194 protein-coding genes, 1 tRNA gene and 9 pseudogenes (2 of these 204 only partly in view) are annotated in these 230,686 nt (G+C 60.8%); 95 read left to right on the top strand and 109 right to left on the bottom strand.

What is annotated here, in order from left to right; translation table 11 throughout:
- From M8Q45_RS09200 to M8Q45_RS09190, 3 genes are all read left to right on the top strand, one after another.
- A protein-coding gene (locus tag M8Q45_RS09200; RefSeq protein ID WP_249874429.1) for a hypothetical protein crosses the window boundary here: on the top strand, nt 1-99 show its 3' portion. 174 nt of this gene lie to the left of the window's left edge; the window shows 99 of its 273 coding nt (coding positions 175-273); the start codon falls outside the window, past its left edge; its stop codon occupies nt 97-99.
- Between the two features lie 165 nt (nt 100-264).
- Nucleotides 265-477, top strand: a complete 213-nt coding sequence (locus M8Q45_RS09195; RefSeq protein WP_249874428.1) for a ParD-like family protein — start codon at nt 265-267, stop codon at nt 475-477.
- Nucleotides 474-695 (top strand): hypothetical protein, encoded by a 222-nt coding sequence (locus M8Q45_RS09190; protein WP_249874427.1) that lies wholly within the window; start codon nt 474-476, stop codon nt 693-695. Before M8Q45_RS09195 ends, M8Q45_RS09190 begins: the two co-directional genes overlap by 4 nt.
- 27 nt (nt 696-722) lie before the next feature.
- Here the strand turns inward: M8Q45_RS09190 and M8Q45_RS09185 are convergent, their stop codons facing one another.
- The 5 genes from M8Q45_RS09185 to M8Q45_RS09165 form a co-directional block, all read right to left on the bottom strand.
- A complete protein-coding gene (locus M8Q45_RS09185) occupies nt 723-1,625 on the bottom strand; it encodes a LysR family transcriptional regulator (protein WP_502940552.1) in 903 nt (300 codons plus the stop codon).
- A 184-nt stretch (nt 1,626-1,809) separates the two neighbouring features.
- Complete coding sequence (locus tag M8Q45_RS09180; protein ID WP_249874425.1) at nt 1,810-4,827, bottom strand: EAL domain-containing protein; 3,018 nt, start codon at nt 4,825-4,827, stop codon at nt 1,810-1,812.
- Nucleotides 4,815-5,834, bottom strand: coding sequence for a substrate-binding domain-containing protein (locus M8Q45_RS09175; RefSeq protein ID WP_249877300.1), 1,020 nt, complete (start codon nt 5,832-5,834; stop codon nt 4,815-4,817). Before M8Q45_RS09175 ends, M8Q45_RS09180 begins: the two co-directional genes overlap by 13 nt.
- Nucleotides 5,835-6,120: 286 nt before the next feature.
- Nucleotides 6,121-6,528, bottom strand: coding sequence for a VOC family protein (locus M8Q45_RS09170; protein WP_249874424.1), 408 nt, complete (start codon nt 6,526-6,528; stop codon nt 6,121-6,123).
- 23 nt (nt 6,529-6,551) lie between these two features.
- Nucleotides 6,552-6,977, bottom strand: coding sequence for a YciI family protein (locus M8Q45_RS09165; protein ID WP_249874423.1), 426 nt, complete (start codon nt 6,975-6,977; stop codon nt 6,552-6,554).
- Nucleotides 6,978-7,274: 297 nt separating this feature from the next.
- On the opposite strand from M8Q45_RS09165, the gene M8Q45_RS09160 reads away from it, so the two are divergent.
- Nucleotides 7,275-7,970 (top strand): EthD domain-containing protein, encoded by a 696-nt coding sequence (locus tag M8Q45_RS09160; protein WP_249874422.1) that lies wholly within the window; start codon nt 7,275-7,277, stop codon nt 7,968-7,970.
- Between the two features lie 101 nt (nt 7,971-8,071).
- Here the strand turns inward: M8Q45_RS09160 and M8Q45_RS09155 are convergent, their stop codons facing one another.
- The 20 genes from M8Q45_RS09155 to M8Q45_RS09060 all read right to left on the bottom strand — a co-directional run bounded on the left by M8Q45_RS09155 (nt 8,072) and on the right by M8Q45_RS09060 (nt 31,611).
- Nucleotides 8,072-9,205, bottom strand: coding sequence for an FAD-dependent oxidoreductase (locus M8Q45_RS09155; RefSeq protein ID WP_249874421.1), 1,134 nt, complete (start codon nt 9,203-9,205; stop codon nt 8,072-8,074).
- Between the two features lie 978 nt (nt 9,206-10,183).
- Nucleotides 10,184-11,653 carry an NAD-dependent succinate-semialdehyde dehydrogenase gene (locus M8Q45_RS09150; RefSeq protein ID WP_249874420.1) on the bottom strand — a complete coding sequence of 490 codons (1,470 nt, stop codon included), beginning with the start codon at nt 11,651-11,653 and terminating at the stop codon, nt 10,184-10,186.
- Between the two features lie 16 nt (nt 11,654-11,669).
- A complete protein-coding gene (locus M8Q45_RS09145) occupies nt 11,670-12,686 on the bottom strand; it encodes a dihydrodipicolinate synthase family protein (protein WP_249874419.1) in 1,017 nt (338 codons plus the stop codon).
- Nucleotides 12,687-12,712: 26 nt separating this feature from the next.
- Entirely contained in the window at nt 12,713-13,723 is a 1,011-nt protein-coding gene (locus M8Q45_RS09140) for an ornithine cyclodeaminase family protein (RefSeq protein ID WP_249874418.1), read from the bottom strand.
- 98 nt (nt 13,724-13,821) lie between these two features.
- Nucleotides 13,822-14,772 carry a LysR family transcriptional regulator gene (locus M8Q45_RS09135; protein ID WP_249874417.1) on the bottom strand — a complete coding sequence of 317 codons (951 nt, stop codon included), beginning with the start codon at nt 14,770-14,772 and terminating at the stop codon, nt 13,822-13,824.
- Nucleotides 14,769-15,494 carry a FadR/GntR family transcriptional regulator gene (locus tag M8Q45_RS09130; RefSeq protein ID WP_249874416.1) on the bottom strand — a complete coding sequence of 242 codons (726 nt, stop codon included), beginning with the start codon at nt 15,492-15,494 and terminating at the stop codon, nt 14,769-14,771. Before M8Q45_RS09130 ends, M8Q45_RS09135 begins: the two co-directional genes overlap by 4 nt.
- A gap of 2 nt (nt 15,495-15,496) precedes the next feature.
- A complete protein-coding gene (locus M8Q45_RS09125) occupies nt 15,497-16,282 on the bottom strand; it encodes a cyclase family protein (protein ID WP_249874415.1) in 786 nt (261 codons plus the stop codon).
- Nucleotides 16,269-17,276: an NAD-dependent epimerase/dehydratase family protein gene (locus M8Q45_RS09120; protein ID WP_249874414.1), complete on the bottom strand. Its 1,008-nt coding sequence runs from the start codon at nt 17,274-17,276 to the stop codon at nt 16,269-16,271. Before M8Q45_RS09120 ends, M8Q45_RS09125 begins: the two co-directional genes overlap by 14 nt.
- The gene (locus M8Q45_RS09115) at nt 17,267-18,259 is read right to left on the bottom strand and encodes a fumarylacetoacetate hydrolase family protein (RefSeq protein WP_249874413.1); all 993 of its coding nucleotides are present in this window, start codon (nt 18,257-18,259) and stop codon (nt 17,267-17,269) included. The genes M8Q45_RS09120 and M8Q45_RS09115 overlap by 10 nt, the downstream gene beginning before the upstream one ends.
- Complete coding sequence (locus M8Q45_RS09110; RefSeq protein WP_249874412.1) at nt 18,256-18,828, bottom strand: cupin domain-containing protein; 573 nt, start codon at nt 18,826-18,828, stop codon at nt 18,256-18,258. The genes M8Q45_RS09115 and M8Q45_RS09110 overlap by 4 nt, the downstream gene beginning before the upstream one ends.
- A gap of 62 nt (nt 18,829-18,890) precedes the next feature.
- The gene (locus M8Q45_RS09105; RefSeq protein WP_249874411.1) at nt 18,891-19,844 is read right to left on the bottom strand and encodes a PDR/VanB family oxidoreductase; all 954 of its coding nucleotides are present in this window, start codon (nt 19,842-19,844) and stop codon (nt 18,891-18,893) included.
- Nucleotides 19,844-20,887 (bottom strand): Rieske 2Fe-2S domain-containing protein, encoded by a 1,044-nt coding sequence (locus tag M8Q45_RS09100; RefSeq protein ID WP_249874410.1) that lies wholly within the window; start codon nt 20,885-20,887, stop codon nt 19,844-19,846. Before M8Q45_RS09100 ends, M8Q45_RS09105 begins: the two co-directional genes overlap by 1 nt.
- On the bottom strand, nt 20,884-21,957 hold the full coding sequence (locus M8Q45_RS09095) for a Rieske 2Fe-2S domain-containing protein (RefSeq protein WP_249874409.1): 1,074 nt from the start codon (nt 21,955-21,957) through the stop codon (nt 20,884-20,886). Before M8Q45_RS09095 ends, M8Q45_RS09100 begins: the two co-directional genes overlap by 4 nt.
- Nucleotides 21,958-22,009: 52 nt before the next feature.
- The gene (locus M8Q45_RS09090; protein WP_249874408.1) at nt 22,010-23,212 is read right to left on the bottom strand and encodes an MFS transporter; all 1,203 of its coding nucleotides are present in this window, start codon (nt 23,210-23,212) and stop codon (nt 22,010-22,012) included.
- A gap of 126 nt (nt 23,213-23,338) precedes the next feature.
- On the bottom strand, nt 23,339-25,873 hold the full coding sequence (locus M8Q45_RS09085; protein ID WP_249874407.1) for an efflux RND transporter permease subunit: 2,535 nt from the start codon (nt 25,871-25,873) through the stop codon (nt 23,339-23,341).
- A 4-nt stretch (nt 25,874-25,877) separates the two neighbouring features.
- Nucleotides 25,878-26,981, bottom strand: a complete 1,104-nt coding sequence (locus M8Q45_RS09080) for a WD40/YVTN/BNR-like repeat-containing protein (RefSeq protein ID WP_249874406.1) — start codon at nt 26,979-26,981, stop codon at nt 25,878-25,880.
- Nucleotides 26,982-27,050: 69 nt separating this feature from the next.
- Complete coding sequence (locus tag M8Q45_RS09075; protein WP_249874405.1) at nt 27,051-28,415, bottom strand: DUF1329 domain-containing protein; 1,365 nt, start codon at nt 28,413-28,415, stop codon at nt 27,051-27,053.
- A 12-nt stretch (nt 28,416-28,427) separates the two neighbouring features.
- A complete protein-coding gene (locus M8Q45_RS09070; protein WP_198795841.1) occupies nt 28,428-30,107 on the bottom strand; it encodes a DUF1302 domain-containing protein in 1,680 nt (559 codons plus the stop codon).
- 184 nt (nt 30,108-30,291) lie between these two features.
- Nucleotides 30,292-30,657, bottom strand: a complete 366-nt coding sequence (locus M8Q45_RS09065) for a Rieske (2Fe-2S) protein (protein ID WP_249874404.1) — start codon at nt 30,655-30,657, stop codon at nt 30,292-30,294.
- Nucleotides 30,658-30,672: 15 nt separating this feature from the next.
- Nucleotides 30,673-31,611 (bottom strand): VOC family protein, encoded by a 939-nt coding sequence (locus tag M8Q45_RS09060; protein ID WP_249874403.1) that lies wholly within the window; start codon nt 31,609-31,611, stop codon nt 30,673-30,675.
- Nucleotides 31,612-31,930: 319 nt separating this feature from the next.
- Here M8Q45_RS09060 and M8Q45_RS09055 point away from each other — a divergent pair, with 319 nt between their 5' ends.
- The 4 genes from M8Q45_RS09055 to M8Q45_RS09040 all read left to right on the top strand — a co-directional run bounded on the left by M8Q45_RS09055 (nt 31,931) and on the right by M8Q45_RS09040 (nt 36,331).
- Nucleotides 31,931-32,842, top strand: coding sequence for a LysR family transcriptional regulator (locus M8Q45_RS09055; RefSeq protein WP_030141685.1), 912 nt, complete (start codon nt 31,931-31,933; stop codon nt 32,840-32,842).
- Between the two features lie 215 nt (nt 32,843-33,057).
- Nucleotides 33,058-34,215: an alpha/beta hydrolase family protein gene (locus M8Q45_RS09050; protein WP_249874402.1), complete on the top strand. Its 1,158-nt coding sequence runs from the start codon at nt 33,058-33,060 to the stop codon at nt 34,213-34,215.
- A gap of 303 nt (nt 34,216-34,518) precedes the next feature.
- A complete protein-coding gene (locus M8Q45_RS09045; RefSeq protein WP_249874401.1) occupies nt 34,519-35,448 on the top strand; it encodes a glycosyltransferase family 2 protein in 930 nt (309 codons plus the stop codon).
- 31 nt (nt 35,449-35,479) lie between these two features.
- Nucleotides 35,480-36,331: an NAD-dependent epimerase/dehydratase family protein gene (locus tag M8Q45_RS09040; protein WP_249874400.1), complete on the top strand. Its 852-nt coding sequence runs from the start codon at nt 35,480-35,482 to the stop codon at nt 36,329-36,331.
- 149 nt (nt 36,332-36,480) lie between these two features.
- On the opposite strand, the gene M8Q45_RS09035 is transcribed toward M8Q45_RS09040, so the two are convergent.
- The 4 genes and pseudogenes from M8Q45_RS09035 to M8Q45_RS09020 form a co-directional block, all read right to left on the bottom strand.
- A complete protein-coding gene (locus M8Q45_RS09035) occupies nt 36,481-38,637 on the bottom strand; it encodes a glycosyltransferase (RefSeq protein WP_249874399.1) in 2,157 nt (718 codons plus the stop codon).
- Nucleotides 38,630-39,316, bottom strand: a complete 687-nt coding sequence (locus M8Q45_RS09030; protein WP_249874398.1) for a 2OG-Fe(II) oxygenase — start codon at nt 39,314-39,316, stop codon at nt 38,630-38,632. The genes M8Q45_RS09035 and M8Q45_RS09030 overlap by 8 nt, the downstream gene beginning before the upstream one ends.
- Nucleotides 39,310-40,656: pseudogene (locus M8Q45_RS09025) on the bottom strand (polysaccharide pyruvyl transferase family protein); the annotation flags it as partial. The pseudogene M8Q45_RS09025 and the gene M8Q45_RS09030, both read right to left, overlap by 7 nt.
- 138 nt (nt 40,657-40,794) lie before the next feature.
- A pseudogene (locus M8Q45_RS09020) lies at nt 40,795-42,015 on the bottom strand (ABC transporter ATP-binding protein); the annotation flags it as partial.
- A 184-nt stretch (nt 42,016-42,199) separates the two neighbouring features.
- On the opposite strand from M8Q45_RS09020, the gene M8Q45_RS09015 reads away from it, so the two are divergent.
- The 10 genes from M8Q45_RS09015 to M8Q45_RS08970 all read left to right on the top strand — a co-directional run bounded on the left by M8Q45_RS09015 (nt 42,200) and on the right by M8Q45_RS08970 (nt 55,565).
- Nucleotides 42,200-43,018, top strand: a complete 819-nt coding sequence (locus M8Q45_RS09015; protein WP_249874397.1) for an ABC transporter permease — start codon at nt 42,200-42,202, stop codon at nt 43,016-43,018.
- A 146-nt stretch (nt 43,019-43,164) separates the two neighbouring features.
- Nucleotides 43,165-45,615 carry a glycosyltransferase gene (locus M8Q45_RS09010; RefSeq protein ID WP_249874396.1) on the top strand — a complete coding sequence of 817 codons (2,451 nt, stop codon included), beginning with the start codon at nt 43,165-43,167 and terminating at the stop codon, nt 45,613-45,615.
- A gap of 222 nt (nt 45,616-45,837) precedes the next feature.
- On the top strand, nt 45,838-48,246 hold the full coding sequence (locus M8Q45_RS09005) for a phospholipid carrier-dependent glycosyltransferase (RefSeq protein WP_249874395.1): 2,409 nt from the start codon (nt 45,838-45,840) through the stop codon (nt 48,244-48,246).
- Nucleotides 48,247-48,258: 12 nt separating this feature from the next.
- Nucleotides 48,259-49,281 carry a glycosyltransferase family 2 protein gene (locus M8Q45_RS09000; RefSeq protein ID WP_249874394.1) on the top strand — a complete coding sequence of 341 codons (1,023 nt, stop codon included), beginning with the start codon at nt 48,259-48,261 and terminating at the stop codon, nt 49,279-49,281.
- 92 nt (nt 49,282-49,373) lie between these two features.
- Nucleotides 49,374-50,060, top strand: a complete 687-nt coding sequence (locus M8Q45_RS08995) for a class I SAM-dependent methyltransferase (protein WP_249874393.1) — start codon at nt 49,374-49,376, stop codon at nt 50,058-50,060.
- Nucleotides 50,057-50,464 (top strand): GtrA family protein, encoded by a 408-nt coding sequence (locus tag M8Q45_RS08990; RefSeq protein ID WP_249874392.1) that lies wholly within the window; start codon nt 50,057-50,059, stop codon nt 50,462-50,464. The genes M8Q45_RS08995 and M8Q45_RS08990 overlap by 4 nt, the downstream gene beginning before the upstream one ends.
- Nucleotides 50,464-51,747, top strand: coding sequence for an NAD-dependent epimerase/dehydratase family protein (locus tag M8Q45_RS08985; RefSeq protein ID WP_249874391.1), 1,284 nt, complete (start codon nt 50,464-50,466; stop codon nt 51,745-51,747). Before M8Q45_RS08990 ends, M8Q45_RS08985 begins: the two co-directional genes overlap by 1 nt.
- Nucleotides 51,725-53,323 carry an FAD-dependent oxidoreductase gene (locus M8Q45_RS08980; protein WP_249874390.1) on the top strand — a complete coding sequence of 533 codons (1,599 nt, stop codon included), beginning with the start codon at nt 51,725-51,727 and terminating at the stop codon, nt 53,321-53,323. The genes M8Q45_RS08985 and M8Q45_RS08980 overlap by 23 nt, the downstream gene beginning before the upstream one ends.
- Nucleotides 53,320-54,429, top strand: a complete 1,110-nt coding sequence (gene wecB / locus M8Q45_RS08975) for a non-hydrolyzing UDP-N-acetylglucosamine 2-epimerase (protein WP_249874389.1) — start codon at nt 53,320-53,322, stop codon at nt 54,427-54,429. The genes M8Q45_RS08980 and wecB overlap by 4 nt, the downstream gene beginning before the upstream one ends.
- Nucleotides 54,420-55,565, top strand: coding sequence for a glycosyltransferase family protein (locus M8Q45_RS08970; protein ID WP_249874388.1), 1,146 nt, complete (start codon nt 54,420-54,422; stop codon nt 55,563-55,565). The genes wecB and M8Q45_RS08970 overlap by 10 nt, the downstream gene beginning before the upstream one ends.
- On the opposite strand, the gene metC is transcribed toward M8Q45_RS08970, so the two are convergent.
- The 6 genes from metC to M8Q45_RS08940 are packed head-to-tail and all read right to left on the bottom strand — an operon-like array spanning nt 55,549 to nt 62,200.
- Nucleotides 55,549-58,296, bottom strand: coding sequence for a cystathionine beta-lyase (metC, locus tag M8Q45_RS08965; RefSeq protein WP_249874387.1), 2,748 nt, complete (start codon nt 58,294-58,296; stop codon nt 55,549-55,551). The genes M8Q45_RS08970 and metC overlap by 17 nt on opposite strands.
- A 45-nt stretch (nt 58,297-58,341) precedes the next feature.
- A complete protein-coding gene (locus M8Q45_RS08960) occupies nt 58,342-58,941 on the bottom strand; it encodes a cysteine dioxygenase family protein (RefSeq protein WP_249874386.1) in 600 nt (199 codons plus the stop codon).
- Between the two features lie 26 nt (nt 58,942-58,967).
- Entirely contained in the window at nt 58,968-59,804 is an 837-nt protein-coding gene (locus tag M8Q45_RS08955) for an amino acid ABC transporter ATP-binding protein (RefSeq protein ID WP_249874385.1), read from the bottom strand.
- Nucleotides 59,791-60,579, bottom strand: coding sequence for an amino acid ABC transporter permease (locus M8Q45_RS08950; RefSeq protein ID WP_249874384.1), 789 nt, complete (start codon nt 60,577-60,579; stop codon nt 59,791-59,793). Before M8Q45_RS08950 ends, M8Q45_RS08955 begins: the two co-directional genes overlap by 14 nt.
- On the bottom strand, nt 60,569-61,303 hold the full coding sequence (locus M8Q45_RS08945) for an amino acid ABC transporter permease (protein WP_249874383.1): 735 nt from the start codon (nt 61,301-61,303) through the stop codon (nt 60,569-60,571). Before M8Q45_RS08945 ends, M8Q45_RS08950 begins: the two co-directional genes overlap by 11 nt.
- A gap of 54 nt (nt 61,304-61,357) precedes the next feature.
- Nucleotides 61,358-62,200, bottom strand: a complete 843-nt coding sequence (locus M8Q45_RS08940) for a transporter substrate-binding domain-containing protein (protein WP_249874382.1) — start codon at nt 62,198-62,200, stop codon at nt 61,358-61,360.
- 242 nt (nt 62,201-62,442) lie between these two features.
- Here M8Q45_RS08940 and M8Q45_RS08935 point away from each other — a divergent pair, with 242 nt between their 5' ends.
- On the top strand, nt 62,443-63,294 hold the full coding sequence (locus tag M8Q45_RS08935; RefSeq protein ID WP_198795821.1) for a LysR substrate-binding domain-containing protein: 852 nt from the start codon (nt 62,443-62,445) through the stop codon (nt 63,292-63,294).
- Between the two features lie 37 nt (nt 63,295-63,331).
- Here the strand turns inward: M8Q45_RS08935 and M8Q45_RS08930 are convergent, their stop codons facing one another.
- Complete coding sequence (locus tag M8Q45_RS08930; protein WP_249874381.1) at nt 63,332-64,249, bottom strand: LysR substrate-binding domain-containing protein; 918 nt, start codon at nt 64,247-64,249, stop codon at nt 63,332-63,334.
- A gap of 196 nt (nt 64,250-64,445) precedes the next feature.
- Here M8Q45_RS08930 and M8Q45_RS08925 point away from each other — a divergent pair, with 196 nt between their 5' ends.
- The 6 genes from M8Q45_RS08925 to M8Q45_RS08900 all read left to right on the top strand — a co-directional run bounded on the left by M8Q45_RS08925 (nt 64,446) and on the right by M8Q45_RS08900 (nt 71,567).
- Nucleotides 64,446-65,195, top strand: a complete 750-nt coding sequence (locus M8Q45_RS08925) for an SDR family NAD(P)-dependent oxidoreductase (RefSeq protein ID WP_249874380.1) — start codon at nt 64,446-64,448, stop codon at nt 65,193-65,195.
- A 99-nt stretch (nt 65,196-65,294) separates the two neighbouring features.
- The gene (locus tag M8Q45_RS08920) at nt 65,295-66,593 is read left to right on the top strand and encodes an MFS transporter (protein WP_249874379.1); all 1,299 of its coding nucleotides are present in this window, start codon (nt 65,295-65,297) and stop codon (nt 66,591-66,593) included.
- 17 nt (nt 66,594-66,610) lie between these two features.
- Nucleotides 66,611-67,459 (top strand): transketolase, encoded by an 849-nt coding sequence (locus M8Q45_RS08915; protein ID WP_249874378.1) that lies wholly within the window; start codon nt 66,611-66,613, stop codon nt 67,457-67,459.
- Nucleotides 67,456-68,478, top strand: coding sequence for a transketolase family protein (locus M8Q45_RS08910; RefSeq protein WP_249874377.1), 1,023 nt, complete (start codon nt 67,456-67,458; stop codon nt 68,476-68,478). The genes M8Q45_RS08915 and M8Q45_RS08910 overlap by 4 nt, the downstream gene beginning before the upstream one ends.
- Before the next feature lie 61 nt (nt 68,479-68,539).
- Entirely contained in the window at nt 68,540-69,481 is a 942-nt protein-coding gene (locus M8Q45_RS08905) for an alpha/beta hydrolase (protein ID WP_502940551.1), read from the top strand.
- Nucleotides 69,482-69,623: 142 nt separating this feature from the next.
- Nucleotides 69,624-71,567: a sigma-54-dependent Fis family transcriptional regulator gene (locus M8Q45_RS08900; protein ID WP_249874375.1), complete on the top strand. Its 1,944-nt coding sequence runs from the start codon at nt 69,624-69,626 to the stop codon at nt 71,565-71,567.
- A gap of 54 nt (nt 71,568-71,621) precedes the next feature.
- On the opposite strand, the gene aldA is transcribed toward M8Q45_RS08900, so the two are convergent.
- The gene (gene aldA / locus M8Q45_RS08895) at nt 71,622-73,058 is read right to left on the bottom strand and encodes an aldehyde dehydrogenase (RefSeq protein WP_249874374.1); all 1,437 of its coding nucleotides are present in this window, start codon (nt 73,056-73,058) and stop codon (nt 71,622-71,624) included.
- A gap of 42 nt (nt 73,059-73,100) precedes the next feature.
- Nucleotides 73,101-75,278 (bottom strand): PQQ-dependent dehydrogenase, methanol/ethanol family, encoded by a 2,178-nt coding sequence (locus tag M8Q45_RS08890; RefSeq protein ID WP_249874373.1) that lies wholly within the window; start codon nt 75,276-75,278, stop codon nt 73,101-73,103.
- A gap of 290 nt (nt 75,279-75,568) precedes the next feature.
- Here M8Q45_RS08890 and M8Q45_RS08885 point away from each other — a divergent pair, with 290 nt between their 5' ends.
- Together M8Q45_RS08885 and M8Q45_RS08880 are read left to right on the top strand one after the other, a co-directional pair.
- Nucleotides 75,569-76,465: an alpha/beta fold hydrolase gene (locus tag M8Q45_RS08885; RefSeq protein ID WP_249877298.1), complete on the top strand. Its 897-nt coding sequence runs from the start codon at nt 75,569-75,571 to the stop codon at nt 76,463-76,465.
- Nucleotides 76,466-76,535: 70 nt separating this feature from the next.
- Nucleotides 76,536-76,943, top strand: a complete 408-nt coding sequence (locus tag M8Q45_RS08880) for an ACT domain-containing protein (protein ID WP_249874372.1) — start codon at nt 76,536-76,538, stop codon at nt 76,941-76,943.
- A gap of 512 nt (nt 76,944-77,455) precedes the next feature.
- Here the strand turns inward: M8Q45_RS08880 and glcC are convergent.
- Entirely contained in the window at nt 77,456-78,223 is a 768-nt protein-coding gene (gene glcC, locus M8Q45_RS08875) for a transcriptional regulator GlcC (protein WP_249874371.1), read from the bottom strand.
- Between the two features lie 232 nt (nt 78,224-78,455).
- Between glcC and glcD the strand changes: the two genes are divergently transcribed.
- Genes glcD through glcF form a run of 3 tightly spaced genes read left to right on the top strand, consistent with a single transcriptional unit; the run spans nt 78,456 to nt 82,240 of the window.
- Complete coding sequence (gene glcD, locus M8Q45_RS08870) at nt 78,456-79,955, top strand: glycolate oxidase subunit GlcD (protein WP_249874370.1); 1,500 nt, start codon at nt 78,456-78,458, stop codon at nt 79,953-79,955.
- Nucleotides 79,955-81,019 (top strand): glycolate oxidase subunit GlcE, encoded by a 1,065-nt coding sequence (gene glcE / locus M8Q45_RS08865; RefSeq protein ID WP_249874369.1) that lies wholly within the window; start codon nt 79,955-79,957, stop codon nt 81,017-81,019. The genes glcD and glcE overlap by 1 nt, the downstream gene beginning before the upstream one ends.
- A gap of 3 nt (nt 81,020-81,022) precedes the next feature.
- Nucleotides 81,023-82,240, top strand: a complete 1,218-nt coding sequence (gene glcF, locus M8Q45_RS08860) for a glycolate oxidase subunit GlcF (RefSeq protein ID WP_249874368.1) — start codon at nt 81,023-81,025, stop codon at nt 82,238-82,240.
- A gap of 55 nt (nt 82,241-82,295) precedes the next feature.
- Here glcF and M8Q45_RS08855 read toward each other — a convergent pair whose 3' ends face one another.
- From M8Q45_RS08855 to M8Q45_RS08815, 9 genes are all read right to left on the bottom strand, one after another.
- A complete protein-coding gene (locus M8Q45_RS08855) occupies nt 82,296-82,682 on the bottom strand; it encodes a hypothetical protein (RefSeq protein WP_249874367.1) in 387 nt (128 codons plus the stop codon).
- 10 nt (nt 82,683-82,692) lie between these two features.
- A complete protein-coding gene (locus M8Q45_RS08850; protein ID WP_249874366.1) occupies nt 82,693-83,925 on the bottom strand; it encodes an SfnB family sulfur acquisition oxidoreductase in 1,233 nt (410 codons plus the stop codon).
- A 161-nt stretch (nt 83,926-84,086) separates the two neighbouring features.
- Nucleotides 84,087-84,863, bottom strand: coding sequence for an ABC transporter ATP-binding protein (locus M8Q45_RS08845; protein WP_249874365.1), 777 nt, complete (start codon nt 84,861-84,863; stop codon nt 84,087-84,089).
- A 52-nt stretch (nt 84,864-84,915) separates the two neighbouring features.
- On the bottom strand, nt 84,916-86,250 hold the full coding sequence (locus tag M8Q45_RS08840) for an ABC transporter substrate-binding protein (RefSeq protein WP_249874364.1): 1,335 nt from the start codon (nt 86,248-86,250) through the stop codon (nt 84,916-84,918).
- A gap of 87 nt (nt 86,251-86,337) precedes the next feature.
- A complete protein-coding gene (locus M8Q45_RS08835; protein ID WP_249874363.1) occupies nt 86,338-87,402 on the bottom strand; it encodes a branched-chain amino acid ABC transporter permease in 1,065 nt (354 codons plus the stop codon).
- Between the two features lie 4 nt (nt 87,403-87,406).
- A complete protein-coding gene (locus M8Q45_RS08830) occupies nt 87,407-88,288 on the bottom strand; it encodes a branched-chain amino acid ABC transporter permease (RefSeq protein WP_030141732.1) in 882 nt (293 codons plus the stop codon).
- Nucleotides 88,285-89,055, bottom strand: a complete 771-nt coding sequence (locus M8Q45_RS08825) for an ABC transporter ATP-binding protein (protein ID WP_249874362.1) — start codon at nt 89,053-89,055, stop codon at nt 88,285-88,287. Before M8Q45_RS08825 ends, M8Q45_RS08830 begins: the two co-directional genes overlap by 4 nt.
- The gene (locus M8Q45_RS08820) at nt 89,052-90,014 is read right to left on the bottom strand and encodes an AMP-binding protein (RefSeq protein WP_249874361.1); all 963 of its coding nucleotides are present in this window, start codon (nt 90,012-90,014) and stop codon (nt 89,052-89,054) included. Before M8Q45_RS08820 ends, M8Q45_RS08825 begins: the two co-directional genes overlap by 4 nt.
- Nucleotides 90,015-90,018: 4 nt before the next feature.
- On the bottom strand, nt 90,019-91,437 hold the full coding sequence (locus M8Q45_RS08815) for an LLM class flavin-dependent oxidoreductase (RefSeq protein ID WP_249874360.1): 1,419 nt from the start codon (nt 91,435-91,437) through the stop codon (nt 90,019-90,021).
- A 287-nt stretch (nt 91,438-91,724) separates the two neighbouring features.
- On the opposite strand from M8Q45_RS08815, the gene M8Q45_RS08810 reads away from it, so the two are divergent.
- The gene (locus M8Q45_RS08810) at nt 91,725-93,362 is read left to right on the top strand and encodes an ATP-binding response regulator (protein WP_249874359.1); all 1,638 of its coding nucleotides are present in this window, start codon (nt 91,725-91,727) and stop codon (nt 93,360-93,362) included.
- Between the two features lie 12 nt (nt 93,363-93,374).
- Here the strand turns inward: M8Q45_RS08810 and M8Q45_RS08805 are convergent, their stop codons facing one another.
- On the bottom strand, nt 93,375-94,322 hold the full coding sequence (locus M8Q45_RS08805) for an ABC transporter substrate-binding protein (protein ID WP_249874358.1): 948 nt from the start codon (nt 94,320-94,322) through the stop codon (nt 93,375-93,377).
- A 301-nt stretch (nt 94,323-94,623) separates the two neighbouring features.
- Here M8Q45_RS08805 and M8Q45_RS08800 point away from each other — a divergent pair, with 301 nt between their 5' ends.
- The 5 genes from M8Q45_RS08800 to M8Q45_RS08780 all read left to right on the top strand — a co-directional run bounded on the left by M8Q45_RS08800 (nt 94,624) and on the right by M8Q45_RS08780 (nt 98,169).
- Nucleotides 94,624-95,616, top strand: coding sequence for an aliphatic sulfonate ABC transporter substrate-binding protein (locus M8Q45_RS08800; protein ID WP_249874357.1), 993 nt, complete (start codon nt 94,624-94,626; stop codon nt 95,614-95,616).
- A gap of 63 nt (nt 95,617-95,679) precedes the next feature.
- On the top strand, nt 95,680-96,525 hold the full coding sequence (locus M8Q45_RS08795; protein WP_249874356.1) for an ABC transporter permease: 846 nt from the start codon (nt 95,680-95,682) through the stop codon (nt 96,523-96,525).
- A 3-nt stretch (nt 96,526-96,528) separates the two neighbouring features.
- Nucleotides 96,529-97,242 carry an ABC transporter ATP-binding protein gene (locus tag M8Q45_RS08790; protein WP_249874355.1) on the top strand — a complete coding sequence of 238 codons (714 nt, stop codon included), beginning with the start codon at nt 96,529-96,531 and terminating at the stop codon, nt 97,240-97,242.
- A 121-nt stretch (nt 97,243-97,363) separates the two neighbouring features.
- Nucleotides 97,364-97,525, top strand: coding sequence for a hypothetical protein (locus M8Q45_RS08785; protein ID WP_249874354.1), 162 nt, complete (start codon nt 97,364-97,366; stop codon nt 97,523-97,525).
- 47 nt (nt 97,526-97,572) lie between these two features.
- On the top strand, nt 97,573-98,169 hold the full coding sequence (locus M8Q45_RS08780; RefSeq protein ID WP_249874353.1) for a helix-turn-helix domain-containing protein: 597 nt from the start codon (nt 97,573-97,575) through the stop codon (nt 98,167-98,169).
- A gap of 287 nt (nt 98,170-98,456) precedes the next feature.
- On the opposite strand, the gene M8Q45_RS08775 is transcribed toward M8Q45_RS08780, so the two are convergent.
- Nucleotides 98,457-98,966: a hypothetical protein gene (locus M8Q45_RS08775; RefSeq protein ID WP_249874352.1), complete on the bottom strand. Its 510-nt coding sequence runs from the start codon at nt 98,964-98,966 to the stop codon at nt 98,457-98,459.
- 515 nt (nt 98,967-99,481) lie between these two features.
- Here M8Q45_RS08775 and M8Q45_RS08770 point away from each other — a divergent pair.
- The 14 genes from M8Q45_RS08770 to M8Q45_RS08705 all read left to right on the top strand — a co-directional run bounded on the left by M8Q45_RS08770 (nt 99,482) and on the right by M8Q45_RS08705 (nt 119,215).
- Nucleotides 99,482-101,359, top strand: a complete 1,878-nt coding sequence (locus M8Q45_RS08770; RefSeq protein WP_249874351.1) for a 3-dehydroquinate synthase — start codon at nt 99,482-99,484, stop codon at nt 101,357-101,359.
- Complete coding sequence (locus M8Q45_RS08765; RefSeq protein ID WP_249874350.1) at nt 101,356-102,246, top strand: UbiA family prenyltransferase; 891 nt, start codon at nt 101,356-101,358, stop codon at nt 102,244-102,246. The genes M8Q45_RS08770 and M8Q45_RS08765 overlap by 4 nt, the downstream gene beginning before the upstream one ends.
- A complete protein-coding gene (locus M8Q45_RS08760) occupies nt 102,243-103,013 on the top strand; it encodes an EboA domain-containing protein (RefSeq protein WP_249874349.1) in 771 nt (256 codons plus the stop codon). Before M8Q45_RS08765 ends, M8Q45_RS08760 begins: the two co-directional genes overlap by 4 nt.
- A gap of 39 nt (nt 103,014-103,052) precedes the next feature.
- Nucleotides 103,053-103,937 carry a TatD family hydrolase gene (locus M8Q45_RS08755; protein WP_058545409.1) on the top strand — a complete coding sequence of 295 codons (885 nt, stop codon included), beginning with the start codon at nt 103,053-103,055 and terminating at the stop codon, nt 103,935-103,937.
- Nucleotides 103,934-105,163, top strand: coding sequence for a metabolite traffic protein EboE (gene eboE / locus M8Q45_RS08750; RefSeq protein WP_249874348.1), 1,230 nt, complete (start codon nt 103,934-103,936; stop codon nt 105,161-105,163). Before M8Q45_RS08755 ends, eboE begins: the two co-directional genes overlap by 4 nt.
- Nucleotides 105,153-106,598 carry an alkaline phosphatase family protein gene (locus M8Q45_RS08745; RefSeq protein ID WP_249874347.1) on the top strand — a complete coding sequence of 482 codons (1,446 nt, stop codon included), beginning with the start codon at nt 105,153-105,155 and terminating at the stop codon, nt 106,596-106,598. The genes eboE and M8Q45_RS08745 overlap by 11 nt, the downstream gene beginning before the upstream one ends.
- Complete coding sequence (locus M8Q45_RS08740) at nt 106,577-107,719, top strand: hypothetical protein (RefSeq protein WP_249874346.1); 1,143 nt, start codon at nt 106,577-106,579, stop codon at nt 107,717-107,719. The genes M8Q45_RS08745 and M8Q45_RS08740 overlap by 22 nt, the downstream gene beginning before the upstream one ends.
- A 10-nt stretch (nt 107,720-107,729) precedes the next feature.
- On the top strand, nt 107,730-110,108 hold the full coding sequence (locus M8Q45_RS08735) for a hypothetical protein (RefSeq protein WP_249874345.1): 2,379 nt from the start codon (nt 107,730-107,732) through the stop codon (nt 110,106-110,108).
- A 156-nt stretch (nt 110,109-110,264) separates the two neighbouring features.
- Entirely contained in the window at nt 110,265-111,185 is a 921-nt protein-coding gene (locus M8Q45_RS08730; protein WP_249874344.1) for a hypothetical protein, read from the top strand.
- A gap of 19 nt (nt 111,186-111,204) precedes the next feature.
- Nucleotides 111,205-112,509, top strand: coding sequence for a hypothetical protein (locus M8Q45_RS08725; RefSeq protein WP_249874343.1), 1,305 nt, complete (start codon nt 111,205-111,207; stop codon nt 112,507-112,509).
- Between the two features lie 3 nt (nt 112,510-112,512).
- Nucleotides 112,513-114,321: a hypothetical protein gene (locus M8Q45_RS08720; protein WP_249874342.1), complete on the top strand. Its 1,809-nt coding sequence runs from the start codon at nt 112,513-112,515 to the stop codon at nt 114,319-114,321.
- 30 nt (nt 114,322-114,351) lie between these two features.
- Nucleotides 114,352-115,407, top strand: a complete 1,056-nt coding sequence (locus tag M8Q45_RS08715; protein ID WP_249874341.1) for a hypothetical protein — start codon at nt 114,352-114,354, stop codon at nt 115,405-115,407.
- A gap of 406 nt (nt 115,408-115,813) precedes the next feature.
- Nucleotides 115,814-116,254 (top strand): hypothetical protein, encoded by a 441-nt coding sequence (locus M8Q45_RS08710; protein ID WP_249874340.1) that lies wholly within the window; start codon nt 115,814-115,816, stop codon nt 116,252-116,254.
- A gap of 30 nt (nt 116,255-116,284) precedes the next feature.
- A complete protein-coding gene (locus M8Q45_RS08705) occupies nt 116,285-119,215 on the top strand; it encodes a DUF4132 domain-containing protein (RefSeq protein ID WP_249874339.1) in 2,931 nt (976 codons plus the stop codon).
- 30 nt (nt 119,216-119,245) lie between these two features.
- On the opposite strand, the gene M8Q45_RS08700 is transcribed toward M8Q45_RS08705, so the two are convergent.
- Complete coding sequence (locus tag M8Q45_RS08700) at nt 119,246-120,412, bottom strand: MFS transporter (RefSeq protein ID WP_249874338.1); 1,167 nt, start codon at nt 120,410-120,412, stop codon at nt 119,246-119,248.
- A 95-nt stretch (nt 120,413-120,507) separates the two neighbouring features.
- Here M8Q45_RS08700 and M8Q45_RS08695 point away from each other — a divergent pair, with 95 nt between their 5' ends.
- The 3 genes from M8Q45_RS08695 to M8Q45_RS08685 all read left to right on the top strand — a co-directional run bounded on the left by M8Q45_RS08695 (nt 120,508) and on the right by M8Q45_RS08685 (nt 123,092).
- On the top strand, nt 120,508-121,401 hold the full coding sequence (locus tag M8Q45_RS08695) for a LysR substrate-binding domain-containing protein (RefSeq protein WP_249874337.1): 894 nt from the start codon (nt 120,508-120,510) through the stop codon (nt 121,399-121,401).
- Between the two features lie 221 nt (nt 121,402-121,622).
- A complete protein-coding gene (locus tag M8Q45_RS08690) occupies nt 121,623-121,955 on the top strand; it encodes a carboxymuconolactone decarboxylase family protein (protein WP_249874336.1) in 333 nt (110 codons plus the stop codon).
- A gap of 30 nt (nt 121,956-121,985) precedes the next feature.
- Nucleotides 121,986-123,092 carry an alkene reductase gene (locus M8Q45_RS08685; protein ID WP_249874335.1) on the top strand — a complete coding sequence of 369 codons (1,107 nt, stop codon included), beginning with the start codon at nt 121,986-121,988 and terminating at the stop codon, nt 123,090-123,092.
- Between the two features lie 103 nt (nt 123,093-123,195).
- Here M8Q45_RS08685 and M8Q45_RS08680 read toward each other — a convergent pair whose 3' ends face one another.
- The 3 genes from M8Q45_RS08680 to M8Q45_RS08670 form a co-directional block, all read right to left on the bottom strand.
- Nucleotides 123,196-123,750: an OsmC family protein gene (locus M8Q45_RS08680; protein ID WP_249874334.1), complete on the bottom strand. Its 555-nt coding sequence runs from the start codon at nt 123,748-123,750 to the stop codon at nt 123,196-123,198.
- A 180-nt stretch (nt 123,751-123,930) separates the two neighbouring features.
- Nucleotides 123,931-124,506, bottom strand: coding sequence for a TetR/AcrR family transcriptional regulator (locus M8Q45_RS08675; protein ID WP_249877297.1), 576 nt, complete (start codon nt 124,504-124,506; stop codon nt 123,931-123,933).
- Nucleotides 124,507-124,630: 124 nt separating this feature from the next.
- Nucleotides 124,631-125,422 (bottom strand): GntR family transcriptional regulator, encoded by a 792-nt coding sequence (locus tag M8Q45_RS08670; protein WP_249874333.1) that lies wholly within the window; start codon nt 125,420-125,422, stop codon nt 124,631-124,633.
- Nucleotides 125,423-125,672: 250 nt separating this feature from the next.
- Here M8Q45_RS08670 and M8Q45_RS08665 point away from each other — a divergent pair, with 250 nt between their 5' ends.
- The 5 genes from M8Q45_RS08665 (at nt 125,673) to hisM (ending at nt 129,787) form a co-directional block, all read left to right on the top strand.
- Complete coding sequence (locus M8Q45_RS08665) at nt 125,673-126,686, top strand: SIS domain-containing protein (protein ID WP_249874332.1); 1,014 nt, start codon at nt 125,673-125,675, stop codon at nt 126,684-126,686.
- A 2-nt stretch (nt 126,687-126,688) separates the two neighbouring features.
- Nucleotides 126,689-127,543: a PfkB family carbohydrate kinase gene (locus M8Q45_RS08660; RefSeq protein ID WP_249874331.1), complete on the top strand. Its 855-nt coding sequence runs from the start codon at nt 126,689-126,691 to the stop codon at nt 127,541-127,543.
- 61 nt (nt 127,544-127,604) lie between these two features.
- The gene (locus M8Q45_RS08655; protein WP_249874330.1) at nt 127,605-128,375 is read left to right on the top strand and encodes an ABC transporter substrate-binding protein; all 771 of its coding nucleotides are present in this window, start codon (nt 127,605-127,607) and stop codon (nt 128,373-128,375) included.
- 24 nt (nt 128,376-128,399) lie between these two features.
- Nucleotides 128,400-129,086, top strand: coding sequence for an ABC transporter permease (locus M8Q45_RS08650; RefSeq protein WP_249874329.1), 687 nt, complete (start codon nt 128,400-128,402; stop codon nt 129,084-129,086).
- Entirely contained in the window at nt 129,086-129,787 is a 702-nt protein-coding gene (gene hisM / locus M8Q45_RS08645; RefSeq protein WP_249874328.1) for a histidine ABC transporter permease HisM, read from the top strand. The genes M8Q45_RS08650 and hisM overlap by 1 nt, the downstream gene beginning before the upstream one ends.
- Before the next feature lie 35 nt (nt 129,788-129,822).
- Here the strand turns inward: hisM and M8Q45_RS08640 are convergent, their stop codons facing one another.
- On the bottom strand, nt 129,823-130,413 hold the full coding sequence (locus M8Q45_RS08640) for a TetR/AcrR family transcriptional regulator (RefSeq protein ID WP_249874327.1): 591 nt from the start codon (nt 130,411-130,413) through the stop codon (nt 129,823-129,825).
- Nucleotides 130,414-130,532: 119 nt separating this feature from the next.
- Between M8Q45_RS08640 and M8Q45_RS08635 the strand changes: the two genes are divergently transcribed.
- Nucleotides 130,533-131,291, top strand: a complete 759-nt coding sequence (locus tag M8Q45_RS08635) for an SDR family oxidoreductase (protein ID WP_249874326.1) — start codon at nt 130,533-130,535, stop codon at nt 131,289-131,291.
- Between the two features lie 93 nt (nt 131,292-131,384).
- Here the strand turns inward: M8Q45_RS08635 and M8Q45_RS08630 are convergent, their stop codons facing one another.
- The 5 genes from M8Q45_RS08630 to peaA all read right to left on the bottom strand — a co-directional run bounded on the left by M8Q45_RS08630 (nt 131,385) and on the right by peaA (nt 137,722).
- On the bottom strand, nt 131,385-133,073 hold the full coding sequence (locus M8Q45_RS08630; RefSeq protein ID WP_249874325.1) for an AMP-binding protein: 1,689 nt from the start codon (nt 133,071-133,073) through the stop codon (nt 131,385-131,387).
- Nucleotides 133,074-133,160: 87 nt separating this feature from the next.
- A complete protein-coding gene (peaD, locus tag M8Q45_RS08625; RefSeq protein WP_249874324.1) occupies nt 133,161-134,279 on the bottom strand; it encodes a quinohemoprotein amine dehydrogenase subunit beta in 1,119 nt (372 codons plus the stop codon).
- Nucleotides 134,280-134,303: 24 nt separating this feature from the next.
- Nucleotides 134,304-134,627: a quinohemoprotein amine dehydrogenase subunit gamma gene (qhpC, locus tag M8Q45_RS08620; RefSeq protein WP_033061173.1), complete on the bottom strand. Its 324-nt coding sequence runs from the start codon at nt 134,625-134,627 to the stop codon at nt 134,304-134,306.
- Nucleotide 134,628: 1 nt separating this feature from the next.
- Nucleotides 134,629-136,059, bottom strand: a complete 1,431-nt coding sequence (gene peaB / locus M8Q45_RS08615; RefSeq protein WP_249874323.1) for a quinohemoprotein amine dehydrogenase maturation protein — start codon at nt 136,057-136,059, stop codon at nt 134,629-134,631.
- Between the two features lie 82 nt (nt 136,060-136,141).
- Nucleotides 136,142-137,722 carry a quinohemoprotein amine dehydrogenase subunit alpha gene (gene peaA / locus M8Q45_RS08610; RefSeq protein ID WP_249874322.1) on the bottom strand — a complete coding sequence of 527 codons (1,581 nt, stop codon included), beginning with the start codon at nt 137,720-137,722 and terminating at the stop codon, nt 136,142-136,144.
- 472 nt (nt 137,723-138,194) lie between these two features.
- Here peaA and M8Q45_RS08605 point away from each other — a divergent pair, with 472 nt between their 5' ends.
- The gene (locus tag M8Q45_RS08605; RefSeq protein WP_249874321.1) at nt 138,195-139,685 is read left to right on the top strand and encodes an aldehyde dehydrogenase family protein; all 1,491 of its coding nucleotides are present in this window, start codon (nt 138,195-138,197) and stop codon (nt 139,683-139,685) included.
- A gap of 122 nt (nt 139,686-139,807) precedes the next feature.
- On the opposite strand, the gene qhpG is transcribed toward M8Q45_RS08605, so the two are convergent.
- The 8 genes and pseudogenes from qhpG to M8Q45_RS08575 all read right to left on the bottom strand — a co-directional run bounded on the left by qhpG (nt 139,808) and on the right by M8Q45_RS08575 (nt 150,377).
- Nucleotides 139,808-141,103 (bottom strand): flavin-dependent monooxygenase QhpG, encoded by a 1,296-nt coding sequence (gene qhpG, locus M8Q45_RS08600; RefSeq protein WP_249874320.1) that lies wholly within the window; start codon nt 141,101-141,103, stop codon nt 139,808-139,810.
- Nucleotides 141,100-141,777 carry a subtilisin-like serine protease QhpE gene (gene qhpE, locus M8Q45_RS08595; protein WP_249874319.1) on the bottom strand — a complete coding sequence of 226 codons (678 nt, stop codon included), beginning with the start codon at nt 141,775-141,777 and terminating at the stop codon, nt 141,100-141,102. The genes qhpG and qhpE overlap by 4 nt, the downstream gene beginning before the upstream one ends.
- Complete coding sequence (locus M8Q45_RS08590; protein WP_249874318.1) at nt 141,767-143,485, bottom strand: ABC transporter ATP-binding protein; 1,719 nt, start codon at nt 143,483-143,485, stop codon at nt 141,767-141,769. The genes qhpE and M8Q45_RS08590 overlap by 11 nt, the downstream gene beginning before the upstream one ends.
- Nucleotides 143,485-145,389 carry a sigma-54-dependent Fis family transcriptional regulator gene (locus M8Q45_RS08585; RefSeq protein WP_249874317.1) on the bottom strand — a complete coding sequence of 635 codons (1,905 nt, stop codon included), beginning with the start codon at nt 145,387-145,389 and terminating at the stop codon, nt 143,485-143,487. The genes M8Q45_RS08590 and M8Q45_RS08585 overlap by 1 nt, the downstream gene beginning before the upstream one ends.
- A gap of 133 nt (nt 145,390-145,522) precedes the next feature.
- Nucleotides 145,523-145,861 (bottom strand): annotated as a pseudogene (locus tag M8Q45_RS28595) (ATP-binding protein); the annotation flags it as partial.
- Nucleotides 145,862-146,380: 519 nt separating this feature from the next.
- A pseudogene (locus M8Q45_RS28590) lies at nt 146,381-146,716 on the bottom strand (response regulator transcription factor); the annotation flags it as partial.
- Between the two features lie 213 nt (nt 146,717-146,929).
- A pseudogene (locus M8Q45_RS28585) lies at nt 146,930-147,979 on the bottom strand (sensor histidine kinase); the annotation flags it as partial.
- A 1,294-nt stretch (nt 147,980-149,273) separates the two neighbouring features.
- Nucleotides 149,274-150,377: an ABC transporter substrate-binding protein gene (locus tag M8Q45_RS08575; RefSeq protein WP_502940248.1), complete on the bottom strand. Its 1,104-nt coding sequence runs from the start codon at nt 150,375-150,377 to the stop codon at nt 149,274-149,276.
- A gap of 311 nt (nt 150,378-150,688) precedes the next feature.
- Here M8Q45_RS08575 and M8Q45_RS08565 point away from each other — a divergent pair.
- Together M8Q45_RS08565 and M8Q45_RS08560 are read left to right on the top strand one after the other, a co-directional pair.
- Nucleotides 150,689-151,102: pseudogene (locus tag M8Q45_RS08565) on the top strand (lipase family protein); the annotation flags it as partial.
- Nucleotides 151,103-151,592: 490 nt separating this feature from the next.
- Nucleotides 151,593-151,955: a DUF6124 family protein gene (locus M8Q45_RS08560; protein WP_249874314.1), complete on the top strand. Its 363-nt coding sequence runs from the start codon at nt 151,593-151,595 to the stop codon at nt 151,953-151,955.
- Between the two features lie 309 nt (nt 151,956-152,264).
- Here the strand turns inward: M8Q45_RS08560 and M8Q45_RS08555 are convergent, their stop codons facing one another.
- From M8Q45_RS08555 to M8Q45_RS08535, 5 genes are all read right to left on the bottom strand, one after another.
- On the bottom strand, nt 152,265-153,875 hold the full coding sequence (locus M8Q45_RS08555; protein ID WP_249874313.1) for a Ycf46 family AAA ATPase: 1,611 nt from the start codon (nt 153,873-153,875) through the stop codon (nt 152,265-152,267).
- 27 nt (nt 153,876-153,902) lie between these two features.
- Entirely contained in the window at nt 153,903-154,403 is a 501-nt protein-coding gene (locus M8Q45_RS08550) for a 4Fe-4S single cluster domain-containing protein (RefSeq protein WP_249877296.1), read from the bottom strand.
- Nucleotides 154,404-154,424: 21 nt separating this feature from the next.
- Nucleotides 154,425-155,057, bottom strand: a complete 633-nt coding sequence (locus M8Q45_RS08545) for a DUF2997 domain-containing protein (RefSeq protein WP_249874312.1) — start codon at nt 155,055-155,057, stop codon at nt 154,425-154,427.
- Nucleotides 155,058-155,059: 2 nt separating this feature from the next.
- Nucleotides 155,060-156,052: a hypothetical protein gene (locus M8Q45_RS08540; RefSeq protein ID WP_249874311.1), complete on the bottom strand. Its 993-nt coding sequence runs from the start codon at nt 156,050-156,052 to the stop codon at nt 155,060-155,062.
- A 99-nt stretch (nt 156,053-156,151) separates the two neighbouring features.
- Complete coding sequence (locus tag M8Q45_RS08535) at nt 156,152-156,769, bottom strand: LysE family translocator (protein WP_249874310.1); 618 nt, start codon at nt 156,767-156,769, stop codon at nt 156,152-156,154.
- A 203-nt stretch (nt 156,770-156,972) separates the two neighbouring features.
- Here M8Q45_RS08535 and M8Q45_RS08530 point away from each other — a divergent pair, with 203 nt between their 5' ends.
- Both M8Q45_RS08530 and M8Q45_RS08525 read left to right on the top strand, forming a co-directional pair.
- Complete coding sequence (locus tag M8Q45_RS08530; protein WP_249874309.1) at nt 156,973-158,955, top strand: M10 family metallopeptidase C-terminal domain-containing protein; 1,983 nt, start codon at nt 156,973-156,975, stop codon at nt 158,953-158,955.
- A 127-nt stretch (nt 158,956-159,082) separates the two neighbouring features.
- A complete protein-coding gene (locus tag M8Q45_RS08525; protein WP_249874308.1) occupies nt 159,083-159,844 on the top strand; it encodes an SDR family NAD(P)-dependent oxidoreductase in 762 nt (253 codons plus the stop codon).
- Nucleotides 159,845-159,928: 84 nt separating this feature from the next.
- On the opposite strand, the gene M8Q45_RS08520 is transcribed toward M8Q45_RS08525, so the two are convergent.
- From M8Q45_RS08520 to M8Q45_RS08495, 6 genes are all read right to left on the bottom strand, one after another.
- Nucleotides 159,929-160,828 (bottom strand): AraC family transcriptional regulator, encoded by a 900-nt coding sequence (locus tag M8Q45_RS08520; RefSeq protein WP_249874307.1) that lies wholly within the window; start codon nt 160,826-160,828, stop codon nt 159,929-159,931.
- Between the two features lie 63 nt (nt 160,829-160,891).
- Nucleotides 160,892-162,280 carry a J domain-containing protein gene (locus M8Q45_RS08515; protein ID WP_249874306.1) on the bottom strand — a complete coding sequence of 463 codons (1,389 nt, stop codon included), beginning with the start codon at nt 162,278-162,280 and terminating at the stop codon, nt 160,892-160,894.
- Between the two features lie 3 nt (nt 162,281-162,283).
- Nucleotides 162,284-163,975 carry an Hsp70 family protein gene (locus M8Q45_RS08510; RefSeq protein WP_249874305.1) on the bottom strand — a complete coding sequence of 564 codons (1,692 nt, stop codon included), beginning with the start codon at nt 163,973-163,975 and terminating at the stop codon, nt 162,284-162,286.
- A 242-nt stretch (nt 163,976-164,217) separates the two neighbouring features.
- Nucleotides 164,218-164,385, bottom strand: coding sequence for a hypothetical protein (locus M8Q45_RS08505; protein WP_249874304.1), 168 nt, complete (start codon nt 164,383-164,385; stop codon nt 164,218-164,220).
- Between the two features lie 327 nt (nt 164,386-164,712).
- Nucleotides 164,713-166,428, bottom strand: a complete 1,716-nt coding sequence (locus M8Q45_RS08500) for an alkaline phosphatase D family protein (RefSeq protein WP_249874303.1) — start codon at nt 166,426-166,428, stop codon at nt 164,713-164,715.
- A 224-nt stretch (nt 166,429-166,652) separates the two neighbouring features.
- On the bottom strand, nt 166,653-167,705 hold the full coding sequence (locus M8Q45_RS08495) for an MBL fold metallo-hydrolase (protein ID WP_249874302.1): 1,053 nt from the start codon (nt 167,703-167,705) through the stop codon (nt 166,653-166,655).
- A gap of 350 nt (nt 167,706-168,055) precedes the next feature.
- Between M8Q45_RS08495 and M8Q45_RS08490 the strand changes: the two genes are divergently transcribed.
- Entirely contained in the window at nt 168,056-169,174 is a 1,119-nt protein-coding gene (locus tag M8Q45_RS08490) for a hypothetical protein (RefSeq protein ID WP_249874301.1), read from the top strand.
- Between the two features lie 11 nt (nt 169,175-169,185).
- Here M8Q45_RS08490 and M8Q45_RS08485 read toward each other — a convergent pair whose 3' ends face one another.
- The 3 genes from M8Q45_RS08485 to M8Q45_RS08475 are packed head-to-tail and all read right to left on the bottom strand — an operon-like array spanning nt 169,186 to nt 171,680.
- Nucleotides 169,186-170,433 (bottom strand): MFS transporter, encoded by a 1,248-nt coding sequence (locus M8Q45_RS08485; protein ID WP_502940247.1) that lies wholly within the window; start codon nt 170,431-170,433, stop codon nt 169,186-169,188.
- Nucleotides 170,434-170,466: 33 nt separating this feature from the next.
- On the bottom strand, nt 170,467-171,384 hold the full coding sequence (dmeF, locus tag M8Q45_RS08480) for a CDF family Co(II)/Ni(II) efflux transporter DmeF (RefSeq protein WP_249874300.1): 918 nt from the start codon (nt 171,382-171,384) through the stop codon (nt 170,467-170,469).
- Between the two features lie 20 nt (nt 171,385-171,404).
- A complete protein-coding gene (locus M8Q45_RS08475) occupies nt 171,405-171,680 on the bottom strand; it encodes a metal/formaldehyde-sensitive transcriptional repressor (RefSeq protein ID WP_030141796.1) in 276 nt (91 codons plus the stop codon).
- A 151-nt stretch (nt 171,681-171,831) separates the two neighbouring features.
- Here M8Q45_RS08475 and M8Q45_RS08470 point away from each other — a divergent pair, with 151 nt between their 5' ends.
- Nucleotides 171,832-172,185, top strand: a complete 354-nt coding sequence (locus M8Q45_RS08470) for a VOC family protein (protein ID WP_249874299.1) — start codon at nt 171,832-171,834, stop codon at nt 172,183-172,185.
- A gap of 31 nt (nt 172,186-172,216) precedes the next feature.
- Complete coding sequence (locus M8Q45_RS08465) at nt 172,217-173,026, top strand: isocitrate lyase/PEP mutase family protein (RefSeq protein ID WP_249874298.1); 810 nt, start codon at nt 172,217-172,219, stop codon at nt 173,024-173,026.
- A 48-nt stretch (nt 173,027-173,074) separates the two neighbouring features.
- On the opposite strand, the gene M8Q45_RS08460 is transcribed toward M8Q45_RS08465, so the two are convergent.
- Complete coding sequence (locus M8Q45_RS08460) at nt 173,075-173,878, bottom strand: DUF1206 domain-containing protein (protein ID WP_249874297.1); 804 nt, start codon at nt 173,876-173,878, stop codon at nt 173,075-173,077.
- 401 nt (nt 173,879-174,279) lie between these two features.
- On the opposite strand from M8Q45_RS08460, the gene M8Q45_RS08455 reads away from it, so the two are divergent.
- Both M8Q45_RS08455 and M8Q45_RS08450 read left to right on the top strand, forming a co-directional pair.
- The gene (locus M8Q45_RS08455; RefSeq protein WP_249874296.1) at nt 174,280-175,677 is read left to right on the top strand and encodes a J domain-containing protein; all 1,398 of its coding nucleotides are present in this window, start codon (nt 174,280-174,282) and stop codon (nt 175,675-175,677) included.
- 15 nt (nt 175,678-175,692) lie between these two features.
- Nucleotides 175,693-175,938 carry a type 2 periplasmic-binding domain-containing protein gene (locus M8Q45_RS08450; protein ID WP_249874295.1) on the top strand — a complete coding sequence of 82 codons (246 nt, stop codon included), beginning with the start codon at nt 175,693-175,695 and terminating at the stop codon, nt 175,936-175,938.
- A gap of 415 nt (nt 175,939-176,353) precedes the next feature.
- Here the strand turns inward: M8Q45_RS08450 and M8Q45_RS08445 are convergent.
- Both M8Q45_RS08445 and M8Q45_RS08440 read right to left on the bottom strand, forming a co-directional pair.
- A pseudogene (locus tag M8Q45_RS08445) lies at nt 176,354-177,411 on the bottom strand (NADH:flavin oxidoreductase/NADH oxidase family protein); the annotation flags it as partial.
- Nucleotides 177,412-177,651: 240 nt separating this feature from the next.
- Nucleotides 177,652-178,221 (bottom strand): carboxymuconolactone decarboxylase family protein, encoded by a 570-nt coding sequence (locus M8Q45_RS08440; protein ID WP_249874294.1) that lies wholly within the window; start codon nt 178,219-178,221, stop codon nt 177,652-177,654.
- Nucleotides 178,222-178,348: 127 nt separating this feature from the next.
- Between M8Q45_RS08440 and M8Q45_RS08435 the strand changes: the two genes are divergently transcribed.
- Nucleotides 178,349-178,654 carry a winged helix-turn-helix transcriptional regulator gene (locus M8Q45_RS08435; RefSeq protein WP_249874293.1) on the top strand — a complete coding sequence of 102 codons (306 nt, stop codon included), beginning with the start codon at nt 178,349-178,351 and terminating at the stop codon, nt 178,652-178,654.
- Here M8Q45_RS08435 and M8Q45_RS08430 read toward each other — a convergent pair.
- On the bottom strand, nt 178,623-179,657 hold the full coding sequence (locus M8Q45_RS08430; RefSeq protein ID WP_249874292.1) for an aldo/keto reductase: 1,035 nt from the start codon (nt 179,655-179,657) through the stop codon (nt 178,623-178,625). The two genes, M8Q45_RS08435 and M8Q45_RS08430, sit on opposite strands and share 32 nt — an antisense overlap.
- Nucleotides 179,658-180,022: 365 nt before the next feature.
- Between M8Q45_RS08430 and M8Q45_RS08425 the strand changes: the two genes are divergently transcribed.
- Entirely contained in the window at nt 180,023-180,607 is a 585-nt protein-coding gene (locus M8Q45_RS08425) for a DUF805 domain-containing protein (protein WP_030141950.1), read from the top strand.
- A gap of 689 nt (nt 180,608-181,296) precedes the next feature.
- On the opposite strand, the gene M8Q45_RS08420 is transcribed toward M8Q45_RS08425, so the two are convergent.
- The 5 genes from M8Q45_RS08420 to M8Q45_RS08400 form a co-directional block, all read right to left on the bottom strand.
- Nucleotides 181,297-182,370: a polyamine ABC transporter substrate-binding protein gene (locus M8Q45_RS08420; RefSeq protein WP_249874291.1), complete on the bottom strand. Its 1,074-nt coding sequence runs from the start codon at nt 182,368-182,370 to the stop codon at nt 181,297-181,299.
- 44 nt (nt 182,371-182,414) lie between these two features.
- On the bottom strand, nt 182,415-182,756 hold the full coding sequence (locus tag M8Q45_RS08415; RefSeq protein ID WP_249874290.1) for a cupin domain-containing protein: 342 nt from the start codon (nt 182,754-182,756) through the stop codon (nt 182,415-182,417).
- Nucleotides 182,753-184,177 (bottom strand): NAD(P)/FAD-dependent oxidoreductase, encoded by a 1,425-nt coding sequence (locus M8Q45_RS08410; protein ID WP_249874289.1) that lies wholly within the window; start codon nt 184,175-184,177, stop codon nt 182,753-182,755. The genes M8Q45_RS08415 and M8Q45_RS08410 overlap by 4 nt, the downstream gene beginning before the upstream one ends.
- A gap of 57 nt (nt 184,178-184,234) precedes the next feature.
- Complete coding sequence (locus M8Q45_RS08405) at nt 184,235-185,035, bottom strand: helix-turn-helix domain-containing protein (protein ID WP_249877294.1); 801 nt, start codon at nt 185,033-185,035, stop codon at nt 184,235-184,237.
- Nucleotides 185,036-185,139: 104 nt separating this feature from the next.
- Nucleotides 185,140-185,970, bottom strand: a complete 831-nt coding sequence (locus tag M8Q45_RS08400) for a DMT family transporter (RefSeq protein WP_249874288.1) — start codon at nt 185,968-185,970, stop codon at nt 185,140-185,142.
- On the opposite strand from M8Q45_RS08400, the gene M8Q45_RS08395 reads away from it, so the two are divergent.
- The 4 genes from M8Q45_RS08395 to M8Q45_RS08380 all read left to right on the top strand — a co-directional run bounded on the left by M8Q45_RS08395 (nt 185,954) and on the right by M8Q45_RS08380 (nt 188,896).
- Nucleotides 185,954-186,154: a hypothetical protein gene (locus M8Q45_RS08395; protein WP_249874287.1), complete on the top strand. Its 201-nt coding sequence runs from the start codon at nt 185,954-185,956 to the stop codon at nt 186,152-186,154. The two genes, M8Q45_RS08400 and M8Q45_RS08395, sit on opposite strands and share 17 nt — an antisense overlap.
- Nucleotides 186,155-186,225: 71 nt before the next feature.
- Nucleotides 186,226-186,843: a TetR/AcrR family transcriptional regulator gene (locus M8Q45_RS08390; RefSeq protein ID WP_249874286.1), complete on the top strand. Its 618-nt coding sequence runs from the start codon at nt 186,226-186,228 to the stop codon at nt 186,841-186,843.
- Between the two features lie 183 nt (nt 186,844-187,026).
- On the top strand, nt 187,027-188,334 hold the full coding sequence (gene soxC, locus M8Q45_RS08385; RefSeq protein ID WP_249874285.1) for a sulfite dehydrogenase: 1,308 nt from the start codon (nt 187,027-187,029) through the stop codon (nt 188,332-188,334).
- The gene (locus M8Q45_RS08380) at nt 188,321-188,896 is read left to right on the top strand and encodes a c-type cytochrome (protein ID WP_249874284.1); all 576 of its coding nucleotides are present in this window, start codon (nt 188,321-188,323) and stop codon (nt 188,894-188,896) included. Before soxC ends, M8Q45_RS08380 begins: the two co-directional genes overlap by 14 nt.
- A gap of 125 nt (nt 188,897-189,021) precedes the next feature.
- Here the strand turns inward: M8Q45_RS08380 and M8Q45_RS08375 are convergent, their stop codons facing one another.
- Nucleotides 189,022-190,005 carry a GlxA family transcriptional regulator gene (locus M8Q45_RS08375; protein ID WP_249874283.1) on the bottom strand — a complete coding sequence of 328 codons (984 nt, stop codon included), beginning with the start codon at nt 190,003-190,005 and terminating at the stop codon, nt 189,022-189,024.
- 218 nt (nt 190,006-190,223) lie between these two features.
- On the opposite strand from M8Q45_RS08375, the gene M8Q45_RS08370 reads away from it, so the two are divergent.
- The 3 genes from M8Q45_RS08370 to M8Q45_RS08360 all read left to right on the top strand — a co-directional run bounded on the left by M8Q45_RS08370 (nt 190,224) and on the right by M8Q45_RS08360 (nt 194,389).
- The gene (locus M8Q45_RS08370; RefSeq protein ID WP_249874282.1) at nt 190,224-191,114 is read left to right on the top strand and encodes an MBL fold metallo-hydrolase; all 891 of its coding nucleotides are present in this window, start codon (nt 190,224-190,226) and stop codon (nt 191,112-191,114) included.
- Between the two features lie 267 nt (nt 191,115-191,381).
- Nucleotides 191,382-192,791 carry an APC family permease gene (locus tag M8Q45_RS08365; protein WP_249874281.1) on the top strand — a complete coding sequence of 470 codons (1,410 nt, stop codon included), beginning with the start codon at nt 191,382-191,384 and terminating at the stop codon, nt 192,789-192,791.
- Nucleotides 192,792-192,916: 125 nt separating this feature from the next.
- A complete protein-coding gene (locus tag M8Q45_RS08360; RefSeq protein WP_349654619.1) occupies nt 192,917-194,389 on the top strand; it encodes an aldehyde dehydrogenase family protein in 1,473 nt (490 codons plus the stop codon).
- A gap of 64 nt (nt 194,390-194,453) precedes the next feature.
- Here M8Q45_RS08360 and M8Q45_RS08355 read toward each other — a convergent pair whose 3' ends face one another.
- Nucleotides 194,454-195,377 (bottom strand): LysR family transcriptional regulator, encoded by a 924-nt coding sequence (locus M8Q45_RS08355; RefSeq protein ID WP_249874279.1) that lies wholly within the window; start codon nt 195,375-195,377, stop codon nt 194,454-194,456.
- A 729-nt stretch (nt 195,378-196,106) separates the two neighbouring features.
- On the opposite strand from M8Q45_RS08355, the gene M8Q45_RS08350 reads away from it, so the two are divergent.
- From M8Q45_RS08350 to M8Q45_RS08340, 3 genes are all read left to right on the top strand, one after another.
- Nucleotides 196,107-197,453, top strand: coding sequence for an aspartate aminotransferase family protein (locus M8Q45_RS08350; protein WP_249874278.1), 1,347 nt, complete (start codon nt 196,107-196,109; stop codon nt 197,451-197,453).
- Between the two features lie 406 nt (nt 197,454-197,859).
- Nucleotides 197,860-198,150 (top strand): type II toxin-antitoxin system ParD family antitoxin, encoded by a 291-nt coding sequence (locus M8Q45_RS08345; RefSeq protein WP_249874277.1) that lies wholly within the window; start codon nt 197,860-197,862, stop codon nt 198,148-198,150.
- A gap of 17 nt (nt 198,151-198,167) precedes the next feature.
- Nucleotides 198,168-198,509, top strand: coding sequence for a type II toxin-antitoxin system RelE/ParE family toxin (locus M8Q45_RS08340; RefSeq protein WP_249877293.1), 342 nt, complete (start codon nt 198,168-198,170; stop codon nt 198,507-198,509).
- A gap of 758 nt (nt 198,510-199,267) precedes the next feature.
- Here the strand turns inward: M8Q45_RS08340 and M8Q45_RS08335 are convergent.
- The 6 genes from M8Q45_RS08335 to M8Q45_RS08310 form a co-directional block, all read right to left on the bottom strand.
- A tRNA-Gly gene (locus M8Q45_RS08335) sits at nt 199,268-199,343 on the bottom strand.
- A 63-nt stretch (nt 199,344-199,406) separates the two neighbouring features.
- Nucleotides 199,407-199,967: a CDP-diacylglycerol--glycerol-3-phosphate 3-phosphatidyltransferase gene (pgsA, locus tag M8Q45_RS08330; RefSeq protein ID WP_181286221.1), complete on the bottom strand. Its 561-nt coding sequence runs from the start codon at nt 199,965-199,967 to the stop codon at nt 199,407-199,409.
- 32 nt (nt 199,968-199,999) lie between these two features.
- Nucleotides 200,000-201,823 (bottom strand): excinuclease ABC subunit UvrC, encoded by a 1,824-nt coding sequence (gene uvrC, locus M8Q45_RS08325; RefSeq protein ID WP_249874276.1) that lies wholly within the window; start codon nt 201,821-201,823, stop codon nt 200,000-200,002.
- A gap of 2 nt (nt 201,824-201,825) precedes the next feature.
- The gene (gene gacA / locus M8Q45_RS08320; RefSeq protein WP_003200277.1) at nt 201,826-202,467 is read right to left on the bottom strand and encodes a response regulator transcription factor GacA; all 642 of its coding nucleotides are present in this window, start codon (nt 202,465-202,467) and stop codon (nt 201,826-201,828) included.
- Nucleotides 202,468-202,594: 127 nt separating this feature from the next.
- Nucleotides 202,595-203,029 carry a GNAT family N-acetyltransferase gene (locus M8Q45_RS08315; protein ID WP_249874275.1) on the bottom strand — a complete coding sequence of 145 codons (435 nt, stop codon included), beginning with the start codon at nt 203,027-203,029 and terminating at the stop codon, nt 202,595-202,597.
- Nucleotides 203,030-203,039: 10 nt separating this feature from the next.
- Nucleotides 203,040-203,789, bottom strand: coding sequence for a carbon-nitrogen hydrolase family protein (locus M8Q45_RS08310; RefSeq protein WP_249874274.1), 750 nt, complete (start codon nt 203,787-203,789; stop codon nt 203,040-203,042).
- A gap of 153 nt (nt 203,790-203,942) precedes the next feature.
- Between M8Q45_RS08310 and M8Q45_RS28395 the strand changes: the two genes are divergently transcribed.
- Both M8Q45_RS28395 and M8Q45_RS08305 read left to right on the top strand, forming a co-directional pair.
- On the top strand, nt 203,943-204,071 hold the full coding sequence (locus tag M8Q45_RS28395; protein ID WP_283939022.1) for a hypothetical protein: 129 nt from the start codon (nt 203,943-203,945) through the stop codon (nt 204,069-204,071).
- 334 nt (nt 204,072-204,405) lie between these two features.
- Nucleotides 204,406-205,476, top strand: a complete 1,071-nt coding sequence (locus tag M8Q45_RS08305) for a 3-deoxy-7-phosphoheptulonate synthase (RefSeq protein WP_249874273.1) — start codon at nt 204,406-204,408, stop codon at nt 205,474-205,476.
- 23 nt (nt 205,477-205,499) lie between these two features.
- Here the strand turns inward: M8Q45_RS08305 and M8Q45_RS08300 are convergent, their stop codons facing one another.
- Nucleotides 205,500-206,579, bottom strand: a complete 1,080-nt coding sequence (locus M8Q45_RS08300) for a hypothetical protein (RefSeq protein ID WP_249874272.1) — start codon at nt 206,577-206,579, stop codon at nt 205,500-205,502.
- A gap of 324 nt (nt 206,580-206,903) precedes the next feature.
- On the opposite strand from M8Q45_RS08300, the gene M8Q45_RS08295 reads away from it, so the two are divergent.
- From M8Q45_RS08295 to M8Q45_RS08270, 6 genes are all read left to right on the top strand, one after another.
- Nucleotides 206,904-207,776, top strand: coding sequence for an esterase/lipase family protein (locus M8Q45_RS08295; protein ID WP_249874271.1), 873 nt, complete (start codon nt 206,904-206,906; stop codon nt 207,774-207,776).
- 74 nt (nt 207,777-207,850) lie between these two features.
- A complete protein-coding gene (locus M8Q45_RS08290) occupies nt 207,851-208,132 on the top strand; it encodes a peptidylprolyl isomerase (protein WP_181286215.1) in 282 nt (93 codons plus the stop codon).
- A gap of 129 nt (nt 208,133-208,261) precedes the next feature.
- Nucleotides 208,262-210,130: an extracellular solute-binding protein gene (locus tag M8Q45_RS08285; RefSeq protein ID WP_249877292.1), complete on the top strand. Its 1,869-nt coding sequence runs from the start codon at nt 208,262-208,264 to the stop codon at nt 210,128-210,130.
- Nucleotides 210,130-211,188: a microcin C ABC transporter permease YejB gene (locus M8Q45_RS08280; RefSeq protein ID WP_181286214.1), complete on the top strand. Its 1,059-nt coding sequence runs from the start codon at nt 210,130-210,132 to the stop codon at nt 211,186-211,188. Before M8Q45_RS08285 ends, M8Q45_RS08280 begins: the two co-directional genes overlap by 1 nt.
- Nucleotides 211,188-212,210 (top strand): ABC transporter permease, encoded by a 1,023-nt coding sequence (locus M8Q45_RS08275; protein WP_249874270.1) that lies wholly within the window; start codon nt 211,188-211,190, stop codon nt 212,208-212,210. Before M8Q45_RS08280 ends, M8Q45_RS08275 begins: the two co-directional genes overlap by 1 nt.
- A gap of 39 nt (nt 212,211-212,249) precedes the next feature.
- A complete protein-coding gene (locus tag M8Q45_RS08270) occupies nt 212,250-213,830 on the top strand; it encodes an ABC transporter ATP-binding protein (RefSeq protein ID WP_249874269.1) in 1,581 nt (526 codons plus the stop codon).
- A gap of 5 nt (nt 213,831-213,835) precedes the next feature.
- Here the strand turns inward: M8Q45_RS08270 and M8Q45_RS28580 are convergent.
- The 3 genes and pseudogenes from M8Q45_RS28580 to M8Q45_RS08260 all read right to left on the bottom strand — a co-directional run.
- Nucleotides 213,836-214,285 (bottom strand): annotated as a pseudogene (locus tag M8Q45_RS28580) (methyl-accepting chemotaxis protein); the annotation flags it as partial.
- A gap of 105 nt (nt 214,286-214,390) precedes the next feature.
- A pseudogene (locus M8Q45_RS28575) lies at nt 214,391-215,170 on the bottom strand (PAS domain-containing protein); the annotation flags it as partial.
- Nucleotides 215,171-215,282: 112 nt separating this feature from the next.
- On the bottom strand, nt 215,283-215,498 hold the full coding sequence (locus tag M8Q45_RS08260; protein WP_249874267.1) for a TIGR02450 family Trp-rich protein: 216 nt from the start codon (nt 215,496-215,498) through the stop codon (nt 215,283-215,285).
- Nucleotides 215,499-215,663: 165 nt separating this feature from the next.
- On the opposite strand from M8Q45_RS08260, the gene M8Q45_RS08255 reads away from it, so the two are divergent.
- The 4 genes from M8Q45_RS08255 (at nt 215,664) to M8Q45_RS08240 (ending at nt 221,694) form a co-directional block, all read left to right on the top strand.
- Nucleotides 215,664-217,079, top strand: a complete 1,416-nt coding sequence (locus M8Q45_RS08255; RefSeq protein WP_249874266.1) for a sigma-54 interaction domain-containing protein — start codon at nt 215,664-215,666, stop codon at nt 217,077-217,079.
- Nucleotides 217,080-217,381: 302 nt separating this feature from the next.
- The gene (locus M8Q45_RS08250; protein ID WP_030141405.1) at nt 217,382-218,773 is read left to right on the top strand and encodes a GntP family permease; all 1,392 of its coding nucleotides are present in this window, start codon (nt 217,382-217,384) and stop codon (nt 218,771-218,773) included.
- Nucleotides 218,774-218,781: 8 nt separating this feature from the next.
- Nucleotides 218,782-219,558, top strand: coding sequence for a 3-hydroxybutyrate dehydrogenase (hbdH, locus tag M8Q45_RS08245; RefSeq protein WP_249874265.1), 777 nt, complete (start codon nt 218,782-218,784; stop codon nt 219,556-219,558).
- A 180-nt stretch (nt 219,559-219,738) separates the two neighbouring features.
- Nucleotides 219,739-221,694 (top strand): acetoacetate--CoA ligase, encoded by a 1,956-nt coding sequence (locus M8Q45_RS08240; protein ID WP_249874264.1) that lies wholly within the window; start codon nt 219,739-219,741, stop codon nt 221,692-221,694.
- Nucleotides 221,695-221,827: 133 nt separating this feature from the next.
- On the opposite strand, the gene M8Q45_RS08235 is transcribed toward M8Q45_RS08240, so the two are convergent.
- On the bottom strand, nt 221,828-222,943 hold the full coding sequence (locus M8Q45_RS08235) for a PilT/PilU family type 4a pilus ATPase (protein ID WP_249877291.1): 1,116 nt from the start codon (nt 222,941-222,943) through the stop codon (nt 221,828-221,830).
- 133 nt (nt 222,944-223,076) lie between these two features.
- On the opposite strand from M8Q45_RS08235, the gene M8Q45_RS08230 reads away from it, so the two are divergent.
- A complete protein-coding gene (locus tag M8Q45_RS08230) occupies nt 223,077-225,614 on the top strand; it encodes a PAS domain-containing hybrid sensor histidine kinase/response regulator family protein (RefSeq protein WP_249874263.1) in 2,538 nt (845 codons plus the stop codon).
- 48 nt (nt 225,615-225,662) lie between these two features.
- Nucleotides 225,663-225,938, top strand: coding sequence for a peptidylprolyl isomerase (locus M8Q45_RS08225; RefSeq protein ID WP_019690952.1), 276 nt, complete (start codon nt 225,663-225,665; stop codon nt 225,936-225,938).
- A gap of 607 nt (nt 225,939-226,545) precedes the next feature.
- On the opposite strand, the gene M8Q45_RS08220 is transcribed toward M8Q45_RS08225, so the two are convergent.
- The 5 genes from M8Q45_RS08220 to M8Q45_RS08200 all read right to left on the bottom strand — a co-directional run.
- The gene (locus M8Q45_RS08220) at nt 226,546-227,460 is read right to left on the bottom strand and encodes a sugar kinase (protein WP_249874262.1); all 915 of its coding nucleotides are present in this window, start codon (nt 227,458-227,460) and stop codon (nt 226,546-226,548) included.
- A 148-nt stretch (nt 227,461-227,608) separates the two neighbouring features.
- On the bottom strand, nt 227,609-228,826 hold the full coding sequence (locus M8Q45_RS08215) for an amino acid deaminase (RefSeq protein ID WP_249874261.1): 1,218 nt from the start codon (nt 228,824-228,826) through the stop codon (nt 227,609-227,611).
- Nucleotides 228,827-228,855: 29 nt separating this feature from the next.
- The gene (locus M8Q45_RS08210) at nt 228,856-229,620 is read right to left on the bottom strand and encodes an IclR family transcriptional regulator (protein ID WP_249874260.1); all 765 of its coding nucleotides are present in this window, start codon (nt 229,618-229,620) and stop codon (nt 228,856-228,858) included.
- Nucleotides 229,621-229,775: 155 nt separating this feature from the next.
- A complete protein-coding gene (locus M8Q45_RS08205; RefSeq protein ID WP_249874259.1) occupies nt 229,776-230,165 on the bottom strand; it encodes a RidA family protein in 390 nt (129 codons plus the stop codon).
- A gap of 24 nt (nt 230,166-230,189) precedes the next feature.
- Nucleotides 230,190-230,686: the 3' portion of an amino acid ABC transporter ATP-binding protein gene (locus tag M8Q45_RS08200; protein WP_249874258.1), read on the bottom strand. Its footprint extends 292 nt past the window's final position; only the last 497 of its 789 coding nucleotides appear in the window; its start codon lies beyond the right edge, outside the window; it ends in the stop codon at nt 230,190-230,192.

Here is a 230,686-nt window from a genome sequence, read left to right as displayed (position 1 = left end):
GCTCGTGAAAAACGCAAGCATTACGAGCAGAGCCTGCGTGACGACGCCAGGCGCAGGGCGGAGTTCTATCGCCAGCGCGACAATGCGCGTCGCCAATGAATGGAGCATGACGGTTGTGGAGATGAAGCGCGTCGCGTGAAGGATCTTGCCACGCGTCGAGGACTTGGCCTGACCGGTCCCTTGTGGAGCGGCAGGAAAAAAGACGCTGGCCCATGAATATATGAAACGCATATGCTTCGCCTACGTTTCATATGGGAGCTACACATGGGCATTGTCAACATCGACGACGAACTCCACGATCAGCTGCGCAAGGCAACCAAAGTGTCCTGCCGCTCGATCAACGCGCAGGCGGCCTTCTGGATCAAGGTCGGCATGCTGTGCGAGACCAACCCTACCCTCAGCTTCAACGAGATCATCCAGCGTGAGCTCAGTGACGCCGGTGTCACCGCGCAGCCACTGGAGGCCAGCTATCAATGATCAAGCGACCCGAGGAAATGGCCTTGATGGCTGAATCCGGCCGGCTGCTGGCGTCGGTCTTCGAACGGCTGGACCGAACCTCTTTGATGGGCCTGTCGACGCTTCAGATCGATGAAATGGTCGAGCATATGATAGTCCGGGCCCTCCAGGCCACGGCTTGCGGTTTTTCGGTATTGACGTTGCGTGCTAATGAATCGGGCATGGTGGACGACCGATAGTTTCAGTGTGATAGCCACCACTGTCATTCAATCGCTGAGATAACGTTCGAAGCGCGCCGCCAGAAAGGCCCTCAACCTCTGCACCGCAGGCGTCAGCGAAGTGCGGTGGGCGCACACCAGTTGCAGCGGTGCTGGCTGGCCATAGTCCGGCGGGAAGATTTCCACCAGGCGGCCGCTGCGCAGGTCGTCCATGACGTCGAGCCTGGATTTGTAGACGATCCCGAGCCCCGACACCGCCCAGCGCCTGACAATATCCGCATCATCGCTGATGCGATTTCCGGCAACCTGGACCGTCTCCACACCTCTGGGCGTCTGGAAACTCCAGCGCTCGAACGTCTGCTCGCCCATCACATAACGAAGGCAATTGTGCCGGCTCAACTCGGCGGGCGTCTGTGGCCGACCATGGCGTGCGATGTAGTCCGGGGATGCGCACACGGTCCGCCTGTTGGAAGGCTCCAGCGCCAAGGACACGAGGCTCGAGTCGGCCAACTGGCCGTAGCGGATGCTCGCGTCCAGGTGCTCGCTGAACAGATCCGCCACCTGGTCGCTGACGCGCAACTGCAACAGCACCTTGGGGTGCACTTGCTGGAACTCATCCAGCCACGACAGCAACAGGTTGCGCCCGATGTCCGAAGGCATGGACAGCCGCAGCGTCCCGGCCACTTCGTCGCGTCCCTGGGCCAGGGCCAGTTCGCCATCCCCCAACGCCTCCAACGCCTGCCGCGCATGCACCAGGTAGCGCTCGCCGTCATCCGACAGGCGCAGCCGCCGCGTGGAGCGCACGAACAACCGCACCCCAAGGCTTGCTTCAAGCCGTTGCACCGCGACGCTGGCGAGTGCCGGGGAGATGTCCAGCAACCGCGCCGCTGCGGAAAAACTGCCGACGTCGGTGGTGGTCACGAATACCTGGAGGTCATCGACTCGAATGATTTTTTTCACGCTGTAGGGTCTCTCGACAGAGCTTCACCAACCGGGGCAATTGGCGTTTTCATGGGCTTCGATGAGGATGCGGGCAGGATGTGCTGGCTCGGGTATCGCTCGGTACAAACGGGTAAATCGTAACGCGTTTGCCAGGCAAACGACTACGCCTGGATCGACGCCATGACACGCTGAACTAACGCCCAGGCATCGGACGGCCCGGGCGTTTTACACCGTGCGCCTGTCCTGTCGAATCCGTATTCAGGGTGCGGCTTGACTGAGGCAATCGAGGCATACGCAGCAACAGGCTGATTTCCTCTGCACTGACGGCCTTGCTGAAAAAGTGGCCTTGAATTTCATCGCAGCCGTTTTCCCGCAGGAACGCCTGCTGCTCTTCGGTCTCGACACCTTCGGCGATGACCTTGAGGTTCAACTTGTGCCCCAACGAAATCACCGCAGTGGCGATGGCCTTGTCGTTTTCGTTGTCGGGCAGGTCGCGCACGAAAGACTGGTCGATCTTGAGCCTCGCGATCGGGAAGCTCTTCAACGCTGCAAGGCTGGAATAACCGGTGCCGAAGTCGTCGATCGAGAGACTGGTGCCCATTGCCTGCAGCGCCTTCATTTTACTGATGGCTTGCTGAAGGTCTTGCATGATTAGGCTTTCGGTCAGCTCCAGCTCAAGGTACATCGGTTCAAGCCCGGTTTCCTGCAGGGCATGGTTGACCCGGTCGATCAGGTTCCTTTCGACGAACTGGCGCGCCGAGATGTTCACCGACACGGTGATCGGCGGCAAGCCGGCCGCCTGCCATGCCTTGTTCTGCCGGCACGCGGTGTGGATCACCCAGTCGCCGATGGGCACGATCAGGCCGGTTTCTTCGGCCTGGGGAATGAACTTGATGGGGGACACCATGCCAAGCTCGGGATGCTGCCAGCGAATCAATGCTTCCACGCCAATGATCTGGCCCGACTGCAAGTCCACCTGTGGCTGGTACAGCAACAGGAACTCGTCATTGTCGAGGGCGTTTCGAAGCCCATCCTGCATGGCCAGCTTGCCCTGTACCTTGGTGTTCATCTCGCTCGTGTAGAACTGGAAGCTGTTGCGACCCAGCTCCTTGGCCCGGTACATGGCGGCGTCCGCATTGCTGATCAACGTATCGGTGTCTGCGCCGTCGGCAGGGTAAGTCGCCAGCCCCATGCTGCAGGTGACGTGGAGTTTATGGCCGCTGAGGTGGATCGGTTGCAGGATGGCTTCCTGGAGCTTGTGCAGGACGGGCGTCACGCCGTCGAGGTCCGAGGGCTGGTCGAACAGGATGATCACGAATTCGTCGCCACCCAGTCGCACAACGGTGTCGGTCCGGCGGACACACTCGACCATGCGCTGGGCCACCGTCTTCAGCAGTTCATCACCGGCACTGTGCCCAAGGCTGTCATTCACCAGTTTGAATTTGTCCAGGTCGAGAAACACCACCGTCACCAGCCGGTTATAGCGCTGGGCATAGAGCATGGCCTGCTTGAGGCGGTCTTCGAGCAGCGTGCGATTCGGCAGCCCGGTCAGCACGTCATGATCGCCCATGAAGCGAATGCGCTTTTCCGTCAACTGGCGCTCGATGGCAATCCCGGCGAGGGGTGTCGCCAGGTCGATCAGTTGCGTCTCGGCCGGACTGGGGCTGCGCACGGTCTTGGCATACAACGCAAATGTTCCCAGTACCTTTCGCTCATGGGACAGGATCGGCGTCGACCAGCAGGCGCGAAACCCGTAGGGCTCGGCGATTGAACGGTACGCTTCCCACAGCGGATCCTGCTGGATATCCGTGACGATCACCGGTTCTCGCCGATACGCCGAAGTGCCACATGAACCGACGTTCGGACCGATTTCGATCCCGTCGATGATCTGGCTATAGGCTTTGGGCAAACTGGGCGCGGCCCCGTGGTGCAAATGCCTGCTTTCTTCATCCAACAAGAGGATCGACACCATCATGCCCTCCAGCTGGGACTCGACCAGGTGAGCCAGGCTGTCGAGCACCTCGGCAAGCTCGGTACTCCTGGCGATCAGCTCCAGGACATGGCCTTGTCCGGCACGAATGACCGCCTCTTGCTCCAGCCGGCTGTTCTGCACGGCGAGCCGTTCAGTGGCGATGCTCAATTGGGCGGTTCTTTTTTCCAACTGAAGCCGGTCCTCGAGGAACTGATTCACCGCCCGCGCCATGTTGCCGATCTCGTCGTTCCCATGGTCCGCCATCATCAAATGCGTTTTGTCCGCATGCTCCTGGCGCAACTGCCGGCTTATCTCATTCAGGCGCACGAGTACATGGCGGCCCATGAAGACCCGGGTCACGAACCAGGCGAGCACCAGGCTGGCGCCCAACATGATCAGCACCCATTGCTGGCTACGGTTCGAGTCCTCCACCAGCCGCTGCACGGCTGCGCGATAGTCCTCGGTGTAGGCATTCGATTGCGCACGGGCCAAGGCGACCAAGACCCCGGCCTGATTCTGCAACTCTTCGTTGAAGCGCTTTATGACGTTGTGCTGATCGACGAGCGCCCTGCGCAGGGAAAACAGATCGGGCTTGCCCATGCCAGCGTCAGGTGAAGCTGCCTCGGGTGACAGACCTTCATAGCGCACCCGCAGCCGTTGCACGGTCTCACCGTCAGCCGCCTGCGACAGTTCGAAAAGCAACACCGCCCGCTCCAGGCTGGCCGGGGTGCTGGCCGCCGTTAACCGGGCGGTGCGATCCTCCAGGGCCTGCTCGAACGTGATCTCGGTTTGCAACAGGCTCTCACGCAACTGCGCAACGATGGTGGCGGTATTGCGGAACAACTGGCTCGACTGATGCATATCGAGTATCGCCACGGCACTGTTCGCGGCGGTCAACTGCTGAACCAGTTGGTCCAGGGCGCCAAGCTGTTCGACGGTCGCGGCATAGCTTGATCGCAGGACTTCGGGCGAGCGGGTGGTCAGGAGCTGGTCGGTCTGGCGTTCGATCAGCAACGTACGCTGCACCATGTCCTGGCCATATTGCATGCGGACCAACCGCTCATCCGTCAGTTGGCGAGTGGCGTTGTTCGAGGACCGCAACGCGTAGACCGCCGTGGCTCCCCCCGCCAGAATCAATAGCGCCAGCGCCACAAATGCCAGCGCGAATTGGGCGCGGAGTGATTGTGGCCACAGCTGGCGTCCAAGCCGGGAAAAAATATCCAACATCAGGGGTTCCATTGGCGGCGATAGATGTCTCGATAGCCGTTATCCGGATCGTACTGGGATTTTTTTCCACCATCGAAGGCGACATTGTCGGCGTTGACCAAGTGGATCGGCGCGATGAAGCCGCTCACCGGCTGGCCTGCAAACAACCGGTTCAATTCGTCCATTACTTGCCAGCCGTGCAGGTTGAGCGGCTCGGCGACGGTAACGGTCTGGTAGGTTTTCGCCTGGATGCGCAGGAAAGCCGAAGCGCTGCCATCCCCGGCAGACAAAAGACTGATGCCATTGCTGGGTATCGCGGCGCCGGTCAACGAGGCAATCGAGTAGTCGAAATAGATATCGTTGATCGCCAGCGTGTGGGTCCAGCGCTTGCCATAGCGCTGGAGCAGTTCCCTGGTCACAGCAGGCATCTTCTCGCTGCTTTCGGAGATCGCGACATCGCGCACTTCCAGCATCGAACACCCCTGGCAGGCCCGTATGACGTCCTCCATGGCCTTGGCTTTGGTCATGGCGATGCTGTACTTGGAGTCAGTGAGAATGACCACGCCGGCCTGTCCGTTTGACTGCGCCACCGCCGCCATGGCGGTTAGCCGTGCGACTTCAAGCGGGTCGCTCGTGACGTTCATGGCCACCGGCGTACCGTCAATCGGCCCGGGGCGCACCCCGGCATGCCACCCGACCACCGGGATGTCCTTGTCGGCGAAGCCCGTCAGCGTCGCGTTGTTCTCAAGGGCATCGGAACCGCACAGGATGAGGCCGTCGGGCTTCGCCGCCAGGGCATCGGAAAAAGCCTTGGCGCGACCGGCCGCGGAGCCTGCGCCATCGAAGATCCTCAGCGTCCAACCCATCGCACTGGCTGCCTCCCGGGCACCCTGCGCGACGCCGACAATGCCACCGTTGCGCAAGTCCTCCGCGACCAGCGCGATATTCTTGCCCCGCTGGGCTGGCGGGCCGGCCTGCGGACCGCTCCAGCGGACGGCCCCGAGGGTGGCCTTGGCTACGATTTCCTGGGCTTGAGCCACCGTCACCGTGGCAGCCGCTTCGTGTGGTTGCTCCTGGCCGTAGCCGGAAGTCGCCGCAAAGAAACAGGAGACCGCCATTGACGTCACCCAGCGTAGCGACGGCCCGATCAAACAGGTTCGATCACCCCGAATGAGGCGGGATCCAGGGCCGGTGGCGCGTTCATAGTCTGGCATGGCGTCCCTTTGCCAAGAATGCAGTACCGAAAGGATAGCCGGGTTCTGCAACTATCAAGTCCTTTTCGGGCCGCCGACCGCGTCCAGGCTGGCGACCCTGGCTACGCCCGGCTTATTGGCGTCCCTCGTAGTTGACCATCCAAGCAATCCCGAAACGGTCTTCGAACATGGCGAAGCGTTCCGCCCAGAACGTCTTCGCCATCGGCATGTACACGCTGCCACCCGCACTCAAGCCGTTGAAAAGCCGCTCGGCCTCCTCCACGCTGTCGACGTTGAGGGAAACCGACACGCCTTGCGGCTTGCGATACGGCTGGCCTGGCGGGCAGTCGGATGCCATCAGGCTGAAATTGCCCACGGTCAGGCAGGTGTGCATGATCAGGTTCGGGTCCTTGGGCATGCCGACGTCGTCTGGCGCGTCGGCAAAGGACATGGAAAACAGCTCGCCGCCCAGCACGTCCTTGTACAACGCGAAGGCTTCCTTGCAACGGCCATCGAAGGTCAGGTACGGAATGATTCTCATGGTGTGCTCTCCTTTCGTCGGTTTCACGATTGACTGGATATCTGCGCCCGCAGGCGTTCTTCCTGTGCCTGTAGTTCGGGGGTAAAGCTCTCGCCGAATTCCTCGAGTTCGAAGATCTGGCGGATCTCGATTTCACTGTCGCTGATCATCGGGTTCGGACAGCGCTTGACCCAGTCGATCGCCTCTTGCAGTGACTGGACCTTGAACATCCAGAACCCGGCGATCAACTCGCTTGTCTGGGCGAACGGCCCTTCGACGACGGTCCGGTCCTTGCCGGAAAACTGCACACGCACCCCCTGGGCACTGGGATGCAGGCCTTCGCCGGCGAGCATCACCCCCGCCTTGACCAATTCTTCGTTGTAGGCACCCATGGCGGCCAGCAGCTCCGCGCTGGGCATTTCTCCGGCTTCCGATTCCGGACTGGCCTTGACGATCACCATAAATCGCATACTCATATCTCCTGGGGAATGAATGGGTCAGGCCGTCCGTGTGGCGGCTCTACAGGGTAGTCGAATGGCGATGGCGCGAATCGACAGCATGGCGGCGTTTTTTTTTCGAAGCGTGGTAAAGCCCGGGAATGAGTTGATCAGGCATGGCATTGCGCGATACCTGGCAGCCGAAATAGCGATTGGTTAGCCGCTCAACCCTCGCCTTATATTTTCAGGGTCAAAAAGTCCGTCGATGAATAATAAAGCGAGAGTCCGCTCATGATTAAGATGCTAGCCGCTGTGCGCAGGAAACCCGGCATGACCCATGTTGAATTCCTCGACTACATAGAGCACCAGCACGGAAAGATCGCCCAAGCCAAGCCCCTGGGCGTCAAGCGCTACGTCCAGAACCACGTCATCGATGCAGCCTTTGGCGTCGATTCCGATAACGCCTACACGCAAACATTTCACAGGGATTCCATAACGGAACTGTTCTTTGAAAACATGTCGGACCTGATCGCCACCTTCAGCGACCCCTATACCCAGCAAACCACGGGACCTGATGCCAAGAACTTCGCTGACCTCTCCAAGCAGGTTGCGCAACTGATGGATGAGGTCGAGCTGTCCGAAACCGGCACATTGCCCACGCATTGGAAGGCGATGCTTTTCCTCAAAAAGAACGCCGCGGTGCAGCTCGAGGCTTTTTTCAGCGCGTGGGATCGCGCCCATGCTGTGGCAGCGAGTGAATATCCGGCGTTCCAGAAGGCCCTGCGCAGGCACGTTCGCGCCCGGTATATGCCCGAAGGTGACCGGGTGACGTCTTATTTCGGACCGGACATAGGCGTCTACGAAGGCGTTTCCAGCCTGTGGTTCGAAAACGAAGCGGATCTCCAAGGTTTTCGGCAGTACCAGAGGTCGTTGTTCCAGCAGCTTTCCGACGAAGGGATCGCGCTATCGTCAGAATCGTTTTTCGTCTATGTGAAGGAAGTTGTCATTCTCGATCTGGGCCAATAGACCTCCAGCACTCACCGCCGGACGATTGCGCAAGCAGGACTGGCCCTGAATAAAAAAGGACGACTGTCAAAGCCGTCCTTTTATTTATTGCCGGCCCGGGCTCAAACAGGCTCGGCCAATAGCGCGGTGGACTCGCGCATGATCTGGGCATGCTCGTCTTTATCACCCCCATTCTTTTCCAGCTCGCACAGACGCGCGGAGTTCTCGACCACCAGTTGGCACCGCTCCCAACGTCGCGCTTCGAATCGGGCCAGGCCTGTCTGGAGATCACTTTCGGCGAGCAGTTCCTCAGCCAGCACGATGGCGCTCTCGATGCCAATCCCAGCCCCGGAAGCCAAGTGCGGCGTGGTGGCATGCACGGTATCCCCGATCATCACGATGCGGCCTTGGTGCCAGGGTAACGGCACCAATAGATTGGCCAGCGGGCGATAGTCAATACTGGCGCCCGGCTCGTACAGCTGCGGCACCAGCGCTTGCAGGATCGGGGCTGGGAACTCGGCCAGCAGACGGGCCATCTCACCCGGCCAGGTGGCCGGATCGATCCATTCGGAAAAATCACGGTTCTCCATCAGAAACATGTACATGTGCGTGTCGGAAATCGGATTGACACCGACCTTGGTGCGCCCCAGCCAGTGAGTCGGGCGGACGATTTCCGGCGGGCGCCTCAGCACCGCGCGCCAGACACTCTGGTGGATGGGTTTTGGCGACGGCGCTTGCGGGAAAAATTCCTTGCGCATCCGCGAATGCACACCGTCGGCGGCGATGACCAGGTCATAGCGTCCAGCAGTCCCGTCGGTGAACGACACTTCAATGCCGTCGTCCTGCTGGGTGAGGGTGTCGTAGGTGATGCCGAGGCGCACGCGGGTGCCCACTTCCCTGGTTTTTTCGGCGAAGATCCGGGCCAGCACCGGGCGCAGGATGCCGCCGCCACAGGGAATCGGTTTATCGCTGACCGGAGGCCGAAGTGCCAATTGCACGATCAGTTCGCCTGCCGGTGAAAACACATCGAAGTTGGTCGACAGGTACCCTTCCCCAGCGACCCGTTCAAGGATTCCAATCGTATCCAGGGCACGCAACGTAGGCCCACTGAGGGTAATACCCGCCCCCAGCGGACACCACAGCGGGTCTATTTCCACCAGATCGACTTCGACGCCCTGGCGGGCGAGCTGGATAGCCGCGGTCATACCGGAGAACCCGCCTCCGATCACCAGGACCTTATTGACTGCTGCAATCATCGCGCTCTCCTAATTATTCTTATTTCAATCGGGCGGACATTGCCTGGCGCACCGACAAGCTCTGCGGCGCCATCGAATCAACGCCGCAGAATCATGAGAATGCCGACGAAAAATGCCGGATCAGCCACGAGACTATCGAATCGGGAATCAGCGCTGAAATCGCTTTGCACAATCCGAGGTATCGCTGCCGGCGATGGGTCTGCCAGTGCCACACACAATCCAGCCACCCAAACCCGTGGCGAGGGCGCTCGGCGGTGCATCAGCCATGAGGATCCAAGCCCCAGCAACCATGGACCAAACACTGAAAATACCTGTGGGAGCGAGCTTGCTCGCGATAGCGGTGGGTCAGCCGACAACGATGCTGGCTGTGCCGCCGACTTCGCGAGCAGGCTCGCTCCCACAGGACGATATGCCTGGCCTGATATGGCTACACCAGCCACCCCAACCCGTGGCAAGGGAGCTTGCTCCCGCTTGGGTGCGAAGCGCCCACAAGATAGGGGGCCGCTACGCAGCCCAGCGGGAGCAAGCTCCCGCGCCACAAAAGCGCTCGGCGGTGCATCAGCCATGAGGATCCAAGCCCCAGCGTCCATGGACCAAACACTGAAAATACCTGTGGGAGCGAGCTTGCTCGCGATAGCGGTGGGTCAGCCGACAACGATGCTGGCTGTGCCGCCGACTTCGCGAGCAAGCTCGCTCCCACAGGGTTATGTGCTTGGCCTGAAATGACCACATCAGTCACCCCAACCCCGTGGCGAGGGGATTTATCCCCGCTGGGCTGCGCAGCAGGCCTAAAACAGCGAACTCAATCTTTCTGACATACCGAGTTGGCTGGTTTAGGGGCCGCTGCGCAGCCCAGCGGGGATAAATCCCCTCGCCACAAAAGCGTTCAGCGGTGCATCAGTCATTAAGGTGCAAGCCTATGCCTCAATGGACCAAACACTGAAAAATACTTGTGGGAGCAGGCTCGCTCCCACAGGTTCACACGCTTTCCAAGCCATCCCAGCAGAGGTATTTCACCTCAAGGAACTCGTCGATTCCCAGGTGGGATCCCTCTCGCCCAAGACCGCTCTGCTTCACGCCACCGAAGGGTGCGACTTCATTTGAAATCAGGCCGCAGTTGATGCCCACCATGCCCGATTCGATGCGCGCGGCATTGCGCCAGATGCGGGCCGCGTCACGGCTGAACAGGTACGCCGCCAAACCGAACTCGCTGTCATTGGCCATCGCGATGGCCTGGTCATCGTTGTCGAAACGCACCAGCGGCATGACCGGGCCGAAGATCTCCTCGCGAGCGACCCGCATCCCGTGGGTCACCTCGGTGAGCAAGGTGGGCTGGAAAAAACACCCGCCGAGGGAATGAGGTTTGCCACCGGCCAGCAGCCGGGCACCTTGCGCCAGCGCATCATCCACCAACGCCTGGGATTTTCGTACCGCCGCGTCATCGATCAACGGCCCGACCTGCACGCCAGGCTCCAGGCCGTTGCCCACCTTCAGGCGCGCCATCCGCTCGACGATGCGCTCGGCCAATGCGTCATGGACTCCGGACTGCACCAGCACCCGATTCGCGCCGATACAGGATTGCCCGCCGTTGCGAAACTTGGCCAACATCACGCCGTCGGCTGCCGCATCGAGATCCGCATCGTCGAAAACAATGAACGGAGCGTTGCCGCCCAGCTCCATGGAGCATTTCTTGACCGTCTGCGCTGCTTGCGCCAGCAACAGCCGGCCCACTTCGGTGGACCCGGTGAACGTGAGCTTGCGCACCAACGGGTTGGCCGTGAGTTCACCGGCAATGTCGCGCGTGTCGTTACCGGTGATGACACTGAAAACGCCGCCCGGCACACCCGCGCGCTGCGCCAGTTCAGCGAGCGCCAACGCGGTCAGGGGCGTCTGGCTGGCCGGTTTCACCACCATGGTGCACCCGGCCGCGAGGGCTGGAGCGGCCTTGCGCGTGATCATGGCGGCGGGGAAGTTCCAGGGCGTTATCGCCGCGCAGACGCCGATGGGTTCGCGCAGTACGACGATGCGCTGAGTGTCCTTCACCCCCGGAATCAGATCACCGCGCACCCGCGTGGCTTCTTCGCCAAACCATCGCACGAAAGACGCCGCGTAATCGACTTCACCGCGCGCCTCCTCCAGTGGCTTGCCCTCCTCCAGGGTAATCAGCGTGGCTATGTCCTCGCGATGCTCAACCATCAGCTCATACCAACGGCGCAACACCTCGCCACGGCGCTTGGCCGTCAGGCGACGCCACGGGCCGTAGGCCTCGTGCGCCGCATCGATAGCCTGCCGGACTTCAGCTTCGCGACAGCGCGGCAACTCGGCCAGCACCGTCTGATCCACCGGGTTACGCAACGTGTACCGACCGTGCGGCGTCTCGGTCAGCCATTGTCCAGCGATGTAGGCGTCGGTCCGCCACAGCGTGGGATCCTTGAGTAAATGCTTCACTGTGCAACTCTCCCAATCAGCACGGATGGCGCCCGATCATGAAGGCGCTGTCAGGGTCCGAAGTCACTGGCAGACCCGACGCAACCAAGCCTTGGCGCAGCGACTTCATGAAGCGATCCGGCACGCGCATCGCCGGGGCTCGCAATGGGCCGCCGTTGAAGCCGGCGAGCCAGTCCTGGTATTTCCACATCGTCCGGTTGAGCACACCGGTACCGCCGGCGTAGCTTTGCGCGGCAGCGCCGTTGGCACCGCGGGCCGGATTGACCTTCCAATACAGTTCCATCGCCTCTTCAAAGCGCCCCGTGCGCGCCAGTTCGAACGCTTTCGGGTAGTAGTCGCTCATCCAGGCGGTGTTGCTGGTGCCGGAAAACTGCAACTTCATCAGGCTCATCAAGGGGATCGCGTCGCCTTCGATCGGGCAACTGATCACCACTTGGTCACGGAAGTGGTGGTACATCTCGCAAATACCCGCCGGCAATGGGAACCCTTGCTCCGATTTGATCGCCGCGATGTTCGGGCAATCAGCCAACAGCCGACGGACCAACTCCAGGGACATACCCGCCGGATGCACCCGTTCAAAGCCCCACAACGGAATCGGGAACAGCATCACGGCAAGGTCCGTCGCGTCGCAGAACGCCTTGGTGTAGTCGTAGATTTCCTGCTCGTTGGTCGGCCAGAACTGCGGTGGATAGGACAGCAGGACAATATCCGCACCGGCATTCTCGGCGAGCTTCACCGCCTCGATGTTCTCGGCAAGCGTGCCAAAAGCCGCGTGGAAGAACAGGATCAGGTTTTTTCCCGACTCACGGGCCCAGGCCGTGAACCGCGCGTTCTCCTGGGGAGAGATCGCCAGTTCGCTGCACAGCAACGTGGCGCTGTAGCCCAGGCCGACCGTATGTTCAATGTCGTGGCGAATGCCACGTTCGTTGAGTCGCTTCAGATCGGCGCTGAAACTTGGGATGGTGACAGCCGAGCAGCCCACCAGGTTTTCCCGCGCCCAGGCACGGGCATCCGTTTTCTTGTATGTGGCCATGGTGATTTCCTTTGAACAGTGAGGGGTTATTTCGAGACAGGGACAATGCTGGCAGGCAGCTCGATGCCGAGGCCTTGCTGCCGGGCGCGCTCGTACAGCGCTTGGGCGATGACGACGTCCTGCAACGCCGAGCCCACCGATTTGTAGAGAACGATGTCGCTTGCCTGCTGGCGCGGTGTGACACGGCCCGCGACCAGGTCCGACAGCGCGACCAATTTGTCGGCGACATACACGCCGGCACTGATCGCGGCAATGGCGTCACCGGTATCGTGGAGCACTTCCTGCGGCATGTCCGCGACGATGCAGGCGGCTCGCTCCATCGTGGCCGGGTCAACCTCCCGTTGCTCAGGCAAGGTGGACCCCAGCGACACGACCGTGGCGCCCGGGCAAAGCCACGCGCCTTGCAACACCGGAGACTCGTCACGGCTGCGGGCGGCACAGATCACCACGTCAGCGTCCCGCACCGCCTCTTGGGCGCTGCTCATCGCCTGGATATCCAGCCCGGGCCTGAAGCTTTCGGCAAAACGCTCACGGCTCGCGGGCGTTGGACTGAACACCCGGACATGGGACACGTCGCGCACGGACTTGAGGCAGTCCAGCGCACCCCGCGCCTCGAACCCGGCGCCAATCACACCCACCCGCAGCGCTCGCTTGGGCGCCAGCAAATCGACCGCCAGCGCAGCGGTGGCGGCGGTACGCAGACCGGTCACCCGATTGCCGTCGATCAGCGCACTGAGGGCCATGGTTTGCTGATTGAACAAGGCGATCAGGTAGCTGGCGCAGCGCGCCCGCATGGAAGCGGCGATCAATTTGCAGCCCATCTGGCCGCTCGTGGGCGGTACGGCGGTCAAGCTGCGCAGCCAGAGCCCGTCGCCCCGCGCCATGGAACGAGGCGGCACCATCGCGTCGGACGTCGGATGGGCATACGCCTCGGCGAGTGCGGCGACGGCAGTGCTCCAATCGGCGAGAGAGGCAACATCGGCATCGCTGAGGAAAAGCGTCGGGGCGATGACTTGGCGTTCTTGGGCGTGATGCATAGTGCGAACCTCGCAATCGGTATCAATCGTTGGTTGACTGACACCCTACGAGGCACGCCCCCCATCGAATACTGCTGGGGAGCGAAAGCAGCTATCGCTTAAATCGATGGCATCGACAGATTGCAGATCAACCGGCGCACCTCACGGGAGGCACGCGTCACCGGGCGACGGGGCGACTCCGCCAGGACAACGAAGCGCTCGAGGACCGGCTCGACGATTCGCGATGACACCAGTCGCTGATCCAGCGAGCCCGGCAGCACCGACGCAATGGCATAGCCGCCCCCCGCCGCCACGACTTCGTACTGCAGCTGGACGGAATCGGCTTCCACGGCCACGGATAATTCGACACCTTGATCGGCGGCCAAGTGGTCGAGCCTGGCCCTCAGCAGATGCGGTCGCCCGGGTACGACCAGGGGCAATCCAGATAACTGCTTCAACGGAATGTCCCGACTGGCGAAAAGAGGATCGACGGCAGGCCCCACCAGATGCAGTGGGAGCCTGGCCAGCAGATGCGCTTGCCCGATGCTCGCCTCGCTCTCGCGCAGCACCAGTGCCATATCCAGGCGACCGTCGTGCAACTGTTCTTCGAGTTGAGCGCTGGCGCCCTCGATCAGATGCAACCTCACCCCGGGCATCTGCGCCCGCACCGTGGAAAACAGCGTCCCCGCAAACCGCCGCACCGCCGAGGGCAACATGCCCACGACCACCTCGCCCACCGGTTTTCCACGCAGGTTGCGAATGTCGTCGGCAAGGCCCTCCGCATCCGCGAGAAGGCCGGATATACAGGGCAACAGCTGCTCGCCGAACTCGGTCAGGACCACGCCTCGTCCGGTGCGATGGAACAGGCGCTCGCCACATTGCGCTTCGAGCAAGGCGATATTGCGGCTCACCATGGATTGCGGCATATCCAGCAATACGGCCGCTTTGCTGAGGCTGCCCGCCGCCACGACACGAACGAACAAGGTCCAGCGCGGATCGATGATGGTCAGCGCCGAGGCGGGGTACTGCGTCGTCGTTTCCGGCACCTGGGCATTCTGGATGTTGGTCATGTCAGCAGCTCGTTACGGGCCTGATGCAGGTATTCGCGACTGTCCTGCAGATGCAGGCGCATGGCCGCGCGTGCGCATTCGGCATCTTGATTGAAGATCGCCTGGTAGATCTGTTCGTGCTCGCTTTGCATGCGCTGTTCGTAGTGCAAAGGCTCATCGTGGAACAGCCGCGCAGAATCCAATCGGCTGCGCGGAATGATGACCACGCCCAGGTTGAGCAGCGTGTTGGCGATGTAGTGATTGCCGGTCGCCTCGGCAATGCCCAAGTGGAACTGGAAATCCAGCGCCGCCCGATCATTGAGGCTGACTGCCGGCTGTCCGAGCTGATCGAGCAGCGCTCGCAAACCGGCCAACTGATCCGGGCGGCGGCGTTGCGCGGCGAGCCCGGCGGCTTCGACTTCCAGGCCGATCCTGAACTCCATGATCGCCAGGGAATCGACAATGACACCGATCGTCGCCGGGTCGATGAAGGTCTTCAACGACAGCGTGCTATCACGCACAAACGTGCCGATGCCGTGGCGTGTCTCGACCATTCCGGCGGCCTGCAGGCGCGACATCGCCTCGCGCACCACGGTCCTGCTGACCCCATGTTCAAGCATGAGGGCCGACTCGGTGGGCAATTGTTCTCCGCTACGCAGTCGCCCCTCGATGATGTGCTCGGAAAGCAGCACCTCAAGCCCTCGGGAAAGACTGCCGCGTTTTTTTCCTTCCGACGCACGCACGGTCATTCCTCGAAAATCGCCACGGCGCGGACGAAGCCGGCCGAGGCGTGCCTGATCTTGTAAGGGAAACAGGACACCTGAAAGCCATGGGCGGGCAGGCATTCCAGGTTCGCCAGTTTCTCCATCTGGCCGTAGCCGATGTCGCGCCCGGCCTTGTGCCCTTCCCAGATGATCGAGGCGTCGCCGGTGGCGGCGAAGCGTTCGCGTGTGTACTTGAACGGCGCGTCCCAGCTCCAGGCATCGGTGCCGACCACACGCACGCCGCGCTGGAGCAAATACAATGTGGCCTCGCGGCCAATGCCAACCCCGGCATCCAGATAACCCGGCTGACCGAACAGCGCACCGGCGCGGGTATTGACCAGGACGATGTCCAACGGCTGGAGCACGTGCCCGATGCGCGCCAGCTCAGCCTGTACTTCGGCGGCGCTGACCACGTGACCGTCTGGCATATGGCGAAAGTCCAGTTTCACCCCCGGTTGCAGGCACCAGTCCAGTGGCAGTTCGTCGATGCCGAACGCCGGTTTGCCGCCGTCCGTGGTCGAGGCGTAATGCCAAGGGGCGTCCATGTGCGTACCGCTGTGGGTGGTGATTTGCAGGCGCTCAGCCGCCCAGGACTCGTCGCCGGGCAGTTGCGCCTTGGCCAGGCCGGGAAACATCGCGGCCATCTCCGGCCAGCCTTGTTGATGGTCCATGTAGTCGATTTTCGGCAGCAACGGCGGCGGATCGGTGTAAGGGTTGTTGTCCAGGGTCACGGACAGGTCCACCAGACGGCGTTTAGTCGGTTGCATGATCGGTCACTCCAAGCGCCACCCGCCCCCGCGCACGACGCGCCGAGGCAGCAGGCTTCAAACTGTTACGTATCAAGGCGGCTGCCGAGCCGTCATGGCGAAAGCCAAGGGCGCGGGCCAGTGGGGTTTTCATCGCCGGGAAACTGCCGAACAAGGCTTGCAGCCCGGCATCCGGTGCAAAGCTGATCAGCCTGCGGCGTTCCTGGCCGTAGGCAGCGGCCAGGGCATCGATGACCTGGGCAATGGACAGGTGCAACAACGGCAGTTGCCAGACACGTGAGCCGCCGAGTTCGGCGGTCGGCAGCTCGGCGGCTCGCAGCAGGTTATCGACGCAACACCGCACCGACATCCACCACGCCTGCGCCTGCGGCGACACCGGGCAGCAATACGGCTCGCCCTGGGCAAACGCGTGCAGCAGATCGCTCATGAACGCCGAACGCAGGCCGTTGGGTTCACGTGGACGCGCGACGATGCCGGGCAGGCGCACGGCACGACCGTCCACCTCGCCGCGCCGAGCCAGGTCGTTGAGGACCGTTTCCACCATCACCTTGTGCGCGCCATAGCTTATCTGCGGGTGCGGCACGGCACGCTCATCCATGCGCGCCGGCAGGTCGCCGCCGTACACCGCCACGCTGCTGGCATACACCAGCACCGGCACGCCAGGTTGTTCGCGCAACTGATCGAGCAATTCCAGGCTCGCCAGCAAGTTGACCTGATAGCCCAGTGAATACTGCTGCTCGGCCGCGCCGCCCGGCACGCTCACCAGGTGGAACACCACGTCGATGCCATCGGCCAGGGCGCGACGCAGCAACGCGGCATCGGTGACGCTGCCACAATGACGGCGCACGCGCTTGTCGTCCGCAAAACCCGCCAGTTCCTTATCCAGCAGGATCAGCGCGCTGATGGGCTGGCCTCGCAGCTGATTCGTGTCGAGCAGGCGCTGCACCAGTGCCCGCCCGACAAAGCCGTTGGCACCGGTAATCATCACGCGCATGGGCGGTCTCCACGGACGACACGCTGGTCTATCGCGCCAAAGACCGACTGCCCTTGTGCATCGAGGACGTCCATGCGCACCCGGTCGCCAAAGCGCATGAAGGACGTTTTGGGCGCGCCCTGTTCAATCATCTCGACGGCACGACGTTCGGCAATACAGGCCGCGCCAACGCTGGGGTCGGCATTGGAAACCGTGCCGGAACCGATCACGCAGCCGGCCCTGAGACGGCGGGTCAGCGCTGCGTGGGCAATCAATTGATGAAAGCCAAAATGCATGGCGCCACCGTGGGCATGCCCGAACCACTGGCCATTCCACTCGACCTTCAGCGGCAAGTGCACGCGCCCGTCGCGCCAGGCTTCGCCCAACTCGTCGGGGGTGATTGCCACCGGGGCGAAGCTTGACGAGGATTTGGCCTGGATAAACCCGAAGCCGGTCTTCATCTCCCGGGGTGCAAGTGCGCGCAAGCTGACGTCGTTGACTTGCACGATGAGGCGGACATGGGCAATGGCGTCTTGCGCCGAGCAGCCCATGGGAACCTCATCGACCACCACGGCGAATTCGCCTTCGAAATCGATACCGTGGGTTTCACTGGGCAGCACGATGTCATCGTGGGCGCCGAGGAAGTCATCGCCGCAACCCTGGTACATCAGGGGCGTGTGTTCGACACCTTCGATGGGATCCAGCGAAAACGCTTTCTGCATCCGCTCGCCATGGCAGAGAAACGACGAGGCATCCAGCCACTGCCAGGCACGCGGCAAGGGTGCCGCGGCTTGCTGCGGATCAAAGGCGAAGGCACCGGGCAGCGCGCCTTGGTTCAAGGCGTCATAGCGTGCGCGCAAAGCGGCTTCGACGCTCGGCCAATGCTCGATGGCCTCCTGCAGCGTCGCTGCGAGATCACTGGCATCCGCCGCCCAGGCCAAGTCGCGTGATACCACCAGCAGACGACCGTCGCGGCGGTGATCCTTGAGGGTACTGAGCTTCATGCCTGTTCTCCTTGCAGCTCAGGCGTGAAGCGACCGTCGAGCAACACGAAGAGCATGCGTGCCATCTGCTCGGTGCGATTGCTCCAGGCATGATTGGTGCCGCGCTGCACGACGACGTCACCGCGCTGGAGGTGCACCTCTTCGCCATCGAGGACCAGCCAGACCTCGCCCTCCGTCACTACGCCGTAATCCAGCGTTTCGGTGCGGTGCATCAGTTTGTGCGTGGAATCCGCCTGCCCGGTACCGGCGTGGGCCTGGCCAATTTCGGCGAAAGCCGCCGCGGCATCCTCGGCACTGACCTGGTTCTGCACGCTGTCGGGCGGGATATCCACCACGCGGATGACGCTGCCCAGCGGGGCCGGGCTCAATTGAAGCGGCTTGCGGGTGGGGTCGTCGCCGTTGTCGAGCGCGGCCGGGCTGGCGCCGCTGTTCCAGATCTCGTGGAAGACCGTGCCGGGTACGGCCTTGAGCGGGAAGCTGTTCGGCGTCGGTCCGCTGAGCGCGACCACCGCCCGCCCCTGGGCATCGTGCCCGGTGACCACGCGTTTGAAACCAGGAAGCTGTTGCATGTTCAAGTCCTCAATCTATGGGTGGAACGTGCCGGCGGGTAAAAATGGATTCATGGGAAGCCTTAAAGATCGAGCACCAGCCGCGCGCTCCTGGCGCGCGAGCAGCACGGCGTGAACTGGTCGTTGCGTGCTCGCTCGGCATCGGTCAGGAACATATCGCGATGCTCCGGCTCGCCTTCCAGCACCCGTGTCAGGCAAGTGCCACAAATGCCCTGCTCGCAGGACAACGGGATGTCGATGCCGGCCTCCAGCAGCACCTGGGCCACGCTGAGCGCGGCAGGTACCTGGAAGCATTGCCCGGTGCTTGCCAGTTGCACCTCGAACCCGCCCGCCTCGCTGGCCGGCGCAGCGGCGGCGGTAAAATACTCGCGGTGCAGCTGCGCCTCGGCCCAGCCCTGCGTGCGTGCGGTATCCAGCACATGGTCCATGAAGCCATTCGGGCCGCAGACATACAGGTGACGATCACTGGCCGGTGCGGACAGAACCCGAGCACTGTCGAGGCGCTGGATGGCCTCGCCATCGTCCAGATGAACATGCACGCAATGGGCGAACGCGGAATGACGGATGTACTCGATGAAGGCCATCCGCCCGGCCGAGCGACCGCAGTAGTGCAACTCGAAAGGCGCGCCGACCCGCGCCAGGCGCTCGGCCATGCAGAGGATCGGCGTGATGCCGATACCGCCTGCGAACAGCACGCTGTACCCTGCCCCATGTTCCAGCGGGAACAGGTTGCGCGGCTCGCTGATGCGCAGTTGGCTGCCTTCGTGCACTTGCTCATGCATGGCCTGGGAGCCGCCGCGGGACGCGGGGTCGAGCAACACCCCCAGCCGGTAGCGGTGGCGTTCTTCGGGGTGATTGCACAGCGAGTACTGGCGCACCAGGCCGTTGGGCAGGTGCACGTCGATATGCGAGCCGGCACTGAAGGCAGGCAGCACGCAATCCTCGACCGGGGCCAGCTCGAAGCTGTAGATGCCTTCGGCTTCGCGCCGCTTGCGAGTGACGATGACTTCGATCATCACTTGGCACCCACAGGCTGCTCGGCAGCGATCAAGCGATCGAGTACACGCCGCGCGCGGATGGCGCCTGCATCACCGATCAGCAGGACCGGCTTCAAATCCCAGAACGACGCATCGCCCATCATGCGCTGCTGCGCCTCGAGCATGGGCAAGTCTTCATCGGCAAAGGGTTGGTTGATCGCGGCCGCTTGCTCGTCAGCGAATCGCTCGGCGAATTCGCCCATTGCCTTGGGGAAACAAACTGAAAACCAGTAGTGAGTCGTGGTCTCGGTTTCCGGGGTGAACAGATGCGGAATCGGCGTGGAAACGCCCTGCTCCCTGGGGAGCCCTGTCGCCACCGCACCGGAAAACAACAACATGTTCGCAGGCGCATCCCAACGCACATCAATCCAACGGTCCACCGGGGTGCCCTGGGGAATGTTCCAGGCGGCGTAGAGAAATTCCGGCATGATTTCCGCGACGGTCTGGCGGTTGGACCAAACGGTATTGCCCTCCTCCTGCACGCTGGTCAACGCGCTCTTGACGCCATCGCCACCCAACGTCGCCGGATGCAGGAAATCGATATGACTCAGGTCCATGATGTTGTCGGTTTCCAGCACATAGTTGGCTCGCGCGTGCAAGTAGCGTTTACCGACATACCATTGGTCTTCATCCATGCAACTGAAATCCGCAATCTGCGTCGCATCGGCCTGTTGTGGATCGCCCATCCAGATCCACAGCAGGCTATGGCGCTCGACCAGCGGATAAGTCTTGACCTTCGCCGCCTTGGGAATCGCACCATCGCCGTGGGGGTTATGCACACAGGTGCCGCTGCCGTCGAATGCCAGACCGTGGTACGGACAACGCACCGCATCGCCTTTGAGGATGCCCATGCCCAGGGGTGCAAAACGGTGGGGGCAGCGATCGGCGATGGCTTGGGCGGTACCTTGGGTGTCACGAAAAAACACCACGGGCTCATTGAGCAAGGTGCGTTGGAACAGCTCGCCAGCCTTGACCTCGGTGCCCCAGGCGGCCGCGTACCAGACGTTGCGGAGAAAGCTCATCGCAATTCCTCTTTTTCAAGACTTGATGACGGACTGGCGTGCGTCTCCGCGCGCTCGGTTTCAATCAACCGACGCAGCACCCGCCGACAGCGCACGGCCCCGGCATCGACGGGCAACAACACCGGGTTGAGGCCCAGCAAGTCAACCTCACCTATCTGGCGCTGCTGGGCCTCGACCATGGGTTTGTCTTCACCGGCGAAGATGCCGATCAACATGTCCTGGACGAAGGCGTTCAATGGCGCGTTGTCCTGCTCGAAACTGCGCGTGTTGGCGAAGAAATAATGGGTATTCGTCGCGTCCTGCGGGGTCATCAGGTGCAGGTTCCAGGTCACCGGCCCCTCGTCCCTGGGGCACCCTGGCGCGGTGGCGCCACTGCCCAGCAGCATCAGGCCAGGCGCGTGCCAGATGACTTCGGCCCAGACGTCTGCCCGGCTCGGATCTTCAAGGTGGGCGCCGAAAGCCGGCGGAGGAACGTCATCGGCGGCCCACCAACTGATGCGCACGCGATCGTTGGGCAACTCCTCGACGGTGGCGCGGGTGCGTGACAACGCTCCGCCACCGAGCGTATCCGGGTGCAGGAAATCAACATGGCTCAGGTCCATGATGTTGTCGGACAGCAGTTCGTAGTGCGCGCGCGTGGGCAGGTAGCCGTGTCCCTTGGCATGGGTGGGCGCCTGCTCGAAAAAGGAAAAGTCAGGGATCAGCGCATCGCTGGCCAGGTGACGCTCACCCGGCCAGACCCAGATCGCGCCGTGGCGTTCAACGACCGCGAACCCGCGGACACAGGCCGCCTTGGGGATGTTTCCCTCGCCATGGGGGTTGTGCGTGCATTGGCCGCTGCCGTCGAAACGCAAACCGTGGTACGGGCACTGGACGCTGTCACCGACAATCGTGCCCATGTGCAGCGGGGCAAAACGGTGCGGGCAACGATCGGCGAGCGCCTGGATCGCGCCCCGGCTGTCGCGAAAGAAGACCATGGGTTGTTCGACGATGGTTCTGCCAAGCATCGCCCCTGGTGCCAACTCGTCCGCCCACCCGGCGATGTACCAGGTGTTGAGCAAATAGCTCATATCGTTCTCCTCTCGTTCTTGTTCTTGTTTTTTTGGGATGTGGGATGTGGAATCAGCGATCAGGCTTTGCCGCAACCGCAGCGGGAAAAACCGCCCCGCCGCCACGCAACCGAATGCAGGCCACGGCCACCAGGAGTTGAACGCCGGCAACGATGCCCAGCGCGGCGGGCAAGGCGCTGGTCACCCCACCGGTGATCGCCAGCACCACCAGCGGGCTGACAAACTCCCCGGCGAAGAACATCGAGGTGAAACCACCGGCGGCGCGGCCGCGCTGCTGGAAGTCGACCTGGGCCATGATCCAGGTGAGCAGGGTCGGCATCATCAGGCCGATACCCAGGCCATTGATCAGTACGGCGATCACCACCCATCCATGGCTGTCGGCCACCGCCAGCAACCCACCGCCGATGCCAGCGGCGACGAAGGCCAGGAGCATCTGCCGGTGCGCCGCCACGCCACTGAACAGGCGGAAACTCAACGCGCCGACCAGTACGCCGAGCTGGCTGGCGCCCATGGTCAAGCCGATCTGCTGCGACCCTTCGACATGCAGCAGGTTGAGCAGATAACCGACTTGTACCGGTACGATGAACAGGCTCAATCCGGCAAGGAATGCCAGGCCATACAACGGTGCCAAGGCGCGCCAGGGAAACGTCGCGCCTGCGGCTCTTTTCGCCGCGACGTCACGCCCATGCGGCTCCCACAACAGCCAGGCCATCAGCGGCAGCAGCACCAGCCCCAACCCATACAGCGCAAACGGTGTGCGCCAGCCGTGCTCGCCCAGCACGCCGCCGATGGCGATGAAAATCGCCGCCGACAGCGAGGTCGCGACCATTTGCAGGGCGAACATGCGTTCACGCCGCGCGCCGCTGTAGTAGTCGCCCATCATCGTGGTGCAACACGTCATGATCGCCGCCTCGGCCAGGCCGATGCCGGCGCGGCTGGCGACGATCGCTTGCAACGAATCCAGCCAGAGCGGCAGCACGCCACAGACGGTGTAGAGGCACATCGCGCCGATCAGCAACGGCTTGCGCCCGAGTCGGTCGGCAATGATCCCGGCGAAAGGTGCCAACAGGGCAATCATCAGCGCCGGTAGCGTCAGGGCGATGGGAACCAGCACCGCGACGCCCGGGGTGTCGGCGAAGTGTTCCTGCATGCGCGGCAGGACGGGGGCCAGCAGCACCGCGCCGAGGACCGGCAGGCAGCTGCCGAGCAACAGCAACAAGGACTGCGGCAGCCGCGCCTGGCGTTCAACGTTCATCACGCACCTCCGGCGGTTGGGTCGCGCAGAACGCCACCCCGAAAGCGACCAGACCGGTTCGAAGCGCTAGCCAGAGATGCTGCTGGAGCTGATACATGCGAGGCATGGGAACGTCCTTTCTTATTGTCATGACGCGATGGTTTGGGCGCAGGGCGTTGCGCGTTGATGCTGTCCCGGGGTCTGCGGACAAAGGGCCTGTTGCAGGCAACCGCCCCCCTCGACGACGGCAGGCGTGAGCGCCAGGCTTGTCGGCGGGCTGGGTACAGCCAAGGTCTGTTCCCGGCTGATCCGCTCGCTCGGCAACAGGAAGTGCGCCAGGGCCGGCAGCAGGACCAGGGCACCGACCATGTTCCAGACGAACATGAACGCCAGCAGCACGCCCATGTCGGCCTGGAACTTGATCGGTGAAAACATCCAGGTGGCGACCCCGATCGCCAGGGTCACACCGGTCAGCATCACGACCTTGCCGGTGGACAGCAGCGCCCGGTAATACGACTCCGACAGGCTGGTGCCTTGGCGCATGTGACCGAGCAGGATGCTCATCACGTACAGCGCGTAGTCGACGCCGATGCCCACGCCGAGGGCGATCACCGGCAGGGTCGCGACCTTGACGCCGATGTCCAGCCAGACCATCAGCGCTTCGCAGAGGATCGAGGTGAGCATCAGCGGAATCACCGCGCACACCGTGGCACGCCAGGAGCGGAAGGTGATCAGGCAGAGCAGGATCACCGCTCCGTAGACCCAGAACAGCATTTCCCGATTGGCCTGCTTGACCACGATATTGGTCGCGGCCTCGATTCCGGCGTTGCCGGCAGCCAGGAGGAACTGGACGTCGTGGGTATTGTTCGCCGCCGCGAACTGTTCGACATGCTCCACCAGGCGGGTCAGGGTTTGCGCCTTGTGGTCGGAGAGGTAGGCGTACAGCGTCAGCAGGCTGCAGTCTTCGTTGTAGAGACCGCGTGGCGCCCCGGCGGTGACCATGTTGAGCATCGCCTGGTTGTTCTGCAGCTCGTACCACTTCGGGCTGCCTTCGCTGAGGCCCACCAGCATCCGGCGGTTGAGCAGCGCCAGCGAATTGGTCGAGTCGACACCCGGCAAGGTGCGCAATTGCCAGTCGAGGGCATCGACCTTGTTCAGGATGTCATAGCGCGAACAGGCGCTGGCAGGCGTCTTGATCATCACCGCGAACAGGTCGCTGCTCGCGCCGTAATGCCGGGTCAGGAAGGCGTCATCCTGGTTGTAGCGCGAGTCAGCGCGCAGTTCGGGAGCGCCCGCATCCAGGTCACCCACCTTCAATTGCAGGCTGACCACGAAGCCGAGCGTCGCCAGCGCCAGGCTCAGCGCGATGCACACCGCCGCCCAGCGACGCCGGGTGAACAGATCGAGGAAGCGCCAGAACCCATGGCGATGTTCGCCGGCTTGCTCGGCGTGCTCGCTTTTCAGGCTCAGTCGCGCCGCGTGGCCGCTGACGCCGACATAGGAAAGCAATATCGGCAACAGGATCAAGTTGGTGAAGATCAGTACCGCGACGCCGATGCTGGCAATCATCGCCAGGTCCTGGATCACCTGGATCTTGATGATCATCAGCACCGCGAAACCGACCGCGTCACAGAGCAGCGCGGTGAGGCCGGCGAGGAACAGGCGGCGAAAGGTAAAGCGCGCGGCGACCACGCGGTGCATGCCGCGACCGATGTCCTGCATGATCCCATTCATCTTCTGCGCCCCATGGCTCATGCCAATGGCAAACACCAGGAACGGCACCAGCACCGAATAGGGGTCCAACTGATAATCCAGCAACGGCAGCAGGCCAAGCTGCCAGACCACCGCCACCAATGAGCAGAACACCACCAGCAAGGTGCTGCGGATGCAGCGGGTGTACCAATAGAGCACGACGGTGGTGATCAGGATCGCCACGGCGAAGAAGATCAGGATCTGCCGCAGGCCGGCGATCAGGTCACCGACTTTCTTGGCGAAACCGGTGATATGGATATCAACGCTGTCGCTCTGGTATTGGCTGCGCAGCGATTCCAGTTGTTGCGACAACCGGGTGTAGTCCAAGGGCCGGCCGTCGGGAGTGCGCTGCAACAGCGGGACCTGGATGATGCTCGAGGCCTGGTCGAATGCCACCAACTGGCCGATTTCGTTGGACAGCTGCACATTGCGCCGCAAGGCCGCCAAGCTGGCGGAACCACCGTCGTAGTTATCCGGGATCACCGGCCCGCCTTCCAGGCCGGCTTCGGTCACGGCGACCCAGCGCGTGGCGGGCGTCCACAACGATTTCATGTAGGCGCGATCGACACCGGGCAGCAGGTAGATCTTGTCGCTCAACGCCTGCAAGGTCTTGAGGTAGTCAGCGTCATAGATCTCGCCCCGCTTGTTCACCACGGCGATGCGCAAGGCGTTGCCCAGCCCGCTCAACTCCTGCTGGTGCTCAAGGTAGTTGGCAATGTAGGGATGATGGGTGGGGATCATTTTTTCGAAACTGGCGTTGAGCTCGACGCGGCTGGACTGCCAACCCAACACCAGCGTGGTCGCCAGGCACAGCAGCAACACCCACAGGCGATGGTTGAACAATGCCCGTTCGAGCACCGAGCCGGAGCGCGGATCGAAATCGTCGAAGGCTATCGCAGGGGTTTGGGGAAACTTACCAGGGGACGTCATAACCTCACTCCGAAGCGGCAGTGGCTGGCTGCGCAATACGCTGCAGCCCGGTGAAACCGGCGACGACCAGGCTGCCATCGGCGGCCTCGATCAGACTTGAAACAGGCTTGCCCAACGGCTTGCCCAGTGGCAGCAGCGCCTCCCCGGTCCGCCTGCCATTGCGAAACAGCGTGCCGGCCTGGTTGACCAGCAATACCTGACCGTCCGCCAGGCGGGTGGCGTCGTTGAAGGAAATCGGCACGGGAACGGACAGGCACTGGAAGCTTGCGCCGGCATCGTTGGAAATGAAGGCATTGCCCTTCAGGCCGGCGACGAGCAGCGCGCCATCGGCACGACTCTGCAGGGTGAAGAAAGTGCCTTCGTAAGGGCTGTCCAACGGGCTGAAGGACGTCGCGTCATCCTCCGAACGCGCCAGGTACCCCTGCTCGCCCGCCAGGAACCAACGTGGCCCCTGGCGACTGATCGCGTACAAATGCAAGCCGTTCGGGTTGGCGATGCGTCCCATCAATGACTGCCAGGTCGCGCCGCCATCGGTGGTCTGCAGCGCCAAGCCGTAGGCCCCGACGATCAGCCCACGGTGTGCATCGATGAACTGGAGCGCCAGGAAGGGTTTGTCCGCCCCATCAGCGACCAGACGCTCGGCATTTTGTACCCGTGCCAGGGCGTCGTCCGGGTTGGCTGCCGTGGCCTGCTCGGCCTTGGCGGCCTCCAGTTCGAGCTGTGCCACGCGCACGCCGTCGAGCTGCAGCGTCCAGTGCTCGCCGCCATCATGCGTCGTCAGCACCACGCCAGCGTGGCCGACCGCCCAGCCCTGTTGCGCATCGACAAACTGCACCGCCGTCAGGCTGACCGACACCGGCACCGAAGCCTGGCGCCAGCTCTGCCCGTTATCGTCGGAAAACACCACCAGGCCCCGCTCGCCCACGGCGACGAGACGTGTACCGGCGCGCGCCAAGTCGATCAAAACGCCGTCCTGCGCAGCCGACACCTGCATGGCGGGAGTATTCAGCGGCACGTCCACGGCAGCCGTCCCGGCCAGGCATTCGCTCGCGGCGACGGGCAGGCACAGGGCCAAGAGCAACGCGCCCGCCTGACTGATTCTGTTCATAACCTACCTCGGAAAAACACTCATCCCCCAAGGGCAAGCCGACAGGCCCGCCCCTGGCTCTCGGCCCGATCAACGCACGCCGCGACCCGCCATCGCCGCAGGCGAGAACTCCGAGGCCTTGTAGCGATCAACCGCGCGATACTGCTCAGGCAACCCGGCATAGAGGTTCTGGATAAACCACGCACCGGAGGTCAGGTCGTAGAAACCGGAAGACAGTTGCACCAGGCCTGGCAGGTCGGGCAATACGGAAGGCAGCGACCAGAGGGTCTTGGCCAGTTGGCCGCTGGCGTCCCAACGATCGCCGAGCAGGGCTTGCCAAGTGTCCTCGTCGAGGTAGTAGCGGCCCTTGGGCAACTGGTGGCGCTTGCCGGCGGCCACCGTCGACTCGACCACCCAGACGCGGTGCAGCTCCCAGCGCACGTAGTCCGGGTTCAGATGGTGCTTGCCCAACAGGTCCTGCGGCTGGGCAGCGTTCTGCACCTTGTTGGTGTTGTAGGGAACGTAGATCTCCTGCTTGCCGACCAGTTTCCAGTCGAACCGGTCCGTACGCCCGCCCCACACACTCAACTCATCGAAGGACATGACCCCGGCGGTGGAAGGCGTCGGCGTGTCACAGCAGGCGTTGGGCAGCGTGCGCACCCGGCGCTGGCCGCTCAGGTAGACATGGGCCTGGGATTTGTCGCCGTTGATGTTTTCACGCCCGAGGATCTGCTCGCCGGCACGAATCGCCGGGCCGAGGTTGACGAAGTGCACCAGCCAGTAGTCGCCCGAGTAGTTTTCAGGACCTCCTTCCTGGAAGTAGTAGGGCATTTCCTGGGTCAGCAGGCCGTCGCTGGTCATCACCTGGTTGCCGTCGGCGGTCATCAGATAGTGGCGAAAATGCCCCGCCACCGAGGTGCCACGCCAGTTCAACACATGGTTCCAGATGGCTTCGGTACCGTTCTGTGGAATCGGAAACGGAATCCCGCCATAGGCACCGTCGGGAATCAGGCCGGCGCTGCTGTTGATCAGTCTGGCGCGGGTCGCATTCTTGAAGGTGTTGTCGTAGACCCATTGCGGCGCGGCCGCCGTGCGCCGGGTCGGGTAGACATCGATGCGATAGGTCTCCGGAAAGCGCTTGAACAGCTCCTTGGTGCCGTCGCTGAGCTTGTCGGCGTACTTGGCCAGGTTCTGTGCAGTGATGCTGAACAAGGGTTTATCGGCGGCAAACGGATCGCTGCGCTTGGCGCCCGGGACATAGCCCGGCTCGACCTTGGTGTAGCCACCGTCCCAGGCCGGGATGCTGCCGTCGGCATTGCCAGCCTTCTCGGCACCGAAGGGCGTCAGGGTCTTGCCCAGCGCGGCGGCTTGTTCGGCGCTGGCGGCCAGGGCGATCGGCGCGGCGGCGGCCAGCAGGGTTAAGCACAAGGCCTTTAGAGTGAACTGAATGGTCATGCGCGAATCCTCTTAAAACGTGGTCTTGACGGAGAAAGCCAGGTAATCCCGGTCCTTCAGCGACTGCTTGTAGTTGAACTGGTTGGCGGCGTTGAGGCTGGTGTCCTCGGGACCATAGAAGTGGGTGTAGGTCAGCCCCACGGTCACTTGGTCCAGGTAGGTGGCGGAGACACCGATGTTCATGTCCCCTCCCCGATCGGGACCGAACCCGCTGATCACCGCCGACTTGCCCATGGGGAAATAGCTGATGCCCACGGGCACGCTGATATCCACGCCTGGGAAGAACTGGCGATAGGTGGGCGTGTAAACCAGCTTCAAGCCCAGGCCGTCATCGGTGGCGTTGGGGTCCAGCGCGGCACGATTCCTGGTCACGGCCAGCAGGCGGTTCCAGGCGACCTCGCCCACCAGGCTGGCTTCATTGGAAACAAAGGAAGGGCCCAGCGAGGCCAGGACGTTGAGGTTGACGTGGGCCGTGCGGCCGACGGCATAGAGGGCGTCATCGTTGTTGTCCGCGTCGACGCCCGGCAGGACGGTCTGGGCGTTGGACACCAGCGGCATGTTCCAGCGCATCGACGCTTCGCCGGCAAAGCTGTACTCATTCACCGAAGTCGCGAAGCTGGCCCCCAGTACGCGAATATCTTCCGGGTAGACCCAGGAGTATTCGCCGACCTGCCCGGTGCTGAAGTTCGGCCCGGTGGCATTCGGCTTCAAATACAACGTCGGGGTTTTCTCGTGGTACTGCAGCGCGTACAGGCCGTAATCCGTCGTCCCGGTGTTGTACTTGAGCTGCAGGCCGCCCTGGCCGGAGCTCCTGGCCTTCTTGTCCTTGCCATGGAAAAACGCCGCCGGGCTGTTGGCATTGCCGCCAAGGAAATCCGGGAATGGCCCGCCCGTGATCAGCCGTTCATTGCCATCGCCGATGGTATCGCTGGTGGAGAAATAACTGCCGGCACCCGGCAAGCGGGTGGCTTCCCACTCCAACTGGTAGAAGGCGCCCAACGACACATCGTCGGTCAGTTGGTAGGCGGTCGAGAGCTGGTTGACCGGCCGGGTGATTTCCTTGAATTGCGTGTTGGGCACCGACTGCGCCTTGACCACGTCCACCGGCGCCATGGCCCCGGCAATCCCGTTGCCGCCGAAGAACAGGCTCTCGCCCCAGATCAGGCCGTGGCGCCCCGCGCGAACCGACAAGGTACGGTCGGCCAGCTCACCGTTCCAGTAGACAAAGGCGTCCAGCAGCTCACCGTCGCCACCGTGCAGTTGCTGGGTGTCGTGAGTGAATTCGTCGAAGCCCACCGACCGTTGGTTGGCGCTGGCCGCGTCGTTGTTGTCGTTGCGGTCCTGATACACGGTGTCGTACCAGGCGGCGCCGCTCAGACGGGCACCGAAGTTGTGAAAACCGATGTCCAGTTCGGAAAGAATATCCAGGCGATTGGAGATCAGCCCCTTGCCGAAGTTGTGGTCGCCGTCATTCTGGTTCAGCGCCGTCTGGCCCTCGCTGAGTTTGCTGCTGGGGTCCTTCAGCCGCCAGGCCGCGCTGTACTTCAGCGTGTTGTCCCAGCGCAAGCTGAGATCCGGATTGCCGGTATCGATCTGGAAGGCCTGGGCAGCCGAAGCGCCCAGCCCCAGGCTCGCAGCAAGGGTCAGTGTAAAGGGGACGCGCCGCGACGCAGCGATCTTGCGAGTAGCCATCGAAGTAACCCTCTTATTGTTTTTTTTGTATGTCAGTTCTTCTGGTAAAACCGTGCCGCAATCCAGCCAGGCCTACCGACTGTTTTTGCACGCATTCGCTGCCGGGTTGTGTTCACTTTCTCGGCAAAGCAGGCGTTTGACTAATCGCATGTAGGGATACGATGTATCAGAAACCGCGATACATTCATGACCCCGCAGGCACCTCCAGTTGGCCGGCTTCGAGCACCAGCCAATCGGCCTCCGCGTGCCATTGCAGAGCACTCAGGCTTTCCCCCAGGCACGGCCCGTAGACGCACAAACCCGTGTCCGGAAGGAACCTTGCACCGTGGGCGTAACAGATGACCTGGCGGCCATCGACGCTGAGAAAACGGTCCTTGCGGTACTCCAGGCGCACCTCCAGATGCGGGCAACGGTTGCGATAAACCCGCACCTCGCCGTCATGGCGCAGGGCAAACACGCTGTCTTTTCCGGTGCCCAGAGGGTCGAACCCGCGGGACTGCCCTTCGACCAGTTCATCCAGGCGGCACAGCACCAACGCTTCATGGCTCATGGACCCAATCCGCACTCAAGCCTGCTTGGGCGGCGGACCGCTCGGGAACCATTTTTCCCGGGAGGTGAACAGGAACAGTTGCGAGTTATCCGCCGACAACGGCGCCTGGCGCGCTTCCCAGGCGTCATCGTGCTTGTCCATGTCGGCGTCATATTCGATGTGGCAGCCCAGCGGACTGTTGAAGTACCAGAACCAGTTGGAGCCGAAGAGGTGGCGGCCCGGGCCCCAGAAACTGGTCCAGCCTTGCTGTTCGAAACGCCGGCCCGCCAGCAGCACTTCCGTGCCGCTGCCCAGGTGAAAGGTGAAGTGCTCGCAGCCCTTCATGTGCGGCGGGGTCTGGATCATGAACAGGCAGTGATGGTCATCGGAACCGGCCGGACGCATGAACGGGCCCGCGCCAACGAAAGCATCCGTGGTCACGAAGCCCAGGCGCTTGTAGAAGGCTTCGGCCTTGACCGCGTCCGGCACGAAATACACCACGTGGGACAATGTGCGCGGCAAGGCCTGCATGTCCGGGTTGACTGCCGGCTGGTTGACCGGACGCTGGGCGGCATGGCCCGGTGCGTTGGTCAGGTCGGCTGGCGCGCTGTACGGGCGTCGCACGCTGACCTGGAAACCAATGGCGAAACCCATGTCGTCCACACTGTGCACGGAACCATCGGCACCGCGAGTCACCAGGCGATCCCGCCCCAGTTCATCAGCGATGGCCTCGAGGTCCGCCACGCCGGCGACGCCGTAAACGGTTTCACGAATCGAGGGCGCAGGCCCGATGGCCGCTGGCAAACGGACGTCATCCGCCCGACGGATAATCACCGCCGTGCCGTCGAGCGCTTCGAAACGACCCCCCTCGCTGTCGACATCGACAGGTTGCAGACCGTAGTCACGCAGGCAATGCGTGCAGGCTTGAATATCGTCGACGCCAAAAATCAAGGCATCAAGACCGATGATGTTCATGGTTACCACTCCGTTGTAATTATTCGCATGAGGCCAGCCCCCGCTCTCAAGGCTGCAGGCTATGCGCTGCCGAGCCAGGTTCTGGAGTCGGCAAGGCCTCATGGCCGGCCGACTGTGGGCCGATACTGAAGGGGTAGGAATTCACTGACTAATCGCTTGTCGGGATGCGACCTATCGGCAAATGCGATACCTGGCTGCACCGCACAAGCGGCGGGGAATATCGAATCGGCGATACTCGACTCGCCCGCTTGCGGGACTTGACGCCGCGATAGGAAGGTCGGAATGTATTTACAAAATAAATACAAGAATCGAGACCGCCATGCGTTTCAACCACCTGGATCTCAATCTCCTGGTGGCGCTTGATGTGTTGCTGGAAGAGCAGAACATCACCCGCGCCGCCGAACGCCTGCACATGACTCAATCCGCCACCAGCGGTGTACTGGGCAGGCTGCGCCTGTATTTCGAAGATGAACTGCTGGCGCAGGTCGGGCGCAAGATGCAACCCACGCCCTATGCCCGGGAACTGGCGGCGCCGGTGCGTGAAATATTGCTGACGATCCAGTCCTCGATTACCGCCAAACCGGTCTTCGATCCAGCCACCAGCAAGCGCCACTTCCGCTTGATCACCTCGGACTACCTGATCAGCGTCCTGTTCGCCCGGGTTATCCAGAAGATTTCCCTGGAAGCCCCGCACATCACCTTCGAACTGCTGGGCCCCGGCGACACCTCCACCGAGCTGCTGATGCGCGGCGAAGCGGACATGATGATCGTGCCTGAGCACTACCTCATCGAAGGCCATCCGTCGCAGTTGCTGTTCGAAGAAGAACACGTTTGCGTCGTGTGGGATGGCAATACCCTGGTGGGCGACAGCATCACGCTGGATCAGTACATCGAGATGGGTCACGTCTCCGTGATCTTCGGCCGCAACCGGCAACTGAGCGTCGAAGAATGGCTGATGAGCCAATACGGCCTCACCCGCCGCATGGAAGTGGTAACCCACGACTTCAACACCCTGCCACAGCTGATCGTCGGCACCCAGCGTATCGCGACCATGCTCCAGCGAATGGCCAGGCTCTACGCCAACTACCTGCCGCTGCGCATCGTGCAGCCGCCGGTGAAAATCCCGGTGATGCGTGAGTTCATGCTCTGGCATCGCACGATGGAAGGCGATCCGATGCACCGCTGGCTGCGGGCGAAAATCAGCCAGATCATCAACGAGCTGGAGCAGTAGCGACTGCCCGCTGCTTGAGCTTTTCGCTGGCGTGCAGCCCATGGCCTCAAAGCGATGGTGCACGCCCCCTCCATCGCCGTTCGCAATACCTCCCATCCCGACTCGCGATTGGCCAAACAACCGGCCTCCCCTTAGCCTGCTTCGAACCGCCAGGCTTGGCGATCCCGCTCCGGACCTGGCCGCCTGCCTTTGCTTGCACAAGGACAACAACAATCATGTTTCGCTACTTTCCAACCAACTACGTGTGGAACCTTTCCGTCGACCTGGCCATTGAAATGGGCGCCCGCATCGGCGAAATCGAGGAAATGTGCGCGCCATTGCAAGACGCCGCCAGGCAGCCGGATGCCGCCGGCAGCCAGGCTTTCCGTGAAACCTGGGCGAACATGGCCGACAAGCTGTGCGGCTTGGCTGAAGAAGACGAAGGCAAGGGACGGATGTTGTCCGCCGGTGAAAAGTACAACCGCGCCGCCACCTATTACCTGAGCTGCGAACGCCTGCAGGCCCATGGTGCGCCTGGCCGCACGGCGTTGTACCAACGTTTTCTACAGACCTTCCAGCGCGGCATCGAACTGTCGAGGGAAAACTGTGAACGCGTGGAAATCCCCTACGAGGGCAAACACCTCAGCGGCCTGCTGGTCCGTGCCGAAGGCGTCAGCAGCCCCGCGCCGATCCTGGTGCAGGTCAATGGGCTGGATTCCACCAAGGAAATGAAATACCGCGTCGGCCTCCCCACCTGGCTGGCGAAACGTGGCGTGTCGTCGTTGATCATCGACCAGCCCGGCACGGGCGAAGCACTGCGCCTGCATGACCTGACGGCGCGGTTTGACAGCGAACACTGGGCCAGCCGCGTGGTGGACTGGCTGGAAACCCGCGACGATGTCGACGCCAGGCGCATTGGCCTGGAAGGCGTGTCGCTCGGTGGTTATTACTGCCCGCGCGCCGTGGCCTTCGAGCCGCGCTTTGCGTGCGGCGTGGTATGGGGCGCCAACCATGACTGGCGCGACGTGCAGAAGCGTCGCCTGGAAAAGGAAGGCAGTTTCCCGGTGCCGCATTACTGGTCCCATGTGTCTTGGGTCTGGGGCGCCAAAGACACGGACCAGTTCATGGCCATCGCCGAGCAGGTCCATCTGGACGGCATCCTGGATCGCATCAAGGTGCCCTTCCTGGTCACCCATGGCGAGAAAGATTCACAGATCCCGTTGAAATGGGCACACCGCACCTACGACCAGTTGGTCAACAGCCCGAAACGCGAACTGAAAATCTTCACCGACCGCGAGGGCGGCGTGCAGCATTCGAGTTTCGACAACAGTATCAATGCCGGCCAGTACATTGCCGACTGGGTGGCTGAAGTGCTCGGTGGTCATACGGCATGAGCGGCGTCTGACGAGCTACCAGGATCAGGCCCTGGCGGTCCTTTGTCCGCCCGAGCCTGATCGAATCGGAACAGCCAGCCCGGCTCATCAACCAGCCTTGATCAAGTCCTTGAAGATCAGCTTGCCTAGCTGTTTCCAAGCGCTTGCACCAGCAGTCCTTCTTCCGAAAGCCCACCCAGCGTGATTGCGGACAAATGCCCCTCTGATGTCGGCGGAACTGGTCGAAGCCCACGGACCTGCTATCTTCATCACAGACCTGAGTAGTTGCGATCCCATCCGTATCCAGGTCTGTACAGGGAGTGGATGAAGTTGGAAGCAGTGGAACTGCTCGCTATTGACGAACGGCTCATGCCATCGCCCCATGGCGAGTGTGATGTGATCATCGTCAATTACAACGCTGGTGAGCTGTTGCTGGCGAGTGTCGGATCGGCCTTTGCCGCCGGCGCCTCCAGGGTGATCGTCGTGGATAACGACTCCCACGACGACAGCCTGAGGTTGCTTGAGCGAACCCACGCCGACGGCGACTCGCTTCGAATCGTTCGCAATGCCACGAATCTCGGCTTTGCCGTGGCGTGCAATCAAGGTGCCCGCCTGTCAGCGGCCCCCAACTTGCTCTTCCTTAACCCTGACACCGAGCTGGCCGCCGATGCCCTGGAGCGCATGCTGCAGGCACTGCGCAGCTCACCCGGAATCGGCATGGTCGGTGGTTTCCTGTGCAATCCGGACGGCAGCGAGCAGCCCGGTGGGCGTCGGGTATTTCCGACGCCCAGGCGGGCCTTCATGCGGGCTTTCGGCCTCTCGCGGCTCGCGGTTCTTTTCCCATCGGTGCTTTCAGACTTTTTATTGCACAAGGAGCCGCTACCCAGCATCCCCATTGTCGTCGAGGCCATCTCCGGGGCTTGCATGTTGGTCAAGCGCGAAGCGATCGAGAGCGTCGGGCTGTGGGACGAAGATTATTTCCTGCATTGCGAGGACCTGGACTGGTGCATGCGCTTCCATCAGGCCGGCTGGCGCGTCCTGTTCGTGCCGGATGCCCGGGTGATGCATGTGTTCGGCGGTTGCAGCCGTCATCGTCCCTATTTCGTCGAATGGCACAAACACCTGGGATTCCTGCGTTTCTATCGCAAGTTCTTCCGCCGCAGGTACCCAGCCGTACTGTGGGTCAGCGTGGTCATCGGAGTGTGGTTTCGATTCGGCCTGATGGTTGTTCGCCACGCGACTTCCCGGCTCTGACATTCATGGAACCCCCGATAAAGAGCGTTCAATGCGCATAGGAATATTAGGCGGCTCCAGCCTCCTGGGTGAGCGCGCCCTGCCACTGCTGGCCCAAAACGGCCACTCGACCAGCGCGTTTACCCGAGGCGTGCCCAACGTATCTTGCCCAGGTGTGACGTGGCGAAACGCAGATGACTGGCACGGACTGACGCTGGACACGTTTCTGTCGTTTGCCCCCCTCTGGGTGTTACCCGACTATCTGGAGCGCCTTGCCAATACCCAGGTCAGACGCGTTGTCGTCCTCTCCTCCACGAGCCGCTTTGCCAAGCACGCATCGCCCGATGCCCAGGAAAGGGACGTGGCGCAACGCTTGATCAGTGCAGAAGAACAGCTCAAGCAGTGGGCAAACGAACGGCAGGTTGAATGGGTGATCCTGCGACCGACCCTGGTCTATGGGTTTGGCCGCGACAAGAACGTTTCGGAAATAGCGCGTTTTATCCAACGCTTCGGATTTTTTCCGCTCATTGGCGGCGCGACTGGTTTGCGTCAACCGGTGCACGGTGATGACGTGATCCAGGCGTGTCTATCCGCCATGGGCGCACCTGGCCTGCCCAGTGGCGGTTATAACCTGTCAGGGGGAGAAATTCTGCCCTACCACCTAATGGTGACCCGGATATTCGAAGCCATGGGGCGCCCGCAGCGAACGTTGCGCCTGCCTGCCGCGGCATTGAGCAAGGGCGTTTCGCTCCTGCGCTGCCTGCCACGCTACCGACACCTGTCTAGCGCCTTGGTGGCGCGAATGAATCAGGACCTGGTATTCGACCATTCCCAAGCCAGTGAACGGCTTGGCTTTGCTCCCAGGACGTTTCATCTGGGTTGCGAGGACTTGCCTGAACGCTGAATTGACCTTCGATGGCTAACGCATTTTCCCCTGTGGGAGCCTGCTCGCGAAGAGGGCATCACCGTCGATGAAGTGCCTGGGTGTGCCGACCTTTTCGCGAGCAGGCTCGCTCCCACCAAAGGGTTCCGCGAACCTGCATTGCCACCCACCTAGCCCTTCTCCACGCCAGGCGCTTGCCGGTGGACATGGGCCTGCCAAGCGCCCCATTTGCTTTCGAAGTACGCCTGGTTTTTATCCCAGAGCGCCTGATATTCGCCGCTGGCGATCAGCTTCCTGAACGATGCCTGCCCATAGTGATGGATAAACGAATCTTCGACGCACACAGTCCGGTAGCCGGCCGCCTGCACGCGACGGCTGTAGTCGTCGTCCTCGAACAGGCCGATCCCGAATGCCTCATCCAGATACCCCACTTCTTCGAGAATGCCTCGGCGAAAGGCGACACAAAACATCGCGAGCATCGGAATATCGAATGAGCGTCCCTTATGGGCTCCGGCATAGCAGTCTGCAAACGCTTGCATCTGCTGGATATCGGTGTAGGAAACCTCGATTTTCGCTTCGTTGCCGACCGCATTCGTGACCGGTCCCACCATGCCGATACTCGGCTCTCTCAAATGCATGACCAGCGGATCCAGCCAGCCGCCAGGCACTATCGTGTCGTTATTGAGCAACAGCAGGATGTCACCGTCGGCTTCTCGCAACCCTTGATTGTTGGCCGCGGCGAAGCCGCGGTTGTCCGGGTTGAGAATGATCTTCGCGGTCGGCACCTCGTTGCGCAGGCGCTCAAGGTAATCAGCCGTGCCGTCCTGCGAGCCGTTGTCGATCACAATGAGCTGGTAATTGGGCCAGGTGGTATTGCGAAGAATGCTGTTGATGCATTGAATCGTCAGACTGAGATTGTTGTACGTCACGAGCACGATGGAGACTTTTTCATACAGTCCGGCGATAGCCAGTTGCAGGCTATTGAATCGATCCTTCCAATCATTGGCCCGGGCGAGCTCCACGCGCCGTTTGTACAAGGCCAGGTCGCGTTCGGCCAAGGCCCGCTCGATCTGCTCGATGAACTCATCGACTCCGGTTGCAAAGTACAGCAAGTCTTCATAAATGCTCATCTCCGCCAAAGGCGTGGAGATCACGGGCTTTCCTGCACTGATGTACTCGTAGAACTTCACCGGATCGACCGCATGCGTCACGTTGTAAAGCCTGAAGGGAATCAGGCAGGCGTCGAAATGGTCCAGGTAAAGCGGCATCTGCGCGTAAGGCTTGCGGCCCAGCAACTGCACGTTGGGCTTGTGCTCGAGGCCCGCCAGATCGTCGACGAAAATGTCCCCCACCAGAATGAAGTTCCACTCGGGTCGGCGGTCCGCCAGCGCCGCCAGCAATGGGTAATCGAGCCATTGCGCCAGGGCGCCGTAGTAGCCAATGACCGGGCCGACCAGCCCACTCAGCAAATCATTGTTGAAACAGTGCTGCCGGAAAAAATCGAAATCCACTGCGTTGCGAACCAGCATGCAGCGGGGGTTATGGGCGCACCACTTCTGGTAAAGCAGCCCGGCGGAAACGGTTACCAGATCCGCCTGCGCAACCAGGGCTTTCTCCTCATTCAGCAATTGTTCGCCGATGTTTGGAAAACCATCCCAGTCATCCATGCAGTCATAGTGCACGCGCCAGCCATGCAGGGCACGCAGGCTGAGGGCCACGGGGCTCCAGTAAGCGATATGCACCACCGAGAGGGCGGTTCTGATCTGCATATCGGCGACCAACGCAGCCAGGGCATGCAGCAAGGCCTGATGATTCTCAGGCGTTACCACCTTTTCGTAATACGCCGCTTGCGCCTCGCGTTGCAGGGCCACTTCAAAGATATTCGGCGCTACCGACGTCAATCGATACAGCTGTCCCTCCTCCGGCAGGCTGGAGGGCACGATATAAAAAACCCGGTGACCATTGCTCGCGAACTGCCCCATCAATTGCTGCGGTCGCTGGAAGCGTGCGGCCCAGTCGATGTTGGCGAAGCAGAGAATATCCAGGCGCCCTTTCGTGACGAAATCAGCTTCCACACCAGGACTCGGCAACGGCCGCGGCGCTGTTGGGTAGGCCGTCGCGGCGACCGGCTCGGGCAATTCATGCGTGGCGCCAAAACCATAACGCATCATCCGGAAAAGCGCGCGCAGGGGCCGGGTCAAACGCCACGAACGGGTGTTCTGCAGGAAATCCACTTGTGCCAGGGCGATATCGCGCTCGTTGATGGCCGCGTCTCTTTGAGCCAAGGCGGCGTCACGGTCGATCTGGCTGCTGTCGATCTTAAGCACGTGGGTACCCATGCAACGGGGTGTCGTCGCCCGCCGGCCACATCGAGCTGAGGGAACCCGGTCGATAGAACGTCGCCGTCAGGCTTCGGCGGGAAGAACGACAGCCGCTCACCACGGGCGTGACGGCATGCCAGGAATTATCCGAACGCACCAGGATCGCCGAGTTGCCCACCAAGGGCTCGATCTCGGCCGCCACGGCGCCGGGATCGTTGCCGCGCAGGATGCTCAGGCACCCGCCGTCGTTGCGATCCCAGGACTCATTGAAATAAAGGATATGGGTGACCAGTTTATCCGGCAGGTCCGGATGGGCCCCCAGGCTCGCGCCGGGACCGTAATGAAAGACGTTGACCTCCATCGGCACGCTGCGCAGGTCGATCCCGGTCATCTCCGACATGGCCTCTCGATAACCCGCCGAGCCCAGGTCCTGCGCCAGTTCCAGCCACGCCTCGCTGAGTTCTTCAGGGAACGCGATGGCATGAGTGCCCATGCTCACCAGGGCGCGGGCTTCATAGTCATAGTTTTTTTCTCCGCCATAACCACTCACCGTCTTGAAGTGATCATGGGGAAAGGAGGCCGCCAACGCGGCGGCATCCTCGGGCGAATACAGGCCGCCGATTTCAGCCCATGAGAACGGGTGAGCCTTGAGCGCCGCAGGCGTGAGACGAGAGAGATCTAGCATGGTCTGTTCTTGTTCACTGTGAGGTTTCTGATACCACGGGCGATGGAGCGCAGTGGCGCGGTCATTCGGAACGAGTTGGAGTTCTGCAACTCAAGCATCCTGGCATCACTGAGGGCCAGTTGTTGGCTGAGCTGGACAATCCGTTGCTGCTGAGCAAGGTTGGGTGGCGGTTCGAGGGTGCCGGGCTCCGGCACGACGGGCCGGATCAACGATTCAGCCAGCGCTGGCTCCCCCCCCTCGGCCGCGGCTTCGAGCAGATTGGGCAGGTGTTGCAGGAACGCTCCCAATACCGGCTGGGATGAGGTTTTACCCTGGCGAATAATCGCCGCGACCCGATCCCAGTGATCGACCAACTGATCCGCCGCTGCTTGCGCCGCCAGCGATGGCCGGGTCTTGCCCAACCGCGCGACGAACCATTGCGGGTCGATTGTCGCCGGGTCCGGCAACGCATGAAGCGAGTCGAACCCAGCCAGCGCCGTGTACTTGCCGGTGGTCAGGTCTGCCGAGCAAAACACCGGGACACCAAACGCCAGGGCGGTGATTGCCAGGTGGTAGCTGTGGCCGATCACCGCTTGTGCCTGGCTGATGATTTCCGCCATCAACAACGGTTCCGGCCAGAACGATAACGTGATGGCCCCGGGCAGACGCCCGGCGATGACCGACGGATCGTCGCCCAGCACGGGGCCTATCGGGACCACCAGGAACTGATAATCCTGGAACGCCTCGGGGTGGTTTTCGAACAATTTCACGAATGACTCCACGACATGAATGGCGTGGATCACGATGTACGGCCCAGTCAGCCCGGCGTGCTCGCGCAGGCGAATGAACTCGGCGGAGGGCTGCTGCCCATCGATCAGGCGCGGCAAGCCAAACGCGGTATCGGGCAGCACGTCGATGTCGGCTTGTTGGGTGAGCGCGCCGAGCGTATCGCGCGTCAGTGCGTCACGGACTCGCACGTACTGGCTTTGCTCGAGGGCCATCGTCAATAGCGGCCTGGCCCAGGCGGGAACATCGTTGCAGTGCATACCGGGGGCATTCCATATCACTGGAATCGCATGCTGCAACGCGATCAGCGCAGGCGTCAGCCAATAACCGGTCGGGTGATGAATATCGGCAGTTGGCGGCCCATAGCCGTGGGCTACGACTTTATCGAAGCGGATCAGAAATCCACCGCCGATCAGGACGCCATCCAGGCTGGCCGCCATATCGGGCAGTTCCGTCAGCGACGTCACTGCGTAGGGCCATTCAGGGCGGCGTTTTTCATGATAGGAAAACCGATGCAGCTCGACTGGACCCAAGCGCCGACCCAGCTCCGCCTCGGCAATGATCGGAAACAACAGGTCGCCGTAGTTCTCGACGTCGAAGGTGCCGAATATGGCGAGCTGCCACGCGTGCTCGTCCTGGTGTCCCGCCAAAACCGTTTCTCCTTGAGCCCCGCAGGCATCGGGAAGCGACTCGACCGGAGGAGGATCGATTCTCTTCAGCCCCAGGTCGACCACGCCCAGGAAATGCCGGGGGCTTGGCAACATGTCGAACGCCAGCGGCGCAACCTGTTTCTCGATCAGTTGCGAGGTGTCTTCCGTCGCCCCGTGCAACAACTTGAGGGTGACATGGTAGCGGCCCTCGGCGAGGTTGGCCGGGAAGCGCACCGTGATCGCCGCCCGCCGCCAGCCATTTTCGACGGGCCCCGGTTGCAGGGCGAAATTGCCACCACCCATCACCAGCAACCTGGCCTCCTGGAGGGTGAAGCTGATGTTGGGTTGAGTGATCGACTCATGCAGCATCGCCTCGACGCGAATCTCGATGTCGTCGCCATACAGGTAGCTGGAGCAAAGCTGCTCGGTATTGGTGAAGCAGGCAGCGCTGATATGCCCCTCTTCGGTTCCGAAGGCCATCCCCTGTCCGCCGATAAACGACTTGCGTGTCACCGGTATGACCCCGCCGCTGGCCCAGCGACGTTGCTCATCACGCATGTCGAGCAAGTGCAGCTCGGCCATTTCATCGGGCGAGCCGCTGGCTACGACCCGGCCCGCACGCAGGTAGATGACCCGGTGGCAAAAGCGCTTGACCATGCTCATGTCATGGGAAACGAACAGCAGCGTCGTGCCCTTGGCAGCCAGTTCCTCCAGCCGGTTCAGGCATTTGAATTGAAAGGATGCATCGCCGACCGAAAGAGCCTCATCGACGATCAGGATCTCTGGCTCCACACACACCGAGACGGCGAAGGCCAACCGCACCAGCATCCCGCTGGAATAGATCTTGGTGGGTTGGTCGATGAAGTCGCCGATATTGGCAAAGGCGAGGATATCGTCGAAGCGAGCGTCGATTTCCGAGCGACTCAAGCCCAGCACTGCCGCGTTCACATAGACATTTTCCCGCCCGGTGAACTCTGGATTGAAACCAGACCCCAGCTCAAGCAGCGCGGCAATCCGGCCATGTCCCTGGACACTGCCCCGGGTCGGCATCAACGTTCCGCAGATCAGTTGCAACAACGTGGACTTGCCACTGCCGTTACGGCCGATGATTCCGACGGTCTCGCCCTTGGCGATGGTCAGGGAAACATCGTCCAGGGCCCAGAACTCACGGTAGAAACGCTTCCTGCCGCGCACCAGCATCTGCAGCAGGCGGTCCTTGGGCGCATCGTAAATCTGATAACACTTGCTCAGGTTCTCGGCGCAGATGGCCACTTCAAACGACATCGGCAAAACCCTTCCATGAAACACGACCCATATTACGGCGCCGCTGGACAGTTCCTTTGCCGGGCGCTGCGGATGAGTTAAGCACAGAAACGGGAAAAAACGCCGGATGAATCTACACTGGTTCTACCCTCCATGAAGAAGCCACTCAAGGAGCCCCGAATATCGCCTCAAGGATCACGCAACAATGCAGTCGTTCAACACGTCCCCTGCCGCCATGGTCAAGAGTGTCCTGATCAATCGCCTGTTGATCTTCGTGTTGATCCGCAGGGAAGTCGCCGGTCGTTACAAAGGCTCGATGCTCGGTATCTTGTGGTCGTTCTTCACGCCCGTGTTCATGCTGGTGGTCTACACCTTCGTGTTCAGTGTCGTGTTCAAGGCCCGCTGGTCGGGCGGCGGTGAGTCCAAGAGCGAATTCGCCCTGGTGCTCTTTGCCGGCCTGCTGGTCTTCAACCTGTTTTCCGAATGCATGAATCGTGCGCCGGGCCTGGTGCTGGCCAATACCAATTACGTCAAGAAAATCCTGTTCCCATTGGAAACCCTGCCCCTGGTGTCGCTCGGCGCAGCACTGTTCCACATGGCCATCAGCGTGCTGGCCTGGCTGGTCTTTTATGTCGTCCTGTTCGGCCCCCCACCGATAACCGTCCTTCTGCTGCCACTGGTGCTCTTTCCAATGGTGTTGCTGACGCTGGGGCTCTCCTGGTTCCTGGCCTCGATAAGCGTCTACCTGCGCGATATCGGCCAGTTCATCGGCATCATTGTCACGGCGATGCTGTTCCTCTCGCCGATTTTCTATCCACGCTCGACGCTTCCGCACAGCTATCAGGCCGCCTTGCAGGCAAACCCGCTGACGTTGCCGGTGGAAATGGTTCGCGATGTGCTGTTCTGGGGCAGACCGCCGCAATGGGATCAACTGGCCACCTACTCGGCGATCGCCGTACTGGTCGCCTGCGCCGGGTTTGCCTGGTTCCAGAGGACCCGAAAAGGCTTTGCCGATGTCATATGAGCCCGTTGGCGTGGCGCGCTGGGCAGCACCCGCTATGATGATTCATGGCACGGCTGGAGCCGGTGCCTGCCTGGTGATTGAAGTCGACAACGATCCTGGAACATTTGGGGTGCGTTGCCGTAATGACCAAAGGATCGAAGGAACGCATGGACCCAATCAACCGTCTTGTTGATCGCATTGACCAGCTGACTCGCTCGACACAATCCAGATCCATGGAAGCCTTGCAGTTGGTCAAGGAGATCGAGAATCGGGATCGGCTCATCCATCAGCTGGGCCTCGATTCCAAAGCGCTCGGCACTCGCCTGTCACTTCAAGAGTATGAAGCCCGGCGGCTGCGCGAGCGGCTGCGGCTGGCTGAACAGCGCCTCAAGAACGCCGAGGCGTTGCTCAAGACGAAACAGCGCGAGGCTGTCGCGCTGTCCGACTGGGCGGTGGATCTACGTGCCCAACTGGCGGCGAAGCAGGCTGAACTGTTCAAGCTTTGCGACTGGGGCAACGCCATCGAACGCGCACCGCTGCGTTATTCGATACGCAAGATGGCGTATCGACTGTCACGCTGGGTCTACGCGTGGCTGCCCCTCACCGCACAGGTGAAAAGCAAGCTGGCGCGCCGGCTTCGAAACGGGTTGAAGCAACGTCAGGCAAAGCCGGGCGAAACAGCGGCATCCGCCAGCCTCGCCCCGCTGCCGTCCCTGCCACCGTCGCCGGACCTGGCTGTGCCGTCCAGCGCCGGACAGCCCATGATCCTGATGTTCGGCGTGATTGACTGGCACTTCCGTATCCAGCGCCCGCAAAACCTGGCCAAGGAATTGGCCCGGGCAGGACAAACGACTTTTTATATCTCCAACCACTTTATCGACGATGACGCCCCCGGGTTTGAAGCCGAGCCCTTGCCGGGCTCCCAGCGGCTGTTCCAGATCCGTTTCAAGGTACGCGGCGCGCCAGCCATTTATCATGCCCCACCGTCAGCCGCCGCGATCCGCCAGTTGTGCCAGGGCATGGCGATGTTGTTGGAGTCAGCGAATGTCGGTGCCGTGGATTGCATCGTCCAGCACGCCTACTGGTTCCCACTGGCCAGGCGCGTCCCCAACTCCACGCTGGTCTATGACTGCATGGATCATCATGAGGGTTTTGGCAATGTCGCCCAGGAATTGCTCGACCTTGAAATCGCCTTGATGCGCAGGGCGGACCTGCTGGTGGCGACATCCGACTGGATCGAACAACACGGCAAGCGGGAAAACCGCAACGTGGAAGTGATCCGCAACGCCTGTGAGTTCAGCTTCTTCAGCCAACGTCCAGGCAAGGTCTATCAGGACCCCGCCAACAGAAAGATCATCGGTTATTACGGTGTCATTGCCGAATGGTTCGATCTGGACCTGGTCAAGCAAGTCGCTCGATCGTTCCCGCAACACCTGATCCTGTTGATCGGCAGCGACACCGTCCAGGCAAGGAAATATTTCAAGCGCTGTCCGAACGTGGTCCTGGAGGGCGAAGTCCCGTACGCGTCCCTGCCCTACTATCTGCACGCCATGGACGTGTGCCTGCTTCCATTCAAGGTGATGCCGCTGACCCTCGCCACCAACCCGGTCAAGGTCTATGAGTACCTGAGCGCGGGCAAACCGGTGGTCTCGGTGAAACTGCCGGAGTTGAGCCAGTTCGGCAAACTCGTCTGGGCGGTTGAACAGCCGGATGAGTTTATCTCGGCCATACGCAATGTCCTGGATGCGCCGCCGGAGACCCGCGCCCTGCGGCAGGCGCGTCAATCATTCGCTCGGGGCCAGACCTGGCGGCATCGGGCCACCCGCCTGCGCCAGGCCATCGAGACATTGCCACTGCCCAAGGTCAGCGTGGTGGTGCTGACCTACAACAACCTCGAACTGACCAAGGCCTGCCTCGACAGCCTGCTGACCCAAAGCCAATACCCCAACCTCGAGATCATCGTCGTTGACAACCACTCCAGCGACCAGACCCCAGCGTATCTCTGCGCCTGGGCCGAAGGGCACCCGGACCGGATCATCATCCTCAACCCGGACAACAAGGGGTTCGCCGCGGGCAACAACGTGGGCCTCGCGGCAGCCAGTGGTGACTACCTGGTTATCCTGAACAACGACACGATCGTGACCGCTGGCTGGATCAAGGGCTTGATTCGCCATCTACGGGACAACAAGGAAATCGGCATCATCGGCCCGATCACTAACAACATCGGCAACGAAGCCAAGGTCGGCATCCGCTATGACCGAGTAGACGACATGCCCGCCGAAGCCGCGCAAATGACTCGCGCCCGCATGGGCGAATGGTTCGAGATCAATACCCTGGCGTTTTTCTGCGTGATGTTCCCGCGCTCGACCTACGAGCAGATCGGCGGCCTGTGCGAAGAGTATGGCCTGGGGTTTTTCGAAGATGACGATTACTGCCGACGCGTACAACGTCGTGGCATGCGCGCGGCCTGTGCCGAGGATGTCTTTGTGCACCATCACCTGTCCGCCTCGTTCAACGCCTTGGGGGCCCGGAAGAAGCAGGCACTTTTCGAGAAGAACCGGGCGATCTACGAGAGCAAGTGGGGATCCTGGGTTCCGCATACGTACCGGGATGTATGAGCAGATGAGTTTGTGGCGAGGGAGCTTGCTCCCGCTGGGCTGTGCTGTAGGAGCTGCCGAGCGAAGCGAGGCTGCGATCTTTCCAAAGCGGGTTGAGTCCCAGGATCAAAAGATCGCAGGCTTCGCCAGCTCCTACACAGCCCAGCGGGAGCAAGCGCCCTCGCCACGGATTGTCCGTCGGCCCAGAGTGAGTCACGTTGTCCCTTCAGCCGAGACGATAATTTGCCCAGATACAGCCTGAAATACGCAGTGGTGTCATTGGTTCTACTGGCGAGCGTGGCGGTCGGCGCCTACGGTTTTTCGACGCTTGAACGGGTGTCGATGAACAGCGGCACCCGGACGGTATTGCTGTCCGTGGCAAGCCTGGCTGTCCTCACCGTTTTCACTCGCCGAACACCGTACATCCTCTGCCTGGGTTTACTGGCCTGCTTGTCCATCGCCTGCGCGCAGGTGTGGCCGGTGATAGTCGTCGCGTTGTTGGCACTGTCTGCCACTGTGCTCGGCAAGTGGATGCTCAAGCGACACATCGCGGCCGACTGGAGCGTCCATCTGCTGGTGGGAACGGGCACGCTCGGAACCTTCACCGGCTGGGCGGCGTACCTGCCGATCAACTACCCCTGGCTGTACGGCGCGCTGCTGTCGTTGCCACTTCTACTGGGGCGAAAACACGTGATCTCGCTAGGTCACGAGCTGCTGGAGCGCACCCGGGCTGTCCGCTCGGCGCAAACACCTATCCAGACGGGGCTCGACGTACTGATTTGCGGCTTCGCCTGCCTTTACGTGTTGGTGGCCTTCATGCCTGAGGTCGGGCACGACGCGCTGGCGATGCACCTCTTCGTTCCTTCCCAACTGGCGCATCGGCATCAATGGTCGTTCGAGGCCAGTACCTATGTATGGGCGGTCATGCCCATGCTGGCCGACTGGATCTACAGCATTGCCTATATGCTGGCCGGCGAAACGGCATCACGCTTGACCAATAGCGCATTCACCCTGTTGCTGGCGTGGCAGATCCGCAACATGACGCTCTGGGCCGAAGGCTCTGCCACCAGTGCCCGCTGGGCAAGCCTGATCTTTTTGTCGACGCCCCTCGCCTTCGCTGAAAGCAGCAGCCTGCATATCGAGTCGGCATGGACCGCCTTCATGATGGCCGGGACCCTCGCGATCATGAAGGTCTCAAGCTTCACGCCGGAACCCAGGGAACGCCTGTCGCAACTGCTCCTGGCCGGCGTCTTGCTGGGCTTCGCCATGGCGGCCAAGGCCGTCACCCTCAGCGTCCTGCCGGTCCTGCTGCTGGTCCTGCTGTGGCGGTCCAGGGCCTGGGTTATTCCAGGCCTCGCCAAGACGTTCCTGATCGGCAGTGCCGGCCTGATACTGGCGGGCGCCACCCCTTACATCTCCGCCGCGTACCTGACCGGTAACCCGGTGTTCCCGTTTTTCAATGCCATTTTCCACTCCCCGCTCTGGCCCAACGTAAACTTCGAACCACCGGCCACTTTCGGTACAGGGATGACCTGGGACACGCTCTATCGAATGGTCTTCCAGTCCCCCCAGTTCATTGAAGGACGAGTCGGCGCGGCAGGCTTTCAGTGGCTGTTGCTGCCCACGGCTGCCGTTGCCGTGCTGTTGGGCGGCAACAGAAAAGCCCAGTGCATCCTGCTGATCGGCGCCGGCGCGATGTTCATGACATTCCACTCGACGGCGTATTTGCGTTACGTGTTCCCCTCCTTCGCGCTTTTCTCGGTGATCCTGGCGCTGCCCTTTTCCGACGATAAATACTTCCCGCGCAGCCTCGCCCTCTTGGCCGGTGCCTTGTTGGTCCTGACCAACACCCGTTTCATCCAGGCCGCGACCTACTATGGCGAAATAAAGCCTTCCGCGTTGTTGAGCGAGGCAGGTCGGGAGGCCTACCTATTGGAGCGCCTGCCCATCCGCAAACTGGTCGACACCGTCAACGCCTTGAACACCGGGCATCAACCCGTGGCGGTCTTTGCGTCTCCGTTGATGGCGGGGTTGCGGGCCGATGCCCTTTACGCGTCCTGGTACAACCTCACGTGGAAATGCGACTTCGACACGGCGACCTCTCCATCGGAACTTGCCCGACGCTTGCGCCAGCGCCAGGTCAACTGGCTGGTGATCGACCTCAAGTCCTTGCCCCAGATGAAACTCGATCGGCTGCTCAGCGTGTCCACGTCGTACGCCAGGCTGGGTGACCTGGACCTGCGCAAACTCGATGCCACGCATTACGAGCACCTGCTCAATCCCGAGCTGTCCAGCCTCGAAGGCTGGAGCCTGACGTCACCTTCGAGTTATGACCCGTCGCGCAAAACCCTCGTCGTCAACGTCAAGACACCGGCGACGCAACGGGTCGAGGTGACGCCGGGGCTGAGCTATACCAACAGCGTGTCCGCACGCTGCGCAACGACGGCCACCACGGGAAGAGTCCAGGCCAACTGGATGGACGAGCACGGCGACTTCATTGCCGCCAGCATCGATACGTTTGACTGCGCCACGCAATGGGAGACCCATGAAATGAACGTCATCGCCCCCGCAAATGCCACCTCCGCGATCATTTATGCCTCCGGCCACACCGACACTCCGCTGGAGTTCAAGTCACTCTCATTCAGGCAATAGCGGGCGATCACGATGAACTCAAAAACCGAGCTTTTCACGGATGAACAGCGAGTCGCCGTGGTCATCCCCAGCTATCGGGTCACCGCGCACATCGTGGAGGTCATCGACGCCATAGGGCCGGAAGTCTGGCGCATCTACGTCATCGACGATGCCTGCCCGGATGGCTCGGGCGGGCATGTGCTAGCCTCCTGTAACGATCCTCGGGTCAAGGTGCTGCCCCACGATGTCAACAAGGGCGTGGGCGGTGCGGTCATGACCGGTTATCGAGCAGCCCTGGCCGACGGTGCGAGCATCATCGTCAAAGTCGACGGGGACGGCCAGATGGACCCGACCCTGATCCCGTTTTTCATCGAACCGATCCTGGCCGGTGAAGCCGACTACACCAAGGGCAACCGTTTTTTCAATCTGGAGGAAGTCCAGGCAATGCCGCGAGTGCGCCTGTTCGGCAACGCGGTATTGTCGCTGATGGCCAAACTGTCGACCGGTTACTGGGACCTGTTCGACCCCACCAACGGCTATACGGCGATCCACCGCGACGTGGCCCGGCTGCTGCCCCTGGACAAGGTCAGCCAACGCTATTTTTTCGAGACCGACATCCTGTTCCGGCTAAACACCGTGCGCGCCGTGGTCGTGGATGTTCCGATGGAAGCCCGATACGGCGACGAAGTCAGCCACCTCAAGATCTCGAAAATCATTGGCGAGTTCCTGTTCAAACACCTGCGCAACTTCACCAAGCGCGTGCTCTATAACTACTACTTGCGCGACATGTCCCTGGCTTCGATCGAGCTGCCGCTCGGGGTCCTGATGTTCTTGTTCGGCATTTTCTTCGGCAGCTACCACTGGTTCGAATCGGCACAGAATGGCGTCGCGACGCCAGCCGGAACCGTGATGCTCAGCGCACTGCCCATGCTCATGGGGCTGCAACTGATCATGGCGTTCCTCGGTTATGACATCGCCTCGGTGCCCAACAGGCCCCGGCACTCCAGGCGCAGCAAAGCAACGTCGTTACGGGAAGAAAACTCATCAAAGCGCTAAGGGATTTTTTATCGGACCCGTCGCTCAAGGCGTTGGACGTCGATGGCATCGAGCGCCTCGAACTTCACGACAAAGTGCTCGGGCGCAAACGGATGCTGCGGGAGGTCTTCGTGGAGTTCCACCACGCGTTCCATCGCCTGGCAGCGCACTACTTCACAGCGCAAGGCCTTGAAGTGGAGCTGGGGGCCGGCATCGCGCCCATGCGCAACTCATACCCGCAAGTGCTGGCGACTGACATTGTCTGCACCGAGCGCCTGGACATGGCGCTCGATGCCGAAGCAATGAACCTGGGCGATCGTTCGGTCCGGGCATTTTATGGCCAGAACTGTTTTCACCACTTTCCTCACCCGGATCGTTTTTTCAAAGAGCTGGAAAGAACCCTCAAGGTGGGTGGCGGCGCCATTTTGATCGAGCCGTTCCACGGTCCGTTTGCGGCGTTTCTCTATAGGCGTTTGTTCAAATCCGAAGGGTTCGACATGCACTTCCCCTCCTGGGAAACGCCCTCGACCGGCCCCATGAACGGTGCCAACCAGGCCCTCAGCTACATCGTCTTCGTGCGCGACAGGGAGGCGTTCGAGCGCAAGCACCCTGGCCTGGAAATCGTCCATCAGGAAATCTGTGGCAACTATCTGCGCTACTTGATTTCCGGCGGCCTGAACTTTCGCCAGTTGTTGCCTGATGCGCTGATCCCCGTGCTCAAAGTCGCCGAAAAATTGCTGCATCCGTTGCGGCGGGTATTGGCGCTGCATCACATCGTGGTGCTCAGGAGGACGTCTTGACCTTCATCCGATACGGCGCCATCCAGCTCATGGCCTATACGTTGGACATGGGTGCCTTTTTGCTGTTGATCACGTTTTTCGAGGGGCACCCCGTCCTGGCCAACATCGCCGGCAAAGTCACCGCCGGTGTGTTCGCATTTTTCCTGCATCGACACTTCACGTTCCAATCGACCCACGGCAGCGGCAAGGCCCAAGCGGTGCGCTATTTTTCATTGCTCGCCATCAACATCCCAGTCGCTTCGGCACTGTTCAGCGTGGGCCTGTATTTCGTCGACAGCCCTGCCCCGGTGAAATTGATCTGCGACGTGGTCTGCGTAGCCTTGACCTACTGGATCAGCAAACTGTTCGTGTTTCACGCCAACACGCCCCCGCCCGCTCCCGCTGACCGCGCGGAGGGTGCTTGATGAAACTGGTGATTACCGGCGCGACCGGCTACATCGGACAACGTTTGGCCGCCCTCGCGGCAGCCAGCGGACACGAGGTCATCTGCGCCACGCGCCAGCCATGCCCCGCCCCTTACACCTGGCTTCCCTATGACCTGCGGGGCCCGGCCCCCGATTTCCCCGTTGGCACCCAGGCGTTGATCCATTTGGCGGCCGATACCTCCAACACTGCCCACCGCGACGCGGACGACGAAGTCAGGGCAGCCCAGGCGCTGATCGAATGCGCCCACCGAGGCTCGGCCAAGTTCATCTTCATCTCCAGCCAAACCGCCGACGCCACGGCCCCGAGCGTTTATGGCAGGACCAAGTGGCGTATCGAACAACAGGTGCTCGCCGCCGGCGGCACCGTCATCCGCCCCGGCCAAGTCTATGGCGGCCCCGAGCGCGGGCTTTTTGGGCAGTTGTCCCGTTGGGTCCGGCGAAGCCCGTTCATACCGATCCTCCTGCCTGCGCCTTGCGTGCAACCCATCCATGCCGATGACCTCGCAGCCTCGATACTCGCGGTTGTCGAGCGGGACGACATGCGTGCCGAAATCCTCAACCTGGGCGCCGTGCAGCCCATCGCTTTTGGCCGTTTCCTCATGTCGATCGCGACGCACCGGGTCCGTACCACTCGCCTGCCGATCCCGGTGCCCGTGGTATTGCTCAGGTTATTGCGTCGCTCACTCGGCCAGTCGTTGAGTACGAAAGTGGGCCTGGAGCGAATGTTTTCCCTCATCCAGCTGCCGCCCATGGACAGCGAGCGCTCCCTGCAAAGAATCGGCATCGCGCTGCGCCCCCTTGCCTACGGCATGCATCGTTCCGGCCACGGTGAACGTCGAGGCCTTCTCCAGGAAGCTGCGGTTGTCTTGGGCTACCTGCTCAAACACCCGCCACAGAAAAGCCTGGTCCGCCGCTATGCGCGGGCACTGGAGCGAACCGGCAAACGACATCCTGTCCTCCAATCACGCCTGCTGACGCGCTGGCCGATATGGCTCGCGCTCCTGGACCACCCCGGCGTCCTGCTCAAGCCTGATGGCCGGGAGCTGGCCTGGCGCCTGCACGTTGCACTGGGTATCGCCGAAGCCAGCCGCCAGGGCGCACTCGTGTTTCTCGGCGACCAGCAGCCGCGAAGCCTGGTCGCCACGGTGGTTGCGCTGGGACTGACCGCGCTCAAGGCGCTGGCATGGAAGCTGGCGGCGTGGGCGTGCCGTCCCTTTAGCCGCCAACTGATGCTTGAAAGTGAAACCCCGCGTGGCGCCTGAATTCGACGTCATCATTGTCGGCAGCGGTCCGGCGGGGACTTCGGCTGCCTATCCGCTGGTCAAGGCGGGCCTGAAAGTCCTCATGGTCGATGCCCAGGCCGATACGGGTTCAGCGGCGCTGCCAAGCCGTCCGTTTCTCGACGCCAGGGCCAACGACGCGCACCAGTGGAAATGGCTGATCGGCGAAAACTTTCACGCCTTGGACCAGCTGGACGCGGTATCGCCCAAGCTGAAGACGCCGACCCATGCCCATGTCTTCGAAGGGTTCAGCGCCAGCAATCACATCGAGACCGACAACTTCATCGGCATCGGCTCGCTGGCCACCGGCGGCCTGTCCAATGCCTGGGGCTGCGGCGTGGCAGCACTCGGAGCCAGCGACTTTGCCGGGTGGTCCATCGATCACTCCGAGATGCAGGCGTCCTACGAAACGGTCGCGCGCCGAATCGGTATCAGTGGTCGGGCCGACGATGACCTGTCGAGCTACTTCGGCCTCGATGAATGGTCGCAACCGCCTCTGCCGCTGGACACCTTGCATCAACGCCTGCTCGACCAGTACACCCGCCGCCGGTCGGCATTTCCCGGCCAGGGGTTTCGCCTGGGCCGTTCCAGGGTAGCCGTCCTGAGCCAGCCCATGGACGAGCGCAAGGCCTGCGACCTGTCTGGAAATTGCTTGTGGGGCTGCCACAACCAGGCCTTGTACAGCGCGTCGCAAGAATTGAAGAAACTCAAGCAATACCCCGGCTTCCAGCACGTCCAGGATTTTCTGGTGGAGGACTTGCTGGAACAGGAGGGTTCATGGGCGATCATCGATCGTCGTTCCGCCCGGCGCTTGCGCGCTACGCGCCTGCTGTTGGCGGCCGGCACCCTGGCCTCGACCCGGCTCGCCCTCAAGGCCCTGAACCATCGCGACCCGATACCGCTGCTGTCATCGCCGACGGCGGCGTTCCTGCTGTGGCTGCCAAAAATGCTCGGCCCCCCCAGGACCTCGACATTTGGCCTGGGCCAGCTATCGTTCGCCTTGCAGCTATCGTCCAGCACCACCGCGTTCGGCTCGACGTTCAGTACCACAGGCTTACCCATGAGCGAGTTCGCCGGCCGGATCCCCCTGAACAAGCGCTACAGCATCGAACTGCTGAGGAACCTGCTGAGCGCTTGCGTCGTCGGAAATATTTTCCTTCCCGGGCAGTTGTCCAACAACACAGCGGTCTTGCGTGCCGATGGTTCGTTGCACATCCACGGCCAGGTACGTCCCGAACTCCCCGGACTCATGCAGACTGCCGAGGCGAAGCTGCGCCGGCTCTATTGGACGTTGGGCGCGCTGTTGATGCCCACGAGTTTCACCGTCGGCCGTCCCGGGGCGGATATCCATTACGCGGGAACCCTACCGATGCGCTCGATGCCGAAGATCGGGCAGACCGATCGCCTGGGCGAAATCGCAGGCCTTGGCGGTGTGCACATCGTCGACGGCGCCTGCCTGCCCAGCCTGACCGAAAAGTCCCACACGCTGACACTCATGGCCAATGCGGACCGGATAGCCCGCTCACTTGCCACCACGATAGGAAATCAGAAGGCATGACCCACAAGGTACTCTGCATCGTCGGCACACGCCCGGAGGCGATCAAGATGGCGCCCGTGATCAAGGCGCTCCAGGCCGAAAACAATATCGCATGCCGGGTGCTCGCCACCGCCCAGCACCGAGGGCTGCTGGACCAGATCCTGGAGGGTTTCGCGATCACAGCGGACCTGGACCTGGACATCATGCGTCCCGACCAATCATTGGCCACGCTGACCTCACGGTTGATACTTGCACTCGACGGCGTCCTGCAATCGGAGAAACCGGATGTCGTACTGGCTCAGGGCGACACGACCACGGTCATGTGTACCGCATTGACGTGTTTCTACCGGCGGATTCCCTTTGGCCATGTCGAAGCGGGCCTGCGGACCGGCGACCTCTGCAACCCGTTTCCCGAAGAAGCCAATCGGGTGATCGCCAGCAAGCTGGCCCGCTGGCATTTCGCGCCCACCCAGCGCGCCGTGGACAACCTGCTGGGCGAAGGGGTCGCCGACAGCGATATCAGCCTGACCGGCAATACCGTGATCGACGCCTTGCTGATGACCGCCGAACAGGACTCAGCCTTGGCTGTCCCAGTGGATGCCAGCAAACGCCTGGTGCTGGTGACCGCCCATCGACGGGAGAACTTCGGCGAACCGTTCCGCAATATCTGCCAGGCCTTCAAGCGACTGGCCGAACGAAACCCAGGCATCCAGATTCTCTATCCCGTCCATCCCAACCCGAACGTCAAGGATGTCGCGCATCGCCTGCTCGGCCAAACCCCGAATATTCTTCTCTGCGCACCGTTGGATTACGCGGCGTTTATCGCGGCGATGAAACGCTCATGCCTGATCATCAGTGACTCCGGCGGGGTGCAGGAAGAAGCGCCAGCCCTGGGCAAACCCGTGCTGGTGTTGCGGGAGGAAACCGAACGCCCGGAGGCGGTCGAACTCGGCGTGGTCAGGCTGGTCGGTGCCGACCCGGACATCATCGTCGAACAGGCCCAGCGCCTGCTCGATGACCCGCAGGCTTACCGAGCCATGGCCCGCGGGGTATCGCCCTATGGCGATGGCAAGGCCGCCGCCCGCATCGTCGAAGTCTTGAAGCAGTACTTTCAGCCATGCGCATGATCTATCTGTCCCCGGTGCCGTGGGCCAGCTTCAGCCAACGCCCTCATCACTTCGTCGACTGGTATCACCACCAGACAGGCGCGCCGGTGTTCTGGATCGATCCGTATCCGACGCGCTTACCCACACTCGATGATTTCAAGCGCAAGCCGCCTGTTGCCGGCCAACAAAACCTCAGCGTTCCACCTTGGTTGCAGGTCCGCAAGCCCCAGAGTCTACCCATCGAGCCCCTGCCGGGATCAGCCGTGCTGCTCAAGCGTCTGTGGCATCACTTGCTCCGGGAGGCTGCAATATTTTCCGCACAAGGCCCTTGCAGGGTTTGCGTCGGAAAACCTTCCGAACTGGCCTTGCAACTGCTGGCGCTCCTCCCCGACAGCCATGTCATCTACGACGCCATGGATGATTTCCCGGCGTTTTACCAGGGCCTGTCACGCAGCTCCATGGCCCGGCGCCAGGCGCAGCTCATCCAACGAGTGGACAAAGTACTGGCATCCTCCAGCCCGCTTCACGACAAGCTCCGGGGCATGACCGACCAGATAGAACTGGCCCTCAACGCCTGCGACATGCAGGGGCTGGCGCCCGTCGATAGTCTCGACCTGGGCGCCAAACATCAGGTGCTTGGCTACGTCGGCACGCTGGGTCGTTGGTTCGACTGGGACCTGGTCATTGCACTGGCGCAGGCCAACCCCGAAAACCCAATCCGGCTGATCGGCCCCCTTTTCACCCCAGTACCTCGCGCATTGCCTGCCAATATCGAGTTGCTTCCCGAGTGCTCCCATGCCAGCGCGATCGCGGCCATGGCGACGTTTTCGGTTGGCCTGATCCCTTTCAAGCTCAACCGCCTCACCGCCTCGGTCGACCCCATCAAGTACTACGAATACCGCGCCCTCGGCCTGCCGGTCATCTCCACCCGCTTCGGTGAGATGGCCCTGCGCGACCGGGAGCCGTGCGTCTGGATCGTCGATGAAGACGCTGATTTGCGTAAGGTCGCCGTCGAAGCGCTTGGCAATCGAAGTGATCATTCGGCTGTCGAGCAGTTTCGTGAAGCCCATCGTTGGGCCCAGCGCTTTGCTGCGATAGGCCTCACGCAATCCGCCCTGGAAAAACCAAAGGTGTCGTCGCTCATCCGGCGGCGATAAACCCCCGCTGCAAATCCTCAATCAACACCCCGACGTCTTCCAATCCGACATGCAACCGGACCACCGGATTCAGCGCCCGGTCCTCGGCACTGTCCCGATCCTGGGTGTCAGCGACCGTCACCAGGCTCTCGAACCCGCCCCAGGACGCCCCCAGCCCGAACACCTGCAAGGCGTCGATGAACCGTTCCAGGTAAGCGTCGTCCCTCTCGCGGAGCTCGAAGGACAGCAGCCCGTTACTGCCCTTGAAATCCCGTTGCCACAACCTGTGACCGGGATGCTCGGGCAGTGCCGGATGGAAAACCCGCTTGACCTGCGGTTGCGCCTGCAACCAATGGGCGATTTCCAGTGCCTGGCGCTCATGCGTCTCCAGGCGTGGGGCAAGGGTACGTGCGCCGCGCAACACCAGGTAAGCGTCATCCGGGCTGACGGTATTGCCGAAGGCGTCACTCATGGCCGCCAGTGCCGGCCAGGCCTCCTGTCGCGTGCAAACGCTGCCCATCACCACGTCGCTGTGGCCGCCCAGGTATTTGGTCAGGGCCATGATCGAGATGTCGGCGCCCAACGCCAGTGGCCGGTACAGCACGCCCGAGCCCCAGGTGTTGTCCACGGCCAGCAAGATGCCGCGGGATTTGCACAGCGCGGCGATGGCTGGCAGGTCGCATAGCTCGTACAACAGTGAGCCGGGCACTTCGGTGTAGACTATCTTGGTGTTGACTCGCAGCCGTCCGGTCAGGTCGCTGCCGTCGGGAGCGAAGTACTCGACCGCTATGCCGAAGGCTTCGAGGAAATCCTTGGCGACGCGCCGTACCGGGGCATAGACCGCATCGGTGACCAGCACATGATCCCCAGGTCGCAGGTAAGCCAGGAAGGTTTGCGCCACGGCGGCCAACCCGGTGCCAAACAGCCGGGTGCGGTAGCCTCCCTCCAACTCAGTGACCAAGTCTTCCAGCGCGAAGGCCGTCGGATTGCCGCGGGCGCCATACGTCAGGACTCGCTCGCTGTCACGCCGGGAACGGGCGTCACGCATCTGTGCCAGGTTGTCGAACAGCACCGTGCTTAGGCGGCTGACCGGTACGTTGACGGTTCTCGCACCGCTGCCCTTTTCGGTGCGCGCGCCATGGATCAGGCGGGTGCGGAGTCGCTCGTCGACAGCGCCCTGAGCCGGTTCGTGCAACGGCTTGAGGCTGGCGATTTCCTCGGCGCTCATTTGCGCCAGCAAGCCGATCTCCCAAGCCAGGTATTGGCGCGCCGCCTCCTTGTTGCCAGCGTGACGGTCATGAGTGAAGAACAGAAAATCGATGCACTGCGCATCCGGCAGCGTGTCCACGCCTTCTCGCAGCGCCAGGCCCGCCGCACGCCAGGCATCAGGACCGCCCTCCAGCAAGCGGACTTCCGCTTGCGGTAGCTCGAGTGCCGCCAAGGCCGCCAGGCGAGGGTCATCAGCCACCAACACCAGCGGTCGTCGCTCCCCCGCCAGCGCACGCGACAGTAATGGCCGGATCGACCAGCGCGCCCCGGCAATATGCCCTTTGCGATAGGCCCTGCTCGAACGCAGGTCGATCAATGCCACGGCGTCATCCTTGAGGGCATCGGCCAAGGCTCGCACGCTGATCAGCGGCAGTTCCTGCGGCGCGACAACGGCTGGAACCGGTAATGCCACGCCACTGCCCAACCCGCCCGAGACTACAAAAGCCTGGTGCCCCAGTTGCCGCAGCCAACTGGCGATGATCGGTGCACGCACGCCGTCGTTGTCGAACAGCACTACGCGCGCCTGGCGCACCCCCACATACAGATCGGTGGATTGGATCAACTGCCCGCCCGGGGTGTGTTGCGCACCTGGCAGCGTGCCGGCAGCAAATTCCTCGGCGGTGCGCACATCGCAGAGGAAAAGGCTGCGCCCGGCATCCGCTGTCCACTGCTCGACCTGGGCAGCCCCGACGACAGGCACTCCCGCCCGCGCGGCCAGTCGTGCCGCCGCCAAGCGCTGGCCTGGCAACGCGCTGCCTGACACCTCATCGGCATATCGACGCTCGCTGCCGTGTTCCAGTTGGAGATCTTCCAGGTCCCAGCCTTGCGTACCGTTCTCCAGGGCATAGACCGGGTTTTTCAAACCCAGGTCGATCAGCGTCTGGGCACCGATGATGCTGCGGGTCCGACCGGCGCAATTGACCACGATGGGGGTTTGCTCGTCCGGTACCAAGTCGTGCACGCGATAGCCCAATTCACCATTCGGGCAACAGATCGAACCGGGAATGGTCATCTTGCGATACTCCTCCAGCGGTCGGCCGTCGAGGATCACCAGCGGTTCACCCTCGGCTTGCCATTGCGCCAGTTGGCGGGCAGTGACGTGAGGGGTGTGACGCACCGCCTCCACCTGCTCGCCAAACGCCTTGGAGGGCACATGCACACCGGCGAACAGCTGATAGCCCGCAGCCTGCCAACCCTCGGCGCCGCCCTCCAGGATGTGCACATTCACATAATCCAACGCCCGCAGGCGTTGCGCCGCGCGCGCCGCGAGGTCTGCGCCATCCTGGTCGTGAATCACCAACCGAACCTTGGGGTTGGGTGCCAGCCGCCGAGCGTCCAACTCCAGGCGGCTATAAGGCAGGTTCACCGCGAAAAACAGATGGGCTTCGCCATACTGGCCGTGCTCGCGCACATCAAACAGGGCGATTTCCTGCCCGTCGAACAGCCACTGTTGCAGTTGCTGGGGGGTTACGGTCTGGCTCATGGGGGTCCCGCCGGAAGAAATGGAATGACTGGAATTCAAGGGGCGTCAGTGGGCATAGGCCTTGATCGACGGTGCCATTTGCGAGGCGTTGTAATTGAGGATGCGCCCGTCGGCCTCGACGCCGTAGCGGCCGTTGAGTGATTCCAGCGGCAAGCCATAGAGATGGAAATGCAGGGTCGGTTGCTCCCCGGACACGCGGATTCCATGCACGTCCTCACCCAGGAACGCGATGGATGTCCCCGGCTGCACGACGACTTCCTTTTCCAAGTGCAGTGTGGTGTAGCCCGGCTCGCGCCCTTCGTCATCACGTCGATAGACGTAGTTGATTTCCTGGCCTTCGACGGCACTGATGATCGCCCACGTCTCATGGTTGTGAGGGATCGTGCTTTTGCCGGGCAACAGCGAGTTCAGGTAGAGGGTCGGGGTGTCGCCGTTGTCATTGAGGCGATAGCGGAACGCAGTGCTGCCCTGCCCCGGCACCGGCGCGGGGAAGGCCTCGAAGTTGAACAGGTCGCGGCGCTCGGCCAGGCCTTCCAGGAGCGCGACGATGTCCCCCAAGGCCGCGCGATCCACACCGCGCTGGTGGATGACGCGCACTTTCTGCAGGAAGTCTTCGATGACGTCGGGACGCTTGAAAATACTCATGGGGCGGGCTCCTTGTTAACGGAAAGTCAGACGGACAGGCTGTAGCGGCTCAGGTTGGTCAGCAGGTAAGGATCAGCGCCGAGGGGCGGTCGCCGCCCCGCGTCACCCAGGGCATGGCGCAAAAACTCCCGAGTGCGCTCGCTGGTGGGGTGCTGGAAAATCCGGGCGGCGCTGCCGTGCTCGACGATCACGCCGTTCTCCGTGAAATAGACGACGTCGCTGATCTCCTCGGCGAAACGCATTTCGTGGGTCACCAGCACACACGTCATGCCCTCTTCCGTCAGCTCGCGGATCACCGTCAGCACTTCGCCGACGGTTTCCGGATCCAGGGCCGAGGTCACCTCGTCGAACAGGATCAGTTCCGGACGCATCGCCAGCGCGCGGGCAATTGCCACCCGTTGTTGCTGGCCGCCGGAGAGCTGCCCCGGATAGGCATCGGCCTTGTGTTCCATGCGCACCTTGGCAAGCAAGGCACGGGCGTCCTTCTCGGCGTCGGCCCGATGGCGGCCGAGCACCTTGCGCGGCGCGATCACCAGGTTCTCCAGCACCGACAGATGCGGGAACAGGTTGTACTGCTGGAACACGAACCCCACGCGCTTGCGCAGCTCGATGCGCTGGGCCTCATGGGCCAGGCTATGGACCTCGGTCGCCCCCACGCGAATGCTGCCCCGCTGGGGCTGCAACAGGCCGGTGATGCAGCGCAGGATGGTCGACTTGCCCGAGCCCGACGGGCCGATGATCGACACGGCCTCGCCACGGTGCACGTCCAGGTCAATGCCCTTGAGCACCGGGTTGCCGCCGAACGAAAGGTGCAGGCCGCGCAGGCTGACCAGGGGTTCTGCGACGGTTTCAGTCGAAGGCATAACGTCGCTCCAAGTATTGGGTGAGGCGGGAAATCGGGTAGCAATAAGCAAAGAACAGCACCAGCAGGCTCAGGTAGATCACCACGGTGAAGCCGGTCTGGTTCACGGTGTTGCTGGCGATCTGCGCAGTGTCGATCACGTCGTGCACACCCACCAGGGACGCCAGCGCGGTGCCCATGGTGATCACCGCGTAGAGGTTCATCCACGGCGGCAACATGCGCTTGAAGCACTGCGGCAGGATGATCGAGCGGAAAATCTGCCCACGGTTGAATGCCAGGGACCGTGCCGCCTCCCATTGGGTGCTGGGGATCGAGGCGATGGCGCCACGGAAGATTTCCGCGACATTGGCGCTGGCCGGCAAGGCCAGGCCAAGCGTGACCTTGACCCAGTCGGGGAACGCGACATAGGTGCTGCCGATACGAATCTCGAACGGGAACACATAGGTGGTGAAATAGATCAGCACCAGCCAGGGCGCGTTGCGGAAGATCTGCACCCAGAGCCGCGCCGGCCAGCGCAGCAGGCGCAGGGGCGACAGCACCATGGCACCGACCAGCAGCCCCGCCACGGAGCCCGACCCGATGGCCAGCAGGCTGATCAGAATGTTCTGGCCGAACCCGGCGGCCATGGCCGGCGACCATTGCAGCAAGGCCTTGAGCACCGGACTGTGCTGCGCGAAGTACACCAGCCCGCACAGCGCGCCCATCCCCAGCAGCAACTTGCCGATATGGCGACGCGGCCAGGCCCGGGGCAAAACGACGGACGAATCAATGGCCATAGCCGGGCATCCTCAGGCGCGCTTCGAGCCAGCGCCCGACGCAATTGACGGTGAAACTCAGCAGACCGAAAAAACCCAGGATCAGGATCATCAGTTCCAGCACGTTATCGCTCTGGGTCCAGATCATGATCGCCGCGTAGGTGATGTCACCCACGGCAATGGCCGAGGCCACGGCGGTCATCTTCACCAGGTCGATCAGGTTGTTGATCAGCGCCGGCAAGGCAAAACGCAAGGCCAGTGGCAACTGCACGTTCCATAACAGTTGGCGGTTGTTGAACGCCAGCGAACTGGCCGCCTCCAGCGTCACCGTGGGCACGGCTTCGATGCCGGCCCGCAGTGCCTCGGCGTGGAACGCGCCCTTGTGCAGCGAGATCACGATCACCACCCAGGCGAAGGGTGTCAGCGGGTTGGCCGCACCGACGGCCTCGGTCAGCAACATGTTCAACACCAGGAACGCGCAATACAGCTGCACCAGGGTCGGCGTATTGCGGGTCACTTCGACAAACACCCGCGCCGGCCTGGCGAGCCAGGGCTTGCCCGAGGTCAACAGCGCCGCCAGGCCGACACCCGCCAGCAGGCTGCCGACGATGGTCAGCAGGCACAACCCCACCGTGGTCAACGCGCCCTGCTCCAGCGTGCCGCGCTGGTAGGCATCAACCAGGAAGTTGTAGTTGAGGCCAAACCCGGCGCTCCAATGAACGAACGCCTCCAGCCAATGAGTCATGGGCGATTACCTTGAGCGTCGGGATGGGTCGAGAGAGACGCAGGCACGACGATCTCAGGCGCCGTTGGCCTGGAACTGTTTCTGCAACTCCACCAAGGCCGGTGACGCCGGGGTGATGCGATGACGGGTCTGGGCCTCGATCAGCCAGCCGCTGCGGTGCAACTGCTGGATGATTGGGTCGAGCCTGGCCTGGGTATCGCTTTCACCTTTGCGCGTCCAGACCACCGAGGGTGCCGGGTTCAGCTCCGGACTCAGGGCGCGGTAGCCCTGCCATTCGGGGTTCTCGGCAACCAACGGATTGATCAGCGTGGCGTCATGCACCGCGGCGACGCAGTTGTTGCCTCGCAGCGCCAGGAGCGATTCCGAAGAACTCTTGAAGGCCTTGATCTCGACGCCCAGCTCGGTGAGCGGCTTGATGTAGCTGCTGCCCTGGGAGGTGCATACCGGTTGATTCTTCAAGTCTTCCCAGCGGCTGATCTTGCTGTCCTTGAGCACTGCCGCAGTGCCGCCGACGCGGTAGAACGGCGTGGGCACGAATCCGAGGATTTCACCGCGCTCGGCGGTCCATTCCATGTTGGCGATCAGCAGGTCGACCTTGCCCTGCTGCAAGAACTGGACGCGGTTGGCGGGCAGTACCGGCACCAACTGCACCTCGGCGCCGAGTTGCCGACCCAGTTCCTCGGCGAGATCGACGTTGAAGCCGCGAGGTTTCTGCGTAGCGGGATCGATACCGCCGAACGGGCCACCGGACAACAACACGCCCACCACCAACGCGTGGCGTTGCTCGATCTTGTCCAGCGTGGCATCGGCATGGGCGAGGTGGACGGTCGACAACGAGACCAAGGCGCCCAGCAGGACAGGCAACAAGCGTTTTACGGATGAGCGCTCACGTGACATGGAATTCCCCTCATGGATGGCCGGCGTCCCCCGGCCTGATGAGTGGGCATCCTAGGTAGCGCCCGGAGCCAACGGAAATTCAAATATCTAATATCGTTATAACTCGTCAGGTTTGGTCTCCAAACGAAAAACGAATAACTACGAATCCATGGGGCCGCAGAGCATATCGAGCGAGAGCAGCCCACCAAACACATAAAAATCTGTAATGTTTAGGTTTTCAGCCTTGATATGAAGCGGTGACCATGTCGACCTTGGATCTCGAATTACTGCGCACCTTCATTGCCGTGGTCGATCACCACAGCTTTGCCGAAGCAGGCGCCCAGTTGGCCCGTACGCAATCGTCGGTCACCCAACACATGCAACGCCTGGAACAGCAGGTCGGGGTCACGCTGTTCGAAAAACGCGGGAGGCACAAGCAGCTCACCGAAGCGGGCCAGCAATTGCTACGGCACGCACGACAAATGCTTTCGCTCAACGACGATGCGCTCAATTCCCTGCGTGAAAGCAGCCTGAGCGGCGTGTTGCGCATCGGCTCGCCCCACGACATTGCCGACACCATCCTGCCGCCGATTCTCAGCCACATCGCCCGCTCGGCTCCGCGCCTGCGCCTTGAAATCGACGTTGGCCGCAGCCCGTTCCTGATGGATGACCTGCATCGGGGCAAGGTCGACATGATCATCTCAACGCGCCAGGACCCGAACCTGGAAGGCTTCGCGTTGCGCACCTCGCCGGTGTGGTGGATCTGTTCGGCGCAGTACCTCCACAATCCCGGCGAACCCCTTCCGCTGATCCTGGTGGATGAGCCGAGCATCTATCGGCGCTATGCCCTGGAAGCGCTCGAACGCGCGAATATCCCATGGCGCCAGGCCTACCTGGCCTCGAACCTGATCGGCATCAAGGCCGCCACCCGCGCCGGCCTGGGCGTCACGCCCCGCAGCATGGAAATGCTCGGCCCGGACATGCGCGTGCTGGGTGAGAACGATGGCTTGCCACGGCTGCCGGATGTGACCTATCACTTGTGGATCCGGCCCAATACCGTCAACCCGCTGGTGCGCCGGGCCTATGACCTGATCAGGAACAATCAAGGGCATTGAGACGACGCTCGTCATTGCCCGAAACTGCTCCCGACAGTCAATACGCGAAGCCCTGCCCCAACTCACTTTCCATCCATTCCAGGAAACGCCGGACGCGAGGGAAACTCGAGTGGGCCTTGGGAAACACCAGATGGTGGGCAGCCACGGGGGCGCTGAGCGCTTCTGGCGCCACCTCGACCAGGCTACCGGCCGCCAGGTATTTCTTCGCCAGCAACGTGCTCTCCAAGGCAAACCCCAACCCATGGCTGGCCGCTTCCAGCGACATGTATGACCGGTCGAAGCTCAAGGCGTAAGGCTTCTCCGGGCGCGCCAGGCCATGTTGCGCAAACCATTGCGGCCATTTGAGCAAAGTGGCTTCGGAAAGCACCAGGTCGCAATCCAACAGATCGGATGCCCCTCGGATCGGGCATTGCGCGAGCAGTTTCGGCGAAGCGAGCACCGCGAAGGTTTCGTTCTGGACGGTGCGAACTTCGTAACTGGGCCAGTTTGCAGTGCCGTGGCGGATATCCACGTCAATCTTGTCTCGACTGAAATGCAGCGATTCGTAGGAACACGACAGATTGATCTGAATATCCGGGTTGGACGCTCGAAAAGCCTCCAGTCTCGGCATCAACCACAACAACCCGAAGCTGGGCGCCGAGTGCAGGCGCAAACAGTCCAGGCTCACGTCGCTGGCCGCGCGCTCGGTGGCGACCGCCAGGCTATGGAGTATTCCGGAAACTTCCTTGAGGTATTGCTCGCCCACCGGCGTCAGCGTGACCCCTCGAGCGGCGCGGACGAACAATTGCCGGCCAATCATGGCTTCAAGTTTCGCCAGTTGATGACTGACCGCGGAGGGAGTCAGGTCCAGCACTTCCGCAGCCCTGGCGACGTTGCTGAACCGGGCCGTTTGCTCAAAAGCCTGAATTGCTTTCAGCGGTGGAAGAATCAAGGGGGCATCGGCGTCGGTACGCATGGCAGATCACTCGACAATAGCTCTAATGATTGTTGAGCTTCGCCGTGAAAGCTCCCATCCGCAAGCAACCGAGTGCTGAATTTTTTTCAGCACTGAATGATTTTTACGGCATTGCTCAGCCGGGAGGCAAAGCAGAAGCTGAGTCATCGGTTTTTTCCAAATCGACCCAAATAAAAACAATCCGAGGTATCCCTCCATGCTTCTGCAAGGCAAAGTCGCGATCATTACCGGCGCCGCATCCGCCCGTGGCATTGGCCGCGCCACCGCTACGACATTCGCACAGCACGGCGCCCGCGTCGTGATTCTCGACCTGGATGAATCTGCCGCACGCGATGCCGCCAGCGCCCTGGGCGAAGGCCATCTCGGCCTTGCGGCCAACGTTGCCGATGAGTCGCAGGTCCAACGGGCCGTCGCCCAGGTCGTCGAACATTTCGGCCGAATCGACATCCTCGTCAACAACGCCGGCATCACCCAACCCCTCAAGACCCTCGATATCCGCCCATCGGACTACGACAAAGTGCTGGACGTCAGCCTGCGCGGCACCCTGCTCATGTCGCAGGCGGTGATCCCGCTGATGCGCGAACAGCAAGGCGGCAGCATCGTCTGCATGTCTTCGGTGTCGGCCCAACGGGGTGGCGGCATCTTTGGTGGGCCGCATTACAGCGCCGCCAAGGCCGGCGTATTGGGCCTGGCCAAGGCAATGGCGCGCGAGCTGGGCCCGGACAAGGTGCGGGTCAACTCCATCGCCCCGGGCCTGATCCACACCGATATCACCGGCGGCCTCATGCAGGATGAGCGTCGACACGCGATCATCGAAGGCATTCCGCTGGGTCGCCTGGGTGCGGCGCAGGATGTCGCCAACGCCGCCCTGTTCCTGGCCAGCGATTTATCGTCTTACCTGACAGGCATCACCTTGGATGTGAACGGCGGCATGCTGATTCACTGATGCATCTGGGCGGGCCATCGCGGCCCGTGCGGTTCTGGATCGAAGACCCCAGCCGGGCTGTTTGCCTGGCGGTCAATAAAAACAAGAGATCAGGCCATCATGACTACTTTGTCGCTCGAAGCGGTTTCGACCGTGCGTTCCAATGCCTACCGGAAAACGGCCTGGCGGCTGATGCCTTTCCTGATGCTGTGCTATTTGTGCGCCTATCTGGATCGGGTCAACGTCGGCTTCGCCAAACTGCAAATGATGAACGACCTGGCGCTCAGCGAAACCGTCTACGGGCTCGGCGCGGGCATGTTTTTCATCGGCTACTTCCTTTGCGAAGTCCCCAGCAACGTCATCTTGCACAAGGTCGGGGCTCGCGTGTGGATCGCGCGGATCATGATCACCTGGGGCATCATTTCCGCGCTGTTCGCCTTCGTCGAAACCGCCTGGCAGTTCTATGCCCTGCGCTTTCTGCTCGGGGTCGCCGAAGCAGGGCTGGCCCCGGGACTGCTGCTGTACCTCACCTACTGGTTCCCGTCCTATCGGCGTGCGCGCATGACCGTACTCTGGTTCATCGCTATCCCCTTGTCGGGCATGGTGGGCGGCCCGCTCTCCGGCTGGATCATGAACCATTTCGCCGGCGTGCACGGCTGGGCCGGATGGCAGTGGATGTTCGTGCTCGAAGCCATTCCCACCGTTGTCGTCGGGTTGCTGGTGTTGAGTTATCTCAAGGACGGCGTGCATCAGGCCCATTGGCTGGACGATGAAGAGAAAGCGCTGGTCAGCCGTGAACTGGCCGAGGACAACCAGCAGAAGGTCACCCATGCCTCGGTGGGCGAGTTTATTCGTGACCGCCGCCTGTGGCTGCTGGCCGGGATTTATTTCTGCGTGGTCATGGGCCAGTACGCCATCACCTTCTGGCTGCCGACGCTGGTGCGCAACGCCGGGGTTTCCGATCCGCTGCACATCGGTTTCCTGACCAGCCTGCCCTACCTCTGCGCCATTGCGGCCATGTTGTTGATCGGTCGCAGCGGCGATAAGCATCGGGAGCGGCGCTGGCACCTGATCGCACCGATGATCGCCGGTGCCATCGGGCTGACGCTCGCTGCGCTGCTGGGGGGCAACATCCTGCTGTCCATCCTGAGCCTGTGCCTGGCGGCGTCCGGCATCCTCTCTGCTTCCTCCATGTTCTGGATGCTGCCCACGACCTTGCTCGGCGGAGTGTCCGCCGCCGCGGGCATCGCGGCGGTCAACAGCTTCGCCAACCTCGCCGGCTTCTGTTCGCCCTACCTGATTGGCTGGATCACCACCCAGACCGGCTCAAGCGCCATCGGCATGTACCTGATCACCGGCGTACTGCTGGGCGGTGCCTTGCTGGTGCTGCGCATTCCCGCCGCCCTGGTCAATCGTTAAGTCACCGGAGTTCCACCATGACTCGCTCGCTTTCATCTGCTTCATCCACGTCCCTGGCGGACCGCGCCCACAATATCCGTCGTCATGCGCTGCGCATGGGTCAGGTCCAGGGACAAGGCTACGTCGGCCAAGCCCTGGGCGCCGCCGACCTGCTGGCGGTCGCGTACTTCCACGCCATGAACCATCGACCCGAAGACCCTGAGTGGGCGCAACGTGATCGCTTCTATCTCTCAATCGGCCATTACGCGATTGCGCTGTACGCGGCCTTGATCGAGGCTCGGATCGTTCCCCTCGATGAGCTGGAAACCTATGGCGCGGACGACAGCCGGCTGCCCATGTCGGGCATGGCGGCGTACACGCCGGGCATGGAAATCACCGGAGGTTCCCTCGGCCAAGGCCTGGGCATCGCCGTAGGTGCCTGCCTGGGCCTCAAGCGCAAAGGCTCGCCCGCCTTCATCTACAACCTGCTGTCGGACGGTGAATTGAACGAAGGTTCGACCTGGGAAGCCGTGATGTCGGCGTCGCACTGGAAGCTCGACAACCTGATTGCCATCGTCGACGTCAACAACCAGCAGGCCGATGGCTACTCCAGCGAAATCCTTTCGTTCGAGCCGATCGTTGACCGCTGGCAAGCCTTTGGCTGGTTCACCCAACGCGTCGACGGCAACGACCTGGATGCCCTGGTGACGGCATTCGATGCGGCGCGCAACCACCCTTCCAGCCAGCCCCGGGTGATCATCTGCGATACACGCATGGGCAAGGGTGTGCCGTTCCTGGAAAACCGCGAGAAGACCCATTTCATCCGCGTCGAAGAACACGAGTGGGACCTGGCGCTGAACAACCTTGAAGAAGGAAAACACTCATGAGCAACGCCGCCAACACATCGAATGCGATGGGCCAGCCGGGCAAGAAACGCCTGACCACCTCGGCGATGATCGCCTCGATTGCCGCTGAAGGACAGGCCACGAAACCGGCGCCATTCGGGCATGCGCTGGCCGCATTGGCGGACCAGCGCCCGGACATCGTCGGGCTGTCCGCCGACCTGTCCAAATACACCGACTTGCACATCTTCGCCAAGGCCCATCCGGATCGCTTCTACCAGATGGGCATGGCCGAGCAGTTGCTGATGAGCGCCGCGGCGGGCATGGCCCGGGAAGGTTTCGTGCCGTTTGCCACGACCTACGCGGTGTTCGCTTCCCGTCGGGCCTACGACTTCATTTGCATGGCGATCGCCGAGGAAAACCTCAACGTCAAGATCGTCTGTGGCTTGCCAGGCCTCACCACCGGTTACGGTCCAAGCCACCAGGCCACGGATGACCTGGCGATCTTCCGCGCCATGCCCAACCTGATGATCGTCGATCCCTGTGACGCGCTGGAAATCGAGCAGGCCGTACCGGCCATCGCCGCCCACCAAGGCCCGGTCTACATGCGTTTGCTGCGCGGTAATGTGCCCTTGGTGCTGGACGAATACGGCTACACGTTCGAGATCGGCAAGGCCAAGACCCTGCGCACCGGCAACGATGTGCTGATCATTTCCACCGGGTTGATGACGATGCGTGCCTTGGAAGCCGCCAAGCAACTGCAGGCCGACGGCGTCGATGTCGCGGTCCTGCACATGCCGACCATCAAGCCGCTGGACGAACACACCCTGCTCGCCGAGGCCAGAAAGCCAGGGCGACTGGTGGTGACCGCGGAAAACAGCTCCATCATCGGCGGACTGGGCGAAGCGGTTGCCGGTGTCCTGCTGCGCAATGGCGTGACCCCGACATTCAGGCAAATCGCGTTGCCAGACGCCTTCCTCGACGCGGGCGCGCTGCCGACGCTGCATGATCGCTACGGTATTTCCACCCAGGCCGTTTGCGCGCAAATCAAAGCCTGGCTTTAACGGCAAGCGCCGGGGTACCGGCAACAGGTACCCGGCGGTCTCAAGCAAAGGGGAGCGAAACCTGATGCCTGATGAATGGCTCGATCCCGCATTCAGCAGTCTTGTGGCCTCGGGTGCGGAACAATGGTCGCTGAGCACGCTGCCGGCCATCCGCGCCCGAGTTCATTCGACGTTCAAACCCGGGCACCGCGCGCGATGCGAAGTGCGCTGGATTCCAGGCGCCGACGCCGAACGCCTGCGCCTGTGCCTCTACCGACCGAAAGGCCTGGCGCCCGATGCAAACCTTCCGACGATCCTGTCCATCCATGGCGGTGGCTTCGTACTCGGAAAACCCGAAATGGCCGATGACTTCCTGGCGGACCTGGCCGACGAGTTGGCGGCCCTCATCGTTGCGGTGGATTATCGACTGGCGCCCGAGCATCCTTTTCCTGCGCCCCTCGACGACTGTTACAGCGCCCTCGCCTGGCTGTTCGAAAACAGTCAGGACCTGCGCCTGGATTCCCGGCGCGTTGCAGTCATGGGCCATAGCGCCGGTGGCGCGCTTGCCGCCGCATTGGCCATCATGGCGCGCGACAAGGGCCGGTTTCCGCTGGCCGGCCAGGTGCTCATCTACCCGATGCTCGATCACCGCACCGGCTCAGCCCAGTCCCCCTACCCGAGCCGGGAAACAGCCACCTTCAGTTGGCTGCCGGAGCCCAATCGGTTCTGCTGGCAGTGCCTTCGCGGTGGCTACGCCCTGGACGACGATCGTGCAGGCCTGTTTTCACCGGCCCTGCAACCCGACCTTCGCAACCTGCCGCCGACGTTCATCTCGGTCGGCGCGCAAGATCTGTTTCTCGAGGAAGACCTCGATTTTGCGATGAGGCTGTCTCGCGCTGGGGTTGCCCTGGAACTTCACGTCTATCCTGGCGCGCCACACATGTTCGACCAGGTGCCAGGGCGCATCGCGGATCAATCGACCTGCGACATCGTCCGGGCGTTGAAAGGTTTTTTGAAGAGGTGACGAAGCGGGACCGGACCTGCAATCCAACCGTGAAAACTCGCGCGCCAGCGTCTATGGTAGATATCTGCAACGCAGACCGTCCCCTAATAACAAGATTGCCGTGAAAGCCCTGCGCGGGCGTCACGCACGATGGGAGCCCTCCATGACCCTGCATAGCGCGCAGCCGATCCCCAGCGAACTGGCGGCCTTCGTCAACGACCATTTTTCCGGACGTGGCCTGAAGCCCGATGGCGTCATCGCCCAGTCCTGGTACCGCAGCGTCGTGGAGCACCGGCTCGATCCCGGCGCGGCGAGCCGCAAGAACATCCTCAGCGCCGAGGATATCCGGCGTCATCAGGAACAACACCAGCAGTATCTTTCCATCGCCAGCCAGGGCGTCAGCGGTCTGGCCCGGCGCGTGGTGCCCGCCGGCTTTGCCGTGCTGCTGAGCGACGAGCGCGGCATCACCCTGGACTCCCGGCTGCCCGACCAGCCCGACCTCTATACGCAATCAGGGCTGGTGGTGGGTGCGCAGTGGCAGGAATCGGTGGTGGGCACCAATGGCATTGGCACAACGCTGGCTGCCGCGCAGCCGTTGATCATTCATCGGGAGGAGCATTTCCTGGCGTCCAATTTCAGCCTGAGCTGTTCGGTCGCCCCGATCTTCGATGCCCAGGGCCTGCTGCGCGGCTGCCTGAATGCGACCTGCATGAACAGCGAAGGCCCTCGGGAAAGCCAATACCTGACGCTGCAACTGGTGATCATGTACGCGCGCCTGATCGAAAATGCACATTTCCGCCAGAGCTACCGCGACCGCTTGACCTTGTCCCTCAAGCCCCTCGATGACATCGCCGACCTGGCCAACGAACAGTTACTGGCCCTTGATGAAAGCGGCCGCATCATCGGCGCCAACCGTGCCGCTTTTGTCGCCCTGGACCTGGCTGAGGGTCCGGCATTGCTGGGCACGGCCATCGATCGCCTGCTGCCAACCACGGTGGACGAGTTGCTCAAACTCACCAACGGCGGCGCCCAGGGCGTGCGCTTGCGTGGCCTGCGGGATGAGGCGTTGCTGGAGGTCGGCCTGCGGATCCCGTCTCAACAGCACCGCCCGCGCCCCGTCGCCCGCCCTGCCCCTGACACACACCCGGACCTGCAACAACTCGCCGGTCTCGACTCCCAACTGCAACAGAGCGTCCACCGGGTGCGCAAGGTGATCGACAAAGGCATCCCGATTTTGATTACCGGCGAAACCGGCACCGGCAAGGAAGCCTTTGCCCGCGCGATCCACCACGCCAGCCTTCGTCGCGCAGGGCCTTTCGTCGCACTCAATTGCGCAGCCATTCCGGAGACGCTGATCGAGAGCGAGCTGTTCGGCTATCGCGCCGGCAGCTTTACCGGCGCGAACCGAAAAGGCATGAAGGGCAAGTTGGAGCTGGCAAATGGCGGCACGCTGTTTCTCGATGAAATTGGCGACATGCCCGCCCATTTGCAAACCCGCTTGCTCAGGGTGCTGGCGGAGCGGGAAATCGCGCCGCTGGGGGCTGAAGTGCCGGTGGCGCTGGATGTCCAGGTGATCTCGGCGACTCACCAGGACCTGCCCACCATGATCGGCGAGAAGCGCTTTCGCGAAGATCTGTTCTATCGGCTCGCCGGCATGAACCTGGCGCTGCCCGCCTTGCGCGAACGCAGTGACCGCGCCGCGCTGATCGAGCAATTGCTCACGGCACAGGACGACACTCGCGCGCTACGACTGAAAGCCGATGCCCGCCAGTGCCTGCTCGACTATCAATGGCCTGGCAACATCCGCCAACTCCTCAATAGCCTGCGCTACGCGGTGGCCCTGGCTGAAGACGGCGTCATCGACCTGGACTGCTTGCCCGGCGAAGTGCTGGCGCCACAGCGGCTGTCACTGTCCGCCAACACCACGCCGTTGGCCGTCAGCTTGGGCGAACAGCTGGGCGACGAAGAGTCCCGTCGCCTGCTGGCAACCTTGCGCCAGCATCGCTGGAACATCAGTGCCGCCGCTGCCGACCTGGGCATCTCCCGCTCCACGCTGTACCGCAAAATGAAAAAGCACGGCGTCGTCGCGCCCAACGACCAGTTCTGATACGCCCAGAGAGATGCCGGCGCCCTTGCGGGTGCCGGCATGTTTCTCGCCCAATCAAACTTGAATGTAAACCACATGGGTATGGGTGTACTCATACAAGCCGTGCTTGCCGTCCGCGCCGCCAATGCCGGACTTGCGCGCCCCGGCATGGAAGCCCTGCATCGCTTCGAAGTTCTCTCGATTGATGTAGGTCTCGCCGAAATCCAGCTCATGGCTCGCGCGCATGGCGGCACTCAGGCTGCGGGTGTAGACCGATGACGTCAAGCCGTACTCGCTGTCATTGGCCAGGGCGATGGCTTCGTCCAGGTCTTCGACAATCTGGATCGGCAGGACCGGGCCGAAGATCTCCTGGCGCATGATCGCCATCTCGCCGCCACACCCGGCCAGCACCGTCGGCTGGTAATGGAAGCCCTGGCCCCTGTCGGCCACCGCGCCGCCCGTGACCACTTCGGCCCCCTGCTCCTTGGCAGTGGTGACCATCCGCGCGACCTTGTCCAGCGCCGCCTGGTTGATCAGCGGCCCCATGTCCAGGTCGTCCTCGGCCAACGGGTCGCCGTAGCGGGTCGCGGCCATCGCGGCGGCGATCTGCTCGATGAACTGATCGGCGACCTTGCGCTCGACATACACCCGCTCGGCGCAATTGCAGACTTGCCCGGTGTTGATCACCCGCGAAGCCGTGATCGCCTTGACCGCGAGGTCCAGGTCCGCATCCGCCAACACGATAGCCGGCGCCTTGCCGCCGAGCTCCAGGTTGAGCTTGGTGATGTTCGGCGCCGCCGCGGCCATGATCCGCGAGCCGGTGCCGACGCTGCCGGTGAAACTGATCAAGTCGATACCTGCGTGGCGGGTCAGGTTATGCCCCACCGTCGCCCCCGTACCGCTGACGACATTGAACACCCCGGCCGGCAGGTCGGTCTCGGCCACCAGGCGGGCAAACTCGAAGCAGTTGATGGGCGTTTCTTCGCTGGGCTTGATCACGATGGTATTGCCAGTCACCAGCGCCGGCGCCATCTTGCGAGCGATCAGGAAGAACGGGAAATTCCACGGCAGGACACCGGCCACCACACCCAAGGGCTTGCGCAGCAGGAAGATGCTTTCGCCAGCGCGGTCGCTGGTCAGCACCTCGCCCTCAAGGCGCCGTGCCCACTCGGCCATGTAGTCCAGGTAATCGGCGGTGAAGTTGACTTCCACCCGCGCCAATCCCAGCACTTTGCCCTGCTCGGCGGTGATGATGTGGGCGAGTCGCTCGGCGTTGTCGCGCACTTTGCTGGCGATTTTCCGCAGGTAGCCGGCGCGCTCGATGGCCGGGCGGGCGGCCCAGCTTTTTTGTGCCTTGCGCGCCGCGGCAATGGCCGCTTCGACTTGCTCGCCGCTGGCTTCGGGCACCCGTGCCAGCAAAGCGCCGTTGGCCGGGTTGTGCACTTCAATGCTCGGGTCGCTGGGAATGAAGGCGTTGGCGATGAAGTGCTGGTAATTGATGATCTCGGTCATGTGCTTGCTCTCGCGGTCAGTTTCAGAACGATGCAGGGGCATTCATTTGGCGGTGAAGGTTTTCCAGACCCCGCCTTCCTGCTGCAGGTCGTGGGCGCGCTTGATCAGGTATTGGTGGATCTGCTCTACCTGTTCCGGCGTGAAGGCGTCGGCGAAGGACGGCATGCCATCCGGCACTCGACCGCCGTAGAGAATGCCGAGGAACATCTGGTGTTTTTCCGCCGTCAGCTTGCGCAGGTCCGGCAGCACGCCGCCGCTGACTGCATGAATGCCGTGGCATTGGGAGCAATAACCGTCGTAGAGCTTGGCGCCGGCGTCCACTGCGGCCAGGTCGCCGGTCAGGGGCGGCGGTTTCGGGGTGTCGGCGAGCGGTGCCGGCTCGTTGAGTTTCGCCGTGCCGCCCAGTTTGTAGGTCAATACCTGGGAGAACGGCCGGACCCCGGCGCGCAAGGACAAGGCGCCAGCAAAGGTCGAGAAGGCGCCGCCCCACCCGGCCATGAACGTCACGTACTGCTCACCGTCCACGCTGTAGGTAATCGGCGCCGCCATCACACCGCTGGCCGCCGGCTGCTCCCAGAGTTTCTTGCCGCTGTCAGCGGCATAGGCGATCACCCGGCCGTCGGCGCTGCCCTCGAACACCAGGTTGCCGGCGGTGCTCAAGGTGCCGCCGTTGAAGATCGTCACATAGGGCACCTCCCAGGCCGGTTGTTGCTTGACCGGGTCCCAGGCAATCAGCTTGCCCGACCAGCCCTTGGCCATTTCCAACAGCCCATCGGCGTCCTCCGGCATCATCCCGGTGCGCAGGCCCAGTTGGTACATGCTCTTGAACGGGTTGCGCTTCGGCGCCTCGGGGATGTGCTCGTAGTAGGCGGACATGATGTGCGCCGGGATGTACACCAGGCCGGTGTTCGGGTTGAAGGACATCGGCTGCCAGTCATGGGCGCCCCAGAACGCAGGCGTGACCAATTTGCGCTTGCCATCCTTCCAGTACGCGGCATTCTCGTCATCGACGATGGGCCGGCCCGTCTTCATGTCCATGCCCTTGGTCCAGCTCTGCGGCACGATGCCCTTGGCCGACAACAGCTCACCCGTGGCGCGGTCGATCACGTAGAAAAAACCGTTCTTCGGCGCTTGCATCAGGACCTTGCGCGGCTTTCCATCGATCGGCAGTTCCGCGAGGATCATGTGCTGGGTGGCGGTGTAGTCCCAGGCGTCCCCCGGCGTGGTCTGGTAGTGCCAGGCGTACTCGCCCGTATCGGCGTTGACCGCGACGATGGACGACAGGAACAGGTTGTCGCCCTTGGCCTGGCTCCGCCATTTCGGGTCCCATAACGAACCATTGCCCACACCGATGTAGAGCAGGTTCAAGTCCGGGTCGAACGCAAAGGAATCCCAGGCCGTGCCGCCACCGCCCTGGGCCACATAGGCGTCGCCGTGCCAGGTCTTGGCCGCGATGGCCATGGCCTTGTCCTCCGGTGGTAGCTTGGGGTCACCCGGCACCGTGAAGAAACGCCAGGCCTGCTTGCCGGTCTCGGCGTCGTAGGCGGTGACATAACCGCGTACGCCGAACTCGGCGCCGCCGTTGCCGATCACGACTTTGCCGTTGACCACTCGCGGGGCTCCGGTGATGGTGTAGCTGCGCGAGTGATCGGCCCGGGTGTCCACCGACCAGGCGCGCTGGCCGGTCTTGGCGTCGATGGCTTCAAGACGACCATCGAGCACACCCACATAAACCTTGCCCTTCCACACCGCGACGCCTCGGTTGACCGCGTCGCAACAAGCCTCGCCGGCGCGGTTGCGGTCGGACTTGGGGTCGTACTTCCAGATCAACTTGCCGTCGCGCGCATCCAGGGCATAGACCACCGAGAACGGGCCGGTGGTGTACATCACGCCATCGACCACGATGGGCGTAGCCTCGACACCGCGATCCAGGTCCAGCTTGTAGCTCCACGCGAGCCCCAACTGGCCGACGTTCTGGTCGCTGATCTTCTTCAACGGGCTGTAGCGTTGTTCGTCGTAGGTGCGGCCGGTGCTCATCCAGTTACCGGGCTCCTGGTCGGCGGCGATGATGCGCTTGCCGTCGACATTCGCCGGCAGGTCCTGCGCCCAGCCCGGGACGGTATTGAGGGATAGTGCCAGCACGACAAACAGCATCTTGAGGGGAACGCGAAGGGGCGCGTTCCGAAAAGCAGTAGGCACGGAGAGGCCAATCTGTGTCATGGGAGGACTCCTGGTTCTTATTAGTAGCGAAGCCATTGCGCTGCGCACCAGGAGAGGAGCAACCCCCATGCCACCGTTTGAAAACGCTTCGCAAGCCCCGTTCCATGGGGCTTTGCGCGCATATCGCGGGTCGCGAAGCCGTGCGACAGTTGTCGCATCTGCCGCGACAGCTGTGCCAGGGATGCGCCACGTTGCACACGATTCGTGAAGAAAGCCGTCACACGCCGGGCCTTAGTACCCGCGAGCGCACGCCCTACAATCAGCGCAACCATCAGCAGGAGAGCCAAGCGATGTTCGCCTCATTCGAATCGGGCCGATGCCAAGTCAATGGCATCACCGTCAACTACCGCAAAGGTGGGAGCGGCCAAGGCCTTCTCCTTCTCCACGGGCATCCCCAGACTCACGTCATGTGGCACAAAATCGCCGAACCCTTGGCGGCGCATTTCACCGTGGTCGCGGCAGACCTCCGGGGCTACGGTGACAGCGACAAACCGGCAGGCGACGCCGAGCACCTCGCCTACTCCAAGCGACAAATGGCCCTGGACGGGCTCGAGCTCATGCGCGCGCTGGGGTTCGTGAAGTTTGACGTGCTGGCGCATGACCGAGGCGCACGCGTGGCGTGCCGCATGGCGATGGACCACCCGGACGCAGTGAAGCGTTTGATCACGCTGGATATCGCTCCGACCCTGGCGATGTACGAACAAACCAACGAAGCATTCGCCCGCGCCTATTGGCACTGGTTCTTCCTGATCCGTCCGGCTCCGTTTCCCGAAACGCTCATCGAGGCTGATCCGGAGCTTTACCTGCGCAGCGTCATGGGCACCCGCAGCGCTGGCATGGCACCTTTCACCGACGCCGCACTTGCCGAGTACTTGCGCTGCCTGGCGCTCCCTGGCACCGCTCATGGCCTGTGTGAGGATTACCGGGCAAGCGCCAGCATCGATCTGGAGCACGACCGGAGCGACCGGCAAGCCGGGCGAAAACTCTCAATCCCGTTGCTCGCTTTGTGGGGAGCGGACGGCGTCGTGGGCCGTTGCTTCGATCCGCTGGGTGAGTGGCAAAAAGTCGCGACCGATGCGCGAGGGAAAGCGTTGCCGTCTGGGCATTACATTGCGGAGGAAGTGCCAGAGCTTTTGATCGACGAGGTGCTTGGATTCCTGCTTCCCTCGGTCCCTGGAGGCAGGTAGTTGCAGGCGGTACCCGTTTCGACAACACTCGCCAGCGAATGCCACCCTATCCATCGAACGGTGAACCGACATGCCTGGCGAAAAATCGATTGCGAAATTGCTCAGAGGAATGAGCCCGACGCTCAACGACGGGGATTACGTCTTTTGCTGCGTCGTCGACATGGACCTCGTCAAAGGCGAGGAGATACTGGGCAGCTTCCGCGAAAAAGAAGGGCTGACCGTCATCATCGAGCGCACCAGGGCCCAGGCCCTGGGCCTGGAATTCGAATACGTCGCCGCCTGGATCACCTTGACCGTGCACTCCGCCCTGGATGCCGTCGGCCTGACCGCAGCCTTCGCAACAGCCTTGGGCAACGCGGGCATCAGTTGCAACGTCATCGCCGCCTACTACCACGACCACATCTTCGTGGGTCGGGAAGATGCGCAGCGGGCAATTGAGGTTCTGGAAGCGCTTGCTCGGTCTGGAGGCAGCGACTGATATTCCTCAGCCGAAACTGCGGTCGACGGAACAAACCATCCAGGACAGCTGCTTCTACAAGAGTATCCGTGGCGTACGCAAACCTTGAAACCACCCCAAAACAACTGTGGGAGGGCTTGCCCGCGAAGGCGTCCGGTCAGTTACATCTTTTTTGACTGACACTCTGCCATCGCGAGCAAGCTCGCTCCCACAGGGGGTTCTGGGTCGCTTTTAAGATCAGTGTCCACCACCCATCCCTTGTGGGAGCGAGCCTGCCCGCGAAGGCGTCCGGTCAGTTACATCTTTTTGACTGACACTCTGCCATCGCGAGCAAGCTCGCTCCCACAGGGGTTTTTGGGTCGCTTTTAAGATCAGTGTCCACCCCCCATCCCTTGTGGGAGCGAGCCTGCTCGCGAAAACAGTGGATCAGCTTGCATCGATGTTGAATGTGCCGCCGTCTTTGCGTTCAGGCTCGCACACAGGAGGATGGCGTTCAGCCGAAACCAGGTCGGCACCTGCCCAACGGTTGACCTCTACGCCCACCCCTCCAGCCGCAACGTGGCGCGCACCAGGCGTTGCTCTTCGTTTTCGATTTCCCTGAGGTTCTCGCAGATGCTCTGGATGTGGGCGATAGCCGCCTTGCGCGCCTGCTCCGGCAACCGCCCGGTCACGGCGTTGTAGAGCCGGGCGTGTTGGCGGTCGATCTGGCGCTTTTGCGGCTCGCGGTGGTAGAGGTTGTTGACCGAGGCAAACACCGAGCTGAGCAGCAAATCCGTCAGCGAACGCAAGGTCTGCACCAGCACCGGATTGTGCGAGGCCTCGCAGATCGCCAGGTGAAACGCATGGTCGAGCCGGGCATGGACGCTGGCCTCAAGGGGACGGCTATGGGCGTCGAGCATGGCCTCGTAGCTGCGGGTGATCAGTACGAAATCAGCCTCGGTCCCGCGCAGGGCCGCCAGGCGCGCGGACTCGCCTTCGAGCAGGCTGCGGACCTCGAATAGATCATAGAGCGTGCGTGGCTGCGAGCTGAACAGGTGCATCAGCGGCGACGCCAAGCCATGCCCCGACAAGTCGGCCACGAATGACCCCTTGCCCTGTTCAGTCTTGATAATCCCCCGGGCGCGCAACAGCTTCAGTCCCTCGCGAAGCGCGGTGCGGGAAACGCCGAGTTTTTCCGTCAACCGCCGTTCCGAAGGCAACAGCTGCCCGGTCTTGAGCACGCCATCGACGATCAGGCGCTCGATGCGCTCACAGACCACGTCGGCCACCTGCAGGTTACGGCTCGTCTCGAAGTTTTCCATCGAATCCCCGACTAGTATGACCAGTTCCGTCACCGGATCCAGAGGTGGTCAAACACAGCAATAGATCACTGATTTTCCATTGAATTTTCAAACAGGCAAAAAGAACAGGGTCGACGAACTGGTTCGACCAGTCCAACAACACATGGACAGTAGAACGCCACGGACCAATGATGCAAGTCAGCCGTATCAGAACAGACCTCGAATAAAAACAACTGAGGGTCGCCTGCGAACCATGAACATTCTCTACGATGAACGCGTCGATGGCGTCCTGCCCGACGTGGACAAAAGCGCACTGCTCCAGGCCCTGAAAGCTGAGCTTCCCGACCTGGAAATCCTCCATCAGCGCGAAGCGCTCAAGCCGTACGAATGCGACGGGCTCTCCGCCTACCGCACCACGCCCATGCTGGTGGTGCTGCCGCGCCACATCGAGGAAGTCCAAGGCGTGCTTCGCCTCTGCCACGAGCGCAAGGTGCCCGTCGTCGCCCGTGGCGCGGGCACCGGTTTGTCCGGCGGTGCGCTGCCGTTGGAAAAAGGCGTGCTGCTGGTAATGGCGCGCTTCAACAACATCCTGCACATCGACCCCGCCGCCCGCACCGCACGGGTCCAGCCGGGCGTGCGCAACCTGGCGATTTCCCAAGCGGCCGCGCCGTTCGGCTTGTACTACGCGCCGGATCCCTCCTCGCAGATCGCCTGTTCAATCGGCGGCAACGTGGCGGAAAACGCCGGTGGCGTGCATTGCCTCAAGTACGGGCTGACCGTGCACAACCTGCTCAAGGTCGACATCCTCACCGTCGATGGCGAACACCTGGCGCTGGGCTCCCAGGCCCTCGACTCTCCCGGGTTCGATCTGCTGGCGTTGTTCACCGGTTCCGAAGGCATGCTCGGGGTGATCACCGAGGTCACGGTCAAACTGCTGCCCAAGCCGCAGACGGCCAAAGTGCTGCTGGCGGCCTTCGATTCCGTTGAAAAGGCTGGCCGGGCAGTGGGTGACATCATCGCCGCCGGGATCATCCCGGGCGGCCTGGAAATGATGGACAACCTGGCCATTCGCGCCGCCGAAGACTTTATCCACGCCGGCTACCCGGTGGACGCCGAAGCGATTCTGTTGTGCGAACTCGATGGCGTGGAAGCCGACGTCCACGACGACTGCGACCGCGTGCGCCAAGTGTTGCAACAGGCCGGCGCCACCGACGTGCGCCAGGCTTGCGATGAGGCCGAACGCGTGCGTTTCTGGGCCGGACGCAAGAATGCGTTTCCTGCGGTGGGCCGCCTTTCGCCGGATTATTACTGCATGGACGGGACGATCCCGCGCCGGGAACTGCCCCGCGTGCTGCAAGCCATCGCGGCGTTATCGGCGGAATACGGCCTGCGGGTCGCCAACGTTTTCCACGCCGGCGACGGCAACATGCATCCACTGATCCTGTTCGATGCCAATCAACCGGGCGAGCTCGATCGCGCCGAAGCCCTGGGCGGCAAGATCCTCGAATTGTGCGTGGAGGTTGGCGGCAGCATTACCGGTGAGCACGGTGTGGGCCGCGAGAAGATCAATCAGATGTGCGCGCAGTTCAACAGCGATGAGCTGACCGTGTTCCATGCCATCAAGGCCGCGTTCGACCCGAGCGGGCTGCTCAACCCCGGGAAGAACATCCCGACGCTGCATCGCTGCGCCGAGTTTGGCGCCATGCATGTCCACATGGGTCAGATGCCCTTCCCCGAACTGGAGCGCTTCTGATGGGCAGCGAACACGATTTCGACGACAGCGCGGCGCTGCTGGAGCAGGTCAACCAGGCCCTGGAAAACGCCACCCCGCTGCGTATCCAGGGTTCCAACAGCAAGGCATTCCTGGGGCGTAGCGTGGCGGGCGAAGTACTCGACACGCGCTCGCACCGGGGCATTGTCAGCTACGACCCGACTGAATTGGTGATCACCGTTCGCGGTGGTACGCCCTTGGCAGAATTGTTCGAAGTGCTGGACGCGGCGCAGCAGATGCTGCCTTGCGAACCGCCCGCCTTCGGTGAAAACGCCACGGTGGGCGGCATGATTGCCTGCGGACTCTCAGGGCCACGTCGTCCCTGGGCAGGCTCGGTGCGCGACTTCATCCTCGGCACACGGGTCATCACTGGCCACGGCAAGCACTTGCGCTTCGGCGGAGAGGTCATGAAAAACGTTGCCGGCTACGATCTTTCGCGCTTGATGGCCGGCAGCTACGGTTCGCTGGGCGTGGTGACCGAAGTGTCCCTCAAGGTCCTGCCAAAAGCACGGCAGACCTTGAGCATCAGCCTGGAGATGGACGCCCAGCGTGCCTTGCAGCGCCTGGCGGAATGGGGGCAGCAACCGCTGCCCATCACTGCCGCGTGCCACGATGGGCAGCGCCTGCACCTGCGACTCGAAGGTGGCGAAGGCTCGGTGGCGGCGGCCCACGACCGTTTGGGCGGCGAGCGACTGGACGCTTCGTACTGGCAGGACCTGAACGAACATCGGTTGGGTTTCTTCGACGAGGAACGGCCCTTGTGGCGCCTTTCGCTACCGTCGAACACGCCTCGCTTGCCGTTGCCGGGCGTCCAACTGATCGATTGGGGCGGCGCCCAGCGCTGGCTCAAATCCGACGCCGAAGCGACGTTCATCCGCTCGATCGTCGAACAAGTCGGCGGGCATGTGACCTGCTACGCCCCTGGATTGACCGACAGCCCTTTCCAACCGCTGCCCGACGCATTGATGCGCTATCACCGGAACCTGAAGCAGCAACTCGATCCACGGGGCCTCTTCAACCCCGGTCGCCTGTACCCGGAGCTCTGAACCATGCAGACCACCTTGAGCGAAGACGCCCGCCAATTGCCCCGCGCCGAAGAGGCCGAACGCATTCTGCGCAGTTGCGTGCACTGCGGTTTCTGCAATGCCACCTGCCCGACCTATCAATTGCTGGGCGATGAACTGGATGGTCCGAGGGGGCGCATCTACCTGATCAAGCAGGTGCTCGAAGGCAACGACGTGACCCGCGAAACCCAGGAACACCTGGATCGCTGCCTGTCGTGCCGCAACTGCGAAACCACCTGCCCCTCCGGCGTCGATTATCACAACCTGCTGGACATTGGCCGGGCGGTGGTCGATGCGGCAGTCCCGCGCCCGCTCGGCCAACGCCTGTTGCGCGAGGGGTTGCGCAGCGTGGTGCCCAATCCCGGGCTGTTCAAAGGATTGGTGAGCGGCGGCCAGGTTTTCCGGGCATTGCTGCCAGACACGCTGAAAGCCAAGCTGCCCCGCAACGTGCGTCCAGCAAAGCCACGACCGACCACCCGCCATGACCGGCAAGTGCTTATGCTCGAAGGCTGCGTGCAACCCAGCCTCTCACCCAACACCAACGCAGCCGCCGCACGGGTATTGGATCGATTGGGCATCAGCGTCGTCCCGATTCGCGAGGCCGGCTGCTGCGGGGCGGTGGACTATCACCTGGACGCCCAGGCCGCCGGCCTCGATCGTGCCCGCCGCAACATCGACGCGTGGTGGCCGGCCATCGAAAGCGGTGCCGAAGCCATCGTGCAAACCGCCAGCGGTTGCGGCGCCTTCATCAAGGACTACGGGCACCTGCTCAGCAGCGATCCGGCGTATGCCGACAAGGCCGCAAAAGTGAGCGCCCTGGCCAAGGACCTGGTTGAAGTACTGCGCGACGAACCGTTGGATCAGCTCGGCGTGCGCAGCGACCAGCGCCTGGCCTTCCACTGCCCCTGCACGTTGCAGCACGCCCAAAGACTCGGCGGCGCAGTCGAAGCGATCCTGGGACAGCTTGGATTCAACCTCACGCCGGTGCCCGACAGCCACCTGTGCTGCGGCTCGGCGGGCACCTACTCGCTGACCCAACCCGAACTGTCCCGGCAACTGCGCGACAACAAGCTCAACGCCTTGGAAAGCGGGCACCCCGAAGTCATCGCCACCGCCAATATCGGCTGTCAATCCCACCTCGACGGCGCTGGCCGAACCCCTGTCAGGCACTGGATCGAACTGGTTGAAGCGGCGTTGCCTTGAGCGGCAGACTTGGATCATTCAACCCGGCACCAAGGCGAGCAACGTCAAGATCCGCTCACGCCTGCCCTCCCTGCGCATCCGCCAACGCCGCGCCGTTGAGGTAATGGTCGCCCAGCAACCGGCGCTGGGTCAGCAACGCTGGCTCGGCGGCGTCGGGCAATGGCCGCGGCAAGCTGCGCCCGGCCAACTCGAAGTACGCATGACCGGCCACCCGCGCCGCCTCCGCAGCGGCCAGGCGAAAGGCGATGGCGGTCGATTGGGACGTGTCGGCGCGTTCGAGCAAAGCATCGGCGGCGTCGATGCGGATGCGCAGGTCGCCGACTGCCGCGACCACCAGGGCCTCATGTCGCGCGCTCTGCCCGCGCAGGTAATCAAGCAGGGCCGCCTCAACGTGGCGGGCATGGGCCAGGTCGCTACGACCTTGGGAATGTGAATAGGACATGCTCGATACCTCAGTTCCAGGAGTGACGTTGCGGCTTGATGTCGTTGAGCAGCTGGTTGCCCACCAAGTGATATTTCCAGCGCACCGGGTCGTGCAGGGTGTGGGTCCGCGCGTTGCGCCAGAACCGATCCAGGCCCTGGCTGGCCGAGACGCTGCGCGTGCCGCCCAGTTCCAGCAAACGGCTCGACGCCTCCAGGGCAATCTCGGTGGACAGGACCTTGGCCTGGCCGACGATCACGGACGCTTCGGCAACCCGCTCCTCGCTGGGCTCGGCGACGGCACGGTCGACGGCTTGGGCCGCGCGTTGCAAAATCGCCTCGGCCGCTTGCAGGCGCCAGGCCAGTTCACCGATCAGCGCTTGGCCCAACGGATCCTGCCAACCGTGCTGCAGGCCGCTGTCGACCCAGGGGCGCGCCTGGCGGGCGACGCGCAGGGTCTCGGCGAAGGCGCCACGGGCAATGCCGGTGTCCACGGCGGCTTGGATAATCTGTGAGATCGGACCGTCGGAAGTCGGTTGGTCATAGGCCTTCCAGGCCGGCACCACGTCGACGGCAGGCACTCGCACGCCCTCGATGCGCACCTGGCCGCTGGCGGTGATGCGCTGGCCGAAACAGTCCCAACTGTCGATCACCGTCAGTCCAGCGGCGTCGCGCGGCACCAGGGCGATGTGCACATGCCCCACCTCGTCAACCCCGGCCACCGGCACGATATGGGCGAACAATGCGCCGGTGCAGTAGGCCTTCTCGCCGTCGAGCACCGCCGTGTCGCCCTCGAAGCGGACCTGCGTCTGGAAGGTCGTGACGTATTGGCTTCGCGCTTCGGAAAAGGCGTTGCCGAAGCGATACCCCTCAAGCACCTTGGCGTAGTAGCGCCGCTTCTGCTCTTCGCTGCCGGCCAGGCCGAGGTTGCTGAGGACGCCGAAATGGTTTTGCGGCAGCTGGCCGAGGGAGGAATCGGCGGCGGAAATGATGGCGATCACTTCGCTGAGGGTGACATAGGACACCCCGGCGCCACCGTAGGCCTTCGGCACGCTGATCGCCCACAGGCCGCTTTCGGAAAAGCGTTCCAGCTCATCCCAGGGCAGCCGCCGCTCGCGATCGCGGGCGGCGGCCTCGCGGGCGAAATCTTCGGCCACGCGCTGCGCCACCTCGATGGCCTCGGCGTCGCTGCGAATGATATGGGCCGGGCGCCGAGGGCCCGGACGAGCCTGCTGGGAGGGGGCGACGGTCGGTGAATGGCTCATGTGCTGCTCCTTGCGTAACGGGTTCACCAACAACCAGAGCACAGTCCGTACCAACCCTTTAAACCCTCTGTATTCAATGCGTTGCGATCCGACAGCAGGCCAGGGAAAGCCCCTGCAACAGCAAACTGCGGATTCACTGTTGCCCACTGAACAACGGACCGTCAGCCGGACTTGCCACCCAGGTAGAAATGCTGGATGTCTTCCCGCGCCGCCAACTCCGCACCGCTGCCCTCACCCACCACCCAACCGTTTTCCAGGACGTAGGCGTAGGTGGCATGGCGCAGGGCAACGTTGATGTTCTGCTCCGCTACCAGAAAGCTCATGCCCTCCTGGGCATTGAGCTGGGCGACGATGGCGAAAATCTCCTCGACAAGGATCGGCGCCAGCCCCATCGAAGGTTCATCCAGCAACACCAGCCGAGGCCGGGTCATCAATGCCCGGCCTATGGCAAGCATCTGCTGCTCGCCGCCCGAGGTCAGCCCGGCCTGGGTCTTGCGCTTGGTCTTCAGGCGCGGGAACCAGGCGTAGATGCGCTCCAGATCCTGCTCCAACTGCCGACGCGTCGGCTTGCGCAGGAAACCGCCGCTGCGCAGGTTATCCTCGACGGTCAGGTGGGCGAACACGTGGCGCCCCTCCAGCACGTGGACGATGCCCTGGCGGGCCAGCAGATTGACTGCAACGCCAGCGGTATCCTGCCCCTGGAAAGCGATCCGCCCCCGGCTGACGTGCGCGCGGTCAGCCTGGACCAACCCGGAAATGGCCTTGAGCGTGGTGCTCTTGCCGGCCCCGTTGGCGCCCAGCAGCGCAACGATGTCGCCCTGCCCGACCCGCAGGGACACCCCGGCCACGGCAAGGATCGCGCCGTCATAGATCACTTCGATGTCATGTACCGTCAACAGCTCACTGCTTGCGGTGCCGGCAAGGGTCGCAATGGTCATGGGTGCTTCCTCCTCGGGCGCGGGTGCGCCCGGTTGTGTGTCGTGTGCAGGGTCATTGCGCCGCGCAATCGCGGGCGGTCACGCCCTTCTCTTTCGCATACTCGGCGGCCTTGGCATCGATCAACGGGCGCAACGTCACGCGGTCGGCCTGGACCCAGTCGGTGATCAGCTTCCATTGCTGGCCGTCCCATTGCTGGACCTTGGCGGCCCCGCCCCCTTCGTGGTCGCTGCAAGACAACTTCAGCGGCTGCATCAACCCAAGGAAACCGATCTCCTTGAGGCGGGCATCACCGAGGTCAAGGTGCTCCAGGCCCCAGCGACCTTCCTCGCCGTTGAGTGGACGATTGCCGAATTTTTTCTGCCCGGTGCGGATCGCCTCGACAGCAATGGCGGCGTTCACCAGGCCGGAGTTGTAGTAGACGCTGCCAAAACTCTTCGGGTCCTTGAGGTCGCTCTTGCCGGTATCGAGGATGTACTGGCGGATGCGTTGGTGGATGTCGAAGTCGGCACCGCCCGGATAAGGCGTCAGCGCCAGGTACCCCTTGCCCGCCTCGCCGGCCGGCAGCACGTCCTCATTGGAACTGGCCCAGATGTCACCGACGATGCGCTCCACCGGGTAGCCGAAACGCGCCGCAGTCTTGATCGCCACGGGCGTGGACACGCCCCAGGTCCGCAGGAACACCCAGTCCGGATTGAGTTGCCGCACCTGGCGCCACTGCCCGGCCTGTTCGTTGCCCGGGTCGGCCACTGCGATCTGGATGTTCTCGAAGCCATACTTCTGCGCCAGCAGCGCCAGCGGCCCCTGGGTTTCCCGACCGTAGGCCGAGTCGTGGTAGACGGTGGCGATCTTCTTGCCCTTGAGCTTGTCCAGCCCGCCCTCGCGCTCGGCCACGTAGTTGATGAACGCCGAGGCCTCGCTGTAGAACGTCAGCATGGCCGGGAAGTTGTAGGGGAATACCCTGCCGTCGGTGGCCTCGGTACGGCCATAGCCGAGGGTGATCAACGGAATCCGGTCGGCTTCGGCCTTGTCCGCGAGGGCATAGGCCGCCGGAGCGCCGTTGGGTGCGTAGATCGCCACTGGCGCGCCGTTGAGGCCGTTCTTGAAGCGCTCGTAGCACTCGATGCCCTTTTCCGCCGTCCATTCGGTCTCGCACTCTTGCCAGACCAGTTTGACGCCGTTGATCCCGCCTTCCACCTCGTTGATGTAGCGCAGGTAGTCGATCATTCCGGCCCATACCGGAATGCCGCTGGAGGCATAGGCGCCGACCCGGTAGGTGGCCAGGGGGAAGAACTGTTCATTGGCCGCCTGGGCAGCCGGTACCAGCGTTGCGCAGGCGCCCAATGCCAGGCCGATGGCGGCGAGGCTACGCTTGAAAGTTGCATGCATGTCTGTCTTCTCGATGGGGTCTTGTGCGGTGTTGGAAACCTCCTTTCCCTCGGTAGGGTCAAGGTTCGTTGGGTGGTAGGTCGGCGCTCAGAACCGCAGCGGCCAGACCCTGATGCGTTCGCGCAGGTCGCCGAGCAGGCGCGCCAGCCCCTCCGGCTCCTTGATCAGGAACCCGATGATCAAGGCGCCGAAGAGCACCTTCTGCAGGTTCTGCAATTGCCCGGCGTCGACGTTGCCGTTGAACAGCCATTGCCCGGCATGGCTGAGCAGGATCGGCACGAGACTGATGAAGGCCGCGCCGATGAAGCTGCCGGCAATGCTGCCCATGCCGCCGATAATGATGATGAACAGAATCTGGAACGAACGATTGATGTCGAAGCTGCCGGCGCTGGCCGTCCCCAGGTAGGCGAACGCCCAGAGCGCCCCGGCGATTCCCAGGTAGAACGAACTGACGGCGAAGGCCATGCGCTTGTCGCGCTCCACGGCAATCCCGATCACCGCGGCGGCGGTGTCCATGTCGCGGATCGCCATCCAGTTGCGACCGACCTGGCTGCGCACCAGGTTGACGGCCACCCAGGTCAGCAGCACCACGCAACTGAGGGTCAACAGGTAGCGGCCGACTGGCGTCGCCAGGTTATGGCCGAACAGCTCCAGGCGCGGCGCGCTGATGGTGCCGGACGAAGCGTAGTTGTAGAACCACGGGAACTTGGCGAACACCCATTCCAGGAAAAACTGTGAGGCCAGCGTGGTGACCATCAGGTAAAAGCCCTTGATCCTTGAGCTGGGAATGCCGAACAGCAGCCCGACCAACCCGGCAATCACCCCACCGCCCAGCAGCGCCAGTGGCAGCGGCAGGCCCGGCACGCGCAACAGCAGGCCGTAGGTGGCAAACGCCCCCACGGCCATGAAGCCGGCGGCGCCGACCGAGGTCTGGCCGGTGTAGCCCGTCAACAGGTTCAGCCCCAGGCCCGCCAGCGACAGCACCAGGAAGGGGATCAGGATTGCGTTGAGCCAATAGTCGCTGCCCAGCCATGGCAACCCGACAAACGCCACCGACAGCAGCAACAGCAGGCCCGGGCGCCAACGTCGACGCACCAGGGTCAGGGGCGCCTCGTCGAAGCTGGCGGTGAGGCGCGGAACGATAGTGGTCATGGCGTCATACCCGTTCAATGATCCGGTCGCCGAACAGGCCGGACGGACGGATGTAAAGGAAAATCAAGGCGAGGAAATAGGCGAACCAGGGCGTGATCCCGCCGCCGACCAGTGGGCCGATGTAAGCCTCGGCGAGGTTCTCGGCCGCCCCGACGATCAGCCCGCCGACGATGGCGCCGCCGATCGAGGTGAAGCCGCCGATGATCAGCACCGGCAGCGCCTTGAGCACCACCAGCGACAGTGAGAACTGCACGCCTTGCCGCGCGCCCCAGAGCAACCCGGCGACCAGGCCGACCACCCCGGCCACGGCCCAGACGATCTGCCAGATGCGGTTGAGGTTGATGCCCAGCGACAGTGCCGCACGGGTGTCGTCGGCCACGGCGCGCAGGGCGACACCGATGCGGGTCTTGTTGAACAGCAAGGCCAGCACCGCCACCGTCAGTCCCGACACCCCGGCGGCGATCAAGTCGAACTGGCTGACCATGATCTCGCCCACGAACAGCGGGACGTCCTCGATGCCCAGGTCCAGCGCGCGCACCTGGGCGCCCATCAGCCCTTGGGCGAGGCCTTCGATGATGAACGACAGGCCAAGGGTGGCCATGAACAGGGTGATCTGCGAACGGTTGACCAGCGGACGCAGCACCAGCCGCTCGATCAACAACGCGCCGACAATCATCACCAACACCGTCAGGACCAACGCCAGGGCGAAAGAAAAACCCTGCTCGCGCAAGCTGACGAAGGTCAGCGCGGCGAACAGCAGCATGGCGCCCTGGGCGAAATTGAACACGCCGCTGGCCTTGTAGATCAGCACGAAACCGATGGCCACCAGGGAATACAGGGTGCCGGCCAACAGTCCGCCGACCAGGGTTTCCAAAAAGAAATTCATGCGTGCGAAGCCCCCAGGTAAGCGGCGATCACATCGGGGTTGGCCTGGACTTCAGCGGGCGTGCCGTCACCGACCTTGCGTCCGTAGTCCAGCACCACCACATGACTGGAGAGGCCCATGACCACCTGGATGTCGTGTTCGATGAGAATCACCGTAGTCCCCAGGTCGCGATTGATATCGGCGATGAAACGGCTCATCTCCTGTTTCTCCTCGGCGTTCATGCCGGCCATCGGTTCGTCGAGCAACAACAAAGTCGGCTGAGCGATCAGCGCCCTGCCCAGCTCCACGCGTTTCTGCTGGCCGTAGGCCAGGCTGCCCACGGCGACGTCGCGCCAGGCCTGCAATTCGAGGAATTCCAGCACCTGCTCGGCCCGTTCGGCGAACGCCCGCGCCTCGCGCCCGGCTCGCGGCAGGCCCAAGGCCTGTTCGAGGAAAAACGTGCGCTGGAAGCGCGACAGGCCGGTGAGCAGGTTGTCCACCACGCTCATTTTCTTGAACAGCGCATTGTTCTGGAATGTCCGGCCGATACCGAGCCGCGCCGCCTTCAGCGGATGCGGACGGCGCAGCGCTTCGGCAGCGAAGAACACCTGGCCGGCGTCGGCCCGGTAGACGCCGTTGAGGATATTCAGCAGCGAACTCTTGCCCGCGCCGTTCGGCCCGATCAAGGCGCAGATCTCGCCAAGCCTGACGCTGAACGAGAGGTCGGAAATCGCTTTCACGCCCCGGAACGACAGCGACACATTGCGCACCTCCAACAGCGCACTCATGCCGCTCGCTCCAGGTATTCCCGCAACCACGCCGGGCCTTGCCGCACGGCGCCTGCGGGCGCGCTCGGCACCTCGATCCGGCGCAGCCGCTGGAACCCGAGCAGGTGCCGCACCCGCGCCTTGAGCCAGCGCCGCAGGCCACGGCGCGGATCATCCAGGGTCCATTCGCATAGCCGTCGGCGCCAACTGTCCGGGGCCGGCAGCCGGGCTTCTATTTCCGCCGCCAGCGATTCGACTCGCGCCGCGGACAGCAGCAACGCCGTCGGGGCGATCTCGCGGCGATCGCGGCTGGCCGATTCTCGGGTTTCCGGAAAGGCCAGGCCTTCGCCGCCCTCCAGCCAGCGACGGAACAGGTGCGCCAGTCCATCACGCCATTCGGTGCCTTCATCGATCCACACCACCGCGTCGTCGGCAACCCGGGCCCAGCCCTGGCGCTGCGCTGTCGGCGCCTCGGCGACGAACAGCACCGACAGCGATTGCACCTGCCACAAGCCGCGACGCACCGCATTGGCCTGGGCCGAATACAGCCGCAACGGCCAATCATCATCGAGACCGCACTGCAGCCAGTGGGACACGCTTTCGCGGCGCTGGACAAAGGCGAACGTCGGACGGATCAGACGTAGCTGGCGTCGCAGATCCTCACCCTGGCTGTCGCGGTCGATCACTGCGCTGTGTCCGCCCAACTGGCGCGCCGCCAGTGCCAGGATCAGCAGGCTCGGCTCGAAGGCGCCGCTCAGCGCCAACCGCGCCCCCGGGGCAAACCCCTGCTGGCGCAGACCGTCGCAGACACGCTCGACCTCACGTTGCACATCGATCCACCGCCAGGCCTTCCACACGCCGAGGCGTCGATGACGCAACGCAATCTGCGTCGGTCGCTCCCTGGCCCAACGTTGCAAGGCGACCAAGGCGTTGTCCGTCACGCTTTCAGGCAGTGGCGCATTGAGTTCGAAGAGGCTCATGCGCTTACTCCTCATCCGCCAAGGCCGGCTCGGCGACACGGGTGCGCTGGCCCAGTCGACTCAAGTCCCGATAACCGGCACCCGGGTGGCTGGCGGGCAAGCGCGGGCCGTCGCCGAACAGCTTGTCGCGCAGGGTGCCGGGGCGGTATTCGGTCTTGTACGCGCCGCGCTGTTGCAGCTCGGGCACCAACAGGTCAACCACATCGCGGAAGGTTTCATGGGCCAGCACATAAGCCAGGTTGAAGCCGTCCACATCGGTTTCCTCGACCCAGGCCTGCAACTCGTCGGCGACGGTTTGCGCGCTGCCGACGATCAACGGGCCGAAGCCACCGATGCCGACCCAATCGGCCAGTTCCTGGACGGTCCACTGCTTGTCCGGGTCGGCGGTCGAGAACGTCTCCACGGCCGACTGGATGGCGTTGGTATGGATGTGCTTGAGCACCTGGTCGGGCCGGTACTGACCGAAGTCGATGCCGGTCCAGCCGGAAATCAGCGCCAGCGCGCCCTCGTAGCTGCTGTAGGACTTCAGTTCCTGCCACTTGGCCTGCGCCTTGGCATCGGTCTCATCGACGATCACCGTTTGCAAGTTGAAGATCAGCACCTTGCGCGGATCGCGCCCGGCCTCGGCGGCACGTCGGCGGATATCGGCCACGGTCTTTTTCAGGATGACCTTGGACGGCGCCGCGACGAATACGCACTCCGCATGCCCGGCAGCAAAGTCTTTGCCGCGACTCGACGCCCCCGCCTGATAGAGCACCGGCGTGCGCTGCAGCGACGGCTCGCACAGGTGGATGCCCGGCACCTGGAAGTGCTTGCCCTGGTGACGGATCTCGTGGATTTTGCCTGGGTCGCTGAAGATGCCGCGCTCCCGGTCACGTACCACCGCGCCCTCCTCCCAACTGCCTTCGAACAGTTTGTAGAGCACCTCGAGGTATTCGTCGGCGTAGTCGTAGCGTGCATCGTGATCGCTCAACGCCTTCTGCCCGAGGTTGCGCGCGCCGCTGTCGAGGTAAGAGGTGACGATGTTCCAGCCGACGCGCCCCTTGGTCAGGTGGTCCAACGTCGATAGGCGACGGGCAAAGGGATAGGGATGCTCGAAGGTCAACGAGGCGGTCAGGCCGAAGCCCAGGTGCTCGGTCACCAAGGCCATCGGCGTGATCAACGCCAGTGGGTCATTGACCGGGACTTGGGTCGCCTGGCGGATGGCGGCATCGCCATTGCCGCCGAGCACATCGTAGATACCGATTACATCCGCGATGAAGATACCGTCGAACTTGCCGCGCTCCAGCAACTTGGCCAGGTCGGTCCAGTAATCGAGGTCCTTGTACTGCCAGGCCCGGTCCTTGGGGTGTCGCCAGAGCCCCGGAGACTGATGACCGACGCAGTTCATCTCGAAGGCATTCAAACGAATTTCACGTGGCATGGAAACTCCTGCTCGATAGATTCAGCACCCAGTCCCGGTGCTCTTTACTGCTCTATCAACACGATTCATGCCAAGAAAATTGTTCTTTATATTTCAATCAGTTAGATATTTCCCCAGCCAGCGAGGGTGCTGGTTCACCCATAGAGATGTTGATCAGCTGTTCGGTGGCAAACAGTGGCCTGCTCGTTGGAAAACCCCGCAGGCGTCTCCCGACTCGGCTGTCCATGCAGAGGGAACAGCCGCTACGCTTGCCCAGGTCAGCAGCGGCTCATGGAGTTCGAAAGCCAATGGAGAAGAACAGTGAACTTGACCAGGCCACCCTGCGCCTGACCGTCAGCGCCTGCGCGCTGTTGTATATCGTCGTGCTGGTCGGCCTCGATCCGGATGCCGCCACGCGTTACGCCCCCATCATCATCTACATCGTCACGTTCATCTTCGCCTCGGTGTTCCTGCGCATGGCAATCAAGCGCTGGCCAGGGCATTTCTTCTGGCGGCGTCTCTTTGCCATGTTGCATGACTACACCGGTATTGCGTTCGCCATGGTGCTGGGGGGCGAAGGCGCGTTGCCGATCTACGCTGCGCTGCTCTGGGTCACCCTGGGCAATGGCATGCGCTTCGGCTCGCGCTACCTGGCACTGGCAACTGTCATTGCACTGTCGACCCTGGTGCTGATCTTCTGGCTCAACCCCTTTTGGCACACGCAGCCCTACATGTTCCTGATGTTGATCGTCACGACCATCGTGGTGCCGGCCTATGCGCACATCCTGCTCAAACGCACACGCATCGCCTCCGAAGAGGCGATTGCCGCCAACCAGGAGAAATCGCGATTCCTGGCACAGGCCAGCCATGACTTGCGCCAGCCGATCCATTCCATTGGCCTGTTCACCGCGTGCCTGAGGGACGCCAGGCTGGGCCTGGAGGAGCTGCGACTGGTGGACAACATCGACCGCTCGCTGCACACCGTGTCGCAACTGTTCCGCTCGATCCTCGACATCTACACCCTGGATCACGGCAAGTGGGTACCGCAGGCTGACACCGTCCACTTGGGCGCCTTGCTGCAAGACGTCGTCAAGCAGAACACCGAGGCCGCGCGCTGGGCCGGCGTCGAGCTACGCCTGCGCGCCTGTCCCTATTGGGTCAACGTCAATCCCGGAATGCTGACCACCATGGTCCAGAACCTGCTGTCCAACGCCCTCAAATATGCGCCGGGGCAACCGGTATTGATCGGTGTGCGGCGCCAGGGCAAGCGCCTGGCCGTGGTGATCTACGACAAGGGACGCGGCATCGCCAGCGAGCATCTTCCCGAGGTATTCAAGGAGTTTTATCGCGTGCGCCATGTCCGCGACAAAGACGTCGAGGGGCTTGGCCTCGGCCTGTCCATCGTCAAGCGCATCAGCCAGTTGCTCAACGTCGACATCCACATCCGTTCGACAGTCGGCCAAGGCACCAGGGTGGCGATCAGCGGCCTGGAGCCAGCGGCACCCCGGGCTTCGCCCCCCAAGGTCCCGGGTGCCCATGACCGCCTCAACGGATTACGGGTGTGCCTGGTGGAAGATGACGCCAACGTCCTGATGGCGACGTCGGCGCTGCTTGAGAAGTGGGGTTGCGAAGTGCAAGGACACAGTGATGGCGAAGGCTTGTCCAGCGACTGCGACATCGTGATTGCTGACTTTGACCTGGGCACCAAGGTCTCCGGTGCCGAGTGCATCGCCGCGATACGCGCCCAACGCGGCTGGGAAGTTCCGGCGCTGGTGATCACCGGACACGACATCGAGCGGATCCGCCAGTCCCTGCAAAACATGAATGTCTCGGTGCTGGCCAAGCCCGTACGCCCGCCGGAGCTGCGAGCGGTATTGCTTGAGCAGCTCAAGTCCATGGATCGCCAGGGCGAGGTTCCAGCCAAGGCGTCCTCGGAGCCGGATTGAAAGTCCGGGTGGTCAATGACTCAGGGCTTGGCTGAAGGACGTGTCGATAATCCCAGCAGTGGCCAACGGCGCCGGCAGGGCCTTGACCGTGTACAGGAAGTCCGCCGTGCTTTGCAGGTCCATGGCAGCCTGCTGGTCCACCGGACCGACGCTCATGTGAGCCTGGCGCAACCAATGGCGCGAGACGTCCTGGTCGAGGTTGGCTTTTTTCGCCCACAGGTCGGCGTATTGGTCGGTGTGGTTGTCGACCCATGCGCGGGCCTGTTTCACGCGGCCCAGGAAGTCGGCGATGGCCTCGCGCTTGTTGTCGATGGCCGGCGTGGAGGCGGCAATGGCGCTGAGGCCGGGCATCAGATTCTTCGCCGTCAGGATCGGCCGCGCACCGGAAAACAGGATCTGTTGCGAGATGTAGGGTTCCCATACCGGAAAGGCGTCGATGCTGCCCTGGGGCAAGGCGGCGGCCGCATCGATGGGCATCAGCTTGATGAACTCGACATGGTTATCAGGCAAGCCGGCCTGCTCCAAGGCGCGCAGCGTCAGTTGCTGGCTCCAGGCGCCGGGCCAATAGGCGATCTTCTTGCCCTTGAGGTCGGCGATGGTCTTGACCGGTGAGTCCTTGGGCACCAGCAACGCAATGGTGTCCGGGTTCTGCCGCGAGACGCCGATCAGCTTCACCGGTGCCTGTCTGGCAGCCAGGAACAGAAAGCCGGAGTCGCCGAGGAAACCCAGGTCCAGGTCACCGGTATTCAGCGCCTCGGCCAGGGGCGCAGCGGCTTGGAAGTGTTTCCAGTCGACGCGATAAGGGGCGCCTTCCAGCACACCCGAGGCCTCCACCGAAGCCCTGACGTTGTAGTAGTTCTGGTCGCCGACGTGCAGCACCAGCGGCTCGCCAGCCTGGGCCAAAGGGGCGGCGAACAATGTGCTCAAGAGCAAACGACGCAGGGATCGGGTGAACGTCATGACAGCATTTCCTGGATAATTTTTTAGAACATAACGCTGCTATTAAATCCTTTGGAAATTCTTTTAACGCATAAGCTCATAGTCATGATTCAGCCCATGTTCATGGCGCAACAGCACCGCAACAGACTGTTCGCCGATCAACATTTCCTCTGATGCCTTGCGCAGTGCCAGCGCCCGTTGGCCGCCCTTTCGAGGCTGTGGCACAGAGCCTGCAATATTCCTTTAAGGCGCGATTTTTCCCGCTGTCCGATCTTTCGGAAATAAGAACATTGCTTTCTCACTGCCTTGTCTGGAGCTTTCCATGAAACCCGTCCGCCGTTTTTCCCTGGCCCACGCCAGGCACCTGATCAGCGCTTGCACCCTGGCGCTGGGCTTGCCGTCCATGGTCCTGGCCGCCGAAAGCCCTCCAGCCGAAGTGCACCTGGACTACGCCTATTACTCGCCAGTCAGCCTGGTGCTCAAGCACTTCGGTTACCTGGAAAAAGCCCTGCCCCAGACCAAGGTGAGTTGGGTCTTGAGCCAGGGCAGTAACCGATCCCTGGAATACCTCAACAGCGGCGGCGTCGACTTCGCGTCGTCCGCCAGCCTCGCCGCGGTGTTGAGCCGGGCCAATGGCAGCCCGATCAAGTCGGTGTATGTCTACAGCCGCGCCGAGTGGACGGCCCTGGTGGTGCGCAAGGATTCGCCGTACCACACGGTCGCCGACCTCAAGGGCAAGAAGATCGCCGCCACCAAGGGCACCGATCCCTACCTGTTCACCCTGCGCAGCCTGCAGCAGGCCGGGTTGAACAAAGACGATGTGGAACTGGTGCACCTCCAACACCCGGACGGCCGCACCGCGCTGGAAAAAGGTGACGTCGACGCCTGGGCCGGTCTCGATCCGCACATGGCCGCCAGCGAAGTCCAGGCCGGATCACGTCTGTTGTATCGCAATCCTGCCTTCAACAGCTACGGCGTGGTCAGCGTCACGGAGCAATACGCGCAAGAGCATCCGCAGACCATCGACACCGTGCTCGCTGCCTACGAGCAGGCCCGGACGTGGTCGGTGGAGCATCCGCAGGAACTGGCCCAACTGCTTGCCGACGAATCCGGACTGCCGCTGGACGTAGCCAAGTTGCAACTGTCACGCACCGACCTGGGCAGCCCGCAGCTGAGTGCCAAGGATGTACTGGCTTCCAAGGCTGCCGCGCCGATCCTGGTCTCGGAGGAATTGGTACGGCGCGGGGTCAATGTCGACCAGGTGGTCGATCAACTGCTCGACACCGGCCGCCAGCAAGCCGTGGCCCGTCAATAACCCCTATCCCAGGCGACAACCGGTCCGCGCCTGGCGCGGATTCGGCATTGTCGGAGAATCGCCATGAGCAGCAACAGCAAAGACTTCTCCACTCCACCCTTGGCCCTGTCCACCCAGGACAAAACGCCGCTGTTCGATTCCGATCACTGGCGGCTGCGCCTCAAGGGATTGGCCCTGCCGGTGCTGATCATCCTCGTCCTGGAGGTCATCGTGCGCATCGGTTGGCTGCCCGCCTATCAGATGCCGGCCCCCAGCGAGATTGCCCTGACCCTCGGGGACCTGGCCGAAGGCACCCTGTGGAAACACATCAGCGCCAGCCTGCTGCGGGTGCTGGTGGGCTTTGCCATCGGCGCCAGCCTGGCGTTGGTCTTCGCCGCGTGGGTGGGTTTGAGTCGGGAGGCCGAGGCCTATCTGGAGCCGACCTTCGCGGGGCTGCGCTCGATTCCCAGCCTGGCCTGGGTGCCGTTGCTCCTGCTGTGGCTGGGCATCGACGAAACCTCCAAAGTGGTGCTGATCGCCATCGGCGCGTTCTTTCCGGTGTACCTCAATGGCGTGGCGGCGATTCGCAACATCGACCGCAAGCTGGTGGAAGTCGGCCACATGTACGGTTTCAGCCGTCGCCGCCTGGTGCGCCGGATTCTCCTGCCCGCCGCCCTGCCCGGCCTGTTCACCGGGTTGCGCAGCGGCATGAGCCTGGCCTGGATGTTCCTCGTGGCCGCCGAACTGATCGCCGCGACCAAAGGCCTGGGCTATCTGCTCAGCGATGGCCGCGAAACCTCGCGCCCGGACATCGTGCTGGCGGCGATCATCGTGCTCGCCGTGCTGGGCAAGTTCAGCGACGGCCTCCTCGCCGGCCTGGAGAAACGCTTCCTGGCCTGGCGCGACACTTTCAACGGCACCGAGGACTGAGCCATGCCCCAAGCCCTGCTGGACATTCATGTGGCGCGCAAGACGTTCGCCACCACCACCGTGCTCAACGACATCCACCTGCAACTGCAGCCTCGGGAAACCGTGAGCCTGCTGGGCCCCAGCGGCTGCGGCAAAAGTACCTTGCTGCGCATCGTCGCCGGCCTGGAAAAAGACTTCGAAGGGCAACTGCTCAGCCCCACCGAACAGTTGGCCTTTGTGTTCCAGGAACCGCGGTTGATGCCCTGGCTGACGGTGCAACAGAACATCGGCTTCAGCGACGATGACCACTATGACGATGCCTGGGTCGCGCAGTTGATCGAAGAAGTTGGCCTTAGCGGTTTTGCCGATGCCTTGCCCAAGGCGTTGTCCGGCGGCATGGCGCAACGGGTGGCGATTGCCCGGGGCCTGTATTCGCGGCCGCGGGTGCTGCTGCTGGACGAGCCCTTCAGCGCGGTGGACGCTTTCACCCGGATGAAACTGCAAGACCTGTTGCTGCAACTGGCCGAGCGTCACGCTATCGCCCTGCTGCTGGTAACGCACGATGTCGACGAGGCGCTGTACCTGAGCGACCGGGTATTGGTCATGGACAATCGCCCCAGCCGCATTCGCCAGGAACTGGCGGTGCAACTGGCGCATCCTCGCGATCGACGCGACCCGGTGCTGGCCCGGCTCAAGGCGCTGGCCCTGACTGAACTGCACCGGGCTCATGTGATTTGATCAGCGCGCCTCGCTAAGCATCTAAAGGCATTAATAAATAAACAATCAGTATTTATGGTTATAAACATAACCACGTACTCTCAGCTCATCCCGCCCATTGGTCACGACAGTGAAGTGCCTTATGAAACCGACTGACAACGTTATCGACTTCGTCCAATTCCGCAAACGCAAACAGGCCCAGCAACTGGCCCGGGCCATGTGGGAAATGTACGCGCGTAATGCCGGTTACCAGGCGTTCCAGTGGGTCCAGGCTTCCCAGCCGCCCCGGACGTACCACGCGTGAGCGCCCAGGAACCCTCGCGCTTTTTGGCGAGCGCCGACGAACCCGAAGTGGACCTTAACAATCTGGAAGCCTTGGATGAGGATCCGATCTGCGAACGGGTCGCGCAAAACCTGCAACGCCTGCGCGGCAAACGACACCTGTCCCTCGACGCACTCGCTCGCCAATGCGGGGTCAGCCGGGCCATGCTCGCGCAGATCGAATCCGGACGCAGCGTGCCGTCGATCAAGGTGCTGTGCAAAATCGCCAAAGGTTTGAAGGTATCGGTCGCCGCGTTCCTCGAGCACCGGGCGTTCGAAGGCGTGGCGGTGCTGTCGGTCAGCCAGAGCAAACGCCTGGTCAGCGCCAATGGTGCTTTCGTCAGCCGCGCCCTGTTTCCGTTCGATGTGGCGCGCCAATCAGAGTTCTACGAACTGCGCCTGGGCCCCTTGGGCGAGGACCAGTCCGAAGGGCACGGGCCTGGCGTACAGGAGAACCTGGTGGTGTCTCAGGGTGTGCTGGAGATCAGTGTCAACGACGAGCGCTACCTGCTTTCCACGGGTGATTCGATTCTGTTCTACGCCGACCAGCCCCACCGTTATCGAAACCCCGCCGACAGTGAAGCAGTGGCGTATCTGGTGGTCACCTATCCGGAACGCCTGGACTGAAGACGAACATGCAAAAAGCCCGGCATTAACGCCTAGGTGCTGTTCAAGGCAATCGACAAGCCCGTGGCGAGGGAGCTTGCTCCCGCTGGGCCGCGCTTGTAGGAGCTGCCGAGCGAAGCGAGGCTGCGATCTTTTCGCCTACCATTGAGTCTCAAGCGAAAGATCAAGATCAAAAGATCGTCCGAACGCGGCCCGAGCCTTCGCCAGCTCCTACGGGCCGGGCGGGAGCAGGCGCCCTCGCCACAATGGTTCGTGCCCGCTTCAAGAGCGAACCTACTCGGTTGTCATCAGCAGGTGCAGCACATCATCGGCATGCCATTGCAGCTCATCATCATCGGCATGCCGCACTCGCCCATCATCTTCATCATCAAGGCGCAGCAGTTTTTCATCATGTCCATGTTCATGCCGGCCATCGGCATGACTTTGCACATCATGCAGTCCGCCATTACCGTGCATTCCATCACGCACTTCATCGACGGCATCGGCATGCCCATCATCGGCATGGGCATCATCATGCTCGCCATCGGCATGGCCATGCTCGCCGGGGACATGCACATCATGCTCATGTTGCCGCAGTGCATCATCATCGGCATGCCGCAGTTCATCATCATCTGCATCATGTCGGCGCTGTTCTTGAACATGGCCATGTCCATGCCGGCAGCGGGCATCATCTTGCACATCATGCCGTCGTCCATCATTTCGCAGGTCATGGTCGCCATCATCATCGGCATGCCCATCATCGGCATCATCGGCATGTTGGCGTTCATCGGCATTGGCATCTGCATGGCGTTCATCATGGTGGTGTTTCCCTGTAGGTTCGAGAGTCGGACAAGCTGATGGGGGCGGATTCTAAGGATTGGCCCATGCCCGACAAGATGGCGATCGAACAGCAGGAATGAACGTTCAAGCAGGCTTACCGGAGTGACGCGCGCCAAGCTTTCTGTTGCAGCATGCCCTTCGCTTGTATTGCAGACGGTTGCTGGACGACAGCGTCGATTCCACGGTCATGGATATGCCGCCCAACGCTATATAAATAACCGTAAGAAATAATCGATCTAAACCTCGACTCGCCAGGCCGCATTCGCCGAAGGGGCGGGTTATCGGAAACGCAAAGTGGCACTCCAAATCAAATTGCCATCAGATGGCCTTGCAAAAACACCCGGGCCGTCTAGATTCAAACCTGTCTCCAACCACATCGTCCACCGCACATCACAGCCCCTCGGGCGAGAGCGTCTATTGGCTTAAAACACATACTTGGCGTTGCCTTGAATCATTGACATGGAATCAGTCATTACAACAAGAGGGATGCTTGATGAAGCATGGCCGTGGGTATCGTTTGCTCTCGCAAAAAGGACCAGCCGGACATTTCTGGTTCTCATTGATTTGCTTTTCGGGCCTGGTGATCGCCAGTTTCCTGTTGTTCGAACAACAGATCCAGGATTTCCTGACCCATCTCAACCTGTACCTGCCCTCGACATCCACGCAGATATTCAACCTGGCGCTGCTGCTGATCGCCCTGCTGGCGCTGGACGTGGTGCTGCCGGTGCCGTCGAGCATGGTCGCGCTGCTGGCCGTGGCGATGCTCGGCAGCCTGGGGGGTTACCTGGTGATCTTCGTCGGCCTGTGCCTGGGTGCCGGACTGGGTTATGCGCTGGGGGCCGGCTATTTGCGCCTGCTGTCCGGTCGCCTGGGCCTGCATCAGCGCCAACCAGGACAACTGGCCTATCGGTTGGGCACGTTGTCGTTGATCTGCCTGCGCGGTGTCCCGGTGTTGGCGGAAACCTCGGTCGTCGCTGCCGGCATGCAACGTTATCCCCTGCCGGCGTTCCTCCTGGTCACCACGCTGGCCAATGCCGGCCTCGCATTGGCCTACAGCGCCATCGGCAGCTTTCTCGTCGAGCAGAACGCGCTGTTGGTGACCCTGCTCGCCAGCATGGTATTGCCCGGGCTGTTCATCGCCGGTTACAGCCTGTTCAAGAGCCTTCGTCGGCACGACGCAGAGCAACCGTTGCACGGTCGCTTCAAGGTCAGCTACGACTACCCCGTTGTGTTCACCGATCATCTGTTCGATCCGCTCAACCCCTGCCTGCACCGCCAGCTCCTGGCCGGGCACGGGGGCCAGGTAAAGGTGTTGATGTTCGCCGATGAACAGCTGCTGCAAAGCGCCCCGCACCTGTCGGATCAGATCAATGCCTACTTCGCCCATCATGCTGCGGACCTGCATTTCCTGGCGCCGCCGATCGCGGTCCCGGCCGGCGAGTCGAGCAAGGACTCACAGGTGCTGCAGCGGCTGTACAGCGACATGCTGCAACAGGGCCTGGACCGGCATTGCCATGTGCTGGCCCTCGGTGGCGGCGCGGTGCTGGATGCGGTGGGCTACGCCTGCGCCACCTTCCACCGCGGCATTCGCCTGATTCGCATCCCCAGCACCGTGCTCGCCCAGAACGACGCCGGCATCGGTGTGAAAAACGGCATCAACGCCTTCGGCCAGAAGAACCTGCTGGGTGCCTTCTACCCCGCCACTGCGGTCATCAACGATTTTCAGTTGCTGACCAGCCTGACCCGGCGTGACCAGATCGCTGGCCTGGCCGAGGCGGTCAAGGTGGCGCTGATCAAGGACCCGGCGTTCTTCCAGTGGATGGAGCAACAGGCCGAGGCTCTCGCCCGGTTCGATCACCCAGCCAGCCGCTACGCGATCCACCGCTGCGCCGAATTGCACCTGGCACACATCACCGGAGCCGGTGATCCGTTCGAGCGCGGTAACGGCCGCCCCTTGGACTACGGACACTGGGCCGCTCACAAACTGGAAAACCTCAGCCAGCACCGACTGCGCCACGGTGAAGCCGTCGCGGTGGGCATGGCCCTGGATGGGCTCTATGCCAATGCCCTGGGGTTACTGAGCGATATCGACACTGACCGGGTGCTGCGCCTGCTGCTCAAGCTCGGCTTCTGCCTGACCCCGCCGGAGCTGGCCTTGAAAGATGCGCAGGGACGCTCCCGGGTTCTGCTCGGGCTGGAAGAATTCCGCCAGCATTTGGGCGGACAACTCTCCATTCCCATGCTCAGCCGGATCGGCGAATCGGTGGACGTGCATGAGATCGATACCGCGCGCATGGAGCTGGCCTTGCAGCGGCTGTCCACCCAGGTCGATCGAGCACCGCTCACCCTGGACGAGGGCTGTGCGCAATGAACCCGATATCGCCAGGCCTCAAGACCTGGATGACCCTCGGTCGCGTGTCCAACCTGCCCACGGTGTGGACCAACACCCTGGCCGCCGCCCTGCTCGCCAGCAGTGCCGGAACCCTGGCGCCGCCGTCGTCCCTGGTGTGGCTCCTGCTGCTGGCCGCACTGTCACTGCTGTATTTGGCCGGCATGCTATTGAACGACCTGTTGGATGCCGACTGGGACCAACAACACCACAATCCCCGACCCATTACCCTGGGCCTGGTCAGCCGCCAGCAAGTACGGCTGGCCACGGCGCTGCTTTTAGTGCTGGCCGCGGCGGCGCTGCTGGGCCTGAGCCGGCTGATCGAGCAGCCGCACTGGCTGCTGGGCGGCGCCGCCCTGTTGGTGGGATGCATCTTCGGCTACAACCTGCTGCACAAAAAATACGCGCACAGTGTCTGGTTGATGGGCGCCTGTCGCTCGGCACTCTACCTCACCGCAGCCGCCAGCCTGGCGATGCCACCCGAACCGATCTGGCTCTGCGCCCTTCTGCTCGGCGTCTACATCAGCGGCCTGACCTACCTGGCCCGCCAGGAACACCGCAACCAATTGATCAGCCGTCTTCCGCTGCTGCTGATGCTCAGCCCATTGGCCTTGGCGATCTATGCAGACAATGCCTGGTTCTGGCCGGTCCTGCTGATATGGCTGGGTTGGTTGGGCTGGCACTACTGGCGCAACCTGGCCAACCCACGGCAACGACAGGTTCGCGCCTTTATCGGCGCCGGCCTGGCCGCCCTGCCGCTGTTCGATGCGCTGGTGCTGGCCGTCGCCAACCAACCGCTGGGCAGCCTGTTATGTGTCCTGGTGTTTTTCCTGCTTCCTCATTTCCAACGCTGGATCAAACCCACATGAACACGGACGTGACTACGCCGGCATCGACGGCGCTCGACATGCGCCACGACTGCCTGAACGAACAACGCCGGAATTTCATCCAGTCACTCGATGAAACCGAAAGGCAGTGGTGGGACTCGGCGCAGGTGCAACTTGCCCGATGCCCGGACGCCAACACCGCGGCGCTCCTGAGCGGCCAGTGCAAGCGCAACCTCAAGGAGCGCGCCCAGCCCGGCACTGACGGCTGGAGCAATGTCCAGCTCGCGCGTGCGTTGCTCCTGGCCCAAGTGCTGGAGCAGCATCCGCTGGCCGGACAAGCGCCCCTGCTGCGCCAGTTGTTCCTGTGGGGCGACGACCAGGAAAAGATCGCCATCTTGAAGGCGCTCGACTGGCTCGATAGCAGTGGGCTGTGCGTCGAGCTTGCACTTCAGGCCGGACGCACCAGCAACAGCCAGGTATTCGCCGCCCTCGCCCTGGACACCGCCTACCCGTCGCGTCACTACGACGAACGGGCCTTCAACCAACTGGTGCTGAAAGCATTGGGCATGGGCCTCGATGTGCGACGCCTGATCGGCCTGAAGCAACGACACGGCGTCACCCTCAACCAACTGGCCCTCGACCTGTTGGACGAACAGCTCGCCGCCGAACGAACGGTGTCCGCCGGCTTGCCCCACGTGATTGCCTTCGAGCTGCTGAGCCCGGCGCAACGTCAACGCCTGGCCAGCCTGAGCCAACAACGCTTGCCGCCGCCATGGCGCGAACACTTGGGCGGCGCTTCATCGAACTGAAGCCCGCCCGTCCCCTGCCTTTTTTGACGAGGATTCACCATGCCCAAGTACTTCGACCCGCATATCCATATGGTCAGCCGCACCACCGACGACTACCAGAACATGGCCGCCGCCGGCATTACCGGAGTGATCGAACCGGCCTTCTGGCAGGGCCAGGCCAGGACCAGCGTCGGCAGCTTCATCGACTACTTCGACACGTTGTTGGGCTGGGAGCGTTTTCGCGCCAGCATGTTTGGCATCCATCACTTCTGCACCATTGGCCTGAACCCCAAGGAGGCCAATGACCTGTCGGTGGCCAATGAGGTGCTGGAGATCCTGCCGCGCTATTTGGTGAAAGACGGCGTGGTGGCGGTGGGTGAAATCGGCTACGACGACATCACCCCGGAGGAGGATCGCTTTCTCGCCGCTCAACTGGAACTGGCCAAGCAATTCAACCTGCCGGTGCTGGTGCACACCCCGCACCGCGACAAGATCGGCGGCACCAAGCGCACGCTCGCGGTCATTCGCGAGGTCGGCATCGCCGAACACCTGGTGATCATCGACCACCTCAACGAACTGACCCTGCCCCTGGTGCTGGACAGCGACTGCTGGCGCGGCCATTCCATCTACCCCAACACCAAGATGTCGGAACAGCGCATGGTCGCGCTGCTGCAGCAGTACGGCACGGAAAAAATGGTGGTCAACAGCGCCGCCGACTGGGGCATCAGCGACCCGCTCAAGGTGCCCAAGACCGGCCAGGCGATGCTGGCCGCCGGCTTCAGTGAAGCCCAGGTCGAACAGGTGCTGTTCCACAACCCGGTGGACTTCTTTGCCCAGAGCGGCCAGTTGGACAAAGCCCTGGTCAGCACACCGCTGCCCATCGATCAACGGCGCCAGTGGCAGGACAACTCGGCCCTGCGCGGCCAGGAGCCGGTGATCAAATGAGTGCCCGCACGGGTTGGACGGCCACGCAGATCGGCTATTGCAGCAACGTGCACCCCACCCATGACCTGGGCGGACTGCGCGCATCCATCGAGCGGCATTTCCAGACCGTGCGAACACTGCGTGGGCTCGACACCCAGGACAGTGGGCTGTGGATCAGCGCCGGCGCCGCCGCCGAACTTCAACAGTCGTCGACCCGTGCGGACTTCCTCGACCTGCTGCAACGCAGTGGGCTGCGCCTGACCTCGCTCAATGGCTTTCCCTACGGCCAATTTCACCAGGGCGCGGTGAAAGCCGACGTCTACTTGCCCAGTTGGGCCGATCCGCAGCGGCTGGCGTACAGCCTGGACCTGGCGCGGTTTCTCGCCCAGGCCCTACCGGCAGATTGTGCCCAGGGCGTGATTTCCAGCTTACCGCTGGGTTATGCCGCCCGTTGGAGCCCGACGTTGCAGCAACGTGCCGAGCAGCAACTGCGCGAACTCACCGCCGCGCTGGCCCGGCTGCAATCGGAGACGGGCAAGAAGATCGTGATTTGCCTGGAAATGGAACCCGATTGCGTGTTGGAAAACACCGACCAGGCCATCGCCTTCTTCCATCACTGGCGAGCCACGGACCCGCACCATGAACACCTGGCGCTGTGTTTTGACATTTGCCATCAGGCGGTGATGTTCGAGGACTGTTACCAGTCACTGGAGCGGTTGCGTCGGGCCCAGGTCCCTATCGGCAAGATCCAGTTATCCAATGCGCTGATTTGCCGCCTGCCTGAAGACGCGCAGCGCCGCGAACAAGTGCTCAAGACACTGGGTGGTTTTGCCGAGCCCACCTACCTGCATCAAGTGAAGGCCCGCGATGGGCAGGAGCGGTTATCGGCCTGGGCCGATCTTCCCGCGGCCCTGGACGATTGTGAGCAGAAACGCACCGCCCCTGCCGAGCTGAGGATTCACTTCCACATTCCGTTGTTCAGCGAACACCTGCTGTTGCCTGAACTCAGCGGCAGCCAGGTCGCCCTGGCGCAGACCTTCGATTTCCTGGCCGACCATGGGGATTTCCGCCCGGTGCTGGAAGTGGAAACCTACAGCTGGGGCGTCCTGCCCAGCGAGGTGCGTCCCACGACCGAGCACGCCCAACTCCAAGGCATCGCAGCGGAGTTGCATTGGGTCGAGGATCAGTTGCAACAGCGCCAGTTGCTGCAACCCCAAGCACTGGAGGCCTGCGCCGATGCGCTCTGATCCTGCTCGCCAGCCGCTGCTGCTGATCAACGTGGTCGGCCTGACCCCAGCGCTGCTGGGCGCCGCAACGCCCTGCATCAATGCCTTGTTGAAAACGGCCAGGATGGCCACGCTGCAGCCGGTGTTCCCGGCGGTCACCTCGACCGTGCAGGCCTCGATGCTCACCGGACAACCGCCGTCGGAACACGGCATCGTCGGCAACGGCTGGTATTTTCGCGATCAGGCCGAAGTGCGTTTCTGGCTGCAACCCAACGCACTGATCCAGGGGGAAAAGGTCTGGCAGACCCTCAAGCGCCAGTACCCCGGGTTTCGCTGCAGCCAGTTGTTCTGGTGGTACAACATGTATGCGGACGTGGATGCCGCCATTACCCCACGGCCGCATTACCCCGCCGACGGCCGCAAGATGTTCGGCCTGTATTCGACGCCGGCCTCGTTGCACGAGCAGATTGAACAGCAGATCGGCGAGTTTCCCTTTCCGAGCTTCTGGGGCCCGGCGGCCGGCATCGCCTCGAGCCGCTGGATCGTCGATTGCGCCATCGCCGAATTCGAGCTCAATCGACCCGACCTCCAGTTGACCTACCTCCCCCACCTCGACTACAGCCTGCAACGCCTGGGGCCCGATCATCCGTCGATTGCCGATGAGGTACGGGCCATCGACAGTGAAGTCGGGCGCCTGCTGGACTTTGCCCAGGCGCAAGGCGCGGCGGTGATGCTGCTGTCGGAATACGGGATCGAAGCCGTCACCCAATCCGTTTCCATCAACCGGTTACTGCGTGCCGAAGGCTTGTTGCAGGTACGCCAATCGCTGACCTGGGAGTTGCTCGATCCCGGTGCCAGTGCAGCGTTTGCCGTGGCCGATCATCAGGTCGCGCACATCTACGTCAAGCAAGTGCGCGACATCCCCCGCGTCAAGGCGCTGTTGCAACGCCAGGCCGGCATCGAACAGGTATTGGATAAAACCGAACAACAGGCCTGGCAACTGGATCATCCGCGCAGCGGCGAGCTGGTGGCCTTGGCCGCGCCCGGTTACTGGTTCGATTACTACTACTGGTTCGACGATCGCAAGGCTCCCGATTTTGCCCGCACCGTGGACATCCATCGCAAGCCAGGCTACGACCCGCTCGAGCTGTTCATCGACCCGGCCATTCGCTTCCCGACATTGAAAGTGGCGCGCCGCCTGCTGCAGAAGAAGCTCGGCTTTCGCTACTACATGGACCTGATTCCGCTGGACACCCGCCTGGTCCGCGGCAGCCACGGAAGGCTGCCCACGAGCGAAAAGACCGGCCCGCTGCTCATCACCAATTGTGATCTGTCGTTGCCGCAGCACCTTGCGGCCACGGCGGTGAAGCAACTGCTCCTGGAACACTTCCAGGGGCACCCTCATGCCGATACGGCGAATGCCAAGGAGCTTCCATGCGGCGAGCCATTTCCTTAACCGTTCTCAGTGCCCTGGCCGGTTTGGCCCAGGCACAGGACACCAACCACTTCGATTGCGGCAACTTCCTGCAGTTTGGAGCTGACATCAACCAGACTCGGGCTGCCTTTACCCAAAGTCCCGAGACCATGGCCTGGAACTGGTTCGTCTGCTTGAACCAGCCCAACGCCACGCAGAGCAGCAATCGGGTGTGGGAACTGATGAAGCCATCAGACCAGGTCTACCTGCCCAACGGGGCTCCACCGGGCCTCTATGACGCGCGCGTGATGCCGCCAAACGCAGTGCTTCAACAAGCCAGGGACCATGGAATGGACCTATCCCGAGCGTTTCATAACATCAACGCCATACAACAGGTCGATGGCTTGATCCTGCAAATGGGCGGTGCCGTGCCCAATGCCCAACGGGGCAACCCCGTACGTTTTCAACTCCTGATGGGCAAGGACACGTTCGATTACATCGTTAAAAACAAGGTCTACAACGTGAATGGCCAGGCCGCCCTGGCCACCGGCCTGGACTTCCCACCCACGGCTTGGGAATTGAAAGCAGCGTGGCTGTGGATTGGCTTCGATACGACCTACCAAGCGCAGCTGGCGAACGACGGCTATTTCATCGCCCAGGCCTATTACCAGCAGGAAGACGGCCAGTACCAGGTCGGCTATGCAGCGCTGAGTGGCCTGCATGTCGTCAACAAGCTGAGCCCCAGCTGGGTCTGGACCACCTTCGAAAACATCAACAACGGTAAATACACCGTCACCAATGACACACCGGCCGCGCCGATGGCCAACAGCACAGGACCGACAGCGGCCGCCGAGCCGGTCAACGCCAGCTTCCAGGCCAATAACCCAACCCTGTCGAAATACGAATTGATCGGGGTCGAATACCAGCCCATCAAACAGGTGCTTGCCAACTCGCAGTTGGAGTCGGCTTTCCAGAACACGTCGTCCTGCCTGGCCTGCCACAGTACCGCCGCCTATTCGAACAACGACGGCTATTTCAATTTCGCCCTGGACCAAGGGGGCGGCATTGTCTATCCGACAGCCCCGCTGCCAGCCTCAGATTTCAATGGCTACAAAAAACTGGACTTTGTCTGGTCGCTGAAACGCGCCCAGTGGCAACGCTAAGGAGCATGACATGAGCGTATTGAATTTCCCCCGGATCTACCTCAACGGCCATATGTTCTGGAATCCACCGACAGCCAACAACAACGATGTGTTTCCGTTGTATGACGCGGTCAAGATGGACATCAACTGGCCGTTCATGAGCCACTTCGACATCAATGCCACGAACGCTCCCACCCAACTCATGCCCTGGGCCATCAAGCCCCTGGCAATGGCGGAGTTGCCCACCTATGTGCTGCAGGTGCCGACCAATGCCAACCCGAAAGCCTACCCGTACATGCCCGCCGAATGGGATCTGTTTGGCGACAATGCCTGCGGCACGGTGAGCTACAACGATATCCGCTCCACGGTCATCGGCGGCGAGCTGCAGGCCAACACCTACATCGCCCAGGACGCCTTGGTCGGCAAGGACTATCAACTGCTCGGCAACCCGTTTGGCAGCAACACGCCGAGTGCCGCGCGCTTCGTGGACATCAGCCCGTGGCAGAACGCTTTCACCGCATTGTATTTCGACAAGCTGATGCTGGGGGATGCCAGCTGCGGCCTGACCCTCAATCGCCAGCACCGGATGCTGGACCGTTTTCTGAACTTCAATTGGGGAGCCTTGGGCGGCCTGGTGTATGTCACCACCACTTGGCAGACCTGTTTTGCCCAGGAGAACCTGGAATGGGTCATCGGCGATTCGGTCCTGCTGGCCAACCTGCAGCAGCAGATGAAGCAGCAAGGAGCCCAGGGCCTGATGTTCAGGTTCTCCACATACCTGACCTGCTACGACAGGAACGGCACATTCAATAACTTCCCACCGATCAACACCCACTCCCACCACGCCGTGGACATGGCGAATGTTCAGAAAATGTATCAACAGGGCCTGGACAACGTCGCCGATATTTTCTTCAACCCCGCCTACAGCCGCACCAATGCGACCTTGGGACTGTGGTTCGCCGACGAATACCCCACCGCCCCCGCTGGCCGACGCATGGTGCCCGCCCAGGCAGTGTCCATCACAAACCAACCTGAGGACGTTCAAAACATTCAGTTAGGGGTGATCTCTGCGCAGATTACCGGTAACACCCTGTCGCTGGACTTGGGCAATACCTTCCCGTTCTACCCGGTGGATCCCAACGCTGCCGTCCTGGTCCCCGAAAAATTCCAGGCCGGCAACTACAAACTGGGTGTAGTCCAGAATGAACAGTTCAACGGGGTGCTCGGCTTTGGCTTCGAACACTACAACCAGACCGCCTTCGACAAACGCTCGGGCCTGCTGGATTTCACCCTCAACGACGCGCAAAAGACCACCTTGCAATCCGCTCCGCTGGCGCTGCAATTGCAGGCTCCGGCGTTCAACGCGCCGCTGATCGCCGCCACCCAACAGACCTGGACCGCCGAGGTCATCGAGAGCGGCAGTTTCATCGACGTGGGTGATCACAAGACACTGAACATCATGGTGCAGAAAAATGGCCAGCCGGCCGCCAACACCACGCTATGGGTGGCGGAATACGGCAACCCCTACATGGTGACCACCAGCGACTACTACCTGGCGTTCAGTAACGCAGCCAATTTCACGCTGTTCTATGACGATCCGACAGACCGTAACTTGAACCACGCAAACCTGCCGCAATTCAATGACGCGCCTCCCGTATCGAACTACCTGGCCACCGGCAGCGGTCGTCGGCTTACTGCCCTGCGCAACGTGCATCGGCCGACGAGCACACCGGTCGGATACCTGGATTTCCTGAATGGCCCGGGCAAACCCATCGCGGTCAACTTGAGCCCTTGCCTGGCATTCGATGCCGGCGTCTACGCCAGCCGGACGCTGAACGACAACCAGGCCACCCAGGTGGATTATTCCTATGTTACGACCACCACCAACGCCCAGGGCATCGCCCAGGTGAGCTTCAGGGCCATCGCCGCGGGCTTTCCGACCTTGCGTTTTTTCATCAAGGACGGCGACAACGATCCGGCCATTCCCTTCAGCTTCGCGCTCCCCCAGGCCTACATCGACTTCCTCGCGCCGATACGTGTCCTGCCCATCGACATCCAGTTGCAACAGGACTTCATCAACTACTGGAACAACATCTATCAGGATAAGGACGCCGCCACAGCGCTGTGGAAGGGTTTCCTCTACCCACGCATCCTGCAGACCTTCTACTACCTGTACCCGATCATGAACAAGTTCATGCCGCTCAACTCCCAGGCGCGCGTCGAAGGCGCCATCGATCAATTGATTGTGTTGATCAGCAAGCCCTACCAGGAAGAAAGCACGCTCTCGATGCCCATCACCCGTGACATGTCCCAAAGCCGCCGCGCCGTCCTGGAGCTGTGGGCCAAGAAACTGGTGAAGCGCGGCTATCCGCCACAACCCCTGAAGATGAGCGACTACGACGGCCTGTGACCGTAACGCTGTTCACCCTAGGAGGATAAACCACTGTGGGAGCGAGCTTGCTCGCGATGACGTTGGGTCAGTTTGTATCGATGCTGGCTGTGTCGACGCCATCGCGAGCAAGCTCGCTCCTACAGTGTCACCCGGTACTTTTCAAAGGAATGACCTATGAAAACCAGTCTCTTGAACCGGCTGTTGCTGTTGATCCTGCTGTCCAGCCCACCGCTCTTCGCCCAGGACAGCGGCGCGGTGTACTTCACCATGGGGGTGCACAACACCGAGGGCTGCAACGAACAGAACGGCAACTGCATCGCCAAACGCCTCCCAGGCGACCCTTCCGATCCGTTTTTCCCGGCGTTCTGGATCAGCGACTGGACGATGTACCGGGTGATGCACAACTACGAGAAGAACCCGCCCCCCTACAGCAACCCGCCCACCACCCTGACCCCGGCGGACTACACCGTGTCCCAAGGCACCAGCTACTACGACACCACCTACGTCCCGCCGGATGGCGACGGCTTCGGCGCGATGATGGAGCACTACGAGAAATACTGCCTGCCGATCTTCCCGATCAAGAACAATAACTACACCTGCTCCTTCGTGTCCCTGGGCAACAAAGCCTACTTCCTGACCTACCCGCAGGATCGCCCCAAGGACATGCCGGCCTGCTGCATGTTTTCGCCGATGAACCATCCGCCGCGGCAAGACTTCATCCAGCACCTGCCCTACAGCGCCGAGCGCAGCCAGAACCTCGACGACAGCGTCCAGGCCTACGCGCTGGACCTTCAATCGCCCCAGGGTCCGATCCTGTTCGGCTATGCCTTCTACAAAAAGATGACGGGACATCCCCCCTACCGGCAGCCCCAGTCGTTCTTTTTCTCCGGTGACACCAGCGTCGCCAATGCGCCGATCGTCAGCCAGAACTACACCCATTTCCGCATCGCCAAACCGGACCCGGCCCAGACCTGGGCGCAGGTGGCTGCGATGTGTCCGGCGAATCCGCCGCCCTGCCAGTTGTTCGAGCCACCGGCTTCACAGAGCAACGGCCAGAAGGCGCAGTGGAACAAACTCATGCAGCGCCAACCCTGACCTGTGTCGAAGGATCGCCATGAACACTTCACTCCGTTTCACCCTGGTACTGCTGGGCCTGGCCAATCTTCCGGCCCTGGCCCTGGAGCAATCCCAGGAGCACGCCATGCCACGGACGCAGGCCTCGAACCTCAATTGCCAGCCTCCCAGTACGGCACCGGCCGCCAACGCCAGCCAGGACCTGTTCGATCAATACAGCTGGCAGCTGTTCATCGCCGTGAACTGGCCCGCCCAGGCGGGGCAGCGCGGTGATCCCGACTGCAGCAAGCAACCCGGAGATTCCGGCTACACCGTCTGGCAGACCTACAAGACCGTGGAGGAAACCTTCCTGCCACAGGGGGCCGATCCAGGCCCATGGAACTCCCCGCAACTGGCCAAGAGCCTGGGCATCATCAACATCGCCGCGTTGAAGAACAGTTCCCAGGTGAATGCCGTCGACCAGGCCGTCGGTGGCTGGCTGATCGACCAGGCCGGCAACCCGACCTACTACGACATCTCGGCCAACGAGACTTCCTATCACTACATCGTCGCCAATCAGTTCTATAACGCCGATGTGGTTTCCAAAGCCAACAACATCAATTTCCCCTACGGGGTCATCGAGGTGAAATCGAGCTGGCGCATCCTCACTCCACAAGACAACGCCAGCCACTACCTGACCATGCTTGCGCGCGTGGCCACGTTCGACGCGCAAGGGCAGCGCACCGGGGTCACCGAGGCCTACCTGGGCCTGGTCGGGCTGCACCTCATCACCAAGGTGAACGGTTATCCGCAATGGATCTGGTCGACCTTCGAACAGATCGACAACGTTCCGCCTAAAGTGCGGGTGAACGGCACATGGGTCGACCAACCGACCGCCGGCACGGCTTACTCGTACTTCAACCCAAACGCGCCGGCAGCCACCCTCAACCAGTCACCCTGCGACTGGCAGACCCAGGGCGCGCACCTGGCCTGCGTCCCCAAACCCGGCACCACCTTCCAGACCCCCAACCCGTTGAACCGGTTCACTCCGATCGCCGAGGTCACCCAGGAGGTCAACACCCGCTACCGCGGCGACCCGGACCTGCAACGCAGCGTCCTGAAGTATTACCAACTGATCACCACCCAGCGCCCATTGATGCCAGACAACCCCAGCAATCCGCTGGGCCAGCCGACACCCGCGCTCTCGGCCAATGTGACCATGGAGAGCTATATCCAACCCAACAGCAGTTGCATGAATTGCCATTCCATGGCGACACCGGTCAGGAGCCCCTACAAATCCGACTACTCCTACCTGTTCAAATTCGCCAATGCGCCTGTCGGCAAAACCATCAAGGAAGAGGAATAGATCATGAGCATCCTGAACGGACCACGGCTGAATTTCTGGGGCGGCATCCGTACGGACGTCAGCCTGCCGAACAACTCTCCGACCATTCCCTACAATGGCAACGACGACTGGCCGCTCTTCGACCTGACCACCTCGACCCTGGCACCGGGCGCCGAGCCCTATTCCGATGACCAGTTGAACAACATGATCAATGCCCCCACCGGCAACTACTACACCGCCGGTGGCTGGAATCACTATGGGCAACATGTCGTCGATATGCAGAACGCCTTGATCAGCTCCCAGGGCAAACCCGGCGTCATCAGCACGACCGGCGACCTGGTGGGCCAGGCCGTCTATCTGCTCGGCTCGGTGGACCCGGTGACCGGCCAGGGCCCCGTTTCCGGCCCGATGATGGTAGACCTGGACCCCACTGCTTCGACGACCACGCAAATTTTTGTCGGCGGGCTGCAAATCGGTGGCAACGACGATATCCAACTGCTGATCCGCTACGACACCGTGTGCAGCAGTTTCGACGTCGCGGGACGTGTGCTGTTGCCAGCGAAAATGGATGCGCCGGGCTCTTTTCACGCCAGCGGCACGTTTCAACTGACTTTCCCCATGAGCAGCATCGTCAGTTGGAACCAGAACAGCAGCGGCCTGCGCTCGATCATCCAGGCGGCGGGCGCGACGGGCATCGTCCTGCGTTTCGTCATGTTCGAAATGTGCCCGACGATGACCACCGAACAACTGGACGCCGACTACGCCGCCGGCAAGTACACCCCCAACCCGAGCATTGGCCGGGTCATCGGTACCCTGGCCCCGGCCTTCGCCGACGAGCCGCTGAACTGCCAGCCGGGCCGGCAGTTGGTCAACCAGAGCACGGGCAATGCCGGTTATGCCGACCTGGATGGTACCGGTTACCTGAGCATCGACATGGTGAACGTCATACCGAAGGAAACCTTCCGGACCGTCAGGGATGACATCACCAGCCCCATCGGCCCCAACGCCAATTACGGGACCGTGACCATCAGTGCCGGCACCACCACGTTGACGACACTGGAACCGACCAGCCGCTTTTTATTCGACTACTACGTGTACGGCGGCATCGTCGACCTGCCCCTGACCTTCGATAAGCTACAGGCGGTGAAATCCAGTGCCCTGGCGATCAACGCGCCAGGCAAGGTCGCCGGGACCACGCTGCAAGCCACCGAATCCACGTATCGGGTCTATGCCGACCAGCGCAACGTCTACCTGGAGGATTACCCCAACGGCCTGTCGATCACCCTGCAGGTCAGGTACCTGGGCGGCGCGGTCCCCAGTACCACCGAAATCGGCCTGCAGGCGGCGGCTCCCGCTGTCTATGATCAGCCGCAATACTGGGACTTCCTCGATTTTCCTGACGCGTTGACCCTCGACAGCGGCCAGCTTTCTGTCAGCTTTCCCGTCACCCTCAAGCCAGGCAGCGCCGCCCAGGCGGGTTTTGTCGCCTTGACCTGCACGGCCAATGGCCTCGACAGCAGTGCCTGCTTCACCAACTTTCGCAAATACGCCCAGACCGACTTCGGTATTGCCCAAGGCACCACCATCACCTGGCCGTTGATGTACCCCAACGTGCTGCGCTTTCACTACCTGGCCTTCCCCGCCATGTCGCGCTATATCCCGTTGAATCAGCCCGATGCAATCAACGGCGCCAAGAACCCGATCCTCGCCCGCACCTCGGACGCCTACAAAGGCACCACGCTGTTCATGCCAGTGGTGCGTTCTATGTCGCCCTGCCAGCGGGCGCTGCTGCGGGCCTATCTCACCGGTGAACCGTGGCAACCGCCGCAATGACCGCGTCCTTTTTTTTCACGGAGAGAACCCATGCCCGCTCCCCTTCAGATCCCCGCGCAACCCGACGAATGCCTGCGGCCCAGTCACTTCATCGCCGAGGACCTGCTCAACCCTCGCGGTCTGTGCCTGCAAGCCGACGGCAGCCTGCTGCTTGCCGAAGCGGGCTCGGGCCTGCCCGACCAGCCCTTCAGCGGTCGTATCAGCCGACTGCGACCCGATCCGCACAACCCTGGCGCCTACCTGCCCCGGGAAACACTGGCGCAAGGCTTCCGTGCCATGAACATGCAGGCGCGCATGCTGCGCGATGAAATCATGGGGGTGTCGGACATCGCCTGCGGTGACGGACGCTGCCTGGTCAGCCAGACCGATTACGTCGCCGGCTCCAAGCTCCTGGACCTGCAATACACACCGCCCGAACCGGTCTTTCATAGCCGTGGCAACCTGAATGCGTTGTGCTACCACCCGAGCCGCCGCAGCTGGCTGGCCGTCAAGCCCGATACCAATCAGTTGGTGGAGTTCGCCACGGGCCAGGAAGAACGGGTGCTGGCCCAACTGCCCGAACTGGATCAAGGCCAGGAAGCCGTGCCCGTGACCCTGGTGTACGAACCGGCGACAGGCGCCGTGCTGATCAGCCTGTTCTCGGGCGAGCTGCACGGCGAGCCGAGCCGCAAGGGCATCGACTTTGCCGAGAAGGCAGGCCAGGTGATCCGGGTATGGCCCGCCAATGCCAGGATCGACGTGCTGATTCGCGGCCTGCAACTGCCCACCGGACTGGCGCTGCGCCCCAACGGCCACCTGCTGGTGCTGGAACTCTGCGAGCGCCTGCAACAACCCCTGCTTCCCGACTGGAACGGCGAACCCCTGCAGGGTGGCTTTACCCGATTCAGTGGGCGCCTGCTGAACTGCGATCTACAGACAGGCCAAGTCACCGTGCTCGCCCGCGACCTGGATACCCCGTCCAACCTGTGCCTGTTGCCGAACGCTGTTGTGGTCAGCGAAGGCATGGGCCTGGTCGGGCGGCCATTGCCTACGCCAGATGAGTGCGTGGTGCCGTTAAGCGGCAGGCTTCGTCGGGTGCTGCTCTGACAAATACACCGACCGGATGGCGTAATGCTGTTCACTTAAGAAAAACGATGGCCCCGTGGCGAGGGAGCTTGCTCCCGCTCGGCTGCGAAGCAGCCGTAAAACCGACGAATGCGGTATATCTAAAGCTCCACATTCGGCAGTTTTGGGGCCGCTTCGCGACCCAGCGGGAGCAAGCTCCCTCGCCACAGGTGTTCCGACAGCATTACGTTGCCGTCTGAACTGTTCGCTCGGTCCTGAAGGAAACGTGGGAATAATCCGAGACACAGGTTTTATCGTCAGGGAGGGGTATTTATGGATCTCACGAAGGGTCTACGGGCCTGCTTTCTGGCCCGGATCAAGGCGTGGACCTGATGGTATATGCTAACGTGCCATCCGCCCGGCTGGTCTGGCTTGCAAGGAATGCATCATGGAGTTCGTGGTTCATAGTTATTGCCTGAAAGGCGCACGCCAGGAGCTTTTGCTGCCCCCTGTCACCCTGACTTCGACCTCGTTGACCTTGACGGTCGCCGAGTTGATTCGCCTGGCCGTTGCCGAGCAGATCACCGCATTGTTGGCTCGGCACTCGCTGCAACAAGTGTCGGTGCGTGAAGTGCTCGACCGCCAATACCTGAGCGAGCGGGACATTCTTCAACAAGCCAGCGAAGGCGCGGTAGCCATGCCTCAAGCCAGCGCGTCTCTGGACCTGGATGTCGGTGTTGAGGCCGAGCGGGCCTTGAAGGGGTTTGAAGCCCGTGCGTTCCGCATTCTGCATAACGGCGTCATGCTCCAGAGGCTCGATGAGTCGATTGAATTGAGCGCGCCATCCACGCTCGCGTTTATTCGCCTGCTACCCCTGATTGGCGGTTGATCCTCACCGCTCACTCCCTCGGATACCCTCATGCAATCACGCCGTCCTTTGCCCGAACAAGCCACGCGCCTCGCTGCACTGCGAGTGTTCTGTGACAGAGCGCTGGATGAGTATCCCGAGCTAAGCCCCTATGACCCATTCGCACCCGGTTTCTGGGACGGCATCGACGTTCTGCGCATCGCCGAGGACTGGGTCAGGCAGCATCCCGTGGATGGACCCGAAGCGCTGGCTGACGGCTTTGTGTTCCCGACCGTTTGGGACGACCTCGAAGACCGTCGCGATCAGCAGCGCTACGGCCTGCAATATCGAATCTGCGATGCCTGGATCACCGCCCACCCGGACACCTATGCGCTAGAGCAAATTGGCGCGCGGCTGCAGCACATGCTGCAATTTGCCCTCGAGGACAGTGACTATCCATTACCCACTGACGAAGATGGCCCCGCCTATTACCGCAGAAGCCCGGACCAGGCCTGGGCCTTCCCTGACGTTCAAGCCTGTATTCATCGCTTGAGCAACTACCCGTCCACCCCGGCCTGGCAGACCATCGCCGGATGGTTGCTGGATGGCAGTTGGAATCGCGAGCAACCCCCTTCAGCGCCTGGGGAAGAACAACGGAAAATCGCCGACGCGTATATCTACGTGCACAAGGAAATCAAGCGCATCGCCCTGGGTTTGGTGGAAGCGGGCCGCCTCGATTACCCCCGCTTCGTCCGGGGGGCCAATACCTGGGGCAGCGCCATGATGTTCTACGCAGGCGACGCCGGGTTGGACAGCGATGATGTGGACCCGGATCGGTACACCCACGAAGCGTTCGATGAGGAGGATTCAAGCGATGAGGGTCCCGAAGGCGAAGGCGTCGATGATGAATCGTTCCAGAATGATGATGTCCTCGATGAGGCACCCGCACCCGTGCATCCCGAGCTGGCAAGCTTCACCGTTCGTTATGTCGAGGAGGCCTTGACTGGATTGCCCGATAACGCCGCGAAGCTGGCTGACACCTTCCGTTCGGTAGAGGTGTATCACACCCGATGGATGCTGCAGGCCTTGGCCGTCATCGAACGATTGGGCGCGACGCCCGATGACTTCTTCAACCGTTTCGGCGATACGGCTGCGGTGCTCGAACGCTTCCTGCTCCTTCAGGGGTTACCCGAAAGCCAATCGGCAGGACTCCTCGCCGCGCTGACCGGCTTTTCCAGAAATACCCTGTTGACCGCCCTGCCCTATGCAGGACATGCCAGCCGAATCGTGCTCGACGCGCTCGGTTGGAGTGACCTGCAAGCCTTTCAGCGCGAGTACTTGAACATTGCCCTGGCACCTCGGTCCGGATGGGGCACCGACTTGCCCAATACGCTTGATGAAACGGTGGGCGTGGTGGACCGCTACCTGCTGGACAAGGCGCTGGCCGAGGCGGACCCGCAACACTTGCGCGACTACCTCGTGGCACTCGAACATTCGCACTGGGCGTTTCCCGAGACGCGTGTGCTGCTCGACGCGTACCGCGGCATCGGTCGGCCAGCATTGGAAAAGAAACTGGCCCGTCATGCACAGCCGGCCATGCGCATCTATGGCGTGCTGCCCGTCATGGATTCGGATGATGTACGCCAGCGCTATCTGACGTTGAAAAAAGTGCACAAAGAGGTGCGTAAATACGGCGCTCAACGACAGGCCAACTCCCACGCAGCGGTGCAGGCGGGATTGGAAAACCTGGCGCGTGTCGCGGGTTACCCCTCGGCGATTCGCCTGGAATGGGCCATGGAATCGGAGATTGCCGAATCCGCCCTGACGTCTGCCACCATCGATGGCTACGACGTCACGATCGTCATCGACGGCTTATCGCCGGCATTGCACATCTGCAAAGCCGCAAAGACCCTCAAGACCGCACCGCCTGCGATTCGCAAACACGCGGACTTCATCGCCCTCAAAACGCAACAGACCCGGCTCAAGGAACAGATCGCACGCTTCTGCAGAACCCTGGAAACAATGATGAGCAGCGGCGAAACCCTGGCGTTGGCGGACCTGAAGCCACTGCTGAAAATGCCTGCGGTTCGCCTGCTGCTCGAACAGCTGATCGTGCAGGTTGACGACGCCGCGTTGGGCTGGCTCGATGCCGCAACGCTGACCGTGACAGACCTCGAAGGCCGCCGACACGTGGCCGGGAAGCACCTGCGTATTGCTCACCCTTTTCACCTGTTCACGGCGGGACAGCTGTCGGCCTGGCAGAAAGAAGTCGTGACCCATCGCCGCGTGCAGCCGTTCAAACAAGCCTTTCGCGAGTTGTACCTGCTGACACCGGCTGAGCGAGAGACCGCTCTGTGGTCCAACCGATTTGCCGGCCACCGTCTCAAAGGCAACGTAGCGTCCCGGTTGCTGCAGGTCCGCAATTGGTCGACCTCAAGCGTCGAGGACATCTATTACGAGAGCAAAGAGCATGGCATTTTTGCCCTGTTCAACTTACTGGATACCGGTCACTACCTCTCCGAAACAGAACACTTTACCTTCGACACGATTGCGTTCCACCGCGACCAGAAAGCCATCCCCCTTGAGCAAGTACCGCCGCTGCTGTTCTCGGAAGTCATGCGCGACGCCGACTTGCTGGTCTCCGTGGCCTACGCTGCGGACAGCTACGCCACCAGCAACGAAACCTTGCAACGACGCACCGAACTGGTCAGCGAATTGATCCAGGGGCTCGGGTTGCAACACGCCAAATGTGAAGGGCATTTCCTGCACGTCACCGGCCAGCGTGCCAGCTACCGCATTCATTTGGGCAGCGCAGCCATCCATATCGAACCCGGCAACTACCTGTGCATCGTGCCCCTGGGCGCCAGTGCCGAGGCGTTCTACCTGCCATTCGCCGACACCGACAAGACAATGGCCGAGGTGCTGAGCAAGATGTTCCTGTTGCTGGACGATACGAACATCACTGACAGCCAGATACTGGAGCAGATACAGCGCGGCGGTTGATGCCGATCTTCGACAGTGCAGCAGTAAACGTCAAACCGCCGCAGCCGCAACGACCCTGGAACGCCAGGCGAAAGCCAGCACCATCAGCAGCCCCAGGCCCGCCATCGCCGCTCCGGCCAGGGAAATCGCCGGATACCCCAAGCCCGCGTTGATCACCGCGCCGCCCAGCGCCGCGCCAATCGCGTTGCCCAAGTTGAAGGCACCGATGTTCACGGCCGAGGCCAGATTAGGCGCGTCCTTGGCGGCTTCCATTACACGCATCTGCAAGGGCGGCACCAAGGCAAAACTGGCGATGCCCCAGATCAGAATGGCGATTGCCGCCGGGAGCGGCCAGCGCATCAGGGCGGTGAACGCCAGCAAGACGAGAATCAGCACGCCCAGCGAAACGATCAGGGTGCGGTCTATCGAGCGATCCGCGGCCTTGCCGCCCCACATGTTGCCCAGCGTCAGTCCCACGCCGAACAGCACCAGCATCGCCGTGATGAAGGTGGCGGAGGCATGGGTCTCGCTATTCAGGATCGGGGCGATGTAAGTGAACACCGTGAACATCGCGCCTGAGCCGACCACGGTCAGGGCCAACGCGCCCAACACCGGGCCACGGCCCAGTACCCGAATTTCGGCCAGCACACCGATGCTTTGCGGCGCCGGTACGTTAGGCAGGGCGAACCACAGCGCCGCCATGGCCACTACGCCCAGGCCAGTGATCCCCCAGAACGCGGTGCGCCAGCCGAACAGCTCGCCAAACCAGGCAGCCAGCGGCACGCCGCCGATCGTCGCCAGGGTCAGGCCCATGAACATGGCCGCGACCGCCCCGGCGCGTTTCTGCGGGGTGACCACGCTGGCCGCGACGATAGAGCCCACGCCAAAGAACGCACCGTGGTTCAGCGAAGTCACGACCCTGGCGACCATCAGGCTGTAGTAATCAGTCGCCAACGCTGACATCAGGTTTCCCAGGGTAAAAATCGCCATGAGTCCGATCAGCAGATAGCGCCGGGGAATCCTGCCGGTGGTCAGGGTCATCAGCGGCGCGCCGAGCAGTACGCCCAGGGCGTAGGCACTGACCAGCAGGCCTGCGGCGGGAATGGAAACGCCGAGATCTGCAGCGATCCCCGGCAACATGCCCATGGGGGCGAACTCGGTTACGCCGATGCCAAAGGCACCCATGGCGAGTGCAACAAGGGGTGGATTGATACGCATAGGAAGGCTCCTCATCTATGCCGCAAATGCTACGATGCAGCCTTTTCAGGCGGTAGATCGCATTTCTGGCAAAGACCTTTGCGTACGGAGCACAAATGGACGTCAACGGCAGATCAGGTGAAATGGTTGTGTTCGCCGCGGTGGCGCAGGAAGGCAGCTTGTCGGCCGCCGCGCGTGCGTTGGGGCTGACACCTTCGGCGGTCAGCCGGATCATCGCGCGAACCGAACTACGGCTGGGCACCCGCCTGCTGTTGCGCACCACGCGGGCGATCACTTTCACCGCCGAGGGCGAGGCTTACCTGCGCGGCGCCCGGCGTATCCTCGCCGACATGGCCGAGGTCGAAGAAGCCGTCGCTGACCAAGGCGTGCCCAAGGGCCGTTTGCGGGTCAGCGCCGCCCTCGGCCATGGTCGACAGACGATCGTGCCCTTGGTGGCCGCCTTCAGCGCCCGCTACCCGAACATCGTCGTCGACCTCACCCTCGGCGACGAAGTGGTCGACATTCTCGGCGGCCAGGCCGACGTGGCGGTGCGCTTTGGCCATCTGCCCGACAGCCCGCTGACAGCGCGCCGGATCGGCGACACCGGCCAAGTGGTGGTGGCTTCGCCCGACTATCTGGAGCGCCACGGCACACCCCAGGAACCGGAAGACCTGCTGCGCCATAACTGCCTGCGCTTCAATTTTCGTCGCGCCGAACCCAACTGGCCGTTCATCCGTGACGGCAACGAATTTTCCTTGAAGGTCAGCGGCAATATCGAATGCAGCAGTGGTGAGGCGCTGGCCCAACTTGCGCGGCTAGGTGCCGGCATTGCGCGTATCGGCGAGTTCACCGTGAGCGAGGACTTACAGCGAGGGGATCTGATACCGCTGCTGGAAGCATGGAACCCCGGAGACCGGGAGCCGATCCATGCGGTCTTCGTTGGAGGTTCGGCGATGCCGGCGCGGGTGCGGGTGTTCGTGGATTTTCTGCTGGAGCAGCATCGGATGTGATGCGTCGGCCATATCGCGGGGCGTGTCAGTCTTTGGCAAATCCAGCGATTTTGAGGCGTGAGCGTTTGAACAAAACCTCAAGGTCGAACAGCGACAAACTCACCTAAAAATTCTCATTGATAGTGCATATCGACAAAACAACATAGTACACCTACCAACTGGATGGTAGTGTTGTTTCAAGATTTACACCCCCCCCCCCCCCACAAATCAGTGAGAACCTCATGCAAGATTGGAAGCAAACCCGCAAAGACATCAACGCTCGCCTGGTAGAGCTCAACGGTTTGTCTCCGGACACCATGAAAGGCATGGCCTCCCTGGGTGCCGCCGGTGCCAAGACCAACCATCTGGACGCGAAGACGCGTGAGCTGATCTCCCTGGCCGTAGCAGTCACAACTCGCTGCGATGGCTGCATCGCCTTTCATGCTGCCGAGGCCAAAAAAGTCGGGGTTACCAGCGAGGAAGTGGCTGAAGCCCTCGGCGTGTCGATCAACATGAATGCCGGTGCCGCACTGGTCTACAGCACCCACGTGCTGGACGCGTTCGACAAGTCGTAATTCGACAGTCATCCCTATTCGAGATCAATCATGAACAAGCTGTTTACTCCTTACGATTTGTCCGGTGTCGAGTTGAAAAACCGTGTGGTCATGGCACCGATGACGCGCACCCGCACCCTGAACAATGTTCCAAACGACTTCACCGCCGAGTACTACGCACAACGCGCCTCCGCGGGCCTGTTGATCACCGAAGGCCTGCCTGTTTCCGACGAGGCGCGTGGCTACCTCTACACACCTGGTATTTACGCTGATGAACACCTGCCGGGCTGGCGTAAGGTCACCAACGCGGTGCATGCCCGAGGCGGAAAGATTTTTGCGCAGTTGTGGCACGTCGGCCGTATGTCGCATGTGTCGGTGCATGGATTGGTGCCGGTTTCTTCTGGCACTCAGGCGGCAGTCGACACCACGGTGTACGCCTGGGTCACGCCCGACGAGGCCGGCCCCGTGCAACCCAGCGCCCCGCGCGCGCTGGGCACGGAGGAAATCAAACGTGTCATCGCTGACTTCGTGAAGTCTGCGCGCATGGCCATGAATGCCGGGTTTGACGGCGTTGAAATCATGGCAGCCAACGGTTTTCTGTTTGACCAATTCCTCAGTAGCGCCTTGAACACCCGCGCGGATCAGTACGGTGGCTCTATCGCTAATCGTCAGCGCTTTCTGTTGGAGACAATTGACGCGATTGCCGATGAAATCGGTGGTGCGCAGATTGGCGTACGGTTCTCGCCGTTTGGCCGCCTGTACGACTTTGGCGTGTATGAGGGCGAAGCAGAAACCTGGATGAGCATGGCGGCAGCGCTCAATGAGCGTGAACTGGCCTATGTTCATCTCAACTACCAACCGACCATCGCTGCCGCTCAGACGCCGCCTGGCTTTGGCGCAACCTTTCGCGAAGCCTACAAGGGCACCCTGATGGCCGCGGGTGGTTTTACACAGGCGCTTGCCGAGTCGGAGCTGGCCAAGGGCGAACTCGACCTGATTGCGTTCGGCACGGCCTACATCGCCAATCCGGATCTGGTCGAACGCATGCAGCATGGTTGGCCACTCGCTGAGAGTGATCGTTCGACCTACTACGGCGTGGGTGACCGTATTGCCAAGGGCTACACCGACTACCCGGCATTCCGTGCGGCTAACGCCTGATCAGCCACGCGCCTCAAGCAGTTTCACTTATAAAAACGCCCTGTTCGACTGGTACTCTGGTGCCGTTAGAACAGGGCGTTTTTTACGTTTGGAAAAGGATCGATCAGCCTTCGCGCACTTCGAGGGTCGGCACCATACGGATCGCCTTGGAGAAGTTGGCGTAATTGACCGAGGTTTTGAGCACGGCGTCGTGCAGTTCCTCAACCCGCTCGCGCGGGGCGTCAGTGTGCAAGCGGATCGCCACGCTCACTTCGTCATAGCCTGGGTTGACGCTTTCGTCGATACCCAGGAAACCGCGCAGGTCGAGGGTGCCGTTGGTCTCGATTTCCAGGCTATGGATCTTGATGCCCATCAGCGCGGCATTGGCGGCATAGCCGACGGACATGCAAGCATTGAGCGCAGCCATGAGCAGTTCCTGAGGGTTTGGCGCGCAATTCTGGCCCAGCAGTTCATTTGGCTCATCGGCAGCAATTTCAAAATCTCGCGAGTAGGTTTCACCGGCCAGGCTGTAGCGATTGACTTTAGCCACTGTGCGGGTCTGACCTTTCCACTCGGTCTTGACATTAAAACTGGCATGCCGCTTGGTCGCGTCCTCGGCGACGCCCTGGGCGAACTGCTGGAGTGCGGCGACGTCGATACCGTTCAAATTGTTGCTCATTGGGTCATTCCTCTTTAGGCGATCGGGCTTTACTCCCGAAAGAGAAATAACTCTACCAAGTAGTAGGTAGCTGTTCAATTGATATTAAAACCTTCCATCAGCGCCACCCTGCCATAAAAAAAACGCCTCGATAATTCGAGGCGTTTTTTATGGCAGAGCGTGTTGTGGCGGTGGGATTTGCTAGTTAGGCGTGGGCGCTGCCCGCAATCCTTCCAGGAGAATATCGAACCCGGACGATTGTACATAAGCATCGCTCAGCGCCCAGGAAACGAAGCTGTTACCCTCCAGCGTATTGAGGATAAGCCGAGCGACAATCACCACGTCGAGCCCGCTCCTGATCTCCCCGGCGGATTGACCTAACGCGACATTGGCCTGCAGCCACTTGAGGTGAATTTCGAAAAAGTCTCGGGTCAATGCCTGCAGGCTGTCGGGTAGCGCCAGAAGCTCCGCGGCCAAGGCCCCACACAGCGGCAGCATGCCGTCGGCACTGCTCTGGGCGAACATGAGCGCAAACGCCTTGAGACGATCGATCACACCGGCAGTGTCGGCGTTGATTTGCTCCAGTTGATTCTTGAAACGGAACAGATAGCTTTCGACGATTGCGATTGCCATCCCTTCCTTGGTCGGAAAATGGTGATGAATACTCGCCTTCTTGATGCCAATGTCAGTCGCGAGGTCGGCGTAGCTGAACGCTGCATAGCCTTTGGTCCGCAACAGGATTTCAGCGCTGGTGAGAAGGTCGGAACGTGTACTCATGAAGCAGCATCCAGATTTTTTCAATCAGCAATCATAAATGAGTCATGCCGGGGAAGACAGTCCGCGGACTGACCCTGCACGTCCTGCTGTGCGCGAGCCAGGGGGAAAGAAGAGTTCGCTCGCGTCAGTGATCGCAATGCAAGCTATTGACCCGACTGTCCGCCAGTTTGAACACCACACGCTGGGGATGGTTGATCGAGACCAGGTATTCCACCGGCAGTCCTTGGCGGTCAAAGATCACACCTCGGTAGACCAGTGCGGCCGTCCCGGGCTCGACGTCGAGCAAGCGGGCCTCCTGGTCGTTCATCGTGGCGATGCTCAGCGTACCCTCGTCGCTTTCCATTTCGATCTGGTAGCGCGATAACAGCAACGCATACAACGAGGCCCCCTCGATCAGGTCTCCCGCCACGAGGTCCGGTGCGCGGGCTGCAGGGATGTAGCTGGTCTCTATGCAGAATGGCTTTTGATCCACCGTGCGCAGGCGCCTGATGGTCAGCAAGGGGTCGCCTTCCTGGATCTTCAGCAGTTTCGCCACGCGGGCACTGGCCTGGGTTTGTTCGAAGTAGAGCAATTTGCTGCCCGGCCTGGCCCCGGCTTGTTCGACGACTTCGGCGATGCCTTTGCGCGCGACGGTATTGAGTGGCCGCTCGACGCCCGGAGCGGTCACAAAGGTGCCGCGGTTGCCACGGCGCTCCAGGACCCCGCGATCGATCAGCGTTTGCAAGGCCTTTCGCAGCGTCATCCGGCTGATGCCCAAGTGCTCGGCCAGGTCCCGTTCCGCCGGAATCCGTTCAGTCGGCCCGAACTCCGGGCGCTCCAGCATTTCCAGCAGGGCCTGGACGGCCTGCCAGGCCACCTGCTTGCGTTCGGGCGCCAGCAGGGCCACGTCGAAGGATTTGGAAGGACTAACTTTCATGGTCTACATCCTGGATTTATTTTTCTGTGCAACGGCGTGCCAACAGTACTCACTGAAACCAGCGCAAACCCGCCAGCTTGATAATCAGACCTAATAAACGGCCCATTGCCTAGCTTGAAAACTGCGGTGACGGTGCATTAGACCACGGAGAAAAAATCTTGTAATGGTATTTTTGGTGGTATAGCTTTTGGTCTACATGGTGATCATGAACCGCAACATGAACACCGCAACAAAGCCCCCAGGAGCTCACATGGCGATCCAGTTCAACCGGGAAGCATTCACCACTTCCTTGCAGCAATCCGTGCACATCGTCGACGACGCCCAGCAGTTCGGCCAGGAACTGGCGACGCGAATCGACCGCATCTATTTCGTCAGTTGCGGTGCGCCCAATCGCATCATGCTCGGCTTGCAGTACTGGCTGGAGCGCTACAGTCACACACTGGAAGTGCGCCGTTATTTCCCCGCCGATTTCATGGACATCGATCCGCCGCGCCTGGATGAACGCACCCTGGTGGTCCTCGCCTCCAAATCCGGGACCACCCAGGAAACCATCGCCGCCGCGCGTTTTCTGCAAGACAAGCCCTGCCTCACCGTCGGCGTGACGCAAACCGCCGAGCTGCCGTTGGCCCAGGCTGTTCAACATTGCTTTTTGCTGGGACGTACCGATGAGGCGTACTTCGGTTGCTTCATGATCCTCCAGGCGCTGGTCGGCGGGATCCTGGCCAAGCGTGAAGGCTGGCCGCTGCTGGACAAGCTCACTCGCTCGCTCAAGGCCTTGCCGCAGGCCCTCGCCGACGCTGCGATCAATAACGACCGGCGCGCCACCGAAGAGGCGCGCCTGTACAAGGATGATCGCGTGATGTACTTCCTCGCGTCGGGCCCGATGTTCACCACCGCCTATGTATTCGGGGTCTGCGTGGTGATGGAAAGCCAGTGGTTGCATTGCCTGCCGGTGGAGGCTGCCGAGTTTTTCCACGGCCCGTTCGAAGCCATCGACGCCACCACCCCGCTGCTCCTGCTGGTGGGCGAAGACCCCAGCCGGGCGCAGATGGAACGTGTGGTGCGCTTCTGCCAGCGATACACCGAACGCGTCATGGTCTATGACGCCAAGGATTTCCCCATGGAAGGCATCGACCCGGAGATCCGCGCCATTGTCGCGCCCTACATCGTTGGCATCGCCGTGGAACGTATCGCCGCTCATCTCGCGGTCTGGCATGAGCAACCGCTGACGACACGCCGCTACATGTGGAAGACGGAGTATTGAGCATGGCCAGCCTGATCGCTGTCGGCGACAACACCTTGGACGTGTACCTGGACCGGAACACCGAATACCCCGGTGGCAACGCGCTCAACGTGTCGGTGTTTGCCGCCCGGCTGGGGGCTCGCAGCGCCTATCTGGGCTGCGTTGGCAATGACCGGCACGGCCAGTACCTGCTCGATTGCCTGCAACAGGAAGCGGTCGATGCATCCCGCTGCAGAACGCTGGCAGGGGCCAACGGCTGGGCTTGTGTCGACAGCATCGACGGCGAACGGGTGTTTCTCGGCAGCGACCCGGGTGTCTGCCGCCAACTGCGACTCGATGGCGACGACTTGGACTATCTCGCGCAATTCCAGCTGGCCCATAGCAGCCTCTATAGCGGTCTTGAGAACCAACTGGCGCAGATTCGCCAGGCCAGTGGCTGCTTGTCATTCGACTTCTCGGACAACTGGGTCGAGTTCGATTGGCAAGCGCTGATCCCGCATGTCGATATCGCCTTTTTCTCGGCGGCCGACCTGTCGCCCAGCGAAGCCCGTGACTTGGCGGATTCGATGCGGGCGCTAGGCCCGGCAACGGTGGTCATCACCCTCGGCGCCCAGGGCGCGCTCGCAGTCGACGCACAAGGCGCGCATGAGCAGGCTGCGCGGCCCTGCGCGTTCATCGACAGCATGGGTGCCGGCGACGGTTTTATCGCCGCGTTCCTGCTGGCATGGCAAGCGCGGCACAACCTGGCCCAGTGTCTCGCACGAGGTGTCGACTATGCCGGCCAGGTGTGCGGCTGGGCCGGGGGCTTTGGCCATGGACAGGCCGTGGACAACCAACGCGCTCGACAACTCAAACACGCCTTGAACATTCAAGGCTGATGCGTGCTGCCCGGGTCTCTTCCCGGGACAGTTCTACCAACCTGTCGTGGATACCCTGTCGATGAAAAAATGTCTGATCGGTTTGATGCTCGTGGCCAGCCCGCTGATGACCTGGGGCGCCAGCGAAGAGCTGCGTTTCGGGGTCGACCCCACCTACCCGCCCTTCGAGTCCAAGCGGCCGGACGGCTCGCTGACAGGCTTCGATATCGAACTGGGCGAAAGCCTGTGCAGCGAGCTGCAACGTCGTTGCGTCTGGGTCGAAAACGCCTTTGACGGCATGATCTCGGCCCTGAAAGGCAGGAAGTTCGACGGGATACTCTCTGCCCTCTCGATCACTGAAGCACGCAAAGCCGAAATCGCCTTCTCCGACACGCTGTACGACACGCCGGCACGCCTGGTGGCCCCGCAAGGCAGCCCACTGCAACCGACGGCCGAATCCTTGCGCGGCAAGCGCATCGGCGTGCAGCAAGGCAGCGTGTTCGAAGCCTATGCCAAGCGGATGTGGGGCCTCAAAGGCGTGGAAGTGGTGCCCTATCAAAGCAGTGACTTGACCTATTCGGACTTGATCAATGGTCGGCTGGACGCGGCATTCGACGATGCCATCGCCGTTTCCGAAGGCCTGCTGAAGAAGCCTATCGGCAAAGGCTTCGGTTATGCCGGCGAGGTGGTCAAGTCGCCGGAGATCTTCGGCCCGGGCACCGGCATCGGATTGCGTAAAAGCGATACCGCCCTCGCTGGGGAAATCAATCAGGCGCTGGAACGGCTCCACCGCAACGGCACCTACGAGCGCATCGCCAGGAAGTACTTCGACTTCGACATCTCGCCGAAATAATCCATCCGTACGGAGCCCGAAAGCATGTTTCTCGAAGGGTACGGTTATCTGATTTTCCAGGGCGCGTGGCTGACCGTCCAGGTCGCCACCTGGGCCGCCTGCGTCGCCATCGTGCTTGGCCTGCTCGGCGCCTTGGCGAAACTCTCGCCGGTGGCGCCGCTGCGGCTGGTCGCGACGGTCTACACCACGCTGGTGCGCAGCGTGCCGGACCTGGTCCTGATGCTGCTGATCTATTACAGCGCGCAAATCGGGATCAACCAGATAGCCCAGGCGTTCGGCCAGGAATCGTTGCAGTTGGATCCCTATGGCACCGCGATCGGTACGTTGGGATTCATCTACGGTGCCTACTGCGCCGAAACCTTTCGCGGGGCCTTCAGGGCCATCCCGTTTGGCCAACTGGAAGCCGCGCGGGCCTATGGCATGAGCCATTGGCAAGTCCTGCGGCGGATCCGCCTGCCGCAAATGATGCGGTTCGCCTTGCCCGGCATCGGCAATATCTGGCAAGTGCTCTTGAAAAGTGCCGGCCTGATCTCGCTGCTGGGCCTCAATGACATGGTCCAGGTCGCTAAGCAAGCGGGAAACGCGACCTCACGGCAGATGTTCTTCTATCTGGTGATCGCGGCGATCTTCCTCGCCTTTGCGATCCTCTCCAGCCTGGCCCTCAAACACCTTGAACGACGCTACAGCATCGAACCGCGGCGGAGCGTGTGATGATCGAGATACTGAAAGAGTTCGGGCCCAACTTCCTGTGGTCCGACGGTTACCGCTGGAGTGGCTTGTCCGTCACCTTATGGCTGTTGGTGACGTCGGCCATTATCGGCCTGGCCGCGGCAATACCCCTGGCGCTGGTTCGCACCTATGGCAATCGCTGGCTGGCGTTGCCTGTCCAGCTCTACACCTTGGTCTTTCGTGGCACGCCGCTGTTCGTGCAACTGCTGATCATCTACAGCGGCCTGGCCAGCCTGAGCCTGATCAGGGAGTCGCCGAGCCTGTGGTGGTTCTTTCGCGACGGCATGCATTGCGTGATCCTGGCGCTGGCCTTGAACACCTGCGCCTACACCGTCGAGATTCTGGCCGGCGTGCTGCGCACCACCCCACGCGGTGAAATCGAGGCAGCGCTGGCCCTGGGCATGACCCGCCGCCAACTGTTCGTCCTGGTGCTGGTACCGAGCATGCTGCGCCGGGCACTGCCGGCCTACAGCAACGAAGTGATCTTCGTCCTGCACGCCACGGCCGTTGCCTTTACCGCCACCGTTCCCGACATTCTTAAAATCGCCGCCGATGTGAACGCCGCCACTTTCAAGACCTTCCAGGCCTATGGCATTGCCGCCCTGCTCTACATGCTGTTGGCGTGCGCGCTGGTGGGTGTGTTTCGATTGGCCGAGCGCCGGTTGTTGGCTTATCAGCGTTGAACAGTTTGGGGGCTGGCATCCGTCCCGGGCATCACCTACGGAGCATTCTCAGGCGCCCCCGCATTCTTCTTCAAACTTTCAGGGCTGCCTGCGCACAGGCCATCCATCACCAGGTCCATCAATCTGTCGAGACGAGTACGCCATTGGCGCTGGGAATCGATTTGCCATATGCCGGCCGTGGCCAGGAAAAAGTCGTCGTGGGTGACGCCGCTGCGAATGGTCCCGGCCTCCTCATTAGCCCTCAGCAGTAGCTCGGCAGCCGCCTGGACTGGCGCGTACCCAGATTTCCCCGGAAATTCGTAGGCAGAAGCAGCCTGTCGTATCGCAGTCGCAAGCCCGGCCTTGGTCATTGCATATTCAGCGAGGCAGCTCATCCATTCTCGGAGAGCCTCTTTCGGTGGTTTTGTCGCGAGCAGTTGTTCGGCCAACGCGGCCACCTGCTGCATTTCGAATTGATAAACCTCGAACACCAGGCTTTCCCGGGTCGCGAAGTGTCGATAGAACGTGCCCTGTCCTACCCCGGCTTTCTTCGCGATCGCACTCAGCGGCACCGCAGGATCGTTCGTCAGTTCAACCACCGCGACTTCCAGTATCCGTTCCCGGTTTTTCTTGGCGTCGGCACGCATTGCCGACTCGTCATTCCTAGGCAAGATTTTTCCTTCGCCATTGCAAAGCGGACAATTGTCCGGTAGTTTTTCTGCATAAGCGGACACATGTCCACTTACGACCTCTACTGGAGTCTACTATGAACGGCACTGGCAATACGATTCTCGTTACGGGCGGCACCTCCGGCATAGGCCTTGGCCTGGCGCTCAGGCTTCACAAGGCCGGCAACAACGTCATCATCGCCGGACGTCGCCAGGCTCTGCTCGACCAGATCGTGGCGGAACATCCAGGTCTTGACTCCGTCCTGCTGGACGTCTGCGACCCACAATCGATCCAGCGCAACAGCGAAGCGCTCGCGACCCGCCACCCGAACCTGAACGTCCTGATCAACAACGCTGGCATCATGCATTGGGAGGATCTGACCGATTCCGAATACCTGGGCACAGCCGAAGATACCGTGACGACGAACCTGCTCGGCACGATTCGCATGGTGTATGCGTTCACTCCCCAGTTGCTCAAGCAACCCAGCGCAACGATCGTGAATGTCAGCTCGGCCTTGGCGTTCGTGCCGCTGCCTGCAACACCGACCTACAGCGCAACCAAAGCGGCCGTCCACTCTTTCACCCAGAGCCTTCGAGTCCAGCTGGAAGCCTCGCCAATCGAAGTCATCGAGCTGGCGCCACCGGGTGTGCGCACCAGGTTGCTCGGGCAGGAAAATGACGAACATGCCATGCCCCTGGACGAGTTCCTGGATGAGCTCTTCGAGCTGCTGGAGACCTCTCCGACCCCGCGAGAACTGATCGTCGAGCGCGCCAAGCCCTTGCGATTTGCTGAAGCAAGCGGTTCACATGAAGACGTGTTGAACATGCTGGCGGGGTACAAACCGCCGGCAGAATAATGTTGGCCGTGAGCGTAGCCCCGCGGATATACCTAACGCTCAGCATGCCATCAACGCCCAGGCAGCATCACTGCCTGGGCGAATTGCCAAGGGTTACAACGACTCGGTGCTCGGCGTTCCCAGTTCCTCTACGCTGATTTCACGCATGCGAAACTTCTGCACCTTGCCACTGACGGTCATCGGAAAATCGTCAACGAACTTGAAATGGCGTGGTGTCTTGAAATGGGCGATCCGGCCTTTGCAGTATTCGCGCAACTCATCGGCGCTGGCCTGATGTCCCTCATGCAATCTGACCCAAGCCACGATCTCTTCTCCGTAGATTTTGTCCGGCACACCGATCACCTGCACGTCTGCCACTGAAGGATGGGTGAAGAAAAACTCCTCGATTTCGCGCGGATAGACGTTCTCACCGCCGCGAATGATCATGTCCTTATTGCGCCCGATGATCTTCAGGTAACCCTCTTCGTCCATGATTGCCAAGTCGCCGGTGTGCATCCAGCGTGCGTTGTCGATGGCCTCGGCGGTCGCTTGCGGGTTGTTCCAGTAGCCCAGCATCACGCTGTAGCCCCGGGTACACAATTCACCGACCTGACCGCGAGGAACGATCCGGTTTTGCTCATCGACGACCTTGCTCTCCAGATGCGGCTGGGTGCGACCGACACGGGTGACCCGATGCTCGATATCATCGTCCGGCCCGGTCTGGGTGGAGACCGGGCTGGTTTCGGTCATGCCGTAGGCGATCTGCATCTCCTTGAGGTGCAGTTCCTCGATCACCCGCTTCATGACTTCGATCGGGCAGGTGGAGCCGGCCATGATGCCCGTTCGCAGGTGGCTCAAGTCCAACGACTGGCGTTCCGGGTGGTCGAGCATGGCAATGAACATGGTCGGTACGCCATACATGCCGGTCGCTTTCTCCTGTGCAGCGGCTCGCAGGGTCTCCAGGGGGTCGAAGGCTGCACTGGGATAGATCATGGTCGTTCCGTGGGTGACACAACCCAGGTTGCCCATGACCATGCCGAAGCAGTGATACAGCGGCACCGGTATCACTAACCTGTCGTGCTCGCTGAGCTTCAGGCTTTCCCCCACCATGAAACCGTTATTCAAGATGTTGTAATGGCTGAGGGTGGCCCCTTTGGGGAATCCGGTGGTACCCGAGGTGTACTGGATGTTGACCGGGTCGTCGAACTGCAATTGCTCGCCGCATTCGCGCAGTTGCTGCGGAGCCACCCGTTCAGCCAGGTCCAATAACCCCTCCCAGGACAACATGCCGTCAACCGGCGTGTCGCCGAGGCTGATCACGCCACGCAGTTCCGGCAAGCGAGCGCTTTCAAGCGCGCCCACGCCGCAGTCGTGGAGTTCGGGCAGCAGATCCTGAAGCATCGCGTGGTAGTTGGAAGTCTTGAACGAATCGGCACAAATCAGCCAGCGGCATCCCGATTGCTTGAGCGTGTATTCAAGCTCGCTCAACCGGTAGGCGGGGTTGATGTTCACCAACACCGCCCCGACCTTGGCGGCCGCGAACTGGGTGATGCACCATTGCGCGCAGTTCGGCGACCAGATGCCCAACCGCTCGCCTGTCTTGAGCCCCAGCGCAAGCAGCCCCCGTGCGCAACCCTCCACTTCCTCGGCCAGCTGCGCCCAGGTGTAACGTAGACCTTGATGCCGTACCACCAATGCTTCGCGATCGTTGAACCGCTCGACCGCGCGGTCAAAGGCTGCGCCAATGGTCATCGCCAGCAAGGGCGTGGTCTGCGGCCCGCAGGTGTAGCTTGGTAAATTCATAAGGAATCCTTCTGTACGATCCGGTGCGCCGAGGGTTGCACCACCACGGCGCCCTGACTGAATGGCTGCTGCCCTTCCCCGCGTTCCTTAACGCATGAATATCTGCGCCGTGGTAATCGCCATGTCGCCGCCGGGCAATTTGATGCTGCCGATCTGCTTCAAACTGTCGGCATCGAACACCGCTACGTCGTTGAAGGTCCCCGCCAGGTAGATCTTGCTGCCGGCCTTGTTGAACGAAATGCAGTAGTAGGAATGATCCAGGGTCGCGGCCTGAAGCAGCTTTTTCTGCTTGATGTCGTACTTGGCCAGGCGGTTGAGCACGCCGAACATCAGGTTCGGGTCCTTGGGCGAACGCATGCCACTGAAGTAGATTTCCGTCAGTGGGCCGAAGTCGGTGGTTTCGGTCTTGCCGGTTTTAAGGTCGATGCTGAACAGCCCGTACAGGTATTCGGCGGTGGCCGGGTCCTGCTTCTTGTCCTTGAATTTCGCAGCGGTGTAGAGCAGCGAAAAATCATGACGGTAGGTCTGCTGGTTCCAGACATAAAGCACGTCCGGCGCACTGTAGTTTTCACGCTTCCAATGACGGCTGGGGATCAGCATGTCGAACTTGCCGGTGTTCACGTCGACCTTGTAGACGTCCGCCCCGGCCACGTACAGCGTGCCATCGTCCCCGCTTTGCATGATGGTCAGTTGGCGCGGTGCCGGAAAACTGCGAACGGGCCTGGCGTCCATACCGGCGTTGGTGGCATACACATCGAGCCGAGGTGGCTGCACCTCGTAACGATCGTTGAGCATCAACGTCGGATTGGCGATGGCGAAGAGTTCCTTGCCGTCATGGCTGAGGGTAAAGGCGAACATCGACTTCGCTTTCTCGCCAGGTTTCTGGGTGATGCTGGCGTGGAACACTTGCTTGCAGCTGTCGAGCTCAACGCCGTAGACATCCGCGTAATGGTTGTTCAGCACGTAAGCGGTCTTGCGATCCGGCGACAGCTGCACGGTGCCAGGACCGAAGGCGTCCGGCATCTTGCAGGTCTTGAACAGGCTGTCGGTGGCCAGGTCGATCACGTGCAGGTTGTTCGGATAATTGGTGGTCACCATGTATTCGTGACCGCTTTGGAGCGCGGCGTTTTCATCGGCCAGGACATTGAGCGACATAGCACTCAGGACACCGAACGCGGCCAAGCCGCAGGCTTTGATGCATTGCATGCTGGAATCCTTCTTCATGACCGATCACTTGTCTTTCGGAAAGACAGTGCCGAGATTGCGCCAGTTATCGTTGGACGCCTGGGCGTCCTTGTTCCAGTCCGGATAGGTGCTCATCATGTCCGGCACCTGGGCCGGCCACCAGCAGGGGTCGGAGCAGCCATACAGGTCCGCTTCCATCGGCTGGCAGAGCGACGACACACCGCCAAACGCATCGATTTCCCAACCTGGGTCGGTCGTCGACGCGCAGCCGGCGACAGAACTCATCGCCACCACTTCCTCGATACGGTTTTCGGCCGCGGCCTGATCGAGCTTCTGGGCTTTGTTGTTGATTGCCTTGAGATGTTTCATATCAGTGAGCCTTGCGCGGGGTGATGTAGCTGCTGATGAACGCAGGGTTGTGAGCCATGATCCGGGTGTAGACCTCGATGCCGAAGTCGACCCAGTCACGCATCAGTTCGCAGTAGTGATAGGTCGGATGAGTCGGGTCGCCGTATCGGGCGTAGCTCTCGTGGTAGCAGCCGCCGGAACAGAGGTTGCGGATCTGGCAGTCTTCGCAACCGGTGTTGGTGCGGTCCAGGCGCTGGGACAGGAAGTCGTTCAGCTCCACCTGTTTCACGCCGCTGTGGACGTTGCCGAACGTCGGCAAGCTCGAACCGGTAAAACGGTGGCACAGGTTCAATTCGCCCTTGTGATCCACCGCCAGCATCTTCAGGCCCGCACCGCACGGCAGGGCTTTCTTGTGGCCTTCATGAATGTCGGTGATCAATTGGTGCAGGTTGGAGAAACCGATATTGCGATGTTCGAGCGCCGCTTCCAGATAACGCCGACCGAGCTTTTTCATGTTGGCGAAGACTTCGATCAGCTCGTCGCTGGACAGGTTGAAGCTGCTGATATCACCGGACGTCACCGGAGCAAAACCGACTTCGGCAAACCCCAGTTCGTTGAACAGGTGATCCCAGATCGTCTCGATATCGGTAACGCCCGTGGTCAGGGTCACCCGGGCACCGACCGGGCGGCTGTTGTAGCGCGACAACAGCATCTCGGCCTTGCGCCGCACCACGTCATAGGTGCCCTGCCCGCCCACGGTGATGCGGTTGCGGTCGTGCACGGTTTTCGGTCCGTCGATACTGACCGACAGTCCGAAGCGGTGGGCGTTGAGGTAGTCCACCGTGTCTTCGGTGAGCAGCGTGGCGTTGGTGGTCATGACAAATTCGACGAACTTGCCCGCCTCGGCGAAACGCTTTTCACAGTAGTCGACCATGTACTCGATCAACTTGCGATTGCTCAGCGGCTCGCCCCCGAAGAACACCACGGTGAAACGCTCTTCATCCGGCGATTCGCGCAGCAGCATTTCTACCGAAGCGACCGCTGTTTCGACGTCCATTTTCTTGCCGGCCGAGGGCTTGTCCAGGTCCTCTTTGTAGCAATAGGTGCAGCTCAGATTGCAGCCCGTGTTGACGTTGAGCACCACGGTATTGATCGCCGTGCGTTCGACGCGTTTGGCGGCGATGTCAGGCGTCAGCGGCGAGCCATCGCTCACCAATTCCAAGGCGATCAGCTCGCGCAGGGTTTCGGTGATTTCTTCGCCGTCGAAGCGTGCGGCCAAGCGCTGGATCAGGTCGTCCGACGAACAGCCGGGACCGCGCAAGGTATCGATGATGGTGCCGGTCAACTCATCGCTGGCGAACAGCGAGCTGCTGGGAATGTGGAACAGCATGCGGTCGGCGTCGACATGCACTTCGTGCAGATTGCGTTCGACCAGATTCAAGATGGCGCCCATTGCAAACCTCCTGTGCAAGCCCCGATTCACGAGCCCTGCGGTCATTCCGAAAAGTGTCTGGAACCGCTAAAAAACAGCCAACTTATGGAATGGGTGGATTGTTCCAGCGTTGCACGGTGACGATCATGTGGCCTTCGCCGGTCAGGGACCTCCCTGCGTCGTCGATGGCGGCGATCACCTTGAGGTTGCCGGCATTGTTGGTGGACATCTTGCGCTGCGGGTTCGGCCCGGCATCGCCCGGAGTGAATACGCCGGTATCGGCCTGCATGGTGCCGGCAAACTTGACGTCTTCGTCCTCTTTGGCGCGGTCATCGAAAGCCTCGACCGACCACTGCGCCGGGAACACGCCGATGCGATAGGGCTTGCCATCAGCTCCCTTGCCCCAGGCTTCAGCATCGAAACGGCCCTGGACTTTCGGCGTCGAACCACCGCCCTCACCGATCCGCGCCACTGAGAATTCGGGCACGACTTTGACTTCAGCGATCTTGCTGTAGACCGACAGCGTCGGGCCTTTCAGCGTGCCGACCGTGACGTGGCGCAGGCCCGGTTGGGCATTGGCAGCCGCCTTGAGTTTGACCCGTAGGCGCTCGGGCGTTTGCTCTAGCACTTGGAGCACTTCCACGCCTTTGCCGAAGTCAGGTTTGCCAGTGAGACCGCTGCCGATCAGGGTGACTTCGGTTTCGCTGCCCGCCTTCAGATAACCCGGCTGCACCGCCAGCAAACGATTGGAACCCTGTTTGGCGGCGACGAAGTCCAGCCCCCGCTCGTCGTGCTCGGCCTCGAACATCCGGCCCTGCATGGCGTTGCCCTGGGCGGCGAATACCTGGCGCATGGTCACGCCATCGATGGATACATTGCCGCGCCATTCGTAACCGCTGTAGAGAATCGCACTGCCCTCACCATTGAACGGGCTGCCGTCGGCGTACTGACCTTTGACGTTGACCTTGAACGTATCGCTGCCATCGGCAGTCACGCTCATGACGCCAGCCAGTTCGCCTTTGCCCGGCAGGTGCCCGCTGAAGCTCCAGTCGCCGACCAGCGTCTCGGCTTTCGGCGCGCTGGCCAGCCATTTTTTCCAGGCCGGATTATCCAGCGCATAACGCTTGGCCAGCAGCGGCACCATCTCTTTGCGGGCCAGGTCGAACCAATCGCGGTCACGGGACAGGGCCTGGTATTCCAGCGACGGCCACTGGCCGAGGTGGAAGTTCACCAGGCGCTCCCATTCCTGGGCAGGTCGACGTTGCAGGGCAACCCGCGCCCCCGAGTGGCAGCGGCCGCACATCTGGCTGGTCTGGTCGTCGAATGTCTCGACGGTATTGAGCCGTCGCTCCAGCGCATAACGCACGCCGTCGGTTTCGCTCGGCGCCAGGCCCTGGGTGTCGGCCAGGTATTTGACCAGGGCTCGGCGGTCGTCATCGCTGATCTGCAAACCATGCATGGTCTGCATCCGGGCGATGCTCATCAGCCAACCCTCCGGGGTTTTGCGTTGGTGGCTGATACGGCTCAAGGCGTTATCGGCTTCGGGGGTGTGACAGCCCTGACAGGTTTCCTTGAGGATGGTCTGGGCGTCGCGAGCTGCCAGGCTATAAGGCGAATGCAGCGCCACACAGGCCGCCACGGCCAGCAGACTGACGCTCAGGCCTGATCGGAGTTTTCTCTTCATCAACGTCGAACCTCGCACGGTGCTTTCTTATTTTTGTGGCTTATCGTTTTTATGGTTTCTGCCGTCGGCGACGAGCCGCTGACGGAGGCAAGAGAAACGTCTGCGATGAGCAATACACGGAGCGTGCCAGCTTATGAAATACGTTTTTAATCAAATAATTAGAAGATAAACCTGACTTTCAGGCGCGTCAGAACGAGACCGCCGGCGTCTAATATCGCGACAGCTGTTGCAGTCTGAGACAAGCATAGATGTCCGCGGCGAGAACACTGCATATCCCGCGACGACGCTTCGCACGGACGGGCGCTGCGCGGCGTCTCATGGGGTGTCGCGATTTGCGACAAAAACCGCGCCGCCAACTGTCTCCTTTCGTCGTTAAAAGCCCGCCAATAAAGGCCCCCGCTGCCTTTTCGGTACTTGGCACAGCCATTGCCCTGTTGGAAAAACCCGATCCCACAGAACAAGAGGTCTCGACATGCCCTTGCCTTACCTGCTTCCCGCCACTTCGGCCTTCGTCCAACGCGCACCGCGCATGCTCATCGGCGGCGGCTGGGTCGAGGCCGCGGACGGCCAGACCATGCCCTTGCACAATCCGGCCACCGGCGAAGTGTTGTGCGTGGTGCCAAGGGCCACGCCCGACGACGTTGACCGCGCGGTGCTCGCCGCCCGTCAGGCCTTCGACGACTCCGCCTGGACCCGTACCCGCCCTCGGGAGCGGCAGAACCTGTTATGGAAACTCGCCGACCTGATGCAGCGCGACGCCGAGCTGCTGGCGCAACTGGAATGCCTGAATAACGGCAAAAGTGCGGCAGTGGCGCAAGTGATGGACGTGCAACTGTCCATTGACTTCCTACGCTACATGGCCGGTTGGGCCACCAAGATCGAAGGTTCCAGCATCGACGTGTCGTTGCCGCTGATGCCTGGTGATCAATTCCACAGTTTTATTCGCCGCGAAGCGGTGGGCGTGGTCGGGGCCATCGTCGCCTGGAACTTTCCGCTGCTGCTGGCTTGCTGGAAACTCGGCCCGGCCCTGGCCACTGGTTGCACCGTCGTGCTCAAACCCGCCGACGAAACGCCGCTGACCGCGCTGAAACTCGCCGAACTGGTGCTGGAAGCCGGTTACCCCGAAGGCGTGTTCAACGTGGTCACCGGCACCGGCATCACAGCGGGCTCCGCCCTGACTCATAATCCGTTGGTGGACAAGCTGACCTTCACCGGCTCCACCGCCGTGGGCAAGCAAATCGGCAAGATCGCCATGGAATCCATGACCCGGGTCACGTTGGAGCTGGGTGGCAAATCGCCGACCATCGTCATGGCTGATGCCGACCTGAAGACCGCTGCCGCGGGTGCGGCCAGTGCGATCTTCTTCAACCAAGGCCAGGTCTGCTGCGCCGGGTCCCGGCTGTATGTACAGCGCAAGCATTTTGACAATGTGGTGGCGGACATCGCCGACATTGCCAACGCGATGAAGCTCGGCAATGGCCTGGATCCCAATGTCGAAATGGGCCCGCTGATCTCCGCCCGTCAACAGGAACGGGTTTATGGCTACATCGAAAAAGGTCGGGAAAGCGGTGCGACCATCGCCTGCGGCGGTGAGCAATTCGGCCCTGGGTTCTTCGTCAAGCCCACGGTGATTGTCGACGTCGACCAGCGGCATGCATTGGTACAAGAGGAAATCTTCGGCCCAGTGTTGGTGGCGATTCCGTTCGATGACGAGGCCGATGCGTTGCGCATGGCCAATGACAGCCCTTATGGCCTTGGGGCGAGCATCTGGTCGAATGATTTGGCGGCGGTGCACCGGATGATTCCTCGGATCAAGTCGGGTTCGGTGTGGGTCAACTGCCACAGCGCCCTGGACCCGGCGTTGCCGTTCGGCGGTTACAAGATGTCGGGGGTCGGGCGGGAGATGGGGTATGCGGCGATCGAGCATTACACCGAATTGAAGTCGGTGTTGATCAAGCTGTGATTGGCGGCGTTCTTTAGACCGCTATCGCGAGCAAGCTCGCTCCCACATTGGATTTGTGTTCAACGCAGGACCACTGTGGGAGCGAGCTTGCTCGCGATAGGTCAGCCCAGGCGACCCAAATGTCAGGGCTTGAACCCCTGCCCCACCAACCACCCCAGAACCAGCTTCCCCTGCTCCGCCGTCAACCCCTCCAACACCCGCTCGGCCGGTTCGCTGCGCAACCGCCTCACCAACGGCGCCAACTCGACCCCTTGCAGATGCCAGACACCGAGCGGCTGATCCGCCGTGATCACCACCTCGGCCTCGTCCACAAATCCATCCCTGAGCACCGGCGCAGACTCAATTCTCAATCTGGCGAAATCCGCCTGGGTGTGGGCGACCTCAGCATCCGGCCATTGCCGCCGCGCCTGCCAGAACGGCTGGTCCGGCCAACGCTGCTCATCGGCATAAAAGTCCCGGCCAATGCGCGCGAAGCGTAAAAACAATTGCTCGACCCGCCGCTGATGAAAACGCTGTGCCAACAATGACCGCTCAGGTTTGCGCAACAGCGTGTTGACCACCGCAGGCCCCTGCAACGCCGAAGACAATGACTGGAAGATGCCATTACCCGACAGCGGATCCACCGCCATGGCGGCATCCCCCACTCGAATCCAGTTATCGCCACAGACCTGCGGGCACAAAATCGCCGTGCTGCTGCGGGCATGCAGGTGCAGATTGGTTGGCGGCTCATCCCCGAAAAACGCCCGGGCCAGTGCCGACTGCCGGCGACGCTGACTGCAGTAGTCGAGTAACAGCGCCTTCCCCGGCAACTCGGCACTGGCCACGTCCACTGTCCATTGCCAATAGCATTGGCCGTCAGCCCGACGCGCCATCCAGGCCCAGCCATCCTCAAGGCTTTCCACAGCGCTGGCGGCGATACCCGGCGCACCTTGCCAGCGATTGAGCAAACTGACTGTCTCTGGCCCCCTCAGGCCTTTGCCAAGGGCGGGCGCCTGGCGTCCACGAGCCTCTACCAGGAAATCCGCGAGCAGCGCTTCGCGCCCTTGCAGTTCGATTCGATGCCCCGAAGCGTGTGGCTGCACCGCCAGCACTCGGCCTTCGATCAACTCGACGCCGGCCAGCCGCAAATCCTCGCGCAAGCCGCGATCGAAGCTCGGACGATCGAGTAGACATTCAATGTTCTGCGCGTGCTGCTGACCGTTCCAGGACACCTGCCGTTGGGAAGGTTGCGCCGCATCCGTCAACGCTTGATGCAGCCCTGCACCGCGCAACGCATCCAGCACCCGCGCCGAAACCCCTTCCAGCGCCGCGAAGCGCCGCCACTCGCTGACCAGCGTTACGGGGTACCCGAGTCGCCGCAGCCCCAGGGCCACCGCAGCCCCCGCAGGTCCAGCGCCGAGAATGACCAACGGCTTCATAGGCCGACGCGCCGTTCAGGGCCGTGATAACGGGCGTTCTTTTGCAGCCACTCGACAACGTGTTGGTTACTCGCCTCGGGATTTTCAACAAGAAAACTCGCGATGTGCCCGCTCAATGCCGCACAGCCGATGCTCGCACCCGACTGCCCCGGATAGATACCGTGCACACACGCGGCAAAATCTGCCTGGGCGCTGTTGAGCCACGACCATTGCTGCTCGGTGCAACGAGCGTCGCCGGTGACCCGCAGCACCTGCGGATACTTGGCCGGGAACACCCCTTCGCCCTGGGCCGGGCTGGACGCACACAGCAAAATGCCCCGCGCCACCGCCGCGGCGCAGGCTTCACGCAACAGGCTGCGATCCTGCCGCAAACCGAGGCTCAGGTTGATCAACCGCACGTCCTGCGCCACCAGCCAGTCGATGGCGGTGGCGATCTGCAAAGCGCTCGTGACGCCGCGCTGGTCAAACACCTGGGCCACGCAAAAAACCGCCGCCGGCGCCCGTTGGCTGATGGCCGCGATCACCGCACCGCCGTGACCCAGCGGATCATCGCGTAAATCGCTTTCGGCCAGGCGATCCTCCAGCAGCGAGAACCGTCTGCCGGCAATGACTCGCACCCGTTGCGCTGGCGAATGACCACTGTCCACCACGCCAATCCGCAGCTCAGGCTTCATGTTGCACCGCGCCTGATGTGAGCACGCCATCGAGCAGTTCAAAGCGCAGATCGGCATCGGCCAGGGTCGAGGGGCGGTGGCTGATCAGGATCCGCGTGCGCCCGGCGAACAGGCGGTCAATGGCCTCGATCACTTCGCGCTCGGTGGCTTCGTCGACCGCCGAGGTGGCTTCGTCCAGCACCAGAATCAACGGATCCTGCAATAGCGCCCGGGCAATGGCGATGCGCTGTTTCTGCCCACCGGACAGTTGCTGGCCACGCTCGCCCAAAGGGCTGTCGAGACCTTCGGGCAGTGACTCGATGAGACTGTCGAGCTGCGCCAGCCGCGCCACTTCGGCGATGGCCTGGCGGCTGGCGTCCGGCACGGCGTAGGCCAGGTTGTCGGCGAGGCTGCCGCGAAACAGCACGATGTCCTGGCTGACCACGGCAATGCGCCGGCGCAGTTGGAACAGATCCAGTTCCCGCAGATCGACCTCCCCCAGCAAGACCCGACCGGACTGCGGATCATGGTGCCGTTGCAGCAGATCGATCAGGGTCGATTTACCGACACCCGAGCCGCCGCTCAGCGCGACTTTCAAACCGTAGGGAATTCGCGCTTCAACGCCACGCAAGGTGGTCGGGCGACCGGGATGGCTGAAGTGCACATTGTCGAAACGCAGTTCGCCAGACGTGGGCAACGGCTGCGGCGTGATCGGGGTAAGAACGGTCGGCGCCTCACCGCGCAACTCCATTACTCGCCCAAGACTGACCGTCATCCGCTGAATCGCCACGTAGAGCCCAAGCAGGCTCTGGACCGGGCCGACCGCCATCCCCAGGTACGTCGAGAATGCGATCAGCGCGCCCAACTGCCAAGACCCTTGCACGACCCAGTAACCGCCGATCAGAAACGCGCAGGCCCGCGCCAACGACATCAGGGTGCCGGGCACCGCCTGAGTGAAAAACTCGGTGACTTGCAGGCGCAAGAGCTGGCTCATATATCCCTGGCCCAATGTGTCCAACCGCCGCGCCTCGCGCTGTTGCTGGCCGGCGGATTGGATGAACTTCATCACCGGCAAGGTCTCGACCATGAACGAGGACATGTCCGCCGAACGCTCGCGCAACTGCCGGACATCGCGTTCGACCTTGCGCCGCATCCAGCGTAGCCAGAGCACGTCGAGTGGAATCAGTACCAAGGCGAGCAGCGAGAGTTTCCACGACAGGGTCACCAACATCGCCACGGCGACCACCAGGCCGATCACGCTCGACACCGCGGAGAACAGCGAGTCCACGGCAAAGCGCTGGATCTCCGCGACATCGCCATCGAGACGCGACATCAAATCGCCGATTCGCCGTTGGCCGTAGAAACTCGGCGAGAGCGTCTGCAGATGCCGATAAAGGTCATCACGCAGGGCAAACAGAATCCGTCCGGACAATCGCGTGTGCAGGTATCGATTGACGCCTGACAACGCCGTGCCCAGCAACCCGGCGGCAATCATCAACCCGGCGACCAGCACCAACATCGAAAAATTGCGAGCCAGCAGGCCGTCATCGATCAGCAGCTTGGTCAGCCAGGGTTGCACCAATACCAGCGACGAGGCGCAAACCGATAGGCCAAGCAGCCCGGCAATCGCCAACCGGTGCGGGCGCACGAAGCTGTAGAGCCAGCGCAACGCCGCTTGCAAGTCCGCAGCATCCTGGCTGTCGATCAGCCTAACGATCAAACGCAGCATCACGAGCGCAGCTGTTTAAGCTTGCGATACAGGGTCGCGCGGCTGATGCCCAGGGCGTCGGCCGCGGCCGAGACATTACCTTGGTGCGTGTCCAGGGACTGACGAATCAATTCCAGCTCATGCTCTCGAATACTGCCACTCGCAGGGCGCTCGCCGGCGGTCAGTTCGTCGAGCATGCTGTCGGGCAAATGGTCGAGGGTCAGCACGGTATCCCCCGGCTCACGCATGGCCAGTGCGGTGCGCAAGACCATTTCCAGTTGGCGGATGTTACCCGGCCAGTGATAGCCGGCTAGCAAGCGGACCAAATCGTCATGCAGGACTACCGCCGGCGCATCGAGCTTGGCCAGCAAACGGTCGACCAGGCCATTGAAGTCGTCGCGCTCGCGCAGCGCCGGGAGCATCACGCTGATGCCGTTGACCCGGTAGAACAGATCCTCGCGAAAGTGTTTGTCTTCCACCAGGCGCTTGAGGTCGCGGTGCGTGGCGCAGATCAATGCGATGTCGATGTCCTGCTCTTCGCCTGCGCCCAGCGGCGCGACTTTGCGATCCTGCAATACCCTGAGTAAACGGGCCTGCAAGGCCAGCGGCATGTCGCCGATTTCATCGAGAAACAACGTGCCGCCATGGGCCTGCTGCAGACGCCCGACCATGCCGCCCCGGCGCGAACCGGTAAAGGCTCCTTCGCGGTAGCCAAACAGTTCCGACTCGATCAAGCCTTCGGGGATTGCCGCGCAGTTCACCGCGATGAAAGGCTTATCGCAGCGGGTTCCAGCCATATGCAGGGCTCGGGCAACGACTTCCTTGCCGGTGCCTGTTTCGCCCAGCAGCAGCACCGGCAGCTCGTTGGCCAGACCTTGGCGAGCCATGCGCAGTGCCCGGGCGTACCGGGCATTGTTGCCGGCCAGGGATTCGAGATCGGGTTGCGGTCTTGCGGTTTTAGGGGGGGTGCGCGGTGCGGTGCTGAGGGTGATCGAGCGCTGCGGCGCCCGCAGGGCTTTGCAGAAGAATTCACCTTTGGCGGTTTGCAGGCTGCCGATGCCGCTTTGATTCAGACGCGATAGCAATTGCAGGCCATCGACACCCAGGAACGCTTCACAGGGCCGACCCACGAGCGCCGAACGCTCGGCGTGGAGCAACTGACAAGCCTGGGCGCTGGCCGCGAGAATCTGCCCCCCGAGACTCACCGCGAGCAAGCCCTGCCAAGGGGATTCGAGGTATTGCCGACGGCTGTGGAAGGCAAGGACGATCTGGTCCGGATAATAGGCATTGAATACGCGACTTTCGATCTGGCTGACGGCCATCGTCAACAATGCGGTGCTGTCGCGAAAGTGACCGAGCGGGCCTTCGCGCGTCAGGTCAAGGACGCCGAGGATGTCGCCCTGGGGGCAATGGATGGGTACCGATGTGCAGGAAAAGTCAGTCAGGCGGTCGAGGTAGTGTTCACCGCAATCGATCATCGTCGGACGCGCTTCCACCAGTGCGGTACCCAGCGCATTGGTACCGCGTGCCGCTTCGCTCCAGCAAGCGCCCAGCGCGATATCCTGCAGGTTGCTACTTTTGAAACGGTCGGCGCGCCCTTCAGCGGCAAGGATCGTGGCGTCGGAATTGGCGAGGATGACGAGCCCTTCCTTGCCCTGGCGCTCAGCCAGGTAATCAATGGCCGGCGTCGCCGCATCGATCAACAACCGATTGCTTTCCAACAGCACGTCAAGGCTCGCGTTCGACTCCAGCGCCAGCTCTTGCTTGGCGTTGAAATGCACGCCATGGCTGAGACTGCGCCGCCACGACGCATCGATTTCTGCACGCAATACGCCATCGGGGACAGTGCCTTCGAGGTGCAGCTTTTCTCGGGCCAGCCGGGCTTCGCGATGAAGTTTGGGATGAGTTGTTTTTATCAGCGTCATCAAGCGCTCCGGATCGGTCCGCCCTGCGCCCTTGCAAGCCAGCGCCGTGTCGCCATCTTTACGTTAACGTCAGGGCATTGGCAAGTGCCTTACGGCGTTTGAGCTTGGTCCGAGGGCGCTGGTTCGGTGTTCATCACTTACCCAGCGAAGCATCGACGGGAATATCCAGGATAAACGTCGCACCCTGTCCAACCCCGTCGCTGCGCACGGTCAAGCTTCCGCCCATTTCCTGCGCGGCGAGTGCGCAGCTGTGCAGGCCGAAACCGTGGCCATCCTTGCGAGTCGTGAAGCCATGGGAAAAGAGGCGCGCCATGTGCTCAGGTGCGATCCCCTTGCCGTTGTCGGCCACCGTGATACGCAATGCTGTCTCGTCAGCGAGGGATGCGCTGAACGTGACGCAAGGGCTGCGATCGATCACGCCGTCCAGCGCCTGCCTGGCATTGCGGATCAGGTTCACCAGGATCAACAACACCCGGTGCCGGTCCAGCGGCAGCAGAGGCAGGTCGGCGATGTCCTTGACCACCGTCATCTCCTGGCGCGCCCGGGATCCAGCACTCATGCGCAAGGCATCATCGATCAACTCCGGGACCGGCACGGTCTCGACAACGCTGACCGCAACGGCGTAGGACTGCTGGGCAGCGACAATGGTCTTGATGTGGTCAATGCCCTTGGTGAGTTGCCCGAGTTCTTCGATGATGCTTTGTTGCTCTTCCGCCACGACTTGCGCCAGCTTGAGCAGATAATCGGGCAGCATCTTTCCCTTGTGGTCGTGGGTCAGGAATTCGCTCAGGTCATGCACGTGTTCGTTCATCAGCTTAGCCACCTTGCCCAGCCCCTGCGCCTTGGATGAGCGCATCTGACTGCTGACCAGTTCTGCCGATACGTTCACGCTGTTGAGGACGTTGCCGACATTGTGCAGCACCGTGGTGGCGATTTCGGCCATGCCCGCCTGACGGGACTTGGCGTGCAGTTCGTTTTGTACCTGGCTCATGCGCAGCGCCGCGCGTACGCGAGCCTGGAGTTCCAGCGGCGAGAAAGGCTTGGCGATGTAGTCATCGGCGCCACTCTCCAGCCCGGAGACACAGGCCTCGCTACCGCCGCGAGCCGTCACAAGAATCACCGGCAGATGGGCAAAACCGGCGCTGGCCTTGATCCTGGCTGTCAGGCCAAAGCCGTCGAGTTTCGGCATCATCACATCCGAGACAACGACATCGATGGGGCGACGCTGCAGGATTTCCCAGGCCTGTTCTCCATCCGTTGCGGTGGCGACGATATAGTCGTTGCGCAACAGTTCGCTGAGATAGGCAAGCATTTCAGGGCTGTCGTCTACGACCAGGACTTTGGATCGCGAGGCGTCTTCCGGGGGCTGTTCATCGTCTGCGCCTGGCGCCAAAGCCAAATCGTTGCGATTACCCTGGCGGCCATCGTCGAAACGCAAGTGGCGCTGCTCGGTTGTGCTTGCGGTGTTCGCCGACGATCGCTCGTACACATCGCTGGCTTCGGCCGGCAGGGTGTTTTGCCCATCCCCTATCGGGAGTCGAACGAAGAAGCGCGAGCCCCGCCCGGGCTCGCTGCTGACGCCGACTTCGCCGCCCATCAGCTCGGCCAGGTCCTTGACCAGGGCGAGACCGATGCCGGTGCCGCTGTAATGGCGCGTGGCGGAATTGTCGATCTGGGAAAAGCGCTGGAACAACAGCGGTAATTTGTCCGGCGCGATGCCAATGCCCGAGTCTTGCACTGCGAACTCGAACCGCTCGCCATCCATCGGCGTCGCTGCCAGGTGCACCGTGCCGCCAGCGGGCGTGAACTTGATGGCGTTGCTCACCAGGTTGAGCAGGATCTTCTCGAAGTGTCGAGGGTCCAGGAACACCGTGCCGAGCGCGGGATCGATGCTGCAGGTCAAGCGGCAACCTTTGCCCTCGGCCACCATGGCGGCATCCTCGGCGAGCACCCCAACGACTTTGTTCAAATCAATTGACACTGGAGATAATTCAAACTTGCCTGCTTCGGCCTTGGAAAAATCGAGGATGTCGTTCACCCGGTTCATCAAGCGCAGCGCGTTGCGTTGGGCGCGCTCGATTTGCACGCGCCAGTCCTCCGGCGGAGTGGTCGCCGCCGAGAGCTGCTCCAGGGGAGCGAGGATGAGGGTCAGGGGCGTGCGCAATTCGTGGCTGACCGTGGCAACGAAATCGCTTTTCGCCTGGTTAGCCGACTCGGCCTGGTTGCGCGCCTGGATGAGTTCGATGGCCTGCGCTTCCAGCTCCTCGGTCTGTTGGTGCAGCGTGTCGGTCCGTTCGGCGACCATTCTTTCCAACGAGGCTTGGACTTGCTGTCGTTCGGCTTCGGCCTCGGCCTCCAGCACCCGGATGCGCAGGGCGTTCTCCTGGAACACCCGTACGGCGCGGGTCATGACGCCAATTTCGTCGCCGCGTCCGGCACTGGCGATCTCGGCGTTAAGGTCGCCGGCCGCCAGCCGACGCATCACCGAGGCCAGGGCCACGATGGGTTGCGCGATAAATCGCGAGGTGCTCCAGGCAATGGCGCCGGCGAGCAGGATGGCCACGGCACCGGCCACGATCGTCGCAAGCATGCCGCGATCATTGTGGACCAACGCGTCGGCGCGCGCTTCGCCGGCAAAGCGCGCCACCAGCAGGCCGGCGCTCCGTGCCTCGTTGCGAACCTGGTCGCGAGCGCCGCCCAGGGCATTGCTCGCCTGCTGGAACCGGGCGAATGCCGCCCGGTAGCCGGCAATCTGGTCGCTGACCGTCAAGGGCGTCGCCTTGGCTTGCAGCCCCACGGACGAAGGGAGAACGCGCGCGAGACGGGAAAGCTCATCCAGGATAGCGCCGACAGAGGTGGCGATCTCCGCCGACGGTGACAGGCGAAACGACAAGGTCTGCGCCTCCAGCGTGGCGACACGCTCGGCGAAACGCTTGGACAACGCGGCTGCATTGTTCAGCAACCCGGTGGCCGCTTGGATGTCGCTCGCGTCATGGGCGGCGAGCCCATCCACATCACTCAACATTGCCTCGAGGCGATCGGCCAGATCGCCGATGGCGGCAAGATGCTCCAAAGCCTCGCCGCCCCGGACCTTGGGCGCCTCGCCGAGTTTATCTACCGACTCGGCAGTAGCAGCGACCGCCACCGTCAACGAGTCCAGGATCTCTATTTCCTGCGGTTTCCCCATCACCTCGCGTAATTGTTCGATCACGGGCAGGAGTGCCGCGCAGGCGTTGCGCGCCGCAGTGGCGGCCGCTCCATCGCCAGCCGCGAGCATCTTCGCCACATGAGTGGTGATGATCTGTTCGCCGTTGCGCAGGACATCCAGGATGCGGTGGGCACTTTCAATATTATTCACCCGCGCCGCGTGCTCGGCGGCGCGAGAGTCAAGACGCTTCTGGCCATCGGCGATGCCCTGCTCGACGAGAATCGTCGCCTCTCGCATCCGAACATAGTGGGCCGTCATGTTCTCCGTTTCGCCATCCATGGTCAGGGTCGCTGCCCGCAAGGCGGCGATCGCTGCAGCGAGCCTTTCCAGGCTGCCCTTTAGCGATTGCGCCTCTGCCAACGGAATGGCGGTGAGACCGGCGATGGCCGTCGCCACCATGCCTTCGGCCTGGGACAGGCTTTCCTGGTCGCGGGAGGCGATGAAGTTTTCCACCCGCTCGGTCGCGCCGTTGACCGAGGCCAGGATTTCCGCCGAATGGCTGGCGGAATCCACCGCACCCACCATGCCCCGCAGGCCATAGAGATTCACCAGCGATACCGTCAGCATCAGGAACACCAGCGCGGCGACCGCCAGCCCAATCCTGACAGCAATGGGCCTGTCAGTGGCGAGTCTGAATGTCACCATGGCCCCTCGCCTCCTGAATCAACGCCCGCCACTACTGCTTCGTGACCCCCGGCAAAGGCGTCGGCGGCGGCGCCGTATGGTTGATGGCCGCATCGATCATCGCCGCAACGGAAGCCTGGCCATACAAAGGATTGGCTGCGCCGCCCACCGGCATCGTGGCGAGCCAGGTATCCAGGTCTTTCGCATCAATGCGCACCAGCGGCACCTCGACGAACTTCGGTACCGGCTTGCCCGCCAGAATCTGCTGCGCCACCCAGAAACCGACCTGGGAGACGCTTGGCGAGGCGGAAACGGAGACGGTCTCGTAGCCATTGGCATCGCGTTCCTGTTTCCACAGGGCAAGTTCGTCCTGACGGTTGCCCATCACGATGATCGGCAAGGGGCGCCCCGCCGCCTTGAACGCCATGGCCGCGCCATAGCCGTCGCCGCCCTGGGTCGCGACGGCATCGATGCTGGGCAAGGACGGTAGCGCCAGCGCCACCTCCTTGCGGGCGACGGACGCCGTCCAGTTTCCGTAGACGGTCTTGGCGAACTTCAGGCCGGGATAGTCGCTGGCGGCCTTGCGAATGCCGTCGCTGATGTTTTTATCGGTGGCATCGCCGGCAATCCCACGGATCTCCAACAGCGTTCCGTTCCCCTTGAGGCGCTCGGCGATGTAATCGATTTCCACACGGCCCATGGCCGCCCAGTTGTAGTCCACGGTATAGACACAGCTTTCGGTAACCAGGCTGGCCATGACGACCACCACGATGCCAGCGTTGCACGCATCGCGAATCACCCCGTCAAGGGCGGTGTCGGACGCGGCCAGGATCACAATGGCGTTGACGCCCTTGACGATCATGTCCTGGATATGGGCCGCTTGTTCCGACGCGGAATTATTGGCGCTGACCACCGGAGCCTCCCGGATCAAGCCCTCCTTCTGCGCCTGGGCCGCAATTTCCTCCCAGTTGCGCACCATCACCTTGCGAAAATCGCTGCCCGCGTAGGAGTTGCTGAAGGCGATGGTATAGCTTGCGGTGGGGCCGCTGGCGACGCCACTTTGGGCCGCTTGGGCTGGATGGGTGGCGAACATCGCCAGTCCGGTCATGCAGGCGGCTAGGCGCCACAAGACTTGGTGGATCGGTTTAGTGTTCATGCCGCACTCCTTGCTTGGGATCTACTAACCGTAATCCACCTGCATCTGCCATGAGCATAGTCTCGACGCGCCCGCTTCGCGCGCCACATGACGGATTTCATCCAACGGAGCGCGTCACACCTGGCCTGCCTCCTCCGATCACACGCTGCCCTTCAGCATTGTTCAGTACTCGTTCTTCACCATTTGGATACATCAGCGCTTGCCCCCAGAAACTGCGGCTACACTCGATCCTGCTGGCCAAGAAGGATCGACGGCAACCGTGAGTTTTCGTTGGTCCCGTTGAACTATTTAAATTCTCGAACTTTGATTTCCATTGCGAAACGTTTGCTGCACCTACGGCCGGCGACGGTGTTTTTGCGAGCTATTTCAATCAACAGATGGCCGGCAATGCGCTACGCATCTACAACACGCTGGATGTCGTTCCGATGGCATGGTGCGCAACCTCTCTCGACTTCTCCTTGACGCTTTATGAGCCCACCAACGTCATCGATGAAAAAATGAAGGGAATGGTTTGCTCCAATATCGATACCGTCACCCGTAATAACTTGAACTACACGCAATGGGGCATGGGCGGCGCAAACATGGAGCTGCGGCTCTGTGGGGAACTTCAATCTCCGTGCCCTAGCTACGAAGCGCAATCCGGCTATCAGCACATCTACGAATACATGACGCTGCTGGGGCTGCAGCTAGGTGATATTCCGATGCCGGCGCCGTCTGGCAGCTAGGGCGCAGTTTCATCGATCAGGGAAGAAACGGGGACAGGCCACGATTATGAGACGGTCCGATTACAGATGAGTCCAAATCGTGGTCTGTCCCCGGTTTCCCACCATTTCGTGTTGCTGGACTGAGCAAAACAACCCATCCGCATTGCCAAAACGCCCCTCTCCTACAGCCACCGCCTACAACGTCCATCTAGCTACGCATCCTTGCGCCTTTGCCTACAACTACGCCAGAATCCGCCCGCTTGTGCGCCTTGTCCCGGGGCTCTATTGTCTTCCTGCCACTGCCCATCAGTGGTCGGGTTTAGTAGCCCGGTTTACGTCTCGGCGCACGAGTCTCATCAGTCAGGCATTGCCTGTTCTCGATGGTGGCTGTGCGCATGGCACCTTCGGGTGCGCCGGGTTTGACGTAATCACCGGTCTACTAACTTGCGCACAGCCGCCACCCTTTCGTTTAGTAGCGAGAGGGTTGCGGCCTAATTGAGAGATTACGTCAATGTTCAAAATTACCCCGAACCCGCCAGAGGCAGGTTCCACTTCCAAATCCGCAAAATCCAAAGCCAAGCAGCACGACGAAACCACCAAACGTGTGCTCGATCACTACTTGCTACCGAAACCGGATAAACCCAAAGACGACCCCAAGCCGGGGCAGCTATTCACCGTCGTGAAAGGCCTCGATAACGAATGCCTGCTCGCCAACCTTAGCGAAACCCTAGCTTCGGCTGACGCCATGGTGAGTGACCTGGCGTTTGATCTGGATGGGGCACGGCGTCATGTGGCGCTGGGGATTCAGCAGTTGATTGAGTTGAGTTCGTTATTGGCGAATCGGGTATTGGATAACGTGGAGCCGCGGCAGTAGGATTTATTCCTAAACGGAAAAACCCGACGTTTTGCGTCGGGTTTTGATTTTTCTATCCGTAGGAGTAGGCGAATAACTCTAAATTGCTTTCAAATTTTTCTTCTGCACTTCATCACCTTCCTAGCGGTAGGCCACAAGCGGCCGGAAGCATCCCTTCGCGCGTGCGAGCTTTGAGCCGATAGCTGCCCCGCTCACCGAAATCCAAATCTAGCAGTTCGGAATTCTGTTTCGATGGAAGAAACGTTGCCCGGCCAGCCCATCAGCCGCTATGGGGCAATAAAGCCTTACTCACTGAAAAATCACCGCAGATTAAAAATCAATTTGTCTGCCGCCGGTTTGAGTTTCCGTATCATTCTGACCGGCAACCATAGCCGAAGCACTAATTGCATTTTGATTCGCCCAATCACGAAGTTTAGTAAACTCGTCTTTACGCATTTTGCTCATGGGCACTAAACGCGAAATAGTAGTTTCAAAATCAGCCATGACCAGGTCGCTTACATCACCAGCGTGATTCATCCGCCGCGAGAATGCCTCAAGCAGCGACTCCCCAACCCAAGCTTCGATTTCAGCACCAGAAAGCACTATATCTTTACCAAAATTCGACTCTCCCCCTAGAGCAGCCAATCGATCCAAATCGAATTTTTCTGGATCTCGCTTCAATTTCTTCAGGTGTATTTCAAGTATCTTCTTTCTTTCTGATGCCGACGGGAAGTCAACGAAGAATATTTCGTCGAATCGCCCCTTCCTCAACAACTCCGGAGGTAAGCTGTTGATGTTGTTAGCGGTTGCGAATACAAAAACAGGCGCCGTTTTTTCTTGCATCCAAGTCAACAGCGTGCCAAATACGCGTGTTGCCGTGCCACCATCGGATGATCCTCCGGCAGAGCCGGAAAGTCCTTTTTCAATCTCATCGATCCATAGAATGCAGGGGGAAATAGCTTCGGCAGTACGTAGTGCGGAACGGATATTGGATTCCGAAGAGCCAACTACCCCTTGGAATATTTTTCCCATGTCCAAACGTAATAAGGGCATATTCCATGACGACGATACGCATTTCGCCGTTAGAGACTTACCGGAACCAGGAACTCCAGTTAAGAGCAAACCCTTCGGAGTTCCGACTCCGAATTCCTTAGCCATCTGCCCAAAACACTGGCTGCGCAAATGGAGCCATTTTTTAAGCGTTGCCAGGCCTCCTAAATCTTCAAGACTTACCGCTGAATCGACGTACTCCAAGATACCTGTTTTCCGTATGATTTGCTTTTTTTCGGAAAGCAGATCCTTTACTGTACTCTCATTCAAACCCAGACTGGATACCAATGAACGAGACAAGTTATTTTCAATTTCCAACTCCGTGAGACCCAGAGCGGCATCAGTGAGTTTATCTTTGGCTGCGCTGGAAAGATCAATCTTTACGTTATTGCTACCTTGCCAGGAATTAACGAATGCATTTATCTGATCTTTAACCTCATCTCTTGATGGCAAAGGAAAATCAATCAATGTGATTTCCTTCTGAAGATCATTGGCAATTTCAAAGCTGGGTGCCACGACAATGCAATTGCTGCGATATCCACGCGAGCGGATATTTATAGCTAAATCTCGCAGCCGACGACGATAGACAGGATTTGAGCTTGAGGTAAGGTAGTTATGAGCATCACAAAAAACAAAAATATTCTTGCTGCCCTCCTCCTTCGCTCTTTCTTCGCAAAAATCCAAGGCCATTTTCAGATCAAAGGTTTTATCCCCAGCCACGACGCCATTTATTTGGACTCCTAGCGTCGAGTTCCAAACAAACAAACGATGGCTAAGCGCTTTGGCGATTTCAGAAATCTCATTGAGCGCACGCTCTTCCTCGAACGTCTCGATAACCAAAATCGCATAACGTGCCTTGAGGTAATCTGTTATTTGCTTGGTACGGTCCATGCCTATTATCCCTGCACCTGAACTGAGTTACACATGTATCGGAAGACCGGTTTTGGTAACGCCAGAATTTGAAACAACAAACTCGACTACTCTTCCAGTACGAAAAAAATTAATATCGACCCTGTCGCTGGCTTTGATAATCTGCTTGTGCAGATAGGGATGTTTCGCGTTATGTCGATACCGACCAGCCAGCGTCAAGTCTACGGTTTTAACAACTCGCACCATGGATTCATTCTGGAATATTTCTTTTGGCGTATAGCCCGTATAAAGTATCCAGTTTTTTTCGCCATTGACGGCATGTATTAATTGCTCCAAGGCTGGCGCCTGGTCGAGCGGCTCCCCCCCAGAGAGGGTAACCCCAGCGATATCCAGCGCATTTATCCTCTGTGCCAATTCATGAACAGACATCAGCGTACTCGCTTCACGAGGGTGAGTACTCTGATTGAAGCATCCCTTACAATTCAGCGCGCAACCTTGCACCCATAACGTCAAGCGTAACCCGGGGCCGTTAACTCGGCTCAACTCCATATGGTGTACATTGATTTCCATTTAGAAATTCGCGCTGAGAATTTGAAGGGTTTGCTCTTCATGGACTACGGTATATTCCGGCTTCCACTCAGTCACAAGCTCCGCAGCAGGGCTAGAAAGAAGAGATTCAAGCTCTTCAGTAAGCTTTGTGCAAATATCCCCTTTTACACCGCGCACTTCCTCCGTAATTTCATCACCGGTAAAGGTGACATAAATACTGTATTCATGGCTAGGTCCAAACTCAATCTCGAACCCTTGAGGAGTTTCTTTCATGCTCGCTGGAACACCTGATGCTTCTATGCGCTTGATAGTTTCATCAATGGCTACGCTGATGTACGCTTTCTGAAAGCTTAAAGCCAAGTCAGCCATGATCGCTTCATCGCCGACCGAAACAGCTTCCCGTTCGATGAGGAGTTTGTAGGAACCCTCCTCGATCCTGCAAACAAACAGATTGAATTTATCGGCCGTTTGACCACAAACAGCCCTAAATTGCTGCTTGCCCATATAGCCTATTTTGCTTAATACCTTTTTACTGAAGTCGCTGGCAAATACCGAAACCAGCCCAGTCGTTGGGACAAGGCCCATCTTGCCGAATGCTTTGGCAATCGCCTCTTCATCAACATAAGAAAATTCAAACTTTGTGCAATGAGACATTGTTAAAGCTCCAACCTGCGACGAGGAACATCTTCTTCGGCGTTCTGGATAGCAACCAGGACGTCAGGCGCAACCTCAACGTTGCGCATGGGTGCCTTGGATACAGGCGCAGCTTCAGGCGCAAAAGTTTTCGAAATCGAGCTTGAAGTTCCAGAGTTGACAACCACTCGACGTCTTTGTGCTGCCGGTGACGCACCACTGTTGCCAAGGAGACTCGCATCAATCGCCTCCAACAGCTTTCTTATTACCAGGGTGGGACTTGACGTGAGTTTGTCGTATAGTCCGATGCGCAACAAAGCATCGGCTCCATCAATGAATTGCAATTTAACGAAGTAATTTTGATTTTCATCGCCAATGACGCCAATGCGCGCGACTTGATCCAGATCCCTTGACAGTTTTCTCCAAAATCCCCCATCAAACGACGCTACGGTTAGTTTTGTCGCCGTTGCAGCAAAAGCATTGCTACCAACTTCAACCGCGCCTGCATCAAAATTCTGGTAGCTGACCAGAATTTTCTCACCTGCAGGAAATCCCAGAGCGGTTGTCAAATATTCATTTGTCGAAGAATCGATATCGGCGTGAAACTTTAAGCTTTTTGATAAAACATAAAGACTAAAGAGGCCTAGCAGCCCATAACCTACTGCATTCAGCGCATATTCCGGCGCAAGAAATACAAAAACCGCAAAAATAAAGACAATGACCCCGTAACCATAATTTATGGCCGTCGTTGTACTGAGCCTTTTATTTCTATAACCCTGAAAGGTTTTGCCAGGAATATATTTTTTTGAAGGTGCAAATAGCACGGTGCACGCACTAAAAAAAATCAGACAAATGAGCCCCATTGCAGCCTGGCGCTTTTGCCCATTTTGCAACCCGTCAAGAAACACCCACGCACCGGTAACGATGAAAATCGGCAAGGATGCCAGTACTGCAAGTCCCGTTTTCTTTCCTTTGGTGGCCATCATCATGGCCCACATCGGGATAGTCTTTATCATTCACGAACCTGCTAGAGTTAGTGCAGAAGCAAGGCTGGCTGGAGGATGCGGCCACGGGTGGAAGGTCAGCCATGGCGTGCGCTATTAGGAAGCCGAGACTTATCGAACCATCTGCCGGCCCCCAAGAGACAAAATCAAACCACCGCATAATCGATCAATAGCTTTTTTCCTCCTTCGATACGCTGAAGCGATCCCAGGTTGCGAAAGAGCGATTGCGACCACTCCGTACCAGGTCATCGAAACCATCGCTACGACTGCCAGCATCGCCAAAAACGTGCTGGGTGAAACCTGGGGCGGGGCTGCCGCTGAGAAAATAGCGGCATAGAAGGCCATGGATTTCGGGTTGCCAATGTTTGTAACGACCCCCTGAATGAAGGACTGCCGAGCGTTTGCGACGATTGCACCATTGCAGGGGGCAAACGCGCTCTTCCCCGCCTTGAGCAGCAGCCGGAGTCCAAACCACATCAGATAGGCTGCACCCAGGACTTTTACGATCAGCGCCGCCCAGGGGAACGCAGCAAATACGACACCGATACCTGCGATTGCACAGGTGGCCCAAAACATATTGACCAATACGATGCCTGCCACCAGGGCCAAAGCTTCTGACCGCGTAGCCGCTACCGCTTTGTGGGCTACTGCGACGAAATTTGGCCCAGGAATGACGACACCGGCCAGGTATACCAAAAAGACTGTCAAAACGGCGGGACCATCGATCATGTGCATTCCTTTGCGAGTTGTGTGGCCGGACACGGTCATCATTCAGTTCAAAGCCGTCCGCGACTCCAACGTACAACGAAATAAAAATACGATACAGGGCTTTTGAGCCTCGTGGTGTTTTTACACACTCGCCTCGTAAAGTGGCAACCAGACCGAGCCCTGTCTATTGTCTTTGGCGACGTATAGCCATTGGAGGCATGGACATGACTCAGAGCACTTCGCCCGCCGCTTCAGCCGTGCGGAACACAGGCACGGTAGCCACGACCCTATGGGGCTCGGACACCGTCGCAGGTATCGCGGTCGATCCGGACGGTAACATCTGGCTGGGCGCTTATAGTCGCTTGGGATTAGGGGGCGAGGAGGATTCAGGCTTTACCGGCAGCCTGGTCCGGTTCAATGCCGAGGGTCGCCTGGACCGCAATTTCAGTGGCGACGGCAAGTCCCTCCTCCCCGTGTCGCTCGATATCGAGGACGGCGGTAATGCCGCGGTGCAGCCGGGAGGTGGCTACCTGGTGGCGCAGTACGTGAAAGTCGGCGACGCCTGGGTGTCGGGCGTCAGTCGCACCTTGGCCGACGGCAGCCTCGACACGAGTTTCGGCAATGGCGGCACCGCGACAGTGCCCTTCTACTGGAATGACAATCTTGGCCAGCAAGCGTCGTTCTCCGTGCAACGCGACGGCAGCTTTTTCGCAAGCGCCGGGTATCCCTCCGGGGAAATCTATATCGCTCGCTTCGACGCGACGGGAGCCTTGGTCTCGTCTTTCGCGGAGGCTGGGGTCCTGCACCTGCCGGCGTCCGTCGGCATTCACCCCGGCGGTACCTTCGACGTTTCGTTGCAGGAAGACGGCAAGGTATTGGTCACGGGGCAAGATACCCTGACCCGCCTCAACCCGGACGGTACGCTGGATAGCACCTTTGCGAATGGGGGCAGCCTGGCCCTGGATGTTCATGCAGACGCGCTCGTCATACAGGATGACGGCAAAATCCTGCTGGCGGGCGCCTCGGGCGGCGTGGCGAGCGTCATTCGACTCAACGCAGACGGTTCGCTCGATACCGATTTCGGTGATCAGGGCCAGGTGCGTTGGGGCTCGGAAAGCGCTCCCTTCGCAGTCGCCGACATGGTCGTGCGGGCCGACGGCAAGCTGTTGATTGGCGGGAGCCAAGGCACGAGCGCGGACGGCTATCTGGCCGCCCTGGTCCAGTTGAACCCCGACGGCCGCCTGGACCACAGCTTCGGCAATCCCGACGACGGCTATCACCACCTCGACGGAGGCCGCGATGATGACTTCTTGCTGGGCACCGCGTCGTTCGACGATGCGATCCTTGGCGGGGCCGGTAACGATCTGCTCGATGGCCAGCAAGGTCGCGACCTGCTGACGGGCGGCGCTGGGGCCGATACGTTCCGTTACGAGACAGTCACCGACAGCTACCGAACCACAGCCACGGCCCATAGCGATCGAATCACCGACTTCGACCCCGGCTCCGATACGCTCGACCTCTCCTCCCTGGGCTTCCTCGGGCTGGGTGATGGACATGACGGAACCCTGGCGATACGCGTCAATGAAAGCGGGACGCGGACCTACCTCAAGAGTTTCGAGGCCAATGCGCAGGGGGAACGCTTCGAAGTGGTCTTCGACGGCAATGTGGGTCAAGCGCTGAATGAAACCAACCTCCTGTTCCAGCAAGCCAGGTTGGTGGGCACCGAAGGGGCCGATCAATTACAAGGCAACGCCCGAGGGGAAATCATCGAAGGGTACGCGGATGACGATCGCCTTTTTGGAGCGCTAGGGAACGATGTATTGATTGGCGGAGAAGGCCGGGACTTATTAACGGGTGGCGGCAACAGCGATGTGTTCCGCTTCGACGCACTGAGCGACAGTTACCGTACCGATACCGAGAACCACGCTGATCGCCTGATGGACTATACCGCCGGTGAAGACACGATCGATGTGTCCGCCCTGGGCTTTACCCGGCTGGGGAATGGCTACAACGGCACGTTGGACGTGGTTTTCAATGAAGCCAGGAACCTGACGTACTTGAAGAGCTACGAAGCCGACGCCTCCGGGGCGCGATTCGAATTGAGCCTGGTAGGGGATCACTCCGGTTACCGTAACTTGGACATCACCTTCGCGCCCTCGGAAGAAGAAGTTTTTCAATTGGTCGGCGTGGCTGGCTCCCAGGTGTAGCGCGGCCAACAAACGAGAAAGGAGCAAAAACCCAACAGTCCGAGCAAGGCTGCCAAAGAGAGGCACGTCAAAAAGCAGCAGAGTTGAACCGTCGAAACGACTCACAACCACTGCTTGGAGACCTGACATGACTCACTTCAACCCAACCCCTGATGAAGTTGCAGGCAAAGTAATCCTGGTGACCGGTGCGGCCAGCGGTATTGGCAGAGCCATTACCGAGCTGCTCCATGCCCGCGGTGCCAAGGTGATTGCCGAAGACATCGACCCGTCTGTAAACGACCTGGAGCGAGACGGCATCGTGCCCTTCGTCGCGGACATCACCGTGGATGGCTCCGCTGAAAAAGCCGTCGCCCTGGCCGTCGGGACGTTCGGCAAGCTGGACGTCCTCGTCAATAACGCTGGCCGAATTCTCTACAAACCGATCGTGGAGATGACGCGCGAGGACTGGACGTGGCAGATGGAAACCAACGTCACCGGCGCCTTCTTGCATTCTCGCGAAGCGATGAAGGCAATGATGGAAAACAAATCCGGGGCGATCGTGAACATCGCCTCCTACGCCTCGTATTTTGCGTTTCCCGGCATTGCCGCCTACACCGCTTCCAAAGGCGCCCTCGCCCAACTGACGCGCACCCAGGCGCTTGAAGCCATCGAGCACGGCATCCGGGTAAACGCCATCGGCGTCGGCGACGTAGTGACCAACCTGTTGAACCATTTCATGGACGACGGCCGCGGTTTCCTGGAAGAGCACGGTAAGTCGGCCCCCATCGGCCGGGCGGCGGCGCCAGAGGAAATTGCCGAAATCGTCTCCTTCCTCGCCTCCGAACGCGCCAGCTTCATCGTCGGGTCGGTGGTCATGGCTGACGGCGGCATGAGCATTCCCGTGGGCTGATGCTGGTCCTGATCCGCGCGGTGCGGCGTTGTCTGCACCGCGCTTTTTTTGGACACCGCGATGACGAACGCATCGGGAAAGGGCTCACCTGCGATAGTGGCTCGGCGTCACGCCCACCTGGCGCTTGAAGACTTGGGAAAAATGGCTTGGGCTGCTGTACCCCACGTCCAGGCCGATATCGATAATGCTGCGATCCGTCTCCAACAGGAGCTGCCGGGCACGGGCCATTCTCAGTCGGATGAAAAACTGCGAAGGCGAGTGCCCCGTCGCTTTCTTGAACAGCCGACTGAAGTGGAATTCGCTCATGTCAGCGGCTTCGGCCAACGCCCGCAAGCTGAACTCCTTTTGCAGATTGCCTTCCATGTCCGCCAACACGCGTCGCAATTTATAAGCGGGCAAGGCATTGCGACGGGCGATATCGTCCGCCGAATTGTCCAGGTACTCACGGGCGAGGTGAACGGCCAGGCACTGCGCCAATCCCTGCAGAAAGAGTGCGCTGCCCCCGTGGCGAGTGGTCAGTTCCGTGCGGAACTGTTCCAGCAGCATGGACAGCACGTCGTCACGACCACCCGACACCTCGCGCAAACGGACAGCACCAGGGCCGCCGAGCGTCTCCTGAATGACTTTCTCCAGCAGCGCGATGCCCAGGTAGATATGCATCACGACAAAAGCGTCTGCGCCAGACACGTTCCAGCGCATTTCGTAGGGCTCAGCCGATGTGGTCAAAAAGAAATCGCCCTTGGACACGACGCTGGTTTGCCACTCGCCACCCAGGCTGCGTTCCTGCACCGCCGCGGTGCCCGACATGATCCACACCAGCAAGGGCTCAGCGACGGCTGGGACGATAAAGCCTTCCTCCTGAGGCTCGCGGTTGAATATCTGCACCAACACGTCGCGGCCGGCCAGATCATCCGAAGCCGCCAAGCGCTCGCCGCGAATATAAGCCTCCAGCCCTTGGGGAGAGGTTCGTTCTATTGGCTTCATGTTCATCAACGCCCCTTTATCGTTACCCCTCGGTCAGCGCGCCTGACGTTGAAAAATCTATTCCTAAGCGACACCTTTCATGCGCCAGTACACCGTCGCTGCCATCACCAGCACGGCAATCACGACCACAAGACCTTGGTGTTGCAGCGTGTGCCAAGGCAGCCGCCCGACCCGAAGTTTAACGGCGCGCCATGCTCGGGCCCAGATGGAAACCTTACCGCCGCTCAGCGCTTGATTCGTGAAAAAGAGGATGCCGAGGAACACCGTGACCGTGCCTCCCCACCGCAGCGACGCAGCGCCGCCGGACCCTACGTACGCCAAAGCGGCGGTCGCTGCGCTGGGAAGGATGTGGCGCAGCAACAGCAGCCCGGCGCCCTGTCGGTACCAACAGCGCGGGATCAATTTCTGGCTGAGCAGCACGTCCAGGCGGGCCGCTGCCACGGCCACCAGCGTCCATATTTCGTAGGCCTTCATGCCGACCCAGTTCACTACGATCATCAGCAATGGCAATAAAATCACCGAGCCCGGTCCATCCCTTCTCATCAGACCGGTGAACACCGACGTGAACAGCACCACGGACAGCGCCACCCACAGGAACAGGTAGATGCCTCGATAGCTTGTCGGGGGTAGCCAATCCCGCCAATTGTCGACGGGTTGCAACCCAAGCTGCTCGGTCACCTCTGGATACTGATATTCGATCGTTTGAGCGAGCTGGGCAAAACGTTGCCAGTCACCGCCGTCAAAGCCATCGGCCAATTCACGGCGGTCACCGTCCGCCATGGTTTTAAGCAGCAGAGCGGCCGGCTGACCCTGGATTTTATCGGCGTCGAACCTGGCAAGGTCCGCCCGCACAGACTCGGCAAAGGCTTGCGCCTCGCACCGTCTGATCAGGCGGTCCCAGCGCCAATATTCACAAGGCAGCGTGGCCTGGGCTTCATCCCACCCGATGACCTTGCACACCCCATCGAAAAAGGCAGGCGACCAACCTTCCGCGGACTCGAGCCAGTCCAGAACGTTCTGCTCGAACCGCTGGCGGCGTTCGAACGGCAGCAGCCAGTCACTGGCCAGCCAAACGCGAAGCCCGTCCATTACCTGGCGGTCCCGGCCCTCGGCCAACCATTGCTGCATCTGGTGAAGAGACGGCTCGGGCGGGCTGATGGGCGTTGGGGCGTCGATATCGTCCAAATAAATGGCGAGAGCGGGCGCCTGCACAACAGTGGGAGATGAGTCCGGGGTTGGCTCGCTGACATCTAGCGAAACATAGCTGTCCTCATCATCAGCCTGCGCGCGCCACTGTGCCTCGGCCATGGTCGCCTCGTACGCTTGGCGCAGGCGCTGAAAGTCATCAGGGTTTTCGTCTGGACGATGAACTTTGAGCAGCCGTGCATAGGCGCGCTTGATACTGCGTTCGTCCGCGTCGGGGGCAAGACCCAGCATTTGCCAATGGCTCATGACTTACCTCTCCATCTCGAAGTGGGCAAGGCGCTGGCTGATGTCCCCTCGGGCTTCGCGGATCCGGTGTTCGTCCTGGGTGTCGAGCATTTGCTGGAAGTGGTTCGCCAGCGCGGCAATATAGTCTCGCCCGTCGCCAAGACTTTCCTGATAGAGGCGGTCCAGCCGAGCCAGCAGCAGCGTATTGACCTGCTGGTCCCGTGGATGCACTTTCAATGCTTCAAGGGCGGCCAGCCGTCGGGCGATTTCTTCAGGGTCCAGCACGCCAGGGTTGTTCTCGATGACCAACCGGCGGGTTTCGCCGTTGATGGGCAGATGCACCTGGGCTTCGAGCAGGCCGTTGTTATCGTAAGTGAAGCGCACATCCAGGGTGATCTCCCCGGCCTTGCGCGGCGGCACCGGGATTTCCAGCTCACCGAGAAAAATATTGTTGGCCACCAAGCGACTTTCGCCCTGGTAGATACCCAGCCTGACCACTTTCTGGTTGTCGCTGAGGGTCGACACGTTACGGGAGCGACTCACCGGCACCACCGTGTTGCGCTCGATGATGGGCAAGTAGTGACCGCTTTGGTATTGGTCGCCTAGCTGTACCGAGGTTTCGATGCCCAGCGTGTAGGGGCAGACATCGGTCAGCACCACTTCTTCCAGGGAAGCATGGCGTGCTTTCAATGCCGCCTGGATAGCCGCGCCCTGCGCCACGACTTCGTCCGGATTGAGCTGCATCGCCGGGATCCGCCCGAACAGCGTCGCCACCAATTTGCGCACCAGCGGCATGCGTGTGGTGCCGCCGACCAACAATATTTCGTCCAGGTCCGCGACTTTGATCCGGGCATCACGCAGCGCGCGTTCGATCGGCGCACGCAGGCGATCCAATAACGGCTGGGCGATGTTTGCCAGATCGCTCTGGGTCACTTCCAGGCACCACTCACGTGCCTGCTCGCGCAGCACAAAGGGCGCAACCGGCGCCTGACCCAAGGCATGGCGAACACGCTGCGCCTCGCGCCGCAATCGCTGCGCCATGCCGGGCTGGGACGTATCAGGGAGATCGGCGGCGCCGATGCTGGCGATGAAGTGTTCGACGAGTCGATCGTCGAAATCTTCGCCACCGAGGAAGTTGTCGCCGGCACTGGCGCGCACCTCCATGACCCCTTCGAACAGCTCCAGAATGGAGACGTCGAAGGTGCCGCCACCCAGGTCGAACACCAGGAAAGTGGCCTCGTCCCGCTGTTGCAGGCCGTAGGCCAACGCCGCGGCGGTGGGTTCGTTGATCAGTTTTTCGACCTTCAGGCCCGCCAGTTCTCCCGCAATACGCGTGGCCTTGCGCTGGGCATCGCTGAAATACGCCGGCACGCTGATCACCGCTTCGAGAACGGGCACGCCCAAGGCACGCTCGGCGTCAGCCTTGAGACTGCGCAGCAGCATCGCCGAAAGCTCCTCCGCGCGGTAGGCCCGCCCGCCCAGCAACGTTTCACGGGCACTGCCCATGTAGCGCTTGAACAATGACGCGGTGAGGTGCGGATGGGTGTGCAGCCTTTCCCGAGCGATATCGCCGGCGATCAACTGGCCATCGTCGTCGAGGCCAACGACGCTCGGGGTAAGAAGATTGCCAAGGGCATTGGGCAATAGCCGGGCGTGTTCGCCGTCCCAGGCCGCCACGAGGCTATTGGTGGTGCCCAGATCGATACCTATGATCACTGTCACTTTTCCTTGATTGACACGGTCGGCCAGCAGAGCACCGCATTTCGGCTCAGTCAATACTGATGCGGAAGCGGTTCGCGGATTCATGACCGGGGGTATCGGCGGCGTGGGCGGTGGCTTTAGGTATTGGCGCCTGGAGACTGTAGGAGCTGCCGAGCGAAGCGAGGCTGCGATCTTTTCGGTCTCCATTGAGTCCCAACGAAGGATCAACTTCAAAAGATCGCAGCCTTCGGCAGCTCCTACAGGAACAATGAGGGAGTCGCCTGCGCCCCCGGGTATTCGTTGAACGGCTGGCGGTTGATATCGAGGGAGCGGCACACCATCGCCACCGATTTGTAGTACCCGCAGAGAAGACGCAAGTTCTGACTGAAATCTTGCATCGACTGGGGTGAATTGGAACTCGCCATTAAAAGTATTCCTAACGCCACAATTGAACACGCTGGACTTATCGTCTCTTTGGATCACGGTCAGAAATCTGCAGCGCCAACCCGTGACCGACGTGCGCATTAAGCCCGACCATAGCGCCTGGGTGGGGGAATATTCAACAAGGACACATCATGCATTCGTTGGCCGTGCGTGCTCTCCCGCTGGGCGGCCGTTCAAACATCCAGCACCCGCGTTTCATTGATCCGTTCATAAACGCCGGGGGATGCCCGGCGTTCATGGGCCATGACCGCCCGGCTTTGACGGTCATGGCGCAGCATCGCAACCACTCGGTCACGATGTACGCCGCATCACCAGGGCGCCAGCTTCAGTTTCTCCGGCATCTTGCGTATCTGACCGTCTCCGTGGCTTCGCGCAATCGGATCTCCATCCCCGTCGAAGGCTTGCACGGCCAGTACCGCCGCCACCGGGTCCACGTCGATCCGGCAGAAGTTGTCATCCTGGGAGAAACCCCACGCCCTGTAGTGCAAGGTGCCTTGGGCCGGGCTGATGGCGAAGCCGTCCTGGGTATTCGCCGCGCGTGAATCGTGGACGTAGCCAGCGGGGTCGCCATCGGCAAAAGCAAACGGCCAATAAAATGCGGAAGAGACAATGGAGTAAGACTTGAGCGCCGCGGCGGGAGCCGAGAACTCCAGTTGCGCCACGCTGGAGCAATGGATGTCACCGGAGAGGAAAATCACGTTCTGCACGTTCCCGTCCACCATTGTTTGCAGAATCCGCCGACGCGTGTTGGGGAAACACGGCCACGAATCATCCTTCTCCTTGTGTTCATCGCTGAGCAAGGTATCCACCCCGTTTGGCAGGAAGACGCTGGAAGTTACGATGAACTTCGGCACGTTGCCGCGGGTTTGCTGCATGTGCATCAGCCACGCGCAGACCCGGTCCAACTGGCTCGGCTCGTTGGGATCAAGCGAGGGCCGGCCCAGCAGGTGATTGTCGGCCAACCCCGGCAGGTCGGCGAGAAAACGCTGGGTGCGGGTGTCGAGCACAAAGAACGGGTAGCCGGCGCAAACGAAGTCGTAGAACAGGTTCAGCGTGCGCATCCGCTTGAGCGAGGCTGGCGCCCCGTACGCCGGATCATTGACGTAGCTGTCGATGAAACGCGGGCCGTGGCTCCACTGGTAACTCATGTAGGCACCAATGGCCAGGTTGAAGAGTATCCGTTTGCTGTTGCTCTGGTGCAGGCGATCCTGTGACCAGTTGTCCTCGATTTCGTGGTCATCCAGGATCATGTAGGTCGGCACGCGACTCAACAACTTGCGCATGTTCCGCGACCCGAACGCAATATGGTAGCGCTCCTGGAACTCTTCGTAGGTATCCGCCAGGCCGATGGGCACCATGCGATTGAACATGTCCGCATAGATCTGATCCCCGGCCATGAGTGACAAGTTGACCGGCCTATCCTCGTGCTGCTTGAGCATGGGCCGAAAGATGCGGTCGGCTTCCTTGCGCTTCCATAGCAAACCTGGATAACGGCACGAGCCCAGCAGAAAACTGAGTGGGGATGCGGCTTGTCCTGGTGCTGGCTGCGTGGTGAACGTGGCTTCGGCAAACGCTTCGCCCAAACCATCTTCGAGATTCAACTTGTCCGCCCATACGGACGGGGCTGGGAGCTTGGACGCAATCTCCTCGCTGGTTACATTGCTGTCATTGGGATAAGCGTCATCCTGATTCAGCGACGCCATGCGCACGGTGTAGGTGGTGGCGGGATCGAGCGTGTAAGGCTGCAGCTTCTTTTCCTCTGCCGCATCTTTCCAGAGGGACTTGTCCACACCGAGATTCAACGTGCCGGTACGGTCGTATTCGCGGGGCAGGCGAAAATAGAAGATATCGCCCGGTTTAACCTTGCCGTTTTTTCCTACGACACCGAGTACTCCAATGGAGCGGACCTCTTCATCGAGTTCTTTTCGATCGAGGCAATCCGAGGCGGCCATCCACAGCCGGCACGAACGATGGGTAGTGTGTCCCACGATGGGACCGAGTGCGGGCGCGCGAAGCGTACTCATGCAGGGGCATCCTTCCAGGCTGGTTTGTGCAACGGTTCCGTCCACATCCGAGCCAGCCATTGCGAAGAAAGCGCAGAGGGGCATCGAGGACCGGGTTCAGTTCCTGATCTCTGGCTTGAGATTGAACAACACCTCCTTGCTATCCTCAGTGGTTAAGGCCGATGACGCTCGACAAGGGACACCGCTCGAATTTCCCTCCCCGCCATCCGCTGCTTCGGTCATGGCTATTCGTCGCGTAATGCCACTTCGCTCAGCGGGAACGGCATGACCATCCGGATGTCCTTGAATCCGGTACTGATACGGGTGAGCATCTGGTGTTCTTTCTGGGCTCTGAGCAGCCGCGGCGGCCTGCCCAGGTCATTGTCAAAGAAATCTTCCCAATGGCCGATGAGTAGCTTGCGCGGATGCAGATAGCGCAGCAGTGCGTCAGGATATTGCGAGACTTGAGAAGTCGACGCTGCACACATGATCATCACGTCTACATCCTTGCCATCCGCAATCAAGGGCGGGAAACCGAATGGCGGATTGCTCGCAGAGTCCTGGTAATGAATACGGTAGGCAGGCCTGCCTGCGTCATCGAGCAGGTCAATCAGAAACGCCAGGGTGGTGCCCTCTTTCCAGTTGCGGACATACACAGGCAGCGCCTTCAAGTCTTCGTAATAACTGCCCTCGAGCAAATCCACCCCTGCAAAGTGGGGAGCATGCTGGCTCTGGATCGCCATGAAACGCACGCGGCCCACCTTGGTCCACTGGTCCGGATTGGCCTGGTAGCACTGGGGCGTAGTGCAGCGCACGCGATACATCCTTTGCTCCACGTTGATGAACCTGTGCTTGAGGTGCAACTCCGGCACGGCGAGGATGTGGCCGGCCGTTCTGTTGCCGTAGGCGATCGCGTCAGGCGCGTAGCGCTGCATGATCAATGGAACATCGAGCAGGTGGTCATAATGCGCATGGCCAATCAGGATGACTTTGACGTTCTTCACGTCCGGCAGGTAATCGGCGATACGCTGCTCGTTCGCGTGAACGAAGATCGGCGGCATGCTCGGATTGCTGAAGGATGGTGCGAGTAACAGACCTTCGCCGTGCCAGTCGAGCAGCCAGCCGCCTACGCCGAGGTAGGTGATCTTCGGCCCGTTCAGATTGTGTTCGTCGGTGGTGGGTTCTGCACGACAGTCGCTTCCTGGGGAAGGATCCTTGGCGCAACCCACCAGGCCGGGAGTGAGATCCTTGGCGCAACCCACCAGACACAGCAGCATCAGCACAATGACCAGACGCATCGCCAATCCTCCCCGGCCAAACTTAAAGCTCCACTTCAGCCATTACACGCTAGTTTAGTTTCCGCGGCACCGCTATATCGCGCTGGCTTTTAAAAAGAAATAACGCACCCCATTGAAATAGCGTTATTGCAAAACTCAAAAAAACGCCACAGTTATTCAACCTGCCAACAACTGCAACTGGACACTTAAATAACCTACTGCTAACGTCCGTCTTAATCAGCCCATCCTCCTTCAAAACAAACTGTCCAACTTCGATGTGCGACACCTGTTCGCGACATAATAATGGGACCGGTGTTACGCCCATGTAACAGATTTATAATCTCGCTTTCATTTCGGAAGGATCCCAGAACATGCCCGTGCGCCCTGAAACCGATCATCTCGCAGACTCGATCAATCGAGCCAAGCTTCTGTTGGCATTCGCTACGCAAACTGGAATCCCCATTGCCGACGCTGACTTGAAAGCGGTCATTGCTGCAGAGCAGGCGCTCGAAACGGGCGAATTGAAGCTTGACCAAGAAGTGGCATTTTGGACGTCACTGTCGAAGTTGGCCGTCGCTGTACGGCCAGTGACCATTGCCAGCATTCAAGACACAAGGCTGGTTACCGGTAGTCCATTGATTGGTTTGTTTACCAATCGGGCCAGCAAATATGTCGCATGGGGGTCGATGGCCACTTTGCTGATAATACTGTGCGCACAAATTCAGGCGGTGCAGCTCTCCTCTCGCATTCAAGGTTTTGATGACCTGGTCGAGAAGAACAAGACCTCCGTAGATACCGTATGGAAACGCTGGGCGGAGAGTCGGAATGCGACGCTGGTTATAAAATCATTGGACCCTGACACCCACTTGCCCCTTATAGTCGAAGCCATGGGCAAACAAACCGCCGCCTACTCTGCCTTTGTAGCAGCCTATGAACAAAATCGCGCGATACAGTCGGCACGCGCTTCTGCCGCCAACTTGCTGAACTATTCCAGGACATTCTGGATGGTTACATTCTTTGATGAACCGACCATTACGACAAAATCTTCTGCGAAAGATATGGCCCCCCCTATGGAGTCATCCGAGCGTCCGACATTGTCCCTGGGCGAGTCCGTTGATGAATACCGTCCTCGCCAACAGGCCCAAAACCAATACGACATTCTCTATCGCCTGCTCTTGCCAGCGTTGTACGGGTTGCTGGGTAGCTGCGTGTTTGTGTTGCGCTCCGTCAGTTCACAATTGGAGACCTTCACGTTCACCAGGACACGGCGCCTGCTTGGGTCCGCGCGATTGGCCCTCGGACCGATCCTGGGCGTCGCGTCGCTGGTGTTGTTAACCCCTTCGAAGACGGACGCCTTGAGCAATTTACCCCAGATCGGGATCGCGCTGATTGCCGGATATTCGGTGGACTTGGTATTGAACTTCATGGATAGGATCACGAGTGCGTTCGGACAGCCCTCTTCAACACAACCGCCCTCAGGCAAGCCTTAGGCTCTGCATGGCTACCGAACCTGAACTTTCATTTTTATTACCCGTAGCCCCAGCAAAGTCAGCGCGGCAAAACCGGCTCCCATCAGGAAGGTAGCCTGGTAACCCACCGAATCCCACAGAATGCCCGCGGTGACGCTCGCCATCAGCAAGGTCAATCCAGTCAACAGATTGAACACGCCAAATGCCGTGCCACGCAGCTCAATAGGCGCGCAATCGGCGATCAAGGCAGCGAATATTCCCTGGGTAAACCCCATATGCAGTCCCCATAGAACCACTCCAGCGGCGAGGCCGGTAATGCCCGGAACGAATGCCAGCGTCAGGTCGGCGATGATCAGCAATATCAGCCCTGTGCCGAGCACCGACAGGCGGTTGATACGATCAGACAGTGCGCCAGCTGGATAGGCTGACAGCGAGTACGCCACGGCCATCAAGACCAGCACTGCAGGCGCCCACATCGGTGCCAGTCCAACGGCATGGCCACGCAGGATAAGGAAGGCTTCGCTGAAACGTGCCAGGGTGAACACCGCAGCTACACCCACCACCCACCAATAGCCAGCGCCCAGTCGTGCCAACTCCCGTCGGCTCAAGGGCACACGCACCCGTTGCGCTCCTGGCGCCTGTACGGGCTCATGGACAAACAAAAGCAACACCGCGACGGCAAGGAAGGCAGGGATGACGGCCACCCAAAAAACCGTCTGGAAGTGGTTCGCCGTCAGCCACATCAAGCCAATCGCAAGCAGCGGCCCCAGGAATGCACCCACGGTATCCAGCGTCTGGCGCAGGCCGAAAGCTGCCCCCCTTATCGCTGGCGGAGTGATATCGGCGACTAACGCATCGCGCGGGGCGCCGCGAATCCCTTTGCCAATACGATCGATAAAGCGGGCGCCGGTCAGCCAGTCCAGCGAGCCGGCCAAGGGAAAGATCGGTTTCGACAGCGCCCCCAATCCGTAACCCAGCGCCGCAAGCAGTTTGCGCTTGCCCAATCGATCACTGAGAGCCCCGGAGAATACCTTGGTGATCGAGGCTGTAGCCTCGGCGATTCCTTCGATGAGACCCACCGCCAGGACTGACGTACCCAGTACCGTCACCATGTAGAGCGGCAACAAGGCATGGATCATCTCCGAGGAGATATCCATCAACATCGAGACGAAGCCCAGTGCCCAGATACCGCCTGGCATGGTGCGCCAGGCATTGCCGGTCGAAGCCTTGGGGATTGGCGCAGTCGTTGGAATACCGCCCGGCCTGTCAGTGGTTTTCATCATAAGCCTCGGAAAACGCCCTGGAGCGTTGGGTCAGACGGGGCGGTATTCGACGGTCAGATGGCTGACTTCGTGAACCGGCTTGAGGCGTTCCCGAATGCTATCGGCGTCTACCGTGTTGTCACCCATTACGCTGACAATGGCCGCATGGGCTTGCGGTCCAATCTGCCACACGTGCAAGTCCGTAATGGTGGCATCCCCGTTTTTCTCTACCCGCTCGCGGATTTCCTCGGCAATGTGGGCATCTGTCTGGTCCAGCAATACAGCCGCGGTGACGCCCATCAATGACCATGCCCAACGCGCGATAACGAGGGCGCCGACGATGCCCATGACCGGGTCCAGCCACACCCAACCGAGATAGCGCCCGGCGAGCAGCGCAACGATGGCCAGCACCGACGTCAAAGCGTCTGCGATGACATGGAAGTAGGCCGATTTCAGATTATTGTCGTGCCCGTGGTGGTGATGGTCATGATCACTGTGATCGTGCCCATGGCTATGTCCATGGCCCAGCAGCAGTGCGCTGATGATGTTGACGATCAAACCGACAATCGCAATGAGCGTCGCAGAGCCGAACTGGACGTCTGTTGGCTGCAAGAGCCGCATGACAGACTCAACGCCAATCCCCAGGGAGACCATGCCGAGTATCAACGCCGAGGCAAACCCGCCCAAGTCGCCAACCTTCCCGGTACCGAAACTGTAACGCTGACTGGACGCGTGGCGTTTTGCATATCCATAAGCGGCGGCCGCGATGCCCAATGCGCCGGCATGGGTTGCCATATGAAAACCATCAGCCAATAAGGCCATCGACCCTGTGATATAGCCGGCAATGATTTCGCCAATCATCATCACGACGGTCAGTGCCACGACCCAAAGCGTACGCTTGGCGTTTTCGTCGTGTGCCGAGCCGAGGAACATGTGGTGGTGGGTGTAGTTGAGGTGGGAGCCGCTCATGGGGGTGTACCTGGATGCGTTCATTTGGAATAACGGCGAATGGCTTCGAGCAGCTCTTCGACGCCTTTGTTGCGCTGTGCTTCGCTGAGCGCAGGATTCGCGACATGCTCCCGTGCGTGGTCTTCGATGATTTCTTCCATCAGACCGTTGAGGGCGCCACGCGTGGCGGCCACGAGGTGAAGTGTCTTGGCGCAATCGAGATCCGACTCCAAGGCCCGCTCAACGGCCTGGATTTGTCCGGCGATACGTTTCACGCGCTTGAGAAGATCGTCTTTGTTTGCTGCGATGTGACCCATTGGATACCTCTACTATGCGTTGCACACGATAGGTATACCCCCTACCCCTATTCGCCGACAAGCTAAAAGCGCCTTGACAGGCCCAAATGCGCGAATAGTGCAAGCGCTTACGTTACACTCGCCACCCTAAGCATCGGCCAGGGAGGCAAGCATGAGCGTTCGCGGCAAAGACCGACAAATCGACAATATCGAGCTTAATGTAGGCGACATCGCCCGTAGCAAAGCCTTCTACGGCAGCGCATTCGGTTGGACCTTCGTCGACTATGGCCCCACCTACACTGAATTCACTGACGGCCGCCTCACCGGTGGTTTCACTACAGGCGAGCCCGTTCGACCGGGTGGGCCTTTAATCATTTTGTACGCCGACAACCTCGCTGAAACACAACGGCGGCTCATAGCCCTGGGCGCTGTTTTAACCCGGGAGGTATTTTCTTTCCCGGGCGGCAGCAGGTTCCACTTCACGGATCCAGATGGCTATGAACTGGCCGTGTGGACCGAGCAGTAATAAACAAACCCTTCAAAGGAGTTGAATTGCCATGACCCCATTGGATAACGCTTTTCACAGCCTCCACCAGAATGGACTTCTGGTCCTGGCCAATGTGGCCGACGCGGGCGGTGCGCGCATCGTCGAACGCCTGGGCGGCAAGGCCGTAGCCACCAGCAGCGCGGCCATGGCCTGGTCCCACGGGTACCAGGATGGCAACCAGCTGCCTCTCGACCTGCTGAGTACCACCGTCAAGTCGATGGCGAGGGTGCTCAGCGTACCGCTTACGGTGGATATCGAGGGCGGCTACTCGGATGATCTGAAGCAGGTCGCCCAGGTGATCAATGCCGTCATTGCCGCCGGAGCGGTCGGGATCAATATCGAAGACGGCCTGGGTTCGCCAGAGCTGCTAGTTCGCAAGGTTGACGTGGCGAGGACGGTGGCAGACCAGGCGGGCATCAAGCTGTTCATCAATGTACGGACCGACGTTTACCTCAAGAACCTTTTCCCCGCCGAACAGCGTCTGGAAGAACTCCTGAAACGCGCCACACTGTATGCCAGCGCCGGGGCGGATGGACTCTTTGCCGCCGGCGTGGTCGATGCGGGCGAAATCGCCACCGTCTGCCGGGAAACCAGGCTGCCAGTGAACCTGCTGTCCCGGGACGGATTGCCCTCCCCCGACGAACTGAAGCGCCTGGGTGTCCGACGACTCAGTGCAGGCTCCAGCATCGCCGAATTTCTGCATGGCGCCATGGGCACCTTGGTCAGCAGCTTCCTCGACAATGGCCAACTCGACACCAACGCCTTGAAAGGCCATACATACGGCGAACTGAACGCGTTGATGGCGGCGAAAACCGAGTGACGTCATGGCCCCGAACGGGGCCGAACACCATTGATGCCATGGACATGCCTATACGCCAGGGACTTCCATATTTATCTTCCGCCAGAAGGCCTCAGAGAAGCTGTAAGCCGAGAAAGCAATCAATCCGAAGGCCATTATCATCAAGACCATCCACCCAGCTGGTAAATTCTGGAGCGCCTCAAGGGCTTCCTTCATACCGGGTGGATCCATGGCTTGATAGGCAGAGCCACTAACGGCCAACAGCAATGCGATCTCTATGAAGACGACGCCACGTGCAATCAGGCCAAACCGAGACACTGGGCGGACGTACCGCATGACGTCTTCGTCGGCCTCGAAATACTTCTCAAACGATGCCTTCCATCCCTTGATTATGTGAGCGATTCCAACGCCTAGCGGAATGAGAGCAATCAGATACACCAATAAGTTGGAATGCTGCCAGGACAATAGATGTGCCAGCCAATCTGTGGTGTGTTCCCCTGAGTTGCCCGAACTGCCTATTCCGCTTACAAGTAGGCCTAGCGCAAAAAATGCCAGAGCACCATTGACCAAACCTCCCGCAAACAGACCGGTGCGAATTATCAGACCCTTGAGATTCTTGCCGTGATGGTCGACATCACGCGTAGCTTGCAGAACACGCCATGCCGCAAACGCGAGCAGACCCGCCACGACGATTCCCACTAAAAAATAGCCAAACGGCTGGCCTAATAAGGCTTCCAGGCTTTTTTGGCTGTCTTTCGGTTTTGTCGAATCTTGTGCCGCAAGCAATGCGAAGATACCGACGATCAAGTAAATCACGCCTCGAGCGGCGTACCCTCCGCGTGCAAGGACGACAAGGCTATGGTGCGCTGACATGGGCTGCTTTCCCGAAAGTGATACAGGAACAGACTCGTCTGGTTGGAAGGGGTTCTATCGATAAACTCAAGGCCACAGCCCTGACCGACGCAGGGTCACTCATTGATCACGGAGGCGACAGGCCGCTCCCGGCCAAGAGCCGACCGACGGCAAGATTAGCTCCTGTGAAAGTCGGCCGGTATTAGTCCACGATCTTTTAAACCGGTAAAGACCATCAATCGTTTCAGTTGGACGGCAAATGTAGCAATTAGCTACTATGCCACCGCATTCATAAATGCGACTCCGCTTCAATCGCTGAACAAGACCTGCCCTGCTCCAAGCTGACGGCTCGAAGTGGTATCGGCTCCATCAATTCAAAAACCAATTTTCTGCCTATCCACGAATGCGACAAGGACTGTTCAATGCACCACGACAAGGACGACCCTAAGGGCTACTACGCAGTCTTGGGTCTAACATCGATCGTCAGCGCCGAGCAGATCAAAACGGCATACCGCAGACGTGCCATGGAGTTGCACCCTGACCGCAACCCTGGCAACAACACGACCCAGCAATTTCAGTTTTTAAATGAGGCGTACGCAGTGCTTTCGGACCCGGCTTCCAAGGCCGACTACGATCAGATCACTCGTAGCAGCGCCGCAGAACCCGAGACGTCCAAAGTACCAGATCCCATCGTGTGCTCCGTCTGCGCCAAGGTATCAGCCCAGCCACGGGTAGTGGTGTTCCGTTCGGTGAAGAGCTTCCTCTTACTCACAATTCGTAAACCCATCGTTGGCGTGTATTGCAGTCCCTGCGCACAAAAGCAGTCTCTCAAGGCGTCAGCAACCAGTTGGCTGCTTGGATGGTGGGGATTTCCATGGGGCCCGCTGTATACGGTCCAAGCATTGGTCACCAACATGTTCGGTGGATCACATCCACCGCTGGAGAACGCCAGAATGTTGGGCTACCAAGCTTATTATTTCTACTCAACCGGTCGTCCAGACCTAGCGCAGTCAATCGCCCAAAACGCGATAGCGTACTGCAAGAAGATCCCTAAGACGGTTGGCCGCACCGAGGCAGGGATTAACGAAAAAGATAGCCTGACCAGCAACCTTGAAGCCTTCATAGATGAACTTGGCGGCGACAGAGACAATCGTTTGAAGACCAGTTGGGGTTTCATTCACAGCCGATTTTTCATCCATCTCGGCGCTATCGCTACAGTGGCTGCGGTGATCACTATCACGGTAATGAATACGTCCGGAACGCATTATTCCGCTCCGCGCGGTCCGGTTCCGTATTCCGCTCAGGCCGTTCCATCGGTTACAGCTTCTAACGGCTCAGGCACCAACGCAGCTCAACGCCCTATAAGCGTTGCAATTCAGCGCGAGGCGACCGCGAAGAACCCGGCCTACGTGAGGCCAAAAAACGCGCCCAATGGCCGCCCATGGCCTCGTACTGCAGGTTACCTAGTAGATGAGCCACAAACGCACAAAGCCGGCCATTCAGAGGTAACCATCGACAATGGGCAGAACAACTCAGACGTGTTTCTAAAACTCGTCTCCCTACAAGGCAAGGTAGCCAGGCCGGCAAGGCAGATTTACATTCCTGCGCGAAGCCGCTTCACCATCAAAAATCTCACTGCAGGTGCTTATGACATTCGGTATCGCGACCTGACATCTGGTGGCCTTTCACGCTCCGAATCAATGACGCTCACTGAAACCACCACCAGCCGGAACATCCGATACAGCGCAGTCACGCTCACCCTCTACAAAGTTGCTAACGGCAACACTGCGACATACAGACTTTCAGAGGATGAGTTCTAGATAGGTCTGGAATAAGTGCAAGATACGGCCATCCGGTTCAACATCAATTGGCGCGTGCTGTGCGCCTCGCCTGATTACTTGGCGCGATACGGTGAGTCCCAGACGCCTGCTGATCTGGATCAAACCAAGCTCATCGTGCTGGTGACTTTCGCAGGCCCATTGAACACCTTTTACTTTGTGGTGGACGGCCAGGAGCGGAACCACACCGTCCCCATGAGCCAGGCGTGGGAAACCAAAGATGGCGCACTTGAGCGTGCATGAGCGTTGGCCGAGCATGGCATGGCATCGCACGCAAGACCTTTTGAGACGCAGCGGCCGATATCCGTGCCGGAAGGCTGAACGTCCTGTTGCCGGAGTTTTGTGTTCGTGAGGCCGACGTTTAAGCAGTGCTTCACGGCAATCGTTACCGGGTTGCGGAACCTTCAAGATCAATGGTCTCAACGTTTTAGAGCAAACGAGTTACCTCGCTGTTTTGTACGGAACCTTGAACGGAGGTCCGATGCGGCCACCTTGAAGCCGAAGTCCGCTTGGGGTCGATTTCTGCTGTAGCCACCGTCAGCTATTGGCCGATAGCAGCTTTCATGACCAAACGCTTCCAGCCAGAATCGTCCCATTGCAGTTCACCCGCAAAAGTGGCCTCCCCCCTTGGCTCATCAAGCTTTTAACAAACATCAACTCACATCGAACGCTTCTCCACCCAACGCCGATACTGACGCGTGCGAAATGCCAGGGTGAGCTGCTGCAGGATCAGCGCGCGCAACGGCGACACGCTCGGATCGGGCTGCTTGGCCCGACTCAGTTTGTGCAATTGAAACTTCACCACCGCCATGTTCGCCAAGGCCGCAAGGGTCTTGTTTTTCCAAGTGATCGGCGGCAATTGCGGGGCGTTGTCTTTGCCCTGCAGCCAATCACGCGGCAGGTGAGGATCGATGGCCAACGCCGTACCGATGCCCACCATGTCCACGCCGCTTTGCACGACGCTTTCGGCAACCGGACGTCGACGTATGCCACCGGTGACCATCACGGGCATTTTGGCGACGGTCTGGATCTCACGGGCAAACTCGAGGAAATAAGCCTCGCGGGCCAAGGTACGCCCATCACGCGCCTCCCCCTGCATGGCGGGGACTTCGTAACTGCCGCCCGATAATTCACCAGGTCCACCCCCAGGTCGTTGAGCAGCCCAACCACCCTTTTAGCGTCATCGGCCGTGAACCCGCCGCGCTGGAAATCGGCGGAATTGAGTTTGACTGCTACTGCGAATCCCGCCGAAACCACAGCCCTGACCGCCTTGACGACTTCGAGCAACAACCGCGCCCGGTTTTCCAGAGAGCCGCCCCACTCGTCCGTCCTTTGATTGGTCAGCGGCGAAAGGAACTGACTCAACAAATAACCATGGGCGGCGTGGATTTCCACGCCGGTGAATTCGGCTTGTTCGCCAAGGCGTGCAGTGTTCGCAAAGCGGTGGATGACCTCTTCAATCAAACCAGCGGGCATGGCGTGAGGCGTGGCGAAACGCTTGGACATGTTGCCCAGTGCCAACGGCACGGCTGACGGCGCCCAGGTTTTTTGCCCAAGGTTGGCCTGCATCTGCCGACCCGGGTGGTTGATCTGCAACCAGAACTGCGCACCGCCGGATCGGCCGATACGCGCCCAGTGCTAGAACTTGTCCAGCGACTGATCATCCTGCAACACCACGCCACCCGGTCCGGTCATGACGCGGCCGTCGACCATCACTCATAACACCCCCTGAAAAATCCGTTGCCCTTGAAGTCGACTTTAAGCCTAAAGCCAACCTCAAGGTCAAGCCGCTGCGATGCGAGGTGGTGACCCGACCTCCCCTCCAATCAACTGTGGGAGCGAGCCTGCTCGCGAAGACGCCGGCACATTCAATGTTGATGCAAGCCGCCCCACCGCTATCGCCAGCTAGCGCCCACAGGGGCGCATCAGTGACCGAAAAACTTCGACCAGAAGCAATCAATGCCCGGCTGTCTCACCTTTGCGATATTCACTGAAGCTCGCTGCATTTTTCTCAAGCGGTAATGCAAGGCCATTCGCAATGTAGGTGACCGTACGGTAAAAACCCGCGAGCATCAGGATCTCCAGGATCTGATCGTCATCGAAGTGTTTTCTGAGGCTCAAGAATGCTTCATCGCTTAACGTCGCTCGATCATGAAGCGCATCGACGGCGGTCAGTAGAGCGGCCTCTTCCTCCTTCCACTGCCCTGGGCGAAGGGGATATTCCAACGTGCCGGCAATCTCTTCCTTGGAGAGCCCGGCGGCCTGCGCGAAGGCCATCACATGCACCCCCCACTCGTACTCGCAACCTGTGCGAGCACACACCCTATCGATGACCAGTTCTCTTTGGCGAAGTGTCAGCAACGCGCCATCGAGCAGCGAACCTGCCTTGAATTTCCGCCACGCGCGATCGCTGCTTGCGATGGTCGAGAATAGAACGAGTGGCGATACTCCTACGCCCATTATCTTGTCGAAATCCGCCCTGACATCGGCTGGGTAGGGTTCATTGAGTGCTTTGATTCGTGGCATCGCGTATTCTCCGCTATCAAATGTGTAGCAAGAATAGTCGCTACTGAATGTGTAGCAAACAAGGGCAATAACGATGGGTGATAATCAGGGGTGCGCTTCATCAATACGCAGGGGACGCCGGCCAATCATGGCGCTCCTGGACTTACTCGGACAAAAATGGGCGCTGAGGGTCCTGTGGGAACTGCGCGATGGCGCGATGAGTTCCAGGGCGTTGAGAAGTGCGGCGGGAGACATCTCTCCCACCGTGCTGCAAAGCAGAATCCACGAGCTGCGCGACGCGGGCATTGTCGAGCGAGTCGACGGCGGCTACAGCCTCACGCCACTTGGCTTGGAGCTATCGGAAGCATTCATGCCCCTCTACCGGTTTGCGGGCAAATGGGCGGACTGCCTGGAAACTCGACTCATCGAACAGCCCGGTTCGTTGCATCAATGAGCTCTGCCTTACCGCCAGCAAGCGAAGGCGCTGAAGCAGCCACTTTATCGTGCGGGAATCCAAGGGGAATGGCGCTGGCAGCGTCCAGCTGTGCCAGTTGATCCGCCGTCAGCTGAACCTCGACGGACGCCAGGTTATCGGCCATCTGCTCCGGTGTGCGTGGGCCAATGATGGGCAGTGTTCCCTTGGCCAGCACCCAGGCGATTGCGATCTGACCCGGTGTGTGGCCGGTCTCTTCGGCGATCGCCAACACGGCATCCACTGTCGAGGTCTTGCGCTCGCTGTCCTCGTCGTGGATCACCGCCCCCAAACCCTGAGCGCGACCTGTTTCCCCTTTGCGGTATTTACCGGTAAGCAAACCACCGCCGAGCGGTGACCATGCGACGGTTCCGAGATTGAATGCCGCGGCCATCGGCAGGAGTTCGCGTTCGGCCGAGCGCTCCACCAGGCTGTGCTCCAATTGCAATGCCGATATCGCCGACCAGCCTCGAAGATCGGCCAGGGTGGCGGCCGTTGCCACACGCCAAGCCGGGAAGTTCGACAGTCCGCTATAGAGCACTTTGCCCGAGCGGATCAGGTCGTCCAGCCCCCGCACAATTTCGTCGATAGGCGTTACGCCATCAGGCATATGCACCCACAAAAGATCAATGTGATCCGTCTTGAGGCGCTTGAGGCTGGCTTCCACCGAGCTGCGCATGGCTTTGCGGCTGTTGCCGGCGCGCAGGACGCCGGCACCGGGTGAATCACCCAGCGAGAATTTGGTCGCCAGCACCACTTCATCGCGCTCAGTCGCCATGAAATCGCCGAGCATGGATTCCGATTGGCCAAATTGATATTGATCGGCCGTATCGATGAAATTGCCCCCTGCTTCACGGTAACCGTCGTAGATTTTACGGGCCTCGTCCACCTCGGCCCCGTAACCCCATCCTTTACCGAAATTGCCAGTACCCAGCGCGAGCGAAGAGACCCGCAGGCCGGTATTGCCGAAAATGCGATAACGCATGGCGGACTCCTTCAAGGCAGGAGGCTTCGGCGACCTGCGCAGGGTTGAGAGTGAATGAGTGCGCATGGAGTCTAGACGGCTTATTGAGGACTTGCTGCGATGGGCTGGCTACTGGTAGTGAATGGCTACAATCGGCCAGAAGCCGTCGTTCCGAGTAGGTACATGACCCGCCGTCTTATTAGCGGCAAAACACTTCATAAGGTGTACTGCGCGCACCATGCGACAGCCCCACACTTGCTGCGGTGCAACAGCCCCCTTACACGACAGCGCCTTTTCTCTTGAGTTTGATGCCGGCCTTCGATTAGATATGAGGCGTAAACGTTGTGACGTGAACAGCACCATCAAACACAAGGGAATAGCACTAAATGGCCAGGATAGAACCCGTTTTCGGCAGCGTCAGCAGCGAAATCGAAAACCCATACCAACCGGGCGACGCCCAACTGATTGACGACGAGGTTGTCACGTTTTCGAATCCCAAGATTTTGGGTTTTTCCGGGCGTATTTCTCTGGCGCGCTTCTGGCTGATTCATGTGCCCTTGGTGCTGGTTCTTCCGTGCATTTTGCTGTTGTTCTTTATGGTGGGGTTGCGCCATCAACTGGTGGTTTTGCTGATAGTCGGTGTCACCGTTGTCGTTCCTGCCATCCTGCTCAACCTGTCTCTACTGATACGCAGGGCACGTGATCTAGGCTGGAGTCCGATATGGGGAATTCTCTTCGTATTCCCTGTTATCGGCTTTGTGATAACGCTTCCGCTCATGATGCTTCCGGGGCGTAAAGCGATTAATAAATACGGCCCGCCCAATCCACCTCTCTCGACGTTGGTAAAGCTACTGACAGCGCTGTTGGTGGTGCTGACGCTTGTAACTTCAACCGTGCTAGTTGCGTATTTTCCTCAATACCACCCACAGGCACTCTACGAGTGGTTCTTTAATGCATTGGTTCAGGCATAACGTTAGCGTACGCGAAGTCCATGCTTCGCCTCATTTGCCACAAAGAAGAAATACACAGCTCCCCAAAGGTATATCCACTTTCTGTACGTTATCCGCGATGGAAAACGGATCGTGTAGACGTTGCCTGCCTCTACGAATCCAAATTCGATTTTGAAAAGTTGTTTCGATTCTGCTCCCCTTGGGTGTTTCGATGACGAGTAATGTTTGCGATCTTACCGGATACGGAAAGTCATGAGGGATGCCGGGGCAAATCACGCAACCTATGTCTTTTACCTCAAAAATCTCTTCGATTACGCAGATAAGGTGCATGCTATGGAGGGCCTACGTCGGAGATACCACTATTCTAACCTATCCTTTGCCTAGCCAATTTGGGACTGTTAACTGCTCTAAACGTCCGCTCTTGGTCGAAAGCGGGCTGTCGACATGAATACCGACATTTTCTCAGGCACAAAAAAGCCACTCGTCTGAGTGGCTTTTTTCTGAATCCTGGAGCGGGAAACGAAACTCGTATCTAGTGTCCGACTCGTTGAAATCTAAGGGGTTTCTTTTCTTGCCGGAGCAGGAAAAGACTTGATTCTGGACTTGTTTCTAGAGCACATCAAGCGGTCATGGTGCCAGTGTGAGGCATGCTTTCGCACCACGGACCTGCCGCCGATGATCCGGGCTGCCCGTATCCTCGGCGATTGACTTTATTGCCCGTTTTTAACCCGACTCCAGATACGCGTGCGCAGCCGGTCGGTCTCCAGCGGCATCGCTTCCAGCACGAAGAGTTTCTTCATCACGCTTTCAGGCGGGTACACCATCGGGTCGTTGAGAATGGCCTTGTCGACCATGCCCTCAGCGGCAGCGTTGCCGTTGGCATAGTGCACGTGGTTGCTGATGTCAGCCATGACGCTGGGGTCCAGCAGGTAGTTCAGAAACGCGTAACCGGCCGCTTCATTCGGAGCATCGGCAGGCATGGCGACCATGTCGAACCACATGGGTGAGCCTTCCTTGGGAATGGCGTAAGCAATCTGCTGGCCGTTCCCGGCCTCATTGGCTCTGGCGGCCGCCTGCATCACGTCGCCAGAAAACCCCACGACCAGACACACATCGCCCGTTGCGAGATCGCTGGTGTACTTGGAGTTGTGGAAGTAATTCACATAGGGCCGCACTTTGAGTAGCAGGGCCTGGGCCTTGTCGTAGTCGGCCTTGTCCTTGCTGTGATGCGCAAGCCCCAGATAGTTCAAGGCGATTGGAAGGATCTCGGGGCCGTTGTCGAGCATGGCTACACCGCATCGGGCGAGTTTCTTCATGTTCTCGGGCTTGAAGACGATGTCCCACGAGTCTATCGGCACATCGCCCAAGACTGCCTTGACCTTGGCGACGTTGTAGCCGATGCCGGTGCTGCCCCACAGGTAGGGGAAACCGTATCGGTTGCCCGGATCGTTGGCCTCCAGAACTTTCATCAGCGTCGGGTTGAGGTTCTGCCAGTTCGGAAGTTTGCTGCGGTCCAGCGGTTTCAGCGCACCGGCCTTGATCTGCCGGGCCATGAAGTGGTTAGAGGGAAACACCACGTCATACCCGGAACGGCCGGCCATCAGTTTGGCGTCGAGGACCTCGTTGCTGTCGTACACGTCATACTGAGTCGGGTGCCCGGTATGGGTGGTAAAGTTTTGCAGGGTATCGGGGGCGATGTAGCTGCTCCAGTTGTAGATCCTGACGGTGTCTGCCGCCTGAGCGGTAGACGCGATCAACAGTAGCGGAACGATCGATTTCAACATACGAGACCTCAACCTTTGTTCTAAGCGTTATGGATGAAGGCAGTTCAGAAAATCAGCACGTAGCTTTTGCGAACGGTTTCTTGTATGTCCCAGACTCCCGTCGTGTTCGCAGGCAACATCAACGCATCACCGGCCTGGATGTGGAGGGCCTCACCGCCGTCCGGGGTGAAGGTGCAACGCCCCTGAATGAAATGGCAGAACTCCTGTTGCACAATCTGGCGCCGCCAGCGTCCGGGGGTGCATTCCCACACGCCAGCCTCGACGCCGTCATCGCGCTCAACGCTTGTCGTGGCGACCTGTGAAATCGGCTCGCCCAGCGGCATGCCGACAGCGCCCGACTCCCCGAGAGACAAGCGTGGGGTGTCGCGAAAATGATCGATCTTCATGCGAACGGCTCCTTGGACTTCATCAGACGTTCCATGCAACCAGCCAGGCCCTCAGCCATCTGGCGGCGCCAGCGCGGCGCATGGAGGTTGGCCAATATCCGATCTTCATGAACAAAGCTCTGGATAATGGCGTTGTAACCCAGCCAGCGCAGGGGCTCTGGCTCCCAGCGTGGCAACGAGGCCAGCGGACGGTCGCCCAACACCCAAGGCTGGCGGGTCAGTTCGTTGTCCTGACCGAGAATCAGCGCCGCCACCGTGCGGCCCCCCAGGTTGCTGGCGCCTACGCCTTCGCCGCCATAGCCACCGGCGAGTGCGATTTTCTGCCGGCGGTCGGCCAGCATGTGCGGGTGAAAATGCCGGGCGACACCCAGGTTGCCGCCCCAGGCGTGAGTCAGGCGAACATTGCGCAAAACCGGGAATAGTTCGCTAAACAGGTACTGGCGCAACTCACGTTCGGCCTGACTGAGGTTGAAGTCACTGCGCAGGCGACCTCCAAAGCGATAGCCACCGCGGGCACCAAATACCAAGCGGTCATCGCGGCTGCGCTGACCGTAGGTGACTTGTCGACTGTTTTCGCTGAAAGCCTGGCCACGGTTGAGTCCGATTTCGGCCCATATATCGGTCGGGAGCGGCTCAGTCGCAACGATCAGGCTCTGCGCGGCCAGTTGATATTTGTTCAACGGGGGCAAGGCACTGGCATACCCCTCGACTGCCGGAACCACCCAATCGGCGCTCACCCGACCGTGCTCGGTTCGAACTTGGCCTGCCGTCCAGTCGAGCACAGCGCTTTGCTCGAAAATGCGCACACCCATGCGTTCCACGACTTCAGCTAACCCCCGTACCAACCGGGCAGGTTGAAGGGTCGCGCAGTGAGGTGAATACAGGGCGCCGTACGCCTGGGCCACATTCAATTGTTCGCGCAAGGCCTGAGGGCTCAGCCAGCGATAATCATCTTCACCCAGGCCTTGCGCACGGGCGGCAGCGAGTTGTTCGCGCAGGCGCCGTTCTTGCTCGGGATACCGCGCCGCGCAGTACAGCACGCCACCTTTACGCAGCTCGCAGTCGATGCTTTCGACGTGGCACACCCGCGCCACTTCATCGGGAATTCCGTGCAGCAGTTGATATCCTGCATGACGTTGCGCGGCAGGCAAGGGCCCCAGGAGTCGGTCTTCGCCGAGCAGATTACCCATCAACCAGCCGCCATTGCGACCGGAGGCGCCGAAACCGGCAATCTGTGCTTCAACTATGACGATGTCCAAGTGCGGTGCTTGCTGCTTGAGGTAATAGGCCGTCCAAAGACCGCTGTAGCCGGCACCGATGATCACCACATCGGCTTGCAGATCCTGATGCAACGCCGGACGCGGCGTCAGCGCCTCGTCGATTTGCTCCATCCACAAACTCACACCACCCCAACCAGCCATCACCTGCTCCGTCGTTTGATTGCCGACAGAGCTTAATGCGCAGCGAAGGGGCCTGTGTTATCTGCGGGTACGCGCGCAATTGGCCTTCAACCAGGCTTTAGGTGTACAGCCGGTATGGCAGCGGAAAGCCTTGTAGAACGCCGAGGTGGAATTGAATCCGGCAGCCACCGCGAGGGCATCGATGGGTGCGTTTTCGTCGTAACTGGCGAGGCGTTCAAGGAGGTAGGCCAAGCGAGCCTGAGTCACGTAGCGATAGAAGCTTTGCCCGAGCACTTGATTCAATAAGTAAGACAACTGATTACGGCTGTACCCGGTGGCGCTGGCGATCCGTGCAAGATCCAGGTCAGGGTCCAGGAATGGCTGCTGGCGGGCAAAGTAATCGGCCAAGTCTCGCGCCATGAAACTCAACTGGCGCGCCGAGAGCCCTAGCTTACTGATGGCGGGGGCGCGACGCCCGGCGTGCGGCTCGCCGTCGCGCACGAGTGACGCGTATTCGTTGACACGCAGGATCTGCCCCTCACATACGGTGATCGCTTCGCTGGTGCGAAAAACCACCCGCTCGCCACTGCCCTTCAGAGCGGTCTGGTACTGGATGAATGCCGTGCAGCCGTCCGCGCGGATGCGGTCATTGTGCTCAAGATATTCATCGGGATGGCGCGGCAATGTGCCGGTGATGTAGGCGCGCAGCTCGGTCAGGCCCATGCTGCGGTTCTGGAAAAAATCGTTGTATTGCACTTGCGGGTGATAGAGCGCAAGTATCGCCTCCAGGTCGCGGTGCTTCCAGGCCATGTGATAGCGCAGCACCACCTCGAGGGTGAGCTTTGTCTGTTCGGCGGTATCTGACGGGACGAGGAGCATGGGTTGACGGGCCTTATGACTGGGCGGCACCAGTCTAGTCCTTGAGTGGTTGAGCGAACAAATACAGGCACGCCCAGGTGCACATGATTGAGCGAGCGGAGCCTCTAGCTGCCTGCGGCTCTGCCATGCTTGCCACCCAGCACCAGCGCAACGCCGCCCAGTACAGCGACGGATGCCAACACCATCCTTACGCTCAGGCTTTCCCCCAGAAAAACGATGCCCGCCAGCGAAGCCAGAATCGGCACGCTCAGTTGCACCGTCGCGGCTTGAAACGCTGCCAGATGACGCACCGCGACGTACCAGACCGCGTAGCCGACGCCTGACGCCAGCGCGCCGGAAAGAACCGCATAAAGTATCCCCTGCGGATCCCAACGCAGCGCTGAGAGGAACGGCACGCTTGCCAGCAAGACCAGGGGAATCGAGCGCAAGAAGTTGCCGGTTGTGGTGGCCAGCGGATCGGCGACAGTTTTGCCAAGCAGTGAGTAGATCCCCCATGCCGCCCCCGATAACAGCATCGTGAGTGCGCTAACGGGGTCAGGTGCGGCGGCACCCGGAAGCAGCAGGCTAACCAAGCCAACAATCGCCAGCACAAACCCAACGATTGCCAACGTGTGCATCCGCTCGCCTTTGAACATGCCGTACAGAACCATGCTCAGTTGAACCGCGCCAAACAACAGCAGCGCCCCCGTACCGGTCTCCAAATGACGGTACGCGAAGGAAAAAGCGAAGACGTAAACGAACAAGGCTGCGGCGCCCTGCCAACTGCCTTTGCCTATGGTTGAGGTCCGTCTCAAGGCACACAACAGCCATAACACCAAGGCCCCGCTGGCCAGCCGGACAACGCTGAAACTCGCAGCATCAATGTTGGTGTGCTTAAGCGCTAGGCGGCACAGCAGCGAGTTCGCGGCAAAGGCGAGCATGGCGAAACAGATCATCGCGATCAATCTTGCCGAAGCTGACGAGCTGGACGCCTTCGTTACGGAGTTGCTTATTGTCATGGTCGATCCCAATGCCCAGGCAGGCTCTCAGAACGCTCGACGCCACCGCGCCCTTAAAAACACGTTAAACGCCTCTGTACCGATCGGTCAATACAACTGTCTTCCTGCAACCATGGGATGAGCTTCGCTCGTCTGTATCCTTCACCGCGCACGCATGGGTATGATTGGCGCTCAACCGGTTGGAATTGACCCATGGGAAAAAAGAACGCCGTCGTCGCTGCCGAACCTGCTGAAACAAGCACCAAGGAGCGAATACTGAAAATCGCCGCGCAGTTGTTTTCGACGCGCGGGTTTCACGCGACCGGCATGGCTGAGTTGGAAAAAGCCACTGGCCTGGCTCGAGGCGCGCTGTATTACCACATCGGCAGCAAGGAAGAATTGCTGTTCGAAATCACCAGCCGGTATTTGCGGGTGCTCATCGCAGAAGGTACGCCCCTGTGCGAGAGCGACCAGCCTGCAGAAGATAAATTTCGCCAATTCTCGGCCATCGTGATGCGCACGATTGTCACCCACCTGGCCGAAATGACGGTGTGTTTTCGAGAAGTGTATTCGGTCATTGGCGAGCGCCAGACTGAATTGCTCGACCTGCACCGGCAGTATGAAAAGCTCTGGTCGAATATCCTCAAGACTGGCGTGAGCGAGGGGACCTTCCGCACATCGGACTCGTTAGCCGTGAAGGCTATTCTTGGCATCCACCACTACAGCTACTTGTGGATCAAGCCCGGAGGCCCGCGCTCTCCGGAATCCATCGCGACGTTCTTTTGCGACACCCTCCTGCCCGGACTGAAGGTTGAGCCGCGCCCGGCTTGACTGTCATCAGCGGCGCTTCAAGTGCGCCGCTTTCCTCCCCCCCTCATTCACGCGCCATCACCGATGGTCGTCCTTACGACTGGACCACGCGCGTTTTTCGTTCTAGGCTTATCTACAGACCGACCGATCGGTCTGTAGATAAGCCGTGGGTCCAGCGCGACAAAGGAATCAGAGGGAACAACAATGACAAAAAAATCCATGATCCCCGCCAAGCAAGACATGCCTCAAACATCTTTGGCTCGCAGGGATTTCTTGATTAAAAGCGGGGCCGTTATCGGTACTGCTGCCTTTGCTCTGGGCGATAGCGACCTGGTCAACGCAGAGACGACCAACGTCGCCCCTCTTGATCCGAACCTGCCCCTTGAAGTCCCGCAATGGACCCGTAGCCTTGGCACCCCCACGGCAAGCCCTTATGGCAAACCTTCAACGTTCGAAACCAAAGCGGTCAGGAATTTATATCCCGGCCTGAAGGACACGATGTCCGCCTACAGCACCTCGCCACTTCAAGAGTTGGACGGCATCATTACCCCGAACGGCCTGTTCTATGAGCGCCATCACGCGGGCGTCCCGCAAATCGATCCGGCACAACACCGGCTGGTGATCCATGGCCTCACCGAAAATGCCTTGATCTTTACCGTGGACGAGATACGCCAGTTCCCCGCCGTGTCACGCGTGCACTTTATGGAGTGTTCGGGCAATCCATCGTTTCTACCTCCCTGGGGCAAAACCGCCGCCGAAGTCAGTGGCCTGGTGAGTTGCGCTGAATGGACGGGCGTTACCCTGAAGACCCTGCTGGATGAAGCAGGGCTCAAGCCGCAAGCCAAATGGGTCATCGCCGAAGGGGCGGACGGTGCCGCAATGACACGCAGCATTCCCATCGAGAAATGCCTGGACGATGTGATGGTCGTCTACAGCCAGAACGGCGAGCGTCTAAGGCCGGAACAGGGCTACCCGCTGCGCCTGTTTGTCCCCGGCTACGAGGGCAACACCCACATCAAATGGCTACGCCGACTTCACGTCACCGATGCGCCCGCCTATAGCCGGGAAGAAACCGCCAAATACACCGACTTGATGGCGAACGGCAAAGCCCGGAAGTTTTCCTTTGTCATGGAATGCAAATCGCTGGTGACCTACCCTTCCGGCACCCAGAAACTGACGCGCAAGGGGCTGTATGAGATGCGTGGCATCGCCTGGAGCGGCCACGGCAAAATCACCCGTGTCGATGTCTCCGTCGATGGCGGCAATACCTGGACGCAAGCCAGGTTACAGGAGCCCATTCTGACCAAGGCGCTGACCGCCTTCAGGGCGCCTTTCGAATGGAACGGTCAAGAGTTGATGATCATGAGCCGCGCCATCGACGAGACCGGCTATGTTCAGCCGATGCTGGAACAGTTGATTGATGAGCGTGGCAAGGTCTCTTTCTACCACAACAATTCGGTGCAACCGTGGCGTGTTTCCAGCAATGGGGAGGTGACCAATGGACGGGCTTAAAAGTGGTTCGTTATTCATCGGTTTGCTGTGCGCCTGTGCGCTGAATCATGCCTCGGCACAATCCCAATACGGTTTGGGCACCAAGGCTACCGAAGCGCAGATCGCCAGTTGGAACATCGATGTGGCGCCCGACGGCAAGGCTTTGCCTCCAGGGCGCGCAACGGTGGCAGACGGGGAAAAGGTCTACATGAGCAACTGCGTCAGCTGTCATGGCGTGAAGCTCGAAGGTGGCATCGGCCCTGCGTTGGCGGGGGGCGAAGGAACGCTGACGACTGACAAACCGCTCAAGACAGTCGGCAGCTATTGGCCCTATGCAACGACGCTTTTCGACTACATCCGCAGAGCCATGCCCTTCCAGGCGCCACAGTCATTGTCCAACGAACAAGTCTACGCAGTGACCGGCTACATCCTGCACATGAACAAGCTGCTGGAAGCCAACGCGACCTTGGATGCATCGACCTTGACGGATGTACAGATGCCGAATCGAGACGGTTTTTATACCGATGACAGACCGGACAGCAAGGCTGTTGCCTGTATGTCGAACTGTTTAAAAGCTCACTGACGGATCAAAAAATGTAAAATCCGCTCGCCGATAAACCGTTCCTTCTCAACGAGCTTTGCTGATGACGCGGGCCAGTCGGCAGTGGGACCTTCGCTTAGGAAAGAACAGATGGCTCGATAATGTACTCACCGCAGCTCACCTACCGGCCCCGGCCTCATGTCACGAAAAAACATCCGCCGATACTCAGAAGGCGATGTGCCGAGGTGAATGCCGAATTGTTGCCTCAACGACAAGGGCGTTCCAAATCCTGCTTCGCCAGCAACACACTCGATCGGCAAATCCGTCGTCTCCAACAGCACCTGTGCCCTGGCAACGCGCTCTGCATTCAACCACTTTGAAACAGTACTGCCAGTAGCTTCCCTGAACCGCCGAGTGAACGTGCGCCTACTCATTTTCGCCATCTGCGCCAGGACGTCGAGCGACAGATCGGTGGCCAAGTTCATCCGAGCCCACACCAGTACATCAGACAAATGGGTCTCACTGGAAAGTTGCGGTACAGGATGTTCAACGTATTGAGCTTGGCCTCCCTGTCTATGCGGCGGTGTCACAAGCATCTTCGCTGTGCGATTAGCAACATCGGCACCCAGTCGCTCGCGTACCAGATGAAGGCAGCAATCGATCGCCGCTACGGTTCCTGCGGAGGTCATGATATTACCGGCGCTGACATAGAGTACCTCTGGCTTGAAACGAACCTCCGGGAAACGTTGCGCGAACTTTTCTCTCGCTGCCCAGTGGGTAGTCGCTTCTTTTCCATCAAGTAGTCCGGCATCACCAAGCACAAACGCCCCTAAGCATAGCCCCACTATGAGCTTTCCTTGGCTGTTGGCGAGCTGTAGCGCTGTTACAAGTTGCGCAGATGTGGCGATCAATTGATCGCCCCACGCGGGAATAACGATGACATCAGAGGCTTCCATCAGCTCCAAGCCATAAACAACCGCTAAGTCAATGCCTTGGTCGCAAGTCACCACTCCTGGCATCTCTGCGCAGTAATTGATCTCGTACTGAGGCGCACCAGGTGCAGAAGCCGTTCCCAGCACCATCCCAGGAACGGAAAGATGGAACAGACTTACGCCATTGAAAGCGAGAACAGCGACGCGTATGGATTGCATCAAATAGCCTCGGGTGACATTGGTGACTAATCACCGCAGAGAGGAAAAGGCCGACCGCCTACACGGGCGTACTCTGGACTGTTGAGGCTGCCCACGCCTCTCAGACCGTAGCGAGCCAACTGGCCCAATTATATCGAAATATGTCTTTCAGGCCACTGTTGTGATGGATACCACTCAGCAAGAATGGTGCTCTCGATGAACTAAATGGATCCTCTCACATGAATGTAAAACGATTTCCACTTGCCATCAGCCTTGCTTGCGCTGCCGCCAGCACATTCGCATCCGCAGGTACTGATGTTCTGTCTAGCCCGGACACAGCTCACAAGGTGGACTTGCAGCAGATCCGCAACGCAACGGTGAAAATCACCTACGGGGACACGACGTTTCTAGTCGACCCAATGCTTGCAGAGAAGGGAGCCTACCCTGGATTTGAAAATACCTACCGTAGCAACCTTCGTAACCCATTGGTTGATCTACCCGAGTCTCCCGCCAAAGTAATCGCTGGTGTGGATGCTGTGATCCTCACCCATACGCATCTTGATCACTGGGATGATGCCGCGCAGAAAGCGCTGCCTAAAGACATTCCGCTGTTCACTCAACATGAGGACGATGCGAAGCTGGTTCGTTCCCAAGGCTTCAAGAATGTGCGCGTACTGACTGACGAAGCTGAATTCGGCGGAGTCAAACTCACTAAGGCGGGCGGTCAGCACGGCACCGACGAGATGTATGCGGTGCCGCCTCTTGCGAAACTCCTGGGCGAGGCGATGGGCGTTTTGTTCCAAGCTCCAGGTTACAAAACGATTTACCTTGCCGGTGACACTATCTGGCGTAAGGAAGTTGACCAGACCCTCCAGAAATTTCATCCCGAGGTCATCGTACTCAATACCGGGAAAGCAAAAGTGAATGGGTTTGAAGGCGCAATCATCATGGGTGAAGACGACGTCCTGCACGCATCCCAAGCCGCAACAAAGGCAAGGATAGTCGCCGTGCATATGAACGCAATCAACCACACGTCGCTGACACGTGAAGCGCTGCGCATTTATGTTAAGAAGCAAGGTATCGAGAGTCGTGTAGATATTCCGGAAGACGGCGCCTCGCTGGAGTTCTGATTTGAGCCCTCTGGCTCGGGATGAAGAAAAGCTCTTCATCCCCGGTCGGGGCCTTGAACCCACGCGCGGAATTATTACGGCACTCACAAACTCAGCTCTCTTACAACAAGCGTCAATAGTTTTATGCGCACACAAGAAAAGCGCCAGTTCAATCACCGACTGTGATCGAACGATCAGCGTTTGAGGATTGCCAGTGTGAACCGCTGGGAGAAAAATCAGGCTACCAATAACAATTCAAATCCCGTCTTGCTGTAAGGGGAGGCCTGTATGCAAATTGAGCCGACACAACCTGGGCTTAAGCCCAAATCCCTAGGTGTCTCTGACATCGTCTTTTTTGTAATTGCAGCTGCAGCGCCGCTCGGCGCCACGCTTGGTGCTGGTCCTGTGGTTTTTGCCATGGGAGGTGCGGGCGCTCCCGGTATCTATTTGATCGCGTCGCTGGTATTGCTGCTGTTCGCAATTGGATTTGCAGCCATGAGCCGCCACGTGATCAGTGCGGGTGGCTTCGCCGAGCTGGTTACTCACGGATTGGGGCGAGCAGCCGGCAACGCAGCTGGCGGAATTGCACTGCTTGCCTATATCGCTATGTTGACTGGCATCTACGGTCAATTTGCTGCCTTCGGGGCAGACCTTGCTATGTCGATTGCGGGATTACAGGTGGACTGGCGCGTGATAGCTCTCCTCATCATCGGACTGGTAGGAATCTTCGGTTACATGGACGTTAAGGTGTCAGCCAAGGTGTTAGGCGTGCTGATGATTTTCGAGATCCTGATCCTGCTTGTCTTTGACATCGCAGTCATCGCCCAAACGGAAGCCAAGAGTTTCTCCTGGAACGGCTTCATGCCTTCTCAGATATTTACCCCTGGTCTCGGGGTGGCATTGATGTTCGCGTTTTGTTGCTTTGTAGGGTTCGAGTCCACAACCCTTTACGGGGAAGAAGCGAAGAACCCAAGTCGCACCGTTCCCCTTGCTACGTATGTAGCCATTGCCATCATCGGTATCTTTTACACGCTTACAACGTGGTGCCTCAGCCTGGCTTATTCAAATAGCGACGTCCAAAGTGTTGCCAGCGCTGACATGATCAATTTTGTGTTTAATGCCAACACGCAGTACGTCGGCGCTCTTTCCACAGAAATCATGAAAATCCTGGTAGTCACGAGTGTGTTCGCGGTCCTGCTCTCCTTTCACAACGCTCTCAGTCGCTATCTCTTCGCATTGGCTCGCAATCACTTCGTACCTCGACAGCTCAGCCGAGTACATCCCAAACACGCAAGTCCACACGTCGCTAGCGTTGCGCTCTCAATCACGACCGTTGTAGCCGTGGGATTATTCATCGTCACCAATGCCGACCCGATCCAGCATCTCTATCTGTGGATGGTTGGGCTCGGCACCCTCGCTGTTCTGGCCCTACAGACCCTCGGTGCCGCCGCTGTCGTCGGTTTCACTCTCAAGACTCAAAAGTGCAGCAAGTGGCAAGGGGTAGTCGCTCCAACACTAGGAGGATGCGGACTGGCGACTGCCGTTGTTCTCGCCGTGGTGAATTTTGACGAGCTAACTGGTGCTAAGGAAGGTATCGCAACTCTGCTGCCTTGGCTCGTCGTGATAGCCGCATTGGCGGGCGTTATTAACGGACTCAGGGCTAAAGAGAAGTTTCCTGTCACACCGGTCGTTTCGTAGAACGACAACCTCCCCCTGTTCAAATTGAACGAACCGTTACAGGTGGTTCTTTAATCGCGGAGCTTCCTCGCGAAGGCTGCGGCGCAGAGTTAATTCCATCCTTGCCAATAAATTCGGAGAATAACGTGAACAACCATCCACCTTATAACGACCTCAACCTGCAACTGATAGGAGGCGTTTGGCGGGAAGGTCGAACAGGACGGTCTATGACTGTTCATGATCCTTTCACGCAGCAGTCCCTGCTCGAAATCCCGTTGGCGAATAAGGAAGACTTGAACGAAGCTTATGCTAGAGCGCAAGCAGCACAGCCTGGCTGGGCAGCCACGGGGCCGTCTGCGCGAGCCGAAGTGCTGCTAAGAGCCGCTCGGATTTTTGATGAGCGCCATGACGAATTGGTTGATTGGATCATTTCCGAGTCAGGAAGTACGCGCATAAAAGCTGAGATCGAATGGGCGTCAGCGAAAGCTATCACTTTGGAAGCTGCTTCCTTTCCAAGCCGGGTTCATGGTCGCATCGTGGAGTCCGATGTGCCGAACAAGGAAAGCCGAGTATATCGACGCCCACTCGGCGTGGTTGGAGTGATTAGCCCTTGGAATTTTCCATTCCATCTCACCCAGCGATCACTCGCCCCGGCATTGGCGCTCGGTAACGCTGTAGTTGTGAAACCTGCCAGCGATACCCCAGTCACCGGAGGCTTGCTGCTTGCGCGCATCTTTGAAGAGGCCGGATTGCCAGAAGGTGTGCTCAGTGTCGTGGTGGGGGCTGGCTCGGAGATTGGAGATGACTTTGTGCTCCATCCAGTACCGAGCCTCGTATCCTTCACTGGCTCAACGCCGATTGGCCAGAACATCGCCCGCCAGGCAGGCAGCGGCGAATACCTGAAACATGTAGCGTTGGAACTAGGCGGTAACAATCCCTTTGTAGTGCTCGCTGATGCGGATCTCAAGCAAGCAGTTCACGCGGCTGTTGTAGGCAAATTTTTACATCAGGGCCAAATCTGCATGGCCATCAATAGAATTATTGTGGAGGAGCCGATTTACGACTCGTTCGTTTCATTATTTATCCAGCGCGTGAGCAACTTGATAATCGGCGATCCCAAAAATGCGGCAACCTCGGTTGGGCCCGTCATCAACCGAAAACAGTTCGACGGATTGATACGCAAGGTCGAACAAGCCAAGGCAGAAGGCGCAACGTTGGCTTATGCCGGCAAATCTGCAGGACTGGTATTTGCGCCGCACGTTTTCACCGAGGTGACATCCGATATGGAGTTGGCTTACGAAGAAATTTTTGGGCCGGTCGCCGGGATAATGCGTGCAAGGGATGCCGATCATGCATTGGAACTGGCTAACGCTACCCGTTTTGGGCTTTCCGCGGCAGTCTTTTCAGGTGACATTGAACGAGGCGTTCATTTCGCACGGCACATCCATTCGGGCATGGCTCATGTGAACGACATGCCGGTGGCAGATGCTCCTAACGTCCCATTTGGTGGGGAGAAGAACTCAGGCCTTGGAAGATTCAACGGTGACTGGGCGATTGATGAGTTCACCACCACTCAATGGGTATCTGTTCAGCTGCAACCCCGCCACTATCCCTTCTGAGTACACCCTCCAGTTGGCCAACAGATTGGAGGGGCAAAAATCCACTCTTGGGATTCGCGAGCGGTTAAGCCACTTCGAAGCGCCGAGCCTCAGGAATACATGAAAGAGAACTTTCAAGAGTCTCTGTCACGCAGCGTCGGAGCGATCTAACAGCCGGCGACCGGTTGCCAGCAAGTGTTGCCAAAGCCAATGAGCTACGTGGCGCGTCAGCCAATGGGACATAGCGCACGCCTGGGTGACTGAACAAGCGTGTGGCGGTAAGTGGGAAGGTATCAAACGCGCCGCCATAGGCAACCGCAGCCAAACTCTCTGGAATCGATTGGACATACGCGCCAATCCGGCTAGCCTCCTGCCGCTCTGAGCCCAAACTCCAGTATGCGGCCCATTCGGCCGGCGCTCCCTCGCCCGCTACTGCAAACGGTTGCTCAATCAGATCTGAGATTGTAAGGATCGAGGCATGCGCCATTTCATGACTGGCCGGTACGGCAGCCACTCGCGGCTCGTCAAACATCACATCGAGTTCAAGACGCGGATCGCTAATCGGTAGCCTGACGAGGGCCGCATCTACTTTGCCCGAGATCAGAGCCTGGACTTGATTTGTCATGGACAGCTCAGTAAACACCAACCGGATGTCAGGATTGCTCTGCTGAAAGAGCGTGAAGATAAGGTGAGTCAGTTCGCCCGCTGCATCACCAAAGAAACCTAACTTCAAAACACCCCGACTGTGTTCGGCAAGGGCACGGCACTCCAAGATCGTATTGTTCATGCTACCCAATAGCGTTCGAGCTTGATCTATGAACCTCTGGCCTGCCTCGGTCAATGAAACACGGTGACTGGTACGTTCAAATAATTTGAAACCTAACTCGCTTTCAAGTTTGGCAATTTGAGCGCTCAGACCAGATTGAGCGATATTCTCAATCTCGGCAGCCTTACCGAAATGAAGGGTCTCAGCCAGCCTGGTCGCTAAAAGAAGTTGTCTAGTGTCCATTGAGGGGTACCCTCTACTCACGGAACATGTGGGAAAGCAATACGCAGCAAAATTCATGCAAATTTTGGACGTAGCGGTTGAACAGCGACGTCTTACTTGACCTGTGGGTTTAGGGGAGCCTTATTGAGATTAAAAATGCTCCACAATGGCGCAATTCACTGAAAAACACCCTCTCACGGGTGCTCAATGCTGCTTGACGACCCTATGCGGCGATCCTCGGCTGTCGTAGGGCCGATAAAGAAACCGCAATTTTTTGAGAACCCCAAAATCGCGTCCATTGTTTCGCCCCGTGGGCAGGTAGGAAGCACTCGGTAACAACGCGTCTTCACACGGTAACACTACGGCGAACCCAGCCTCATCTGCGCTCTTCCGCCCAAGCAAGAGACTTTTTAATCCCTTCCATATTCCTTTGATTCCGATCATTGAGGATGACTGGATATCCTTAGCGACTAAATTTTCAATCCGTTAAATTTACTTGCAAATACCAGTGATCACGAAACCTGATCAAGCGATCTACAAATCACCGTTGCCCAGATACTAATTGAGAAAATATTATGACCTTAGGGTTGGTCAAGTGCGCAGAGAAGAATACGCATCAATGATGCAAAGCATAGAGATTCACGACCCGCTTTTCTGGTATTGAACTCAAAAATAGCCATGCGCCAACCCTTCAAAAAGCCTGGTCCCATTCGAAACAACCATAATTTTAAGCCACTTTGGAAAATAGCCATGAAGCTTAATTACCAGCAATCGCTAAAAAATTTCTCTGAAGCCTTTAATTTTTCCATGGAACAAACCTCGAAAGGAAAGGAATATATTCCAGGAGGTTTTAGCAGGCGCACATTTGGCTATGGCCCGCATGCGATCTTCGTCGACAAGGGTGAGGCACAATATCTTTATACTATCGAAGGTAAAAAACTCCTCGATCTCAATAACAATTTCGCCACCAATGTACTGGGCCACAATCATCCTGCGATCTTAAAGGCAATTCATGAAACACTACCCTATGGGTTCTCATTCGGGAATCCTACGAATCACGAGCTCGATCTTGCCAAACTGATTTGCGAGCGCATTGACTCTGTTGAACAGGTTAAATTCTTTTGCTCTGCGAGTGAAGCATGCTTGAGTGCCGTGCGTATCGCAAGAGGCTATACAGCGCGTAAGAAGATTGCCAAATTTGAAGGTGGATATCACGGTTTCTCCGATGACCTCGCGATTTCCGCTCACCCTAACCCGAACAATTTCCCTGGCCCGGATACTCATCCAAAGGCGCTCCCAGATTCTGACGGAATTCCCGCGTATAAAAGCGACAACGTCATTGTGCTGACCCAAAATGATTTTGATTCTTGCGAAACAATCCTCCGTGGCAACGCGGAAGAAATCGCGTGTTTGATAATGGAATTGCAGACTTGCGCCGGTGGGATTGTAGAGCTTGATAAAGATTTCGTGCAAAAGCTTCGAGCGCTTACCAAGGAGCTGGGCATCCTCTTAATCGCTGATGAGACCATCACACTCCGTGCAAATTTCAAAGCACTGCAAAGCGAGTATCAAATCAAGCCGGATTTGACGGTCCTCGGTAAAATGATCGGTGGCGGCCTACCCATTGGCGCAGTGGGCGGCAGTAGAAAGGTTTTCCGGGTCATCGAGGAAAACCAGGTCATGATTTCGGGCACCCACCATGGTCACCCATTGGCCTGCGCGGCGGGCATTGCCTGCCTTAAAGCCATGGACGAGAAAGCTTATGCGCGACTCAACGAAATGGCGGCGAAGATCAAAACTGAACTGAATACCTGGGCCAAAGCGTCCAAATATCCATTTACCGTTTTCGGCTCCTTCTCGGTATTCGCTTATGCGTTCACTAAAGAGCTCGGTCAGACCATTAATACGCACCGCGACTACTGGCATAAAATTGACGAAAACAGCATGGGTATCTATGCATTGGAAATGGCAACACGTGGCTATTATCCTGTCCATCGCGGCCAAGTGGGACTCACACTTCCAATGACAGACGAAGATATCGGGGGTTTCATAGAAACCACTAAGGACATTATTCGTCTCATTTACGCGAAGGATTAATATCCTATCGCCACATGCCCGCCAGTCCTCGATACGCCGGCACGATTGCTGCGTATCGAGAGCCTGGAATTTTTTCGCTTATCGAAGCTTTGAGGCATACAAGGGCCAAGCATAAGTGTTTCAAGCCATGCCATTTGATTCGCCTCTAATGAATCTGCGTCTCCAGTCTCCGACTACCGCTGCGAGCGCATTCTGGGTCAGTACCAATCCAACCTTGTAACTTGGTCAGGAGCCTTTTTGGACTCTGTGCGCATGCAGTCCGGTTCAGCACGCGCTGTTCGGCGCAAAGGATGAGCCCGCACGACACAGTTCGTCAGATACATATCCCAAACTATGTGTTCGCAGGCAAAATGGCATAATATGCCAATGACCGAAACAACCTGCTTGCCCATAGCTGGAGTTAATTATGGCGACGCGAAACGTTGTGCTCACCCCTCACCAGGAACAGGTTATCCATGACTTGGTGCAGTCCGGCCGTTATCAGAATGCCAGCGAAGTGATGCGAGAAGGTTTGTGTCTATTGGAACAGCGCATCGCCGAAGACATCGCCAAAATTGAGGCCCTGCGTCAGGCGACCTCGATAGGCGTCATGGACCTTGAGCACGGGCGCTTCACCCTGTGGAACGAAGGGGATCTGGAGCATTTCCTTGAGGGATTGAGCCGGGAGGCAACCCTCCCCGCGAGAGATAAACACTGAGCATGCCGTAGTATCGGATTTCCAACGCTGCGCGCACAGACATTGTCGACATCCTCAGGCTCTCCCAAGCGAAGTTCGGCGATCAAGCCCGCCAGCGGTATCAGGCGCTGATCCTCGCGGCGCTGCAAGCGATCGCCGACACGCCTTATCGCATTGGCAGCTACGAACGCGAAGAGCTGGCACCGGGCCTTCGCAGCTATCACCCCATCTATTCACGCCAGCAGGCCAAACAGCCCCATGGGGAGGTCAAAAGCCCACGTCATATCGTGTTTTATCGTGTAGCAAGCGCCGACGTGATCGAGGTCGTCCGACTCCTTCATGACGCCATGGAGGTGCAGTTGCATCTGCCCAACGATTGACCACAAACGCTAAAGGCCGACGCCTCCTGCACATAAATCTCAGGATCGAGTAGGAGGCGGCTTCACAGCCGCCGTCCTCTCATACCACCGTACGTACGGTTCCGTATACGGCGGTTCCTGCCTACTGACAAACTACGTCAGCGAGCTTGGTTCCGTTGATGTGTCGCCTGCGGTATCTAAGCGCCCAGACCGGCCATCGGAGCTTCCGGCTCCTACCTCCTGATGGTCTCGACCCCCGCTATGCGGAGTTTCTGCTTTACGCTCCACAGAGATCACACCCGACTATCCACTCATGACAGGTTCAGCCCTTCATTACTCCGGTTTTGAGCAACTACTACGGCCTCTGCTGCTTCTGTCGCCCATCCCGTCATCTCGCGACGTCGGTAGCACATGGCAGGTTAGACAGATCTCCCAGGGTAATTCGCGCGACCTTCCTGCTTATGCCTGTCGGATCTACGTCACAGCGTTCCGTGCAAGTATTGGGCTTTGGCAATTTTGGCTACCTTACCCCGCTGCACCGCCTAATCCGCTTCCTGTTCGTCAGGCCAGCATTTTGCCTCGGGCTTCCTTCAGATTCGCAGTCACCCGCGACACCCTTGCCTCTGGCTAACACTTCCCCTTGCCGGGTGTGTAGAGGACTTTCACCTCCAAGTCACCAGCGTGGCCACCACAGCCAAGCTGGTTGCGCTTGCGCGCAACGCGCCATGCCTGGCGCACCAAAAAAAAGCCACTCATCTGAGTGGCTTTTTTCTGAATCCTGGAGCGGGAAACGAGACTCGAACTCGCGACCCCGACCTTGGCAAGGTCGTGCTCTACCAACTGAGCTATTCCCGCGTCTTGGTGTGGCGCATTCTATAGATTCTCAACACGCCGTCAACCCTTTGATTCAAAAAAGTTTTATTTCGGATCAACATCGGTCCGCAGGTGCGGCCAGGCGGCGCGCAGGTATTGGACCATCGACCACAGCGTCAGGCCAGCGGACACCAGTAGCAAGGCATAACCCAACAGGACCCAGAAGCTGAAGTCCGAGGGATTCGCCAGCAGGATCACTAGCGCGAGCATTTGTGCGGCGGTTTTCCATTTGCCGAGGTTCGACACGGCGACCTGGGCGCGGGCGCCCAGCTCGGCCATCCATTCGCGCAGGGCCGAGACGACGATTTCGCGTCCGATGATCACCGCCGCTGGCAGGGTCAGCCAGAGGTTGCCGTGTTCTTGCACCAGCAGCACCAGGGCCACCGCGACCATCAGTTTGTCGGCCACCGGATCAAGGAACGCGCCGAACGGCGTGCTTTGTTCCAGGCGGCGCGCCAGGTAGCCGTCGAGCCAGTCCGTCGCGGCAGCGAAGGCGAAGACCGAGGCGGAGGCCAGGTAGCTCCAGTGGTACGGCAAATAGAACAGCAAAATGAAGATCGGGATGAGCAGGACGCGTAGAACGGTAATCAGGTTTGGGATATTCATCGGCACAACTGGCTACGAGGTTGACGGGCATTCTACTCGCTATGCAGGTTTGCATAAATCGACTCTGCAAGCTTTTTACTGATACCGGGTGCTTTGGCTATCTCCTCGATGCTGGCACGAGACAGCTCCTGCAAGCCACCAAAATGTTTCAACAGATCGCGCCGGCGCGTCGGCCCGACCCCTGCCACGCCTTCCAGCGTGGAAGTGCGGCGGGTCTTGCCGCGGCGGGCACGGTGGCCGGTGATCGCGAAACGGTGGGCTTCGTCGCGGATCTGCTGGATCAAGTGCAAGGCCGGTGAATCCCCTTTCAGGGTGAACTCATGGGCCGCGTCGTTCAGGTACAGGGTCTCGAAACCGGCCTTGCGCGTCGCGCCCTTGGCCACGCCGAGCAGGATCAGGTCCGGGACCGCCAATTCGTTGAGCACGTCGCGGGCCATGGACAGTTGGCCTTTGCCGCCGTCCACCAGCAGGATGTCCGGCAGCTTGCCCTCCCCGTCCTTGATCTTGCCAAAGCGCCGCATCAGCGCCTGGTGCATCGCCGCATAGTCATCGCCGGGCGTCACGCCCTCGATGTTGTAACGCCGGTAATCGGACTTGATCGGACCTTCCGGGCCGAACACCACGCAGGAGGCAACGGTTGCCTCGCCGCTTGAGTGGCTGATGTCGTAGCACTCGAGCCGCTGCGGCGGCTCGTCCAGATCCAGGACGTCAGCGAGGGCATCGAAGCGTGCCGCAACGTGCTGGCGGTTGGCCAAGCGCGCGCCGAGGGCCTGCTCCGCGTTGGTCACGGCCAGTTGTTGCCAGCGCGCGCGAGTTCCGCGCACACGATGGCTGATGGTCAATTCGCGACCACGGAGCTTGTCGATGGCCTCGATCAGTGCCGGGAAGTCTTCATGGACCACGTTGACGATCAATTCGCTGGGCAAGTCGCGTTCCGGGCTGCTGATGTAGTACTGGCCCAGGAAAGCGGCCATGACTTCGGACACGTCTTCCTCGATTCCTACCTGGGGGAAGAAATTCTTGCTGCCCAGGACGCGACCGCCCCGCACGTTAATCAAATGCACACAGGCGCCGCCCGGGTTGATGAACGCTGCCACGATATCGACGTCGCCGCTGCCGCCTTCCATGCTTTGCTGATCCTGGACCCGGCGCAGCAGCCCGATCTGGTCGCGAAGCTCCGCGGCGCGTTCGAATTCGAGGTTGATCGAAGCCTCTTCCATGGCGGCCGACAGCTCATCGGTCAACGCATTGCTGCGCCCTTCCAGGAACATCACGGAGTGACGCACGTCCTCGGCATAGACCTCGGGCTCGACCAGCCCGACACACGGCGCCTTGCAGCGCTTGATCTGGTATTGCAGGCACGGTCGGGTACGGTTCTTGTAATAGCTGTCTTCACATTGACGGACGAAGAAGGTTTTCTGCAGCAGGCTCAGGCTTTCACGAATCGCCCCGGCGCTGGGGTAAGGACCGAAGTACCGCCCCTTCGCCCTCTTGGCTCCGCGATGAATGCTCAGGCGCGGAAACGCCCCGTCGGACAGGAACACATACGGATAGGATTTGTCGTCGCGCAGCAGGATGTTGTACGGCGGGCGCCACTCTTTGATCAGCGTCTGCTCAAGCAGCAACGCCTCGGTCTCGTTGGCCGTGATCGTGGTTTCGATTTGCGCGATACGCCCCACCAAGGCGGCGGTCTTTGGCGCGAGGCCGGTCTTGCGGAAATAACTGGCCAGGCGCTTCTTGAGGTTCTTGGCCTTGCCTACATAAAGCAGGCGCGCATCGCTGTCGAACATGCGGTACACGCCAGGGCGGCCGCTGCAGGTCGACAGGAAGGCACTTGGATCAAACTGTTCAGTCATTGTCAGGCGCTGGCATCGACCATGCCATGACGCACCGCCAGCAACGTCAACTCGACGTCACTGCTGATCGAAAGCTTTTCGAAGATACGGTAACGGTAGGTATTGACGGTCTTGGGCGACAGGCAGAGTTTGTCGGAGATGATCTGGACTTTCTGGCAGCCGACAATCATCAAGGCAATCTGGATTTCCCGCTCGGAGAGCGCATCGAAAGGCGAATCGTTGGTCGGCTGGAACGACTTGATCGCCAGTTGCTGGGCAATCTGCGGGCTGATGTAACGCTGCCCCGCAAACACCAGGCGAATCGCCTGGACCATTTCGTTGAGGCCAGCGCCCTTGGTGAGGTAGCCCGCCGCGCCTGCCTGCAATAACCGGGTCGGGAACGGATCTTCTTCACACACCGTCACCGCAACGACCTTGATGTCAGGATGGCTGCGCAGCAGTTTACGCGTGGCTTCGAGGCCGCCGATGCCCGGCATCTTGACGTCCATCAGAACCACGTCGGGTTTCAATTCACGCGCCTTGATCAGGGATTCCTCCCCGGACTCGGCCTGGCCAACTACCTGCAGGCCATCGATGTCAGCCAGCATCCGTGTAATGCCCGTACGGACGAGATCATGGTCATCGACCACTAACACCCTAATCAAGCAGACACCTCACGATTTTGGTCTTGTATGGGTTGCCCCACACCTTAGCAAAAAAGCACTCGGCAGACCTAGCGCAAACGGCTAGATAAAAGTTACAACACATCTTCTCGACCCGACGCTCGAAGCCTCAAGCACCTACGTCTCGCTGCATCCGCAGGAAACACTCGTCTTCGCCGACCACCTGCAACCCCATGCGCTCATAAAGGGCCCTGGCCGGATTATCCTTGAAGACCGTCAGGCGCAATGCTGGCCGATGCTCAAGTGCCACCATCCCCCAAACCTGTCCGATCGCCCAGGTTCCGGCACCCTGCCGACGAAACGCCGGGTCTATCTGCAGCTCGCGGATATACAAGGCGCGAGCGTCACGGCTGAGGCTGACAAAACCCAGCGCCTGGTCATCACGGTGGATGATCCAGTTCTGGCGGATGACCCAGGCCAGGTCGAACGCTTCGTCCTGCCACAGCAAATCATGGCGCAGATAATAGGGAAGCATGTTGCGGCAAGTCAGTTGACGGACGAAATCGATGTCGCCGACCTCAGCCGCACGCCATTGGAAACTCATGGAAACCTCGTCAAAGCGGCACGACCTGCCCGGCCCAGCCATCGCCACTGCGACGGGCGATAACCAACGACTCGCCAACACCGGGTGCCGCCGCGACCAGCGAGCCGCCGGGGGCCCAGATCGCGCTGCGACCGGCTGACTCCCAGCCCCCCGTGGCGCCACCATGATTGGCCATCAGGACCGTCATGGCGTGGTGCCGGGCGTAACCTTGCAGCAGCGTCGTGTCTGGCACGTAGCCGCCTTCGGTGATCAACACACCCGCCGCATACACCGTGGCGCCCCGGTCCGCGGCTGCGGCGGCATGGCTGGCGTGGCAGAAATCGGCACACACCGCCCAGGCGACGCGATCCGTCCCCATGTTCAGCAACGAACCGCCATGGCCAGGCGCAAAGGCGATCTCTTCGCCAGGATGCAAGTGCTGTTTGCTGTAGACCCCAAGGGAGCCATCCGCCCCCAGGATCAATGCACCAATCATCACGGGTGCGCCTGTCGACAGGCGGATCGGCATGCCAACCACCGCGGTCAAGCGCAACTCCTGCGCCAGGTCGCGCAGCGGCTGCAAGATGGCGTCGTCAGGCAGTATCGCCAACTCCGCGGCCAGATCCCGCTCATAACCGGTGAGTGACAACTCGGGAAATACCAGCATTTGCACGTTCAGCTCGGCGGCGGCCTGCATGAACGACTGGTGGCGCAGTAGGTTGGCGCTGACGTCCCCGGCAATGGATATGGCCTGTGCGACAGCAAAGACTGAAGCGTTCATGGTTCGTCCGAAGGGTCAGAACAAGGCTGGAGTTTGTCATAAACCCGGCCGGACTCAAGCGAGGCGAATGTTTTTAAACGCCTGATAGAATTTTCTTATTGAACGGCTGCGTCGCGCTCTAGTAAGCTCGGGACCATTCATCGGAGACAGACCATGTTCAACGCCCTCTCACCGCTTCAACCTGCCAGCGCCCTGCGCTCGGTTGCGGCTGCCTGGGCGAACAAGGTGCAGACTCCGGTCAGCTTTTATTTTGGGTATTGGTTTAGCCACTGGCGCGCCTGATACCCAACCGGCGCCCATTTACAAACGGGTCGCCTTCCAGAGTTTTCCAAACCCCCGGTCGGCCTCCCGACCGGGGGTTTTGCTTTTTCAGGCCCCAGACATTTGCAGCACCCGACCACTTGAGGATTGAGCCATGAACTACGCCACTTATTACCGTTACGACAGTTTTTCCGCCTGGCGATTTACCAGCCACCGCTCGGGACAGCCTGCCGCCTCCGATCGGTCACCTACCGGTGGCATGCCTACGTTGCGGGCCATTACGGCCAATTGTCGAACACCCCAATAGGGCCGGCGCGCGGGGACTGAACCCGCTGCCCGCCCAGGAAGCCAGATCATGAATTCGTCCGTCTCCGCCTTGCCGCTGTCCACGCTCAACCCTGCCAATGAAGCCCTGACCCTGCGCTTGCCCAGCGCGTTGCAGCTCAAGCAACAATTGCCACTTGATACAGCGCTGAGTCACCAAGTCGGCGTCCATCGCCACGCGATCCGCGCAATCCTCAATGGCGAGGATTCCCGCCTATTGGTCATCGTCGGCCCTTGCTCCATCCACGACCCGAAATCCGCCCTCGAATACGCCGCCAACCTGGCCCGTCTTGCCCATGACGTGAGCGACAGCATGCTGCTGGTGATGCGTGCCTACGTCGAGAAGCCGCGCACCACCGTCGGCTGGAAAGGCCTGGCCTACGACCCTCACCTCGACGGCAGTGACGACATGGCCGCCGGCCTCGGCCTGTCCCGGGAGTTGATGCGTGAAATGCTGCGACTCGGGCTGCCCGTCGCCACGGAGTTGTTGCAGCCCATGGCTGCCGGTTACTTCGATGACCTTCTCAGCTGGGTAGCCATCGGCGCCCGCACCACCGAATCGCAGATTCACCGGGAGATGGCCAGCGGCCTGGGCATGCCGGTGGGGTTCAAGAACGGCACGGACGGCGGCGTCGGTATCGCCTGTGACGCCATGCGCTCCGCCGCCCACCCTCATCGGCATTTCGGCGTCGACAGCCAGGGACATCCGGCGATCATCCAGACCCCGGGCAACCCCGACACGCACCTGGTGCTGCGCGGCGGCCATCGCGGTCCGAACTACGATCGCCAGAGCGTGGCCCAGATACACGACGACCTGGCTCGCCTCAAGATCCCGGCTCGCATCATGGTCGATTGCAGCCACGCCAACAGCGGCAAGGACCCACTGCGCCAACCCCAGGTGTTCAATGACGTTTTGGAACAACGGCTGCAGGGCAATCACGCCCTCATCGGCATGATGCTCGAAAGCCATCTGTTCGAGGGTTGCCAGCCATTGGGCCCGGCGATGCGCTACGGGGTGTCAGTCACCGATGGGTGTCTCGGCTGGGAATCCACCGAGCAACTGTTACGCCAGGCTCACGGCAGGTTGCAATCGCTGGCGTAAACGCCTGAACAATCGGCAAGCCCTCATTCGGCACGGGGCTTGCCGCCGCCAGGAAGCCCGGAACGAACCTGAAAGGTCTCGGTCGCAGACCGCTGGCTGACATCATCCAGGCGCTCGACCTGATAAGAAAGGTAGACCGGACGGTCGAGTTGATCCCGCCAATAAGCGGCGGGCACCTTGAAGACCACCGGCTGGCCTGCCGTCTCCTCGGTAATCGAACAGTCGCGGATGATGGAATACGTGCCATGGCACCGAAACCAGACCAGTTCCCCCGCCTCCAGCCCAACCCCGTCGATGACCACTGTCGCCGCGTCATCAAGCGCGTCGACATCAAGCCAACCATCATGCGCCTCCAGGATGACCGGTGCCTTCAGCGCGGGGCGTACCAGCGGACCAATGTGGATCGACAACGATTCGGCCCGGCGCACCAGATGCCCTCGCCTGACGACATAGGTCAAGCTCAGCGAATGCCCCAAATGGGGAACGATATTGGCGTGTTCAATCCAGAACGAAACGTCACGGCCCACCGCGTGGGCTTCGATATCGAGTTCATCGCGCCATAACGGCTTCGAATCACGGCTGGCAATGAGGATGATTCGATCGCCTGCCGCCATTCTTGAATATGGCCGCACAGTGACCAGCGTGCCCTCAGGTACTCGCTTTGGATCGAGACTTCCACCGACCGCATCGTTGGCGATGGGCGGCAACAAATGCGTCGGTACATCTCCGATCACCAACTGCAAGGGGTCCGAAACCAGCCCGGCGGTCAGTTGCTTGCCGGTTACCCGATACGAAAGTTCCAACGAGCCACCCTCCAACTCGGCAAGGTGAGGTTCGCGCACGACAAAAACGACGTCGCGCCCCACCTGTCGTCCCGTGACAAACCGGCGGACTTCATGGCGGTATGGCTCGCCATCGTTATTGAGGCCATGCCAACGCAACAGCACTTCATCGCCACAGGCCATCATCGGGTATGGCACGACCGTGACGACAACCTTGCTCCAGGCGGGATTGATCACGCCTCCCTGGGCCTTTGCCAGTACAGGCGCCGGCAGTTTGTGCGGCGAACGCCTTGTTTTAGAAACAGATGATTCAACGGTCATTTCCTGGCTCCAATCCTTGGACAAAGGCACCGCCTGATGTGGCGGTGCCGGATGAAGCCATTGAAATGGCTTATGCCCAGACCGGCAATCAGACAACACGACGCGGAGAGTCGTCTCCAGCAACTGAGGTTGTAGCTTCGAAGCGCGCTCGCTATCAGACGCTTCCCTTGGTCCTAGGCATCATCCCGCCTCGCAAGAAACTTCTCGCGTTCTTTATTCCGGTTTCCGCAGCTCGCAGCGGTCTTGTCCTACACCGCCCGCTCACCGCCTCGATTAGAGTGGCGCTGGCAACACAACATGAACCTCTTCGAAAAAGGTATGAACATGCAACGGAATGCAACTACGCGTTTTCCCATCCTATTGGTCCATGGTTTGTTCGGGTTCGAAAGGGTTGGGCAATCGGACATTTTCCAGGACATCAAAGAAGCCCTACGTACGGCCGGTGCCCGAGTGTTCATCCCGTACGTATCAGTCACGCATTGCAATGAGGCCCGTGGCGAGCAGCTACTGGCGCAGATTGAGCGGGTCCTTGAAGGGACCGGTGTCCCCAGGGTCAACCTGATCGGTCACGGCCAAGGTGCGCTGGCCGCCCGCTATGCTGCGGCGATGGCACCGGACATTGTCGCCTCGGTCACTTCGGTCAGCGGGCCCAATCAGGGTTCGGAACTGGCGGATTTCCTGCGCAAGGCGTTGACCCCAGGCCGTCTGCCGGAACATGTCGCGAGTCGGGTCGCGACGCTTTTTGCCGACTTCATTTCATCGCTCAGCGGCCAGGCACAGCTCCCGCAACATGCCATCGCGGCGCTGGCAGCGCTGACCACTGAAGGCGTGGGCGCGTTCAACGACAAATACCCTCAAGGCCTGCCCCGCAGTTGGGGAGGCAACGGCCCGCAAGAGGTCAACGGTGTGCGCTATTACTCGTGGAGCGGCACGGTGCGAGACACCGCTGATAACGTCGCGGATCCCGCGTACGGTTTCTGCCAGGCCTTCTCCGAATATTTCATCACCGAGGCTGGGCAGAACGACGGCATCGTCGGCCGCTACAGCTCGCACCTGGGCAAGGTCATTCGCTCCGATTACCCCATGGACCACTTGGACGCGATCAACCAATCGGTCGGTGGCGAACGGTGCCAGGGAACCGATCCGGTGGCGCTTTACCTGAGGCACGCCGAGCGCCTGCGAATCGTCGGGCTTTGACGCATTTTTGACAACAAACCCGTACCAATTCCGGTAGGCTGACCACTTTTAAAGACATTGAAAGGATTTTTCCCATGGCCAAAGCCACTGCCCGCCACATCCTGGTTTCCAGCGAAGACAAGTGCAACGAACTCAAGGCTCAGATCGAAGGTGGCGCCGATTTCGCTGAAATCGCCAAGGCCAACTCAACCTGCCCGTCCAGCCGCCAGGGCGGCGACCTGGGTTCGTTCGGTCCAGGCCAGATGGTCAAGGAATTCGACACCGTGGTCTTCAGCGCACCCATCAATGTGGTCCAGGGCCCGGTCAAGACCCAGTTCGGCTATCACCTGCTCGAAGTGACCAGCCGCCAGGACTGATCCCGGTTTATCGACATGACGGCCCGCCTTTTGGTGGGCCGTCATGTTTGGGTCAGGCGAGGGGCTGGCGATCGGCACGTCGCTCGCGTACAAATCGTGGTCATCAATCACCCGGCGTTAAGGCTGACAATGCGATTGGCGTTTCCCTCCTGGCTGTTCACTGCCGTGCTCCTGCTCACAGGCGCCGCAACGGTGAATGCCACCCCCCAACATGCCCTGACCGTTTATGGCGAACCGGCCAAGTACGCCGAAGGCTTCGGCCACTTTGCCTATGCCAATCCCCAGGCCACCAAGGGTGGCACGATGCGCCGCTCAGCCATGGAGATCGGCCATTTCGACCATGTGCTGCCCTATATCGACAAAGGCATCGGCGTCAGCCAGGTCGATGGCATGCTCTATTCACCGCTGGCCCAGCGCTCGCTGGACGAGCCCTACACCGTCTATGGCCTGGTCGCCGAGAAAATGGAACGCGCCGAGGACGGCCTGTCGATACGTTTCTACCTCAATCCCAAGGCACGTTTTGCCGATGGCAAGCCCATCACCGCGCAAGATGTGCGCTACAGCTTCAATCTGCTGATGACCCAGGGCAGCCTGCGCTATCGCACCCAATTCGCCGCCGTCAAAGGTGTCGAGGCGGAGTCGGAACGCACCGTTCGCTTCGACTTCAAGAACAACGAAAGCCGCACCCTGCCCCTGGACATCGCCACCCTGCCGGTTTTCCCCGAGCACTGGTGGAAAACCCGCGACTTCGCCAACGGCGGCGGCTACGAGCCGCCCCTGGGCAGTGGCCCATACCGGGTGAGCAAGGTCGACTCGGGCCGCAGCATCACCTTCGAACGCAATGCCGACTGGTGGGGCAAGGACCTGCCGGTCAGCCGCGGCCTCTATAATTTCGACCACTTCAGCATCGAGTACTTCGGGGACACCGACGTGGCCCGGCAAGTCCTGCGCGGCGGCGCATACGATTACAACCGTGAGTTCTCCGCCACCGGCTATTCCATTGGCTACGACAGCCCCGCCCTGCGCGACGGTCGCCTGCAGAAGGCCCACCTCGCCACCGAGGCACCCCAGCCGGCCCAGGGCTTCGTGTTCAATCTGCAACGACCACAGTTCCAGGACCGCCGCGTACGCCAGGCGCTGGCCACGCTCTGGGACTTCGAGTGGAGCAACCGCCAGATGATGCGCAACCTCTACGTGCGTCAACAGAGCTATTTCTCCAACACCGACCTCGCCGCCCGGCAACTGCCCGATGCAGGCGAACTGGCAATTCTGGAACCGTTGCGCGGCAAGGTACCCGACGAGGTCTTCACCCAGGTCTTCGAGGCGCCGAAAACCGACGGCAGCGGCATCATCCGTGACAAGCAACTGCAAGCCCTGGCGCTGCTGGGACAGGCCGGCTGGAAGCCTGACGGCGATCGCCTGGTCAATGCCGACGGCGAGGCCCTGAGCTTCACCTTCCTGGTGACCCAGAACGGGATCGATCGCCTCCTGCTCCCCTATAAGCGGACCCTGGCGCAGATCGGCATCGACATGAACATCCGGCGCATCGACTCGTCCCAGTACGTCAACCGCCTGATGAGCCGCGACTACGACATGATCATCACCGGCTATCCCGTCAGCACTTCGCCGGGCACGGAGCTCTACAACTACTTTGGCTCGGCGGCGGCCACCGACCCCGGCGCGAACAACTACATGGTCTTGCAGAATCCCGCCGTGGACGCTCTCATCGACGGGCTGGTCAAGGCCACCACCCAAAGTGACATGCTCCGCCATGCCCATGCGCTGGACCGGGTGTTGCAATGGAATTACTACTGGATACCCAACTATTACCCTCCCGGCAGCTCCACCGTGTGGTGGAACCGCTTCGGCATACCGAAAGTCCAGGCGAGCAATGACGAAGCCATCGAGAGCTGGTGGGAAGTCAGCACCACGCCGCTGACCAACGAGCAGATGACGGCCGAACGCATCAAGCGCGGCTCGCCTGGAGGGCATCACTGATGTGGGCTTACATTGCGCGGCGCCTGCTGCTGATCATTCCCACGCTGGTGATTATCCTGTTGGTGAACTTCGTCATCGTCCAGGCGGCGCCGGGCGGGCCGGTGGAACAGGCGATCGCTCACCTGCAGGGCATCGGCGGCGCCAGCGTCGGCAGTTCGGGCAATGCCATGACCGGCAGCTCCCGCGCCAGCCGTGGGCTGGACCCGCAACTGATCAAGGACATCGAGAAACAGTACGGCTTCGACAAGCCCGCCCACGAGCGCCTGTGGCTGATGCTCACCAGCTACGCCCGCCTGGACTTCGGCAAGAGCTTTTTCCGGGGTGCCACGGTCACCGACCTGATCCTGGAAAAAATGCCGGTGACGATTTCCCTCGGGCTCTGGGCGACGCTGATCACCTACCTGGTGTCGATCCCCCTGGGCATTCGCAAAGCGGTGCACCACGGTTCGGCCTTCGACGTGTGGAGCAGCACCGCGATCATCATCGGCTACGCCATGCCGGCGTTCCTGTTCGCGATGTTCCTGATCGTGGTGTTCGCCGGCGGCACTTCGCTCAATTGGTTCCCGGTGCGCGGCCTGGTCTCGGACAATTTTGAATCCCTGTCGACCCTGGGCAAGGTCGCCGATTACTTCTGGCACCTGGTACTGCCGGTCACGTCGCTGGTGATCGGCGGCTTCGCCACCCTGACGATCCTGACCAAGAACTCGTTCCTCAACGAAATCACCCGCCAATACGTAGTCACCGCGCGGGCCAAGGGCATGAGCGAGCGCCGGGTGCTGTACGGCCACGTGTTCCGCAACGCGATGTTGCTGGTGGTGTCGGGCATTCCCCAGGCATTCATCAGCGTGTTCTTCGCCGGCTCGTTGCTGATCGAGGTGATCTTCTCCCTCGACGGCCTGGGCCGCATGAGCTACGAAGCCGCCGTGTCCCGGGACTATCCGGTGGTGTTCGGCTCGCTGTTCATCTTCACGTTGTTCGGCCTGCTGATCAAACTCATCGGCGACCTCTGCTACACCCTGGTGGACCCGCGCATCGACTTCGCCGCGAGGAACGCCTGATGTTCAAGCTTTCCCCCTTGGGCCGCCGCCGTTTCGAGCGCTTCAAGAAGAACCGTCGTGGCTGGTGGTCGCTGTGGCTGTTCATCGGCCTGTTCGTCCTGACGTTGGGCGGTGAACTGATCGCCAACGACAAACCCCTGGTGGTGAGCTACCAGGACTCGCTGTACTTCCCGGTATTCAAGCGCCACACCGAACAGGAATTTGGCGGCCAACTGCCGTTCCAGGCCGACTATCGCAGCAGTTATGTCCAGGACCTGATTCACAAGGGTGGTGGCTGGCTGCTGTTCCCGCCCATCCCGTTCAGCGATGACACGCCCAACTATGACCTCAATCAGCCGGCGCCAAGCCCGCCGTCGAGCGTCAACTGGCTGGGCACCGACGACCAGGCGCGGGACGTCATGGCGCGGGTCATCTTCGGCGCGCGGGTGTCGATTCTGTTCGCCCTGGCCTTGACCGCCATCAGCGCGTTGATCGGCATCGCCACCGGGGCCTTGCAGGGGTACTACGGCGGCTGGGTGGATCTGCTCGGGCAACGTCTGCTGGAAGTCTGGTCGGGGCTGCCGGTGCTCTACCTGTTGATCATCCTGTCCGGTTTCGTCGAGCCGAATTTCTGGTGGCTGCTGGGGATCATGGCGCTGTTTTCCTGGCTCGCCCTGGTGGATGTGGTACGTGCCGAGTTCCTGCGCGGGCGTAACCTCGAATACGTCAAGGCCGCGAGGGCCCTGGGCCTGACCGACCGCAAAGTCATCGTGCGGCACATCCTGCCCAACGCGATGAACGCCACCCTGAGCTACCTGCCGTTCATCCTCACCGGGGCGATTTCCACCCTGACGGCCCTGGATTTCCTCGGTTTCGGCATGCCGGCCGGCAGCGCATCCCTGGGTGAGCTGATCGCCCAGGGCAAGCAGAACCTGCAAGCGCCGTGGCTGGGGCTGACGGCGTTTTTCACCTTGGCGCTGATTCTTTCTCTATTGGTGTTTATCGGTGAAGCGTTGCGAGACGCGTTCGACCCACGGTCTTGACCCTCGGTCTTGACCCACGATCATGAGCGGAACCTTGAAATGAGCGACAACCTGATCGAAATTCGCGACCTGAGCGTGGCCTTCAACGACCAGGCGGTGGTGCGCAACCTGTGCCTGGACATTCGCCCCGGCGAATGCCTGGCCCTGGTGGGCGAGTCGGGCTCCGGCAAGTCGGTCACGGCGCATTCGATCCTGCAACTGTTGCCGGAAACCGGCACGCGCACCACCGGCAGCATTCGCTATCGCGGCGAAGAAATGGTGGGTGCCGAGGCCAAGACCCTGCGCGAACTGCGCGGCAACCGGATCGCCATGATCTTCCAGGAGCCGATGACTTCGCTGAACCCGCTGCACAGCGTCGAAAAGCAGATCGGCGAAACCTTGATGCTGCATCGCGGCCTGGGCGGCAAGGCCGCGCGCCAGCGCATCCTGGAGCTGCTGGCCCTGGTCGGCATCCAGAAACCCGCCGAACGACTCAAGGCTTATCCGCATCAACTTTCCGGCGGCCAGCGCCAACGCGTGATGATCGCCATGGCCCTGGCCTGCGAACCGGAACTGTTGATTGCCGACGAACCGACCACCGCCCTGGACGTGACGGTGCAGCGCAAGATCCTGCTGCTGCTCAAGTCATTGCAACAGCGCCTTGGCATGTCCCTGCTGCTGATCAGCCACGATCTCAACCTGGTGCGCAGCATCGCCCAACGGGTGTGCGTGATGAAGGCTGGGGAAATCGTCGAGCAGGCGCCGTGCGAGACGCTGTTCAGCGCACCGAAACACCCCTATAGCTGCGAGTTGCTGCACGCCGAACCGGAAGGCGAAGCCCTGCCCCGGGATGAACGCGAAGAAGTCCTGCAAGTCGAGGACCTGCGGGTCAGCTTCCCGCTCGGCGGTGGGTTGTTCCGACGCAAAGAATATCTGCGCGCCGTGGACGGCATCAGCCTGAGCATCCAGCGCGGCAAGACCCTGGGTATCGTCGGCGAGTCCGGCTCCGGCAAATCCACGCTCGGCCAGGCGATCCTGCGGCTGATCGAATCCGAAGGCAGCATCCGTTTCCAGGGCCATGCGCTGGATCATCTGTCGCACAAAGAACTGCGGCCCTGGCGCAAGCAGATGCAAATCGTTTTCCAGGACCCGTTCGGCAGCCTCAGCCCACGCATGTCGGTGCAGCAGATCATCAGCGAAGGCCTGGAAGTCCACAGCCCCTCCAGTGCCGCACAATGCGAAGCCCGGGTGATCCAGGCGCTCAAGGAAGTCGGCCTCGATCCCCAGAGCCGGCATCGCTATCCCCACGAATTTTCCGGCGGCCAGCGCCAGCGCATCGCCATCGCCCGGGCGCTGGTGCTCAAGCCAGCGTTGATCCTGCTGGACGAACCGACCTCAGCCCTCGACCGCACCGTACAGAAACAAGTGGTCGCCCTGCTCCGCGACCTTCAGCAAAAGCACGGCCTGACCTACCTGTTCATCAGCCACGACCTGGCGGTGGTGCGCGCCCTGGCCCACGACATGCTCGTGATCAAGGACGGCAAGGTGGTCGAGCAAGGCGCCAGCCATGAGGTGTTCGACTCACCCCAGCATCCGTATACCAGGGAGTTGTTGGCGGCGGCGCATCCGGGGTCAGCCTGACGCGATCAGGCATCGCCTCGCTGATCCATGGCGTGGGCAAACTCGCCAATCACCTCGACCACCTGCTGCGCGCCGCGATGAATGTCCAGGATCACCGTGCCCGCCTGGTTCGCCAGCTTCACGCCTTGCTCTGCCTTGAGCGTACTGGATTGCATGCTGGTCACCGCCTGCCTGGCCAGTTCGCGGTTCTTGCCGACCACGTCGGAAATGGCGACGGTGGCCTGGCTGGTACGTCGGGCCAGGTTGCGCACTTCGTCGGCGACCACCGCGAAACCACGCCCCTGCTCCCCGGCCCGGGCTGCTTCGATGGCGGCATTGAGCGCCAGCAGGTTGGTCTGCTCCGCGATTCCCCGGATGGCATCGACGATGCTGCCGATCTCTTCGGACTGGGCACTCAAGGCGCCAATGCCCAGGGCGACCTGCTGCAATTCATCGGCAATGCTTTGCACCACCGTCACGGTTTGCTGGACAACCGAGGTCCCCATTTGCGTGTGCTCATCGGTTTTTCGCGATGTTTCGAAGGCCAGTCGCGCCGCTTTTGATTCAGTCTGGCGCTGCTCGACCTCGCGAGTGCTGTCGGTGGCGAACTTGACCACGCCATACAAGCGGCCATTGGCGTCGTAGAGCGGGTTGTACGTGGCTTGCAGCCAGACCGTCGCGCCTCGTTTGTCGACGCGCTGGAACAGCCCGCTCATGTATTGGCCACGGTTCAGCGCGGCCCAAAAGCCGCGATAGGCTTCGTCCTGCACGTCGTTGGGCTTGCAGAACAGGCGGTGGTGCTGGCCGAGCACATCTTCGCGTCGATACCCCATGACCTTGAGGAAATTTTCGTTGGCCCGCACTACGGTACCGCTCAGGTCGAACTCGATGACCGCCATGGAACGGTCGATCGCCTGCATGACACTGGACTCGGCCTGGGCGCGCAGCACGCGCTCATGGCGGTCGCGCACTATCTGGATAACGCTTTGCATGCCTGAGCCCTGACCGCGCACCGCTACATAGCTGGCCTCCACCCAGATCCCATCGCCCTCGCGCCGCCGGTGCAGAAACTGCGCCTCGGCGCTTTCGCCACGCCCCAGCTGCTGCCACAACGCTGCGTTTTCCTGGCTGCGGGCGTAGGCAGGTTCGTAGAACATGGAATGATGCTGGCCCACGATCTCGTCGAGAGAATAACCGGTCATCTTCAGAAAAAGCGCACTGGCGCCAAGCACCTCGCCCGTTGCGCTGAACTCGACCATCGCCATGGCGTCATGGAGCGCCACCCGCTCCGCTTCAAGAATCGCCTGCCTGGCCTGGATGTGTTGCAAAGCGTCCTGATGCTTGCGAGTGCGAATGAACATGGTACCGCTCCCCGAGACGTTGACTGGGCAGCATTAAGCCATCACTCAACAAAACTTGTACAGTTTTATATTTCTGTACAAGTTAAAGAATTTTTCTTTTCGCGCAGTTCGATCAGCTCCAGCCCATCTTCCAACGCCTGCTGTCCCGCAGCGCCTGCCAGTCCACAATCTCGCTACGTGCGCTGTGAACGGCTTGCAACTCGACTTGGCTCGGTGCTCCCTGTTCGTCGCAAAGCAACTGGATGACGAGAAAATGCTTTTCCCGATTGACCGGCTCGCACGCCGTCCACTTGGAAAGCTTGAGCTTTCGAGGGTTGAATTTGTTCATGGTCCGTTCGCAATTTTTATGTACAGAGTTGCTCAACTGTACAAGTTTATCGATCACCTCACCACGACGATTCAGAAGGGAGTGTTAAACCCAGTCCGTGCCTCGGCATAATGCCGCCAAACGACCGGCTTCCTACCGCAAGCCCGCCCTCCCTGGAAATGGCCGATGAATCCCACCGAAAGCCTCAAGGATTACAAGCGCGTGCGCACGCTGGCGATCCGCTCGTTATTCGAGATCATCGAGCAGTCCAGCGAAGGCACGGTGATCGTAGACCGTGACGCCAATATCGTCTGGATGAACGAACGCTATGCCCGTCGCTTCGGCCTGAATTCGGCGCAGGAAGCCATCGGCCGGGCGTGCGAAAGCGTCATCCCAGGCAGTCTGCTGCGCGAAGTGGTGCGCACCGGGCGGCCGATCCTGCTGGACATGCAGGACACGCCCAAGGAACCGCTGGTGGTGATGCGCCTGCCGATCCATGACAACGCCGGAGCGGTGATCGGCGCCATCGGCTTTGCCCTGTTCGACGAACTGCGCAGCCTGTCACCGATGCTCAAGCGCTACCTGAGCATGCAGGAAGAACTGGCCTCCACCCGCTCGTTGCTGCGGGCGCGGCAGACCAAGTACAACTTTGCTCATTTCATTGGCACCAGCAGCGCGGGCCTTGAGGTCAAGCGCCGCGCCCGACGCAGCGCCAGCACCGATTCGCCGGTGCTGCTGCTCGGTGAAACCGGCACCGGCAAGGAATTGCTGGCCCAGGCGATCCACAGTGCCTCGCCGCGTGCGCACAAGGCCTTTGTCAGCATCAATAGCGCCGCGATACCGGAATCGCTGCTGGAGGCCGAATTCTTCGGCACGGCGCCCGGCGCTTTCACCGGTGCCGATCGCAAGGGCCGTGCTGGCAAACTGCAAATCGCCCAGGGCGGGACGCTGTTCCTCGACGAGATTGGTGACATGCCGCTGCCCTTGCAAAGCAAGCTGCTGCGCGTGCTCCAGGAAAAAGAATACGAACCGGTCGGCTCCAACGAAGTGCTGCAAAGCGACGTCCGGGTGATCGCCGCGACATCCACCGACCTGGAAGCCGCGATCAAGCGCGGCGAATTCCGCGCGGACCTGTATTACCGCCTCAACGTATTGCCGATCCAGGTCCCGCCGCTGCGCGAACGCCTGGATGACCTGCCTGCCCTGAGCGAGGCGATCCTCGAAGAATTGCGCAGCCAACACGAACTGCACCGCGACGCCCTCGACCTGCTGGGCCAGCATGCCTGGCCGGGCAACATCCGGGAATTGCGCAACGTGCTGGAACGCGCGGCGCTGCTCAGTGACGACCTGCTGCTCACTGCCGCCGACATTCGCGCGGCCATTGGGACTTTCACTCCGGTCGTGCGCGCGACGATCCCCAGCCTGGAGCCGTTGCCCCAGGAAACCTTCAGCCAGGCCCGGGCCCGATTCGATCGGCATCTGATCGAGACCACCCTCGCGCAATGCGGGGGCAAGGTGATCGAGGCGGCCGAGCGGTTGGGGCTGGGGCGGTCGACGTTGTACAAAAAGATGGTGGCGTTGGGTATAGCGGAGTCTCAATAAAGAGACCAGATTCTCTATAAATAGACATCTAATTTGGAGCGCTTTGCGCTCATCGCGAGCAAGCTCGCTCCCACAGGAATCGGCATTCTTCCTGATACCGAGATCATCTGTGGGAGCGAGCTTGCTCGCGATGAGGCCAGCAAACCCAACAAAAAATCTCGAAACAGAGACAAAATTCTCAAACCCTCCTCACCACCCAAATTAAATCCCTTATATTTCAATAAGTTACCCGCCTGGCACAAAACTCGCTATAGCCCTCCCCACCGCATCACCCACAAAAATAACAATCCAGGAGACACACCATGAGTGTGATCATTGCCTTGGCAGCCCTCACGCTGCTGATGGTTGCCGCCTACCGTGGCTACAGCGTTATCCTCTTCGCCCCCATCGCCGCCCTCGGCGCCGTCCTGCTCACCGATCCGTCCGCCGTCGCCCCCGCGTTCACCGGGGTGTTCATGGACAAGATGGTCGGCTTCATCAAACTCTATTTCCCGGTGTTCCTGCTCGGCGCGGTGTTCGGCAAGCTGATCGAGCTCTCGGGTTTCTCCCGCTCCATCGTCGCGGCGGCGATTCGCCTGCTGGGCACGCGCCAGGCCATGTTGGTGATTGTGCTCGTCTGCGCGCTGCTCACTTATGGCGGCGTGTCGCTGTTCGTCGTGGTGTTCGCGGTGTACCCGTTCGCGGCCGAGATGTTCCGCCAGAGCAATATCCCCAAGCGGCTGATCCCGGCCACCATCGCCCTCGGCGCCTTCTCGTTCACCATGGACGCTTTGCCCGGCACGCCGCAGATCCAGAACATCATCCCGAGCACCTTCTTCAACACCACCGCCTGGGCGGCACCGTGGCTGGGGGTGATCGGTACGCTGTTCGTGTTCAGCATTGGCATGCTGTTCCTGCAGCGCCAGCGCAACAAGGCCCTGCGCCTGGGCGAAGGCTACGGCACCGAGCTGCGCAACGAGCCGGAGACCGCCGAAGACATCAAGCTGCCCAATCCCTGGATCGCCGTCTCGCCGCTGCTGGCGGTGGGGATCATGAACCTGCTATTCACCCAGTGGATTCCCCAGTGGTACGGCAAGACCCACAGCCTGGCATTGCCGGGCATGGCGGCACCGGTGACCAGCGACGTCGCCAAGCTCACCGCGATCTGGGCCGTGCAAGCGGCCTTGCTGGTGGGCATCGTCATGGTGCTGCTGTTCGGTTTCCGGGCCATTCGCAGCAAACTGGCCGAAGGCAGCAAGAGCGCGGTGGGCGGTGCGTTGCTCGCGGCGATGAACACCGCCTCGGAATACGGTTTCGGTGCGGTGATCGCCTCCTTGCCGGGCTTCCTGGTGCTGGCCGACTGGCTCAAGAGCATCCCTAATCCGCTGGTCAACGAAGCCGTGACCGTGACGCTGCTGGCGGGCATTACCGGCTCCGCGTCGGGTGGCATGAGCATCGCCTTGGCGGCGATGTCGCAAACCTTCATCAACGCTGCCAATGCCGCCAACATCCCGTTGGAAGTGCTACACCGGGTGGCCGCCATGGCCAGCGGCGGCATGGACACCCTGCCCCACAACGGCGCGGTGATCACCTTGCTGGCGGTGACCGGCCTGACCCACCGCGAAGCCTACAAAGACATTTTCTGCATTACGCTGATCAAGACCCTCGCGGTGTTCTTCGTGATCGGTGTGTTCTACGCCACTGGCATTGTGTGAGGTTCCCTATGACAACCACGCTTTCGGGCAAGACCGCCCTGGTCACCGGCTCCACCAGCGGCATCGGCCTGGGCATCGCCCTGGGCCTGGCCAAGGCCGGCGCCAACCTGATCCTTAACGGCTTTGGCGATGCGTCGGCGGTAGTCGCCGACGTCGCGCAACATGGCGTCAAGGTTGGCCATCATCCGGCCGACGTCAGCGACCCGGCGCAGATCGCCGACATGCTCGCCTACGCCGAGCGCGAATTCGGCGGCGTCGACATTTTGGTGAACAACGCCGGCATCCAGCATGTGGCCGCCGTGGAGGATTTTCCGGTGGAGCGCTGGGATTCGATCATCGCCATCAACCTGTCCTCGGTGTTCCACGCCACCCGCCTGAGCCTGCCGGGCATGCGCGCCAAGGGTTGGGGACGGATCGTCAACATCGCCTCGGTGCACGGCCAGGTCGGTTCGGTGGGCAAGGCGGCGTATGTCGCGGCCAAGCATGGGGTGATCGGCCTGACCAAGGTGGTCGGCCTGGAAACCGCCACCAGCAACGTGACCTGCAACGCGATCTGCCCGGGCTGGGTGCTGACGCCGCTGGTGCAGAAGCAGATCGACGACCGCATCGCCACGGGTGTGGACCCGCAACAGGCCCAGCATGATTTGCTGGCCGAGAAGCAACCGTCCCTGGCGTTCGTCACCCCGCCGCAACTGGGTGAACTGGTGCTGTTCCTCTGCAGCGAAGCCGGGAGCCAGGTGCGCGGCGCGGCGTGGAATATCGACGGGGGGTGGTTGGCTCAATAACGCCGCGACCCCGAGCTTTTGTGGCGAGGGAGCTTGCTCCCGCTGGTCTGCGCAGCAGGCCCAGATTGCGTCTGCTACGCAGCTGAGCGGGAGCAAGCTCCCTCGCCACGCAAGCGCTCCTCGCCACATCCTGCGCCTTGTGCTGAACTATTTGTAAGCCCCAAAAACAAGAGGCAAACCATGTCCGACATCCTCTGGCAACCCAGCCCCGAACGCATCGCCCAGTCGCGAATGGACGCCTTTCGCCGGTTCGTCAATGAACGGCACTTGCTGCAACTCAACGACTACCCAGCCCTGCATGCCTGGAGCATCGACCAGCGCGAAGCCTTCTGGCAGGCCATCGTCGACTTCTTCGAGATTCGCTTCCAGCAAGCACCCCGCGCGGTGCTCGAAGAAGGTCCGCAAATGCCCAGCGCCCGCTGGTTTCCCGAGGCGACGCTGAATTTTGCCGAACACCTGCTGCGCCGCCGCGACAGTGCCGTGGCGGTGGTAGCCGTCAGTGAAAACGGCGACGAAGAACAACTGACCTGGGCCGATCTCGCCGCCCATGTCGCCGGCCTGCAACAGAGCCTGCAAGCCGCTGGCGTGACCCAGGGCGATCGGGTCGCCGCCTGCATGCCCAACACCTGGCAGACGTTGGTGGGCATGCTCGCCACCACCAGCCTGGGCGCCATCTGGTCGTGCTCGTCACCGGACTTCGGCACCCAGGGCGTGATCGACCGGTTCGGCCAGATCGAACCCAAGGTGCTGATCACCTGCGCCGGTTATCGCTATGCCGGCAAAACCATCGACCAGCGGCCCAAGGTCAACGAGATCCTCGAACGGCTACCGTCGCTGCAACAGCTGATCGTGCTGCCCTACGCCCAGCCCGATGCCCGCGTCGAAGACTTCAAGACCCCGGCCCGCGTGGCGCTGTGGGACGGTTTCTACCAACGCGGCGGCGAGCCGGTGTTCATCCCCGTGCCGTTCGATCACCCGCTGTACATCCTGTACTCCAGCGGCACCACCGGCGTGCCGAAGTGCATCGTCCACGGCACCGGTGGCGTGCTGCTGCAACATGCCAAGGAACACGGCTTGCACGTGGACCTGGGTCCGGAAGACCGGTTGTTCTACTACACCACCTGCGGTTGGATGATGTGGAACTGGCTGGTGTCGGCGCTGGCCGTGGGCAGCGCGGTGGTGCTGTATGACGGCTCGCCGTTCCACCCCGGCCCGGAACGCCTGCTCGACCTGATCGACCGACAACGCGTCAGCGTCTTCGGCACCAGCCCAAAATACCTCGCAGCCCTGGAAAGCCAAGGCATCAAGCCACGCCAGACCCACGACCTGCGCAGCCTCCGGACGGTCCTGTCGACCGGCTCGGCCCTGGCACCCCACAGTTACGATTATGTCTACCGCGACTTCAAGGCCGACGTGTGCCTGGCCTCGATGTCCGGCGGCACCGACATCGTGTCGTGCTTCGTCAACGGCAATCCGCTGGCCCTCGTGCGCCGGGGCGAAATGCAGGGCAAGAGCCTGGGCATGGCGGTGCAGGTCTGGAACGAAGCCGGCGAGGCGGTGGTGGGAGAAAAAGGCGAACTGGTCTGCACCCGGCATTTCCCGGCGATGCCCATCGGGCTGTGGAACGATCCCCACCAGGAAAAGCTTCGCGCCTCTTATTTCAGCCAGTTCCCCGGCGTCTGGGCCCAGGGGGATTACGCCGAAGAACTGCCCCACGGCGGCCTGCTGATCCACGGACGCTCCGACGCTGTGCTCAACCCCGGTGGCGTGCGCATCGGTACGGCGGAAATCTATCGGCAGGTGGAAAAAGTCGAAGAGGTCCTCGACAGCGTCGCCATCGGCCAGCAATGGCAAGGGGATGTGCGGGTGGTGCTGTTCGTGCGCCTGCGCGAAGGCGTGGCGCTGGATGACGAACTGGAGCAGAAGATTCGCCAGGCCATCCGCGCCAACACCACACCGCGTCATGTACCGGCGAAGATCCTCGCGGTCAGCGATATTCCTCGGACCATCAGCGGCAAGGTGGTGGAACTGGCGGTACGCAACGTGGTGCATGGCGAGGCGGTGAAAAACACCGATGCGCTGGCCAATCCCGAGGCGTTGGAGGAGTTTCGTGGGCGGGTGGAGCTGGCGAGCTGATCTGAATGTTTTGCTGGGCTTGAGGGCCTCATCGCGAGCAAGCTCGCTCCCACAGCGGATTGTTTGCACCCAAATCCCTTGTGGGAGCGAGCTTGCTCGCGATGAACGATAACGCGGTTGCACTACGAACCGATCAATCCATAAGCCCCCACTCCCCCGCCGACGGGTCAGCCGGTGGCGCCGCGCCGGACTCGGCATGGAGCTTGAGCCGCAAGCGCAAGTTGTTCGCCGAATCGGCGTTTTTCAACGCCTCTTCTTCATCGATCGCCCCTTCCACCACCAGGTTGAACAACGCCTGGTCGAACGTCTGCATCCCCAGTTCTTCGGATTTCTCCATGATGCCCTTGAGCTCGCCCAGCTCGTTGCGCCGGATCAGGTCGGCCACCGTGGGCGAGCCGAGCATGACTTCCACCGCCGCCCGCCGCTGGCCGGTGATGGTGCGTACCAGGCGCTGGGAGACGAAGGCCTTGAGGTTATTGCCCAAGTCGTGAAGCAGTTGCGCCCGGCGTTCCTCCGGAAAAAAATTGATCACCCGGTCCAGGGCCTGGTTGGCGTTGTGGGCATGCAAGGTGGAGATCACCAGATGGCCGGTGTCAGCGAAGGCCAGGGCGTGTTCCATGGTTTCGCGGTCGCGAATTTCGCCGATCAGCACCACATCCGGCGCCTGGCGCAAGGTGTTCTTGAGGGCGGCGTGGAAGCTGCGGGTATCCACGCCCACTTCCCGCTGGTTGACGATGGATTTCTTGTGCCGGTGAATATATTCCACCGGGTCCTCGATGGTGATGATGTGGCCGCTGCTGTTGCGGTTGCGGTAATCGATCAGCGCCGCCAGTGACGTCGACTTGCCCGATCCCGTGGCGCCGACGAAGAGCATCAGTCCTTGCTTGTGCATGATGGTCTCAAGCAGCACCTTGGGCAGTTTCAGGTCTTCGAAGCGCGGGATGTCCAGCTTGACGTTGCGTATGACCATGGACACGTCATTGCGCTGCTTGAAGATGTTGACGCGGAACCGTCCAACGCCGGCCAGGGAAATCGCCAGGTTCATTTCCAGTTCCCGATCGAACTCAAGGCGCTGTTCGGCGTCCATCAATGACTCGGCAAGCCCGGCGATGTCGCCGACCTTGAACGCCTGGTTGCTCAATGGCTTGAGCACACCTTCGAAACGCGCGCAGGGCGGCGCGCCGGTGGACATGTAGAGGTCGGAGCCGTCCTGGCTTGCCAGGATTCGTAACAAAGGATCAATTTCCATGGCCATAAAAACATCCGCGAACTTCAATGGACACGCTGACCCGAGCCAGAAAAACTTCAGATCAACCCGCGCTTAACTTCTTCAGAGGATAGTAGAAGCCGCAGCATCGACATGACATCCAGGGACTCCCGTGATGAACGCAATACCCGCCAGCAGCGACACACAGCAGTTGATCGCCCGCCTGGACTGGACCACCAGCCCGCTGGGCGCCAGCGAAACCTGGCCCCATAGCCTGCGCACCGCCGTGGACATCGTGCTCCATTCGCCCATGCCGATGGCGGTGCTGTGGGGGCCGCAGCTGACCCATCTGTACAACGACGCCTACGCCCGCCTGGTCGGCGACAAGCACCCCAGGGCGTTCGGCCAGCCCACCCACACGGCCTGGCCGGAGCTACGGGGCGAAACCGAAGGGATTTATCACGACGTGTTGCAAGGCCGCATGCGCACCTGCCGCGACCAGCGCTGGCGCATGCCGTTTGGCGGCCGCCTCTGTGATGTCTGGCTGGACCTGACCTACAGCCCGGTGCACGACGAACGCGGCAGCGTGGCCGGCATCCTGGTCACCGCCATCGAGACCAGCGAACGGCGACGCCTGGCCCAGGAATTCGAACGCCGCTCCGAAGCCAGCCTCAAGGCCCAGCAGGAAAGCGAAGAACGCCTGCAACTGGCCTTGGCGGCCACCGATGCGCTGGGCACTTGGGATTGGGACATCAGCGAAGACCGCTTCATCGCCGACGCACATTTCGCCCTGCTCCATGGCGTCGACCCGAACCTGTCGCGCCAGTTGCCCATCAGCGCCTACCTTGAAGGCGTGCATCCGGAAGACCGGGCGATGGTCGCGCGCAGCATCAAGCACTGCATCACCCATGGCACCGAATACGCCGAGGAGTATCGCCTGCTGCAGCCCAACGGCGAGTTGCGCTGGGTATTCGTGCGCGGGCGCTGCTACAAGGATCGCCATGGCCGGCCCAAGCGCTTTCTCGGCGCGGCGCTGGACCTGACCGAGCGCAAGCGCACCGAACATGCGCTGCGCCAGAGCCAGACCGAGCTGCAACTGATCATCAACGCGATGCCGATACTCATCAGCTACGTCGACCGCGAAGAGCGTTTCCGGCTGAACAACAGTGCCTACCTGAACTGGTATGGCCTGACCCCGCAGGAGCTTTACGGCAAGACCGTTCGCGAAGTCATCGGCGAGGAAGCCTACGCCGCCCGCGCCGTACAGATCGCCGACGCCCTGGCAGGCAAGCCTTGCAGCTTCACCGCTGAGTCGGCCCACCGCGACGGGCGGCCGCGTCATGCGCTGATCAACTACCTGCCGCGCCGGGGCGGTGACGGCTCGGTGAATGGCTTCTACATCTTTGTAATCGACGAGACCGAGCGCAAGAAAACCGAGGAAGCCCTGCGCAACCTCAACGAAACGCTGGAAGAACGGGTGATCGCCCGCACCCAGCAACTCGCCGAAGCCAACCATCGCCTGCAAAGCGAAATGTTCGAACGCGAACGCGCCGAAGAGGCGCTGCGCCATGCGCAGAAAATGGAAGCGGTGGGCCAGCTCACCGGCGGTATCGCCCATGACTTCAACAACATGCTCACCGGCATTCTCGGCAGCCTCGACCTGATGCAACGCTACATCGCCGCCGGTCGTGCCGCCGAGATCGGTCGTTTTACCGAAGCGGCGATTTCCTCGGCCAACCGCGCCGCCGCCCTCACCCATCGCCTGCTGGCCTTCTCCCGACGCCAGTCGCTGGACCGCAAGCCGTTGGACGCCAACACGCTGGTGCACTCGCTCGAAGACCTGCTGAGCCGCACCACCGGCGATCACATCGTGCTGCGGCTGCAATTGGCCGGCGAGCTATGGCCCGTGAGCACCGACGCCAGCCAGTTGGAAAACGCCCTGCTCAACCTGGTCATCAATGCCCGGGACGCCATGCCCGATGGCGGCGAGCTGACCATCGAAACCGCCAACGTCTACCTCGACGGCAGCGATATCAGCACGCTGGAGCCGGTAAAGGCCGGCGACTACGTGATGATCGCCGTGCGCGACAACGGCAGCGGCATGACCCCCGCCGTGCTGGCAAAAGCCTTCGACCCGTTTTTCACCACCAAGCCCATCGGCCAGGGCACCGGTCTCGGGCTGTCGATGATTTATGGCTTTGCCCAGCAGTCCGGCGGTCACCTGAGCCTGGACAGCGTGCCGGGCCAAGGCACCCGGGTGCAGTTGTACCTGCCGCGCTTGCATGTCACGCCGGCGGAGCAGCCTACAGAACCGTCAGTCACCGACGCACCGGCGGCCATCGCCGGAGAAACCGTGTTGCTGGTGGAGGACGAACCGGCGGTGCGCATGCTGGTGCTGGATCTGCTCGCCACCCTGGGTTACACCGCTCTCGAAGCCGAGGACGCCAAGCGGGCCCTGGTATTGCTGGAGTCCGGGCAACGCATCGACTTGCTGGTGACCGACGTCGGCCTGCCGGGCATGAACGGCCGCCAACTGGCGGAGATTGCCCGTCAGCACCGGCCCGATCTGAAAGTGCTGTTCATGACCGGTTACGCGCAGAAAGCCACCGAGCGCCAAGGCTTCCTGGACCAGGGCATGGACATGGTCGCCAAGCCGTTCACCCTTGACCTGCTGGCGAACAAGATTCGGACGATGATCAACCATGACCACTGACTTGAGGCATAATCGCCGCCCTTTCGCCCCGTTCAGGTCTGTGCCGCAATGAAAGCCCAAGCCCGCCATATCCTGGTGAAAACCGCCGAAGAAGCCGAACAGCTCAAGCAACGCATCGCCAAGGGCGAGGCCTTCGACGTGCTGGCAAAGAAATACTCCACCTGCCCCTCCGGCAAGCGCGGCGGCGACCTGGGTGAAGTGCGGCCCGGGCAAATGGTCGGCGCCATCGATGCGGTGATCTTCAAGAAACCGCTGCGGGTGGTGCATGGGCCGATCAAGAGCAAGTTCGGGTATCACCTGGTGCAGGTGTTTTACCGGGATTGAAGCGATGCCGGCCCCTGTGGCGAGAGAGCATGCTCCCGCCGGACCCTGTAGGAGCTGCCGAGCGAAGCGAGGCTGCGACCTTTCCGCAGGCCGTTGAATCTGGAGCAAAAGAATAAAAGATCGCAGGCTTCGCCAGCGCCTACAGGGTCCGGCGGGGTCTGTAGGAGCTGCCGAGCGAAGCGAGGCTGCGATATTTCCGCAGGCCGTTGAATCTGGAGCAAAAGAATAAAAGATCGCAGGCTTCGCCAGCTCCTACAGGGTCCGGCGGGGTCTGGAGCTGCCGAGCGAAGCGAGGCTGCGATATTTCCGCAGGCCGTTGAATCTGGAGCAAAAGAATAAAAGATCGCAGGCTTCGCCAGCGCCTACAGGGTCCGGCGGGGTCTGTAGGAGCTGCCGAGCGAAGCGAGGCTGCGATCTTTCCGCAGGCCATTGAATCTGGAGCAAAAGAATAAAAGATCGCAGGCTTCGCCAGCGCCTACAGGGTCCGGCGGGGTCTGTAGGAGCTGCCGAGCGAAGCGAGGCTGCGATCTTTCCGCAGGCCGTTGAATCTGGAGCAAAAAAATAAAAGATCGCAGGCTTCGCCAGCTCCTACAGGGTCCGGCAGCGCCTACCTTGGTATCAACGCCCCCGGCACCTGGATCACCCGACTCGCCAGCAGATGCCCGGCCTCGGCCGCCTCCGCCGGACTGCCGCCCAGCAAGCGACTCGCCAGGTAAGCGGCGCTGAATGAGTCCCCTGCCGCCGTCGTATCCACCACGCGCTCGACCCGATGGGCCGGCACCTCGTAGAACTGTTCATCGCAACGGATCAGGCACGCCTCGGCGCCGCGCTTGAGCACCACCTCCGGCGTACCGAGTTGCCCATAGGCCGCGAACACCGCCTCACTGTCGGCATGGCCGAACAGCGCCTGTTCGTCGTCCACGGTCAGCAACGCCAGCTCGACGTAGGGCAATACGCTGCGGTAAGCCGCCCGGGCCGCCTCGACCGAGGGCCAGAGCCGTGGCCGGTAGTTGTTGTCGAACACCACTTGGGCACCGCGTCGCCGCGCTTCGACCAGGGTCTCGATGAGCTTGCGCCGGCCCTGCTCGCCAATCACCGCCAGGGTGATGCCGCTGAAATACAGCACGTCATAGTCCGGCAAGGCTTCCAGGATCGGCGCGGCAGCCGGCGTGGTGAAGCATTCGCGCACCGCGGCCTCGTTGCGCCAGTACAGGAAACGCCGCTCGCCGGTCGCGTCGGTCTGGATGCAATACAGGCCCGGCAGGCGCCCAGGCAAACGCTGGACCCTGTCCAGGCCGATGTTTTCAGCAGCCCAGCCCTGGCACATGGCGTCGCTGAAACTGTCATCGCCCAGGGCGGTGACGTAGTCCACCGAACCTTTATCGCCCAAGGCCCGGGCCAGGTAGACCGCGGTGTTCAGCGTATCGCCGCCGAAGCTTTGCTGCAGGCTGCCGTCGGCGCGGTGTTGCAGTTCGATCATGCATTCGCCGATCAGGGCGATGCGGGGTCTGGAGTTGCTCATGGATGATCCTGATGGTTCGGTGGTGTATTGCAGGCCGCTTTCGTGAGCAAGCTCCCACAGGGATCGTGGTGAACACAGGTTTTGTATTCACAACACATCCAATGTGGGAGCGAGCTTGCTCGCGATAGCCGCGACTCGGTCTCAAGGCCTAAAAGCAGGTCTCCATAAGCTCAACCACCCGCAACCTCTCATCCACCAGGCACCCCACCCGCCATTTGTCGAACGTCAGGCACGGGTGGGAAGTTCCAAACGCAATGATGTCCCCCACCCGCAGCTCGACCCCCGGCGCCACCGTCATGAACGCATGCTGGTCCATCACCGCCGTCACCTTGCACGCACTGACATCGTCACCCGTCAGCGAATCAGAATCTGCTTTGTAGCGCTTGAGCGGCACCGGCAGCCCGGCGTCGTAGGCGACGTCGCGCTTGCCCAGGGCGATCACCGCGAAGCCCGGCTCCGGCATCGACTGCACGTGGGCCCAGACTTCCAGGGCCGGGCGCAGGCCTTCGTGCAAGTCGCTGCGCCGTTCCAGTACGCAGCACTGGGCTTCCTTGTAGATGCCATGATCGTGGGCCACATAACTGCCGGGACGCAGCACGCTGAGGAAACGCCCGTGGGCATTCCGGGCTTCGAAGGATTCGGCAATCAGGTCGTACCAGGCCGAACCCGAGGCGGTGATGATCGGCTTGGCGATGGCAAACGCGCCGCTGTCCTGCAACTGCATGGCCAGGCCCACCAGCGACGCGGCGAATTGGCGAATGCCGCTGATGGCGTGGTCGCCGTGAATCACCCCTTCGTAGCCTTCGATGCCGGTCAAGGCCAGCGCCGGTTGCGCGCCGATGGCCTCGGCCAACGCCAGTACTTCGGCTTCGGTTCGGCAACCGCAACGACCGCCGACCACGCCGTACTCGATCATCACGTTCAGCCGCACACCGCGAGAGGCAAAATAGGCGCCGAGCTGCGCGACGTTGTCCGGATGGTCGACCATGCAATGAAATTCAAACGCCGAGTCGGCCAGCAGATCGGCAATCAATGCCATGTTGGGTTTGCCGACCAGTTGATTGGCCATCAGCACCCGACGCACGCCGTGGGCATAGGCGGCGCGGGCCTGCACCGCCGTGGCCAGGGTCAGGCCCCAGGCGCCGGCTTCGAGCTGACGACGAAACAGCGCCGGCGTCATGCTGGTCTTGCCGTGGGGCGCCAGCTCGGCGCCGCTGTCACTGACGAATTTCTGCATCCAGTGAATGTTGTGCTCCAGCGCCTCGCGGTGCAGCACCAGTGCCGGCAGGCTGACGTCCCGCAACAAATGAGCGCCCACGGCAGCGGCGCCCTTCTCGACGTACGCGTTATCGATGGCAGAAGACATGTTCGAACTCCTCACACAGCCATGGTTGTCTATTCGTTGATGCGACGGGCCAGGTTGTTGGCGCTTTCGATCAGCACCCGGCGGTAGTCGGCGTAATTGTTCTTGGCGTCGGCCCTCGGGGCGACGATGCACAGGGTCGCGATGGCCACGCCGCTGGGGTCTTTGACCGGTGCGGCGAAGCAATGGGTGAAGGTGTCGGCGACACTGTCGAAGGAGAAGAATCCATCGACGCCAGCCTGGCGGATTTCCTTGAGGAATTGCTCCAGGGGCAGGCGTTCGCCGCCTGGCAGGATGAAGTCATCGGGGTCGATCAGGTCGATGATCTGCTGGTCGCTCAAATGCGCCAGCAACAGGCGCCCGGAGGCGGTCCAGGGGATTGGCGCGTTTTCACCGATGTCCGAGGAAATGCGAAAGTGCCGCTCGCCTTCCTTCATCAGCGCGACCGTATATTTGCGCCCGTTGAGCAGGCACATCTGCGCGGTTTCCCGGGTCTGGCGGACGATGTCCTGCAAGGCCTGGTCGGCCTCGCGGCTCAGGTCGAAATGCCGCAGGTGGGCCTGGCCGAGAAAATACAACTGGCGCCCCAGGTAGACGTGGCCGTCCTTGCCCACCGGCTCGAGGATGCGCCGTTCCAGCAGCGACGCCACCAGTTCATAGACCGTGGACTTGGGGCTGCCGATGCCGCTGGCGATGTCGTTCGGGCGCAGCGGCTGGCCGATTTCCTTGAGGAAATCGAGGATATCGAACGCCCGATCCAATCCCCGGGCCCGGCGTTTGATGGTGTCTTCGGTCATTTATTGCATTCCCGTTCATTGGTCGTAGGCGCTGCCGAATCTTACGCTGCCTCTGTAGGAGCTGGCGAAGCCTGCGATCATTTGATCTTTCGCTTGAAACCCAAGCGTCAGGGGAGAGATCGCAGCCTCGCTTCGCTCGGCAGCTCCTACAGGGTTCAGGGCTTTTTCTTGTAGGCCACACAGTCGATCTCGACCTTGCAATCGACCATCATGCTCGCCTGCACACACGCCCTCGCCGGGGCGTGTTCCGGGCTGAAGTACTCGCCGAAGACCTTGTTGAAACTCCAGAAATCCCGTGGGTCTTCCAGCCAGACGCCGCAGCGCACGACGTCTTCCAGGCCATAGCCAGCCTCTTTCAGAATGGCGATCAGGTTCTTCATGGTCTGGTGGGTCTGCTCGACGATGCCGCCAACGATGATCTCGCCGTTCACCGCCGGCACCTGGCCGGACACGTGCAGCCAGCCATCGGCCTCCACGGCGCGAGCGAAGGGCCGTGGCTGTCCGCCGCCTGCGGTGCTGCCGGTGCCGTAGCGCGTAATGCTCATGGGTTATCTCCTTGTTGAAATGAGTTAAAAACGAGTGTTCTTGAGGAATTCCGCCAGGCGTGGCGATTGCGGTCGCTCGAACAATTCCTTCGGCGGCCCCTGCTCTTCGATGCGCCCCTGGTTCATGAACACGATCTTGTCGGAGACCTCGAAGGCGAAGCGCATTTCGTGGGTGACCAGCAGCATGGTCATGCCGTCCTCGGCCAGGCCCTTGATCACATTCAAAACCTCGCCGACCAGCTCCGGATCGAGCGCAGACGTCACTTCGTCAAACAGCATCAGGCTCGGGTTCATTGCAATCGCCCGGGCGATCGCCACGCGCTGTTGCTGGCCGCCGGACAACTGACCGGGAAAGTGATCGCGCCGTTCCAGCAGCCCAACCCGCTCCAGCCATTTTTCGGCCAGGGCCACGGCCTGGTCCTTGGGCAGTTTCTTGACCTTGAGCAGGCCCAGGGTGACGTTCTGCAGCGCAGTCAAATGCGGGAACAGGTTGAACTGCTGGAAGGCCATACCGGTCATGG

The organism is Pseudomonas sp. T1.Ur (genome assembly GCF_023516725.1).
Taxonomy (GTDB): domain Bacteria; phylum Pseudomonadota; class Gammaproteobacteria; order Pseudomonadales; family Pseudomonadaceae; genus Aquipseudomonas; species Aquipseudomonas alvandae.
This window is presented reverse-complemented; position numbering and strand designations above follow the sequence as displayed.

Coding starts and splice junctions, on each gene's coding strand:
- M8Q45_RS09195 (WP_249874428.1), top strand. CDS start 265: ATGGGCATTGTCAACATCGACGACGAACTCCACGATCAGCTGCGCAAG.
- M8Q45_RS09190 (WP_249874427.1), top strand. CDS start 474: ATGATCAAGCGACCCGAGGAAATGGCCTTGATGGCTGAATCCGGCCGG.
- M8Q45_RS09180 (WP_249874425.1), bottom strand. CDS start 4,827: ATGGAACCCCTGATGTTGGATATTTTTTCCCGGCTTGGACGCCAGCTG.
- M8Q45_RS09170 (WP_249874424.1), bottom strand. CDS start 6,528: ATGAGAATCATTCCGTACCTGACCTTCGATGGCCGTTGCAAGGAAGCC.
- M8Q45_RS09165 (WP_249874423.1), bottom strand. CDS start 6,977: ATGCGATTTATGGTGATCGTCAAGGCCAGTCCGGAATCGGAAGCCGGA.
- M8Q45_RS09160 (WP_249874422.1), top strand. CDS start 7,275: ATGACCCATGTTGAATTCCTCGACTACATAGAGCACCAGCACGGAAAG.
- M8Q45_RS09155 (WP_249874421.1), bottom strand. CDS start 9,205: ATGATTGCAGCAGTCAATAAGGTCCTGGTGATCGGAGGCGGGTTCTCC.
- M8Q45_RS09145 (WP_249874419.1), bottom strand. CDS start 12,686: ATGGCCACATACAAGAAAACGGATGCCCGTGCCTGGGCGCGGGAAAAC.
- M8Q45_RS09140 (WP_249874418.1), bottom strand. CDS start 13,723: ATGCATCACGCCCAAGAACGCCAAGTCATCGCCCCGACGCTTTTCCTC.
- M8Q45_RS09135 (WP_249874417.1), bottom strand. CDS start 14,772: ATGACCAACATCCAGAATGCCCAGGTGCCGGAAACGACGACGCAGTAC.
- M8Q45_RS09125 (WP_249874415.1), bottom strand. CDS start 16,282: ATGCAACCGACTAAACGCCGTCTGGTGGACCTGTCCGTGACCCTGGAC.
- M8Q45_RS09120 (WP_249874414.1), bottom strand. CDS start 17,276: ATGCGCGTGATGATTACCGGTGCCAACGGCTTTGTCGGGCGGGCACTG.
- M8Q45_RS09115 (WP_249874413.1), bottom strand. CDS start 18,259: ATGAAGCTCAGTACCCTCAAGGATCACCGCCGCGACGGTCGTCTGCTG.
- M8Q45_RS09110 (WP_249874412.1), bottom strand. CDS start 18,828: ATGCAACAGCTTCCTGGTTTCAAACGCGTGGTCACCGGGCACGATGCC.
- M8Q45_RS09105 (WP_249874411.1), bottom strand. CDS start 19,844: ATGATCGAAGTCATCGTCACTCGCAAGCGGCGCGAAGCCGAAGGCATC.
- M8Q45_RS09100 (WP_249874410.1), bottom strand. CDS start 20,887: ATGAGCTTTCTCCGCAACGTCTGGTACGCGGCCGCCTGGGGCACCGAG.
- M8Q45_RS09095 (WP_249874409.1), bottom strand. CDS start 21,957: ATGAGCTATTTGCTCAACACCTGGTACATCGCCGGGTGGGCGGACGAG.
- M8Q45_RS09090 (WP_249874408.1), bottom strand. CDS start 23,212: ATGAACGTTGAACGCCAGGCGCGGCTGCCGCAGTCCTTGTTGCTGTTG.
- M8Q45_RS09085 (WP_249874407.1), bottom strand. CDS start 25,873: ATGACGTCCCCTGGTAAGTTTCCCCAAACCCCTGCGATAGCCTTCGAC.
- M8Q45_RS09080 (WP_249874406.1), bottom strand. CDS start 26,981: ATGAACAGAATCAGTCAGGCGGGCGCGTTGCTCTTGGCCCTGTGCCTG.
- M8Q45_RS09075 (WP_249874405.1), bottom strand. CDS start 28,415: ATGACCATTCAGTTCACTCTAAAGGCCTTGTGCTTAACCCTGCTGGCC.
- M8Q45_RS09070 (WP_198795841.1), bottom strand. CDS start 30,107: ATGGCTACTCGCAAGATCGCTGCGTCGCGGCGCGTCCCCTTTACACTG.
- M8Q45_RS09065 (WP_249874404.1), bottom strand. CDS start 30,657: ATGAGCCATGAAGCGTTGGTGCTGTGCCGCCTGGATGAACTGGTCGAA.
- M8Q45_RS09060 (WP_249874403.1), bottom strand. CDS start 31,611: ATGAACATCATCGGTCTTGATGCCTTGATTTTTGGCGTCGACGATATT.
- M8Q45_RS09055 (WP_030141685.1), top strand. CDS start 31,931: ATGCGTTTCAACCACCTGGATCTCAATCTCCTGGTGGCGCTTGATGTG.
- M8Q45_RS09050 (WP_249874402.1), top strand. CDS start 33,058: ATGTTTCGCTACTTTCCAACCAACTACGTGTGGAACCTTTCCGTCGAC.
- M8Q45_RS09045 (WP_249874401.1), top strand. CDS start 34,519: ATGAAGTTGGAAGCAGTGGAACTGCTCGCTATTGACGAACGGCTCATG.
- M8Q45_RS09040 (WP_249874400.1), top strand. CDS start 35,480: ATGCGCATAGGAATATTAGGCGGCTCCAGCCTCCTGGGTGAGCGCGCC.
- M8Q45_RS09030 (WP_249874398.1), bottom strand. CDS start 39,316: ATGCTAGATCTCTCTCGTCTCACGCCTGCGGCGCTCAAGGCTCACCCG.
- M8Q45_RS09015 (WP_249874397.1), top strand. CDS start 42,200: ATGCAGTCGTTCAACACGTCCCCTGCCGCCATGGTCAAGAGTGTCCTG.
- M8Q45_RS09010 (WP_249874396.1), top strand. CDS start 43,165: ATGGACCCAATCAACCGTCTTGTTGATCGCATTGACCAGCTGACTCGC.
- M8Q45_RS09000 (WP_249874394.1), top strand. CDS start 48,259: ATGAACTCAAAAACCGAGCTTTTCACGGATGAACAGCGAGTCGCCGTG.
- M8Q45_RS08995 (WP_249874393.1), top strand. CDS start 49,374: ATGCTGCGGGAGGTCTTCGTGGAGTTCCACCACGCGTTCCATCGCCTG.
- M8Q45_RS08985 (WP_249874391.1), top strand. CDS start 50,464: ATGAAACTGGTGATTACCGGCGCGACCGGCTACATCGGACAACGTTTG.
- wecB (WP_249874389.1), top strand. CDS start 53,320: ATGACCCACAAGGTACTCTGCATCGTCGGCACACGCCCGGAGGCGATC.
- M8Q45_RS08970 (WP_249874388.1), top strand. CDS start 54,420: ATGCGCATGATCTATCTGTCCCCGGTGCCGTGGGCCAGCTTCAGCCAA.
- metC (WP_249874387.1), bottom strand. CDS start 58,296: ATGAGCCAGACCGTAACCCCCCAGCAACTGCAACAGTGGCTGTTCGAC.
- M8Q45_RS08960 (WP_249874386.1), bottom strand. CDS start 58,941: ATGAGTATTTTCAAGCGTCCCGACGTCATCGAAGACTTCCTGCAGAAA.
- M8Q45_RS08955 (WP_249874385.1), bottom strand. CDS start 59,804: ATGCCTTCGACTGAAACCGTCGCAGAACCCCTGGTCAGCCTGCGCGGC.
- M8Q45_RS08950 (WP_249874384.1), bottom strand. CDS start 60,579: ATGGCCATTGATTCGTCCGTCGTTTTGCCCCGGGCCTGGCCGCGTCGC.
- M8Q45_RS08945 (WP_249874383.1), bottom strand. CDS start 61,303: ATGACTCATTGGCTGGAGGCGTTCGTTCATTGGAGCGCCGGGTTTGGC.
- M8Q45_RS08940 (WP_249874382.1), bottom strand. CDS start 62,200: ATGTCACGTGAGCGCTCATCCGTAAAACGCTTGTTGCCTGTCCTGCTG.
- M8Q45_RS08935 (WP_198795821.1), top strand. CDS start 62,443: ATGTCGACCTTGGATCTCGAATTACTGCGCACCTTCATTGCCGTGGTC.
- M8Q45_RS08930 (WP_249874381.1), bottom strand. CDS start 64,249: ATGCGTACCGACGCCGATGCCCCCTTGATTCTTCCACCGCTGAAAGCA.
- M8Q45_RS08925 (WP_249874380.1), top strand. CDS start 64,446: ATGCTTCTGCAAGGCAAAGTCGCGATCATTACCGGCGCCGCATCCGCC.
- M8Q45_RS08920 (WP_249874379.1), top strand. CDS start 65,295: ATGACTACTTTGTCGCTCGAAGCGGTTTCGACCGTGCGTTCCAATGCC.
- M8Q45_RS08915 (WP_249874378.1), top strand. CDS start 66,611: ATGACTCGCTCGCTTTCATCTGCTTCATCCACGTCCCTGGCGGACCGC.
- M8Q45_RS08910 (WP_249874377.1), top strand. CDS start 67,456: ATGAGCAACGCCGCCAACACATCGAATGCGATGGGCCAGCCGGGCAAG.
- M8Q45_RS08900 (WP_249874375.1), top strand. CDS start 69,624: ATGACCCTGCATAGCGCGCAGCCGATCCCCAGCGAACTGGCGGCCTTC.
- aldA (WP_249874374.1), bottom strand. CDS start 73,058: ATGACCGAGATCATCAATTACCAGCACTTCATCGCCAACGCCTTCATT.
- M8Q45_RS08890 (WP_249874373.1), bottom strand. CDS start 75,278: ATGACACAGATTGGCCTCTCCGTGCCTACTGCTTTTCGGAACGCGCCC.
- M8Q45_RS08885 (WP_249877298.1), top strand. CDS start 75,569: ATGTTCGCCTCATTCGAATCGGGCCGATGCCAAGTCAATGGCATCACC.
- M8Q45_RS08880 (WP_249874372.1), top strand. CDS start 76,536: ATGCCTGGCGAAAAATCGATTGCGAAATTGCTCAGAGGAATGAGCCCG.
- glcC (WP_249874371.1), bottom strand. CDS start 78,223: ATGGAAAACTTCGAGACGAGCCGTAACCTGCAGGTGGCCGACGTGGTC.
- glcD (WP_249874370.1), top strand. CDS start 78,456: ATGAACATTCTCTACGATGAACGCGTCGATGGCGTCCTGCCCGACGTG.
- glcE (WP_249874369.1), top strand. CDS start 79,955: ATGGGCAGCGAACACGATTTCGACGACAGCGCGGCGCTGCTGGAGCAG.
- glcF (WP_249874368.1), top strand. CDS start 81,023: ATGCAGACCACCTTGAGCGAAGACGCCCGCCAATTGCCCCGCGCCGAA.
- M8Q45_RS08855 (WP_249874367.1), bottom strand. CDS start 82,682: ATGTCCTATTCACATTCCCAAGGTCGTAGCGACCTGGCCCATGCCCGC.
- M8Q45_RS08850 (WP_249874366.1), bottom strand. CDS start 83,925: ATGAGCCATTCACCGACCGTCGCCCCCTCCCAGCAGGCTCGTCCGGGC.
- M8Q45_RS08845 (WP_249874365.1), bottom strand. CDS start 84,863: ATGACCATTGCGACCCTTGCCGGCACCGCAAGCAGTGAGCTGTTGACG.
- M8Q45_RS08840 (WP_249874364.1), bottom strand. CDS start 86,250: ATGCATGCAACTTTCAAGCGTAGCCTCGCCGCCATCGGCCTGGCATTG.
- M8Q45_RS08835 (WP_249874363.1), bottom strand. CDS start 87,402: ATGACCACTATCGTTCCGCGCCTCACCGCCAGCTTCGACGAGGCGCCC.
- M8Q45_RS08830 (WP_030141732.1), bottom strand. CDS start 88,288: ATGAATTTCTTTTTGGAAACCCTGGTCGGCGGACTGTTGGCCGGCACC.
- M8Q45_RS08825 (WP_249874362.1), bottom strand. CDS start 89,055: ATGAGTGCGCTGTTGGAGGTGCGCAATGTGTCGCTGTCGTTCCGGGGC.
- M8Q45_RS08820 (WP_249874361.1), bottom strand. CDS start 90,014: ATGAGCCTCTTCGAACTCAATGCGCCACTGCCTGAAAGCGTGACGGAC.
- M8Q45_RS08815 (WP_249874360.1), bottom strand. CDS start 91,437: ATGCCACGTGAAATTCGTTTGAATGCCTTCGAGATGAACTGCGTCGGT.
- M8Q45_RS08810 (WP_249874359.1), top strand. CDS start 91,725: ATGGAGAAGAACAGTGAACTTGACCAGGCCACCCTGCGCCTGACCGTC.
- M8Q45_RS08805 (WP_249874358.1), bottom strand. CDS start 94,322: ATGACGTTCACCCGATCCCTGCGTCGTTTGCTCTTGAGCACATTGTTC.
- M8Q45_RS08800 (WP_249874357.1), top strand. CDS start 94,624: ATGAAACCCGTCCGCCGTTTTTCCCTGGCCCACGCCAGGCACCTGATC.
- M8Q45_RS08795 (WP_249874356.1), top strand. CDS start 95,680: ATGAGCAGCAACAGCAAAGACTTCTCCACTCCACCCTTGGCCCTGTCC.
- M8Q45_RS08790 (WP_249874355.1), top strand. CDS start 96,529: ATGCCCCAAGCCCTGCTGGACATTCATGTGGCGCGCAAGACGTTCGCC.
- M8Q45_RS08785 (WP_249874354.1), top strand. CDS start 97,364: ATGAAACCGACTGACAACGTTATCGACTTCGTCCAATTCCGCAAACGC.
- M8Q45_RS08775 (WP_249874352.1), bottom strand. CDS start 98,966: ATGATGAACGCCATGCAGATGCCAATGCCGATGAACGCCAACATGCCG.
- M8Q45_RS08770 (WP_249874351.1), top strand. CDS start 99,482: ATGAAGCATGGCCGTGGGTATCGTTTGCTCTCGCAAAAAGGACCAGCC.
- M8Q45_RS08765 (WP_249874350.1), top strand. CDS start 101,356: ATGAACCCGATATCGCCAGGCCTCAAGACCTGGATGACCCTCGGTCGC.
- M8Q45_RS08760 (WP_249874349.1), top strand. CDS start 102,243: ATGAACACGGACGTGACTACGCCGGCATCGACGGCGCTCGACATGCGC.
- M8Q45_RS08755 (WP_058545409.1), top strand. CDS start 103,053: ATGCCCAAGTACTTCGACCCGCATATCCATATGGTCAGCCGCACCACC.
- eboE (WP_249874348.1), top strand. CDS start 103,934: ATGAGTGCCCGCACGGGTTGGACGGCCACGCAGATCGGCTATTGCAGC.
- M8Q45_RS08745 (WP_249874347.1), top strand. CDS start 105,153: ATGCGCTCTGATCCTGCTCGCCAGCCGCTGCTGCTGATCAACGTGGTC.
- M8Q45_RS08740 (WP_249874346.1), top strand. CDS start 106,577: ATGCGGCGAGCCATTTCCTTAACCGTTCTCAGTGCCCTGGCCGGTTTG.
- M8Q45_RS08735 (WP_249874345.1), top strand. CDS start 107,730: ATGAGCGTATTGAATTTCCCCCGGATCTACCTCAACGGCCATATGTTC.
- M8Q45_RS08730 (WP_249874344.1), top strand. CDS start 110,265: ATGAAAACCAGTCTCTTGAACCGGCTGTTGCTGTTGATCCTGCTGTCC.
- M8Q45_RS08725 (WP_249874343.1), top strand. CDS start 111,205: ATGAACACTTCACTCCGTTTCACCCTGGTACTGCTGGGCCTGGCCAAT.
- M8Q45_RS08720 (WP_249874342.1), top strand. CDS start 112,513: ATGAGCATCCTGAACGGACCACGGCTGAATTTCTGGGGCGGCATCCGT.
- M8Q45_RS08715 (WP_249874341.1), top strand. CDS start 114,352: ATGCCCGCTCCCCTTCAGATCCCCGCGCAACCCGACGAATGCCTGCGG.
- M8Q45_RS08710 (WP_249874340.1), top strand. CDS start 115,814: ATGGAGTTCGTGGTTCATAGTTATTGCCTGAAAGGCGCACGCCAGGAG.
- M8Q45_RS08705 (WP_249874339.1), top strand. CDS start 116,285: ATGCAATCACGCCGTCCTTTGCCCGAACAAGCCACGCGCCTCGCTGCA.
- M8Q45_RS08700 (WP_249874338.1), bottom strand. CDS start 120,412: ATGCGTATCAATCCACCCCTTGTTGCACTCGCCATGGGTGCCTTTGGC.
- M8Q45_RS08695 (WP_249874337.1), top strand. CDS start 120,508: ATGGACGTCAACGGCAGATCAGGTGAAATGGTTGTGTTCGCCGCGGTG.
- M8Q45_RS08690 (WP_249874336.1), top strand. CDS start 121,623: ATGCAAGATTGGAAGCAAACCCGCAAAGACATCAACGCTCGCCTGGTA.
- M8Q45_RS08685 (WP_249874335.1), top strand. CDS start 121,986: ATGAACAAGCTGTTTACTCCTTACGATTTGTCCGGTGTCGAGTTGAAA.
- M8Q45_RS08680 (WP_249874334.1), bottom strand. CDS start 123,750: ATGAGCAACAATTTGAACGGTATCGACGTCGCCGCACTCCAGCAGTTC.
- M8Q45_RS08675 (WP_249877297.1), bottom strand. CDS start 124,506: ATGAGTACACGTTCCGACCTTCTCACCAGCGCTGAAATCCTGTTGCGG.
- M8Q45_RS08670 (WP_249874333.1), bottom strand. CDS start 125,422: ATGAAAGTTAGTCCTTCCAAATCCTTCGACGTGGCCCTGCTGGCGCCC.
- M8Q45_RS08665 (WP_249874332.1), top strand. CDS start 125,673: ATGGCGATCCAGTTCAACCGGGAAGCATTCACCACTTCCTTGCAGCAA.
- M8Q45_RS08660 (WP_249874331.1), top strand. CDS start 126,689: ATGGCCAGCCTGATCGCTGTCGGCGACAACACCTTGGACGTGTACCTG.
- M8Q45_RS08655 (WP_249874330.1), top strand. CDS start 127,605: ATGAAAAAATGTCTGATCGGTTTGATGCTCGTGGCCAGCCCGCTGATG.
- M8Q45_RS08650 (WP_249874329.1), top strand. CDS start 128,400: ATGTTTCTCGAAGGGTACGGTTATCTGATTTTCCAGGGCGCGTGGCTG.
- hisM (WP_249874328.1), top strand. CDS start 129,086: ATGATCGAGATACTGAAAGAGTTCGGGCCCAACTTCCTGTGGTCCGAC.
- M8Q45_RS08640 (WP_249874327.1), bottom strand. CDS start 130,413: ATGCGTGCCGACGCCAAGAAAAACCGGGAACGGATACTGGAAGTCGCG.
- M8Q45_RS08635 (WP_249874326.1), top strand. CDS start 130,533: ATGAACGGCACTGGCAATACGATTCTCGTTACGGGCGGCACCTCCGGC.
- M8Q45_RS08630 (WP_249874325.1), bottom strand. CDS start 133,073: ATGAATTTACCAAGCTACACCTGCGGGCCGCAGACCACGCCCTTGCTG.
- peaD (WP_249874324.1), bottom strand. CDS start 134,279: ATGCAATGCATCAAAGCCTGCGGCTTGGCCGCGTTCGGTGTCCTGAGT.
- qhpC (WP_033061173.1), bottom strand. CDS start 134,627: ATGAAACATCTCAAGGCAATCAACAACAAAGCCCAGAAGCTCGATCAG.
- peaB (WP_249874323.1), bottom strand. CDS start 136,059: ATGGGCGCCATCTTGAATCTGGTCGAACGCAATCTGCACGAAGTGCAT.
- peaA (WP_249874322.1), bottom strand. CDS start 137,722: ATGAAGAGAAAACTCCGATCAGGCCTGAGCGTCAGTCTGCTGGCCGTG.
- M8Q45_RS08605 (WP_249874321.1), top strand. CDS start 138,195: ATGCCCTTGCCTTACCTGCTTCCCGCCACTTCGGCCTTCGTCCAACGC.
- qhpG (WP_249874320.1), bottom strand. CDS start 141,103: ATGAAGCCGTTGGTCATTCTCGGCGCTGGACCTGCGGGGGCTGCGGTG.
- qhpE (WP_249874319.1), bottom strand. CDS start 141,777: ATGAAGCCTGAGCTGCGGATTGGCGTGGTGGACAGTGGTCATTCGCCA.
- M8Q45_RS08590 (WP_249874318.1), bottom strand. CDS start 143,485: ATGCTGCGTTTGATCGTTAGGCTGATCGACAGCCAGGATGCTGCGGAC.
- M8Q45_RS08585 (WP_249874317.1), bottom strand. CDS start 145,389: ATGACGCTGATAAAAACAACTCATCCCAAACTTCATCGCGAAGCCCGG.
- M8Q45_RS08575 (WP_502940248.1), bottom strand. CDS start 150,377: ATGAACACTAAACCGATCCACCAAGTCTTGTGGCGCCTAGCCGCCTGC.
- M8Q45_RS08560 (WP_249874314.1), top strand. CDS start 151,593: ATGTTCAAAATTACCCCGAACCCGCCAGAGGCAGGTTCCACTTCCAAA.
- M8Q45_RS08555 (WP_249874313.1), bottom strand. CDS start 153,875: ATGGACCGTACCAAGCAAATAACAGATTACCTCAAGGCACGTTATGCG.
- M8Q45_RS08550 (WP_249877296.1), bottom strand. CDS start 154,403: ATGGAGTTGAGCCGAGTTAACGGCCCCGGGTTACGCTTGACGTTATGG.
- M8Q45_RS08545 (WP_249874312.1), bottom strand. CDS start 155,057: ATGTCTCATTGCACAAAGTTTGAATTTTCTTATGTTGATGAAGAGGCG.
- M8Q45_RS08540 (WP_249874311.1), bottom strand. CDS start 156,052: ATGATAAAGACTATCCCGATGTGGGCCATGATGATGGCCACCAAAGGA.
- M8Q45_RS08535 (WP_249874310.1), bottom strand. CDS start 156,769: ATGATCGATGGTCCCGCCGTTTTGACAGTCTTTTTGGTATACCTGGCC.
- M8Q45_RS08530 (WP_249874309.1), top strand. CDS start 156,973: ATGACTCAGAGCACTTCGCCCGCCGCTTCAGCCGTGCGGAACACAGGC.
- M8Q45_RS08525 (WP_249874308.1), top strand. CDS start 159,083: ATGACTCACTTCAACCCAACCCCTGATGAAGTTGCAGGCAAAGTAATC.
- M8Q45_RS08520 (WP_249874307.1), bottom strand. CDS start 160,828: ATGAAGCCAATAGAACGAACCTCTCCCCAAGGGCTGGAGGCTTATATT.
- M8Q45_RS08515 (WP_249874306.1), bottom strand. CDS start 162,280: ATGAGCCATTGGCAAATGCTGGGTCTTGCCCCCGACGCGGACGAACGC.
- M8Q45_RS08505 (WP_249874304.1), bottom strand. CDS start 164,385: ATGGCGAGTTCCAATTCACCCCAGTCGATGCAAGATTTCAGTCAGAAC.
- M8Q45_RS08500 (WP_249874303.1), bottom strand. CDS start 166,428: ATGAGTACGCTTCGCGCGCCCGCACTCGGTCCCATCGTGGGACACACT.
- M8Q45_RS08495 (WP_249874302.1), bottom strand. CDS start 167,705: ATGCGTCTGGTCATTGTGCTGATGCTGCTGTGTCTGGTGGGTTGCGCC.
- M8Q45_RS08490 (WP_249874301.1), top strand. CDS start 168,056: ATGCCCGTGCGCCCTGAAACCGATCATCTCGCAGACTCGATCAATCGA.
- M8Q45_RS08485 (WP_502940247.1), bottom strand. CDS start 170,433: ATGAAAACCACTGACAGGCCGGGCGGTATTCCAACGACTGCGCCAATC.
- dmeF (WP_249874300.1), bottom strand. CDS start 171,384: ATGAGCGGCTCCCACCTCAACTACACCCACCACCACATGTTCCTCGGC.
- M8Q45_RS08475 (WP_030141796.1), bottom strand. CDS start 171,680: ATGGGTCACATCGCAGCAAACAAAGACGATCTTCTCAAGCGCGTGAAA.
- M8Q45_RS08470 (WP_249874299.1), top strand. CDS start 171,832: ATGAGCGTTCGCGGCAAAGACCGACAAATCGACAATATCGAGCTTAAT.
- M8Q45_RS08465 (WP_249874298.1), top strand. CDS start 172,217: ATGACCCCATTGGATAACGCTTTTCACAGCCTCCACCAGAATGGACTT.
- M8Q45_RS08460 (WP_249874297.1), bottom strand. CDS start 173,878: ATGTCAGCGCACCATAGCCTTGTCGTCCTTGCACGCGGAGGGTACGCC.
- M8Q45_RS08455 (WP_249874296.1), top strand. CDS start 174,280: ATGCACCACGACAAGGACGACCCTAAGGGCTACTACGCAGTCTTGGGT.
- M8Q45_RS08440 (WP_249874294.1), bottom strand. CDS start 178,221: ATGCCACGAATCAAAGCACTCAATGAACCCTACCCAGCCGATGTCAGG.
- M8Q45_RS08435 (WP_249874293.1), top strand. CDS start 178,349: ATGGCGCTCCTGGACTTACTCGGACAAAAATGGGCGCTGAGGGTCCTG.
- M8Q45_RS08430 (WP_249874292.1), bottom strand. CDS start 179,657: ATGCGTTATCGCATTTTCGGCAATACCGGCCTGCGGGTCTCTTCGCTC.
- M8Q45_RS08425 (WP_030141950.1), top strand. CDS start 180,023: ATGGCCAGGATAGAACCCGTTTTCGGCAGCGTCAGCAGCGAAATCGAA.
- M8Q45_RS08420 (WP_249874291.1), bottom strand. CDS start 182,370: ATGTTGAAATCGATCGTTCCGCTACTGTTGATCGCGTCTACCGCTCAG.
- M8Q45_RS08415 (WP_249874290.1), bottom strand. CDS start 182,756: ATGAAGATCGATCATTTTCGCGACACCCCACGCTTGTCTCTCGGGGAG.
- M8Q45_RS08410 (WP_249874289.1), bottom strand. CDS start 184,177: ATGGCTGGTTGGGGTGGTGTGAGTTTGTGGATGGAGCAAATCGACGAG.
- M8Q45_RS08405 (WP_249877294.1), bottom strand. CDS start 185,035: ATGCTCCTCGTCCCGTCAGATACCGCCGAACAGACAAAGCTCACCCTC.
- M8Q45_RS08395 (WP_249874287.1), top strand. CDS start 185,954: ATGGCGAAACAGATCATCGCGATCAATCTTGCCGAAGCTGACGAGCTG.
- M8Q45_RS08400 (WP_249874288.1), bottom strand. CDS start 185,970: ATGATCTGTTTCGCCATGCTCGCCTTTGCCGCGAACTCGCTGCTGTGC.
- M8Q45_RS08390 (WP_249874286.1), top strand. CDS start 186,226: ATGGGAAAAAAGAACGCCGTCGTCGCTGCCGAACCTGCTGAAACAAGC.
- soxC (WP_249874285.1), top strand. CDS start 187,027: ATGACAAAAAAATCCATGATCCCCGCCAAGCAAGACATGCCTCAAACA.
- M8Q45_RS08380 (WP_249874284.1), top strand. CDS start 188,321: ATGGACGGGCTTAAAAGTGGTTCGTTATTCATCGGTTTGCTGTGCGCC.
- M8Q45_RS08375 (WP_249874283.1), bottom strand. CDS start 190,005: ATGCAATCCATACGCGTCGCTGTTCTCGCTTTCAATGGCGTAAGTCTG.
- M8Q45_RS08370 (WP_249874282.1), top strand. CDS start 190,224: ATGAATGTAAAACGATTTCCACTTGCCATCAGCCTTGCTTGCGCTGCC.
- M8Q45_RS08365 (WP_249874281.1), top strand. CDS start 191,382: ATGCAAATTGAGCCGACACAACCTGGGCTTAAGCCCAAATCCCTAGGT.
- M8Q45_RS08355 (WP_249874279.1), bottom strand. CDS start 195,377: ATGGACACTAGACAACTTCTTTTAGCGACCAGGCTGGCTGAGACCCTT.
- M8Q45_RS08350 (WP_249874278.1), top strand. CDS start 196,107: ATGAAGCTTAATTACCAGCAATCGCTAAAAAATTTCTCTGAAGCCTTT.
- M8Q45_RS08345 (WP_249874277.1), top strand. CDS start 197,860: ATGGCGACGCGAAACGTTGTGCTCACCCCTCACCAGGAACAGGTTATC.
- pgsA (WP_181286221.1), bottom strand. CDS start 199,967: ATGAATATCCCAAACCTGATTACCGTTCTACGCGTCCTGCTCATCCCG.
- uvrC (WP_249874276.1), bottom strand. CDS start 201,823: ATGACTGAACAGTTTGATCCAAGTGCCTTCCTGTCGACCTGCAGCGGC.
- M8Q45_RS08315 (WP_249874275.1), bottom strand. CDS start 203,029: ATGAGTTTCCAATGGCGTGCGGCTGAGGTCGGCGACATCGATTTCGTC.
- M8Q45_RS08310 (WP_249874274.1), bottom strand. CDS start 203,789: ATGAACGCTTCAGTCTTTGCTGTCGCACAGGCCATATCCATTGCCGGG.
- M8Q45_RS28395 (WP_283939022.1), top strand. CDS start 203,943: ATGTTCAACGCCCTCTCACCGCTTCAACCTGCCAGCGCCCTGCGCTCG.
- M8Q45_RS08305 (WP_249874273.1), top strand. CDS start 204,406: ATGAATTCGTCCGTCTCCGCCTTGCCGCTGTCCACGCTCAACCCTGCC.
- M8Q45_RS08300 (WP_249874272.1), bottom strand. CDS start 206,579: ATGACCGTTGAATCATCTGTTTCTAAAACAAGGCGTTCGCCGCACAAA.
- M8Q45_RS08295 (WP_249874271.1), top strand. CDS start 206,904: ATGCAACGGAATGCAACTACGCGTTTTCCCATCCTATTGGTCCATGGT.
- M8Q45_RS08290 (WP_181286215.1), top strand. CDS start 207,851: ATGGCCAAAGCCACTGCCCGCCACATCCTGGTTTCCAGCGAAGACAAG.
- M8Q45_RS08285 (WP_249877292.1), top strand. CDS start 208,262: ATGCGATTGGCGTTTCCCTCCTGGCTGTTCACTGCCGTGCTCCTGCTC.
- M8Q45_RS08280 (WP_181286214.1), top strand. CDS start 210,130: ATGTGGGCTTACATTGCGCGGCGCCTGCTGCTGATCATTCCCACGCTG.
- M8Q45_RS08275 (WP_249874270.1), top strand. CDS start 211,188: ATGTTCAAGCTTTCCCCCTTGGGCCGCCGCCGTTTCGAGCGCTTCAAG.
- M8Q45_RS08270 (WP_249874269.1), top strand. CDS start 212,250: ATGAGCGACAACCTGATCGAAATTCGCGACCTGAGCGTGGCCTTCAAC.
- M8Q45_RS08260 (WP_249874267.1), bottom strand. CDS start 215,498: ATGAACAAATTCAACCCTCGAAAGCTCAAGCTTTCCAAGTGGACGGCG.
- M8Q45_RS08255 (WP_249874266.1), top strand. CDS start 215,664: ATGAATCCCACCGAAAGCCTCAAGGATTACAAGCGCGTGCGCACGCTG.
- M8Q45_RS08250 (WP_030141405.1), top strand. CDS start 217,382: ATGAGTGTGATCATTGCCTTGGCAGCCCTCACGCTGCTGATGGTTGCC.
- hbdH (WP_249874265.1), top strand. CDS start 218,782: ATGACAACCACGCTTTCGGGCAAGACCGCCCTGGTCACCGGCTCCACC.
- M8Q45_RS08240 (WP_249874264.1), top strand. CDS start 219,739: ATGTCCGACATCCTCTGGCAACCCAGCCCCGAACGCATCGCCCAGTCG.
- M8Q45_RS08235 (WP_249877291.1), bottom strand. CDS start 222,943: ATGGAAATTGATCCTTTGTTACGAATCCTGGCAAGCCAGGACGGCTCC.
- M8Q45_RS08230 (WP_249874263.1), top strand. CDS start 223,077: ATGAACGCAATACCCGCCAGCAGCGACACACAGCAGTTGATCGCCCGC.
- M8Q45_RS08225 (WP_019690952.1), top strand. CDS start 225,663: ATGAAAGCCCAAGCCCGCCATATCCTGGTGAAAACCGCCGAAGAAGCC.
- M8Q45_RS08220 (WP_249874262.1), bottom strand. CDS start 227,460: ATGAGCAACTCCAGACCCCGCATCGCCCTGATCGGCGAATGCATGATC.
- M8Q45_RS08215 (WP_249874261.1), bottom strand. CDS start 228,826: ATGTCTTCTGCCATCGATAACGCGTACGTCGAGAAGGGCGCCGCTGCC.
- M8Q45_RS08210 (WP_249874260.1), bottom strand. CDS start 229,620: ATGACCGAAGACACCATCAAACGCCGGGCCCGGGGATTGGATCGGGCG.
- M8Q45_RS08205 (WP_249874259.1), bottom strand. CDS start 230,165: ATGAGCATTACGCGCTACGGCACCGGCAGCACCGCAGGCGGCGGACAG.